Origin of the sequence: Brevundimonas sp. SORGH_AS_0993 (assembly GCF_030818545.1) — a bacterium.
Classification (GTDB): Bacteria; Pseudomonadota; Alphaproteobacteria; order Caulobacterales; family Caulobacteraceae; genus Brevundimonas.
In genome coordinates this window covers 909104-1130244 of sequence record NZ_JAUTAH010000001.1, presented here as the reverse complement: position 1 = coordinate 1130244, position 221141 = coordinate 909104, and the positions used below count along the sequence as shown (strand labels likewise).

Below are 221141 nucleotides of genomic sequence, written 5' to 3'. Positions count from 1 at the left end.
TGCTGGAACCGATCATGGCCGTCGAGGTCGTGACCCCGGAAGAGTATCTGGGTTCGGTGATCGGCGACCTGAACGGTCGTCGCGGCATGATCCAGGGTCAGGACATGCGCGGCAACGCCACCGTCGTGAACGCCTTCGTGCCGCTGGCCAACATGTTCGGCTATGTGAACACGCTGCGCGGCATGTCGCAGGGCCGCGCCCAGTTCACCATGCAATACGACCACTACGAGCCGGTGCCGCAACACGTCGCCGACGAAGTGATCAAGAAGTACGCCTAAACCTTCCCTTTCGGGAAAATCCACCCAAATACGCCCGGACCGCAAGGACCGGGCGTCCTTAACCCCAAACCACAGGAACCCCGGTTCGGGGACCTAGGAGCTAGAAAATGGCCAAGGAAAAGTTCGAACGCACGAAGCCGCACTGCAACATCGGCACGATTGGTCACGTTGACCACGGCAAGACGACGCTGACGGCTGCGATCACGATGACGCTGGCGAAGGCGGGTGGCGCGAAGGCGATGAACTACGCCGACATCGACGCGGCGCCGGAAGAGAAGGCGCGGGGCATCACGATCAACACGGCGCACGTCGAGTATGAGACGGCGAACCGTCACTATGCGCACGTCGACTGCCCCGGCCACGCCGACTATGTGAAGAACATGATCACGGGCGCGGCGCAGATGGACGGCGCGATCCTGGTTGTTTCGGCCGCCGACGGCCCGATGCCGCAGACGCGCGAGCACATTCTTCTGGCTCGTCAGGTCGGCGTTCCGGCCCTGGTGGTCTTCATGAACAAGGTCGACCTGGTCGACGACGAAGAGCTGCTGGAACTGGTCGAGATGGAAGTGCGCGAGCTGCTCTCGTCGTACCAGTTCCCGGGCGACGACATTCCGATCACCAAGGGCTCGGCCAAGGCCGCGACCGACGGCGTGAACCCGGAGATCGGCGAACAGCGCGTTCTGGCCCTGATGGAAACGGTCGACGCCTACATCCCGCAACCGGCGCGTCCGGTGGACCAGCCGTTCCTGATGCCGGTCGAAGACGTGTTCTCGATCTCGGGCCGCGGCACCGTGGTGACGGGTCGGGTCGAGAAGGGCGTGGTCAAGGTCGGCGAGGAAGTGGAGATCGTGGGCATCCGTCCGGTGCAGAAGACGACCTGCACGGGCGTGGAAATGTTCCGCAAGCTGCTGGACCAGGGCGAGGCGGGCGACAACGTGGGCGTTCTGCTGCGCGGCACCAAGCGTGAAGACGTCGAGCGCGGTCAGGTTCTGTGCAAGCCGGGTTCGATCACGCCGCACACCAAGTTCCTGGCCGAAGCCTACATCCTGACGAAGGAAGAAGGCGGCCGCCACACGCCGTTCTTCACGAACTACCGTCCTCAGTTCTACTTCCGCACGACCGACGTGACGGGGATCGTGCATCTGAAGGAAGGCGTCGAGATGATCATGCCGGGCGACAACGCCGAGCTGAACGTCGAGCTGATCACGCCGATCGCCATGGACCAGGGCCTGCGCTTCGCCATCCGTGAAGGCGGCCGCACCGTCGGCGCCGGCGTCGTCGCCAAGATCGTCGAGTAAGGCTTCTCTCCGGGCTAACGCGCTTCGCGCTGCTTGAGGCCGGACGAGACAGACGAAACAGTCGCGTAACAGAGCGGCCCCCGGAGATATCCGGGGGCCGTTTTGCGTCGGCCGAGGCGTCTGCAACGACTTGCCTTTCCGGACGTTCGGAGGAGCCGCCGAACAGTCAAGGTTCTCCATGCGTCCGATCGCGTTGCTTTCATGCCTCATGGCCCTGGCGGCCTGCGCCACCCACCCGGGCACGGTCGATCCTGTGCGTTTCGCGACGGATGCGCGGCCGGTGTCGGCGGCGGTCGAGGCGGGGACCTTGGGCGGGGTCGAGGGCGACGGGGTCAGGGCGTTCCTGGGCGTGCCCTATGCGGCGCCGCCCGTGGGCCCGTTGCGTTGGCGGGCGCCCCAGCCCGTTCAGCCCTGGTCGGGCGTACGCGACGCGACGCGGATCGGGGCCGACTGCACCCAGGCCATCGGGCGGCGCGCCATCCTGGGCGGAGGCGGCGGGATCGTTGTGGGGTCCGAGGACTGCCTGTTCCTGAACATCTATGCGCCCGCGGGCGAGGCGACGGGTCTGCCGGTCATGGTCTATGCGCCCGGCGGGGCCTTCACCATCGGCGCGGGCGCCAACTACGATCCTTCCAGACTGGCGCGCCAACAGAAGCGAGTGGTGGTCACGCTGAACTATCGCCTGGGGGCGCTGGGGTGGCTGGCCCATCCGGGTTTTCAGGCCGAGGGCGAGGGATTTGGCGGCAATTTCGGCCTGATGGATCAGCAGGCGGCGCTGCGTTGGGTGCATCGCAATATCGCGGCCTTCGGGGGCGATCCGTCCAATGTGACCTTGTTCGCCGAAAGCGCGGGGGCGTGGACCGCCTGCTATCTGATGACGTCGCCGGGATCGGAAGGACTGTTCCAGCGCGCGATCCTGCAGAGCGGGGGCTGTCTGGAGCCCTCGTCTCTGGTCAGCGCCGAGACGGCCGCCGCATCCGGCCCTCTGTTCGCCGAACGTCTGGGCTGCACGGGGGAGGGGCAGACCGACTGTCTGAAGGCGCTGCCGGCCTGGCGGCTGTCGCGGGCGCCGTCGGTGCGGGCGGGGATCAACGGTCCCGGCTCTTGGGGGCCGGTGCACACGGACGCCACCGTGCCGGAAAACCCCGCCGTCGCCTTCGCCCACGGCCGGTTCACGCGCGTGCCCGTCATTGTCGGCTCCAACCTGGACGAGGGGCGGCTGTTCGCCAACGAGGTCAAGACCCTGGACCGTTACAACAAGGAGACGGTCTGGATGTACGGCGACGAGGGCGCGCGGGTGCTGGCGCGTTATCCCGTCGGGCCGGAGGGGCCCGCTTACGCCATCGCCGCCCAGTTCACGGACCAGAGGTTCGCCTGTCCGTCCCAGGCCCTGCGGCGTCAGCTGTCGCGGTTCGTACCCGTGCGCGGCTATGAGTTCGCGGATCGCAATGCGCCCTTCGTCCTGCCGGACTGGATCGTCGGGCTGGACCTGGGCGCGTACCACGCCAGCGAATTGGCCTATGTGTTCGGGACCCGTTGGATATTCGCGGATGTGAAGCGATTCACGCCCGAGCAGAGAGCCTTGTCCGAACGGATGCAGGCGCTGTGGGCGGGGTTCGGCCAGACGGACTTCGGCGCCGACTGGCCGACCGTGGAAGGCGCCGGGCCGGTGCGGGTGTTCGCGCCCGAAGGCGATCGGCTGGACGAGACCTTCTTCGCCCGCCACCAGTGCGACTTCTGGGACGGCACGCCGTTCGGCGCCGTCCATTGAGACCCCAGATTCAAGCGAGAACCTGGATTCACCCTTCAGCCGGAACCGCGACGCGGTACCGTCCAAAACGATCCGGTCCTAGAGGAACCGCACGATCACGCCGGGCTTGACCTTGTCGGCCAGGGTCCAGGCGTCCCAGTTGGTCAGGCGGACGCAGCCGTGGGAGGCGGTCTTGCCGACCAGATGCGGGTCGGGCGTACCGTGGATGCCGTAGCTGGGCTTGTTCAGGTCGATCCAGACGACGCCGACCGGATTGTTGGGACCCGGCTTGACCAGGACCTTCTTCTTGCCGTCGCCGTAGCTGAGCTTGGCCGGGTCGTAGAGGTAGTCGGGATTGCGGGCGACACCGTTGACCTTGACCGTGCCGCTGGGCGTCGGATTGTCGCCGCTGCCGATGGTGGCGGGGAAATAGGCCAACAGCCGGCCATCGGCGGCGAAGGCGCGGACCGAGCCCTCGCCCTTGTCCACATCGATGTGGTCGACCTCGGAGGCCAGAGGCGCGGTGTTGATGGCGGGTACGAGCAGGGCCTGCCCCACGCGAGCGAAGTCGGCGTCGGGGTTCATGGCTCGCAACAGCGCCTCGGTGACATGGAACCGCTCGGCCAGGGCCTCTACGATATTGGCGTACCCCATGTGCGGGCCTGGCCCTGAGCTTCGAGGTCGGTCGGGACCACGCCGAGATAGGGGCCGTCGAGATCGGCCTGGGTGATGCGATAGGCGGCGGTGACGGGGCCGGGACCCTGCCGGCGCAGACGGTCGAGCACGCCGGCGTCCAACCGGCCGGTCGTCGGCAGGTCATTAGCCTTCTGATAGGCGGCGACGGCTTGTCTCATGCTCGAACCCTCCAGGCCGTCGATGGCGCCGGGCGAAAAGCGCGCGCGTTCCAGCAGGATCTGGGCGCGGATCAGGGCGGGCTGGGGCTGGGCCAGTTGGGCCGGGTTCGCCGGGCCCTCCGTTGGAGCCGGGGCATAGGCCGCGGTCTCTATGGCCTCGCGCGACAACGGGCCGGTGGCGCCGACCTGGGCGTCGGCCGAGGGGCGGTCGGACGTCTCGTTGCGCGAACAGGCGGTAAGAGACAGGGTGGACGCAAGCAGGAGGCGACGGTTCATCGGGGACTTTCGAACGGCGACAGGGACGACAGGGGGCGGACAGGTGCGATCAGTTCTCTTCGCCCGTGGCGGGATCGGTCGCCGTTTCGCCCGAGTTGCTGGAGCCTTCGGCGCCCTTGGGCTCGGTCGCCGGACGCGGGGGGTGGCCCTCGCCGTCGGGGCGTTGGTTTTCATTCTCGACGGCGCGGTCGTCGGGGCGGGGATCGGACATGAGGCGGTTCCGGCGAAGGTTGGGATCGGATAGGGCAACGCGCGCGGGCGGCTCCGGCTCCCGCCATCGGCCGTCAACGTTCGTTCACCATGCCGGTGAACCTTAACGAAACGGCCGGCGGGCCAGGGTGTTTGCTGGACTTGACCTGGCCGCGCCAGGTCCGCTTAGGACGCCCATGCCCGACACCCTTGAGGTCGAGATCATAAAGACGGAGGCGATCGACGCCGCCGGCATCGCCCTGTGGCGCGAATGGACGGCGACGAATCCCGCTCTGACCAGTCCCTATTTCCGCTGGGACTATGCCGAGATCGCCGGGCGCATCTGTCCGGGAGCGGCGCTCGCGGTGTTCCGGCGAGACGGTCGGATCGTCGGTTTCTTCCCGTTCCAGCGGCGCGGGCGGGCGGTGCAGCCGCTGGGCGCGCCGATGAACGACTATCACGGGGTGATCGCCCCGGTCGAAGAGGCGATCAGCCTGGAAGTGGTCGCACGTCTGCTGAAGGCCAGCCGCTTCAGCGTGCCGGGTTGGATCGGCGCGGGCGAGGCCGGGCACGCCCGGCAGACGGTGCAGGTCGCCATGCCGGACAGCGGCTATGACGCCTGGTACGCCGAGCGTCGCGCGACCTACGGCAAGTATTTCAAGGACAAGGAGCGGGCGCGCCGCAGCCTGGCGACCGAATTGGGGCCGATCCGAGTGGAGCGGGGGCTGCGCGATCCGGCCCTGCTGGATCGTCTGATCGCCTTGAAGGCGGCGCAGTATCGGCGCTCGGGCCTGCATGACATCTTCGCCTGCGGCTGGACCAGGGATCTGCTGCAGGCGCTGATGGCCGACCTGCGCGCGGACTTCGGCGCCTCGATGGCGGCGATGCACGCGGGCGACAAACTGGTGGCGGTGGAGTTCTCACTGCACGCCGGGCGGCACTACCATTTCTGGTTCCCGGTCTATGAGCCGGCCCTGGCGCGCTGTTCGCCGGGCATCCTGCTGAGCATGGACACCATGCGGCTGGCGGCAGCGGAGGGCTTCCGCGTGTTCGACTTCGGCTTCGAGGGCGAGACCTACAAGAAGTATTTCGTCAATGCGCGCCAGACGGTGCGCGAAGCCATCCTGGTGCGGCCGGGCCTGGGCCAGGCGCTGGGCGACCTGACGGCGGCGGCGCTGAGCCGGGTCGGCGGACGGGGCGAGGCGCTGCGGACCTCTCTGCGCCGGCGCTGGTCCACCATCGAGGCGTGCGAGCCGACGCCGCTGGGGCAGCTGCGCGGCGCGGCCGTGGCGGCGCGGGCCCTGGTTCGCAAGGCGAGTGCCGGCAAGACGACGACCGCGCGCGTGGCGCACGTCTGAAGGGACCGATCATGACCGACCGCCGCACCCGCTATCCCGGCCCGATCGCCGAGGCCAAGGATCATCCGCACACCCTGGTGGCGCAGGGCTTCGCCGAGGACGCGGCCCTTGCCGCCGTGCTGGATCGCTACCCGGCCGAACTGTTCGACATCAATCTGTATGACTTCGACGACGAGGGGCAGGTGTCCCTGCGCACCGGCGCGCGCGGGCGGCTGTCGGGCCAGGATCTGCTGGAGGCGATCAAACAGGGGCGGCTGTGGGTCAATCTGCGCGAGGTCGAACGCGGCTGGCCCCAGCTTTGGGCGGCGGCGATGAAGGATTTCGCGGCCATCCAGGCGACCTATCCGGGGATGCGGGCCGTGCGGAACGCCGGGCAGCTTATCCTGTCTTCGCCCAAGGCGCGGGTGCCCTATCATTTCGACGCGGCGGGGGTGGTGCTGTTCCACCTGCGCGGGCGCAAGCGGCTGTTCATCTATCCGGGCGACGAGCAGCATCTGCCCGAGCGGAACATGGAGCAGGTGGTCGCGCGCCAGACGACCGAGGAACTGCCCTATACGCTGGCCTTCGAGCAGGACGCCCAGGTCATGGACCTGGAGCCCGGCCGGGCGCTGACCTGGCCGCTGTACGCGCCGCATCGGGTCGAGAACCTGGATCGGTTCTGCGTCAGCCTGTCGATGGATTTCCAGACCTGGCCCTCGCGGTTCCGGAACGGGGCCCTGTTCACCAATGCGGTGATCCGCAGCCGCGGCGGCAGGCCGCGCTTCACCGACGGCATGACGACGCCGGAGCTGGCCGCGCGCTGGGCCGCGTCGCTGGCGCTGAAGAAGGCGGGCGCGATGAAGAGCCGGATCGCCCATTTCGAGCGCGACTTCGAGCCCCAGGTCGGGGCGGCGGACGGGGCGGGGGCGCTGACGGGGTCCTGAAAGGCGGTCCGGGTTAAATTGCGTTCATGACCTGAAGTTAAAATGACTTCGCCTTGGCAGGCGGGCACCTTTTCCTCAGACACATGGGAAGGGAGCCCCTGATGAACCGCACGCTTATCGCAACCGCCGCCCTGGCCGGAATCGCCGTCGCCGGCATCGCCTGGGCCGCGCCCGCCTCGGCCGCCGAGGTCAAGATCCGCGACGCCGTGGCCCAGGTGGTCGTGATCGTGGAGGATCGGCAGGATGTTGCGGTGGAGGTCCGGCAGGGCCGCTCGCGCCTGCCGGCCGTTCAGGTTCGCCGCAACGGCCGCGACGTTGAGATCAACGGGGGCCTGCCGCGTAACCGGATGTGGGGCGGCGGCAGCGCCATCCGCAACTGCAACACAGGCCGCGGCGATCCGGGTCAGCCGGCGAATGGAGCGACCGTCGAGGTGCGGAACCTGGGCGTGATCCGGATAGAGGATGCGCCGACCATCATCCTGCGGACGCCGCGCGCCGTGGACCTTAGCGCCGGCGGGGCCGTGTTCGGCTCCATCGGGCGCAACGCCCGCTCGGTGACGCTCAGCAACGGCGGCTGCGGCGGGTGGAACGTGGCCAATGTGGACGGGCCGATGGAGTTGGCGCTGGGCGGCTCGGGCTCGATCCGGGCGGGAACCTCGCGCTCGCTGGAAGCCAATGTGGGCGGCTCGGGCTCGATCTGGGCCGGCGCGACCGGGGACCTGGAGGCCAATATCGGCGGTTCCGGCGCCATAACCGTGGCCAGCGCGCGTGGCGAAGGCGACATCGCTATCGGCGGCTCGGGCGACGTGATCGTCCGCGACGGCCAGATGAGCGACCTGTCGGTCGCCATCGGCGGCTCGGGCAGTGTGCGCTACGGCGGGGCGACCCGCGATCTGAGCGTCAGCATCGCCGGTTCTGGCGATGTGCGTGTGGGCGCCGCGACCGGCGATGTCTCGCGCACCGTCATCGGCTCGGGGACGCTGGTTATAGGCCGCTGAGGCCGTGGACCCGTCCCGACGAGGAAAGGCCCCCGGTCGTGGAACCCCGGGGGCCTTTTCCTGTCAGCCCCATCAAAAAGCCCCGGCGGATCGCTCCGCCGGGGCTCTTCGTATCGGATCGCTCGGGCTGCCTGGGGCGTGATCCGTTGAGGCGGAACCACTAGGCCATGTCGGCCGAAGCGATCAGGCCCTAGCGGACGCCCAGGACGCTGGTGATGGCCGAAACGCCCAGGTTGGCGCCGGCGCGGTCACGGGCCTGCAGGCCGCCGCCGAACGAGTAGCGCAGACCGACCGACCAGGTGTCGATGTCGGCCGCGTCCAGATCGGCGCGGGTGTAGGAGGCGCCCAGCGAGAACGGGGTGTTCTCGAACTCGTACTCGGCGCCCACGCCATACGTCCAGGCGTCGACGCTGCCGGTGTTCCCGTCGATATCGTTATAGGCGACGCCCGCGTTCAGGCGCAGGTTCGGCATGACGTAGAAGGCGGCGTCGCCGCCGACGGTCCAGATGTCGCCAGCGTCGGCGTCCGTCCAGGCGACCAGGCCGGTCAGCGTCGCGTTGGCCAAGTACTTCTGGGCTTCGGCGCCGACGGTCCAGACCGTGTCGCCCGTGCCGATGCCGTTAGCGGCCACGAAACCGCCGGCGCGGACGTCCGGCGCCCACATCTTGGTGCCGTGCGCGGCGACGACGCCCGAGGTGTCGTCTTCACCGAAAGCCTTCATATGGTCGACGGCTCCGTTCAAGGTCACGGTCCAGTCCTGGACCGGCAGGGCGACCGAACCGTCGACGGTCCAGACGTCGGCGTCGGCTTTGGAGCCGACGACATCGACCGAGGGGTTGGCGTAAGTCACGCCGACCGAACCTATGGCGTCCTGAGCGAAGGCCGGGGCGGCGATCAGGGTGACGGCGGCGGCCGTGGAGAGAAGGATCGTCTTCATTTTGTTTTTTCCTTAGCAGTCTGTTCCCCGATGGGGGTCCGGGGAGGTGGGCTGCTAGCCCATTGCGGCGAGCCTGAGCATTAAACCGTCGTTACCTAAGTGTCTTGCAAACGTCATGTGGCGCATCGGCCACGCCTTGTGGCGGGAATGTGTCGCCGGTACCGGGGGCGTACGGCGAGGGGGTAAGGCGGAGACAGAAATTGGCGCGGCGGAAGGGGCGTGACGGTCGGAGAGGGAAATTCCCACGGCCCGGTTTCGCCGCTTGACGAAATCGGAATCGGCAGGCATAAGCCGCCACTCTTGTTGGACCGGCTGTGCACTTCGGTGCAGACGCGGTTCGCAAGAACGACCTAAGTCACTGTTCTTTGCAGCTTCTTGGGACTTCAACGGCCTTCGCGGGCGACTGCGTGGGCCGATCGTTTTTGCGGATTTGCGTTTCCTGAGGGCCTCGTGCCCGAAGGCCTTCGGTCTTTGAAATGGTTCACAGGGACGCGGTCCTCCGACCGCATTGGAAGTAAGCACCGATATGGATCAAAGCATCCGCATCAGGCTCAAGGCCTTTGATCACCGCGTCCTCGATTTCTCGACGCGCGAGATCGTTAATACCGCCAAGCGCACCGGCGCGACCGTTCGCGGTCCGATTCCGCTGCCGACCCTGATCGAGAAGTTCACCGTGAACCGCTCGCCGCACGTCGATAAGAAGTCGCGTGAGCAGTTTGAAATCCGCACGCACAAACGCGTGCTCGACATCGTCGACCCCACCCCGCAGACCGTGGACGCGCTCATGAAGCTCGACCTGTCCGCCGGCGTGGACGTCGAGATCAAGATTTAAAGTAGAAAGAGGCGGGATCCGATGCGCACGGGCGTGATCGCCAAGAAGCTGGGCATGACCCGCGTGTTCGCCGATGACGGCGCGCACGTTCCGGTCACTGTGCTGCAGCTCGACGGCTGCCAAGTCGTCGGCCAACGTACCCAGGAGCGCGACGGCTACGTCGCTCTTCAGCTGGGCGCTGGCGCGAAGAAGGCTAAGAACACCAACAAGGCTCAACGCGAGACCTTCGCCAAGGCGGAAGTCGAGCCGAAAGCCTATGTCACCGAGTTCCGCGTCGATGCGGACGGTCTGCTGGACGTGGGCGCCGAGCTGTCGGCCGAACACTTCGTCGTGGGTCAGAAGGTCGACATCCAGGGCGAGACCATCGGTAAGGGTTTCGCCGGCGCCATGAAGCGCTGGAACTTCGGCGGTCTGCGCGCCACGCACGGCGTGTCGATCTCGCACCGTTCGCACGGTTCGACGGGCAACCGTCAGGATCCGGGCCGCACCTTCCCCGGCAAGAAGATGGCCGGCCACTACGGCGCCGAGACCGTCACCACCCAGAACCTGACCGTCGTGCGCGTGGACGCCGAGCGCGGCCTGATCCTGATCAAGGGCGCTGTCCCGGGTCACGACGGCGGCTACGTCAAGGTTCGTGACGCCATCAAGAAGGCCCGTCCGGCCGAGGCCCCGTTCCCGGGCGCCGTCAAGTCGGCCGCCACATCCTCTGGGGCTGCCGCTCAACCCGCCTCGACCCCGGCTGAAGAAGCCCCGGCCGAAGCGACCGAAGGCGGTGAAGCGTAATGAAACTCTCTGTCATCCAACTCGACGGCAAGGCCGCTGGCGACCTGGACCTGTCGGACGCCGTCTTCGGCATCTCCGACATCCGCGGCGACATCCTGGCCCGCACCGTCAACTGGCAACTGGCCAAGCGCCGCGCCGGCACGCACAAGGTTCAAACCCGTAACGAGAACTCTCGCACGGGCAAGAAGATGTACAAGCAGAAGGGCACCGGCGGCGCTCGTCACGGTTCGCGCCGTGCGCCGCAGTTCGTCGGCGGCTCGCGCGCGTTCGGTCCGGTCGTCCGCGACCACGGCTTCTCGCTGCCGAAGAAGATCCGCGCCCTGGCTCTGAAGCACGCCCTGTCCTCCAAGGCCAAGTCCGGCGACCTGATCCTGGTCGACAGCGTCTCGGTCAAGGAAGCCAAGACGGCCGCCCTGCGCGAGACCTTCGGCAAGCTGGGCTGGACCAAGGCCCTGATCATCGCGGGTCCGGAAGTCGACGCCAACTTCGGCCTGGCCGCCCGCAACATCCCGCACATCGACGTGCTGCCGAACGCCGGCCTGAACGTCTATGACATCCTGCGGGCCGAAAAGCTGGTGCTGACCAAGGCCGCCGTCGAGGCGATCGAAGCCCGCTTCAGCGACAAGGAAGCCGCGTAATGGCCGCTCAACCTACCGCCAAGCACTACGACACCATCCTGGCCCCGGTGATCACCGAAAAGGCCACGATCCTGTCCGAGCAGAACAAGGTCGTCTTCCGCGTCGCCGACACGGCGTCCAAGGACGAGATCGCAGCAGCGGTCGAAAGCTTGTTCAAAGTCAACGTCGTCAAGGTCAATACCCTGGTCCAAAAGGGCAAGACCAAGCGCTTCCGGGGCATCCTCGGTCGTCGCGTCGATATCAAAAAAGCGATCGTGACCCTGGCTGACGGCCAGTCGATCGACGTCACCACGGGGCTCTGATCAGATGGCCTTGAAAACCTACAATCCGACTTCGCCGGGCCGTCGCGCCCTCGTGCTGGTCGACCGTTCGGAACTTCACAAGGGCCGTCCGGAAAAGTCGCTGACCGAGGGCCTGACCAAGTCGGGCGGACGCGGGCAGGGCGGTCGCATCGCGGTCCGCTTCCGTGGCGGCGGCGCCAAGACCCTGTACCGCAAGATCGACTTCAAGCGTCGCAAGTGGGACGTGGTCGGCACGGTCGAGCGTCTGGAATACGATCCGAACCGCACGGCCTTCATCGCCCTGGTGACATATGCCGACGGCGAGAAGACCTACATCATCGCGCCGCAACGCCTTAAGGCGGGCGACACGATCATCGCGGGCGAAAAGACCGACGTGAAGCCGGGCAACGCCATGCCGCTGCGTTCGATGCCGGTGGGTACGATCATCCACAACATCGAGATGAAGCCCGGCAAGGGCGCCCAGCTGGCCCGTTCGGCCGGCGCCTACGCCCAGCTGGTCGGCCGCGATCAGGGCTACGCCCAGATCCGTCTCGGCTCGGGCGAGCTGCGCATGGTCCTGGACGGCTGCATCGCCACGGTGGGCGCGGTTTCGAACCCCGACCACATGAACCAGAACCTGGGCAAGGCCGGTCGCAAGCGTCACATGGGCTGGCGTCCGCACGTCCGCGGCGTCGCCATGAACCCGATCGACCACCCGCACGGTGGTGGTGAAGGCCGGACCTCTGGTGGTCGCACCCCCGTCACGCCGTGGGGCAAGGACACCAAGGGCACCCGTACCCGCAAGAACAAGGCTACGGACAAGTTCATCATCCGTACCCGCCACGTTAAGAAGGCTCGCTAAGAATGGCCCGCTCCTCCTGGAAAGGCCCGTTTGTCGACGGGTATCTGCTCAAGAAGGCCGACGCCGTTCAATCGTCGGGCCGCAAGGACGTGATCAAGACCTGGTCGCGCCGCTCCACCATCCTGCCGCAGTTCGTCGGTCTGACGTTCGGCGTGCATAACGGCCAGAAGCATGTGCCCGTGTCGGTCTCGGAAGAGATGGTCGGCATGAAGCTCGGCGAGTTCGCCCCGACCCGGAACTTCCCCGGCCACGCGGCGGACAAGAAGGCCAAGAGGAAGTAACCGATGGCCCAGACCAAGAACACGCGCCGCGTCGGTCAGACCGAAGCTCGCGCCAAGCTGGTGAACGTGCGGATCAGCCCGCAGAAGCTGAACCTGGTGGCCGCCTCGATCCGCGGCATGCCGGTTCAGAAGGCGCTGAACGAGCTGGAATTCAGCCGTAAGCGCATCGCCGGCGACGTCCGCAAGGTCCTGTATTCGGCGATCTCCAACGCCGAGAACAACCACAACCTCGACATCGACAATCTGGTCGTCGCCGAGGCCTTCGTGGGCAAGAACCTGGTGATGAAGCGTTTCGCGAGCCGCGCTCGTGGTCGCTCGTCGCGCATCCTGAAACCGTTCAGCGAGATCACCATCGTGGTCCGCGAAGCCGGCGAGGCCGCCTGATGGGACAGAAAATCAATCCGGTCGGTCTGCGCCTCGGCGTGAACCGCACGTGGGACAGCCGCTGGTTCGCCGCCGGCGCCGACTATTCCCGCCTGCTGCACCAGGACCTGAAGCTGCGCGAGTGGCTGCGGGAACGCCTGTCGGCCGCCGGCGTGTCGCGCATCATCATCGAGCGCCCGCACAAGAAGTGCCGCATCACCATCTACGCCGCCCGTCCGGGCGTCGTGATCGGCAAGAAGGGCGCGGACATCGAGAAGCTGCGCAAGGACATCTCGGCCCGGACCGAGGGTGAGGTTCACCTGAACATCATCGAAGTCCGCAAGCCGGAAACCGACGCGCAACTGATCGCCGAGAACATCGCCCAGCAGCTGGAACGCCGCGTGGCCTTCCGTCGCGCCATGAAGCGCGCCATGCAGTCGGCCATGCGTCTGGGCGCCAAGGGCATCCGGATGAACGTCTCGGGTCGTCTGGGCGGCGCGGAAATCGCGCGTATGGAATGGTACCGCGAAGGTCGCGTGCCGCTTCACACGCTGCGCGCCGACATCGACTACGGCTTCTACGAAGCCAAGACGACCTACGGCATCATCGGCGTGAAGGTCTGGGTGTTCAAGGGCGAGGTGCTGGAGCACGACCCGATGGCCCAGGACAAGCGTTGGGCCCAGGAAGCGTCGGGTCCGTCCTCGAACGAAGGCCGCGAACGCGGCGGCCCCCGTGGCGACCGCGGTCCGCGTCGCGACCGGGGACGTGAGAACTAAGTCATGTTGCAACCGAAGAAGACCAAGTACCGCAAGGCCTTCAAGGGCCGCATCCACGGCTCGGCCAAGGGCGGCTTTTCGCTGAACTTCGGGTCGTATGGCCTGAAGACGCTGGAACCCGAGCGCATCACGGCGCGTCAGATCGAAGCGGCCCGCCGCGCGATCACCCGCCAGATGAAGCGCCAGGGCCGCGTCTGGATCCGCGTCTTCCCCGACCTGCCCGTCACGGGCAAGCCGGCCGAAGTCCGGATGGGTAAAGGCAAGGGCGCGGTGGACCATTGGGCCGCCCGCTGCCACCCCGGCCGCATCCTGTTTGAAATCGACGGCGTTCCGGACGACATCGCCCGCGAAGCGCTCCGTCTCGGCGCCGCCAAGCTGCCGGTCCGCACCAAGGTCGTGACCCGCATCGACGCCGGCATCGCTCACGTTGAGGAAGCCGCGTAATGACCAAGATCGCCGATCTGCGGTCTCAGACGACCGACCAACTGGCCGACGAGCTGCTGAAGCTCAAGAAGGAACAGTTCAACCTGCGCTTCCAGGCGGCCACCGGCCAGATGGAAAAGACCCACCGCGTGGGTGAAGTGCGCAAAGACATCGCCCGCATCTCGACGCTTCTGCGCGAGAAGCGTGCGGCCTCGTAAGGAAACGAATATGCCCAAGCGAATTCTCGAAGGCGTGGTCGTGTCCGACAAGGGCGACAAGACCGTCGTCGTGAAGGTGGAGCGCACCCTGCTGCACCCCGTTCTGAAGAAGACCGTGCGTCTTTCGAAGAAGTATCACGCGCACGACGAAGCCAACGCGCTCAAGGTCGGCGACATCGCTCGCATCGTCGAGTGCGCCCCGAAGTCCAAGCTGAAGCGCTGGGAAGTCCTCTCCCCGGCCTCGGCCTCGTAATCAGAAGGATCTGATCTTATGATCCAGATGCAAACTAACCTGGATGTGGCCGATAATTCGGGCGCCCGCCGGGTCATGTGCATCAAGGTGTTGGGCGGCTCCAAGCGCCGCTACGCCTCGATCGGCGACACCATCGTTGCCTCCGTGAAGGAAGCCATCCCGCGTGGCCGCGTGAAGAAGGGCGACGTCGTGCGCGCCATCGTCGTGCGCACCGCCAAGGACATCCAACGCAAGGATGGCTCGGTCATCCGCTTCGACAAGTCGGCCGCCGTCATCGTCAACAAGGCGAACGAGCCGGTCGGCACCCGCATCTTCGGCCCGGTTCCGCGCGAGCTGCGCGCCAAGAACCACATGAAGATCATCTCGCTGGCTCCGGAGGTCCTGTAACATGGCCGCCAAGATCAAGAAGGGCGACCGCGTCGTCGTCCTCACCGGCAAGGACAAGGGCCGCACGGGCGCCGTGCTGAAGGTCCTGCCTTCCGAAAACCGCGTCGTCGTCGAAGGCGTCAACATGGTTCAGCGCCACACGCGCCCGAGCCAGGCTGATCCGCAAGGCGGCATCAAGAACAAGGAAGCCTCGCTTCACCTGTCGAACGTCGCCATCGCCGACGCCAACGGCAAGGCGAGCCGCGTCGGCTTCAAGATCGAAGGGGACAAGAAGGTCCGCTTCGCCAAGACGACGGGAGACGTCATCTGATGGCGACCGAGAAATACACCCCCCGCCTGAAGACGGACTATCAGAACCGCATCCGTGCGGAGATGAAGTCTAAGTTCGGCTATACGAACGAGATGCAGGTGCCCAAGCTGGACAAGATCGTCCTGAACATGGGCGTCGGCGAAGCTGTCGCGGATTCCAAGAAGGTCAATGCGGCCCTCAAGGATCTGACGGCCATCGCCGGCCAAAAGGCCGTGCCGACCAAGGCCCGTAACTCCATCGCCGGCTTCAAGCTGCGCGAAGGCATGGTCATCGGCGGCAAAGTCACGCTGCGCGGCGACCAGATGTACGAGTTCCTGGATCGGTTCATCACGATCGCGCTGCCGCGCGTGAAGGATTTCCGCGGTCTGAAGGGCACGTCCTTCGACGGTCGCGGCAACTACGCCACCGGTCTGAAGGAACACATCGTGTTCCCGGAAATCAACTACGACCAGATCGACCAGATGTGGGGCATGGACATTGTCGTCTGCACCACGGCCAAGACCGATGAGGAAGCCAAGGCTCTCCTCACCGAGTTCAAGTTCCCGTTCGTGAAGAACTGAGCGGGAAGGGAAGAGAACAATGGCTAAGAAGAGCGCCGTAAACCGCAACGAAGCCGTCAAGGCCCTGGTTGCGAAGTATGCCGCGAAGCGGGCCGCCCTGAAGGCGACCGCCAACGATGAAAACCTGCCGCTGGAGGAGCGCTTCGAGGCGCGCCTGAAGCTGGCCGAGTTGCCGCGCAACTCCGCGCCGACCCGCGTTCGCAACCGCTGCGAAGTCACGGGCCGTCCGCGGGCGTTCTATCGCAAGCTCAAGATGAGCCGGATCGCGCTGCGCGAACTGGGCAACCTGGGGCAGATCCCCGGCCTGACCAAGTCGAGCTGGTAAGGGGAGCATACAGTCATGATGATCAACGATCCCCTGAGCGACATGATCGCTCGCATCAAGAACGCGGCGACCCGCAAGCGTTCCAAGGTGCTGACCCCGGCCTCCCGTCTGCGCCAGCGCGTCCTCGACGTGCTGCAGGACGAAGGTTACATCCGCGGCTACAGCCTGGTTCAGAACCCGGGTGAGTTTCCGCAGTTCGAGATCGAGCTGAAGTATTTCGACGGTCAGCCCGTCATCGCCGAGATCGCGCGCGTGTCCAAGCCGGGCCGCCGCGTCTATTCGGCGATCGGCGATCTGAAGCCCGTCAAGAACGGCCTCGGCATCTCGATCCTTTCGACTTCGAAGGGCGTCATGTCCGACGCCGCCGCGCGCGACGCCAACGTCGGCGGCGAAGTCCTCTGCAGGGTCTACTGATATGTCCCGTATTGGCAAGAAAACCATCGCCGTGCCGAAGGGCGTGACTGTCACGCTCGACGGCCAGAACGTCACGGTCAAGGGTCCCAAGGGCGAACGCGCCTGGACCGTCGCCGAAGAGATCGAAGTCAAGCAGGAAGGCGACGAACTGTCGCTGGCCCTGCGTCAGGACACGCCGCGCGGCCGCGCGATGTGGGGCCTGTCGCGGACCCTGGTTGACAACATGGTCACGGGCGTCACCTCGGGCTTCGAAAAGTCGCTGGAACTGGTCGGCGTGGGCTACCGCGCCGCGATGAAGGGCGACGCCCTGTCGCTGCAGTTGGGCTTCTCGCACGAAGTCGACATCAACCCGCCGGCCGGCGTCAGCTTCGCTGTTCCCAAGCAGACCGAGATCAAGATCTCGGGCGCGGACAAGCAGGCCGTCGGTCAGATCGCCGCCGTCATCCGCAAGCTGCGTCCGCCGGAGCCCTACAAGGGCAAGGGCGTCCGTTACGCCGGCGAGACCGTGCGTCGCAAGGAAGGCAAGAAGAAGTAAGTCATGGCTCTCTCTCTTCGACAACAAGCCAAGCGCCGCGCCGAGCGCACCCGTCGCCGCCTGAAGGCCGTCGCCAACGGTCGTCTGCGTCTGTCGGTCTATCGCTCGGACAAGAACATCTCGGCGCAGATCATCGACGACGCCAAGGGCGTCACGGTCGCTGCCGCCTCGTCGCTGGAAGGCGGCAAGGGCGCCAAGGGTTCGGACATCGCCGCAGCCTCGGCCATCGGCAAGCTGATCGCCGAACGCGCCATCGAGAAGGGCGTCAAGGACGTCGTCTTCGACCGGGGCGAATACATCTATCACGGACGGGTGAAGGCGCTGGCGGAAGCCGCGCGTGAAGCCGGCCTGAACTTCTAAGGGACGGCAAGCATGGCTCGTGAACCCCAACGCGGCGGCGGCGATCGCAATCGTCGTGACCGCAACGCTCCGGCGGCCGACGCCCCCGAAAGCGACATCATCGAGAAGCTGGTGCACATCAACCGCGTCGCCGCCACCGTCAAGGGCGGCCGTCGTTTCTCGTTCGCGGCCCTGATGGTCGTCGGCGACGGCAAGGGCCGCGTCGGCTTCGGTCACGGCAAGGCGCGCGAAGTGCCGGAAGCCATCCGTAAGGCGACCGAAGAAGCCAAGAAGACGATGATCCGCGTTCCGCTGCGCGAGAACCGCACCCTGCACCATGACGGCAATGGCCGTTGGGGCGCCGGCAAGATCATGATGCGCGCGGCCCCTCCCGGCACCGGCGTCATCGCCGGCGGTCCGATGCGTGCGGTCCTCGAAACCCTGGGCGTCCAGGACGTCGTGGGCAAGTCGACCGGCTCGTCGAACCCCTACAACATGATCCGCGCCACCTTCGAAGCTCTGAAGGTCCAGTCGTCGCCCCGTCAGGTGGCTTCGAAGCGCGGCAAGAAGGTCGCCGACCTGATGGGCCGCCGCAACGACGGCGCCTCGGCGCCCGAAGCCGTGGAGTCCTAAGACATGGCCGAGAAGAAGACCGTCACCATCAAGCAGATCGGTTCGCCGATCCGCCGCAAGAACGACCAGCGCGCCACCCTGGTGGGCCTGGGGCTGAACCGTCTGGGTCGTGAATCGACCCTGGAGGACACCCCCTCGGTTCGCGGCATGATCGCCAAGGTCCACCACCTGGTGGAAGTGGTCGAGAAGTAAGCCGTTATCGCTACGCGAAGTGGCGAGTGGCGAGTGGCGAGTGGCGCGCGGGTCAGGACCGGCTAGGCCGATTTTCCTTGACTCGTCGCTCAACACTCGCCACTCGCCGTTTTCTTTTTTCCGAGCCGAGTCCGGACGATGTCCGGGCGCTAGCACCCGAAAGGATCAGGCACATGAAACTGAATGAAATCCGCGACAACGAAGGCGCCCACAAGAAGCGCATGCGGGTCGGCCGCGGCCCCGGTTCGGGCAAGGGCAAGACCGCCGGTCGCGGCGTCAAGGGCCAGAAGTCGCGCACCGGCGTCAGCCTGCTGGGCTTCGAAGGCGGCCAGATGCCGCTGTACATGCGCATGCCCAAGCGCGGCTTCAACAATCCGAACGCCCTGAAGCTGGCCGAGGTGAACCTGTGGCGCCTGCAGGACGCCATCGACGCCGGCAAGCTGGACGCCGCCTCGGAAATCAAGGGCGACGCCCTGGTCGCCGCCGGCGTGATCCGTCGCGTCAAGGACGGCGTGCGCCTGCTGGGCACCGGCGAGATCAAGGCCAAGCTGAACTTGGTCGTCTGGTCGGCCACGGCCGGCGCCAAGAAGGCCATCGAAGCCGCCGGCGGTTCGGTCGTCGAACAACGGATCGAAGCCGAGGCCAAGGCCGCCGCGCGCGTCGAGAAGCGCAACGCCGCCAAGGGCAAGGCTCCGGCCGCCAAGGCGCCCAAGGGCGACGCCAACAAGGTCTCGGCCCGCGCCAAGCGCGCCGCCGCCCAGGCCTGATCACACCGTCGTCGCGGCGTCGGGCCGTGACCTGATTACACCGACGACGACGAAAGAACGGAAGCGGCCCTCGCATGGGGGCCGCTTTCCGCCTATCTGACGACTCTCTCAGTCGTGGGGACGCATAGATGGCTTCGGCCGCAGAACAACTCGCCGCCAATATGAACATGGGCTCGTTCGCGAAAGCGACCGAGCTGCACAAGCGCCTGCTGTTCACGCTGGGCGCCCTGCTAGTTTATCGCATCGGCACCTATGTGCCGATCCCGGGCATCAATTCGCAGGCCTTCCTGCAGTTCTTCCAGGACCCGTCGGGTCAGCGCGGCATCCTGGACATGTTCAACATGTTCTCGGGCGGCGCCGTCGAACGGATGGCTATCTTCGCGCTGAACGTGATGCCCTACATCTCGGCGTCGATCATCGTGCAGTTGATGGGCACGGTGTATCCGCCTTGGGAGAAGCTGAAGAAGGAAGGCGGCGAAAGCGGCCGCAAGCAGTTGAACCAGTACACCCGCTATCTGACGGTGTTCCTGGCGCTGGCGCAGTCGTTCGGCATCGCGGCGGGGCTGAACGCCCAGGCCGGTCTGGTCGACAATCCCGGAATCTTCTTCATCGTCTCCACGGTCGTGACCCTGACGGGCGGCACCATGTTCCTGATGTGGCTGGGCGAGCAGGTGACGGCGCGCGGCGTCGGCAACGGCATCTCCCTGATCATCTTCGCGGGCATCGTGGCGGTTCTGCCGTCCACCATCGTGCGGCTGCTGAGCCTGGCCCAACAGGGCCAGATGTCACCCTTCGCCCTGTTCTTTATCGCCATCCTGGCGGTGGCGACCGTGGTCTTCATCGTCTTCATGGAACGCGCCCAGCGCCGCCTGCTGATCCAGTATCCGAAGCGCCAGGAAGGCAATCGCATGGCCGGCGGAGAGCGTTCGTTCCTGCCGCTGAAGGTCAACACCGCCGGGGTCATTCCGCCGATCTTCGCTTCGTCGCTGCTGATGCTGCCGACGACCGTGGCGACCATGACGGCGGGCGCCGATCTGCCCAGCTGGCTGAGCTGGCTGCCGCTGCTGACGGCGCAGCTGACGCATGGCCAGCCCCTGTTCATGGCGCTGTACGCCGCCCTGATCATCTTCTTCTGCTTCTTCTACACCTCGATCACCTTCAATCCGGAGGAGACGGCCGAGAACCTGCGCAAATACGGCGGCTTCCTGCCGGGCATCCGCCCGGGCAAGCGCACGGCGGACTATCTGGACTATGTCCTGACCCGCCTGACGGTGATCGGCGCGGCCTATATCACCGCGGTCTGCCTGCTGCCCGAGTTCATCGTCAGCCAGTTCGGCAACAGCCTGTATTTCGGCGGTACGTCGATCCTGATCGTAGTGTCCGTCACGATGGACACGGTGGCGCAGATCCAGTCGCAGCTGCTGGCGCACCAGTACGAGGGGCTGATCAAGAAGGCCAAGCTGCGCGGGCGCGGCGGGCGTGGCGCGCCCACGCCGGTGCGTCGCTGATCGCAGCGGGTTGAAGACGTCTAGGGGAGCTGAAGCGTGAACTTGATCCTGTTCGGACCGCCGGCGGCGGGCAAGGGCACCCAGGCCAAGCGGCTGGTGGAAGAGAAGGGCATGGTCCAGCTCTCCACCGGCGACATGCTGCGCGCGGCCATCGCCTCGGGCTCGGAACTGGGGGTCAAGGTCAAGGACGTGCTGGCGCGCGGCGATCTGGTGACGGACGAGATCGTCATCGCCCTGATCGAGGATCGCCTGCCGGAAGCCGAGGCCGCCGGCGGCGCGATCTTCGACGGCTTTCCCCGCACCGTGGCCCAGGCCGAGGCGCTGGACGCCATGCTGGCCCAGCGCGGCGCCCGGATCGACGCCGTCGTTCGGCTGAAGGTCGACGACGCGGCCTTGACCGACCGGATCGCCAAACGGTTCGCCGAACAGGGGCGGCCCGACGACAATCCCGAATCCTTCAAGGTTCGTCTGGACGCCTACAACCGCAACACCGCGCCGCTGCTGCCCTATTACCAGGGGCAGGGGAAGCTGACGGAAGTGGATGGCATGGGCTCCATCGAGTCGGTCGCCAGGGCCATCGACGAAGCCTTGGCGTGACCAAATCCGGCGTCGGGCGTTGAAGGCTCCGATGTCCGAAACCGCACCGGCCGACACCGCCCGAAACCTGCGCCGCTGGCGCGCCCCGGCGATCTTCGTCGGTGTGGCCGCCGTCGAGATCGGCCTGTTCGTCCTGCTGGGTCAGGTGAAGGGGCGCGCGCCCGAGGTCGCCGTGGTCGAGGATCGGCCTTTCGAGGTGGTCCTGTACGATCCGCCGCCGCCGATTCAGCAGCCGCCGGCTCTCGTCAGCGGCGGCGGCGCTCCGGCCGCGGCCTCCAAGATCAACATTCCGCCGCCGCCCCAGGTTCAGCAGCCGCGCGAAGTTCCCGCGCCGCCCAAGCCCGCGCCGACGCCCGCCCCCATCGTGGGTGTCGCGCCGGCCCCGTCGCCCCAGCCCGGTTTCGGCCAGGGCGGCCAGGGGGCGGGCCAGGGCGCGGGCGTCGGCGCGGGCGACGGTCCCGGCAGCGGCTCCAGCGGACCACGCCTGATCACCGGCCCGACGATGGGCCAGGTCCGCGCCAGCCATCCACCCGGCGCCCGCAGCCGCTATGGCCGGGTCGAACTGTCGTGCCGGATCCGGCTGGACACCCGCCTGGATGGCTGCCGCGTGATACGAGAGACGCCGGCGGGTCTGGGCTTCGGCGAGGCGGGGCTGGCGGTGTCCGGCCTGTTCCGGTTCCAGCCGCCCATCGAGAACGGTCGTCCTGTGGAGGGCCAGCAGGTGACGGTTGGGGTCGATTTCGGTCGTCCGCCGCGCTGAGCGTCTGAGACGTTGACGCCCGGTGAATCATCTGTATAAGGGCGCCTTCCCGCGAAGGGCGCCACGCTCCTGGTCTGTTGACCGGAGCGTTTGTTGCGTCTGACTAACGCGAATCTGGAGAATTTCGTGGCCCGTATTGCTGGCGTCAACATCCCGACCAACAAGCGCGTGGAAATCGCGCTTCAGTACATCCATGGCATCGGCCCCGCCGCCGCCAAGGACATCACCGAAAAGGTCGGCATCGAAGCCGCCCGTCGCGTGAACCAGCTGACGGACGCCGAAGTCCTGTCGATCCGCGAGACGATCGACCGCGACTATACGGTGGAAGGCGACCTGCGCCGCGAAACCTCGATGAACATCAAGCGCCTGATGGACCTGGCCTGCTACCGCGGCCTGCGTCACCGCAAGGGCCTGCCGGTCCGCGGTCAGCGCACCCACACCAACGCTCGCACCCGCAAGGGTCCGGCCAAGCCGATCGCCGGCAAGAAGAAGTAAGAGAGAGCTGACCGATGGCCAAGGAACCGGGTCGCGTAAAGCGCCGCGAACGCAAGAACATCACCTCGGGCGTCGCCCATGTGAACGCCAGCTTCAACAACACGATGGTGACGATCACCGACGCGCAAGGAAACGCGATTTCCTGGTCGTCGGCCGGCCACATGGGCTTCAAGGGTTCGCGTAAGTCGACCCCGTATGCGGCCCAGATGGCGGCGGAAGACGCCGGCAAGAAGGCCCAGGAACACGGCGTGAAGACGCTGGAAGTCAATGTTTCGGGACCGGGTTCCGGCCGTGAATCGGCTCTGCGCGCCCTGCAGTCCGTCGGTCTGACGATCACGACCATCCGCGACGTTACGCCGATGCCGCACAACGGTTGCCGTCCGCCCAAGCGTCGTCGCGTCTAATCGCGACCGCGTTCCAGGCACCCCCAATCTCCGTCGGCTCCACCATGGCCTCGTCGACAAGGCCGGAGCCGACGAAACCCGTTCGAGGGACAAAATGATCGAAAGAAACTGGCAAGAGCTGATCCGTCCCGAGAAGCCGCAGGTGGAAACCGGTTCGGACGCGCAACGCAAGGCGCGTCTGGTGGCCGAACCCCTGGAGCGCGGCTTCGGCGTGACGCTCGGCAACGCGCTGCGTCGCGTTCTGCTGTCCTCGCTGCAAGGCGCGGCGGTCACGGCCATCCAGATCGACGGCGTCGTGCACGAATTCTCGTCGCTGGAAGGCGTGCGGGAAGACGTCGTGGACATCGTCCTGAACATCAAGCAACTGGCGCTGCGCATGCACGCCGAGGGCCCCAAGCGCATGACCCTGCGCGCTACCGGCCCCGGCGCGGTGACGGCCGGCCAGATCGACGTGCCGGCGGACATCGAGGTTCTGAACCCCGATCACGTCATCTGCACCCTGGATGACGGCGCCTCGATCCGCATGGAACTGACCGTCCAGAACGGCAAGGGCTATGTCGCGGCCGAGTTCAACCGTCCGGAAGACGCGCCGATCGGCCTGATCGCCGTCGACGCCCTGTATTCGCCGGTCAAGCGCGTCGCCTATCGCGTCGAGCCGACCCGTCAGGGCCAGTCGCTGGACTACGACAAGCTGCTGCTGGAAGTCGAAACCAACGGTGCGGTCACGCCGGTCGACGCCGTGGCCTACGCCGCGCGCATCCTGCAAGACCAACTGCAGATTTTCATCACCTTCGAAGAGCCCAAGAAGGCGGTCGAGGCCGCCGACGGCAAGCCCGACCTGCCGTTCAACCCGGCCCTGCTGAAGAAGGTGGACGAGCTGGAGCTGTCGGTCCGTTCGGCCAACTGCCTGAAGAACGACAACATCGTCTATATCGGCGACCTGATCCAGAAGACGGAGGGCGAAATGCTTCGCACCCCGAACTTCGGCCGCAAGTCGCTGAACGAGATCAAGGAAGTTCTCGCGACGATGGGCCTGAGCCTCGGCATGGACGTGCCGAACTGGCCGCCCGAAAACATCGAAGATCTGGCCAAGAAGTTCGACGACCAGATCTAAGTTCAACCCTCCGCCCGTTTCCTCTCGGGGAGAATGTCGGGGCGGTTAGAAGATTACGGGTCTAGGTCTCCGATCAGGAGATACCGGGCCCGGAGTAGGAGAGACCCTGATGCGCCACGGCGCCGCCCATCGTAAACTCGGTCGCACGACCAGCCACCGCACCGCCATGTTCGCCAACATGGCCGCCTCGCTGATCAAGCACGAGCAGATCACCACGACCCTGCCCAAGGCCAAGGAACTGCGTCCCTTCGTCGAGAAGCTGGTCACGCTGGCCAAGAAGGGCGACCTTCACGCGCGTCGTCAGGCCATCAGCCAGGTCCGCGACGTGCCGCAGGTCGGCAAGCTGTTCGAAACGCTCGGCCCGCGCTACGCCGACCGTAACGGCGGTTATATCCGCATCATGAAGGCCGGCTTCCGCCACGGCGACAACGCCCCGATGGCCGTGATCGAGTTCGTCGACCGCGACGTCGAAGCCAAGGGCAAGGACTCGGGTCCTGTCCTGGCCTATGAAGGCGACGACGAGGCCTGAGCCTTTCGTCTCTTTCGAGACTGCACGCCGAAAGGGCGGCCGGAATGATCCGGCCGCCCTTTTGCTTGGCCGCTGAGGACATCAACGCAGCAGGTTGGTTTTAGCCAGTTCGATCAGTTCATCGCCGCGGCCGCTCATTACGGCGCGCAGGGCGAACAGGCTGAAGCCCTTGGCCTCTTCGGCCTTGATCTTGGGCGGCAGGGCCAGTTCCTGCCGGGCCGTGACGACATCCACCAGCGCCGGACCGTCGTGGATCAGGGCTTGGCGCAGGGCGTCCTCCAGAGTGTCAGAACGGGTGACGCGCACGCCAAAGAAACCGATGTCGCGGGCGACGGCGGCGAAGTCGGGGTTCTGCAGATCGACATTGGCGTCCAGATAGCCCGCTGCCTTCTGCTCCAGTTCCACGAAGCCCAAAGTTCCGTTGTTGAAGACGACGATCTTTATCGGCAACTTCATCTGCACTGCGGTCAACAGGTCGCCCATCAACATGGTCAGGCCGCCGTCGCCGGACAGGGAGACGACCTGGCGCTGGGGCATGGCGGCCTTGGCGCCCAGGGCCTGAGGCAGGGCGTTGGCCATGGAACCGTGGTTGAACGAGCCGATCAGGCGTCGGCGACCGTTCATCTTCAGATAGCGGGCCGCCCAGACGGCCGGGGTGCCCACATCGACGGTGAAGACCGCATCGTCCGCCGCCACGGCGTCCAGCGTCTTGGCGACGAACTGGGGATGGAGGGGTTGGTCGCCGTCGCGCGGCGTCGCCAGTTCGTCCAGACCTTTGCGCGCCTCGGCATAGTGTTTGCGCGCGCCGTTCAGGAAGCCGTCGTCGCGGTCGCGGTCGAGCCGGGGCGTCAGGGCCGCGATGGTCTCTCGCACGTCGCCGACGACACCCAGGGCCAGGGGGGCGCGACGGCCCAGGGCGCCGGGGTCGTAGTCGACCTGAACGATCCGCGCCTTGGGCGGATAGAAGTTGCGGTAGGGGAAGTCTGTGCCCAGCATCAAAAGGGTGTCGCACTCCATCATCGCATGGTAGCCGGACGAAAAGCCGATCAGCCCGGTCATGCCGACATCGTTGGGATTGTCCCACTCGATCCATTCCTTGCCGCGAAAGGCGTGGACGACAGGCGCCTTCAAGACTTGGGACAGGGCCACGACCTCGTCGTGGGCCCCTGCGACGCCCGAGCCGCACAGCAGGGTCACGGCTTTGGAGTCGTTCAGGATGTCGGCCATCTGCTCGACGGCGCCGGGGTCTGGCGTCAGGCGCGGTTGCGCCAACGGCGGCCAGTCCGTCGAGGCGTTTTCCGGCGCGGATTGCAGGGATACGTCGCCGGGAATGACCAGGACAGCGACGCCCTTTCGTCCGATGGCGGTGCGCATGGCCCGGTGCAGAATCTCGGGCATCTGGCGGGCGTCCTGAACCATTTCGCAGAAGTGGCTGCACTCCCGGAACAGTTCGGTGGGACGGGTCTCCTGGAAGTAGCTCAGGCCGATCTCGCTGGACGGGATGTGGGCGGCGATGGCCAGAACCGGCACATGGTTGCGCTGGCAGTCGTAGAGGCCGTTGATCAGATGCAGATGGCCCGGCCCGCAACTGCCCGCGCAGACGGCCAGTTCGCCGGTCAGGGCCGATTCGGCGCCGGCGGCGAAGGCGGCGACCTCTTCGTGGCGGACGTGCATCCAGTCGATTTCGCCCGAGCGCAGGAGGCTGTCGTTCAATCCGTTCAGACTGTCGCCCGTAACGCCCCAGATGCGCTGGACGCCGGCGCTGTGAAGGGTGGCTACGATCAGATCGGCCACGGTGCGCGGCGCGGATTTGCGAGACAGCAGGCCCATGCGGACATCCTTTCGGCGTGAAGCGCGACGGTTGGGGAGGGATGGGTCGCTTTAACGCCACGCTTGACCAGGAAACCCTGGGCGGCGGGTCGGGGTTCCGTTTGCCGGTCGGAAAACGACGCCGTCGGGGCCGTCAGGATAGGACCCTCTTCTCACCCCCTTCGGTCTGGGGCATTGAGCGGCATGACCTTCGCCATCGTCGATTATCGTTCCGAGCATGCGGCCGACTGGGCGCGGCTGAACCGGGCGTGGCTGGCCGAGGGCGGGTTCGCGGTGGAGGCCAAGGATCGGCGGGCCATCGACGACCCCGAGGGCGTCTTTCTGGCGGACGGCGGCCGCATCTTCATCGTTGAGCAAGATGGGCAGACGGTCGGCTGTTGCGCCCTGATCCGCATCGAGGACGGATTAGAGGTGGCCAAGATGACGGTCGCGCCCGCCGCGCGCGGTCAGGGATTGGCGCGGCGGCTGCTTGAAGCCTGCGAGGCGGCGGCGAAACGGCTGTATCTGGAGACCAACAGCGGCCTGGCGCCGGCCATCGCCCTGTACGAAAGTTTCGGCTTCGTCCCCCTGCCGGCGCGGCCCACGCCCTATGCGCGGGCCGACGTCTTCATGGAAAAGCGGCTCTAGCCCTATTCCTTGGACAGGTCCTGACGCTGGAACCAGAGAATGGCGCCGATCAGGGGAACCCCGGTCCACAGGCCAAGGCCCAGCAGGCCCTTGGCGAGGGCCTGGGGCGGCAGGGCCGCGGCTGGAGCGCCCTGAATCACGGCCTGCAACAGATCGGCGGCCATGCCAGGCGTCAGAAGCGGCATCAGCCAGCCTTTGGGCGAGGCGCCCATGGAGGCCAGGAGATTGGGCAGGAAGAACTGCCCCACGCCGACGACCAGCGGCACGAACAGGGCCGCCAGCAGCGAACGGGTCGTCACCGCCGCCAGGAGACCCAGCATGACGAACTGGACGATGCGGCCCCAGCCCAACAGGGTCAGCCAGGCCATGTCGGCCAGCTGGTCGCCGGTCAGGCTGAAGGTAAGGGCGCGTTTGAACACCATCGCCTTGACCAGGTTGGAGGCGATGTCGCCGATCAACACCGCGATCGTGGCGGCGATGGTCAGGCCGACCACCACCACGACCTTGCCCAGCAACAGGTTGGGCCGGCTGTTTCGGGCCGTGGTCAGGCGCCACGTCTCCCAGCGATAGTCCCCGGCGAAGATCGTGGCCGCGCCGATCAGCACGAACATCAGCACCGCCGGATTGGCGAACTGGGCCGCACTGGCGACCAGGCCCGCGCCCAGGTCCAGCGGAGAGGTGTTCAGGCCCAGTTCGGGCGGCAGCCTGCCGGCCAGCTTGGCCTCGTTGGCCTTGGCGACGATGAAGGTGGCGGTCGAGATCAGCAGGCCGATGACCGGCACGAACAGCAGGCTCCAAAACAGGGCCGTGCGGTTCTTCGACAGGCGATAGGATTCGGCGCGGATGGCGTCAACCAGCATGGGCGGTCCCCTTCGCGGCGTCGGCCTGCACGCCGGTCCAGCCGGTCTCGGTCATGAAGACGTCCTCCAGGTCGGCGCCGATCCAGCGGGCTTCCTCGATCTCGACCCCGGCCTCGACCAGGGCGCAGATGACGGCCGGGGTTTCCGACCGGGCGATGGCGGCCACCAGGGCGTCGCCGTCCAGACTGGCGCGATCGCCCAGAACGCTCAGGGCCTTGGCCAGGGGCGTGACCGACAGGCGCAGACGTTCGCCCGAGGCCGTCAGTTCCGAGACCCGGCCCTCGGTGATGACCCGGCCCTTGTTGAAGATGGCGACGCGGTCGCAGACGCGCTGGACCTCCTGCAACTGATGACTGGCCAGAATGATGGTCACGCCGTCGTCGTCGGCCAGGCTGCGGATCAGGGCGCGCATCTCCTGGATGCCGGGCGGGTCCATGCCGCTGGTCGGTTCATCCAGGATGACCAGGTCCGGCTTGGTCATCAAGGCGGCGGCGACGCCCAGGCGCTGCAGCATCCCGACCGAAAAGCCGCGCACCTTGCGGTTCGCCGCCTCGGTCAGACCCACGCGGGCCAGCCAGCCGTCGATCTCCTGGCCCGGGACGCCGCCGTGGGCGCGGCCCAGCCATTGCAACACCTGTCGTGCGGTCAGGAAGGGGGGAAAGCGCGGCGTCTCGATCATGGAGCCCATGCGCCGGGTGGCGGCCGGGTCGCCGATGCGTCCGCCCATGACCGTCGCTTCGCCGCCGGTCGGGCGGATCAGGCCCAGCAGGGTGCGGAACAGGGTGGACTTACCCGCGCCGTTCGGCCCGAGAATCCCATAGACCCCGCCGCGCGGGATCGACAGGGTCAGGCCGTCCAGGGCCTTCACCGAACCATAGGGCTTGGTCAGGTCGCGGATGTCGATGACGGTTTGCATCGGTCGAGCTTGGCCTGACGACGGCGTCTCCACAAGCCGCCGCGATGCGGCGTCGCATTAACGATCGGCAATGTTGGAGACCGGCGATCTTTGAGCCGCCGGCAACGCTTGGATCGTCGGACGTTCGGGCGCACAATGGCCGAAAGGGGCGGGGATTTGGGATGCGCAGGACTGTTCTGATCGCGACGGCGGCCGCCGCCTGTCTGGTGGCGCCGGTCGCGGTGGCCGATGCGACCGCGACGGCGGCGACCCTGGCCCTGATCGCCAATCCGCAAATCTGCGGCCGGGTCGGGGCGGTGGGCGACGCCCAGCCCACGGCCGACATGGTCATGGTTCCCGGCTTCGGCGACGAGGGCTTCAAGGTCGATACCGCCAATGCCGAAGCCCAAGCCTGGTTCGACTATGGCGTTCGTCTGCGCTGGGCTTTCGAGCATACGGAATCGGTGCGCGCCTTCCGCAAGGCGCGGCTGCTGGACCCCAGCTGCGGCATGTGCGCCTGGGGCGAGGCCTGGGCCATCGGGCCGAACCTGAACGGCGGCGGCCATGATCCGGAGTCGGTGGCGACCGGCCTGCGCGTGGCCCGCGAGGCGCGACGGCTGGCAGGCGACGCAACGCCGATGCAGCGCCAGATGATCGACGCCTTGATCCAACGCTATTCGGGCGGGGAGAAGAGCCGGGCGACCCGCTTCGCCCGCGCTATAGACCGGATCGCCAAACGTCATCCGGACGACGTCTCGGTGGCGACCATCACGGCCGACGCCTGGATGCTGAAGCCCGAAGGCGAGTGGTGGGACGACGAGGGCAAGGCCGCCGACCCGGCCGTGACGCGGGCGATGGCCATTCTGGAGCATGCGCTGGAGGTCAAGCCGAACGATCCCGGCGCCATCCACCTGTATATCCACCTGACCGAATGGTCGGACGACCCGCACCGGGCCCTGGCCTATGGCGAGCGGCTGGCGCAACTGGCGCCGGGGGCCAGCCATCTGGTGCATATGCCCTCGCACACCTTCTATCGCGTCGGGCGCTACAAGGACGCGATGATGTCCAACGTCCGGGCCGTGGCGCTGGACAAGAATTACGATCGGCTGGTCGGGCCGCCCGGCGGGATCAAGGGCATGCGGCTGCACGCCCACAACATCCACTTCGGCATGGGCGGCGCCCTGATGGCGGGCGGCGCCGCGCGGGGGCTGGAACTGGCCGACTGGTATATGCAGACCTATCCGGAATTGCTGGCCGAGCCCAAGCCGGGCGAAGACGATTATCAGACCTTCCGCCAGATCATGGCGGCGGACGCCTATGCGCTTTACGGCCGGTTCGGCGACGCGCGGCAGGTGGCGGCCCTGGCCGAGCCCGACGCCGGGCGGCCCCTGATGCGGGTCGGCTGGCGCTATGCGCGGGGCGAGGCGGCGGCGCGGCGCAGGGATGCGTCGGCCGTGCGGACCGAGGCGGCGGCCATCGCCGCCCTGCTGGCCGAGGGGGTCTTCAAGGGGCCGATGGCGGACCAGCAGAAGGGCTTCGCCGAGCTGTTCCAGAAAGTGCTGGAAGGCCGCGCGGCCATGATCGACCGCGACTATCCGGCCGCCGTCGCCGCCTATGGCCGCGCCGCCGCCATTCAGGCGATGACGCCCGAAGGCGGCGATCCGCCCCTGATCTGGTATCCGACGCGGCGCAGCCTGGCGGCGGCGATGCTGGCCTCGGGCGACGCGGCCGGCGCGCGCGACAAGATCGGCGAACTGCTGAAGGACTGGCCCAGCGACCCTTACAGCTATTACGTCCTGTATCGGGCGCAGATGGCCCTGGGCGACGAGACGGCGGCCAACGACGCCCTGCGCCACGCCGGGGTCGAATGGATCGGCGGGGCGATGAGCCTGGCCGAGGCTTAGAGTTTCAGGTCCAATCCGCAGGCGTTCGGCGACGCCGGAGTTCGTCATTCCGGGGCTGCCGACGCAGCAGAATGACGGGCGCAGCCTGACGGTCGATCAGAGCTAACGCTTGGCCGCCTCGATCATCTGGCCGATCTCGGCGGGGTCGATGCCGGCGCTTGCCTTGCCGTTGACGAAGAAGCTGGGCGTGCCTTGAAGGCGCAGCGCGGCGGCGGTCGTGTGGATGTCGGCGATGTGGCGGGTGGTGTCGGGGGCGGCGATGGCGGCCTTGGCGCGCGTCATATCCACGCCGTGCTGGGCCAGGATCTGGTCGATGGAGGCGATGCTGAGGGCGCGGGCCTCCATCAGGGCGTCATAGACCTCCAGATACTTGCCCTGTTGATGCGCGGCCAGGGCGGCGCGAGCGGCGTATTGCGAGGTGACGTCCTGGCCCCGGTCCAGGATCGGCCAGTCCTTGAAGACGAAGCGCACCTCGGGATGAGCGGCCATCAGGGCGCGATAGTCGTGGGCCACCGCCTTGCAACCGGGGCAGCGGAAGTCGAAGAATTCGATCACCGTGACCTTGGCGTCGGCGGGACCGAAGCTGGGATCGCGGCTGTCGGGAGCCAACAGGCCGGCGTTGGCGGCGGCGGCCTGGTTGATCTCGTCGACGCGGGCCTGAGCCTCCTTCTGCTGCAGGGCGGCGCTGGCTTCCTGCAGGACCTCGGGATGCTTCAGCAGATAGCCGCGCACGTCGCCGGCGCCGGTGAAATAGGGTGCGGCCGCCAGACCCAGGGCGATGACCGACAGGCCCAGGGCCAGATAGCCGGCGCGCGCGCCCAGGCCACCGGACTTAGGGGCGGCGGCAGGCGGGGGCGAGGGGGTTTGATCGGTCATGAAGGTTCTTTGTCGTCTCGGATCACTGCGGGGGTCAGTTGAGGGCCGGGCGGCGCGCCGCCTCGCGCCGGTCCAGGTCCTGAAGGTCTTCAGGCGTGGCGCCCGAGGCCAGGACGATGTCCACCGCGCGGCGCCATTCGATGGAGCGGGGGTCCAGCATGGAGCGGGCGCGTAGGGCGAACTGGGTCGCCTGCTTGTCGTCGCCGGCGGCGAAATAGTATTCGGCCGAGGCCAGGCGGGCCTCGCCCTCCTTGTTCTGGGAGGCGTAGGCCTGGGCCAGCAGCCGCCAGGCCAGGGTGTTGTCCTTCTCGGCCACCACGGCGTGCTTTAGCTGGGCGATGGCCTCGTCCAGATTGGCCTTGTCGTTGGTTTCGATCAGGGCGTGGGCCAGGTTGATCCGCAGCAGCGGGGCGTCGGGCTTCAGCCGCACCGCCTCGCGGTGGGCGGCGATGGCCTCGGCCGGGCGGCCCTCCTCGAACAGGATCTGGCCCTTCAACTCGTGGAAATAGGGATTGGTCGGATCGCCCGCGATCAGGGCGTCCACCGCCGCCAGGCCCTTTTCCGTCTGTCCGTCGCGATACAGGGCGATGGCGCGGGCGTAGCGGGCGGGCAGGGAGGTGTCGGTGGAGGGATAGTCGCGCAGGGTCGCCGCCGGCTGGTCCATGAAGGCGTGGATCTTTGCCAGGATCAGGGCGTGCTGGGCTAGGCGTTCGGGACTGTCGCGGTGCTCGTAGTGCGGTTGCTCCTGCACGAAGCGACGCAGGCTTTCGATCCGCTGGGCCGACAGGGGGTGGCTGCGGAAATAGGGATAGCGGCGCGCGTCGGAGAAGACCTCCTGGGAGCGGAAGTTGTCGAAGAAGGACACCAGGCCCGCGCCCGACTCGCCGGCCGCCTCGAGGCCCCGGGCGCCGGTCAGGTCGGCCTCGCCCTCCTGTCCCTGCAGATAGCGAAGGGCGCCCAGGGTCCCGAAATACTGGCTGGAGCCCAAAAGGGCCACGCCGGCGTCCGGCGCGCCTGCCGCGATGGCCAGGGCGCCCAGGGCCATGGTCATGAACATAGGCTGTTTGCCGGCGTTCTGGGCGCCGTCGCTGAGGGTGTGGCGGTTCTTGATGTGGCCCGCCTCGTGCGCCATCACGCCCAGCAGCTCGCTGGGGTTCCGGGTCCGCAGGATCAGGCCGGTGTTGACGCCCATGATCCGCCCGCGCGTGGCGAAGGCGTTCAGGTCGTTGTCATTGACCAGAAGGACCTCGATGTCCGCCGGGTTCAGGCCCATGGCCGAAAAGACCGGGTCCGCCCATTCGCGGATAATCCCCTCGACCTCCGTGTCGCGGATCAGGCTCTGGGCCGAGGCCTGGCCTGCGACGAGGAGGGCCGCAATACCCGCCGTCGTCGCCGCCAGAAGGCGGGATGCAGATCGGGGAAGCCACGTCATGGCATGCTCCAAGTACGACCGGCCCCCGCCTGCATCCTGACAGTCTAATCGTGACCGATCAGCGGCGCCACCATCCGCGCTTGGGCTTTTCGGGCGGCGCGACGATCTGGTTCGGGTCTTCGGCGATCAGGGCCTCGACGTCGATCTCGGGCTTGGGCGCGACCACGGGCTCGGCCAGGATGACCGGCTCGGGCGCGGGGGCCTCGATGACGCCCTGTTCGACGGCGGCTTCCGCGGGCGTCACATCCAGGACGACGGGTTCGCCCGCCGTCGGCGCCTCGTTGGGCTCGATGGCGGTTTCCAGCGCCTCGACGTGCGGATCGTCGACCGTCTGAGCGGCCAGGTCCGCGGCTTCCGGAGCGACGACGGCGGCCTTGCGGCGGACCCGGCGGCGCTGGGGCTCCGCCGCCACGGGGGCGACGGCGGGCGCCTCGACGTCGTCGGCGACGGGCAAGGTCACGGCCATGGGAGTGTCGGGCGAACCGTCGGCCGGCATGCCCTCGTTGGTGGCGCGGTTCTCGACCTTGACCTCATGGACAAGGCCGTCGCCGTTGCGACCCCGACCGCGACGACGACGACGGCGCGAACGGCCGCCTTCCTCGCCGGCGTTGTCGTCGGCGACCGCGTCCAGACCCTCGACGGGCTCCTGCGTCACGGCCGGGCGCTCGGCGCGTTCAGGACGCTCGCCACGCTCGGGACGGCTATCGGCGCGACCGGGGTTCAGCGGGTCGAACCAGACATAGGGGTCGTCCAGAGACGGGGTGCGGCCCCGCACCCAGGTGTAGACGTCGCGTTCGCCGTCCTCGCGGGCGCGGCGACCGCCGCGACGACCGCGACGGCGACGACGGCCGTTCTCGTCCTCTTCGTCGTCCGACAGATCGGCCAGGGCGGGCGTTTCCTCGGCGACTTCCTCGTCCCGACGACCACCGCGACGGCGACGGCGGTTGCGGCCCCGGCCGTCTTGACGATCCAGGCGCTCGCGCGGCTCGTCGTCGTCGGTGTCCTCGCGCTCCAGCGCCTCGACGTCGTCGTCCTCGTCGTCGCCGACGATCTCCTCGTCATCGTCCTCGTCTTCGTCCTCATAGAGGTCGGCGTCGAAGTCATCGTTCAGGTCGGGCAGTTCGATCTCGGGGGCGACGAAGTCCTCGTTGGTCTCGGTGCGCTCGATGCCGTGTTCGCCCTGACCCAGGCTGTCGTCGATCTGGACGATCACGTTCAGGCCGCGACGTTCCAGCAGCGACTGCAGATAGGCGCGCTTGTGGTTCAGGATGTACAGGCCGACGGCGGTGCAGACCTTCAGGATCACCACGCCGGCGCCGTTCTTGCCGGCCTCGATGTCGACGGCGCGCAGGGTCATAAGGGCGGCGGATTCGGCCGAGCGGATGCGGCCGGTGCCCTGGCAGTGCGGGCAAGCCTCGGTCGCGCCCTCGATCACGCCCAGGCGGCGGCGCTGGCGGCTGATCTCCATCAGGCCGAAGGGCGAGATGCGGCCCATCTGGATGCGCGCGCGGTCGGAGGACAGGGCCTCCTTCAGCACGCGCTCGACGGCGCGGTTGTTCTTGCCCTCATCCATGTCGATGAAGTCGATGACGACCAGGCCGGCGAGGTCGCGCAGGCGCAGCTGGCGGGCGGCTTCTTCCGCCGCTTCCATATTCGTCTTGAACGCCGTCTGCTCGACGTTGCGTTCCTTGGTGGCGCGACCCGAGTTGACGTCGATGGCCACCAGGGCCTCGGTCTGGTTGATGACCAGATAGCCGCCGGACTTCAGCGGCACGACCGGCTGGTGAATCTGGGTCAGCAGTTCCTCGATGCCGTTGGCCGCGAACAGGGGACGCGAGCCGCGATAAAGGTGAACCTTCTTGGCCTGGGCCGGCATCAGCACGCGCATGAAGTCGCGCGCCTCCTTGAAGCCCTCGACGCCCTCGACCTGGATGCCGTCGAAGTCCTTGTCGAACATGTCGCGCACGGCGCGGCGGACCAGGTTCTCTTCTTCGTAGATCAGGGACGGGGCGTGAGAGGCCAGGGTGGTCTCGCGGATCGTCTCCCACAGGCGCAGCAGATACTGATAGTCGCGCTTGATCTCGGCCTTGGTGCGCTTGGCGCCGGCCGTGCGGATGATCAGGCCCATGCCCTTGGGCACGTCCAGGGCGGCGACGGCGCTCTTCAGGCGGCGACGGTCGGAGGTGTTGGTGATCTTGCGGCTGATGCCGCCGCCCTTGCCCGTGTTGGGCATCAGGACGCAGTAGCGGCCGGCCAGCGACAGCCAGGTGGTCAGGGCCGCGCCCTTGGCGCCGCGCTCGTCCTTGACGACCTGGACCAGCAGGATCTGGCGGCGCTTGATGACGTCCTGGATCTTGTAGCGGCGCATCAAGCGACGCTTCAGACGCTCCTCGTCCGCCAGGGCGGCTTCCGGGTCGACGTCGTCGCCGGTGGACTCGCGATCCAGATCGTCCTCGTCCTCGTCGTCGTGCGCCTCGGCCATGATGGCTTCGCGGTCGGCGACGGGTATCTGATAGTAGTCCGGGTGGATTTCGTTGAAGGCCAGGAAGCCGTGGCGGTTGCCGCCGTATTCGACGAAGGCGGCCTGAAGGCTGGGCTCTACGCGGGTGACTTTGGCCAGATAGATGTTGCCGCGAAGCTGGCGCTTCGCACGGGATTCGAAATCGAATTCCTCAATCTGGCGTCCGTCCACGATGGCGACCCGGGTTTCTTCCGGGTGGGCCGCATCGATCAGCATGGTCTTTGACATGGAAAGTCTCTCTCTGGCGCGCGCAGGCCGACCGTCCCGGAACACCGGGCAGGGTCATGGCGGCTCGCCGAACGGGTGAGGGGGCCGAGGCGCGCGACATCCCCCCGCCGAGAACGGCGAAGAAGGCTTGGTCAAGCCGTTGGGGAGCGCAGGCGGAAAGGCCCATGAAGTCGTCGGTCCTGAACCGGGCGCGCCAATCCTTGGGAAGGCCGCGTCCCTGGTCCGCTCTTCGAACCATCGGCAGGGCCGGGGCGGTTCTCGGATAGGTGAAAGTCAACGCCGCGAGGAGGGCGCGCCAGTCTTCGCCAAGGGCGAAATCGGCGCGATCGGTTCGCGAGCGGATCAAATCATAGCCACGCCAGACGCGAATTAAAAGCGCCTCGCCTTAACCCCCTGCATACGAGCGCCGTGCCAAGGTGCCGATCTAGTAGTTTTACGCAGGTTCGACGTCGCAATGGACGGTCGCGTTATGACAGATTTGCGGCGTTGGGGCGCGAAGGAATGGGCGATGACCGCCCTGGCCTTCGTCGTCATCTGCGCGGTCGGCCTGTTCGCCACGCGCGGCCTGGCGTGGGGCGGCAATGGCGACGTGCTGGGCATCCGCTTCGGCGCCGACGGTGATCGGACCCGCGTGGTCATCGATCTGGAAAAGGCCGCGCAGGGGCGGGTGATCGACACGGGCGCGGACGGGCGCGTCACCCTGGCGTTGAACGGCGTTTCGCCGGGGCGCGGGCTGGACGGCGGCGGATCGGGCCTGGTGCGGTCCTATCAGGTGTCGTCGTCCGGCGGGGCCTCGCGGGTCGAGCTGGAGCTGGCGCGGGGCGGCGAGATCGAACGCCGCTTCCTGCTGCCGCCCGGCGACGGGGTGGCGCACTATCGCTATGTGGTGGACATCAAGGCGACCGGGGCGGCGGCGACGCGGTCCGCTTCGCGCCCGCCGCAGCGTCCGACCCCGCGTCGGGCCGAGCGGCCGCTGGTGGTGATCGACGCCGGCCACGGCGGCCGCGATCCCGGCGCGCGGGGCGCCACGGTCAACGAAAGCCAGGTGACGCTGGCCGCCGCCCTGGCGCTCAAGGCCGAGTTGGAGAAGACCGGGCGGTATCGTGTGCGGTTGACGCGCGAAACCAACACTTATGTCGATCTGTACCGGCGCGTCGCCATCGCCCGCCAGGCGGATGCGGACCTGTTCATCTCTCTGCACGCCGATGCGGGGTCCGACCCTGCGGTCCGGGGCGCCAGCGTCTATACCCTGTCCGAGCAGGGCGCCGGCCGGGCGGTGCGCGAGTTCACGCGCACCGACAACTGGCGCCGCGAACTGCATCTGCCCGGCCGCGACCCGTCGGTGGACCGCATCCTGCTGGACATGACGCAGCGGGCCACCCAGAACCGCTCGGCCCAGTTCGCGCGCGTTCTCCTGACCCATCTGGAGGCGTCCGAGCATCCGCTGCTGCGCCGCAGCCACCGCGACGCCGGTTTGGCGGTCCTTCTGGCGCCCGACGTGCCGGCGGTCCTGCTGGAAATGGGCTTCATCACCAATCCGGACGATGAACGCCTGTTGACCGACGAACGCGCGCGGCGGCGGCTGATGAAGGCGGTCGCGGACGGCATCGACCGCTATTTCCGCGAACCTTCCGCGCCGGTCATGACGGCCTCGACCCCCAGCGCCAACAGCTGAGGCGACCGCGCAACCAAGTGCGCTCGGGCCGGTTTGGTGGGGCATGAAGACAGCGATCGTGACGGGTGGCGCGGGCCTGATCGGCTCTGCGATCTGCAGCAGCCTGATCGAACGGGGGTGGGACGTCGCCGCCTTCGACCTGAAGGCCGCAGAGGGGCCGGCGCGCGCGGTTCGATGCGACATCGGCGACGAGGCGGCGGTCGCCCGCGCCTTCGAGGGCTTGCCCTGGGATGGGTTGGACCTTCTGGTCAACAACGGCGGGGTGGCGAATCCGGTCAACGGTCCCCTGGCGGACCTGTCGCTGGAGGACTGGCGACGCACGGTGGACAGCCATCTGACCGGCGCTTTCCTGATGACGCGCGCCGCCATTCCCCGTTTCCGGTCGCCGGCCGCCATCGTCAACATGGCCTCGACCCGCGCCTTCATGTCCGAGCCGGAGACGGAAGCCTATGCGGCGTCCAAGGGGGCGCTGGTCGCCCTGACCCACGCCTTGGCGATCAGCCTGGGGCCACAGGTGCGCGTCAACGCCATCGCCCCCGGCTGGATTTCGGACGACGTCGACCTGCGACCCGTCGATCGCGCCCAGCATCCGGTCGGCCGCGTGGGCCGCGCCGACGACATCGCCCAGGCCGTGCTTTATCTGGCCGAAGCGGGCTTCGTCACCGGCCAGGTTCTGACGGTGGACGGCGGGATGACGCGCAAGATGATCTACGCCGACTAGCGACGGTTCAGGCCAGGCCGGCCTTTTTCAACGTCTTCCACGCCTTGATGACGCGCTGGAGCTTGGCCTCGGCGCCCCGGTCGCCGCCGTTGGTGTCGGGGTGGAAGCGTTTGAGCAGGTCGTGATAGCGCGCCTTGACGGCCGCCCGGTCGGCGCCCGGCTCCAGGTCCAGATCGGCGAGGGCCGCGCGTTCCAGCTTGCCGACGCGGCGATCCTCGGTGGGGGATTGCGGCGTCTGATCGCCCTTGCGCCCGAACAGGCCGAAGCTGTCGCGCCAGGATCCGGCGCCGGTGGTGTTGGCCGTGCCCATCTTGGCGGCGAAGGCGGCGGCCTCGCGCGTGAACTTGCCCGCCTTCATCTCCCAGGTCGGACGGCCGCCGGTCATGGCCTCGTTCTCCTGGGCGGCGCGAATCTCGCCCTCGGTCATGCCGGCGTAGAAGTTCCAGCCCTTGTTGTATTCTCCGGCGTGGGCCTGACAGAACTCGTAGAAGTCGTTCAGCCTTTCGCGCGACTTGGGCGCCTTGGCCGTCGCGGCGCGGCGGCAGTCGGGCCACTGACACGGTCTTTCGCCGGGTTTCAGGTGCAGGACGTCGGCCTGGGCGGCTTCCTCCTCGGCCTTGGGCGGCTTCACGCGGATGTCGGTGAAGCGCGGCTTGTATTGAAAGGAAGCGGTCATCACCCGAAGTGTAGTCCGTAATTGGACCTCTTCAAGGAAACGATCATGTCCGACGGCCCCGTGGCGGCGATTATCCGTGAAAAACTGACCGCCGCCCTGGCGCCCGAACGGCTGGAACTGGAGGACGACAGCGGGCGCCATGCCGGCCATCATCACGAGGGCGGGATGGACGCCCGGCCCGGCGGCGAGAGCCACTTCAACCTCACGGTGGTCTCCCGCGCGTTCGACGGGCAGTCGCGCGTGGCGCGGCAGAGGATGGTCAACGCCCTGCTGAAGGCCGAACTGGCCGGCCCGGTCCATGCCCTGTCGATCAAGGCCCTGACGCCGGGAGAGGCAGGCTGAAGAAGGAAAAGGCAGCGTTCACCTCGTCTTAGAATCTTCGCCATAGTGTTTTGCACTGAACTGGGTGTGGGGACACAGGTCGATGGTGGAATCGGACGGCGTCATGAAGGCCGCACCTGGCGATCAACTGGTCGGCGAGGCGGCGCAATCTCTGACCGCCATCCTGCAGACCCAATATCTGCGCTACCTGATCATCTCGTCCTGGGCGTTGGGTCTTCTGGGCACGGTGGGGCCGGCCCAGGCCTCTCTGTGGTTCCTGCTGACGGTGATCGCCGGTTCGGTGCGGGGGGTCGTCGAGCATCGTCTGAGCCACAATGTCGAGACCGGCTGGGGCGTGCTGTTTCCCATCGTCGCCACGGTGACGACCGCCGCCTGGGCCGTCGCGCCGCTTCTCGCCTGGTTTTCTCACGCCTCCTTCGGCCAGCCGCTGGCTATCGCCCTGATCATCTCGGGCTATGTGCTGGTCTTCACCCAGCTGCGCAGTTCGCCGCGTCAGGCCCTGATCATCTCGTCGCCATATGGCGCGTCGGCGGCCATCATCCTGGCTAGCCTGTGGGGGACCCCCGAGTTCTGGTCCATGCTGGGGGTGGTGCCATTCACCGCCGCCGGCCTGTTCGTCCTGGTGATCATGACCATGCTGCGCGAGGATCGGATCAGGGCGTTCCAGGCGCATCAGGCGCATCTGATCGAAGAGCTGGAAGCTGCGCGGGACAAGGCGGATGCGGCCAATCAGGCCAAGTCGAATTTCCTCGGGATCATCTCTCACGAGCTGCGCACCCCTATGAACGGCGTTCTGGGCGCCGCCCAACTGCTCAGCGCCACCCAACTCGAGGCGACGCAGCGGGAGTATCTGTCGATCATCCGCAACTCGGGCGACAATCTGCTGAGCCTGCTGAACGACATCCTCGACATGACCAAGATCGAGGCCGGCAAGATGAATTTCGAGATCATCGACGTCGATATGGACGATCTGCACAAACGGGTGACGGGACCGTTCGAGGCCCAGGCCGAGGCGCGGGGGCTGCAGTTCGTCTCCGCCTTCGAAGGTGAAATCCCGACCGTTGTGCGCGGCGACCCCTTGCGGGTCTGCCAGGTGCTGCAGAACCTGTTGTCCAACGCGGTCAAGTTCACCGACCGGGGGCAGGTCCATTTCCTGGTGCGCGGGCGTCGCATCTCCAGCAAGCGGGTCGGCTTCGATTTCGTGGTGACGGACAGCGGGTCGGGCATTTCCCAGGAGGATCTGTCGCGCCTGTTCCAGCCCTTCACCCAGGTCGACGCCTCGTCCACGCGCCGGTTCGGCGGCACGGGCCTGGGCCTGACGATCGCGCGACGGATGGCCAACATCATGGGGGGCGACATCACCGTCACCTCCGAGATGGGCGTGGGGTCGTGCTTCACCCTGTCGCTAGAGGCGGAGGTGGTCGAATGGGCCAGGCCGGTCGTCGCCCAGGAGGAGAATGTCGAGGTACAGACGGCCGCATCCCTGCGTGTGCTGGTCGTGGAGGACCACCCGGTCAATCGCATGATCCTGGAAGCCTGGATGCGTTCGGCCTCGCACGTCACGGCCGCGGCCGAGAACGGGCAACTGGCGGTCGAGGCCGCGGCGGAACAGCCGTTCGACCTGATCATCATGGACGTGAACATGCCGGTCATGGACGGCCTGACGGCGACCCGGCTGATCCGCGCCGGAGACGGGCCGAACGACCAGACGCCCATCGTGGTCCTGTCGGCTTCGGCGCGCAGCGAGGACCATGAGGCCGGTCTGCTGGCGGGCGCTGACGCCTATCTGAACAAGCCCATCGACTTCGGGGCCCTGGCCGAGCTGATGGTGCGAGTGGCCGGCGGGCGAGAGGCGCTGCGAACGGTCGAGTGCCTCTGTTCGGCCGCCGCCTGATCGAAGGTGTCGCAGACGCGAACGCTCCGGCGGGAAACCTCCGGGGCGTTCTTCGTTGTGGGAAGGCGCGTCACGGCCGCGCCGGATGGACCCTGAATGCGCGCCTTCGCCGAACTTCTGGACCGGCTGTCCCTGACGGCCTCGCGCAACGCCAAACTGGTGCTGGTGCGCGACTATCTGCGCGTCACGCCCGATCCGGATCGGGGCTGGGCCCTGGCGGCCCTGACCGGCGACCTGACCTTCGACGCCGCCAAGCCGGCGATGATCCGAAAGGCGGTGGAGGGACGGGTGGACAGCGTGCTGTTCGGCTGGTCCTACGACTATGTGGGCGATCTGGCCGAGACGGTGGCCCTGATTTGGCCGGTGACGCCGGACCATCGACCGAACCGCGAGCCCGAACTGGCCGAGGTCGTGGAGGCGCTAAGGACAGCGACCCGGACCGAGGTGCGCGGTCTTCTGGAAGGGTGGCTGGATGCGTTGGAGCCGAAAGGACGATGGGCGCTGCTGAAGCTGATGACCGGGGCCTTGCGTGTCGGTCTGTCGGCGCGGCTGGCCAAGACGGCGGCGGCGATGATGCGGCCGGACGCCGTGATGGCGCCGCCGTCGCCGGAGGGCGATGAAGCGCAGATGACGCTGGAGGCCCTGGACGCCTCGGCCATCGAGGAGGTCTGGCACGCCGTCGAGCCGCCCTACGCCGACCTGTTCGCCTGGCTGGAGGGCAGGGCGGAGCGGCCCAGCCCGGATGCGCCCGGCCGATTCCGGCCGGTCATGCTGGCCGTCGCCATCGACGAGGCGGTCGATCTGCCCAAGCTGTCGCCGGACGACTATGCGGCCGAATGGAAGTGGGACGGCATCCGCGTGCAGGCGGTGCTGGAGGGCGAGGTCCGCAAACTCTATTCCCGCACCGGCGACGAGATTTCGGCCGCCTTTCCCGATGTGATGGAGGCGCTGGCGTTTCAGGGCGCCATCGACGGCGAACTCATCGTCTGGCGCGACGGGGCTGTCGCGCCGTTCGGGGACTTACAGCAGCGATTGAACCGCAAGACGGTGGACGACAAGGCGATGCAGGCCTTTCCGGCGGCGGTCGTCGCCTATGATCTGCTGGCCCAGGACGGCGAGGATCTGCGCGGCCTGCCGCTGCGCGAGCGTCGGGCGCGCCTGGAAGCCTTGGTCGAGGGTCATATCGGCGAGCGGCTGCAACTGTCGCCGGTGGTCGACTACGCCGATTGGGATCAGCTGGCGCGACTGCGGGCCGATCCGCCGGTGGGGGCGGCGGCCGAGGGGCTGATGCTGAAACGCTGGGACAGCCCCTATCTGGCGGGACGGCCCAAGGGACCGTGGTTCAAGTGGAAGCGCGATCCGCACGTCATCGACGCCGTCCTGATGTACGCCCAGCGCGGACACGGAAAACGCTCCAGCTTCTACTCCGACTACACTTTCGGCGTCTGGACCGAGGAGGGGGCGCTGACGCCCGTTGGAAAGGCCTATTTCGGCTTCACCGACGACGAGCTGAAGCAGTTGGACAAGTTCGTGCGCGACCACACGGTGGAGCGTTTCGGACCCGTGCGGTCGGTGCGGGCCGAGCGGGATTTCGGCTTGGTGCTGGAGATCGCCTTCGAGGGCTTGAATCGCTCGACGCGGCACAAGTCAGGCGTGGCCATGCGGTTTCCGCGCGTCAGCCGCATCCGCTGGGACAAGCCGGCGCGAGAGGCCGATACGCTGGATTCCGTCATGGATCTGCTGGACGCCATCGAAAGCGGCGGCGGACGCCTGGCCAAGGCTTAAAATCGGCCGGGGCGGGGCTTACAATCGGCGCGTCAGGCGTTAGACCCGCCCCATGTCCTCGCCCACGCCCCTCGACGTTGCTTCCCTGGACCAGGCGGTCGCCGCCGGCCGCAAGGCCATCGCCGTCGATGCGGTGATGCTGACCAAGTTGACCGAGCTGGCGGGCGAGTTCGCGGTCAATCTGACCATCGCCATCCTGATCTTCGTCGCCACCCTGTTCGCGGCGAAATGGGCGGCGGGCGCGGCGCGACGGGCCCTGTCGCGGGTGCGGGGCTTCCGGCACGACCCGACGGTCCTGAGCTTCGCCGTCCAGGTGGTGCGGGTGGTGGTCGTCATCGTCGGCATGATCGCCGTGCTGCAGCGCCTGGGCGTACAGACGACCTCGATCATCGCGGTGCTGGGCGCGGCGTCGCTGGCCGTGGGCCTGGCGCTGCAGGGGACGCTGTCGAACGTGGCGTCGGGGATCATGCTGCTGGTGCTGCGGCCCTATCGTGTGGGCGACGTGGTCGATGTGGGGGGCATGTCGGGCACGGTGCAGCGGCTGGACCTGTTCACGACCCAGCTGTCCAACGCCAACAACCACAAGATCGTCATCCCGAATTCCAAGGTCCTGAGCGACCCCCTGACCAATCTGACGGGCCAGCAGACACGGCGGATCGAGATCCATTTCACCGTCGGCTATGGCGACGATCTGAACCGGGCGCGTCAGGTGCTGGCCGGGGTCGCCGCCGCCCATGACAAGGTGCTGGACGATCCCAAGCCCTGGACGGGGGTGACGGCGCTGCTGGACAGCGCGGTGCAGGTGACGCTGCACGCCTGGGTCAAGGTCGGCGACTGGTGGCAGACCCAGGCCGATCTGATGCAGGGCGGCAAGGAGGCGCTGGACGCCGCCGGGATCGAGATTCCTTTCCCGCACCAGGTGGCCGTGCCCTATGGCGACGCCAGGGACGACCCGCGCGGCGTCTCTTCCAGGCCAGAGGACAAGACGGTCTGATGCGCTACGACTTCGCTTCCGACAACACCGCCGGCATGGCCATGAGCGCCCTGGAAGGTCTGGCGCGCGCCAACAAGGGGTTTGTGCGGTCCTATGGGGCGGACGAGACGACGGCGCGCGCCGCCGACGCCATCCGCGCCCGCCTGGACGCCGACGCCGAAATCCGGTTCGTCTTCAGCGGCACGGCGGCCAACGCCATCGCCCTGTCCATGCTGGCCCAGCCGTTCGAGGCGGTGCTGGCGCACCATTCGGCCCATATTTGCACGGACGAGACGGGCGCGCCGGGCTTCTTCGGCCATGGCGCCGGTCTGATCGGCCTGCCCGGCTTTTCCGGCAAGATCGATCCCCTGGCCCTGCAGGCTCAGCTGGCCGAGGAAGAGGTCGGCCATCGCCAGCCGCCGGCAGCCCTGTCCCTGACCCAGGCGACGGAATACGGCGCCGTCTATGCGGAGGAGGAGCTGCGCCACCTGATCGAGCCGGTGAAGGCGGCGGGCCATGGCGTTCATATGGACGGCGCGCGCCTGACCAACGCCGTGGCGGCCGGGTTCGATCTGAAGGATATTGCGCGCCTGGGCGTCGACATCCTGGTGTTCGGCGGGGCCAAGGCCGGCGCCAGCTGCGTCGAGGCCCTGGTCCTGTTCAACAAGGGTCTGTCGCGGCGGCTGGACAATCGGCTGAAACAGGCCGGGCAGACGGCCTCCAAGGCGCGGATGCTGTCGGGGCCCCTGCTGGGTCTGCTGGAAAGCGGCGACTGGGAGGCGGGCGGCGCCCACGCCAATCTGATGGCCCAGCGACTGGCCGCCGGCATCGCCCAGCGGTCGGCCTTCGTGTTGGCCCATCCGGTGGAGGCCAACACCGTCTTCGTGCGGATGCCGTCCGAGGCGCACGCCCGTCTGAACGCCCTGGGCTGGGCCTGCTATCCGTTCGACGACGGATCGGTTCGGTTCGTCTGTTCCTGGGCCACGCAACAGGCGGCGGTGGACGAACTGATCGAAACGATCGTCGGCCTGGATTGAACCGCTGATCCCCCGCCCGGCGTCAGCGTGGTCTTTCCCCGGTCGCATCGGGTTTCCATATGCGGATCATGGCGATGCGTGGTGAGCGCTCAGGCGGCCGGCGCGACCCGATGGTCAAGGCGCAGCAGGCCGGGAGCATGGACGACAGAACAGACGGACCGGCGACGCTGACGGCGCTCGCGGACCTGGCGCGGCTGGTGGGACGGTCCGGGGCGTCGCACCTGCGGTTGCGGCTGTTCTCGGCCATCGCCCTGACGCTGGCGGGCAAGGGGCTGGGGGTGATGGCGCCGCTGGTGCTGGGCGCGGCGGTCAATCGCCTGGCGGCGGGGCAGGGCGCGGCGGCGGCCGTGGGCTGGAGCTTCGCCGCCTTCGCGGTCGGATGGGCCTTGGTGCGACTGCTTTCGACGGTGTCGCCCCTGGCGTCGGACGTGGTGTTCGCTCCCGTCCGCGCCGCCGCCCAGCGCGCCACGGCGGCCGAAGCCTTCGCCCATGCGCTGAGCCTGTCGCTGGACTTCCACCAGACCAAACGCTCGGGCGCCCTGTCGCGCACCATGGATCGCGGATCGCGGGCGGTGGACTTCCTGCTGCGCATCCTGGCCTTCAACCTGGCGCCGACGGGGGTGGAACTGGTGCTGGCCGCCGCCGTTCTGGGCGGAAAATACGACTGGCGCTTCGCCGTCGTCGCCGTGGTGGTCGTCGTCATCTACACCGTTGCCACCTTCGCCATGTCCAACTGGCGGCTGGAGCACCGGCGGATCATGAACGCCGCCGATTCCGAGGCGGCGGGCGTTTCGGTGGACGCCCTGCTGAACTATGAGACGGTCAAGTCCTTCGGCGCCGAGGCGCGGGCCGCGCGCACCTATGACCGGGCGCTGGGCGACTATGCCGCCGCCTCCCTGAAAGCCAACAGTTCCCTGGCCCTGCTGAACGGGGCGCAGGCCCTGATCATGAACCTGGGTCTGGGCGTCATGGCAGTGATGGCCGGGTTCGAGGCGGCGGCCGGGCGGATGGGACCCGGCGACGTGACGGCGGCCGTGCTGATCATGATCTCCCTCTATGCGCCGCTGAACATCCTGGGCTTCGCCTATCGGGAAATCCGCCAGTCCTTCATCGACATGGAGGAGATGCTGAAGGTGACGCGCCAGACGCCGCAGGTGGCCGACGCGCCGGACGCCGCGCCCCTGCCGCGCCCGACCGATGCGCGCGGGGCGGAGCTGAGGTTCGACCATGTCGGCTTCCGCCACGACGCGCGGGCCAACGGGCTGGAGGATGTCAGCTTTCAGGTCGCGCTGGGCGCGACGACGGCGCTGGTCGGGCCGTCGGGCGCCGGAAAGTCCACCATCGTCAAGCTGGCCCTGCGTCTGTTGGACCCGCAGGAAGGGCAGGTGCGGATCGACGGCCACGACGCGCGCGACGTGACCCAGGCGTCGCTGCGGGCGGCGGTGGCCCTGGTGCCGCAGGACGTGGCCCTGTTCAACGACACCCTGGCGGCCAATATCGCCTTCGCCCGGCCCGAGGCGGACGAGGCCCGGATCTGGGCGGCGGCCGAGGCGGCGGAACTGGCGGACTTCATCCGCGCCTTGCCCGACGGCCTGCAAACCACGGTGGGTGAGCGGGGGCTGAAGCTGTCGGGCGGGGAGCGTCAGCGGGTCGGCATCGCCCGCGCCCTGCTGGCCGATCCCTGCATCCTGATTCTGGACGAGGCGACCAGCGCCTTGGACAGCCGCACCGAGGCCGCGATCCAGAAGACGCTGCAGAAGGCCCGCAACGGCCGCACGACCCTGGTGGTCGCGCACCGGCTGTCGACCGTGGCCGACGCCGATCAGATACTGGTTCTGAAAGCCGGGCGGATCGTGGAGCGCGGCGCTCATCACGAACTGGTGGCGCGCCAGGGCGGGGAGTACGCCGCCCTATGGAGAAAGCAGACGCGAGCCGGAAAGGTCGTTCAGCCCTGAGGCTGACCGGGCAGCTTGCGCTTCAGCACCTCGTGCAGATTGGCGATAATGGCGGTGCGGGCCTCGGCCTCCGTCGAAGGCAGCGACAGAAGAACCTTCATGGCCTGGGCGTGGACGGTGGCGATCCGCCAATCGAACCCGCCCTGACGGGGCGCGGCGTCCAGAAGGTCGCACAGCCCCTTGGCCGCCTTGCAAAGATCGTCCATCTCGAACGGACTGGCCGCGTCGATGATCTGGCTTGAGGCGCTGTAGGCCATGTCCAGCCGCATCGGCTCGATCATGTCGGCGGGCGTCGGCGCCAGCAGGGCGGCGATATTATCCGCGATGATCGTTCGAGCCTGATCCTCAAGCGGGGCCAGATTGGCCTTGGCCTGCGCCAGGGCGACCCCGACGCTGACGCCTCCGGGCTTGTTCATCATCTGGCCGAGACGCGACCTGGCTTGTTTATGCGTGATCACGCTCATAGGGCGTTCTCCGAATTCTGACGCCGGCGCAGCATGTCGGCGCGACGTTCCTCTCCATCGTATTCTTCGTTGCGGATGCGTCGATCCGGTCCGAAATAGTCGCCGACCTCAAGGAAGGGCCGGTTGTCGCGCGCCACCCACAGGATCCTTTCCAGCAGCAGGCTGGGGCTGAACGGTTTGGTGACGACGAAGTTCGCGCCGCAGTCGCGCGCCTCGGTGACGCGACCCCGACGAATGTGGCTGGCGGTCATGATGACCGGGACAAAGGCGTTGGGGTTGGGCGCCGACCGTCGCAGCCAGCGCACCAGTTCATAACCGTCGATGTCCGGCATGTCCGTATCGACGACCAGAAGGTCGATCGTCTTGTCCTTCAACAGCTTCTGCGCCTGGGTTCCGGTTCCGACGGCGTAGGTGGGACGAATGCCGAAACCGGCCAGGGCGTTGGCCGTCAAGGTCAGGGAAAAGGGCGAGTCGTCGACGATCATCGTCACGGCTTCGCTGAAGTTGAACACGGCGCTGTCGCGCAGAGAGGAGGGCGTGCTCATGTTCGACTCGGTCTGATCATACGGCCGTGTCGATCATGGCTGACCGCCCATTGCTGCTTGCATATCCCACGAACGCCATCTTGGCATTCGAGAGTGGACGGCGCGTTAATGCAGCGGGTGTCTGGGTTCAGCCGCCCAGGGCGCCGATGGCGTAGAAGCGGTCGGCGCGCTGCTTCCTGATCTGCTGGGGAGACAGACCGTCGAACCGCTTCAACTCGTCCGCCAGCACGTCGCCGACATTGGCGATGGCGGCCTGGCGGTCGGCGTGGGCGCCGCCGACGGGTTCCTCGATCAGGCGATCGACGATCTTGAGCTGGATAAGATCGGGGCCGGTGATCTTCATGGCCATGGCGGCGTCCCGACCGCGCGAGCCGTCGCGCCACAGGATGCCGGCCGCGCCCTCCGGAGAGATCACCGAATAGATCGAATGCTCCAGCATGATCACCCGGCTTGCGGCGGCGATGGCGATGGCGCCGCCCGAACCGCCTTCGCCCGTGATGGTGGCGATGGAGGGCACGCCCAGGGTCAGGCAGCGCTCGGTGGAGCGGGCGATGGCCTCGGCCTGACCGCGTTCCTCGGCGCCCAGGCCCGGGTAGGCGCCGGCGGTGTCCACGAAGCTGAGCACCGGCAGGCCGAACCGCTCGGCCATGTCCATCAGGCGCACGGCCTTGCGATAGCCCTCTGGCCGCGCCATGCCGAAGTTGTGGGTCAGGCGGGTGGTGGTGTCGTGGCCCTTCTCATGGCCCATGACGACCACGGGCCGGCCCCGAAAACGGGCCAGGCCGCCCAGGATGGCCTGGTCGTCGCCGAACTGGCGGTCGCCGTGAAGTTCGTTCCAGTCGGTGAACAGGCCCGCGACATAGTCGACGAAGTGGGGCCGCTGCGGATGGCGCGCGACCTGGGTTTTCATCCAGGGGTCGAGGCCCGCATAGGTCTTCTTGCGAAGCTGGGCGGCCTTCTTGCGCAGGCCGGCGATTTCCGTCTCGAAGCCGCCCGTCGTCTGGGACAGGGCGGACAGTTCGTCGATCTTGGCTTCCAGATCGGCGATCGGCTTTTCGAAGTCGAGATAGTGCGTGGCCATAAAGGCGTCCGGGACTGGGGGCGGGCGAAGCGCCCTTAGGGAAGGCGGGCGAAACTAGAGACGTCGACGCCGTCGGGCAAGCGGGTGTCAGAAAGCCTTCGGCAAGCCAGCTTGTTTGAGAACGCTATTGGCAGTGTGGCGGCTCTTGGAGCGCGGCACGATGACGGCCTGCGGTTGGTCGGAATGTCTCCGTTTCTCGTGGCTGCCCTTGGCGTTCACGACGCGACGCCAGCCAGCGGCGAAGAGGAAGGCGGTGAGTCCAGGGTAGAAGTCCTTGGGCATCTGCTCGGTCTTTCGTCTTCAATCCGCGCAGTTTGCTTGCGCCAAACGCAGGGCGGACGAACGATGAAAACAATCGATGATTTCAATCGGCCAGTCTTTCCGACCGGGCAGTCAGTCGTCGCGCGCCAAGGGGTGGTTTTGGTGGACGACCTGGGCCAGGCGGTCGGTGGCGACGTGGGTGTAGATCTGGGTCGTGGCGATGTCGGCGTGGCCGAGCAGGGTCTGGACGACCCGCAGGTCGGCGCCCCCTTCCAGCAGGTGGGTGGCGAAGGCGTGGCGCAGGACGTGGGGGCTGACGCGGGCCGGGTCGATGCCCGCCGTCAGGGCCGCCTGGTCCAGCAGTTGGGCGAAGCGGCGGGGCGTCAGATGGCCGGTGCGGCCCGAGGAGGGGAACATCCACGGACTTTCCGGCGCCTGGGGCTTTCGCCCCGCCTTGCCCTTGAATTTGGCGTCCCGGGCGGTCAGCCACGCCTTGATCGCCTCGCGGGCGGCGGGGTTCAGGGGGGCCAGTCGTTCCTTGCCGCCCTTGCCGCGCACGATCAGATAGGCCGGGTCGCGCCGCACCGCATCGACCTTCAGGCCCAGCAGTTCGGACACCCGCAGGCCCGAGGCGTAGGCCATCTCCACCAGAGCGACCAGACGCAGGCCGGCGGCGGCGTCGCGGGCGGCTGAGGCGGCCAGCAGGGCGTCGATCTCGGCGCGGCTCAAGACCTTGGGCAAGGCGCGGCCCTGTTTGGGTGCATCCAGACGGCGCGACGGGTCGTCTGCGCGCCAGCCCTCGGCCAGGGCGAAGCGATAGAACTGGCGGGCGGACGAGCGCCTGCGCGCGGCCGTCGCGGCGGACAGGCCGCGCCGCGACAGCTCGGCGAACCAGCCCTCCACCGCTGCCGCGTCCGCGCCCAGCAGGCCGCCCGCGCCGGACAGGGACGCCTCGGCGTCCGCCAGGTCGCGGCCATAGGCGGCCAGGGTGTGGGGGGAGGCGTCGCGCTCGACCGCCATCATCTCCAGAAAGGCCTCGATCTGGGGCGTCATGCGACGATCGGCGCCGCGAACGGATGGCGCACGGCCAGGCTTGGTGTAGAGGTTTCAGGGATCATGCCTGCCCGCGCCTTCGCCGTTTCCATCCGCCAAGCCTGCCGTTCCGCCGGAGCCGCCGGATGAGGCGGCGCGCGAATCCCGGTCCGACCCGCACCATAGCCCTGGTCGGCCTGATGGGCGTGGGCAAATCGTCGGTGGGGCGGCGACTGGCCAATCGGCTGCGGCTGCCGTTCGCCGACGGGGACGTGGAGATCGAATCGGCGGCGGGCATGACGGTGTCCGAAATCTTCGCCGCCCTGGGCGAGGACGAGTTCCGGGCCGGAGAGGCCCGGGTGATCCGGCGCCTGCTGGAGGGGCCGCCCATCGTTCTGGCGACCGGCGGCGGGGCGATGATGAACCCCGAGACCCGCGCCCTGTTGAAGCAACGGGCCGACACGGTCTGGCTGAAAGCCGACCTGGCGGTGATCGCCGAACGGGTGGCGCGGCGCGACACCCGGCCCCTGTTGCGGGACAAGGATCCGCTGGAGGTTCTGACAGCCCTGGCCGAGGTTCGCTATCCCATCTATGGCGAGGCCGACGTGGTCGTTGACGTGGGGCTGGGGTCTCACGGTCAGGCGGTGGACGCCATTCACAAGAGCCTGCGCCGACACTGGCGCCAGAGGCGGCGCACGGAGACCCAGTCATGATCGCCATTCCTGTCAGCGGCGGCGGCTTCGCCGACTATGAGGTCGTGGTCGGGCGCGGCCTGCTGGCCCAGGCCGGCGCGCGCGTCGCGCCCCTGGCCAAGGGGCGGACGGTGATCGTCAGCGACGAGACGGTGGCCGCCCTGCACGGCCCGGCCCTGACCGCATCGCTGCGCGCGGCGGGCGTGACCAGCCAGACGGTCACGGTCCCGGCGGGAGAGGGGTCCAAGTCCTTTGCCCAGTTGGAGCGGGTGCTGGACCGGTTGCTGGAGATCGGCCTGGACCGCAAGGACGTGGTCATCGCCCTGGGCGGCGGCGTGGTGGGGGATCTGGCCGGTCTGGCGGCGGCGCTCTACATGCGGGGCATCGACTTCGTGCAGGTTCCGACGACCCTCCTGGCCCAGGTGGACTCTTCCGTCGGCGGCAAGACGGCCATCGACACGCCGCGCGGCAAGAACCTGGTCGGCGCCTTTCATCAGCCGCGTCTGGTGCTGGCCGACATCGACGTTCTGGCGACCTTGCCGGAGCGGCAGGTGCGGTCCGGCTGGGCCGAGGTTGTGAAGCACGGGCTGATCTGCGACGCGGCCTTCTTCGACTGGTTGGCGGGCGAGGGCGCCGTGGGAGCGACGGGCGATCCGGCGGCGCTGGAACGGGCGGTGATCCGCTCGGTCGAGATCAAGAGCGCGGTGGTCGGCGAGGACGAGAAGGAGGCGGGGCGGCGCGCCCTGCTGAACCTGGGCCACACCTTCGGCCATGCGGTGGAGACCGAGGTCGGGTTCGACGAGGGGGCGTTGGCGCATGGCGAGGCGGTGGCGCTGGGGTGCTGCATGGCGTTCCGGTATTCGGCAGCCCAGGGTCTGTGTTCGGCCGCTGATGTGGCGCGGGTCGAGGCGGTCGTCGCGGCGGCGGGCCTGCCGACACGGCTGGAGCAGGCGGGAGCATTCGCCGCCGGCCGGCTGCTGGCCCTGATGGCGGGGGACAAGAAGGCCGAGGGCGGGGCGCTGACCCTGATCCTGGCGCACGGAATCGGCCGGGCCTTCGTCGCCAAGGGCGTGGATGCGGCCAAGGTCCGGGCCTTCCTGATCGCCGAAGGGGCGACGGGGTGATGCGGATCGCCTGCGCGCCGCTGGAGGATCGGTTCGTCCGGCTGGAGCCGTTCGACGAGGGGCTGAAAGCCGAGGTGCGGGCGGCGCTGGATTGCGACCCCGACGCCTGGGACATCATGGTCGCGCCGGCCTATGGCGCGCATTTCGACGGCTGGTGGGACGCGGCGCTGGCGGCGATGCGGGCGGGGACGCGGATCGCCTATGCGGTGCGCCGACGATCTGACGGGGCGGTGGTCGGCACGACCAGCCTGTATGAAATCCACCCCGCCTATCGCCGCTGCGAGATCGGCTCCACCTTCTATCGGCCTGAGGCGCGGGGCGGGCCGATCAATCCGGCCTGTAAGCGGCTGTTGCTCGGTCACGCCTTTGAGGCCGGCGCTGTGCGGGTCGAGATCATCACCGACGCCGTCAACGCCCAGAGCCAGGCCGCGATCCTGAAGCTGGGCGCCAAGGCCGAAGGCGTGCTGAGAAAGCACAAGACCACCTGGACCGGCCGAGCGCGCGACACGGCGATGTTCGCCATCATAGACGACGACTGGCCCGAGGTGCGCGAGGGGCTGGATCGGCGGCTGGCGGCGTTCGCCTAATCCACAGCCCGGCATTGGGTCGGCTGGCGGCCCTCGACGGACCAGGTGGCCAGGACGCCCTTGCCGCGCAGTTCGACGTTGGAGGCCCGGTACCAGATGCCGTCGGCGGCGCGTTCCTGATACAGATCAACGGCCTCGCCCGAGGAGTTGCGAACCGTCGCCATCTGGCGCGGGTCGTCGAAATCGACCGACAGCCGCTCGCCGTTGTCGCACAGATAGACGGTGTGGACGACGCGGTTCAGGGTGCGGTCCTGGATCTCGGCGCCGGTGCGCTGGCGGGCGGTCTGGGCCTCGATGGCGCGTTCCTTGACCTCGTCGCCGGTGCGGGGGGCCTTGTCGGGATCGGGACCGCAGGCGGCCAGGACCAGGACAGCGGCGGCGCCGCTGAGGACGAGTGACGGCGGCAGACCCGGCTTGAACAAGGCGTATTTCCTCCCACGGCGCCGCTTGGCGCGGCCGTCTAACGTGCGCCGCCCGCCGCCGTTCCCCTCCGTTGCCGGAAGAAGGTCCTGAGCAGGGCGGACGCCTCTTCGGCCAGAAGGCCAGAATCGGTCGCCGGGCGCCAGTGGCAGGTGGGCTGTTCGAACAGGCGGGGGCCGTGGAGAACGGCGCCGCCCTTGGGATCGTCGGCGGCCCAGACGACGCGACCGATGCGGGCGTGGCTGACGGCGCCGGCGCACATGGCGCAGGGCTCCAGCGTCACATAGAGGGTCAGGCCGGTCAGCCGATAGTTGTCCAGCGCCTGGGCGGCGCGCCGCATGGCCACGATTTCGGCATGGGCCGTGGGGTCGTGGGCGCCGATCGGCCCGTTCGCCCCGGTCGAAATCACCGCATTCGTCGCGGGATCGACCAGAATTGCGCCCACCGGCACCTCTCCTGCGTCCGCCGCCGCTTGCGCTTGGTCCAGCGCCATGCGCATGAACCGCTCATCATGGTCCGCCATACGAACGACAACGACAAGAAGCCCCGCGCCCGTCAAGACGAACGGACGCCCCGGCCCTTCAAATCCTCCGGTCCCCGCAAGAGCGGCGACGGGAAGGCCCCATTCAACGCCAAGGCCCCCCGCGCGGGCGGCCGGGACGCCAAGCCGGCCAAGGCCGACGCCGCCCCGGTCCGTAGCGAGCGAATCGCCAAGGCCATGGCTCGCGCCGGCATCGCCTCGCGCCGCGAGGTCGAGCGGCTGATCGGCCTGGGCAAGGTGGCGGTCAACGGCCGGATCCTGGACACGCCCGCGACCCTGGTGACGCGCGACGACGTGATCACCGTGGACGGCAAGCCCATCGGCGCGGCCCAGGCCACACGGGTCTGGCGCTATCACAAGCCCGCCGGCCTGTTGACCAGCCACAGCGATCCGACCGGGCGGCCGACGGTGTTCGACGCCCTGCCGGCCGGTCTGCCGCGCGTGATCTCGGTCGGACGGCTGGACCTTGCGACCGAAGGGTTGCTGCTGCTGACCAACGACGGCGAACTGAGCCGGGCGCTGGAACTGCCCTCGACTTCGCTGGTGCGTCAGTACCGGGCGCGGGCGCGGGGCAAGATCACCCAGGAGCAGCTGGACGCGCTGAAGGACGGCGTGGTCGTGGACGGCGTCTCCTATGGCCCCATCGAGGCCAAGCTGGACAAGGCCAAGGAGTCCAAGTCCGAGGACGGCAAGGCGCCGGCGAACCTGTGGATCTCGGTCTCGATCACCGAGGGCAAGAACCGCGAGGTCAGGAAGGTGCTGGAATCGGTCGGCCTGACGGTCAATCGCCTGATCCGCCTGGCCTATGGGCCGTTCCGCCTGGACGTGCTGCCGGTGGGAGCGGTGGAGGAGGTGGGGCCGCGCGTGATCCGCGAACTGCTGGCCGACCACATCCGGCCCGAGAACCTGCCGACCGGCAATACGGTCGAGACGCCCGCGCCCATTCCCGGCCGTCGGGTCTCGACGCCCATCGTCAAGGGGCGTTCGGGCTCGGCCCTGTCGGACCCGTCGAGGAAGCCCAGCCGCGTCCGCGCCGCCGAGACGGCCCAGGCGGAGGCGGTCGAACGACGCGAGCGGGCGCCCAAGAAGGACGGCTGGGCCAAGGCCAAGCCCAAGTTCGAACACTCGAAGAGCTTCAAGCCGCGCGAACGCACCGCGCCCGAGGGCGAGCGGCCTGCACGGGCGGACGACGACCGGCCCCGGCGCCCCTTCAAGCCCCGCGACGACCAGTTCATCGACGACCGCAGGAAGCCCGCCGGCGGGCGGCAGGGGGCCAAGCCGGGCTTCAAGGCGGGCTTCAAGACGGGCGACAAGCCAGGCCCCAGGACCGGCGGCCGCGACTTCAAGCCTCGCAGCGACGGTTCTCGCAGCGATGGGCCCCGCAGCGGCAAGCCCGCCGGCCCATCGGGAACCAGCGGACGCGGCCCAGGCGGCAAGCCCCGTTCGCCGCGCTGAAGACCGCCGCAAGGGACTGAGCGATGACGACTTCGACCGGCCGATGCCTTTGCGGAGGCGTGACCTTCACCGCCGCGCCCAAGGGCGGGATGCACGCCTGCCATTGCGCCACCTGCCGGCGTCTGTCGGGCGGGGTGCTGTTCAGCGTAGACTGCGGCGACAGCGTGCGGGTCACGGGCGAGGTGGCGACCTTCGCCTCTTCGGAATGGGCCGTGCGGCAGTTCTGTCCGGCTTGCGGAACGGGGCTGTTCTGGCGCTCCAACGACGGGGCCGTCACGATGGTTTCGGCCCAGGCGTTCGACGATCCGACGGCCTTCGCCCTGGAAGACGAGTTCTGTATCGAAAGCAAGCCCGCGACCTATGCCCTGGCCGGGGATCGGCCACGCCTGACCACGGACGAACTGTACGCCCGGTTCGCGCCGTCCGGGGCCTGAGCGACGGCGCGGTTTGATGGGGGATGAGGACATGACGAACCAGACGACGGACGCGGTTGCGCACAAGGATCACGGCCTGGACCGTCTGCTGCTGTTCTCGGACGGGGTGTTCGCCATCGCCATCACCCTGCTGGCCATCGAACTGCACGTTCCGGAGGGCTGGGACGGGCGCTGGGCGACGCTGTGGGCCGAGCGGTGGCCGATGTTCACGGCCTTTGCGCTGAGCTTCGCCATCATAGGCGTGTTCTGGAACACGCACCGGCGGGTGTTCGCCCGCATGACCGGCTTCAGCAACGGGGTCATGATCTTCAACATGCTGGCCCTGGCCGGGGTGGTGCTGATGCCGTTCGCCACGACCCTGTTGTACGAGCAGCCGCGCAATGGCGAGGGGGCGTGGATCTATCTGAGCCTGGTCGCGGCGGTCGGCGTGATGCACGCCGGCGCCTATGGCTGGGCCGCCTTTGCAGCCGATGCGATCCGGCCGCGACCGCACCGGGCCGTCAGCGCCACGGTGGTCGTGACCCATGCCCTGATGCCGGGGCTGGCCTGCGCGCTGAGCTTCTTTCTGATGGCGCGGGGCGTGGGGCTGCTGGCGGCCGCGACGGCGCTGGCGCTGGCGCTGCTGATCGCCGGCCGGGTCTGGGTCGGACGCCGCTTTGGCGGAACGGCCTGATGCGGATCGTCGCCGGAAGCCTGAAGGGCCGGGCCATCGTCGCGCCGGAGGGGCAGGGCACGCGCCCGACCTCCGACCGGGCGCGCCAGGCTGTGTTCAATGTGCTGGAACACGCCGCCTGGGGCGAGAGCCTGCAAGGCTTGCGGGTCATCGACCTGTACGCCGGATCGGGCGCCCTGGGGTTCGAGGCGGTCAGCCGGGGGGCCGGCTTCTGCCTGTTCGTCGAGACGGACGACGGGGCGCGCGGCGCCATCCGCGAGAACGCCGACGCCTATGGGTTGATGGGACGCACGCGGGTGCATCGCAGGAGCGCGACGGACCTGGGCGTGCGGCCCGGCCCCATCGCCGAGGCGTTCGACCTGGCCTTCCTGGACCCGCCCTATGGCAAGGGGCTGGGGGAGCAGACGCTGGGGCGGTTGATCGAGGGAAGCTGGCTCAAGCCCGGCGCCCTGGTGGTGTTCGAGCGCGGGTCGGACGAGCCGGAGATCGACACCCCCGGCTATCAGCGGCTGGACGCGCGCGACTATGGGGCAGCCAGGGTGCTGTTCCTGAAGGCGACGGCTTCCGCCGCCTGAGCGGATAAAGTGCACTCCGATTTTTTTAGTGCACTTTCGTGCAGATTTTTGCGAGCGGGTCGCAACCGCTCAGTCCTCGGGCGGCGGTCCCAAGAGGGCTTCGTCTTCTTCGGCGATTTCGCGCCGCATCGTCTCCAGGGAGGCGAGGATTTCCTCGCGGCTCATGCCCTGGAAGAATTCCTCGTCGAAGGTGCGGGCCTGACGGGTCAGGTCGGCGGCCAGGCGGCGCCAACGCTGGGCCTCGGTGGCGCGCCCGTTCTCCACCGCCTCGGCGAGGCGTAGGCGCGCCGTGGCGGCCAGGTCGTCCATTTCGATGTCGGAATAGAGGTTCAGGTCGAGCTCGCCGGGCGGCGGTTCGACCTGATCGCTGCGCCGCCAGCCGTATTTCCGGGCGCGGCGGCGAAAGGCGGACAGGCCCAGGTCGTGGCGACGACACACGGCCTCGGCGCTGAGGCCCGACAGATAGTCGGCGCGGGCCTGGGCCCAGATGGCGGCTTCACGGATGCGATAGGGCTCGGTCATGACCGCAGCCATAGACCGGCGCTACGTCAGATGCGGACGTGGGTCGGAGTTTGGCGACCAGGCCGCGCGCCGCCGCCGTCACCTCGGCCCAGGTGATTTCGAAACCGTCGTCGTCGCCGAAATAGGGGTCGGCGACGGCCTGGCCCTCACGGCCGGGGACGTGGTCGAGCAGCAGGCTGAGCTCGGCGGTCGCATCGGCGGGCCGCAGACGGCGCAGGTTTTTCAGGTTCTCGTGGTCCAGGGCGATGACATGGGTGAAGCGGCGAAAGTCCGCCTGCGTCACCTGCCGCGCCTTCAACCCGGAAATCTCGACCCCATGCCGCCGCGCCGTCGCCTGCGCCCTGGGGTCCGGCGCCTCGCCCGCATGCCAGTCCCCGGTCCCGGCGGAATCGACGATCAGGTCGAGCCGGAGCCGCTCCGCCTCGGCGCGCAGGGCGGCCTCGGCGAGGGGCGAGCGACAGATGTTGCCGAGGCAGACGAAGAGGATGGAGGGCATGGCGCGGGATGCTTTATCATCGCGTAGTCGGGACACAAAAATGCTTGTCGAATAAGATGCTTTTGATGCAAGTCAGTCGAGAACGATCTGAAATGAATAAGAAGTAGTAAGGCGGGGTGGGCGATTGTGACTTTTAGCAAGCGGCAAAAGCGCCGTGCAAGGGGGCGCGCTAAAGAGCAGTCGGCGCTAAGGCTCCGTTATCCGCATCATTTATTCTTTAGAGGTCCTAATCGACTTTCTGCTGGAAATCCTCGAGAACTTCGAAGCGCACTAGAATTTCTGAAACATTTCGCCGATTCAACGGCTGACTGCGTAGATGCTGTTCTGCTCGATCTCCATGACACCAAGTATATCGATCTAACTGCTTGTGTTATGCTAGCGGCAGCCATCCAAAGGTGCCAGCTGGGGAGAAAGTTGCAAATTGACGTGAGGATGCCTCGCAACGGCTCCGCTCGGTTTGCGCTCAAGGTGTTTGGAGTTGCTGATGACGCCCGTGCTGGAGACGATGTCCCAGACGAAATCGTCGAACAGGTAATGAAGGTCACTTCGGGCATGAAAGGCGACCCGTCGCCCGGTGAAAGAACTTTTGAGGTGGCGCGTCTCGCTGAGCGACTGGATGCGGGCGAAACCCTTGCAGACCGAGTTCACGCAGCGCTCAATGAGGCAGCTGACAACGTTCTTTCCTGGGCTTACGGCATGAATGCGCCACCAAATGCGTCTGAACGATGGTGGGTTGCTGGTTTGCTTACGACCAGAAGCGCCACATTTGTTGCGTTGGACCATGGGGCGGGAATCCCTACGACGGCACCCCAGAATCTTGGCGACTCTCTGACGGGCCTTATCAAGGCGATGATGCAGGATCGCGGTTGGCGGCAAATCAATTTGAAGCCAACTGACTCGCAAATTCTTTTGGCTACGATACATCAACGCCGTAGCGTGAGCGGGTTGGACGAGCGTGGCAAAGGCCTCAACAATATGATCGCGCTAATTGATCGCTTTTCGGCGGGCTTCATAAACATTTTTTCAGGCGATGCGGTCTATGGCTATCGCACTCCCGCCGCAAATGAGGGCGACAAAGAACACTGTAGTTCTCTTGGGTTCAATTTTCCGGGGACGCTGATTGTGTGGCGTCTACAGGCGCAGGCATTCGAGGCTTGAGTTGAGATGTTGGCAGCAATGACCAAGACAATTCGCTTGGCGACCGATTTCAATCCTTTCCCTTTTGGACGCTATCCGTCTCATGGGGAGTGGAACGGGCAACGCTTCCGCGACGAATGGCTCGCCCCCGCCTTAAAAGATGGGGAAATGGTAGAAGTTGATTTGGACGGAGCCCGGGGGCTTTCGCCCTCTTTCTTGGAAGAAGCTTTTGGCGGCCTTGTGCGCATAGGATTTGCTGCAAAAGATTTGTCCAGTCGCCTTCAAATTAAGTCGGATCGAGATCCATCGTTTGTAGATACGATCTTCGGATACATTCGAGATGCGAAGGCAGCATAGGTAGTGGCAACGCCCGCAGAAGCACTTTTAAGCGCGTCCTTGGGCCTTGTTGGCGGCGTACTAGGTGCAGTAGCTATTGAGCGCTTAAAAGCGGGCGTTGCTTCTTTAGAAGCGGAATTTGTCCGTCTAGATACCGTCGAAGACGAGCTTTTTGAAATCTTTGAGATGCCCGCTGATATCGCTGATCGTAGCTCTGCATTGCGGCGGTTGGTCAGTAAGCGTCGTCGCCTCGGCCAAAATATCCGCCGAAAAGTGATCGATGGTGAAGCCTATAAATCGTGTAAGGCTCAACTGGTCTTGCTGGATGGTTTGTTGGCGAAAGCTGAGGATGCAGTTCCACTGACTGACGATATTGAGCGAGATATCGAGGCGGCAATAGCACGACTACGTAGCCAACTGCGTCGTTCCTCGAAAACGGCAAAGGCTTTCGCATTTCTTAGAGGCGACGCTTAGTGGCTCAACCTGCGGTGCTGCTGACGAGATGCCACTTCTCACCGCCGCCCGAACAGCTTCTCCAGATCGTGCAGCTTCAGCTCCACATAGGTGGGGCGGCCGTGGTTGCATTGGCCGCTGTGGGGGGTGGCTTCCATCTGGCGGAGCAGGGCGTTCATCTCCGGCGCCGAGAGGACGCGGCCTGAGCGGACGCTGCCGTGGCAGGCCATGGTCCCGCAGATGGCGGCGAGACGTTCCTTGAGCGACAGGGCCTGGCCGTGTTCCGACAGATCGTCGGCGATGTCGCGGATCAGGCCCTGAACGTCCGTATCGCCCAGCATGGCCGGGGTCTCGCGCACCAGGACGGCGCCGGCGCCGAAGGCCTCGACGATCAGGCCCATCTCGGCCAGTTCCTCGGCCCGCCCGGCGACGCGCTCGGCCTCGGCAGGGTCCAGATCGACAACCTCGGGCGTCAGCAGGGTCTGGCGGGTCACGGCCCCTTGCGCCATCTGGGCCTTCATCCGCTCATAGACCAGCCGCTCGTGCGCCGCGTGCTGATCGACGATGACCAGGCCGTCGCGGGTCTGGGCGACGATGTAGTTGGCGTGGAGTTGACCCCGCGCCGCGCCCAAGGGGTAGTCGAGGGGGTCTTGCGGTTGAGTGGCGAGTGGCGAGTGGCGAGTGGCGAGGTCGCTGGCTTGAGCGGGTTGCGACGGCCACGAGGGGCTGTCCCATGACGGCTCGACGCGGGCGCTGCGTTCGTTGAGGCCGGGAAGGACCTGGGCGGTCTGGGAAGCCGGAGCGTCCCAGCCGGTCCAGCCGGACCAGCCCTCGCCACTCGCCCCTCGCCACTCGCCACTCTGCGTCACGCCCGTGTGCGGCCTGAATCCGCTCAAGGCGTCGGCGGCGACGGTGGTGGAGGCGCGGTGGCCGGCGGCGTGGAGGGCGTGCCTCAGGGCGCCGACGATCAGGCCGCGCACCAGGGCCGGATCGCGGAACCGGACCTCGGCCTTGGCGGGGTGGACGTTGACGTCGACATAGAGGGGATCGATGTCGAGGAAGAGGGCGGCGGCCGGGTGCCGGTCGCGCGCCAGGAAGTCGGCGTAGGCGCCCCGCAGGGCCCCTTGCAGCAGCCGATCCTTCACCGGGCGGCCGTTGACGAACAGATACTGATGCGCCGCATTGCCGCGCGAATAGGTGGGCAGGCCCGCATAGCCCGACAGGCGCACGCCGTCCCGCTCCTGATCGATCAACAGGGCGTTGGCCTCGAAGTCGCGGCCCAAAAGGGCGGCCAGGCGGCGCAGGCGGCCCTCGTCGCCGGGGTGTTCGGCGGGCAGGCGCAGCGCCACCTTGCCGTCCAGCGACAGGGTGAAGGCGACGGCCTCGTGCGCCATGGCCTGGCGCTTGATCTCTTCGGAGATGGCCATGGCCTCGGCCCGTTCGGACTTCATGAACTTGAGCCGGGCGGGGGTGGCGTAGAAGAGGTCGCGCACCTCGACCCGCGCGCCGTGCGGGCCGGGGAAGGGGGCGGGGGCCAGGGGGCGGGTCTCGCCGCCCTCGACCTGAATGGACCAGGCGTCGGTCTCGTCGCGGGATCGGGTCGTGATCGACAGGCGGGCGACCGAACCGATGGAGGGCAGGGCCTCGCCCCGGAAGCCCAGGGTGTGGATGCGCAGCAGGTCCACGTCCCCGGCGTCGTCCGGCTCCAGCTTGGACGTGGCGTGGCGTTCGACGGCCAGGGGCAGTTCGTCCTTCGGAATGCCCTTGCCGTCGTCGGCGATCAGGATGCGCGACAGGCCCCCGCCGTCGGCCTGGATCTCGATGTTGCGGCCGCCCGCGTCCAGGGCGTTCTCGACCAGCTCCTTGATGGCGCTGGCCGGGCGTTCGACCACCTCGCCGGCGGCGATGCGGTTGACGGTCTCGGGCGGGAGGCGGCGGATGGGCATGAGCAGGCGAAGATAGGGCGCGAGGGGGATTCGCGCCACGGTGCATCCGGGCCGGGCATTCGCCGACGCTTGCCCTTGCGGAAGTCAGGGATTAGGGCTCCGCGCCTTGATCAATGATTCAGGGAGCGGTCGATGACCCTCGCACTTCTGTTTCCGGGACAGGGCAGCCAGGCCGTCGGCATGGGCGCGCCGCTGGCCGACGCCTTCCGGTCCGCCCGCGACGTCTTCGCCGAGGTGGACGAGGCCCTGGGGCAGAAGCTGTCGCTGCTGATGCGCGAAGGGCCCGAGGACCAGCTGACCCTGACCGAGAACGCCCAGCCGGCCCTGATGGCGGTGTCGATGGCGGTGGTGCGGGCGCTGAAGGTCGAGTTCGGCTTCGACGTGGCCAAGGCGGCCTATGTCGCCGGGCATTCGCTGGGTGAGTATTCGGCCCTGGCGGCGGCGGACGCGATCAGCCTGTCGGATACCGCACGCCTGTTGAAGCTGCGCGGTCAGGCCATGCAGCGGGCCGTGCCGGTGGGGCAGGGCGCTATGGCCTCGTTGATCGGCCCCAAGACCGACCTGACCCTGGCCGAGGCGGCTGCGGCGGCGGGCGCTGAACTGGGCGTCTGCGTGGTGGCCAATGACAATAATGCGGGCAACATCGTCATCTCGGGTGAGAAGGCGGCGGTGGAGCGCGCCATCGAGAAAGCCAAGGAACTGGGCGCGCGGGCGATCCCGCTGAACGTCTCGGCGCCGTTCCACTGTCCGCTGATGCAGCCTGCCGCCGATGAGATGGCGGCGGCTCTCGGTGAAGCGAAGATCGCCGCCCCGATCGTGCCGGTGGTGGCCAATGTGCTGGCGCGCCCCGAGAGCGATCCGGAGGTCATCCGCCGCCTGCTGGTCGAACAGGTCACGGGCCGCGTGCGCTGGCGCGAAAGCATGGAATGGATGGCGGGTGAAGGCGGCGTGACCCGTTTCATCGAGGTCGGCTCCGGCAAGGTGCTGACCGGCATGGCCAAGCGGATCGCGCCTGACGCCGAAGGCGTAGCGCTGAACACGCCGGAAGATCTTGAAGCCTTCGCCAAGTCGATGGTCTGAGCCCGTGACGCGCGTCTCCGCGATCGTCTGGGCGTGGGCGGCAAGCATCGTCCTGGTCTGGATCGCTGTCGCCGTCGATCTGGGTCAACCGCTGTGGATGCGTCAGCATTCCATCGCCCTTACCGCCTATGGCGCGTTTGAGGGGCGGACACTGACGCTGGCCGACAGCTGGAAACTGCTGGCATCGCAGTGGCTGCATGTGAAGTTTGCGCACATGCTGTTCAACGTCGCGGTCATTAGTCTGGTCGGAGCGGCCCTGACACGGCGGCTGGCATGGTGGCTGGTTATGACCCTGGGGTTGCTAGGGGGCGCTTGTGGGCAACTGCTCGCGGCGCTGGCTCAGCCAGACTCCTATATTTCCGGTGCGTCACAGGCCTACCTGGCTCTGTGCGGAACTGGGTTGCTGGTTTTGGACCGCAAGAGCGTCGGCTGGTGCTCGGCTGTGGTCGGAGTAGCGGTCAGTATCGGGCTGGACGTGTTCGTCAGCGCCCACGCGGGCGTAAAGCCCGGACATTTCGTGCCGTTCGTCATCGGTTTGATCGCTGGCGGCATTTTTTTATTGTTGGAAAGGCGTCGCCCGGGATGGGCGGTGCTTAGGAGGACATGATGTTCAATCTCGCAGGCAAGACCGCGCTGGTGACGGGCGCGACGGGCGGCATCGGCGGGGCGATCGCGCGGGCGCTGCATGCGCAGGGGGCGACCGTGGTGCTGTCGGGCACGCGCGAGGCGGTGCTTTCTGATCTGGCCAAGGAACTGGGAGCGCGCGCGCATTTCGCCACGGCGAACCTGTCGGACCCGGAATCGGTCGACAATCTGGTCGCGGCGGCCGAGGCGGCGGCGGGCGCCCCGCTGGATGTCCTCATCGCCAACGCGGGCGTCACCAAGGACGGCCTGCTGATGCGGATGAAGGACGAGGACTTCCAGTCCGTCCTGCAGATCAATCTGGAAAGCTATTTCCGCCTGACCCGCGCGGCGGTGAAGGGGATGATGAAGCGCCGGTCGGGGCGAATCATCGGCGTGACCTCGGTGGTCGGCGTGACCGGCAATCCGGGCCAGACCAACTATTCGGCGTCCAAGGCCGGGATGATCGGCTTTTCCAAGTCGCTGGCCCAGGAGGTCGGGTCGCGGGGGATCACGGTCAACTGCATCGCGCCGGGCTTCATCGCCTCGCCGATGACGGATGTGCTGAACGACCAGCAGCGCGAGACCATCCTGACCAGGATTCCCGCCGGACGGCTGGGCACGGGCGACGAGATCGCCGCCGCCGCCGTCTATCTGTCCTCGGACGAAGCCGCCTATGTGACGGGCCAGACCCTGCATGTGAACGGCGGCATGGCGATGATCTGATCGCGATCACGTCGCGCAACAGGCTATTTCCTGCCCTAAAGGCTGTGCTAAAGGGCGGGAACGCATGGACGGCGAGGGCTTTTCGGGCTTGCGTCGTCCGCGCTGCCGTGAGACGGCGATTTCAGAAGCTACCCCGCCTCTACGGCGATTTTAAACAGGCAGAGAGACACTCATGTCCGACACCCTCGAGCGCGTTCGCAAGATCGTCATCGACCACCTGGACGCCGATCCGGACAAGGTCACGGAAAAGGCCAGCTTCATCGACGACCTGGGCGCCGACTCGCTCGACAACGTCGAGCTGGTGATGGCCTTCGAAGAAGAATTCGACATCGAAATCCCGGATGACGCCGCCGAGCACATCCAGACGGTCGGCGACGCCGTCAAGTTCATCGACGAGAAGTCGGCCGGCTGATTTCAGTCGCCGATATCGGCCGAACAGGCTGACGGTTCAAAGGGCCGCCTGGCGCTCCTAGCGGAGACGTTCGGCGGCCTTTACTGTTTCCGACCCGGACGAATCCGCATGTGATTCCGTCAGGGAAGGTTTGGATCTGAAGGAGCAGGCGCCATGCGTCGCGTCGTCGTAACGGGCCTCGGTCTGCTGACACCCTTGGGCTGGGGGGTGGACAAGAGCTGGAAGGGCATCGTCGAGGGGCGGTCGGGCATCGGCCCCATCACCGCCTTCGACACCGAAGGCTATGGCTGCACCATCGCTGGCGAGGTGCCCAGCGTCGATGGGCGCGGCGGCGGCGGGCCGGGCGACTTCGATCCCGACCAGATCATGTCGGCCAAGGACAGGAAGCGCGTCGACGACTTCATCCTGTACGCCATCGCGGCGGCGGACGAGGCCCTGGCCGATGCGAACTGGAAACCCGAGACCGAAGAGGACCGCGAGGCGACCGGGGTGATGGTCGGTTCGGGCATCGGCGGCCTGGGCCCCATCGCCGACACCGCCATCGTCCTGAAGGAACAGGGCGTGCGGCGGGTCAGCCCCTTCTTCATCCCCTCGGCCCTGATCAACCTGGCGTCGGGGCAGATTTCGATCCGCCACGGCCTGAAGGGGCCGAACCATTCGGTCGTGACCGCCTGCGCCACGGGCGCCCACGCCATCGGCGACGCGGCCCGGATGATCGCCCTGGGCGACGCCGAGGTGATGGTGGCGGGCGGGGCCGAAAGCTCCGTGGTGCCGATCGGCATCGCCGGCTTCCTGGCCTGCAAGGCGCTGTGCACCGCCTATAACGACACGCCCGAGACGGCGTCGCGCCCCTATGACCGGGGCCATGCCGGCTTCGTCATGGGCGAGGGCGCAGGCATCATGGTGCTGGAGGAATACGAACACGCCAAGGCGCGCGGGGCCAAGATCTACGCCGAGGTCGTGGGTTACGGCATGAGCGGCGACGCCTATCACATCACCGCCCCGTCCGAGGACGGCGACGGCGGCCTGCGGGCCATGAAGGCGGCGCTGAAGCGGGCCGGGCTGCAGCCGTCGGACCTGGACTATGTCAACGCCCACGGCACCTCGACCATGGCCGACTGGATCGAGCTGAAGGCGGTGGAGCGGCTGGTCGGCGATCACGCCGCGAACGTGGCGGTGTCCTCGACCAAGTCGATGACGGGCCATCTGCTGGGGGCCGCCGGCGCCATTGAAAGCATTTTCTCGGTCCTGGCCATCCGCGACCAGATCGCGCCGCCGACCATCAATCTGAACGACCCCGAGATGGAGACGCCGATAGACTTGGTCCCCAACAAGGCCAAGCCGATGAAGATCGATGTGGCCATGTCCAACAGCTTCGGCTTTGGGGGCACCAACGCCTCGGTGATCTTCAAGAAGGTCGGCTGAGGTGTTCGGACGGGAACGGGTCGAGAAACGCAGTGGCAAGTCGGGATTCACGGTCTCGCTGGTGACGGCTTCGGCCACCTTCGGCCTGTTCCTGCTGGTCGCCCTGGTGTCGGTCTGGGTGGTCTATTTCGGACCGGGACCGTCGGCGCGTCAGGGTGACAGGACGGTCGTGACCCTGGCCAGCGGATCGGGCGTCTCGGCCATCGGCGCCCAGTTGAAGGCGGCCGGAGTGATTCGGTCGGTCGATCTGTTCCGCGCGGCCGCCAGCCTGACGGGGGCGGATCGCAAGCTGCGGGCCGGAGAGTACGAGGTGCCGTCCGGCGCCTCTCTGGCCGGGGTGCTGAACCTGCTGGTCGAGGGGCGGGTGGTGCGCCATTTCGTGACCCTGCCCGAGGGGTGGTCGTCGCTTCAGGCGGTGGACATTCTGAACAAGCAGACGGTCCTGACCGGCGCCGTCGATCAGACGCCCGACGAGGGCAGCCTGTGGCCCGACACCTATGAGGTGGTGCGGGGCGAGACCCGGCAGTCGGTGATCGAGCGGATGCAGCGGGCGGCCAGCGAGAACCTGCGCCGGCTGTGGGTCCAGCGCGGGCCGGGCACGGTGGCGCGCAGCCCGGAGGAGGCGGTGATCCTGGCCTCCATCGTCGAAAAGGAGACGGGGCTCGCGGCGGAACGGCCGCGGGTGGCGGCGGTCTTCTCCAATCGGCTGCGGGCGGGGATGCGGCTGGAGAGCGACCCCACCATCGTCTATGGCTTGACCAAGGGGCGGCCGCTGGGCCGGGGCATCCGGCGCTCTGAGCTGCTAGAGCAAACGCTCTGGAACACCTATCAGATCAACGGCTTGCCGCCGACGCCCATCGCCAATCCCGGCGAGGCGGCATTGAAGGCGGTGCTGAACCCGCCGGCCGATCCGGCCCTGTTCTTCGTCGCCGACGGAACCGGCGGCCACGCCTTCGCCGCCACCTACGAGCAGCATCAGCAGAATGTCGGGCGCTGGCGCGCCATCGAGCGCCAGAAGGCCGGCCTACCGCCCGAGGCTCCGGTTCCGGCGACGCCGGGCGCCAGCGCCGCGCCCATGACCGCCCCCGCCGACCAGCCCCTGGCGCCGGGCGGCCAGGCGGTGCTGACCCTGCCGCCCGGCGCCAGACAGGGTGTGCGATGAGGGGCGCGCGATGAGCCGGCTGTCGGGCATGACGGGGTTCGGCCGGGCCGAGGGCGCGGGCCAGGGGTGGACCTGGGCGGTCGAGGCGCGCTCGGTCAACGGACGCAATCTGGAGGTCCGATTCCGCGGGCCGAACGGGTTCGACGCCCTGGAGCGGGCGGTCAAGGCGGCGGGTCAGGCGCGGTTCGCGCGGGGCCAGGTCAGCGTCGGCCTTCACGCGCGGCGGATCGAGGGCGGCCAGGCGGCCGTGGTCGTCAATCAGGACGTCCTGAAGCGGTATCTGGCCTTGGCCAATCAACTGGCCGAGGACGGGGCGACGCCCCCCAGCGCCGACGGCCTACTGGCCCTGCGCGGCGTGATCGAGGCACCGGAAGAGGAAAACGATCCCGAGGCGCGCGCCGCGCTGGAAGCCGCCATGCTGACGACGCTGGAGGCGGCGCTGGACGCCCTGAAGACCTCGCGCGAGGCCGAGGGCGCGCAGCTTTTGCCCGTGCTGGAAGAGTTCATCGGCCGGATCGAAGCCTTGGTCGCCGAGGCCGAGAGCGAGGCCGAGGGGCAGGTCGAAACGATCCGCGAGCGGTTCACGCGCCGCATTACGGAACTGGCCCCCAACCTGGGGACGACCGGCGCGCCGGGCCTCGACGAGCGGATAGTGCTGGAGGCGGCGGCGCTGGCGACCAAGGCGGACGTGCGCGAGGAACTGGACCGACTGACCGCCCATGTCGAAGCGGCGCGCCGACTTGTGGCCTCGGCGCCAGCCGGGCGGAAACTCGACTTCCTGATGCAGGAATTCATGAGAGAGGCGAACACCCTCTGCTCGAAATCGGCTACGACCGCGCTCACCGGAATCGGCCTGGAGCTCAAGGCCGTCATCGAACAGTTGCGTGAGCAGGTTCAGAATGTCGAATGAACGCACGCCGCGCCGCGGCGTCCTCCTGATCGTCGCCAGCCCCTCTGGGGCCGGCAAGACCTCGCTGTGCCGACGACTGATGGCGGATCACAAGGGGCTGGAGCTGTCGGTCTCCATGACCACGCGCGGCATCCGGCCGGGCGAGGTGGACGGGCGCGACTACAATTTCGTCAGCCAGGAGGCGTTCCAGCGGCTGATCGACGCCGACGCCTTCCTGGAATGGGCCGATGTGCACGGCAACCGCTACGGCAGCCCGCGTTCGCCCGTGGACCGGGCCCTGGCCGAGGGGCGCGACGTCCTGTTCGACATCGACTGGCAGGGCGCGCGCGACGTGGCCGAAAAATGCCCCCACGACGCGGTGCGGGTCTTCATCCTGCCGCCCAGTCTTGAAGAGCTGCGTCGCCGCCTGGTGACGCGGTCGCAGGACGCCGAGGACGTGATCGAACGTCGCGTGGCCAACGCCAAGGGCGAGATCGAACACTGCGACGCTTTCGACTACGTTCTGGTCAATGAGGATTTCGACCGATCCTACGCCGAACTGGCGCACATCTATCACGCCGAACGCTCACGCCGGTTCCGCAATCTGTGGGTCGAAAACTACAAGACCGCCTTGCTGCGCGAAGCGGTCTGAGGCTCCGGGGGCGTCGCGGCGGGGGGTTTACGTCCTGTTCGCGCTCTTTCCGCTAGGGTGACGCCGAAAGGGAGGCCCCATGCGGTTCTGGGACGAGATCGCGCCGATGCTGGCCATCAGCGCGAACGAGCGGATCAAGCAGACACCGGTGCGCATGCTGCTGGCCGGGTTGATCGGCTGGGTTCTCTATTCGTCCGGCATGGACGGGCTTCTGCTGGCCTGGATCGCCTGGGCGCTGCTGGTTCAGGCGGTCGAGCTTCTGGCGATGGGACCGTTTCGGCGCGCGGACGGCGCGCCGGGCCGCCGCCGCGCGATCGCGGCCTTGATATCCACCGCCCTCATGGGGGCGACCTATGCGGGGGCGGCGCTGGTGATCTGGTCCACCAACCATCCCGCGCTCGTGACCCTCTCCGCCCTGATCGTGGCCGGGGGCCTGTTGACCAATGTGGCCTCGGGCATCGAATCCCGCGCGCTGTTCTTCATCGGCGGCGGTCCCTATCTGGCGGCTCTGGCGCTGATGCCCCTGATCAAGACGGTGCAGGGCGACGCCAGCGGCCTGGTGGTCATGAGCCTGTCCAGCCTGCTGTTCGTCGGCACGATGCTGAACGTCTATTTCCGCGTCCACAAGATGCGCCAGGCCGAGATCCTCGCCCGCGCCGAGGCCGAGCGGCGGCTGGAGCAGGCCCAGACCGCCATGGCCGACCGCGCCGCCATGGCCGCCATCGTCAGCCATGAACTGCGCACCCCCGTCAGCGCCATCCTGGCCGGAGCGCATCTGATCCGCGCCGAGAGCGAACCCCGCAAGCGCGAGGAAACCGCCGACCTGATCGTGGACGCCGGGCGTCTGATGACCGGTATGCTGAACGACCTGCTGGATCACTCCAAGATGGAGGCGGGGGCCATGGCGCTGGAGGCCCGCGATTTCGAACTGGACGAACTGATGCGCGACACGGCGCGGTTCTGGACCGCGCCGGCGACGGAGAAGGGACTGACGCTGGATCTGGTCGGCGGCGACCGGCCCGTCTGGCTGAAAGGCGATCCTTATCGCCTGCGCCAGATCGTCAACAATCTGATCTCCAACGCCATCAAGTTCACGCCCGAAGGGACGATCCGGATCGTCGCCGGGGCGGATCCGCACGGTGAACTGCGCCGCCTGACACTGACGGTGATCGACCAGGGACCGGGCATCGCGCCCGAGGCCATGCGTCGCCTGTTCACCCCCTTCGCCCAGGGCTCGGCCGAGGTGGCGCGCACCTATGGCGGGACGGGCCTGGGCCTGACTGTCAGCCGGGAGTTGGCGCGGTTGATGGGCGGCGATCTGACTGTGGACAGCAAGCCGGGTCGGGGGGCGGCCTTCACCCTGTGCGTCGACCTGCCCGAGGGACAGCCGACTGAAGCCGAGGATCAGGCGGCGATCAACGCCCCGATCCTGACCCGTCGGATCAGAGTGCTGGCCGTCGACGACCACGAGATCAACCGTCGGACCATCGCCCTGGTGCTGCAGCCGCTGGACGTGGACCTGACCACGGCCTCGGACGGACATGTGGCCCTGCTGTTGCTGGAAGACCGGCCGTTCGACGTGGTGCTGATGGACGTCAACATGCCCGGCATCGACGGCAACGAGACGACGCGCCGCCTGCGGGCTTCGGGCGGTTTGAACGCGGATGCGCCGGTCATCGGCTTCAGCGCCGGCACGGAGGCGGAACAGGTCGCCGCCTGCTATGCGGCCGGCATGACCGACTGGCTGGCCAAGCCGTTGGAGCCCAAGAAGCTGTACGAGGCGCTGAACCGCGCGACCTACGCCGGGGCTCGGGTCGATGCGGCCTGAGTTCTGAGCGCGAACCAGGGCGCCAGACGCGCCAGGGCCTCCTCGATCTCGGCCGTGGAGACGGCGAAGCTGAAACGGATGAAACGACGGCCCTCGACCGGGTCGAAGTCGACGCCGGGCGCGGTGGCGACGCCCGTGTCGCGCAGAAGCTGTTCGCAGAAGGCCAGGCTGTCGTCGGTCAGGTGGCCGATGTCGGCCCAGATGTAGAAGGCGCCGTCGGGCGGGGCGATCTTCCTGAGGCCCAGGGCGGGCAGGGCCTGAAGCATCAGGTCGCGATTGCGGGCGTAGGTCCGGACGTGGCCTTCCAACTCCTGCGTCGCGTCCATGGCCACCAGGCCCGCGTGCTGGCTGAGACTGGGCGGGGTCAGAAACAGATTGCCGATGTGGGCGCGGGCGGCGGCGATGCGGTCCTGGGGCGCGACCAGCCAGCCCAGACGCCAGCCCGCCATGCTCCAGTATTTGGAGAAGCTGTTGATCACGGCCGCGTCGGGCGCGAACTGCAGCATGGACGGGGTGGGGCCGACGTAGCTGAGGCCGTGGTAGATTTCGTCCGAGACGATGGCGACGCCCCGGTCGCGGCACACGTCGGCGATGGCGGCCAGTTCCGGGGCCGGGATGATGGTCCCGGTCGGATTGGCGGGGCTGGCGATGATGACGCCGGCAGGGGCCGGGTCCAGGGCGGCCAGTTGCGCCGCCGTCAGCTGGAACCGGGTTTCCGGCCCGCAGGCGATCTCCACCGGCTCCAGATGCAGGGCGCGCAGGGTGTTGCGATAGGCGACATAGCCGGGACGGGCCAGGGCGATGCGATCGCCGGGCCGGAACCGCGTCGTCAGGGCCAGGACCAGCGCCGGGGAGGCGCCGTTGGTCAGGACGATCCGCTCGGGGTCCACCGCGACGCCATAGCGGTCGTCATACAGGCGCGCGATGCGGGCGCGCAGATCTGGGCTTTCCCAATAGCCCATGGCGTCCTGATCCAGCACCCGATGGGCGCGGGCGATGGCGGCGGCGGGCGCGCCGGTCGAGGGCTGGCCGAACTCCATATGGATGATCGACCGGCCTTCCGCCTTCAGCTGGTGGGCAAGGCGGCTGACGGAGATGGCGCGGAAGGGTTCGACGGTCATTAGATCACTTGCGTTCAAGGCGTTGAGCCAGCGAGGAAAGGAACCAAGTCATGCTCATGAACAGAATGCCGAAGATCATTGTCATCCAGCCTGTCGGCGTAGGATGGACGTCAATCCAGCTAGGATTCTCGCCGAGAATGCATCCCCACGAGCCATGAACCACAATGTTGATCAAGCCGGCGTTGATGATGTGCAAACCGCAGGCATAGCTTATGGCCCTAAGCGCAACGCTTGTTCCCCAATAGATTGTGGAAAACAGAAGGATGATGCTCGACGCGCAGACGAACCACGGTGTGTCGTTCATGACGGCCAAAACATTGCAGGATAACCCCATAGCCCTGCTGAATGCTTCCAGAACAAACTGAGCGAGCAGACTGACAGACATCACGATGCAGAAGATGATTCTGGGCCAGCGATGACGGCGAGTTCGCAGCGTTGCGCCTTGGCCCTTCTTGCCGACTTTATCCATGGTCTATGCTAGCGCGTCCGCCAGGCGCAGGAAGCCCGTCACGTCGATGGTTTCGGCGCGGGCGTCGGGTTCGATGCCGGCGGCCTCGCACAGGGCGGCGCCGCCCAGTTGCTTCAGGCTGGAGCGCAGCATCTTGCGGCGCTGGCCGAAGGCGGCGGCGGTGACGCGCTCCAGCTTCTTCAGACGATCGGGCGCGGGGCGTTCGGGCAGCGGGTCCAGGCGGACGACGGCGGAGGCCACCTTGGGCGGCGGGGTGAAGGCGGCGGCGGGCAGGTGCATGACGATGCGGGCGGTGCAGACGGCCTGGGAAATGACGGCCAGACGGCCGTAGGCGTCCTCGCCCGGCGCGGCGGCGACCCGTTCGGCCACCTCCTTCTGGAACATCAGGGTCAGGCTGTGGGGCGACCAGGGACCGGTCAGCCATTTGATCAGCAGGGGCGTGCCGACATTGTAGGGCAGGTTGGAGACCAGATGGGCGGGGCCGGAGACCAGATCGGCCTCCTTCACCTTCAGCGCATCGGCCTGGATGATCGCCAGGCGACCCGAGCCGTCGTCCAGTTCGGACAACAGAGGGACGAAGCGCGGATCCTTTTCGACCAGGACCACGGGGCCGGCGTCGGATTCCAGCAGGGCGCGGGTCAGGCCGCCGGGGCCGGGGCCGACCTCGATCACCGCGCGGCCGTCGAACGGACCGGCCAGGCGCACGATCTTGCGGGTCACGTTCAGGTCCAGCAGGAAATGCTGGCCGAAGCTCTTTTTCGCCGACAGGCCGTGGGCGTCGAGGGTTTCGCGGAGGGAGGGAAGGTCGGTCACGACCGTCTGTTAGCGCGCGGCGCGGGCCGCCGCCATCTCCGATGCCAGACGGATGGCGGCGATCAGACTGTCGGGACGCGCAACGCCCTTGCCGGCGATGTCAAAGCCGGTGCCGTGGTCGGGCGAAGTGCGGATGACGGGCAAGCCCAGGGAGACGTTGACCCCGGCCCAGAAGTCCAGCGTCTTGACCGGGATCAGGGCCTGATCGTGATACATGCAGATCGCCGCGTCATAGGTCGCGCGGGCTTCGTCGTGGAACAGGGTGTCGGCGGGGCGGGGGTCGGTGATGTCGATCCCTTCGCCGCGAAGCTGCTGCGCGACCGGGATCAGGGTCTCGATCTCCTGCAGGCCCAGGGCGCCGCCTTCGCCCGCGTGGGGGTTCAGGGCGGCCATGGCCAGGCGCGGGCGGGCGATGGCGAAGTCGCGCCTGAGGCTTTCGTGGACGACGCGCGCGGTGCGGGCCACGCGCTCGGCCGTGACAAGCTCGGGCACCTGGTCCAGGGCGACGTGGATGGTGACGAGGCAGGCGCGCAGGTCCCGCGCGGTCAGCATCATCACCGGACCGCGCGTCCCGGCATAGGGCGCGTCGGCGGTCAGCTCGGCGATGAACTCCGTATGGCCGGGGAAGCGGAAGCCCGAGGCGTACATGGGCGCCTTGGCGATGGGGGCCGTGACGACGCCCGACGCCTGGCCCGACAGGGCGAAGCCGATCGCTTCCTCTATCCCGTCGGCGACGGCGGGGGCGTTGGCCGGATCGGGACGGCCCGCCCCGACCGGGGCGGGCAAGGGGCGATGGATCACCGGCAGGACGCGGGCGAAACGGTCGGCGGCGTCCAGCGGGCTGTCGACCTCCACCACAGGAACGCCCTGGGCGCGCAGCAGGGCCGCGTCGCCGATGACGGCGAAGGGCGGAGAATGGTCCTTGAGGGCGGTCCAGGCGGCGGCCGTGATCTCGGGCCCGACGCCGGCGGGTTCGCCCAGCGTCAGGACCAGAGGCGCGGCCGCAACGGTCACTTGACCTCGATCAGGGCGTCGCTGCGCAGGTCGCGCAGATAGCGACGGTCCAGGACCTGAAGGTTCTGGGAGCGCAGACGGTTCTCGACCTGCTGATGGGTGGGGACGTCCGGCCCGCCGACGCGACGGCCGCAAACCGCGACCAGATGCAGGCCCAGCGGCGTGCGGATCGGGCTGCTGACGGCGCCGACTTCTCCGGTGCGGGCGAACTGCTGGAACTGGGGCGCCAGGTTCTGGACGTCGGATTCGCCCAGGTCCGCATAGGTGACGCCGGCGGTGGCGCGCGACTGGGACATGATGTTGTCGCAGGTCAGGCCCTGACGCAGGGTCTCCAGCTTGGCGGTCGCGGCGGCGACCTCGGCCTCGCTGGCGGTTTCGGGCAGTTCGACCATGGCCTGTTTCATCGAAACCAGGCTGGTGGCGGCGCCGTCGCGCTTGTCGCGCATATAGATGATGTAAACCCCGCCATCGACGGCGATGGGGTTGGACAGCTGGCCGGGCTGGAGCTGGTCGAAGACGGCCTGAAGGGCGGGCTGGACCGAGCCCTTGACCACCCAGCCGGCGTCGCCGGGTACGCGGGCCGAGGCGGAGGGGGCGGCCGAGAACTGCTGGGCCACGGCCTGGAAGGGCGCGCCCTGGATGATCTGCTGCACCAGTTGGCGGGCGCCGTTCAGGGCCGCCTGCTGGCCGCCCACGCGGGCGGCGTCGATGTAGATTTCGCCGATCAGATATTGCGGCTGGGCGGCGGCGGCGTTCAGGCGACGCAGTTCCTGCTCGACCTGAAGCGGGCTGGGCCGCGCGCGCGAGCCGAAACGGCCGCCGGTCAACCGGCTCCAGCCGATCTCGGTGCGCAGGTTCTCGCGGAAGGTCTCGGGCCGGATGCCGCCCTGCTCGAGGAACTGAATGTAAGCCTGGGGCGTGGCGCCGGCCTGGCGGGCCATCTGGGCGATTTCCTCGTCCACTTCCTGGTCCGTCACCTTCAGCTGGTCGGCGAACTTGGACAGTTCCTGATTCTTGAGGCGATCCTCGATCAGGGCGTTCAGGGCTGCCTGCTGGATGGCGGGCAGGTTTTCCTCGGTCGGCTGGATCTGCGACGAGGCGATCAGCATCAGCATGCGCTGGCGCAGGTCGAAGCCGGTGATGATCTTGTCATTGACGGTGGCGACGATGCCGTCTGCCAGCTGGAACTGGGGCTGTGCGGCGGCCGGACGGGCCGGTGTGTCGCCGGCCGCTGGATTCGGCGCGCCGGCGGCGGGGCCTTGCAGCGAAGGCTGAGCGGCCGGGCGAGCGGACGTCTGGGCCACAGACGTCTGGGCTGCAGACGCCTTAGCTTGGGCCGTCTGCCCATAGGCCGAACCGGCGAGGAGGAGCGCCGCGAGCGCAGCCCCCGTCGAATAACGCATCAAACCCATCGGTCGTCCTGATTCCTCACAGCGGTCCGCCGGCCAGGTCGGCGGGCGGTCGCGCCCCGTCAAGCGGCATGCTCAACGCATTTCGCCCTGTCCATAACCTGAACCTCCGAAAGTGGCGAGGTTTAGGCGCACATAAACCCCCTCGGAGGGGCCGCTGGGCCGAACGCGGGTGTTGTCGCGCCGAAAGCCCAGTTCGAACCGCAGGCAGTCGTCGTCGAACAGCAGGCCGACCTCGGAACGGGTAATTTCGTTTTCCTTCAGGTCGGCAATGCCCGCGACGGTGAAGCCCCAGTTTCCATAGACGAATTGCTGGCCCGTCAACTGGACGAATTCGTAGTTGCGGTTCAGCGGGCCGGGCTGAGGATTGGCGCGGTCCAGGATGTAGCTGACGCTGGCCAGGTTGCGGCGGCCCCAGCGGCCGTCCAGAGCGGCCTCGGCCCGGCGCACGTCGCCCGAGCCGTCGATGGTGGCGTGCGCCCAGCTACGGATGCGGTCCGACGGCGAGAAACTGCCCTGGACCACCCAGTCCGAGGTCTCCGACGCCAGGCCGCTGGGGTCGTAGAGACGGGCCGGGTCGTCCGGGATGCTGGTGCGGAAGGCGTCTTCGCGGTTGAAGCGGTGGCTGCGGCCCACGAACAGGCTGGCGCTGCGGCCTTCGGACCACCGGATGGTGGCGCGGCCGCCCGCCGTCAGGCGCGCCCCGCCCTCAATCAGGTCGTAGCCGGAGAAGCGGTCCATGCGGAACAGGGATGATTCGTCCAGTTCGATGATCTGGGCGTCCTCGTTGGGGATGCGCGGGTCCAGATCGGCGCTGCTGGACACCGACATCTGGGCCAGGGGCTCCAGGACGATGTCGGCCCCGGCCGTGCGCTTGATCAGCGGATAGCTGACGTCCACCCCCGCGCTGAGGCGCGAGCGGGACACGGTCTCGTTCCCTCCGAACCCCATCATCGGCGGCAGGTCCGACAGGGAATAGAGATCGACCCGGGTGTCCAGGAAGGGCTCGACCCGCAGGCCGACCGGCAGGATCACGGTGCGCCGCCATTCCATCTGGCCGGTGATGCGGCGGCTGTCGACGCCGCCCAGGCCCGTGGTGACGGCCGGGACCAGGTCGGGGTTCAGGATGGGCGCGCCGACGAAGTTTTCGCGGTAGAGGGCGACGGCCGAGCCCTTCAGCCGCAGGCGGCCGCCGAAGACCAGCGCGTGCGGCTCCCACCGCGCCTCGACCAGGGGGGCGACCAGCGGCAGGTCGCCGTCGCTCTCGAACACCTTGTAGCCGTTGGGGTCGCGGAAGTCGGTGGCGGCGAAGCGCGGATCGACCCGCAGACTCTGGATCGAGAAGGCGGCGACCGAGACATAGGAACGATCGGTCTGATGCTCGGCGTAGATCTGGCTGATCAGACGGCGGCGGTCGCCGTAGTAGAGGCCGTTGTCCTGATAGGGGGTGCGAACGTCGTAGCGGTCGAACAGGGTCTTGTCCGAGGTCCGTTCGGCCGTGAAACCATAGCGCCAGGGGCCGTCGGGGTCGAAGGCGCCGTGCGACAGCAGATAGCTGCGGTGCTCGCGGTCGCCGAAGCGCACATTGCTTTCGAACTGGCCGTCGCCGTTCAGGTCGAAGTCGCCGAAGTTGCGCTCATGGGTATAGCCGCCGCGCGCCACGATCATGCCGTCAGCGAACCGGCGTCGCCATTGCAGGTTCAGCAGCGGGGCGATCCGGGTGTTGATCTGTGGACTGATCAGCCAGTCCTCGGACCTGGAGACGACGTGGAGATAGGGAACCTCCACCGACACGCCGCGCCCCTGGTCGTAGTTGATGATGGGGACCAGGAGGCCCGAGGCCCGCTCCACCGACGGATCGGGGTGGGCGAAATAGGGGGTGTAGAAGACCGGCACCGGGCCGACGTAGAACACGGCGTTGCGATACAGCACCGCCCGCAGTTGTTCGTCCTGCACCACCTTTTCGGCCTGGATCGAAATGGTCGGGCGGCGCGGCCCCTTCTCGTCGCAGATGGGGCAGGGGGTGAAGAGGGCGTAGTTCAGCTCGCTGACCGTCTCGGTGCGGCGCACGGCGGTGGCGGCCATCAGGCTGGCGCCGTTGCTGAGACGGGTGGCGAAATCGACGGCGACGCCGGCCTCCAGATCCTTGTCCAGCTCCAGGTGGCTGGCATAGACGACCGTGCCGCCGGGGGCGACGGCCTCCACGCGACCGTCGGCGGTCGCCGTGCCGGCCAACAGGTCGTAGGACAGGCTCTCGCCCCGCAGGACATGGCCCCGAGTGCGCAGATAGACGCGCTGATCGGGCGCGCCGACCGCGGTGACGACATCGCCCTGGCGCGTGACGCCGGCGGCGTCGACATAGACCGCGCCCTCGGTCAGGCCGTCGGCGGCGGGGGGCGGCGTCTGGGGCGCCTGGGTCTGGGCCTGGGCCTGGGTCTGGGCGATCGCCGAGGCGGCCAGCGGCGCCCAGGCGGCAAGCGCGACCCCGGCCAGAAGCCCCTGTCGGAAATCGATGAAGCGCCGGGGGCGGCGGTCACTCTGCATAGGCCATCCGTGGTCTGGGGACGGGGTCGCGGCTTCGTCCAAGGCGATCAGGCTCTAGCCGTCTTCGGTATAGAACAGCAAGGTGAAGGCGGCGAGCGCCGTCAGAACCGGCGGCAGCCAGGCCGCCAGGAACGGCGGCACCACCTCGGCTGCGCCCATGGCCGACGAGAACTGGTTCAGGAAGAAGAAGGCGAAGCCCAGCACCACGGCCGCCACGCTCATCCGCGCCATGTCGCCCAGGCGCATCAGCCGAAGCGAGAAGGCCGCCGCCAGAATGGACATGGCCGCGAACACCAGGGGGGTGGCCAGAAGCTGCTGGAAGCGCAGGCGATAGGTGGTGGAGGTGAAGCCGGCGTTCTCGATTCGCCGAATCTGGTTCGGCAGGGACCAGAAGGGCGTGGACTGGGGCCGGGCGAATTGTTCGAACGCTTCCTGGTCGGCCAGGCTGGAGCTCAGGTCCAGGGTCGAATAGGACACCGCGCGCTGACCGATGCTGGCCCCGACCGCATCGGTCAGGCGCCAGCGCCCGGCGCTGAGGGTCGCCGACTGGGCGTCGATCCGTTCCGAGAAGGTGCGGCGGCCGTTCGGCCCCGTGGTGTAGATGAAGAAGCTGACGTTCAGCAGGCGGGCGTTGGCGCGATCCCGACGGCCGGCGCGAATGATCATCTGGCGCTGGTCGTCGCCCTCGCGCAGCCAGATGGCCTGTTGTTCGCCGGCGCCGGGGACCGCGCCGGAGATGCGCGCCCGCTCGCGCTGCCACAGGGCGTCGCCCGAGGAGGCCAGAGGGCCGAGCACCGTCACCGTCACCACGCCCAGGACGAAGGCCATGCCCGCCGCCGGCAGGACGAAGCGCCAGGCCGAGACGCCGGCCGCCCGCATGGCGATCAGCTCGCTGCGCCGGTTCAGGCCGATGAAGGCGCCCAGTGTGCCGAACAGGAAGACGAAGGGCAGCAGTTGAACGATCACCGACGGCGACTTCAGCATCACCAGATAGAGGATATGCAGGGCCGACAGGTCCATGCTGGAGCCCAGGCCGCGCGACACCTCCACGAAGTCGATCAGCATGACCAGGGCCGCGATCACCGCCAGGGCCACGCCCAGGGCGCGCGCCTGCTGGACCAGGACATAGCGTTCGATGCGGCCGAGGCGCGGCAGACGCGGCGAACGGCGACGCGATCGGAGGCCGAGGGCGGTCATGCGGGCCTCGCTTTCAGAACGCCGGCGAACCGCCGTCTGGCCCGGTGGGGCTTGAGGGCGCGGAACAGCACCCGCATGGCCACGGCGATGGCCAGAATGGGCACGGCATACTGAAGGATGTTCATCCAGCCGTTCCAGGCGCTGGCGGCGACCAGGCCGTAACCGACGACGCGCACCAGAAGGAACAGGCCCGCCGCCTTGGCGATCCGCAGGGAATAGCCGGTCCGGCTGAAGGCGCCGCCCAGGATGGCGGCCAGGGCCAGGGCCATGGCGACCAGGGCGTACAGGGGCGATGACAGGCGCGAATGGGCCTCGGCCAGCAGTTCGCCGCGCGATCCCGCCGTCTCCAGCAGCTTGGGCGAGGGGTTCAGCAACTGCCGCAGATAGAGGTCGGACGGCTTGTAGCGGATGACTTCGGTGGTGCCGGCGAACGGCGTCAGGTCCAGGGTGTAGTTGTCGAACGACAGATAGTTCAGCACTCCGTTCGACGAGTACTGCTGCCAGGAGCCGTCGGTCAGGGTCAGGACGGGCACGCCGCCGGCCCGGCCGAAGCGCGCCTGGGCCGCGTTCCAGGTCGTGACCTTCTTGCCGTCGTCCAGATAGACGAACAGGTTCTTCAGCAGGCCGTTCTGCTCGATCTGCTGGACATAGACGGTCAGGCCGTCCGGCCCCTGGACGAACTGGCCTTCCTCGACCAGGAGGGCGGCCAGGTCGGTGCGGATGGCGAAGGCCTGACGGCGCGCCTCATGCTGGGCCCAGGGCAGCAGGAACAGGTTGACCAGGAGCGTGACCAGCGCAACCAACACCGCCAGGCGCGCGGGCGGAGAAATGACTTGCCAGCGGGTCATGCCCCCGGCGAAGGCGGCCGTCAGCTCCTGCTCGCGCTGAAGACGGGTCAAGGCGATCAGGGCGCCGACGAACAGGCCGATGGGCAGGATGACCGCCAGAAGCTGAGGCAGGGCCAAAAGCGTCAGCTTGACCATCACCCACACGCTCTGGCCGCGTTCGACGATGACTTCCAGTTGGTCCAGGCTCTGGCTCAGAATCCCGATTCCCGCCAGGGCGGCGCACGCTGCGACTACCGGCAGCGAGATTTGTCGAAAAAGATAGCGTTGAATCAGGGTCATGGGCGGATGATCTTCGCCCGGTTGCAGGCGGCGACGTTGAGGCGCATCTAGTAGCACATGAGGGCGCGTCCGCGACAAGCAGACGCGCCGTTGTCTTTTCGTCCTTGCAGACGCCAGGTGGGGCCTGGCTGGAGTTCCTTGAATGAAGATCGAGTTCGTCGCCGCCGTCGACGCCGCTGAAATCCTCGCGGTCGCCGTGTTCCAGGACCGTGTCCTGAGCCCCGCGGCCCAGGCGCTGGACGCCAAGACCGGCGGCGCCCTGACCAAGGCCATGGGCAAGAGCCGCTTCACCGGCAAGGCGGGCCAGACCCTGAACGTCGCCGCGCCCCAGGCGGTGGAAGCCGATGGGGTGCTGCTGGTCGGCGCGGGCGCGCAGGACAAGCAGGACGACCTGGCGGTGGAAGCCTTCGGCGCCGGCGCCTATGCGGCGGTGAAGCTGTCGGGCGCCGAGGTCCTGACCATCGACGCCTCGCACCTGTCCGGCGAACAGGCGGCGCGCGTCGGCTTCGCGGCGCGCCTGGCGGCCTATCGCTTCGACAAGTACCGGACCACGCAGAAGCCGGACAAGGTTCCTTCGGTGACGACGGTTCGCGTGGTCGCCGCCGACTTGCGCGCCGCCGAGACGGCGCTGGAGCCCCTGTCGGCCGTGGCCGACGGCGTGATCTTCGCCCGCGACCTGGTGTCCGAGCCCGCCAACGTCCTGTACCCGGCCGAGTTCGCGCGCCGCGTGAAGGCGCTGGAAAGCCTGGGTCTGGAAGTCGAGATCCTGGGCGAGGCCGAGATGGAGACGCTGGGCATGCGCACCCTGCTGGGCGTGGGCCAGGGCAGCCGTCGCGAAAGCCAGCTGGCCGTGATTCAGTGGAAGGGCGGCGAGGCCGGCGCCCAGCCCCTAGCCTTCGTCGGCAAGGGCGTCTGCTTCGACACCGGCGGCATCTCGATCAAGCCTGCCGACGGCATGGAAGACATGAAGTGGGACATGGGCGGCGCGGCCGCCGTGACCGGAACCATGATCGCCCTGGCTGGCCGCAAGGCCAAGGTCAACGCCGTCGGCGTGCTGGGTCTGGTCGAGAACATGCCCGACGGCAACGCCCAGCGTCCGGGCGACGTGGTGGTGTCCATGTCGGGCCAAACGGTCGAGGTCATCAACACCGACGCCGAAGGCCGCCTCGTGCTGGCCGACGCCCTCTGGTACACGCAGGAGCGTTTCAAGCCGAAGTTCATGATCGACCTGGCCACCCTGACGGGCGCCATGATCGTGGCCCTGGGCCTGGACTACGCCGGCGTCTTCTCGAACTCCGACGCCGTGGCCGATCCGATCCTGGCGGCGGCCAAGAAGGTGGGCGAGAACTTCTGGCGCATGCCGATCCCCGAAATCTATGAACAGCATATCGATTCGAAGATCGCCGACGTGAAGAACGTCGGCAACGGCCGCGCGGGCGGTTCGATTACCGCCGCCCTGTTCCTGCAACGCTTCACCAACGGCGTACCGTGGGCGCACCTGGACATCGCCCCCACCGCCTGGGCGAACAAGAGCCCCAGCCCCACCGTGCCCGAGGGCGGCGTCGGCTTCGCCGTGCGCACCCTGGACCGCATGGTGGCGGATTCCTACGAAGGTTGATCGCCGGAGGTAGGGCTAGTTGAGCGGCGAACCCGAAATCTGGTTCTACCATCTGGAGCGGTCGACGCTGGATCAGGTGTTGCCGACCCTGCTCGAGAAGACGCTCGAGCGGGGCTGGCGCGCCCTGATCAAATCGGCGCATTCGCATCGGCTGGATGCGATCGACGAGACGCTGTGGACGTTTCGGGACGAAAGCTTCCTGCCGCACGGCCGGGCGGACCAGCCCCATGCCGAACGCCAACCTGTGCTGTTGAGCGAGACGGGCGAGAACCTGAACGGCGCTCAGGCGCTGTTCATAGTCGACGACGCAGAACTGGGCGCGACGGAAGGGTTCGAACGATGTTTCATCATTTTCGATGGTCGGGACGAGACGGCGCTGCAGCACGCTCGGGGCCGCTGGAAGGGGCTGAAGGATCGGGGCGCGGCCCTGTCCTACTGGCGGCAGACGGACGAGGGGCGCTGGGAAAAGGCGGCCTGATCGCCCTTGCCCTGCTGGCCGGCTGTTCGACCCCGGCGTCCGATGCGTCGGCCCCACGCACCATCGAACAGGCCCAGGTCAATCCGCCCGTGGGCACCCGGATGCCGACCGGACAGACCCAGGACTTCTGCAAGGCCGGCGAGATGCAATATCTGGTCGGCCGCTCCAAGAGCGAGATTCCGGTGCCGGTTGAGGTGGTCAACCGGCGCGTGACCTGCACCACCTGTCCGGTGACGGAGGACTTTTCCGCCTATCGGCTGAACATCTTCTACAACGCGCAAACAGGCGTCATCGAGCAGGTTCGATGCGGCTGATCCGCCACGCAAGGGAGACGACCATGAAAACGACCCTGAGCATGCTGGCCTGCGCCGGCGCCCTGACGCTGTCGGCCTGCGCCCCGACGCAGTCGATCGAGACGCCGCCCGGCCGGGAGACCGCTTACAAGATCTGCGAGGTCGAGGATTACCAAAGCTATGTCGGGCGCAACCGTTCGGCGGCGCCCGCCGCGCCCGCCGGCCAGATTTTCCGGTTCCTCTGCACCACCTGTGCGGCGACCATGGACTATCGCGAGAACCGGGTGAACTTCGTCTATGACGAGGGGACGGGCGTGATCCGCGAGGTCAAGTGCGGCTGAGTCTCAACGGCCGACCGTATCGCCGGGCCACAGCGGGCTGCTGAAGGTCTTCGCCAGATGGTCCGTCAGGGCCGTGACCCGCGCAGGGCGGGGTCCGCTGCTGGGTGCGACCAGATGCAGGGCGATGGGCGGCAGGCGCCAGTCGGTCATCACCGTCTCCAACCGGCCCTCGGCCACGTCCTTCCAGGCGATGAAATCCGGCTGGGGAAAGAGGCCCAGGCCCGCGCAGAGCGAGGCGGTCAGGGCGTCGGAGTTGTTGGCGCGCAAAGGGCCGCGCGGGCGAACCACGACCTCTTCCCCCGCTGCATTGGAAAAACGCCATACATCGGGCGTCGGCATATAGGCGTAGCAGAGGCAGGCGTGGCGGTTCAGATCGTCCGGATGGGTCGGTCGCCCCCGCTGGGCCAGATAGGCGGGCGAGGCGACCAGCAGCCGGTTCACCGGACGCAGCTTTCGCGCCGTCAGCGACGAATCCGCCAGGGCCGCGATCCGCAGGGCGCAGTCGAAGCCGCCCCCGACCAGGTCGATCATCTCGTCCGACAGATGCAGGTCGATGGAGACGTCAGGGTGGGTGGCCAGAAACGGGGGCAGAGCCGGGGCGACATAGGCCATGCCGAACGACATGGGCGCGGCCAGCCGGACCAGGCCGCGCGGGGTGACGGACATATCCAGGGCCTCGGACACCGCGCCCTCGGCCTCGGCCAGCATCTGGGCGGCGCGGGCGGACAGGCTGCGGCCCGCATCGGTGAGGGCGAAACGGCGCGAGGTACGATGCAGAAGGGTGGTCTGAAGCTGTTGTTCCAGCCGCGTCACCGCCTTGGAGACGGTGGCTTTGGACAGGGCCAACTGGTCGGCGGCGCCCGAGAAGGACTGGGTTTCGGCCACCTTGGCGAAGATGGCCAGGGCTTCGAGATCGGGCAGGCGGGACATGGTCGGCTCCGCAGGAGGAAACGATGAGTTTCGTCTGTTTCTATTTCTGTTCGCTGGTCGATCTCTATCTTGTCGTCAAGCCAATGACGCCGGGACGGCCCGGCGAGAGGACAAGACAATGATCGAGCGCAGACCTTTCGACACCCTGGGCAGCGCCAACCACGGTTGGCTGAACGCCAAGCACCACTTCTCCTTCGCCAACTATTACGACCCGGCGCGGATGAGCTGGGGCAATCTGCGGGTCTGGAACGACGACGAGATCGCGCCGGGCACGGGCTTTCCGCCCCATCCCCACGCCGACATGGAGATCATCACCTATGTCCGCGACGGTGCGATCAGCCACGAGGACAGCCTTGGCAACAAGGGCCGCACGGTCGCCGGCGACGTCCAGGTGATGAGCGCGGGCACCGGCATTCGCCACGCCGAATACAACGCCGAGCCGGAACTGACCCGGATCTTCCAGATCTGGATCGAACCGACCCGTCGCGGCGAGGCGCCAAGCTGGGGCGCCAAGCCCTTCCCCAAGGGCGAGCGCTCCGGCCAGTTCGTGGTCCTGGCCTCGGGCTTTCAGGGGGATGACGACGCCCTGCCGATCCGCACCGATGCGCGGATCGTGGCGGCGACCCTGAACGCCGGCGACAGCGCCGACTATCCGCTGGGCGCCGCACGCCGTGCCTATCTGGTGCCGGCCAAGGGCGAGGTGGAGGTCAACGGCGTTCGGCTGAACGCCCGCGACGGCGCCGCCATCGCCCAGGAGGACGTCTTGACGGTCAAGGCGCTGTCGGACGCCGAGATCGTGTTGGTGGACGCCGCCTGAGTTTGCGGATCATCCTGCCCGGTCGGACATTGATCCGGCTGGGCGAACGGCATGGTGCGGGGCTCAGTCCACGAAGGAAAATCCATATTCAATCAGGCGGGACGGTGATCGCCAGCAGTGGCTGGCGGCGCTGAGACCGATCGGGGCCGCGGCGCGAAGGCGCGGCGGCCCTTTGATTTTCAGACCCCGACGGCCCAGTCCGTGGCGCGGATCAGGCTGTCCACGATGCCGGGTTCGGACGAGGCGTGGCCGGCGTCGCCGACGATGTCCAGTTTCGCCTCGGGCCAGGCGCGATGCAGGGCCCAGGCGCCGGAGATGGGCGTGACCACGTCGAATCGCCCTTGCGCGATCCAGCAGGGGATGTGGCGCATCCGGTCCACGTTCTTGAGAATCCAGTCGTCGGAGTCGAAGAAGCCGCCGTTGGTGAAATACCAGTTCTCGATCCGGGCGAAGGCGACGGCGAACTCGGGCTCGGCGAACTTGTCCGGGCGGGCGTTGGGGCCTTCGACGCTGACGGTTTCGCCTTCCCAACTGGACCAAGCGACGGCGCAACGTTCACGCTCGCCCACGTCATCGCCGATCAGACGTTTGTAATAGGCGGCCATCAGGTCGCCGCGCTCGGCCTCCGGGATGGGGGCGACGAACCGTTCCCAAGCGTCGGGGAAGATCATCGAGGCGCCGTCCTGATAGAACCAGTGCAGTTCCTTGCGGGTCAGCAGGAAGATGCCGCGCAGCACCAGGGCCAGACACCGCTCGGGGTGGGTGATGGCGTAGGCCATCGACAGGGTCGAGCCCCAGGAGCCGCCGAACACCACCCATTTGTCGACGCCGCACAGCGCGCGCAGCCGTTCGATGTCGCGGATCAGGTCCCAGGTGGTGTTGTCCTCCAGCGAAGCATTGGGGCGGGATTTGCCGCAGCCGCGCTGGTCGAACATGATGATGCGATAGCGGGCGGGGTCGAAATAGCGGCGCATGCCGGGATTGACCGCGCCGCCGGGACCGCCGTGCAGGACCACGACCGGACGCCCGTCGGGATTGCCGCTTTCCTCGTAATAGATCTCATGCACCCCCTCCGTCTTCATCCAGCCCGACGCATAGGGTTCGATCTCCGGATAGAGTTCGCGGCGCGGTTCAGCAGATGTCGAGAAGGCCATGGATTGCTGGATCTTTCTTAACGAAAAAAGGGCGGTCGCAAGCGCGTCAGGAACGCAATGCCGCAAAGGCCAGGCAAAGCCAACCGGCGATCATCAGCAATCCGCCTATGGGGGCGACCGCGCCCATGACCGGAAGGCCGAGCAGGCCGATGGCGCCCAGGGCCAGGCTGAAGACCAGGCCGCCCGCCGCACCCAGCCAGCCGGCCAGTCTTGCCAGCAGTCGGGCCAGGCCGCCGCCGCCGGTCCACAGGGCGCAGGCCAGGGCGAAGACCGCATGGCCCAGCTGATAGTGGGAGCCGGTCTGCAGCAGGGTCTTGATCTGGGGACCGGCGCCGTGCGCGGCGAAGGCGCCCAGGACGACGGCGAGGGCGCCGTTCAGGGCGGCGAATACGATCAGATTGCGGTCTGCGGTCATGGACCCGACCCTAGGACCAGAAGCCTGTGCAGGGAAGCGGCGACCGACGTTGGCTAGAGGCGCGGCTGAGGCGCCAGGTGGCCGGCGATGGCCGAGGCGGCGGCCTTGACGCCCTTGCGCATCGCCGCCTCGTCCGCGGGCACGGGCGCGCGCAGCAGGCCGATGGCCGGCACATGGGGACCGTCGGGCAGATCGGCCAGGACGCGATACAGGATGTAGGAGCCCGCATCCTCCTCCACCTCGGACGAGGCGTCGGCGGCAAGACCCGCTGCGTTCAGGGCCCGGATGATGTCGGCCACCGGCGCCGTGGTTCGGGCCAGGCCCGGGCCCGTCCGGGACAGGCGTTCGGTGCGGTCCAGGGTCCGGTTCTCGGCGCGCATCTGAACCCGGAATCCCCCGGCCTTGCGCGTGCGTCCGACCAGCAGCACGGCCCGGCAATCGCCGCTGCGCAGATGGTCCCCCAGCCGCGCGGCCAGGGTGTCGGGATCGGCGCCGGAGACGGGGACGGTGCGAGCGCCGGCGGGGCTCCACGGCGTGCCGGACAGGTCCTCGATCAGGTCCCAGCCGTCGTCGTCGGCCTCATAGGTGCAGATAGCGATGCCCGGGAGACGGGCGGTCGCAGAGTCGCGGTCGCTGGTGATCGCATCCATCATGATCCCGGCCCCAACCCATGACGATTTCGTGACGCTGCGAAGAGGCGTGAAGTTGCGGGCCGCGTCAAGCCTCTCATTGTCTCAGCCCAGGTCGCCGACGGCTGCATCGAGCAGCATGAAGGCGCGACCGCCATCGGACGCCAGACGAACCTGCACGCCCGCCGCATCGCCCGCGCGGGCGGCGGCGGACAGGTCCTGCGCGATCATGCGGACATAGCGTTCGGCGTCCTGGCGCAGGTCGGCGTCGCCCAGCACCCGGCGCGAGACGCTGCGGACAGCGGCGGGGGCGACGCGGCGCACGATGGCGCGGGCGGCGTCCGGATCGCCGCCGCTGATCGCGCGCGCGGCCTCCTCGACCCGCGAGCGCGGCAGGAGGGCGTTGGGATCGACGCCCATGCGACGGATGGCGGCCATCACCCGCTCGGCCAGGGCGTCGGCGTCGGCCGGGGCCAGGACCGGCGCGGAGCCGGGCGTGTCGAGGTTGATCGGGGCCTCTACGGCGTCGTCGCCCGAGACCAGATCGCTCCAGTCCAGCGCCTTGTCTGAGGCGGGCGCCGCAGCGGACGACGGGGTCTCGGTGGGTTCCAGGCGCAGGCGACCGCGCAGGCCGAACCGCTTTTCCGGCGCCGGGGCGGGCGAGGGGGCCAGATCGGGCGCAAGGCGGGCGGGGCGTAACTCGGCTTCGGGCGCGGGATCGCGGCGACGGACGGCCGGGGTCTCGCCCGAAACGACGCCCATCAGGCGAACGGCCTCGGTCAACATGTCGTAGTTGCGACGCACCCGATCCTGGAAGCCGACGTCCAGGGCCTCGGTGTCCTCGGCGGCCTTGCGCGAGGCGGCGGCCAGGGAGGCCAGACCTTCCTCGACCGTGGCGCGCACCGCGTCGGCGCGGGCTTGAGCCTCCTGAGGCAGACGGGAGGCGCGTTCGTCCACCTCGGCGACGGCGGCGTCGATCTCCGACAGGGCGTCGTTCAGGCGCGTGATCATGGCTTGCAGCCGGTCGATCATCCGTTCGCCGGTCTGATCGACCAGGCCGGCTGTTTCGGCCACGATGCGGCGGGCGTCCTCGATCCGGGCGTCGGCGGCCTGGTCGGCCTTCTGGGCCGCCTCGAACAGGGTTTCGCCCAGCCGGTCGGCGCGCAGCCGCGCCTGCTCGGCGGCTTCGGCGGCGGCGGCGCGGGAATCCTCGGCCGTGGCGCGCATATGCTCCAGGGCGCGGCGGGTCTCCTCCATCAGCACGTCGCGGGATTCGGCGGCCATGGCCTCGAAGCGGTCCAAGGCCAGCTTGGTGGCCGTGTCGAAGCCGTCGGCCTCGCGCTGGGACATGTCGACGAGAGCGCGGAACTGGTCCGAGGCCGCCTCGACCAGGTCGCGCATCGACTCCGTCGAAGTCAGGGAAGCCTGGCCCAGTTCGGCGGCGGCGGCGCGGCTGGCCGACAGTTGCTCGATCAACTGGGCGCGCTGGCTTTCGACCTGGGCGGAGAAGTCCTCCTGATCCGTGCGCAGGGCGTAGGCGGCGGTGACGAGGGCGGCGCGCTGCTGGCCCAAACCCTCCTCGACCGACTGAATCTGTTCGGCCACGCCCGAGCCCGCGTTTTCGAGGCGAATCGTCTGACGCGCCAGGTCCTCGGCGGCGACGCGGGCGGCGTCCTGGGCTTCGCCGGCGGCGGCGGCCAGATCGGCCGCGCGGGCCGCCAGCGTCGCCTCGGCCTCGCGCAGTTGCGCCTGGGCCAGGTCGGAGGCGTCGGCCACCATGCGGGACTGGCGTTCGACCGCATCGACCACGCCGGTCGCCTGTGAATCCAGGTGGACGCCAAGGATCTGCATCTGGTCGCGTTCGCGGCCCAGGCTTTCGGTCAGGCGGCGGGCGGTGCGGCTGGCGGTCTCGGCCGCCTCGTTCAGGCGCGCGGTCTCCTGGGCCAGGGCTTCGCGCAATAGGGCCATGTCGTTGCGCGCGCGCTCGGCCGCCAGGGCGGCGTGGTCGATGTCGGCGCGCAGGGATTGAAGCACCTCGCCCGTCTGCTGGGCCGCCAGAGCGGTGGGGGCGACCAGGGCCTCGGCCAACTGGCGGGCGCGCCGGGTCTCGGCGGCCAGACCGGCGCCTTGGCGCACGGCATGGGCCAGGAGAATGGCCAGCCCCGCCGGCGCCAGGGCGATCAGGGCGTAGAGGGCCAGCCGCAGCGGGTCCAGATCGGCGCCGCCGGCCCCGATCTCATACGCGGCCCAGGAGGCGACGCCGCCGATCCACAGGGCCGAGGCGGCGCCGGCCATCAGATAGGTGTGACGACCGGACGAGGGTGTGCGGGGGGCGGCGGTCGCCTTGGCCACGGGCGACGACCGTTCGAACGGGGCGGGGGGCTTGCCGGCTGCGACGCCCAGTTCGACGGCGGCGGTGGATTCCGGCGCGGGTTCGCCGGGCAGGTCGAAAGCCTCGGCCAGGGCGCGCTGCTGCCGCGCCGTCTCGGCCGTCCGCTCTTCGGCCAGGCGCTGTTCTTCCAGCAGGCGACGGCGACGACGTTCGGACATGGGGCGTTCGGCCAGGGGACGTTCTGGAGCCACGTCGAAGGTCGGTTTCACGATAGGGGCGTCCTCGGGCGCGGCGGCGTCATTGTCAGCCGCGTCCCGGCCGTCGACGACGGGCGAAGCCTCGACGGCGCCCGTCTCCTCGTTGGTCAACTTCAGCGGCGGCCGCTTGGGAGATTTCATCGCCGACAACTCGATCCCTACTCTCGACGTGCCGCGTGACACGCCCGCCGAACCCTAGAGGCTGAACTGCGTGAGTTGAAGCGCACGACGACAGGAATCCGCCCGCCAGTTCATTTGCGTAACGATTCGTCGCGTCCGCCGGTCAAAATCGACCGAGATCAGCAGGTCGGCGCGGCGGGACGGTCTGGGGCATGCGTTGCGGCGGAACATTCGGCGACGCGGTGCACTTCACGATCAGACTGGCGCGGAGCGTGGGTGTCGACGCCGAACTGCGGCAGGACGGCGGCGGCCAGAAGCGCGATGAAGCCGGCGATGAATTCGACCAGCGCCTGCATCCAGCCTCTCCCTGTCGCGCCGTCCACAAGCGGCGGCGCACCCTCGGACTATGCCCCAGATGAGCGAACGTCACAATCCCGCCCTATGACGATTGACCGGAGGGGGCGCGCATGGAACGGGTGTTCGTCCTCCAGCCACTTGAACGAGACGCAGCCAGAAGGACGGAATGACGGACGGCGCTCCTTACGAAGGCAGCCTGCTGACTCCGGGCCCTGGCCTGTGGCGCACCGCCGTGGCGGATCGATTCGCCATACTGATGGAGAACGAGGCCTATTTCGACGCCCTGGCCTCGGCGATCCAAAAGGCGGAACGGTCGATCGTCGTCCTGGGCTGGCAGTTCGATCCGCGCACCCATCTGGACCCCGAGGCGCGGCCGGGCGACCGGCAGGCCGAGATCGGACGGCAACTGCGGATGCTGGTCAAACGCAAGCCGGATCTGGACGTGCGGCTGCTGATCTGGAAATCGCCCTTGCTGATCGCGGCCTCTCAGGGCTTCTATCCGCACAAGGCGCAACGGTGGTTCCGCAAGCGGATGGTGGAGTTCCGGCTGGATTCGCCCGGTCCCATCGGCGCCTGCCATCATCAGAAAGTCGTCGTCGTCGACGACCGGATCGCCTTTTGCGGCGGCGGGGACATCGCGACCGACCGCTGGGACTCGGTCGAGCATCTAGACCACGACCCGCGCCGCGCCCAGCCCAACGGCCTGATCTGCAAGGCGCGGCATGAGGTGATGTGCGTGATGGACGGGGCGGCGGCGCGCGCCTTGGGCGATCTGGCGCGCGAACGCTGGTTTCGCGCGACCTGGGAGCGGACCGTACCCGACGTCGTGGACAATGATCCTTGGCCCGACGGCGTGGCGGTGCAGATGACGGACGTGCCGGTCGGCGTCGCCCGGACCGAGCCGAAATGGGGCGGGCGCCACGAGGTGCGCGAAAACGAGACTTTGCACCTAGAATCAATAAAGCGCGCCAGAAAGCTGATTTATCTAGAAAACCAGTATTTCACCTCGCCCATCATCGCCGCCGCCCTGGCCGAGCGGCTGGCCGAGGCGGACGGGCCGGAGGTCATCCTGGTCTCCACCGGCCAAGAGCCCCAGCTGGTTCGACAGCATGACCATGGACACGGCGCGCGCCGAGGTCCTGTATCGCCTGGAGCAGGCGGACAAGTACAATCGCTTCTTCGCCTTCGCCCCGCGCACGGCCGAGGGCGACCGGATCATCGTGCACGCCAAGGTGTCGATCATCGACGACCGTTTTCTGCGGATCGGATCGACCAATCTGAACAACCGCTCCATGGGGCTGGATACCGAGTGCGACGTGGCCATGGAGCCGACCGACGCCGCCGGGCGCCAGGTCATCGTCGATCACCGCCATCACACCATCGCCCACTGGATCGGGGTGAAGGCGGAGGCGTTCGCCGCCGTCGAGGCCGTCATGGGCGCGACGGGCAAGGCGATCTGCAGCTTTCAGACCGACCGGCTGGTCCCCCTGGGGTCCGAGCCGCCGACCCGTATCCAGAGGATGTTCGCCGAATGGCAGTTGGGCGATCCCATGTCGTCGTCCGACGCCTGGCGGCCGTGGAAGCGTCTGAACCGATCCCAGCGCACTCGACCGCGTTCTGAGGGCGGCCAGGCGCCGGGCTGACGGACGGGGACGGGGGCGTCAGGCCGCGATCACCTCGAAGTCGACGATCAGGGGCAGGTGATCCGAGGCGACGCGGGCCAGGGGCGAATAGTCGGATCGCACCGCGCGGATTCGGATGTCCGGGCTGACGAAACAGTGGTCGATGCGGATCGCCGGGAAGGCCGAGGGGAAGGTCTTCACGCTGGGCTTCAGCCCCAACTGACGCTGGCAGTCTTCCAGACGCCGGCACAAGGTCTGATAGGGGCGGGTGATCGACGTGGCGTTGAAATCGCCCGCCAGCAGAGTCGGGCCCGTGCAGCCGCCCAGCCAGCCCGCCCCGGCCAGGGCGGCCGCCTGAAGCCGTTGCTCGCGCGGGACAAGGCCCAGATGGGTGTTCAGGACATTGATCCGGACGCCGTCGATCAGAATCTCGGACCAGATGGCGCCGCGCGGCTCCAGCCCCGGCACGCCACGCACGGTCGGCAGGGCGTCGGCGCGGACAAGCCGCTCCGGATGGGGGGTCAGGATGGCGTCGCCGTACAGTTCGGCCTCGACCTGCATCGCCGGATGGAAGCGGGAGGTCATAGCCAGACCCGCAGCGATGGCCTGGGCCTGATCGACGCCGCCGGTGCGGGCGCGGCCGACGTCCAGCTCCTGCAGACAGACGATGTCCGGCTCATGCTCGCCGATGACGGCGACGATGCGGTCCACGTCCAGGCGACGATCGGTCCCGACGCAGCGGTGGACGTTGTAGGTGAGAAGGCGGGGCATGATCGGGGCGCGAGGTGAGGCGAAGCGGCCTTATGGACGGCCAATAAGACCCTGGTGCGACGCTTACAGGAGGATCAGGTGATCGGGCAGTTCGTTGGGATTGTCAGCGCGGGGCGGGAAATGCCGGGCCAGGACCTGGCCGCACAGGCCAATGGCCTTTTCGAAACCCTCTGCGGCGCGGCCGGCGCGCAGCCCGGTGCTCAGGGCGCCCACGGCCTCGGCCCAGACGCTATCCTGAACCAGGGCGTGGATGCCCTCGTCGGCGATCAATTCGACCTGATGTTCGTCCAGGGCCGCGAACAGGAGAACGCCCGTTCGTTCGCGCGTGACATGGACGCCGTGGGCGAAGAATTGCTGGAGGGCGGCCTTGCGCACCCGGGCGCGACGCAGGCCCCGCGGCGTGGCCCAGCGCAAGACAGGCGGGATGCGGGTCAGAAGAAACACGCCCACGAAGACCGCCGCCTGGATCAGGGCGTAGACTCCCAGAGCCTGGGCCACGGTGGCGGATCGGGCCGCCTGATGCGCCGCCTGCCAGCCGCCCCGGCCCGGCCAGTCGACATCCAGGCCAAGGGGCAGAAGCAGCAGGGGCAGGATCAGGGCCGCGCCCGCCGCCCAGGCCAGGCTGACATCGGCATAGGTCGAGGCGTTGCGCGCCACGACGCAGAAGACTTCGCCCGAGGTCCGTTGTTCGGCGCTGGCGATGGCCGAGGCGATGCGCCCGCGTTCGTCGTCGGTCAGCCGCATCACCATCCTCCCGAGGCGCCGCCGCCGCCGAAGCCGCCGCCGCCGCCGCTGAATCCACCGCCGCCGAAGCCTCCGCCCCCGAAACCGCCGCCGCCCCAGCCGCCACGGTCGTCGTCGTCGTGGTTCCTCATCATCTCGGTGGCGGCCCAGACCAGGATGGGCCCCAGGCCGCTGCTGCGGTGACGACGGCCGCGTCCGGCCGCTCCGACCGCCCGAACGAATAGAAACAGGAAGATGACGGCGATGAAGACGATGACGCCGACCGGGATTTTGGCGCCCGACGCCTGATGCTCGCTTTCGGCCGCCGCCGCGCGGGCCTGGGCTTCGGCCGGGTCCAACTCAAGCTGGGCGATCAGGGCGTCGACGCCCTTGACCACCCCGGCCTGATAGTCGCCGTCGCGGAAGGACGGCAGGATGTCGTTCTGGATGACCAGGGAGGAAAAGGCGTCCGTCAGAATGGGCTCCAGCCCATAGCCGACCTCGATCCGGACCTTCTTCTCATGGGGCGCGACGATCAGCAGGGCGCCGTTGTCCCCCTCTTTTTGGCCGATGCCCCAGGCGCGGCCCAGCTGATAGCCGTAATCCTCGATCGGTTGATCCTGCAGGCTGTCGACGGTGACGACCACCAGCTGATCGCTGGACTTGGCCTCCAGGGCGGCCAGCTTCTCGGTCAGCGCCTGCTCGGTCGCCGGGTCCAGCAGGTTGGCCTGGTCCACGACCCGGCCGGTCAAGGCCGGGAAGATCGGCTTGGACTGGGCGGCGACCGGCAGAACCACCAGAAGCGCCGCCAGCAGGCCCAGCAGCAGCGCCGTCGAAAGGCCGCCGCCGGGCCGGCGGACCTTGGCGAGGGGGGCGTTCAAGATCAGGACTTACCGGGCCGGCGGGGTCGCGCCGGGCGTCACAGGCGCGGCGGTTCCGCCCGGCGCGGCGGCGTTGGAGGGCGGGTTGCCGAGGTTGAAGTTCACCTGGGGCGCGGACTGGGCCTCGGCCGTGGCCGTGAACAACTGCATCGGCTTGGAGCCGGACTGCAGGGTCTTGGCCCAGATCACGCTGGGGAAGGTGCGCAGGGTGGTGTTGTAGTCGCGGACCGCCTCGTTGTAGTCGCGCCGCGCGATCTGAATGCGGTTTTCGGTGCCTTCCAGCTGCGACTGCAGGGTCAGGAAGTTCTGATTGGCCTGAAGCTGGGGATAGGCTTCGACCGACACCAGCAGGCGCGACAGGGCGCCGGACAACTGGCCCTGGGCCTGCTGATACTGTTGGAACGCCTGAGGATCGCTGAGGCTGTCGGCCGAGACATTGACCGAGGTGGCGCGGGCGCGGGCGTTGATCACGTCCGTCAGGGTCGTTCGCTCCTGGATGGCGGCGCCCTGGACCGTGGCGACCAGGTTCGGCACCAGGTCGGCGCGGCGCTGATACTGGCTCTGGACATCGGCCCAGGCGGCTTCGGCCCGTTCCTGCTTGGTCGGAATGGTGTTGTAGCCGCAGCCGGCGACGGCGGGCGTGATCAGAAGCGCCATGGTGAGCGCGATCGAGCGAGCGTTGAGGCGGACCATGACATCTCCCTGTCGGCGTTGTCGCCGTGGAGGCCGACTATCGACCCGCCGCCTCAATGCATCAAGCGTCCAATGGCTCCGGTTGGAGATTGTTGGCGCGGCAGGCGGCCGAATAGGTGTTGGCCAGAAGACAGGCGATGGTCATGGGGCCGACGCCGCCCGGCACGGGGGTGATGCGGCCGGCGACCTGCACGGCCTCGGCGAAGGCGACGTCGCCGACGACGCGGGTCTTGCCCTCGGCGGCCTTGACCGGATCGGCCGACGGCACGCGGTTGATGCCCACGTCGATCACCGTCGCGCCCGGCTTGATCCAGTCGCCCCGGATCATCTCGGGCCGGCCGACGGCGGCGACCAGAATGTCGGCCGTGCGGCACAGGGCGGGCAAGTCGCGCGTTCTGGAATGCGCCACGGTGACGGTGCAGCTTTCGCCCAGCAGCAGTTGCGCCATCGGCTTGCCCACGATGTTGGAGCGGCCGACGATGACGGCGTTCAGGCCGGTCAGATCGCCCAACTGATCCTTCAACAGCATCAGCGACCCCAGCGGCGTGCAGGGGATCAGGCCGGGCAGGCCGACGGCCAGGCGCCCGGCGTTGACGACGTGAAAGCCGTCCACGTCCTTGTCCGGGTCGATGGCGTCCAGCACGGCCGAGGCGTCGATGGCCTTGGGCAGGGGCAACTGGACCAGAATGCCGTGGATGCCCGGGTCGGCGTTCAGATCGGCGATCAGGGCCAGCAGTTCGGCCTGGGTGGCGGTGTCCGGCAAACGGTGGGTGTCGGATCGCATTCCGGCCTTCAGGGTCGTCTCGCCCTTGTTGCGGACATAGAGCCGGCTGGCCGGATCTTCGCCGACGATGACCACGGCCAGGCCCGGCTTGACCCCCTGTCGGGCCTCCAGGCGGGCCGAGGCGGCGGCGACGCGCTCCACCAGACCGGCGGCGAAAGCCTTGCCGTCGATCAGGACGGCGGACGAAGAGGGGCTGGGGTCTTGGGCCGACATGGAACGGGTTCCGGGAGGGAGAAATCGGGATGGCGGCGATTTACAGCCGGGCGGGTTCGGCGTCTATGATCGCGGCGAATCTGCGGAGGATTTCATGAAGCGTCCCACCCTCGTCGCCGCCGCCGGCGTGGCGGCCCTGCTGGGGGCCGCAGGGCCTGCGATCGCGCAGGACGCGGGCTCCATCCGCATCGGCGGGTCGGTGCAGGGGGCCTTGACGGCGGAGGACGCCAAGGCGGCGGCCGACGACGGGGACTACGTCTATGACGACTATCGTTTCCAGGCCCGCACGGGACAGCGGCTGGAGGCGACCCTGCGGTCGGACGCCTTCGACGCCTATCTGGCGCTGTACGCCGAGGGGAGCGACACGCCCCTGGCCGAGGACGACGACGGCCTGGACGACGGCACGAACGCACGCCTGCGCTACAGGGTGGGCAAGGACGGCGTCTATGTGCTGCGCGCCCGCACCCTGGGCGGGACGGACGGCGGCGCCTATGACCTGTCGCTGATCGAACGGCCGCCGTCGCCGCGCGGGCCGCGCCCGACGGCCATCCGCCTGGATCAGACGTTGCAGGGCGAGATCAGCGCACGCGACCCGGAGGACGACGACGGCCACCGTTATGACACCTATGTCTTCCGCGCCACGGAAGGGCAGCGGTTCATCGTCAGCCAGGAATCGGACGACTTCGATTCCGTCGTTCAGGTCGGGCGGATGACGGATGGCGACTTCGTCAAACTGGCCGAGAACGACGACGGCGCCGACACGGGCCTGAATTCTCGCCTGGTGTTCGCCGCACCGGCGGCCGGAGACTATGTGATCCGCGCCACCGCCTTTTCGGACGGGCAGGGGCGCTATTCCCTGGGGCTGGCCGAGGCGCCGCCCGCGCCGGCGGCCAAGCCGATCACCCTGGGCGAAAAGGTCGAGGGCGCGCTGAGCGAGACCAGCCCCACGGATGATGACGGACACCGGGCCGAATTCTATCGCTTCCACGGCGCGGACGGTCAGCGGGTTTCCATCGAGCTGAAGGCCAGCGCGTTCGACACCTATCTGACCCTGCGGCGCGCCTCGGACAATTCGGTGGTGGCGGAGAACGACGACGGGGGCGACGGCACCAACTCGCGCGTCACCCACACCCTGCCGGCCGACGACGACTATGTGATCGAGGCGCGGGCCTTCAGCGGAGACGGCGAGGGCCGTTTCACCCTGGAAGTCACCGAAACCGCGCCGCCGCCGCCGCCCGCGCCGGTCGCCCTGGGGCAGACGATCGAGGGCGAGATCACCGAGGACGCGCCGCGCGAAGAGGACGGCAGGCGGTATGTCGATTATGTCGTCTCGGGCAAGGAAGGGCAGCGCATCCAGGCCATCCTGCGGTCGGGCGACTTCGATTCCTTCCTGCAGATCGGGTCGGCGTCGGGCGAGTTCAGCGCCGACGCCAGCGACGACGACGGCCTGGGCGAGGGCACGGACGCGCGCATCACCTACACCCTGCCGGCGGACGGCGACTATATCGTGCGGGTCACGCCCTACGCCGCCGACGGCAAGGGGCTGTACTCGCTGGAGCTGAGCGACCGGGGACCGGAGCCCAGGCCCGGCAGCCTGCTGGTCGGCGCAACCGTGCGGGGCGAACTGTCCGACAAGGACGCGATGACGGACGAAGGCGCCTATTTCGACGCCTATCGGTTCCAGGCCAAGAAGGACGAGAAGCTGCGGATCACCCTGGTCTCGAACGCCTTCGACGCCTTCATCGACCTGGGGTCCGACGGCGAGCCGTTCGAGAGTCTGGCGACCGACGACGACGGCCTGTCGGACAAGCACGCCCGGCTGGACTGGACTGCGCCGGACGACGGCTGGTACGTCATTCGCGCCCGCGCCTATGCGCCGAACCAGACCGGCCCCTACGCCCTGACGGTGGAACGCCAGCCGGCCGGCGCCGGCCGTGAGGCCGCAGTGACGTCCGCACGGCAGCCCTGAGCCCTCAGGCCGCGTTTCTGGACAGGTGACGCTCGGGTGAACGGCCGTGAGCCGCCCGCCCGAGGTCTTTGGGATCAGTGGGCGGGGCGCGCCTTGTCCGAGGAACTGCGCGCCAGTTCGCGGTTCAGCCACAGGGCCACTAAGGTGCAGATCGCGCCCGACAGCAGATAGGCGCCGGCGGCGATCAGGCCGAACTGGCTGGAGATCCACAGGGCCGCGAGGGGCGCGAAACCGGCGCCGAACAGCCAGGCCAGGTCGGACGTTAGGGCCGAGGAGGTGTAGCGGTTCGTCAGGCTGAAGCTGGAGGCCACCGGACCCGAGGCTTGGCCGAACGACAGGCCCAGCAGGATGAAGCCCGAGATCATGAAGACCAGCTCCCCGATCGGGCCGCCGTTCAGAAGCTGGGGCGCGAAGCCCGAGAAGGCGGCGATGCCGGCGGCGGTGACGGCCAACAGGGTGCGGCGGCCGTAGCGGTCGGCCAGCAGGCCCGAGGCCAGAATGGAGGCCAGACCGAAGGCGGCCCCGACCATCTCGATCAACAGGAAGCGGACGGGCGTTTCCTTGGTGAACAGAAAGACCCACGACAGGGGGAAGACAGTGACCATGTGGAACATGGCGAAGCTGGCCAGGGGGGCGAAGGCGCCGATGGCGATCTTGGGGCCTTCCTCGCGCACGGCCTGGGACACCGGCGTCGGCTGCAGGTCCCGGGTCTCGAACAGCTTCTGGAAGGCGGGCGTCACCACGATGCGCAGACGGGCGAACAGAGCCACGACGTTGATGGCGAAGGCCACGAAGAAGGGATAGCGCCAGCCCCAGTCCAGGAAGTCGGGCGCCGACAGGGTGTTCAGGAAGAAGGCGAACAGGGCCGAGGCGACCATAAGGCCGATGGGCGCGCCCAGTTGCGGGATCATGGCGTACCAGCCGCGCTTCTTCTCCGGCGCATTCAGAGCCAGCAGGGAGGCCAGGCCGTCCCAGGCGCCGCCCAGGGCCACGCCCTGGCCGATGCGGGTCAGGGCCAGCAGCACAGGCGCCCACAGGCCGACCGTCTCATAGCCGGGGATGAAGGCCACCGACACGGTCGAGGTGCCCAGCAGCAGCAGGGCCGTGGTCAGCTTGGCCCCACGCCCGAACTTGCGGTCGATGGCGATGAACAGGACCGTGCCCAGCGGGCGGAACAGGAAGGCCAGGGCGAAGACGGCGAAAGACAGCAGTGTGCCCTCCACAGCGCCGACATAGGGGAAGATCAACTGCGGAAACACGACCACCGAGGCGATGGCGTAAACAAAGAAGTCGAAAAACTCGGACGTTCGGCCGATAATGACGCCGATGGCGATCTCGCCGGCGTCGACCTTGCCATGATGCGCGTGGAGGGCGGCGGCGTCGCGTTCCAGCGACTCTGACGAAGGGGTCGTCGAGGCGGACATGGGCTAGGGCGCTCCGTAGGACTTGAATTTGGGCGGCACGGCGGATCGCCGCATTATGACCGGGCGCCCTTTGCGATGAAAGCGGCTGCAAGAGGATAGGACAGATTGTCCAATGTCGTTCCAGATCGAAGCTGACTATCGGCGCACGTTCAAACGCCAACCGTCGCGGCGCCTCCCCCTTGCCCGACGCTTTCCGATTGGAGCCGCCTTGCGCCGTCTGCGCCTACTTTTGCTCGCGCCTGTCGTGGCTCTGCTGTCGGCCTGTGATCTGGTCGTCCTGAGGCCGGCGGGCGACGTCGCCGCCCAGCAGGGCGACCTGTTGATGATCTCCACCCTGCTGATGCTGCTGATCATCGTGCCGGTGATGGGGTTGACGGTCTTCTTCGCCTGGAAGTACCGGGCGTCGAACAAGGAGGCCGAATATCAGCCCGACTGGGACCACTCCACCTCGCTGGAGCTGGTGATCTGGGCCGCGCCGCTCTTGATCATCATCTGCCTGGGCGCCCTGACCTGGGCCGGCACCCACCTGCTGGACCCCTATCGGCCCATTGATCGGATCAAGCCGGGCCACGCCGTCGCCGAGAACGTCGAGCCGCTGCAGGTCAATGTCGTGGCCTTGGACTGGAAGTGGATGTTCATCTATCCGCAGTACGGCGTGGCGACGGTCAACGAACTGGCCGCGCCTGTCGATCGTCCGATCCGTTTCCACATCACCTCGTCCTCGGTGATGAACAGCTTCTACATTCCCGCCCTGGCCGGTCAGATCTACGCCATGCCGGGCATGGAGACGAAGCTGCACGCCGTCATCAACAAGCCCGGCGAGTATCAGGGCTTCTCGGCCAACTATTCGGGCGACGGCTTTTCGAACATGCGCTTCGCCTTCCATGGCCTGGACCAGGCCGGGTTCGACCGCTGGATCGCCGGCGTGCGTCAGGGCGGACAGCCGCTGGATCGCGACCGCTATCTGGAACTGGAAAAGCCCAGCGAGAAGGTCCCGGTGCTGTATTTCGGCCAGGTGGACGGCGCCCTGTGGGACGCGATCCTCAATATGTGCGTCGAGCCGGGCAAGATGTGTATGGGCGAGATGATGCAGATCGACCGCAAGGGCGGCCTCAGCCTGGCCTCGGTGCGCAACACCATGCCCCTGATCTACGACAAATACGCCGGGCGCGGGAAATCGCCGGCCTATTTCGGGTCGAACGAAAGCTACGTCATGACCATCTGCACGCCGCTGCAGGCCGAGGCGGCCGCCGCCGATCGCATGCGCCAGTCCGAGCAACAGGCCGTCGCAACGCCCGTCAGCCTGGATCGTCTGACGGGGCAGGGGGTGTCGCACAAGGTCACGCCGATGGCGGCGCTGACGTCCAATTCCTTCGCCGCGGGGCCGGTCTCGACCGACATCCGTTCCGCCCCCAACGCCTGAGCGAATGCCTAGCCGATGAACGCCGACACCCTCATTCCAATGCTGTTCGGGCGCCTCACGCTTGAGGCCCTGCCGCACGAGCCGATCGTGCTGGCCACCATGGTGGTGGTCGTACTGGGCGGGGCCGCCCTGCTGGGCGCCCTGACCTACTTCAAACTGTGGGGCTATCTCTGGAAGGAGTGGTTCACCACTGTGGACCACAAGAAGATCGGGATCATGTACATGATCCTGGGTCTGATCATGTTCGTGCGCGGCTTCGCCGACGCCATCATGATGCGTCTGCAACAGGCCATGGCCTTCGGGGGCTCCGAGGGCTATCTGAACGCCCACCACTATGACCAGATTTTCACCGCCCACGGCGTGATCATGATCTTCTTCGTGGCCATGCCGTTGGTGACGGGCATCATGAACTATGTCGTGCCGCTGCAGATCGGCGCGCGCGACGTGTCCTTCCCCTTCCTGAACAACTTCAGCTTCTGGATGACGACGGCCGGGGCGATCATCGTCATGGCGTCGCTGTTCGTGGGCGAGTTCGCGCGCACCGGCTGGCTGGCCTATCCGCCGCTGTCGGGCATCGGATACAGTCCCGGGGTCGGGGTCGACTACTATATCTGGGCGCTTCAGATCGCGGGGGTGGGGACCACCCTGTCCGGCATCAACCTGATCGCCACCATCGTGAAGATGCGCGCGCCGGGCATGGGCATGATGAAGATGCCCGTCTTCACCTGGACCTCGCTTTGCACCAACGTGCTGATCGTGGCGTCCTTCCCGGTCCTGACCGCGGTTCTGGCCCTGCTGACGCTGGACCGTTACGTCGGCACCAACTTCTTCACGAACGACTTCGGTGGCAATCCGATGATGTACGTGAACCTGATCTGGATCTGGGGCCACCCAGAGGTCTACATCCTGATCCTGCCGCTGTTCGGCGTCTTTTCTGAAATCGCCTCGACCTTCTCGGGCAAGAAGCTGTTCGGCTATACGTCGATGGTTTACGCCACCGTCGTCATCACGGTGCTGTCGTACCTGGTGTGGCTGCACCACTTCTTCACCATGGGTTCGGGCGCGTCGGTGAACAGCTTCTTCGGCATCACCACCATGATCATCTCGATCCCGACGGGGGCGAAGATCTTCAACTGGCTGTTCACCATGTACCGGGGACGCATCCGGTTCGAACTGCCGATGATGTGGCTGGTCGCCTTCATGCTGACCTTCGTGATCGGCGGCATGACTGGGGTTCTGCTGGCCGTGCCGCCGGCCGACTTCGTGCTGCACAACTCGCTGTTCCTGATCGCCCACTTCCATAACGTGATCATCGGCGGCGTTCTGTTCGGCCTGTTCGCGGCCATCAACTTCTGGTGGCCCAAGGCTTTTGGCTTCAAGTTGGACAAGAAGTGGGGGCTGATCAGCTTCTGGTGCTGGATTCCCGGCTTCTGGCTGGCCTTTGCGCCGCTGTACGTCCTGGGCCTGATGGGCGTGACGCGCCGGATGCGGGTGTTCGACGATCCGTCGCTGCAGATCTGGTTCATCATCGCCGCTATCGGCGCGGGCGTGATCGCCCTGGGCATTGCGGCCATGTTCATCCAGTTCGCCGTGTCGATCATCAACCGCGACAAGCTGCGCGACACCACGGGCGACCCCTGGGGCGGCCGCACCCTGGAGTGGGCGACGTCTTCGCCGCCCCCGGCCTACAACTTCGCCTCCACGCCGGTCGTGCATGACGCCGACGCCTGGTGGGACATGAAGAAGAAGAAGTATCAGCGCCCGCTGAGCGGCTACAAGGCCATCCACATGCCGTCCAACACCGGGTCGGGCGTCATCATCTCGGGCCTGTGCCTGGTGATGGGCCTGGCGCTGGTCTGGTACATCTGGTGGCTGGCGGCTCTGTGCTTCGTCGGCGTGCTGGCCGTGTCCATCGGCCATACCTTCAACTACAAGCGCGACTATTACATCCCGGCGGATGAGGTGCGCGAAACCGAGGAGGCGCGGACCCGCCTCCTGGCCGGAACGGAGGGCTGATCCATGAGCGCAACCGCGATCAAACTGGACGACCCGACCGTCTTCCACCTGGAAGAGGAGCCGCACCACGAGGAAGGCTCCAGCACCATGCTGGGCTTCTGGCTCTATCTGATGAGCGACTGCCTCATCTTTGCGATGCTGTTCGCCGTGTTCGGCGTGCTGGGCGGCAACTATGCCGCCGGGCCGGGCCCGAAGGAGCTGTTCGACCTGGAGCTGGTGGCGATCAACACCGCCATGCTGCTGTTCTCGTCCATCACCTACGGCTTCGCCATGCTGGCGATGGATCGCAACAACCAGCGTCAGACCCTGATCTGGCTGGCGATCACGGGCCTGTTCGGCCTGGCCTTCCTGGGGATCGAACTCTACGAGTTCGCGCATCTGATCCATGAAGGCGCCACGCCGCAGCGCAGCGCCTTCCTGTCGGCCTTCTTCACCCTGGTCGGCACCCACGGCCTGCACGTCACCTTCGGCATCATCTGGCTGGTGACGCTGATGGTTCAGGTCAGCTGGAAGGGTCTGATCCCCGCCAACAAGCGCCGCCTGATGTGCCTGTCGATGTTCTGGCACTTCCTGGACGTCATCTGGATCGGCGTCTTCACCTTCGTCTATCTGCTGGGCATGCTGCGATGAGCGCCGAAAACCACTCGCCCGAGTCCCACGAGACCGATCACCTCGGCCACGAGGCCCACAATCACGGCTCGTTCAGGAGCTATATGATCGGCTTCGTGCTGTCGGTGATCCTGACGGCCATCCCCTTCGCCCTGGTCATGACGGGCGTTCTGCCCAAACAGGCGACGGCGCTTCTGGTGATGGGCTTCGCCGTCGTGCAGATCGTGGTCCACATGATCTACTTCCTGCACATGAACTCCAAGTCGGAGGGCGGCTGGACCATGCTGGCGCTGATCTTCACCGTCATCGTGGTGGTCATCGCCCTGTCGGGTTCGCTGTGGGTTATGTACCACCTGAACACCAATATGATGCCGGCGACGCACGACATGTCGCAGATGATGGGCTGACGAGGGCGCGATCACCGACCATTCACCCGTCCCTGCGCCGCGATCGCGATCGACGCGCATCTTCGCCTCGATCGCGGCGCTGGTGCTGTTCGTCGGCTTTTTGGCGCTGGGCGGATGGCAGGTGCAGCGTCTGGCCTGGAAAACGGCCCTGATCGCCCAGGTGGACGCCCGCGTCCACGCTGCGCCCATTGCGGCGCCTGGCCCGGACCGCTGGTCAGCGATTACGCGAGAGAGCGATCAGTATCGGCGTGTGGTCCTGCACGGCGTCTTTCGTCACGATCAGGAGACCCTGGTTCAGGCGGTGACGGACCTGGGCGCGGGCTTCTGGATCATGACGCCCCTGGCGGAGGATCGCGGCTTCACCGTCCTGGTCAATCGGGGCTTCGTCACGGCCGAACGGCGCGATCCGGCGATGCGTGCAGACGGCCAGGTCGTGGGACGGCGCACCGTGGTCGGCCTGTTGCGGATCAGTGAGCCCAAGGGCGGCTTCCTGCGGGCCAACGATCTGGCCGGAGACCGCTGGCGATCACGCGACGTCGCCGCCATCGCCGCGCGGCGGGGGCTGACGCACGCGGCGCCCTATTTCGTCGACGCGGACGGGCAGGCCAATCCGGGCGGCTGGCCGCGCGGGGGGCTGACGGTCATCCGCTTTCCCAACAGCCATCTGATCTACGCCCTGACCTGGTTCGGCATGGCCCTGCTGACCCTGGCGGGATATGGCCTGTTTCTGCGCGAGGAACGGCGGCGCCGCTCATGAACCCGTCCCTCCGTCATCTGCTGGGACTGGGAGGCTGGACCGAGGGCGTCCTGTCGCACGACGGCGCCAACCGGCGGAACATGCTGCTGCTGATCCAGCTGCGGTGGCTGGCGGTGGCGGGGCAGGTGGCGACCATTCTGCTGGTTCATTACGCCATGGGCATTCCGCTGCCGGTCGGGCTGCTGCTGATGGCGCCGGCGGGGCTGGTGGCGGTCAATCTGCTGTCGGCCGCCATTTCGGCGCGGGCGGGCGGCGTAACGGACCAGGGGCTGATGTTCGCCTTGCTGGCCGATGTGACGGCCCTGACCTGGCTGCTGTATCTGACGGGCGGGGCGGCCAATCCGTTCGTGGCGCTTTATCTGCTGCAGGTGGTGCTGGGGGCGGTGCTGCTGGCGCCGGTCCATGCCTGGGCGCTGATCGCCCTGACCAGCTTGTGTTTCGCGGGCCTGGGGCTGCGCAACCGCCCCCTGGCCCTGCCGCCAACGCGCGAGGACGCGCTGCTGAGCCTGTATCTGCAGGGCAGCCTGATCTGTTTCGTGCTGATGGCGGTTTTGCTGGTGCTGTTCGTCACGCGCATCAGCCAGAACCTGAGGGCGCGCGACGCCTCCATGGCCGATATGCGCCAGCACGCGGTCGAGCATGATCATATCGTGCGGATGGGGCTTCTGGCCTCGGGCGCCGCGCACGAACTGGGCACGCCCTTGGCGTCTCTGTCGGTGATCCTGAGCGACTGGAAGCGGATGCCGCGCCTGGCCGAGGATTCCGATCTTGCTCAGGACATGACGACCATGCGGGCCGAGGTCGAGCGGTGCAAGGCCATCGTCACCGGCATCCTGATGTCGGCGGGCGAGGCGAGGGGGCAGGCGCCCGAGCGCACGACGGTGCGCGCCTTCATCCGGGCCGTAGTCGACGCCAGCGGCGCCGAGGGCGTGGCGGTGGAGATCCGCGACCAACTGAGCCAGGACCCGGCCATCATCGCCGATCCGGCCCTGCGCCAGGTGCTGGGCGTGCTGTTCGACAATGCCGCCGAGGCGGGCGCGCGACGGATCGTCGTGACCCTGGGCCAGGCGGGCGAACTGCTGGAGATCGCGGTTCGCGACGACGGCCCCGGCTTTGCGCCCAAAATCCTGAACCGTCTGGGCAAGCCCTATACCTCCACCAAGGCGCGGCCGGGGGCGGGGCTGGGCCTGTTCCTGCTGATGAACGTGATACGCTCTCTGGGCGGCGCGGTGGAGGCGGCCAATCCGCCGGCGGGCGGCGGCGAGGTGCGGCTGAGCCTGCCCTTGTCGGCCCTGGCGCCGCAGGAAGGAGAACTGCGATGACCGATGACGCACGACGTCTGCTGATCGTGGAGGACGACGCCTCCTTTTCGGCCACGCTGAAACGCTCGTTCGAACGGCGCGGCTATGTTGTCGTGAGCGCCAACGGGCCCGAGGCCATGGCCGAGGTGCTGAAGACACACCGGCCCGGCTATGCCGTGGTCGATCTGAAACTGGGCGGCGCCTCGGGCCTGAGCTGCGTGGAGACGCTGCACGCCTTCGATCCCCAGATGGACATCGTCGTTCTGACCGGCTTCGCCAGCATCGCCACGGCGGTGGAGGCGATCAAGCTGGGCGCGCGCCACTATCTGGCCAAGCCCGCCGGCACCGACGACATCGAGGCCGCCTTCGGCCGAGCCGGCGGCGATGCGGAAACGCCGCTGGGCGCCCGGCCCACCTCGATCAAGACCCTGGAGTGGGAGCGGATTCACGAGACCCTGGTGGAAACCGACTTCAACATCTCAGAGGCGGCGCGGCGGCTGGGCATGCACCGCCGCACCCTGGCCCGGAAGCTGGAAAAGCGCCGCGTGACCTGAAGGTTCAGTCCAGTTCGGCGGCGATCCGGTCGGCCAAAGCTTGCAGGGTCGCGGCGTCGGCCATCGGGGCGTGGCCGTGGCCCTTCAGGTCGCGGTCGCGCCAGCGCGGAACGATGTGGAAATGCAGGTGGAACACGGTCTGGCCGCCTGCATCGCCGTTGAACTGCATGATCGCCAGACCTTCGGGCTTCAGCGCCTTTTCGACCGCCTTGGCCGTGCGCTGAAGGGCGGCGGTCAGGCGTTGCAACGCCTCGGGCTCCACCTCCAGCAGATTGCGGGCCTGGGACTGTTTGGCGATGATCAGCACATGGCCTTCGGATTGAGGAAAGACGTCCATGAAGGCCAGGACGTGGTCGTCTTCCCACACCTTCACCGAAGGAATTTCGCCGCGCAGGATCTTGGCGAAGATGTTGTCGGGGTCGTAGGCGCCGTGCAGGCTCATGGGCGGTCTCCGTATCGCTCGCCCCTGGATAGCAGTCGGGAGCGGACGAGGGGAGCCTTCGGCGTCGTCGCGCATTAAGGCGAAGCTTCAATCCTCAAGAGGACGCCATGATCCGTTTCATCATTCAGGCGCTCGTCACCATGGCGGGCCTTTGGCTGTCGGCCCAGGTGGTGCCCGGCGTCGATTTCACCAACACCGGTTCGCTGATCGCGGCGGCCGTCCTCCTGGGCATAGTCAACGCCGTCGTGCGACCGATCATGGTGGTGCTGACCTTTCCGATTACGATCGTAACCTTGGGGCTGTTCCTGCTGGTGGTGAATGCGGCCATGATCGGCCTGACCGCCATGTTCCTGGGCGGGTTCGTCGTCGACGGTCTTTGGGCGGGCGTCGGCGCGGCTATCGTCACCGGCGTGGTGAGCTGGCTGGCCGGCGCCTTCATCGGCGGAGAGGACCGCCGTTCGGCCTGAGGCGGCTCAGCCGGGGCGAATGACCATGCAGGTCACGCGGCGCTCGGCCAGCGCGTCGCAGGCCGCCTTGGCGCCGTCTTCCGTGAGGCCGGTGAAGCGCGAACGGTACCAGTCGCCCGCCGTCTGCACGTCGCGCTGGGCGCTGGCGAACTGGACGCGGAAGCGACGGCTGACCTCGGACAGCCAGTCGCTGGCGACCTTCTCGTCGCGGAAGGCGCCGACCTGAACGGCCCATCGGCCGGACGGCGAGCGCGCCGTTTCGCGGGCGGTCGCGGGCGTCGCCTGGGGCGTGGTTCGGCGCGGCGTGGTCGAGGGCGCGGCGGCCGAGCCGCGCGGCGCGCCGTTCAGCGAGGCGGTGACATTGTGTGGCGCGCGGGACGACGGGGCGGTCGCGGGAGCGCCGGCCCGCTGGCCGGCGGCCTGTTGGACCGCAGCCCGTTGACCCGCCGCCTGGGCGGTGGCGGCCGCGCGTTGGCTGGCGGCGCGTTCGGACGGCGCGGGCGCCACGCGGGTCGGCAGGGCCGCGGGCGCCGGGGCGGCGGTGTAGGCCACGGCGGTCGAGGATTGCGCGCCCGTGTCTTCGTCGTCGCTGGCGTTCAGCGAGGCGTAGGCGATGGGCGGGCCGGCGGACGAGCTTTCGCCGCCGACGCCGAAACCGCGCTGTTCGAAGAAGGTCTGGGCGATCTGGATGCTCTCGCCCTGGGCCCGGCGGCGTTCGACCTCGAAGCCGGTGTCCATCAGTTCGGCGACATGGGCGTTGCGGCTGGCGCTGGAGCGGCCGCCCATGACCACGGTGATCAGGCGTCGCCCGTCACGCACGGCCGAAGCCGCCAGATTGTAGCCCGAGGCGTTGGTGTAGCCGGTCTTCATCCCGTCATAGCCGCGCCCCGTCGGCAACAGGCCGTTGGTATTGCGGTAATTACGGCCGTTGTAGGCCCAGTCATGCAGGCCGAAATAGCTGTAGTACTGGGGAAAATCCCGCATGATGGCGCGGGCAAGCGTGGCCTGGTCGCGGGCCGTCGTGACCTGACGCGCATCGGGCAGGCCGTTGACCGTGTAGTAGCGGGTGTGGGTCATGCCCAGTTGATGCGCCTTGCGCGTCATCATGGCCGTGAAATTGGCTTCGGACCCGCCGATATGTTCGCCGATGGCCAAGGCCATGTCATTGGCCGATCGCACGGCGGTGGCGCGCATGGCGTCGTCCAGAGTGATGGTCTGACCGGCCGGAATCCCCAGTTTCGACGGCGGCTGTGACGCGGCGCGGGGCGAGACGGTCAGGACGTCGTCCAGATGCGCCTTGCCCTGGGACAGGGCCTCGAACGTCAGATACAGGGTCATCATCTTGGTCAGGGACGCCGGGAACCGGCTGCTGTCGGCATGGCGCGAGAACAGGACCTCTCCGGTGGCGGCGTCTACGACGATGGCGGCGTAGCGGGTGTTTTCCTGCGCCTTGGCCTCGATCGGCCTGATGTTCGTCCCCAAGATCAGAGAGCAGGCGAGGAGGGCGAAGAGGCCGCGGCGGAGCAGGGAGATCATGGGCGGTTACGAACCCTCGGTGAGCAGGGTGCGACAGGCCCCCCGGCCGCCGCGACTTGAGATCTACCATAGGAAGCGCGGGTTTCGTGGTGGTTAACCGCCCGTCAACGCGAATTTGAAGCGCCGAGCGCCGTTATGCGCGATCACCGCGCAAAGGTCATGGTGCGCTGCACAAAAATGTCTTGAAGTCTTTTCGCAGGTGCAATATATTCAGGCTACAGAAAGCGTGCTTTCCCCCAGCCCTGCGCCCCGTCACGCGGGGCCTCTTCGGAGATGAGATCATGGCCGACGCCACCGAAACCGTGAAGAAGACCGTCGAACAAACCGCCGCCAAGGCCAAGGAGCAGGTCGAAACCGCTCAAGCCGCCGGCGCCAAGGCCTTTCGCGAAGGCGTGGACAAGTCCGTCGCCTCCCTGGCCGAGCTGAACGCGCAGGGCAAAAAGAACCTGGAAGCCCTGGTCGAGTCGGCCAGCGTCGCGCAGAAGGGCGCCGAAGCCCTGTCGCAACAGGCTCTCGGCTTCGCCAAGTCGTCGTGGGAAGAGGGCGTCGCCGCCTCCAAGGAACTGACGACCGCCCGTTCGGTGCAGGAGTTCTTCGAACTGCAGACCGCCTGGGCCAAGAAGTCGATGGAGCGCTATGTCGCCGAAATGACCAAGGCCAACGAGATCGTCACCGCGACGGTCAAGGACAGCCTGAAGCCGATCAACGAGCGCGTCACCGCTTCGGTCGAAACCTTCCAGGCCGCCCGCTGAGTTTTAGCGCGCTGAACAATCGAAAGGGCCCCGGGGTTCGCTCCGGGGCCTTTTTTCGTTTCACATCCGTGATTTGGCATTCACGTAATCCGTGACTGGACGCGGCTTCAAATCAGGCCATCATTCCCTATCTGATAGCCAAGACGACTCCCCGACTACGGAACACGAATGCCCATTCAAAGGCCCGGTGAAAAAGGCGGCGGACAAGGAACCGCCGTCGTCACCGAAACCAAGCCGAAGCTTCAGAAGCCCTCGCTCTATCGGGTGCTGATCCTGAACGACGACTACACGCCGATGGAATTCGTCGTCTATGTGCTGGAGCGGTTCTTCCAGAAGAGCCGCGAAGAGGCCACCCGCGTCATGCTGCATGTGCATCAGCATGGCGTCGGCGTCTGCGGCGTCTTCACCTACGAGGTCGCCGAGACCAAGGTCGCCCAGGTCATCGAGACCGCGCGCCGCCACCAGCACCCGCTGCAATGCACGATGGAAAAGGACTGAGAGGAACCTCCCGATGCCTTCGTTTTCCCGTCCTCTCGAAGAAACCCTGCACCGCGCCGTGGCCTACGCCAATGCGCGTAGGCATGAGTACGCCACGCTGGAGCATCTGCTCCTGGCCCTGATCGACGATCCGGATGCGTCCGGCGTCATGCAAGCCTGCAATGTGGATTTGAACGCGCTGAAAGCGGCGCTGACCCTTTATGTCGATAACGACCTGGCCGCCCTGGCGACCGCCGACGGCGAGGACGCCAAGCCGACCGCCGGCTTCCAGCGCGTGATCCAACGCGCGGTGATCCACGTCCAGTCGTCGGGCCGCGAAGAAGTGTCCGGCGCAAACGTGCTGGTCGCCATCTTCTCGGAGCGTGAGAGCCACGCCGCCTATTTCCTGCAAGAGCAGGACATGACGCGCTACGACGCCGTCAACTTCATCGCCCACGGCATCGCCAAGAAGGCCGGCGCCAGCGAGACTCGTCCGGCCAAAGGCGCCAGCCCCGAGGAGGCCGAGGATCAGTCGGCCGTCAAACAGGGCGGCGAGGCGCTGGAAGCCTATTGCGTCGACCTCAACGAGAAGTCGCGCCAGGGCAAGGTCGATCCGCTGATCGGTCGTCAAGCCGAGGTCGAACGCTCGATCCAGATTCTGTGCCGTCGGACCAAGAACAACCCGCTTCTGGTCGGCGATCCCGGTGTCGGCAAGACCGCCATCGCCGAGGGCCTGGCCCGCAAGATCGTCAACGGCGAGGTGCCGGACGTCCTGAAGGACGCCACCATCTACAGCCTGGACATGGGCGCGCTCTTGGCCGGCACCCGCTATCGCGGCGACTTCGAGGAACGGCTGAAACAGGTGGTCAAGGAGTTGGAGAACCACGACAACGCGGTCCTCTTCATCGACGAAATCCACACGGTGATCGGCGCCGGCGCGACTTCGGGGGGGGCGATGGACGCTTCCAACCTGCTTAAGCCCGCCCTGGCGTCCGGCACGCTGCGCTGCATGGGCTCGACGACCTACAAGGAATATCGCCAGCATTTCGAGAAGGACCGCGCCTTGGTGCGTCGCTTCCAGAAGATCGACGTCAATGAGCCGACGATCGAGGATACGGTCAAGATCCTGAAGGGGCTGAAGACCTATTACGAGCAGCACCACAAGGTCCGCTACACCGACAGCGCCATCCGCACCGCAGTCGAGCTTTCGGCCCGCTACATGACCGACCGGAAGCTGCCGGACAAGGCGATCGACGTGATCGACGAGGCCGGGGCGTCGCAGATGCTGCTGACCGAGTCCAAGCGCAAGAAGGTCATCGGCCAGAAGGAGGTCGAGGCCGTCATCGCCAAGATGGCCCGCATCCCGGCCAAGTCGGTCTCCAAGTCCGATACCGAGAGCCTGCGCGAACTGGAAACCGATCTGAAACGCGCGGTCTTTGGTCAGGAACAGGCCATCGAACAGGTGTCGGCGGCGATGAAACTGGCGCGGGCGGGTCTGCGGGATCCGAACAAGCCCATCGGCAGCTTCCTGTTCAGCGGCCCGACCGGCGTGGGCAAGACCGAGGTGGCCAAGCAACTCGCCGCGACCCTGGGCATCGAGATGCAGCGCTTTGACATGTCCGAATATATGGAGCGGCATACGGTCAGCCGTCTGATCGGCGCGCCTCCCGGCTATGTCGGCCATGACCAGGGCGGTCTGCTGACCGACGCCGTCGATCAGCATCCGCACGCGGTGGTGCTGCTGGACGAGATCGAGAAGGCGCACCCGGACGTCTACAACATCCTGTTGCAGGTGATGGATAACGGCATGCTGACCGACGCGGTCGGCAAGAAGGTGGACTTCAGGAATGTCATCCTGATCATGACCACCAACGCCGGCGCCGCCGACAACGCCCGCGCCTCCATCGGCTTCGGCCGAGGCAAGGTCGAGGGCGAGGACGACAAGGCCATCCAGCGACTGTTTGCGCCCGAGTTCAGAAACCGCCTGGACGCCATCGTGGCCTTCAAGCCCTTGCAGGCCGACACGATCCGCTCGGTCGTGACCAAGTTCGTGCTGCAGTTGGAGGCCCAGCTGGCGGACCGCAACATCACCATCGAACTGACCGACGAAGCCGCCGACTGGCTGGCCAAGAACGGTTTCGACGAACTGTACGGCGCGCGCCCGCTGGCGCGGGTCATCCAGGACTCGATCAAGAAGCCGCTGGCCGACGACATCCTGTTTGGCCGCCTGACGCGCGGCGGACACGTCAAGGTCCAGCTGAAGGACGGCAAGATCGACTTCGACATCGCCGGCCCCTCGGGCGCCCCGGCCAAGTCGGAAGAGGAAGAAGAGACGGCCTGATCGTCGGCGAGGCAAGACGCCAGAAGGCCCGGCTGGAAACAGCCGGGCCTTTTTCTTAGCCCTGTCTGAACGGCGACAGCTCGGCCGTCATCGCGGCCCGCTGTTCCTCCACCGCCGGGCCTTCGCCTTCCAGATAGCGGGCGACGGGCTCGCGCAGGGCGGGGTCGGCGATGAAGTGGGCGGAATAGACGGGGGAGGGCAGGTAGCCGCGCGCGATCTTGTGTTCGCCCTGCGCCCCGGCCTCCACGCGGGACAGGCCGCGCGCGATGGCGAAGTCGATGGCCTGATAGTAGCAAAGCTCGAAATGCAGGAAGGGCACATCGTCCAGCGTGCCCCACTGGCGGCCATACAGGGCGTCGCGGCCGACGAAGTTCAGGGCGCCGGCGATGGGCGTCTGATCCCGAAACGCCATGACCAGGGCGATGCGGTCGGCCATGGTCGCACCGATGCGGCTGAAGAAGTCGCGCGTCAGATAGGGCCGGCCCCATTTGCGCGAGCCGGTGTCCATGTAGAAGGCGAAAAAGGCGTCCCAGTGCGCCTCGGTGATGTCGGCGCCGGTCAGGATGCGGATGTTCAGATCCGCCTGGGCGTCGCGCCGCTCGCGCCGGATCGACTTGCGACGGTTCGACGACAGGGCGGCGAGGAAGTCGTCGAAAGTCCGATAGCCGTCGTTGCGCCAGATGAACTGGATGTCCTGGCGCGGCAGCAGGCCCGCCTCGGTCATCGCCGTCCATTCCGCCCGGGTCGGGAAGTTGACGTGCAGGGACGAGACGCCCAGCCGCTCCACCAAGGTCAGGGCGCCCTGCAACAGGGCCTGGCGCACGGTGGCGGCGTCCTCGTCCGGATGGTTCAGGAAGCGCGGCCCGGTCGCGGGGGTGAAGGGCACGGCGCCCAGCAGCTTGGGATAATAGCGTCCCCCGGCCCGCTCATAGGCGTCGGCCCAGCTGTGGTCGAAGACGTATTCGCCCTGGCTGTTGCCCTTCAAATACAGCGGCATGACGCCCAGGACCGCGTTGTCTTCGCCCCTTAAGGCCAGATGGCGCGGGGCCCAGCCCTGACGTGGCGCGGCGCTGCCCGAGGTCTCGCAGGCGTACAGGAAATCGTAGGAGACGAAGGGATCGCCGGTCGGATGCGCGCAGGCGTCCCAAGCCTCGCGGCCTATGTCGGCGATCCCTTCGTGAACCGAGATCTGAAAGATCAGCGGATCTCCACGACGGCGTCCACCTCGACGGCGAAGCCCAGAGGCAGCTTGTAGACCCCAACGGCCGAACGGGCGTGTTTGCCCGCGTCGCCGAAGACCTGGACCATCAGGTCCGAACAGCCGTTGATGACGGCCGGAATGGCCTCGAAATCCGGACCGGCCTGGACGAAGCCGCCCAGTTTGACGATGCGGACCACCCGGTCCAGGTCGCCGTCGCAGGCCGCCTTGATCTGGGCGATCAGGTTCAGGCCGCACAGGCGCGCCGCGTCCACGGCCTGTTCCGGCGTCACGTCCACGCCGACCGTGCCCTTGATCCCGCCGTTGGCGTCGTTCGACAACTGGCCCGAGATGGTGATCTGGTCGCCCGAGCGGACGAAGGAGACATAGCTGGCCACCGGCTTGGCGGGTTCCGGCAGGGTCAGGCCGAGTTCGGCGATGCGGGCTTCGATGCTCATGGGATCTCCTGTGGATTTGGGCGCGGTTTAGCGCGCGGCAAGGGCGGCGTCACCCATCGCAGGGCTTTAAAGGTTCGCCAACCGGCCCGTGCCATCCTGTCGATCATGGATATGCAACAGACCCCCGAGGCCGCCGTCTTCCAAGCCGTGCTGGCGCGGTTGTCGGCCGAGGACAGGGCGCGGGTGGACGCCGCCGTGGTTCCCGCCGCGCAGAAGGCCGCCGAGGCCGCGCCGCACTGGGATTTCGAAATGCCCGCCAAGGCGGTGGACGCCATCCTCCCGCCGGACGCCAGCGACGACGTGCGGCGCGGCCTGATCGCCGCCTGGGCGTTGCAACTACCTGACCGAGCGGCGGTGATGAACCTGCCGCCCCAGGTCATGGCTCTCTATCCCTACTGGATCGATCAGTTGGCGGCGTTTCTGGACAAGGCCGAGGGCGCCTATGTCTTTGATCACTGGTCCAAGGACGTGCGCTTCACCCTGGCGCTGAGCGTGCCGGGGGCCAAGAGCCAGGTCATCGACCTGTCGTCGCCGGTCGGGCCGGGCCAGATCGTCAAACACGTCCGCGACGGCTGGGGCTTCAAGCCCCTGTTCCGCTATCTGGCCGCCGGCGCCAGGCGCGAGCCGTGGCTGGAGGTCCATACCGAAAGCCGCTGGCTGCGCGGTTTCAACGAGGACGGCTGGAACGAAGCCTGGGCCACGGCGGCGGAACTGTGCCGCGCGCGGCCCGAACTGGCGGGCATGATCGGCTCCAGCTGGTTCTACGATCCCCCCCTGACCGAGATCAGCCCGCGCCTGGCCCACCTGCGCCTGAACCCCCTAAACGGCGGCGCCTTCATGGTGCATCAGGGACCGGGCGAAATTCACACGGAGCGGGCGGCGACGGCCTCGGCGTCGAGGAAGGCGTTGATCGACGCGGGCGAATACACCGCCCGGTCCTGGCTGATGATCTGGCCCAGGAAGGAGCTGATCGCTTGGGCGGATCGGCGAAGGGCCGAACACGTCGCCTGACCGATGAAGCCGCGACGTCCGAAAGCCTGGCTGGGCTATCTTTGGTTCATCGTTGCGCTGTTCGTCGCCGTCATGCTGAACGGCGTCGTCAGGCCGCTGATGGCGCACTGGCTGGGCGGCGAGCGGGTCGAGCGCGGGGCAAGCTCCCGAGGCGGAGACGTTTACTGGGTGTTCGATGCGGCCACCCAAAGGGAGCATCCGGTCGCCACGACCTTTCTGGGGTGGTCCCACGGGCAGATCGGCCTTGTCACCCTGGCCGTGATCCTGGTCTGCGGCGTGGGGGGCTGGATCGTCGGGGCGGTGACGAAGGCCGCAAAGCCTTGACTGCCCTGTATCGCGACGCCGCTTAAGGGCTAGGCCGTCGCCAACCGCCACGCCGCCGCGACCGGCTGGATGTCCAGATCGGCGGCCTTGGCCAGGCGGATCAGCCGGTCGATGTTCTCGGGACGGCAGCCATACGGCGTCGGCGCGTCGCTGACATCGTGGCCATAGGCGATCAGCCAGCCTTTCGCCGCCGCCGTGTCCTCGACCAGCGCCTCCAGATCGTACCCGGGCAGGCGTCGGCTTTCCAGGCCGATGGCCTGCAGCAGGTTGCGGTCGGCCCTGGCTTGGTTCACGCCGTCGCGCACGCCGCGCCCGCACAGGAACCGTCTGTCGATGACCGGCTTGGCCCCCAGGGCGCAGTCGCCAAACGGATAGGCGAAGGTCTGCATCTGATAGCCGTCCAGCCGCTCGGCCACCCAGGCGGCGTTGCGGGCCAGGCTGGCGTCCAGTTCGGCCGGCGACAGGGTCAGGGTAGAGACATGCTCATAGGTGTGGCACCCGACCTCGTGCCCGGCGTCGTGCAGGGCCTGAAGATGCTCGACCTCGAACTGGGGCAGGTCCAGGTTGCGACCGCCCGACAGGCCGCCGCAGACATAATAGGTCGCCGTGACCCCGTGCTGCGCCAGCACCGGCCCGGCCTCGGTCCAGGCGGAGGCGGGGATGTCGTCGAACGACAGGCTCAGTATCCCACGCGCCGGTCGGATCGAGACCGGGCGGACATCCAGGTAACGGCCGGCCCGGCGGCGCATCTTGTCGACAAAGGCGTTCATGACTCCGCTTATGCCCTATGGGACTTAAGGCCGAGTTTCACACCGTGACCGGCTGGGCCGACAAGCCCCGCACGCCGAACACGCGGCGATAGCGTTCGATCTCGGCCGGATCGCCGACGGCCTTTTCCGGGTTGTCCGACAGTTTGACGGCAGGTCGTCCGCCCGCCTCCACCACCTTGCAGATCAGCGAGATCGGCGCCAGCTCAGGCGCAAAAGCGGGCGAGCAGTCGCGGAAGTCGTTGGTCAGATTGGTGCCCCAGCCGAAGCTGAGCCGGGCGCGGCCGTGGAAATGGGCGTGGGTCGCCTCGATCCCGTCGATGTCCATCCCGTCCGAGAAGATCAGCAGCTTGTCCTTCGGATCGCGGCCGTGGGCGCGCCACCAGTCGATCAGCCGTTCGCCCGCCGGTATGGGCGGGGCCGAGTCGGGGCGGAAGCCTGTCCAGTCGGCGACCCAATCCGGCGCCTGATCCAGAAACGCTTCGGTGCCGAAGGCGTCGGGCAGGACGATCAGCAGATTGCCCGCATAATGCCTGCGCCACTCGTCCAGCACGGCGTAGGGGACTTGGGCCAGGGCGGCGTCGTCGGGCGCCAGGGCCGCCAGCACCATCGGCAGTTCGTGGCCATTGGTGCCGATGGCCTCCAGATCGTTCTCCATCGCGTGCAGGACGTTGGAGGTGCCGATGAAGGCCGAATCCAGACCCTCCTTCAGGGCCTGGATGCACCAACGCTGCCACAGGAAGCCGTGCCGCCTGCGCGTGCCGAAGTCGGACAGGGCCAGATCGGGCAGGCGCCGCAGCCGCTCGACCTTGGACCAAAGCCGCGTCTTGGCGCGCGAATACAGGATGTCCAGTTCGAACCGGCCCAGCCGCGCCAGGCCCGCCCGGCAGCGCAGTTCGTTCAATATGGCCAGGGCCGGGATTTCCCACAGCGTCACCTCGGCCCAGCCGCCCGAGAAGGTCAGCACATACTGACCGTCCCGAACCGACAGGTCGTAATCCGGCAGGCGATAGTCGGCCAGCCAGGCCATGAAGTCGGGCGCGAAGATCTGCTTCACCCCATAGAAGCTGTTGCCCGCCAGCCAGACCCGTTCCTTGTTGGTGAAGCGCAGGGTGCGGGCGTGATCCAGTTGCTCGCGCAGGGCGTCGATGTCGATTTCCTCGCGCCAGGCGCACGGACCTGGTGCGGTTGATGACCTGGAAGACGACCGGCACGTCGCGATGCTCGCGCCAGATCATCTGCAACATCAGCAGCTTGTAGAAGTCCGTGTCCAGCAGGCTGCGGACGATCGGGTCCAGGCGAAAGCCGTGGTCATAGGCGCGTTTGGCGAGGTCCATACCCTGTCCTACGGCTTCAAGGCGCGGCCCGCCACCACGGCGTCCTTGCCAAACTTCTCGCGCAGCACGTCGATGGCGCGCTCGGTCTTCAGGGCGCGGGTCTCGGTCGTCTGGAACAGGCCGGCGGGGGCGTCCTCGGCGTCCTGGACGTCGGCCATGCCGATGCCGATCAGCCGATAGGGGCGGCCCAGTTCGGGTTTCAGCAGGTCGCGTCCGGCCGCGAAAAGGGCGCGCGCCGTCTGGATCGGCTCGGGCAGGGTGATGCGGCGGGTGACGATCTTGAAGTCAGTGCGCCGCAGTTTCAGCACCAGGACGCGGCTGGCGACGCCGTCGCGCCGGGCCTTGGACGCCAGCTTCTCGCACAGGGGCCACAGCTCGGCCTCCAGCGCCTCGGCGGAGGTCAGGTCCTCGTTGAAGGTGGTTTCTGCGCTCATCCCCTTGCGATCGCGCTCGGGGTTTACGGCGCGGGCGTCGCGGGCGTGGGCAAGGTCGTGCAGGCGCAGGCCCGATTCGCCATAGCGTTTGACCAGATCGCGCACGTCCGCGCGGGCCAGGTCGCCGATGGTCGCATAGCCGTCGCTGCGCAACGCCTTGCCGAACACCGGGCCGACGCCGGGCAGGGCGGTGACGGGGCGCGGGGCCAGAAGCGTCTGGGCGTTGACGGCGCCGATGACGGAAAAGCCCCTCGGCTTGTCCAATTCAGATGCAAGCTTGGCCAGGAAACGGTTGGGGGCCAGGCCGATGGAGACGGTCAGGCCGGTCTCGTCCTCGATCCGCTTCTGGAAACGGATCAACTGCAGCGCGGGCGGGCCGCCGTTCAGCCGTTCGGTGCCGGACAGATCGACCCAAGCCTCGTCCAGCGACAGCGGCTGGATCAAAGGCGTCAACTTTCCCAAGGCGCCCAGGATGCGCTTCGACTCGAAGACGTATTTCGTGAAGTCGGGCTTGATGACCACGGCCTCGGGACAAGCTTTCAGCGCCTTGAACATCGGCATGGCCGATCCCACCCCGTACTGGCGCGCCACATAGCAGGCGGTAGAGACCACGCCGCGCTTGCCCCCGCCGACGATCACCGGCCGGTCGCGTAGTTTGGGCCGGTCGCGCTTCTCCACCGAGGCGTAGAAGGCGTCGCAATCCATATGGGCGATGGACAGCTGGTCCAGTTCCGGGTCCGCGACGATGCGGCGCGAACCGCACGTCGGACAGCGTCGGTCGGGCGGGCCGGCGGGGTCTTGGCCGGTCCACAGGCAGTCGCGGCAGATGGCCTTGATGGCCACGTTTAAGGTCTCCGTAAGATTGGCTTCATCCCAACTTAAGACTGCGTCGCCACTATCGCACCCCTACGAGGCGTCCCGCGTTCCTGGGCCGCACAGGTCAGGTGACGATGTCCAAGAAAGTCCTCATCGTCGAGGATAACGAGCTGAACATGAAGCTTTTTCATGATCTGCTCGACTCCCAGGGCTACCAGACGCTGCAAACCCGCGAGGGGTTGCAGGCGTTGGCCCTAGCGCGCGCCCACCATCCCGACCTGATCCTGATGGACATTCAGCTGCCTGAAATCTCGGGTCTGGAAGTCACCAAATGGCTGAAGGACGACGAGGAACTGAACCACATCCCCGTCATCGCCGTGACCGCCTTCGCCATGAAGGGCGACGAGGAGCGCATTCGCCAGGGCGGGTGCGAGGCCTATATCTCCAAGCCCATCTCGGTCATGCAGTTCCTCGACACAATTCGGCAGCACCTGGGATGAGCGCGCGTATCCTGGTGGTCGACGACGTGGACGTGAACGTCCGCCTGCTCGAGGCCAAGCTGACGATCGAATATTACGACGTGCTGACCGCCGGCGACGGGGCGACGGCCCTGACCGTGGCGGCCGAGCAGCAGCCGGACCTGATCCTGCTGGATGTCATGATGCCCGGCATGGACGGGTTCGAAACCTGCCGCCGGCTGAAGGCGCATCCGCTCACCCGCCATATTCCCGTGGTGCTGGTCACGGCGCTGGATGGGCGCGAGGACCGTATTCGCGGCCTGGGCGCCGGGGCCGACGATTTCCTGACCAAGCCCATCGACGACGTGGTCCTGTTCGCCCGCGTGCGGTCTCTGACGCGCCTCAAGCAGATCATGGACGAACTGCGCGAACGGGAGGAAAGCAGCCGCCGCCTGGGCGTGGAGGCGGACGGGGTGGCCCGGATGCGCAGCGAAGGCGGCCGCATTCTGATCGTCGACGACGACGTCGTGCAGGCCGAAAAGATCGCTTCGGAACTGAGCGGCGAACATCGCATCACCATAGAATCCAACCCTGAGGCGGCCCTGGCGGTGGCCAAGGGGCCTTTGGATCTGATCATCGTCAACGTCGCGGCCCAATCGTTCGACGGCCTGCGGATCGTGGCCCTGGCCAAGTCGGGCGATGCGCGTCGGGCGCCGGTGCTGGCCGTTGTCGATCCGACCGAGCGGTCGCGGATGATCAAGGCGCTGGAACTGGGCGCCGCGGACGTTCTGTCGCGCCCGGTGGATTCGGAAGAACTGGCCGCCCGCGCCCGCACCCAGATCCGCCGCAAACGCTATACCGACTTCCTGCGGCACAAGCTGGACAGCAGCCTTGAGATGGCCGTCACCGACGCCCTGACCGGCTTGCACAATCGTCGCTATATGACCACCCAGCTTCAGGCCCTGGTCGGCCGCGCCAGCCATGGCGGCGCCCCGGTGGCCGTGCTGGTCATGGACATCGACCACTTCAAGGCCGTCAACGACGGCTTCGGCCATGACGCGGGCGACGAGGTCCTGGTGGAGTTCGCCGTGCGCCTGGCCACCAATGTCCGCGCCGTGGACCTGCCCTGCCGCATGGGAGGGGAGGAGTTCGTGGTGGTGATGCCGGGCGCCAGTCTGGAGGCGGCCGGGAGCGTGGCGGAGCGTATTCGCCGCGACGTCGCCGCCGCCCCCTTCCGCGTCCTGGGCGGCAAGGAGCAACTGACCGTCACCATCTCCATCGGGGTGGCCGTCACGACCGGCCAGAGCGACACGCCCGAAAGCCTGCTGAAGCGCGCCGACGAGGGCGTTTACGAGGCCAAGGCCAAGGGGCGCAACCTGGTCATCGCCAAGGCGGCCTGACCGGACCCGTCGCCGTCACGACAAAAGAAAACGCCCGGCGGGGAGGTCCAGCCGGGCGTTCGTCGTTTCAGCGGATCAAGAGATTACTTGATCTTGCCTTCCTTGAACTCGACGTGCTTGCGAACGACGGGGTCGTACTTCTTGACGACCATCTTTTCGGTCATGGTGCGAGCGTTCTTCTTGGTGACGTAGAAGAAGCCGGTGTCGGCCGTGGAGTTCAGGCGGATCTTGATGGAAGCCGGTTTGGCCATCGGAATTACCTCTGCGACGGCGAAAGCCGCTTAAAATAAGAGGCGCGGAACATACTCGGGCTCGCCCTAAAGTCAACGGGCCTGATGTCGCGTTGATGCGGTCGGCCGCCTCTATAGGGTGCGGACATGAAAATCGCCTCCCTTCCGACCCTTGCGGCGCTGGCCCTGATCTCGCTCGGCGGGGCCGCCGCCGCCGAAATTGCTCCCGCGCAAGACGCCTTCATGGAGCGATTGAACGCCCTGTGCGGCCAGCGGTTCGAGGGGCGGGTGGTCACGACGGACGCCGCAGACGCCAAGTTCGCCAGCGAACGTCTGGTCATGCACGTCCGCGACTGTTCGCCGGAGGAGGTGCGGATTCCCTTCGCCGTGGGCCAGGACCGCTCGCGCACCTGGGTGGTGACGAAGACGCCGACGGGCTTGCGGCTGAAGCACGATCATCGGCACGAAGACGGCACGACCGATGTGCTTCACTGGTACGGTGGCGATACAGCGAGCGCGGGCGCGGCCGAGCGGCAGGCGTTTCCGGTCGACGCCGAATCGATCGCCCTGTTCAACGCCAATGACGCGGCGGTCTCCACCACCAATGTCTGGGCGATGGAGGTGCATCCCGACCGGATGTTCGCCTATGAACTGCGTCGCCCCAACCGGCATTTCCGGGTCGAGTTCGACCTGAGCAAGCCGATCACGGATTGAGGTTCAGACGACGCACCAGGGTTTGATCGTCGATCTGGTCCTGTCAGTCCCTGTATTCGACCGTGTGGAGGCCGCGCACCATCCGCACGAAGGGAAGAGGGCGGCTCGGTCGGCCCAGACGTTCGGCCAGTTCCTCCAGCACGAAACGGGTGATGGCGGGCAGGTCCAGGCTGCGCGCCTGATCCAGCGGGAGCCAGGCGATCTCGTCCAGTTCGCCGGATCCTGACGAAGGCTCGGGCGATAGCAGGGCCTCGCTCGGCGCCATGAAGAACCGGGCATCGAAGCGCCGCGTGCGACCCGGCGGGGTGATGGCGCGCGCGATATAGGACAGGACCGACAGATCGGGCAGGGCGCCCGCCTGGCGATACTCGCGCCACGGCCCGGCGACCGAGGCGCGGGGCGCCGGCCGGCCCAGAATGAGGCCCGTCTCCTCGAATGTCTCGCGCACCGCCGTCAGGACCAGGGCGCGCGCGCGCCGCGCCGGCAGTTCGCTCTCCAGCCGCCGCGCCACGTCCGACGACAGATCGCCGGTCGAGGCGGCGGTGAAGTCGCTGCGGTCGATCCGCCCTCCTGGAAACACCCATTTCGACGCCATGAACACATGGCCCGGCGCGCGCCGTCCCATCAGCACCTCCGGGCGTGATCCGCCCCGCGTCAGGATCAGGGTCGCCGCGTCCTTGGGCCGCTGGGCGCCGCCGATACACGGCGCGTCGGCCAGATCCTGCGCCGCGTCGAAGGGCGTCACTTACGCTTGCCCTTTCTGACCCCCTTCAGGCCGCCTGACGGTTTGGAGCCGTTGCGGGGCTTGGGGCCGCCGGGACGGTTGCCATTCTTGCTTTTCTGGCCGCGCATCGGCGGGCCGTCGCCGCCCCGTCCGCGAATGCCGTAGCGCGGGGCCGGGGCGTTGGGATCGCGGGGCTCGGGCTCGCTGAGCATTTCGAACACCAGTCCGCCGGTGACGGGCGTGGCCTCTCGCAGTTTGACCTCGACCATCCGGCCCAGAGTGAACCGCTTGCCCGTGCGTTCGCCGACCAGGGCGTGGGCGCGGTCGTCGTGGGTGAAATATTCGCTGCCCAAGGTCGAGACGGGGACCAGACCGTCCGCGCCCGTGTCCTCCAGACGGATGAACAGGCCAAACCGGGTGACGCCGGTGATCCTTCCGGCGAAGGTCGCCCCGATGTGCTCCTCCAGATAGGCGGCGATGTAGCGGTCCATGGCGTCGCGTTCGGCGGCCATGGAGCGGCGCTCTGTCATGGTCACGCCCTCGGCGATGGCAGGGCAGTTCGGCGATCTCGCGGTCCGTCAGCCCGTCCTTGCCCAAGCCCAGCGCCCGGATCAGGCCGCGATGGACGATCAGGTCCGAATAGCGTCGGATCGGCGAGGTGAAGTGGGCGTAGCGGTCCAGGTTCAGGCCGAAGTGGCCGACGTTCTCGGGCGAATAGATGGCCTGCATCTGGGTGCGCAGGACGACCTCGTTGACCACATCGGCGTATTCGCCGTCGCGCGTCTCGTCCAACAGCTTGTTGAACCGCTTGGTCGTGCCGGGTTCGCCCTTGTTCCAAGGCTTGCCGATGGTCGACAGGAAGTCGGCCAGGTTGAAGATCTTCTCCTGACTGGGCGCATCGTGGATGCGGTAGATGAGCGGCGTCTTCTTCTGCTCCAGGGTCTCGGCGGCGCAGACGTTGGCCTGGATCATCATCTCCTCGATCAGCCGGTGCGCCTCAAGCGAGGTGCGTTTCTCGATGGAGGCGATCCCGCCATCCGGCGCCATGCGGATGCGGCGTTCGGCCGATTCAATCTGCAGCGGGCTGCGCTTCAGCCGCCCCTTCAGCATGGCGTGATAGGCGTTCCACAGCGGATAGAGGATGGCCTCCATGATCGGGCCGGTGGCGTCGTCCTGTTCACCGTCGATGGCGGCCTGGGCCTGTTCGTAGCTGAGCTTGGCGTGCGACCGCATCAGGCCGCGCACGAACCTGTGGCCGGTCTTTCGGCCGTCCTTGTCGAAGACCATCCGAACGGCGAGACAGGCGCGGTTCTCGCCCTGCTTCAGGCTGCACAGACCGTTCGACAGCACCTCCGGCAGCATCGGCTCGACGCGGTCGGGGAAGTAGGTGGAGTTGCCCTTGTCGCGCGCCTCGCGGTCCAACTGGCTGCCGGGGCGGACATAGGCGGCGACGTCGGCGATGGCGACCCAGACGATCCAGCCGCCGGGGTTCTTGGGGTCTTCGTCGCGCGCGGCATAGACGGCGTCGTCGTGGTCGCGCGCGTCGGCGGGGTCGATGGTGATGAAGGGGACGTCGCGCAGGTCCTCGCGGCCCTTCAGGGTCGGCAGCGCCTGATCCTCGGCCTCGCGCTCGACCGCCTCGGAGAAGCCGGTCGGTATGCTGTGGGCGTAGATTGCGATCAGAGAGGCGGCGCGGGGATCGTCCTCCTTGCCGATATGTTCCAGGATCTTGCCGCGTTTGGGGCCATAGCGCTGATCGCCCTTCTCGACGGCGGCCAGGACCAGATCGCCGTCACGCAGGTCGCCGGACTGGGCCTGGGGCACCAGCAGCACGTCCTTGGAGCGGCGGTCGACCGGCTCGACGCGGGTTTCGCGCGCCGACTTGCGGATGACGCCCAGGACGCGGTTGGAGCCCACGTCCAGCTTTTTGATTAGTCGGGCTTCCCAACCCTCCGCGCCGCGCTGGAACTTTACCAGCACGCGATCGCCCAGGCCAGGCGCGGCCTTGGACTTGTCGGGCATCAGAATGGCGCGCGGGGCGTCGGGACTGGCCTCGACCAGGCGCACATACAGTTCGCCGTCCCCGTCGCGTTCGATCACATCGGCGACGCCGACGGGGGGCAGGGCGCCGGCTTCGGAAAAGCCATTGCGACCGCGTTTGCCCAGTCGCCCTTCGGCTTCCAGTTCGCGGATCATTTCGCGCAAGGCCCGGCGGTCGCCGCCCTTCAGGCCGAAATGGCGCGCGATGTCGGTCTTCTCGGCCGATCCTGTCTCTCGCAGAAAGGCGAGGAGCGTGTCTTTGTCGGGGAGGCCGGCGGGCGGCCTCTTGGATGATTTGGTCATTCTGTCTTTCGTAGCGCGGAACCGCGCTCTTGCGTAAATCTTGAGGGGTCAAATCTTGCGTGAGTTGACCGCGTGAAGGCGGGGCTTCAGCTTCCGCCCGCCCCGAATGGAGTTTTCGATGTCCCTGAACGCCCCCGCCCTGAGCGCGACCGTCTCGTCGCCGCTGGATCTGATCGGCAAGACGCCGATGGTGGAGGTGACGAAGATCGACACCGGCCCGTGCCGCCTGCTGCTGAAGCTGGAGTCCCAGAACCCCGGCGGTTCGATCAAGGATCGGATCGCCATCTCGATGCTGGACGCCGCCGAGCGCGAAGGCTTCCTCAAGGAAGGCGGCACCATCGTGGAGGCGACGGCGGGCAACACCGGCCTGGCGTTGACGCTGGTCGGTCGGGCCAGGGGATATAAGGTGCTTCTGGTCATCCCGGACAAGATGTCCAAGGAAAAGATCCAGCATCTCAGGGCCATGGGCGCCGATGTTCGCCTGACACGGTCGGACGTGCCGCACGGCCACCCGGAGTATTACACCGATATGGCCGAGCGTCTGGCCCAGGGCATTCCGGGCGGCTTCTATGTCAATCAGTTCGCCAACGCCGCCAACGCCGAGGCCCATGTGAAGACGACGGGGCCGGAAATCTGGGAGCAGACGGGCGGCGACATCGACGCCTTCGTCGCCGGCATCGGCTCGGGCGGCACCATCACCGGCGTGGCGCAGTTTCTGAAGAGCGTCGGCTCGAAGGCCCAGATCATCCTGGCCGATCCGGTCGGCTCTACCCTGGCGGGCATCGTCAACGATGGCGTCCCAGGGCCGGAGGGCAGCTATACCGTCGAGGGAATCGGCCAGAACTTCGTGCCCGACACGGCGGACATGAGCCTGATCGACCGCGCCTATTCCATTTCCGACGCGGAAGCCGTGGCGACGGTGCGCGAACTGCTGCTGAAGGAAGGCATTCTGGCGGGTTCGTCTTCGGGCACGCTGATCGCCACGGCCCTGCGGTGGTGCCGCGAACAGACGGAGGCCAAGACCTGCGTCACCTTCGTGTGCGACACCGGGGCAAAGTATCTGTCGAAGGTCTATAACGACGCCTGGCTGGCCGATCAGGGCTTGGGCGAGCGCGATATCCACGGCGACCTGTCGGACCTGATCAACCGCAAATACGAGAACGGCGACGTGGTGGTCGCCGGGCCGGGCGACACCCTGGACACGGCCTTCAAGCGGATGAAGGGCGCCGACGTGTCCCAGCTGCCGATCATCGAGGACGGCCGTCTGGTCGGCATTCTGGACGAAAGCGACCTGATCCAGGTGATGAACACCGACGAGATCACGCGCAAGGAACGGTTCGCCAAGCCGGTGTCCTCGGCCATGACGCGCGACCTGGACACGCTTCAGGTCAACGAGCCGCTGGACGCCCTGATTCCCGTGTTCGACCGTGATCGCGTGGCCATTGTGCTGGACGGCGAGCGGTTCGTGGGGCTGATCACTCGCACCGACCTGATCAATCACCTCAGCCTGAACCGGTAAGCCGATGAGCAACAAGAAGAACAGCCAGGGCTTCTCGACCCGCGCCATCCACGCCGGCCAGCGTCCCGACCCGACGACGGGGGCGGTGATGACGCCGATCTACGCCACCTCGACCTACGCTCAGGAAAGCCCGGGCGTGAACAAGGGCTATGAGTATGCGCGGGGCAAGAACCCGACGCGCGAGGCGTTCGAGGCCTGTGTCGCCGATCTGGAAGGCGGCACGCACGGGTTCGGCTTCGGCTCGGGCATGGCGGCGACCTCGACGGCGCTGGAGCTGCTGGACGCGGGCGACCATGTCGTCACGGGCGACGACCTGTATGGCGGGTCGTGGCGGCTGTTCGAGCGGGTGCGGCGGCGCTCCATGGGGCTGGACTTCGCCTATGTAGACCTGAGCGACATCGCGGCGGTCGAGGCGGCGATCACGCCCAAGACGAAGATGCTGTGGGTCGAGACCCCGACCAATCCGTTGATGAAGCTGGCCGACATCGCCGCCCTGTCGAAGGTGGCCAAGGCGCACGGCCTGCTGCTGATCGTGGACAACACCTTCGCCACCCCCTTCTGCCAGCAGCCGCTGAGCTTGGGGGCGGACGTGGTCATGCACTCGGCGACCAAATATCTGAACGGCCATTCGGACATCATCGGCGGGGTGCTGGTGACGGGCGACCCTGAGTTGGCGACGCGGATCAAGTTCCTGCAGAACTCGGTCGGCGGGGTCATGGGGCCGTTCGACGCTTTCCTGGCCAACCGGGGCCTGAAGACGCTGGCGCTGCGGATGAAGGCGCACTGCGAGAATGCGCTGACGGTGGCGCGCTGGCTGGAGACGCGGGCCGGCATCGCCAAGGTGATCTATCCGGGCCTGATCGCCCATCCGCAGCACGAACTGGCCGCGCGCCAGATGAGCGGCGGCTTCGGCGGCATGGTGACGGTGATCCTGGACGGCGATCTGGAGCGGACGCGGCGGGTGCTGGAGCGGGTTCAGGTCTTCACCCTGGCGGAATCGCTGGGCGGGGTCGAAAGCCTTGTGAACCACCCGGCGATCATGACCCACGCCAGCGTGCCCAAGGAGGTGCGCGAGGCGGGCGGCGTGACCGACAACCTGATCCGTCTGTCGGTCGGGGTCGAGAACGTCGAGGACCTGATTGCCGATCTGGATCAAGCCCTGGACTGAACCTCGGCGTCATCCATCGCCAAGGCGACGAAGCTGCCTTCGAAACGGCCAGCCGCCTGACCGTTTTCCGTCAGGATCGCCGCGACTGTGATCCGCGCCTTGCCGCGACGCCGGAACATGGCGAGGAAGCGGGGCCAGTCGGCAGGCGTTGCCAGAATAGCGGTGGACTGGAACGTGCCTGCGATCGGCTGATCGTAGTGGACGGTGTTCGACTGGATCACCAGCCGCGCCTTCAGCCCTTCCGTCGCCAGCTTGGTATGCACCAGCGACCACGCCGACAGGATCGCCAACGCCGAGGCGCTGCCGCCGAACACCGTGTCGCGATGGTTGATGTTGGGCGCCAACGGCGCTTCCAGCGTCAGGGCGTCCGCCGTGACGGCCCGGACGCTCACCTGCATCGCGTGCGACAGCGGTATGTGGTCGTGGAGGTAGGTCTGAAGGGCATCAGCGGTCATGATGTCTTCTAGCAATCGCGACACCCGTAGGCGAGGTAGGAAGGCTGAGCTTCAGAAGGCGTAGGCGACCTTGGCGACCAAGGCGTCCTCATACTGCTCGCCGAAGGTGTGAGCGTCGGTGTCATAGTAGCGTAGATCGACTTCGATGGCGTCGGTGAGGGCGTAGGTCACGCCGGCGTTCCAGCCGGTGTAGTCGGGCGCGCCGTTCTGCTCGCGCCGACCGACGGCGACCGTGCCGTTCAGCTTGTTGGTGAAGTCCCACCCTACGCGGCCCTCGACCCAGGTGAAGGACCGAGTGGAGCCGGCGGCGTCGGGCGAATACTGGACCTGAAGGCGGGCGCTGGCTGGGCCGATGGAGCGGCTGGCGTTGCCGGTGAACTCCCAGCCCGTCTCGTCATAGCCCGCCTCGGCGTCGAGGCGGTGCTTGTAGACGGCGTTGAAGTCGAAGCTGTAGCCGAAGGCCTCGGGCTGGTAGCCGAAGACGAGTTCGGCCTCGACGTTGGAGCCGCCCGACTGGACCGTTTCAAAGCCGGGACCGGCGTAGAAGAGGCCGTCGGCGCTTTCCCAGGTCGCCGAGCCGAAGGCGTAGCCGTCGTTGCCGGATTTGGACGCATTCTTGGAACGGTTGTCCGTCCCCGCGCCCAGTTCGAACGACCAGGCGTCCCGCGACGCGGACGCGCCGGGGGCGGACTGGGCCGCCGCGGGGGTGACGAGGGCGGCGGCGGAAAGGGCGGCGAGGATGGTCGTGCGGATCATGGCGGCTCCAACGCGCGAGATGCGGATTGGCGCCGCCTTTAGCGTGCTGCGGACTTGATAGCGAACTCCTCCGTGGCCTGAGCGAACTCTTGTCGCAGGCGCGCGACCAGTTCGGCGGCCGGCAGGACGTCGTGGATGGCGCCCGCGCCTTGCCCTGCGGACCAGACGGTTTTCCACGCCTTGGCCTCGTCGCCCATGTCCAGTTTGTGGTCCGGCAGGTGTTTGGGATCGATCCCGTTCTCGATCAGAGACTTGCTCATGAAGTTGGCCGGGATGCCCGATACGGCGGGCGTGTGGACGATGTCGGTCGAGCCGCTGTCGACGATCATCTGCTTGTAGGCCGGGGCGGCCATCGCCTCGGTCGTGTTGATGAAGCGGGTGCCCATATAGGCGAAGTCGGCGCCCAGCATCAGGGCGGCGGCCACGTCCCGACCCGTCGAGATGGCGCCCGACAGGATGATGGTCCCGTCGAAGAAGCCGCGGACCTCGTTGACCAGGGCGAAGGGGTTGATGATCCCCGCATGGCCGCCCGCGCCGTTGGCGACCAGGATCAGCCCGTCCACGCCCGCCTCGGCGGCCTTTCGCGCGTGGCGGATGTTGGCGATGTCATGGAAGACCACGCCGCCATAGCCATGCACCGCCTCCACGACGTCCCGCACCGCGCCCAGGGAGGTGATGATCAGGGGGACCTTCTCCTCGACCGACACGGTCAGGTCGGCCGTCAGCCGGGGGTTGGTCGGATGGACGATGTGGTTGACGCCGAAGGCCGCGGCGTCGGGCGTCAGCCGGCCGCGAATCTCATGAATCCATTCCCGATAGCCCTCGGTCGTGCGCTGGTTCAGGGAGGGAAAGGTCCCGATCACGCCCGCGTTGCACGCCGCGACCACCAGGTCCGGGCCGGACACCAGGAACATCGGCGCCGAAATGATCGGCAGGGTCAGACCTTTTTGCAGCGAAGCGGGAATGGCCACGGGCGTCTCCTTGTTTTTCTTTCGCTACGCCTAGCGGGCTGTCGCCGGGGAAGGCAAATGGTCCGTCGTCGTGGGCCGACCTGTGAAAGGGAAGTCCAAACAGTCCAAACAGTCCAAACAGTCCAAACAGTCCAAACAGTCCAAACAGTCCAAACAGTCCAAACAGTCCAAACAGTCCGAACAGTCCGAACAGTCCGAACAGTCCGATCAGTCCGAACGGTCCGACCAGTCCAACAGGCCGGTCGCGGGGTCGGCATGTTAAGGGCTTCCGCGACCAAGGCGCGCAGATCGGCGGTGGCGCCGGACAAGTGTTGGAACAGGCAGAACAGTTTCGGCGACTTTAGGGGCGCACAAGGCTTTATTCCTCCCCTGATGGGGGAAGGATTTTCATACGCATCGCAAGGGCCTAAATGGCGCGCATGACCCATTATACCGAAGGCCTCAGCCAACTCGGCGCCCAGACCGTCGCCCCGACCAGCCCGGAAGAGGCGGTGCTGGAGCGGGTGCCCAACCCCCATGCCGACACCTTGTATCTGGCGCGGTTCACGGCGCCCGAGTTCACCAGCCTGTGCCCCGTGACGGGCCAGCCCGACTTCGCCCATCTGGTGATCGACTATGCGCCGGGTGACTGGCTGGTCGAATCCAAGAGCCTGAAGCTGTATTTGACAGCTTTTCGCAACCACGGCGCCTTCCACGAGGACTGCACCGTCGCCATCGGCCGCAAACTGGCGGACCTGCTGGCCCCGAAATGGCTGCGGATCGGCGGCTACTGGTATCCGCGCGGCGGCATTCCGATCGACGTCTTCTGGCAGACGGGCGCCCCGCCCGAGGGACTGTGGCTGCCGGACCAGGGCGTGCCGACGTATCGCGGGCGGGGGTGAATCAGGCTCCGGATTCAAGCGGGAGCCTGATTCACGCCTAAGACGGAACCGCGGCGCGGTTCCGGCTGAAACGATCAGTCTCTAGCCGCCGAAGCGGATGCGGACGCCGGCGTTGGCGACGAAGCCTTCCAGCGGCGCCCAGGCGTCGGTGGTCCAGCGGCCGTCGGCGGTGCGCGAGGGGCGCAGCAGCGGATCGGTGCGGGTCTGGCGTTCGTCCAGCAGGTTTTCCAGGTTCAGGAAGATGCGGTAGCGACCCAGCACCACCTCGCCCAGCAGCCCCAGCTCCCAATAGGCGTCGCCGCGCGCACGATAGGGGTTGTCGTCCAGGGACTGGGCGTCTGTGTAATAGGCTTCGAAGCCCAGCCGCCCGCGATCCTGATCTTCCCACAGGGCGACGAGGCCGGCGGTGTGGCGCGGCGTCAGCGGCGTGACGCGACGGCCGGCGCCGACGGGGTCGGGCTGATCCGCGTCAAGATACATGTAGCTGGCTGTGACCACGAAGGGCGCGCGACGCCAGCGGCCCAGCATTTCGACCCCGCGCGTGCGCGTCGCCCCGTCCACATTGACCAGACCAACGCGGTCGGCGGCGACGGGAACGAGTTGCAGCGCATCGTCGATGTTCGAGCCGAACAGAGTCAGATTGGTCTCCCACGGCCCCCGCGCATAGCCCAGGTCCAGCGAGGCGGTCGAGGCGGTTTCCGCCCTCAGGTCGGCCAGGGGCTCCAGACGCGACAGACCCGCGGCCTCGGTCTCTTCGACGAAGGGCGTCGGGGCGTAGAAGCCCTGGCCCCAGGAGCCGCGCACCGTCCAGGCGCCGGGCCGCCACAGCAGCGACAGGCGCGGGCTGAACTGTCCGCCGTATCGGCTGTGGTCGTCGTAGCGGGCGCTGGCGGCCAGGGTCAGCGCCTCGGTCCAGTCCCATTCGACCTGGGCGAAGACGGCGGGCGCGGTGTAGCGATAGTCGAAGACGGGAAACGCCTGCGACGCATAGTCGTCGGCCTGCCAGACGACGCCGCCCAGCCAGGCTGCGCCGCCCGCCTCGCCTGAAACCGAGGTCTCCAACAGGAAGGTGCGGTGGCGATCCGATTCCATCAGATCGCCATAGCGGTGGTCGTGCTTCTGCTCGGCCGCGGAGGCGCGGGTCTGGAACAGGACGTCAGGGCCGAACGGGCGTTCGTAGACGACGCCCGCGTCCCGCCGCTCGGTCTGCTGGTCCAGGCGGAAGGGGCGTCCATCCGGCGCCGTCGCGCCGTCCAACGTGCCGCCGCGCCGTTGCTCGCCCATCACGCCGGCGGTCAGGAACAGGGTCGCTCCGTCGTCGCCCGTCCAGAACAGGCGCGGACGCGCGGACCAGCGGTCATAGCCCGCCATGTCGATCCAGCCGTCGCCGTCCAGGTCCTGGGTCGCCTGATGATTGTAGGTCGCCAGCAGCGAGCCTCGCCAGTGATCGGACAGGGGCGCGGAGCCGTAGGCCGAGACATCCTGGCCGTCGCGGCTCGTGGCGTTCAGGATCAGTTCGCCCGAGGGCGCGTCACCCGGCCGTCGCGAGATCAGGTTGATGACCCCGCCCAGGGCCTGGCCGCCATACAGGGCCGAGGCCGCGCCCTTGATGACCTCGACCTGGCCCAGGTCGCTGGGCGGAATTTGCAGCAGCCCCAGCGCCTGGCCGCCGTATAGCGGCAGGCCGTCGGCCAGCAACTGGGTGTAACGCCCGCCCATGCCCTGGACGCGCACGTTGGCGGCCCCTAGGCCCGGCGACGTGACCTGGACGCGGACCCCGCCCGTCTCGGCCAGGATCATCGAAATATTGCCGGGCCGCATCATCAGCTTCTCGGCGATCTCTTCCTGATTGAGGACCTCGACGCGGAGGGGTTCGTCCTGGATACGGCGGCGTGAGCGGGTGGAGACGACGACGATCTCCTCGACCTCTGCGATGTCTTCGGTCTGAGACGGCGTCTGAACGGACGGCGGGCTTTGAGCCACGCCTGTCGCGGGGAAAAGGAGGGCCAGGGCGGCGCCGGCCAGCAGGCGGCTTGAAAGGGTGTTCATCGTGGTGATCCTCGACCGGCGCATGGGCCGGTCCTGACAGCGTTGGCCATGTCCCGGTCAGGCGGGACGCGGCGGTGCGGAAAGACCGGGGAGGGCCCCGGCGGGGATCAGGCGCGCGGGGGGCGGCTTAGATCGGCCGGATCGAGCGGCGACCGTTCGGGGGAATGGCTCCAGGACAGTCGAAGCGCAAGGGGCGTCGGCTGATCCATGAACGCAGCGCCGGGCAAGGCGGCGGGATGCGGCGCGTGGCAGCAGCCGTTGGCGCAGGCCGGGCCGCAGTCGGGACAGCCGCCTCGCGCGTCGTCCGGCATGGCCTGCACGCCGGTAGCGACATAGGCGCAGTTTTCGTCGACGCAGGCATGGGCCGACACCGCCGGCGAGAAGACCGAGAGCAGAAGCAGAAGCTGGAAGACCAGCCTCAGGCCGCCGAACGCTGTGGTCACGGGCTGTCGCATCGCGGAACAGGTCTTAGAATGAAGCGGGCGGGCTGGCAACGGCGGGCGTTCCGTCCGGCGCGATCAGCCTCTAGTCTGCGACCCGATGTCTCGTTCGCACACCCTCCCGCTCGAAGCCTGGGGCCGTCGTCTGATGACGCGGGCGGAGGCGTGGGCGCATCGGTCTCGGGGGCGGCGCTACGCCTATGAGTTCCTGTGGTTCGGGCTTAAGCAGGGGTGGGCGTGTCTGTTCGGGGGGCTGATGCTGGCCCTGATCGTGGGGACGTGGCTGGTCTGGCCGCAGGATACGCCGGTGTCGCGTTACGACTTTCTGGTCGTGGGGGCGGTGGCGATCCAGGCGGCGATGCTGATTTTCCGGCTGGAGAGCGGGGAGGAGGCGCGGGTGATCTTCCTGTTCCATGTGGCGGGGACGATCATGGAGCTGTTCAAGACCGCGCACGGGTCGTGGCTCTATCCCGAGGAGTCCTTGCTCCGGATCGGGGCTGTGCCGCTGTTCTCGGGTTTCATGTATGCGGCGGTGGGCAGCTATATCGCGCGGGTCCAGCGCATCTTTCACATCCGGGTGCGGCGGTATCCGCCGCTGTGGGCGACCTGGGCGCTGGCGGCGGCGATCTACGTCAACTTCTTCGCCCATCACTGGCTGCCGGATGTGCGGATCGCGCTGTTCGCCGCGACGGCGCTGCTGTTCGGGCGGGGCTGGTTCTATTTCACGGCGGATCGGACGCGGCGGTCGATGCCGCTGCTGCTCGGCTATTTCCTGGTGGCCCTGTTCATCTGGTTCGCCGAGAACCTGGGCACCCTGGGGCGGGCCTGGGTCTATCCGGGACAGGCGACGGGGTGGGAGATGGTGTCCCTGGCCAAGCTGGGCAGCTGGTTCCTGCTGATGATCATCTCGGTGGTGCTGGTGTCCCTGGTCCACCGGCCCCAGGACGAGGTCAGCGCCCCTGAAGCACGCCGCGCATGACGGCCGAGCGGCGCGCCAGCCGCGCCTTCACCAGACGATAGGCCACCGCCACGATCAGGATGGCCAGGGCCACCGCGCCCAGAAGCAGGGTCGTGCCGTGCGCCTCGGTCAACAGCTCCATCCGCGCCAGACCCTGCGCGGCCAGATAGCCGGGCGCCAGCATGGCCAGGACCCAGACGATCCCGGACGTGACATTGCCGAACTGGAAGGCGCGCTGGCGCATCCTGAGCATGCCCAGCGTCAGGGGAACGAAGGCGCGCAAGGGGCCGAAGAAGCGGCCGACGAAGATCGACAGCACCCCATAGCGGCGACAATACAGCCGGGTCCAGGCGATGCGGCGGCGGTGGGGCTTGAACATCGGGCGCTGCAGGAATCGCACGCCCAGCCGACGGCCGGCCCAGAAGCTGATGGCGTCGCCCAGGACCGCGCCGACGATGCAGCCGACGATGACATTGACCGGGTCCAGCACCCCCGCCGCCATCAGGCCGCCGGCCGCGATCAGCAGGCCGGTCGCCGGCACGAAGGCGCCGATCACCGCCAGGGATTCGACGAAGACGACCAGGCCCAGCAGCACGCCGGCCCACATATGATGTCGGGCGATGAAGTCGCCCGCAGCTTGCAACGCGGAGTCCATACGGATGGCCTTGGGGAGAAAGGCGGCGTCGGTCGAGGGTGAACCGACGGGAAGCGACCTTATGCCGCCGTCTTACGGCAGGCGTGTGACCTTGGCCGACATTTCGGGACGGGGACGCTCCAGCGGCGGTTCGGCCAGGGTTCCGATGTGGATGAAGCCGGCGATCCGCTCGCCCTCCTGGACGCCGAACAGGGCGGCGGCGTGCGGGTCGTAGCTGTACCAGTCGGTGATCCAGCTGGCCGAATAGCCGAAACCGCCGGCGGCGTGCTCCAGGTTCATGCAGACGGCGCCGGCCGACAGCTCCTGCTCCCAGACGGGTTTCGAGGCTGGGACGGGCGCGGAGACGACAAGAAGGGTGACGGGGGCGGCGGTCAGCTTGGCCAGGACGGCCTGGTTCTTGGCCGGCTTGTCGCGCAGCTCGGCCAGGACGGCCAGTTTTTCGGCGATCTGGGCGCGGGTCTGAGGCCCCAGGACGACGAACCGCCAGGGAAACAGCTTGCCGTGGTCGGGGGTGCGGGCGCCCAGTTGCAGGATTTGGTCCAGTTCGGCCTCGGACGGACCGGGCGCGGTCAGGGCCTGGGCCGGCGCCGAACGGCGCGTGGCCAGCCGCTCCAGAAATTCAGGCGAGGGGACAGGCAGGGGCAAGGCGTCAGTCAGATCGGTCATGGGCCGTAGCTAGGCTTTCGTCCCCGTATCCGCCATACCCGGACCATGAGCAAATCCGACCGAGAGCCGCGCTGGGCCCAGGGCCTGGCCAAACCGCCCGCCTGGCGCAGCGACGGGACCGAGACGGTGTTCGAAAACCCGTGGATGGCGGTGACGCGCCATCCCTCCACCGCGCCGACGGGGATGAAGGCCGACTACGCCGTGGTGCGGTTCAAGAACGTGGGGACCGGCGTTCTGCCGATCCACGACGACGGGACCGTGACCCTGGTGGGCCAGCAGCGGTTCGCCCATGCCAACTATTCCTGGGAAATGCCCGAGGGCGGGGCGCCGCTGGACGAAGACCCGTTCGACGGGGTGCGCCGCGAACTGGCCGAAGAGGCCGGGCTGGTCGCCCAACACTGGCTTGCGGCCCTGAACGTGGAGATGTCCAACTCCATCACCGACGAGATCGGCATGACCTGGATCGCCTGGGGGCTGAACGATACGGCGACGGCCCCGGACCCCAGCGAGGACATCGCCGTCGTGCGCGTGCCGTTCCAGCAACTGCTGGACGAGATCGGGCGGGGGACGGTGCGCGACATGTTGACGGTGGCGACGGCCTATCGCGCCTACCATATGGCGATGACCGGCGCCCTCCCTGAGGCGCTGGCGCGGGCCTTGCTGGGCCGGCTATGATGGGGGCGAAGGAGCCCGGGCATGGCCAAGCTGGAAGTCGTCGCACAGGCCGAACCCGACGCGGTCTGGAGCCGGCTGCGCGCCTCGGCCGAGGCGGCGGCGCGCGAGGAGCCGCAGTTGGGCTCCCAGATGAACGCGGTCATCCTGTCCCACGACGATCTGGCCGGGGCTCTCAGCTTCCAGATCGCGCGCAAGCTGGCGGACGGGGAAATGAGCGCCATGTCGGTGCGCGAGGTCTGCCTGTCGGCCTTCGCCGCCGATCCGGCCATGGTCGAGGCGGCCGAGGCGGATCTGGAGGCCGTGGCCGAACGCGATCCGGCGATCCGCAATCTGTTGCAGCCGTTTCTCTATTTCAAAGGGTTCCAGGCGCTGCAGGGCTGGCGCGTGGCGCACTGGCTGTGGGGACAGGGGCGCGAGACCCTGGCGTTCCATTTCCAGAGCCGGATTTCCGAACTGTTTCAACTGGACATCCATCCGGCGGCGCGCATGGGCAAGGGGCTGTTTCTGGACCACGGCACGGGCATCGTAATCGGCGAGACGGCGGTGGTGGGGGACGACGTCTCCATGCTGCACAACGTCACCCTGGGCGGCACGGGCGCCGAGCGCGGCGACCGCCACCCCAAGATCGGCAAGGGCGTGCTGCTGGGCGCCGGCGCCAAGGTGCTGGGCAACATCCGCATCGGCGACTACGCCAAGGTGGCCTCGGGCTCGGTGGTGCTGAAGGACGTGCCGTCCGGCTGCACCGTGGCGGGCGTGCCCGCGCGCCTGGTCAACTGTCCCACGGGCGCCGAGCCGGCCCGGACGATGGACCACACATTGGCCGACGTGGTGTACGACTTCGTCATCTGACGGGTCAGCCAGGCGCAGACAATGCGTCGCATCGGGCGGCAAAATTCTTCGCCATTTCTGATGGTGGCGGCGGATATCTGACGGTTCCACTCCCGTCGGCATAGACAGCCGCAACCTCGAACCACTTGCCCTGGAGCAGGCGGTCACGCTGCCTTCGAGTCGGATGCAGGACATAACTCGCGTGTTTGCTAAATCCTCCATGCTCCCAAATCGGTTCGGCCATCATCGAGACGCCGGGGCTTCGTAACCCAAATACCGGCATTAGCGCCGCTGGGCCGCCCACGTCCGTGGCGAAACCGTAAGCGTCTCCCCACACATCCAAAGCCCCGTCCTTTCGGCAGACAATGGCGATCTGGACGTCTGGAACTCTCGGATAGAAGCTGTCTTTTTCGGCGATTACGAGAGTGGGGGATGAGGCCCATTCAGCCGAAGCCAAATCCCAAAAGTAGGTCTTCTCGAATGCGGCAAGGTCGAAAGTGGTCGTTTCAGGCTGGGCGGCCGGGTGTCGAGCCTGGCAAGCTGCAAGTAGTAGGCTGATCGCGATCAGGCTGGCGAAGTGTCTCATTACTTGAGGAAGAGCGGACTTTGCGCCGAACGGCAATGGCGAAGAGCCGCCTCCTGAGATTGAACGGAAAATGCGCGGCGGCGGTTTCCCTGAAGCCCCGATGTCTCTAGGGTCCGCGGCCAACACAAGACCATGAGGCCACCCGTGAAAGACACCGACCTGAAGCGCATCGAGGCGCACCTGAAGCGCACCTTCAACACCGGCGGCATCATCGTGAAGGCCCGCCCCAAGCAGACCGACTCGGCCGAGGTCTATGTCGGGGACGAGTTCATCGGCGTCGTCTTCGAGGACGAGGACGAAGAAGGCTCCTTCATGTTCGAAATGGCCATCCTGGCCGAAGACCTGCCGGCCTGACGGCCTGGACGCCGGGCCGCAGCGATGCGGCCCGATTTCTTACCCCGCGTGGGCCGCGAAGGTCAGGGTGTGGGTGTAGCTGCGATAGGGCGTGGGCGCGCCGGGCGGCGAGGGGATGCGGTGACGCACCTGGGTCATATAGGCGCCGGGGTCCGAGACCCGCAGCCTGATCTCGCCCGAGGCGTCGGTGCGAAGCTCTGCCTCGATCGTGCGGCCGTCGTACTGGCCCGCTTCACGAAACACGGTGACGACGGCGTCGGCGACGGGCCGGCCGTCGAACAGCAGGCGGAAGGCCGCGTCCTCGCCCGCCACGATGTCGCCGGGCTGAATCAGGGGAAGAAGCTCCAGTCCCCGGCCCAGGGGCCGCAAGGCCGCCGCGTCCGGCGCGCCCCGCGTCACATAGACCTCGGCGACGGTGATGCTCTGCACATCGACCAGTTCGGCGCCGGGCGGCGGCGGGCCGTCCTCCTCGCCCACCATCCTCCAGCCGTCGGCCGCGCGATACATCTTGGACGCCCGGCCCTCGCGCGGGCCGGACGACAGGCGGTAGAGGCCGTCCACCGGCGTCGGCGCCTCGAACACCGCCAGGTCGCGCAGATAGGTGACGGCCGTGATCGGCGCATCGCCCGTCGGGCCGAGGACGTGGAAGTGGTCGGAACGCATCGCCACCTCGGCGTTGAAGACCTCCTCGGTGAAGGCCGCCTCGACCGTCACATGGTCGCGGCGCGTGGCGTCGAAGACGTTCGGCCGCAGATAAGGGGAGTGGGCCTGGGCGGAACCGGCGCTCCATATAGCGAGCAGGCTGGCCAGAACACTGGCGTGGAGAGTGGATCTGCTCATGCGGGGACCTCTTGCGTCGGGTGACAATATAAGATTGCGAGGCGTTTGCAATGTCGTCGACGTGCCTGGTCCTGTTCCATCAGGTCGCGCAGAGTTCCAGAACTCCGCTAAGGCTTAGGTGTCTTCAGTCGTCGGCGAAGACCGGCATGATGGTCATTTTCAGAACGTCCCCGGCCTCCTCGCCCATGGCGATTTCGGACATCTGGCCGCGCAGGAAAGTCAGGCGTGGGGCCGCGATCTCTTTTTCGCCGCGCGCAAGATGGGCCTCGACCATCATCTGGTCGTCGCCGTCGCCCTGGACCGTGAACAGATTGGCCTCGAACTCGTAGGTGACGTCGCCGAGAGTCACAGAAGCGGTGGCCGGATGGTTTTCGATAATCTGTGTGTGGGCCGAGATCCGTGCCCTTGCGGACGACCGAGATGTCCAGACGATAATACTGGGGCGCCCTCTCCTGCGCAAAGGCGGGCGTGGCGGCCAATAGGGCGAAGGCGGTCAGGGCGGCGCGGATCATGGACGGGCTCCTCCAGGTTGCGCGGAGCCTCCATGGATTCGCGTTATGTGAACATCCCCGATCCGGCCCGACAGCCGGGGGCGTTACGCGCCGCGTTCCAACCCGGCGATCGCCTCGGCCAGGTCGTCGGCCTTCGCCTTCAGCACGGCCTGAGCGTCGTAGAGGGCGCGATTGTAGAAAAAGACGCCGATCTCGCGGGCCAGGAAATCGACCAGCATCTCGGCCTGTAGATCCCGCAGATCGACCTCCAGTTCGTCGCGGAAATAGGGACGCAGCCTGGCCGCGATGGCGGCGGTCTCTTCACGGCTGAATCGGATCGCCTTCATGCGACCTCCGCCAGGGCTTCTTCCGCCGCGATCCAGGCCTGTTCGGCGGCGTCGAGATCGGTCTGGGCCTTGGCGCGGGCGCGGGTCAGGCCCTCCAGCGCCTTGGGATCGCTGACGGCGGCCTTGGCCAACTCGTCGTCCAGCCGGGCCAGGTCGGCGGTCAGGCGGGCCATGGTCTCCTCGGCCTTCTTGACCGCATGACGCAGAGTCGAGGGGGAGGGGCCTTTTTTGTTGGTCCTGTCGCTCGCGCCGCGGGCGCTCGCCGCTGGAGGACCGTCCGTGGGTTCGGTGGAGGCGGGCTCGGGATCGTTCTTCACCTGCGACGGCTTCATGCCCGCCTGTTTGGCGCGGTCCAGGACGAATTTGGCGTAGTCGTCCATGTCGCCTTCGAACGGTTTCACCGTGCCGTCGGCGGCCAGCCACAGGCGGTCGGCGACCAGTTCCATCAGCGAGCGGTCGTGGGTGATCAGGATGACGGCGCCCGTATATTCGTTCAGCGCGTCCAGCAGGGCGCGCCGGCTGTCGATGTCCAGGTGGTTGGTCGGTTCGTCCAGGATCAGGATGTGGGGCGCGTCCATCGCCACCAGGTTCAGCAGCAGGCGGGCGCGTTCGCCCCCCGACAGGGCCGCGACCTTGGTGTCCTGTTTCTGGAAGGGCAGGCCGAACTGGGCCAGGCGGCTGCGGCGGCTGCTTTCCGAAGCCTCGGGCATGGCGCGCAGGATGATCTGCAGCGGCGTGTCCTCGGGGTCCATGGCCTCGATCTGGTGCTGGTGGAACCAGCCCACGCGCATCTTGCCGTCGCGGTGGAACTCCCCCGACTGGACCGACAGGGCCTTGGCGATCAGCTTGGCGAAGGTGGACTTGCCCGCGCCGTTGACGCCCAGCAGGCCGATCCGGTCGTCCAGGTCCATGCGCAGGTTCAGGTTCTTCAAGATCGGCTTGCCGTCCTCATAGCCCACGGCGGCTTTCTCCAGCCGGATCAGGGGCGGCGGCAAGGGGCGGTCGGGCGAGGGCAGGACGAAGGGGGCGACCCGTTCTTCGGGCGGAAGCTCGATGCGCTCCATCTTCTCAAGCTTCTTGACGCGCGACTGGGCCTGGGCGGCCTTGGACGCCTTGGCCTTGAAGCGGTCGACGAACTTCTGAAGGTGGGCGCGCTCGGCGTCCTGCTTGGCCTTGGTGGCCTCCAGCAGGCGCAGCTTTTCGGCGCGGGTGCGCTCGAAGGTGTCGTAGTTGCCGGTGTAGAGTTCCAGCTTGCGGTTCGAGAGCTGAAGGATGTGGGTGCAGACCGCGTTCAACAAGTCGCGGTCGTGGGAGATGATCAGGGCCGTGTGCGGGTACTTCTTCAGCCGCGCCTCCAGCCACAGGGCGCCTTCCAGGTCCAGATAGTTGGTCGGTTCGTCCAGCAGCAGCATGTCCGGCTCGGCGAACAGGGCGGCGGCCAGGGCGACCCGCATCCGCCACCCGCCCGAGAAGTGCGACATCGGCCGCTGAAGATCCTCCTGGCTGAAGCCCAGGCCGACCAGGATTTCGGACGCGCGGGCCGGGGCGCTCTCGGCGTCGATCTCGATCAGTCGACCCCAGATCTCGCCCATCTCCTCGGGATCGGCGGTCTCCAGCCGCGTCATCAGGTCGTGACGTTCCAGGTCGGCCTCCAGGATGGTGTCCAGGACGCTGACGGGCGTGGCCGGATGTTCCTGATCGACCGAGGCGATGCGGGCGGTCTTGGGCAGGGTGATCTCGTCGCCATTGGCGGCCAGCTCACCCAGGATGACCTTGAACAGGGTGGACTTGCCGATGCCGTTGCGGCCGACCAGGCCGACCTTGGCGCCCGGCGGCAGGCTGACCGAGGCGTCGTCCAGAAACTGGCGGCCCCAGGCGTTGAGGGTCAGGTTGTTGATCTGGAGCATGAACGGATCGAAATCTGAGATCGTCCGATGGCCGCCTATCGCCGGGCGAAGGGCCGTCAGACATGAAAAAAGGGACAGTTGGAAACTCGGGAGGTCGTCGCTATAAGCCCGCGACCCTCAAACTCCCAAACAAGAAGTCACCCTCCATGACCGAACGCACCTTCTCGATCATCAAGCCCGACGCCACGCGCCGCAACCTGACCGGCGCAATCAACGCCGTGATCGAAGGCGTCGGCCTGCGCATCGTGGCTCAGCGCCGCGTGAAGCTGACGACGGAACAGGCCAAGAAATTCTATGAAGTCCACGCCGAGCGCCCGTTCTACGGCGAACTGGTCGAGCAGATGACCGCCGAGCCGGTCGTGGTGCAGGTGCTGGAAGGCGATAACGCCGTGACCAAGTACCGCGAAGTCATGGGCGCCACCAACCCGGAACAGGCCGCCGAAGGCACCATCCGCAAGCAGTTCGCCCTGTCGATCGGCGAAAACTCGGTCCACGGCTCGGACAGCCTGGACAACGCCAAGATCGAGATCGCCCAGTTCTTCACCGAAGACCAGATCGTCGGCTAAGCGCGCCGAGCGCAGCGCCCTCGCTCAAGCCGCGAGGGACCGTGTCCCGAGCAGAGCGATACGATAAGGAAAGCCCCGCGTTCGGAACCGGACGCGGGGCTTTCTTGTTAGGGCGTCGAGACCTTCCCTCAACGGATCGTGAGAGACACAATGAAGACCCTTGTGAAATCGACCCCGCTCGTCGGCCTGCTGGCTCTGCTGGCCGCCTGCGGAACGACGATGGAGCAACGCGCCGCGACGGGCGCCATCGGCGGCGCCGTCGTCGGTCAGGCGGTCGGCGGCAACACCGGCTCGACGGTGGCGGGCGCCGCCATCGGCGCGGTGGCCGGTGCGGCGACCAAGCCTCGCTGAGGCGCCCGGTTCCTCACCGATGAAAAAAGGCCCGGAGCGAACGCTCCGGGCCTTTTCTGCATGTGGCGTTCGTCGCCTTACCAGATGCGGGCGCGGGCCTCGGGGGCGATGAACTCCTTATCGCCGGGATTGACGCCGAAGGCGGCGTACCAGGCGTCGATGTTGCGCGGCGAGGTCGAGGCGCGCACCGGGCCGGGCGAGTGCGGATCGGTGGTCAACTGCTCGCGCAGGGCCTCGGGCCGCATCTTGTCGCGCCACACCTGGGCCCAACCCAGGAAGACGCGCTGGTCGCCGGTGAGGCCGTCGATCACCGGCGCGGGCTGGCCGTTCAGACTGCGGTGATAGGCGTCCAGCGCCAGCAGCAGGCCGCCCAGATCGGCGATGTTCTCGCCCATGGTCAGGTCGCCGTTCACATGGACGCCGGGGATCGGCTCCAGCTTGTCGTAGATGGCGCCCAGCACCTTGGCGCGCGCCTCGAAGCGGGCGGCGTCCTCGGGCGTCCACCAGTCGCGCAACGCGCCGTCGCCATCCGACTTACGGCCCTGGTCGTCGAAGCCGTGGGTGATTTCGTGACCGATGACCGCGCCGATGCCGCCGTAGTTGACGGCCGGATCGGCGTTCGGATCGAAGAAGGGCGCCTGCAGGATGGCGGCCGGGAAGACGATCTCGTTGCGCGGCGGGTTGTAGTAGGCGTTCACCGTCTGGGGCGTCATGCCCCATTCCAGAGGATCGACCGGCTTGCCGATCTTGCCGCGCTGCCAAGCCCATTCGAAGGCCGAGGCGCGCTCGACATTGCCGTACAGGTCGTCCGGCTTCACCTCCAGCGCGTCATAGCTGCGCCACTTGTCGGGATAGCCGATCTTCACCCCGAACTTGGACATTTTGTCGAGCGCCTGCCGGCGCGTCGGCTCGCTCATCCAGTCGACATGCTTCAGACGCTCGGTCATGGCGGCGCGGATGTTGTCGACCAGGGTTTCCATCTGGGCCTTGGACGAGGCGGGGAAGTGCAGCCGGACGTATTCCTGACCCAGCACCTCGCCCAGCTGGCCGTCGACCAGGGCGACGCCGCGGTTCCAGCGCGGACGGTTCTCGGGCTGGCCACGCAGGGTCTTGCCACGGAAGTTGAAGCGGGCGTCCACGAACGCCTTGGACAGATAGGGGCTGGCCTGATCGACCACATTGAACGCCTGCCAGGCCTTCAGGGTCTCGACCGGGGTGTCGGCGAACACCTGGGCGATGGCGGGAATGGCGGTGTTCTCGGCCAGGACCAGGGTTTCGACGTCGGACACCTGGGCGCCCGCCAGGAAGGCCGACCAGTCGAAGCCGGGGGCCAGGGTCGGCAGGTCGGCGGCCTTGGCGGGGTTGTAGAGTTTGTCGATCTGGCGGCGTTCGACCTGGCTCCATTGCTTTTCGGCCACCATGGTCTCGAAGGCCAGGACGTCGGCGGCCGTCCTGGCCGGATCGGCCCAGCCGATGGCCGTCAGGGTCTGGGTCAGATAGGCCAGGTATGCCTCGCGTTGAGGCGCGAAGTCGGCCTTCAGATAGTAATCGCGGTCCGGCAGACCCAGCGAACCCTGGCTCAGATAGGCGGTGTTGATCTTCGGATCGCGCAGGTCTTCAGAAACGCTGACGCCGAACAGAGAGCCGCCGAAGCCCGCATGGCTTTCGCCCATCAGCCGGGCCATGCCCGCGTGGTCGGTCACGGCCTTGACCTGGGCCAGATCGGCGACGAGCGGCGCGGCACCCAGCTGTTCGACCTTCGCCTCGTTCATGAAGCTGGCGTAGAGGGCGCCGACCTTCTGGGCGTTGGCGTTGGTCGGATTGGCGGCGCTGGCCTCGATGATCTGGCGCAGCTGGGCCTGGGAGTTTTCGTACAGGAGGTCGAACGGGCCGAAGCTGGTCTTGTCGGCGGGAATCTCGGTGGTCTTCAGATAGGTCCCGTTGGCGTAGGCGTTGAAGTCGTCGCCGGGGCGAACGCTGGTGTCGCGGCCGGCCAGGTCGAAGCCCCAGGGGGCGACGTGGGGCATGGCGTGCGGGGCCTGCGCCGCTTCCTGCGCCAGGGCGGCGCCGCCGCTGAAGGCGACCACGATGCAGGCCGAGCAGGCGGCCATCAGACGGATACGGTTCATGGGGGATAGGTCCGAGTGAAAAATCGGCCGCACCATCGCGCCAGTGCGACGTTCTGTCGCATGACGATTTCGTAATCTTTCGGGCGCGTCAGCGCGGCGCCAGACCTTTGCAGAAATCGTCCAGCACGCGCGGATACAGCCCGTGTTCCGCCGTCTTGACCCGTTCGGCCAGGCTGGCGGGCGTGTCGCCCGGCACGATCGGCACACGGGCCTGGCCCAGGATGGGGCCTTCGTCGACGCCCTCGGTCACGAGGTGGACGGTGCAGCCTGCCTGGGCGTCGCCCGCAGCGATGGCGCGGGCGTGGGTGTGCAGGCCGGGATAGAGGGGCAAAAGGCTGGGGTGGATGTTCAGCATCCGGTCCCGCCAGCCGCCGACCAGCCAGGGCGTGAGGACGCGCATATAGCCGGCCAGGGCCACGACATGGACCCCCGCCCGGCGCAGGGCGGCGTCGACGGCCTTTTCATGCGCCTCCCGGTCGTTGCCGAACGGCCTGTGGGGCACGACCGCCGTTTCGACGCCTTTGGCCGCCGCGATGGCCAGACCGCCGGCGTCTTCCATGTTCGACAGGACCAGGGCGACCTCGTAGCTGTTTTCGGAGCCGCTTTCGGGGCCGCCGCCGGGCGTCTGGGCCGCATCGATCAGGGCGGCCATGTTGGAGCCGGCGCCGGAAATCAGGACGGCGACGCGGATGGGCGGGGCGGGTTCGGACGACATGGGCCCCGCATGGCGGGCCATCGGGCGCTTGGCAAGATTCAAACGTGATCCGTGCTTGTTGTCCGTCGGATTCGGGCGTTAGCTTGTAACGCCGACGGCCCGAGGGGCGTCGTAGCCAGTGCGTATCGGGGACCTATCGAGTGAAGAGACTGATCTGCCTTGCGGCCGTGGCCGCGATGCTGGGCGCGCCCGTCATGGCGACGGCGCAGGAGAGCGGCTCCAACAGCGCGAGCGCCAACGGCGGGGGCGCCGCCATGCGCGCGGCGAGCGACCGTTTCCGCAACGCCAACGCCGAGGCGATCGAGAAGGACTGGGCCCGCGCCCCGGTGCAGGAAACCGAGGTCACGACCGCGCATTCGGTCAACGCCCACGGCAAGACCCTGCGCTATCATGCGACGGCGGGGACCTTGACCATCCGCGACGATGCGGGAATGCCGACCGCCAGCCTGTTCTACACCGCCTATACGCTGGACGGTCAGCCGGTCGGGACACGGCCTGTGACCTATCTCTACAACGGCGGGCCGGGCTCTACGACCGTGTGGCTGCACATGGGATCGTTCGGGCCGATGCGGGTCCAGACCGACGAGCCGACGGTGGTGCGGCCCGCGCCCTTCGCCTTCGGTCCGAACGACCAAACCCTGCTGGATCAGACGGATCTGGTCTTCATCGACATGGTGGGGGCGGGTTTCTCTCGTCCGCTGGGCGAGACGCCGGGATCGGCCTTCTGGGGCGTGGACCAGGACGCCGACGCCTTCGCTCGCGCCATCATGCGCTACACGACCAAGTTCAATCGCTGGTCCAGCCCCAAATACATCATCGGCGAATCCTACGGCACGCTGCGCACCGGTGCGGTGGCGTTCCAGCTTGAAGATCGCGGGATGTCGCTGAACGGCGTCGTGCTGCTGTCGTCGATCATGAACTATGGCGTGCGTCAGCCGGGGTATCCTCAGAATTTCGTCACCCTGTTGCCGACCTATGCGGCGACGGCCTGGTATCACCACAAACTGGCCAATCCGGCCCCGACGGTCGAGGAACAGGTCCAGCGGGCGCGTGACTTCGCGCTGGGGCCCTACGCCTCGGCCCTGGCCAAGGGGCATATGATCTCGGACGTCGAGCGCGCCCAGATCGTGCGCCAGATGAGCGAACTGACCGGCCTGTCGACCACCTTCATCGACAGCGCCAACATGCGGGTGGATTTGAGCGCCTTCCGCAAGGAGCTGCTCCGTGACCGTCGCCAGACCATCGGCCGGCTGGACACCCGCTATCTGGGCCTGGACGAGGATGCTTCAGGCGGCGAGCCGGAGGACGACCCTTCCAGCTCGGCCGTGACAGGGGCCTATTTCGGCATCTTCCGCGACTATGTGGCCAATGCGCTGAACTACAAGACCGACGTGGAATACCGGATGTCGGCGCGTGGCCTGCCGGGCTTCAACTGGAACTGGAGCCACCGTCCGCCGGTGGGCGGGGCGCAGACGACGCCGAACACCGCCGTCGATCTGGCCACGGCGATGCGACGCAATCCGTATCTGAAGGTGCTGTCGCTGAACGGCTATTACGACGCCGCGACGCCCTTCTTCTCCACCGAGTTCGACCTGGCGCAGATGATGCTGGAGCCTAGGCTGAGGCCGAACCTGGAGTTCACCTACTATGAGGGCGGCCACATGATGTACCTGAGCCATTCGGCCCTGGTGAAACTGCACGCCGACCTGTCGCGCTTCTACGCCGAGACGGCGAACGGCGGCGCCCGATAGGCCCGAACGGGCTGGAGGCGGCTCAGGCCGCTTCCAGTTGGCCGCAGACGAAGGCCACTTCGCCCGCGTTGAGCAGGGCGGCCAGCACCGGCTCGGCGTTTTCGGGGGCGACGATCAGGATGAAGCCGACGCCGCAGTTGAACGTGCGGCGCATCTCGTGGTCGCTGATCCCGCCCGTCTCGGCCAGCCACTGGAAGACGGCGGGCATGGGCCAGGCGTCCCAGTCGAACCTGGCCTGAAGCCCCTCGGCGATGCAGCGCGGCGGGTTCTCGATCAGGCCGCCACCGGTGATGTGGGCCGCGCCCTTGACCAGGCCCGCCTTCATGATCGGCAGGACCGGCTTCACATAGATGCGGGTCGGCTCCATCAGGGCCTGGGCCAGGGAGCGGTCCTTGGCGAAGGGGGCGTCGTCGCCCCAGGCCAGGCCCGACTTCTCGACCACCTTGCGGACCAGCGAATAGCCGTTCGAGTGCGGGCCGGTGGAGGCCAGGCCGATGATGACGTCGCCGGCCGCCTGACGATCCAGATAGGGCAGGGCGTGACCGCGCTCGACGGCGCCCAGGCTGAAGCCCGCCAGGTCGTAGTCGCCCTCGGTGTACATGCCCGGCATTTCGGCCGTCTCGCCGCCGACCAGGGCGGCCCCGGCCTGCCGGCAGCCTTCGGCGATGCCGGCGACGACGCGGCGGGCGGCGTCGATCTCTAGCCGTCCGGTGGCGTAATAGTCGAGGAACAGCAGCGGCTCGGCGCCCTGGGCCAGCAGATCGTTGACGCACATGGCCACCAGGTCGACGCCGACGCCGTCGTGACGGCCGGTCTCGATGGCGATCTTCAGCTTGGTGCCGACGCCGTCGGTGGTCGAGACGATCAGCGGGTCCTCGAACCCGGCGGCCTTCAGGTCGAACAGGGCGCCGAAACCGCCCAGCGAAGGCTCCGATCCCGGTCGCGCCGTGGACTTGGCCAGGGGCTTGATATGTTCGACCAGCATCTCGCCTGCGTCGATGTCCACGCCTGCATCGGCGTAGGTCAGGCCGTTTTCGAGAGGCTTTTGGGTGTCGCTCATGAGTATTGGGCCTGGAATCGGGGCGGAAATGCAGCGCGGCTCTTGCCACAGATGGGTTGCGAGGGGCTATAGCACCGGAATGACGCCGATCACCACCAATGAGGCGCTGGCCGAGTTCTGCGCCCGCGTATCCTCCGCCCCCTTCATCACGGTCGACACCGAGTTCATGCGGGAAACGACCTACTGGCCCCGGCTGTGCCTGATCCAGGCCGCCACGGCCGAACACGCCGCCATCATCGACCCGATGGCCGAGGGGCTGGACCTGGAGCCGTTCCTGGACCTGCTGCGCGACGAAAAGATCGTCAAGGTCTTCCACGCCTGCCGGCAGGACGTCGAGATTTTCGTGCGGCTGGGCGCCATGCCCAAGCCCCTGTTCGACACCCAGGTCGCGGCTATGGCGGCCGGTTTCGGCGAACAGGTGGCCTATGATTCGCTGGTCCGGCAGACGCTGCGGATCGAGGTGGACAAGGGCAGCCGGTTCACTGACTGGGCGCGGCGTCCGCTGTCAGAGAACCAGTTGGTCTACGCCCTGGGCGACGTGACCCACCTGGCGGCGCTGTATCCCAAGCTGCGCGACCGGCTGCAGAAGGAAGGGCGGCTGGACTGGGTGATGTCGGAAATGGAGAGCCTGACCGATCCGGCCTTGTACGACACCAATCCCGAAAACGCCTGGAGGCGGCTGAAGCCCAAGAAGTTCTCGGCCAAGTACCTGGCCGCCTTCAAGGCCGTCGCCGTCTGGCGCGAGCGGGCGGCCCAGGAGCGGGACCAGCCCCGCGGCCGTATCCTGAAGGACGAGGGCGTGGACGAGATCGCCCAGCAGACCCCGACCGACCCGGACGCCTTCAACCGCCTTCGCTCGGTGCCCAAGGGTTTCGGCGGTTCGCGCCTGGGGCTGGAGCTGGCGGACGAGCTGAAGCGGGTTCTGGCCGACCCCGAGGCCCATGCCCCCGAGATGGAACGCCCCGCCCACCGCCAGCCGGCCCCGCCCTCGGTGGTCGAACTGCTGAAGGTGCTGCTGAAGGCCAAGAGCGACAATGCGGGCGTGGCCTCCAAACTGATCGCCACCTCGGCCGATCTGGAGAAGATCGCCGTCAATGACGCGGCGGACGTGGAGGCCATGAAGGGCTGGCGTCGACAGTTGTTCGGAGAGGATGCGCTGAAGCTGAAGCGCGGGGAGATCGCCCTGGTTCTGAACGGCCCCCGCGTCGAGGTGGTCGAGATCGAGGGGTAAGCCTCCAAGCGCGCGGCGAGGGAGCGATCCTTTGGTCGAACTTAGATGTTCAGGCCCAACTCCATCGCCTCGGCCAGGGCCTTGGCGCGTTTGCGGGTCTGTTCGCCCAGAAGCACGTCGGCGTAGCCTTTGGCGGCGGTCAGGCGCAGGTCGCCGCCCTTCACCTTGGCCGTCGCATTGGCCAGCAGTTGCGGCGAGCGGCCCGACAGGTCGCAGGCCAGGCGGATGGCCAGGCCCAGGGCGCGGGCGCGCCTTGCGGCGTCGTCGTGCAGCAGCCGGTCGATGACCTCGGGCTGGGGCGTGGCGGGGCCGCCGCCATAGCGGGCGTTCAGGGCGCTGGCCAGGAAGGCGCGTTCGGCGTGGCTGATTCCCGCCACCGGCGCTCGGAGAACCTGGTCGAAGACCAGTTCCAGACGATGGTCAGGGTGCAGTCGCGCCCCCAGGTCCGCCAGGCGACAGGCGGCGTCCGTCAGCACGTCGTCCCGCTTGGCGCCGAAGACGGAGGGCAGGGCCGCGACGATATCGCCAATCCAGCCTTTCAGGGCGCCCGGCAGGGCCGGCGCCACGCCCTGACGCCCGCCCAGGGCCGCGCACCCCGCCAACAGAGGGTCCGCCGTGCGGGTCGCCGGATCCAGGGTTTCGAATAGCAGACCTTCGCGGACTCCCCAGGCGGACATTTCGATCTGTTTGAGACCCAGATGTCTGATCAGCCCCTCCAGCACCAGGCCGGCGTAGGGCAGGGTCTCGGCGCGGGTCTTGGAGACGCCGGGCAGTTTCGCCAGGCTGCCGGCGGATTGCCGGGACACCAGCCGCGCGGTCTCCAGCGCCTCGTCCGCGGAAATCTGATACTGATGCACCACCTTCAGCGGATAGGATTTCAACGCCATGTGAACCTGGGCCAGGGTGCGCCAGGCGCCGCCGACGGCGTAAAGCCGATCAGTCCGGAACCGCGAGGCGATCGGCTTCAGCTTCTGGTCGATGCAGCTTCTGACTCTGTCGGCGTCGAAACCGCCGCCGTCGGCCAGGGCGAAAGGCCCGAGCGGCAGGGTCAGGCCCTGTCCTGGGCCGCCTTTCAGCGTCTTCAGGCCCTTTAACTGGGTCAGCTCCAGGCTGGAGCCCCCCATGTCGGCCGAGACGCCGTGCGCCAGGGGCGCGCCGGCCAGGACGCCCATGGCGGCGAATTTGGCCTCTTCCTCGCCCGACAGGACGCGAATGTTCAGCCCGGTCTCGGCGGCGACGCGCTGGCAGAACTCGGGGCCGTCCTGGGCCTCGCGCACGGCGGCGGTGGCGGCGATCAGGGTCGCGTCGGGTCGCACGCCTTCCAGCACGGCGGCGAAACGGCGCAGGGCCGTCATCGCCATGCTCACCCCCTCGACCGACAGGCGGCCGGTGGTCGGCAGATCGCGGCCCAGGCCCGCCAGCACCTTCTCGTTGAACACGGTCCAGACGGCGCGGCCTTCCAGCCGATAGAGGACCAGGCGGACCGAGTTGGAGCCGATGTCGATGGCCGCGACGTCGCGGCCGGTAAGCGTCGGATCGGGCATCAGCGACCGGGGCGCTCGTAGCGCAACACGGCGGGCAGGGTTTTCACCTTGCGGCCACGTCCCGAGAGGCTGGGGTTGGTCATGAAGTATTTGTGCGCCGAGAAAGGCCGTTCGGGGTCGGCCGGGGTGACGCGGGTGTAGCGCCCTTCGGAATCCAGCACCCAGCTTTGGGCGTCGTCCTTCAGATTGGCGACCATGATCTGGTCCAGCACCTGGTCGTGTACGGTGGCGTTGCGGATGGGCGTCATGACCTCCACCCGCCGGTCCAGGTTGCGGGTCATCCAGTCGGCCGAGGAAATGAAGACCTTGGCCTTGTCGTGGGGCAGGTCCTTGCCGTTGGCGAAACAGACAATCCGACTGTGTTCCAGGAAGCGGCCGACGATCGACTTGACGCGGATATTCTCCGACAGGCCGACGACGCCGGGGCGCAGACAGCAGATGCCGCGCACGACCAGGTCGATCCGCACCCCCCACTGGCTGGCGCGATAGAGGGCGTCGATGATCTCGGGATCGACCAGGGCGTTCAGCTTGACCCAGATGGCGGCCGGCTTGCCCATGGCGGCGGCCGACATCTCCTTGCCGATCAGTTCGATCAGGGTCGACTTCATGTTCAGGGGCGAGACGACCAGGGCCTCCAGCGTATCGGGCGTCGCATAGCCGGTGATGTAGTTGAACACCCGGCTGGCGTCGCGGCCCAGCATGGGGTCGCAGCTGAACAGCGACAGGTCGGTGTAAATCTTGGCCGTGACCGGGTGATAGTTGCCGGTGCCGAAGTGGCAGTAGGTCCGCAGGCCCTCGCCCTCGCGCCGGACGACGACGCTGAGCTTGGCGTGGGTCTTGTACTCCACGAAGCCGAAGACGACATGGACGCCCGCCCGCTCCATGGCGCGGGCCCAGCGCAGGTTGGCCTCCTCGTCGAAGCGGGCCTTCAGCTCGACCAGGGCGGTGACGTTCTTGCCGTTCTCGGCCGCCTCGATCAGGGCGGCGACGATGGGGCTGTCCTTGGAGGTGCGATACAGCGTCTGTTTGATGGCGATGACGTTCGGATCGCGCGCCGCCTGCCGCAGGAACTGCACCACCACGTCGAAACTCTCGAACGGGTGGTGGATCAGCATGTCCTTTTCGCGCACGGCCGCGAAGATGTCGCCGCCGAAGTCGCGCACCCGCTCGGGGTAGCGGGGCTCGTAGGCGCGGAACTTCAGGTCCGGATGACCGCCGGGGATCAGTTCCGACAGCTGGGCGAGGCCCAACATCCCGTCGACGAGCACCACGTCCTGAGGCGCGGCCTCAAGCTCGCCCACGATGAAGTCGCGCAGATCGGCGGGCATGGAGGCTTCGATCTTGACCCGCACGACCGAGCCCAGGCGACGCTGCTTCAGCGCCTCCTCGAACTCCAGCACCAGGTCCTCGGCCTCTTCCTCGATCTCGATGTCGGAATCGCGGATCAGGCGCAGCACGCCCTTTTCCAGCACCTCGCAGCCGGGGAAGAGGTGGTCGATGAACAGCAGCAGCACGTTTTCCAGCGTGATGAACCGCTTGCGGCCCGGCGTGGAGCGACCGTCGGTCGGCAGTTCCCAGAAGCGGCGCACCTGGGTCGGGACGGGCACAAGGGCGTAGAAGGTCTTGGCCTCGCCCTTCCGCTTCAGCTTCAGCGCCAAGGAGAAGCCCAGGTTCGGCAGGAAGGGGAAGGGGTGGGCCGGGTCGATGGCCAGGGGCGTCAGGACGGCGAACAGCTGGTTCAGGAACTCGGGCTCCAGCCGATCGCGTTCGGTCTTGGTGATCTTGGGCCGATCCACGACCTCTATGCCGGCGGTGGACAGTTCCTTCTGAAGCTGCCGCCAGCGCAGCTGCTGTTCGGCCATCAATTCGCCGGCGGCGACGTTGATCCGCTCCAGCTGCTCGGCGGGCGTCAGGCCGTCGGCCGAGAGGACGCGCACCCGTTCGCGCTGCTGCCCCTTCAGGCCCGCAACGCGGGTCATGAAGAACTCGTCCAGATTATTGGCCGAGATCGACAGGAAGCGCAGCCGCTCCAGCAGCGGATGGTTGGAATTGGCCGCCTCCTCCAGCACGCGCTCGTTGAAGGCCAGCCACGATGTCTCGCGGTTGAAGAAGCGCGCGGGAGAGGCGATCAACTCCTCGTTCAGCGCCAGTTGGGGGGCGCGCGAGGCGGGAACTTCTTCACCTCGGGTGGCGTCGTGGATCGCGGCGTCGGTCATGCGACGGTTCTCGCGCGCGTCTGTGACGGCCGCAAGCGCGGAGCGACAAAATGTGGCGTCGTCGATCTCTATTCGGCCTCGTCCAGCTTCTCCAGGACTTCGCGGGCCAGGGCGCGGGTGACGGGGCGGTGCAGGGCGTCCAGTCGTGCGACGAGGCGGGCGGCGGCCTCGGCCGAACGGTCCAGACGGCGCACCAGATAGTCTATCAGGTCGTCCGAAGGGGTGATGCTGCGCTCGGCGAAACGCGCGCGCAGGATGGCCGAAAGAACCGCATCGTCCGGCGCCGCCAGAGTCACGGCGCGCACCGCGTTCAGGCGAGACCGGAGGTCGGGCAGGCCCACGATCCAGTCGCGCGGCGCCGCACGGGCGACCAGCAACAAGGCGCCGCCCGCCGCATGGGCCAGATTGATCAGGTGAAACAGGGTCTCGTCGTCCGCCTCGTCGGCGCAGTCCAGGAGGACAAGCCGACCCTCCAGCTCCAGCGGATCGATCAGGGCGGCCTCGCCGCCGTGAAGGGGCAGGGCGCCGACCCGTTCGGCCCAGAGGGCGGCCAGACGGCTCTTGCCCGTGCCGGCCGGGCCGTGGAGGGCCATGACGGCCCCCGCCCCGTCGGGCCAGGCGGCCAGGGTCCGCACGGCCTCGGCGTTGCTGTCGGACACAACGAAGGCGGCGTCCGCGACGGGACGTTCCAACGGCAGACGGAGCTGCTCCCTGATCCTGACGTCGGGCGCGGACATGGGGCGTGTCTAGCAGACGGGGGCGTTAACCGCGTCCGTCCCGCGCTGTTGGTTCCGGGGAGCGTCGGCGCGGCCTGTGGATGAAATTCAGACGAAGGGTTCCAAGGCGGCGTTGCGCTTGCCCGCGTTGAACTCGGTCACGGCATAGTCGGCCAGGCCGTGAACCTGGAACGGATCAGCCTTCAGCAGCGTCTCCAGTTCGTCCTTGGTCACGCCGCTGCGCACGATCAGGATGCCGCCGGTGCGCGGCACCATCGGCCCTGCCGCGATGATCAGGCCGTCGGCGACCTGCTGATCCACCCAGGCCCGATGCTCGACCGTTCGGGCCTCGATGGCTTCGATCGGCTGGGTGTAGGTGATGGTGACGACGAACATGGGGACGGCCTTTTCAGCGAAGCAGCCCTTGGCTATCGCGCGCTTAAGCAGGCTTTGCAACGGCGTAAACCTTGACTTTCGGGGGGGATGATGCGCCCTACGCCGCTTCCGATTTTCGCCGCGCGCGCGGCTCAGTCCAGACGATTCTCATGCACGCCTATCGCACCCATACCTGCGGCGCCCTCCGTTCGACGGACGCGGGCGCGAACGTCCGGCTGTCGGGCTGGGTCCACCGCAAGCGCGACCACGGCGGCCTGCTGTTCATCGACCTGCGCGACCACTACGGCCTGACGCAGTTGGTGCTGCACCCCGAGACGCCCGGCTTCGCCGCCGTCGAACGCCTGCGCGCCGAAAGCGTTATCAAGGTGGACGGCGAGGTCGTGTCGCGCGACGCCTCGGTGGTGAACCCCAACCTGCCGACCGGCGAGATCGAGGTGCGGGTCCAGGGCGTCGAAGTCCTGTCGGAAGCCGCCGAACTGCCGCTGCCGGTCTTCGGCGAACCCGAATACCCCGAGGAAATCCGCCTGAAGAACCGTTTCCTGGATCTGCGCCGCGAGACCCTGCACAAGAACATCGTGCTGCGGTCGCGGGTGATCCAGTCGATCCGCAATCGCATGGTTCAGCAGGGCTTTCTGGAATATCAGACGCCGATCCTGACGGCGTCCTCGCCCGAGGGCGCGCGCGACTTCCTGGTGCCCAGCCGCCTGCATCCCGAGAAATTCTATGCGCTGCCGCAGGCCCCGCAGCAGTTCAAGCAGCTGCTGATGGTCTCGGGCTTCGACCGCTACTTCCAGATCGCGCCCTGCTTCCGGGACGAAGACCTGCGCGCCGACCGTTCGCTGGAATTCTACCAGCTGGACGTCGAGATGAGCTTCGTCACCCAGGAGGACGTCTTCGCCGCTATCGAGCCCGTCATGCACGGGGTGTTCGAGGAGTTCGGCGAGGGCAAGCCCGTCTCGGCCATCGACGGCGTCCACACCTTCACCAACGACTTCGGCGAGACGTTCGAACACAAGGGCTTCGAGCGCCTGACCTACGCCCAGTCGATGGCCTGGTACGGATCGGACAAGCCGGACCTGCGCAACCCGATCAAGATGCAGGTGGTGTCGGACCACTTCCGCGACGGCGGGTTCGGCCTGTTCGCCAAGATTCTGGGCGCCGACGACAAGAACGCCGTCTGGGCCATCCCGGCCCCGACCGGGGGCAGCCGCGCCTTCTGCGACCGCATGAACAGCTGGGCGCAGGGCGAGGGCCAGCCGGGCCTGGGCTATATCTTCTGGTCCGAGGATCAGGGCGCCTGGGGCGGCCCCATCGCCAAGAACCTGGGTCAGGAGCCGACCGAGGCCCTGATGTCGTCGCTGGGCCTGGGCCAGGGCGACGCCGCCTTCTTCGTCGCCGGCGACCCCGCCGGTTTCGCCAAGTTCGCCGGCCTGGCCCGCACCCGCGTCGGCACGGAACTGAAGCTGGTGGACGAGGACCAGTTCAAGTTCTGCTGGATCGTCGACTTCCCCATGTTCGAATGGTCGGAGGAGGAGAAGAAGATCGACTTCAGCCACAACCCCTTCTCGATGCCGCAGGGCGGGCTGGAGGCGCTGGAGACCCAGGACCCGCTGACCATCCGCGCCTATCAGTACGACATCGTCTGCAACGGCTATGAGCTGTGCTCGGGCGCGATCCGGAACCACAAGGCAGAGATCATGCTGAAGGCCTTCGATATCGCCGGCTACGACGCCTCGGTGGTCGAGGAGCAGTTCGGCGGCATGCTGAACGCCTTCCGCTTCGGCGCCCCGCCGCACGGCGGTTTGGCGCCCGGCATCGACCGGATCGTCATGCTGCTGGCCGGCCAGACCGCCATCCGCGAGGTGATCGCCTTCCCGCTGAACCAGCAGGGCGAAGACCTGCTGATGAGCGCGCCGTCGCCGGTGCAGGACAGGCAGCTGAAGGAGCTGCACATCCGAACCGCCCCGCCGATCAAGGTCTGATCGGGGGCCGCCGCACCTGGAAACGTCGAAGGGGACGCCTGGGCGTCCCCTTTTTCGTGTCAGTAGTGCGAGGTGCCGACGAAGTTCCGCACGTTCGGCGGCACGGGCGGAACCGGCGGCGTGGGCGACACCCGTATAATGCGGGTGCTGCGGCAGGCCTGGGCCGTCAGGCGACCCGGCAGGCGAGTCGAGCCGTCGCCGCAGGCCTCCTGGATCTGGTCCTGGGTCAGGTTGCGGGCGCCCGATAGGTCCGCGCCGCGAATGTCTGCGCGGCGCAAAGAGGCGTCGCTGAAGTCCGCGCGGGCGAAGGTGCCGCCGCTGAGCCGCGCGCCGTCCAAGCTGGCGCCGACGAAGATGGCGCCGGTGAAGTCGCCGTTCGACAGGTTGGCGGCGTTCAGCTCAGAACCGGAGAAGTTGGCCCCCGCCGCGCGGACATTGGCCAGGGTCGCCCCGAAAAGCTCGCCGCCCGAAAGGTTGGTGCGGGTCAGAACCGCGCCGTTGAAGTTGGCGCCGTGCAGTTCGCCGCCCGACAGGTCCGCGCCGTTCAGATTGCTGCGGATGAAGGCGGCGCCCTGGGCTTCCACGCCGCTCATCGACGCGCCGGTGAAATTGGTCGAGGAGAAGTTGGCGCCGACGATTTGAACGCCCGTCAGGTTCGCGCGGGAAAAGTCGCTGCCGGTGAAGTTGGAGCCGACCATCTCGGCGCCGCGCAGATTGGCGCCGACCAGGGTGGCGTTGGCGAAGCTGGCGCCGGTGAAGGTTGCGCCGGACAGATTGCGTCCGGACAGCTCGCAACGGTTGCAAGAGCCGCCCAGCGAGACCGAACGGGCGACATCACGATCCTGGAGACTCAGCTCCACGCCCGCGAAGGCGGGTGCGGCGCCGAGCGTCAGGCCCAACCCCAGGCCCAGCCCCACACCCAGCGCCATCAGGGTGGAGGAGCGACGGCGGATATGTGCAGCGATCTGTTTCACGCGATCTGAATGCCTCGAAAGCCCCGTCAGACCTACTTAAATCGAGGTAACTTCGTTAAATCGCGGCAATCGGCGTGTTCCTCAGCAGGCGCGAATGCGCAGGGAACCCGGCAGAATCGTGGAGGCGTCGCCGCAGGCCCGGTTCAGCTGGCTCTGGGTCAGGCCCGTGGCGCGGGCCAGTTGTGCGCCGGACAGATTGGTTCCAGACAGGGTCGCGCCCGAGAAGTTGGCCCCTTCCAGATAGGCGCCCACGAAACTGGCGTTGGTCAGGTTGGTGCCGGCGAAGCTGGAGCCCGAGAAGACGCCGCCATAGGCCTCGACATCGCGCAGATCGGCCCCGTTGAAGCGGGTGCGGTTCATGATGCTGAGGCTGAGGTCCGCCTGGCGCAGGCGTGAGCGTGAAAGGTTCAGCCCGCGCGCGTCAAGACCGGAGAAGTCAGCCTGGAACAGGTTGCAGCCGCTGCAGGAGGCGCCGCGACGGACGCTGGCGATCTGGCCCGCGTTCTGAGCCCAGGCGGGCGCGGCGAAGGCCAGGACGGCGGCTGCGGCCAGGCCGAGGCGGATTGTGCGTTTCATGGACCGGGCTCCGACGTTCGATCGTCTCAAGCAAGCCCTAGGCCACATCCCTTAATTTAAACCTGATCGCCGCCCTGCAGGGCCGGCGCGGCGCCGCAGGTGTCGCAGACCCAGGTTCCGCCGCGTCGCTGCAGGCTGAAATCGCCGCAGGCCGGGCAGGCGACGGCCTCGGTCGCGGCGACGGGCCGGGCCTCGGGCTCGGCCTTCTTGCCGAAGGGCAGGACGACCAGATTGTCGGGCGCCGAGCCGCGAGCGAAACCTTTGGAGATGAAGCGGGCGGCGGGAACGGCCTCGCCTTCCGGCTTTTCGTCCAGGCCGTCGGCGCCCGTCTCGGGCGCGGCGTTGGCCAGTTCGTGCCGGTCCAGATAGGAAACACCCAGCTCGCGGAAGATATAGTCCAGGATCGAGGTGGCCGAGCGAATGGAGTCATTGCCGGTGACGCGGCCCGCCGGCTCGAACCGGGTGAAGACGAAGGCGTCCACGAACTCGTCCAGCGGCACGCCGTATTGCAGGCCGATGGAGATGGCGATGGCGAAGTTGTTCATCAGGCTGCGGAAGGCGGCGCCTTCCTTGTGCATGTCGATGAATATCTCGCCCAGTTCGCCGTCTTCGTACTCGCCGGTGTGAATATAGACCTTGTGACCCCCGACGGCGGCCTTCTGGATATAGCCCTTGCGGCGGTCGGGCAGCTTGCGGCGGGCGGGGGCGCGTTCGACGACCCGTTCGACCACGCGCTCCTGCGGCGGGGCGGGCGAGGGGCGGGCGGACTCGACGCGGGCAGGGGCTTCGGCGGACGGCAGGTCCAGGAGCGGCGTCGCCGGCGGGGCGGCGCGCGCCAGTCGGATGGCGCGGCGCCCGTCCAGAGCCGCCTGGCCGAGCAGGCGCGCGGCCTGGGTCGGCCCGGCGCGCCAGTCCATCGCCTGGACGGTCGGATCGGGGACGTCGCTGAACGGCTCGACAGCGGCGCGCAGGGTCGCCGTTGTCCGGGACGGATCGGCCAGGAGGTCGGCGAGAAAGTCCGACGGGGCGGCGGGCGCGCCCGCCCAGCTTGAGAGGTCGCCATGGCCGAAGACCCAGCGCGCGGCCAGAGCCTCGGCCTCTTCCGATACGCCCAACAGCGTCAGAAGCGGGCCGTCTCCGTCCTCGATGCCCAAGACGTCGCGGATGAAGCCGGAGTCCAGCACCGGGGCGGTGAAGACGGCGTCGAAACTGTCGGCGGCGGACAAGGCGGTTTCGACGGCGGCCAGTTCGATGTCTGTGAAGCCCAGGACGCGCAGCCCCGCATGGTCCAGACCCGGCGCTTCGACCAGAGTGCGACGGCCGAACAGGTGACGCTCGGCCGCTGCCACATCGCCGCCGGCGGATTTCAGGGCGGCGGCCAGGGGGGGATTCAGGCGGCGGCCGATCTCGCCGTCCGCCGTCTGGAACAGGTCTATGAGAGAGGGCTGCCCCAGCCCCAGGCGCAGTCGCGCCTCGACGTCGTCCACGAACAGGCCGATCGTCGCGTGTCGACGTTGGGCGGAGGGCTTGGGAAACAGCTTGGCGGCGACGGCGGCCAGCGGGTCTGGATTGGCCTTGAGGCCGGCGAGCCGCGACCGGGCGGCGTCCGCCGTCGCGGCCTTGTGATCGTCCCAATCGGGGCAGGGGCCGCGCAGGGCGGCCAGTTCCACGGAGGCTTGGGCGGTAGAGGCCGCAACCACGCCTGCCAGGGCTTGCGCCCGCGCGGCAAGGTCGCCGCCGGCCGGGACGACGGCCTCCAGCAGACCCTCCAGCCCCAGGGCGATGGGCGCGGCCTTGTCCGAGACCAGGTCCAGGGCGAAGGTCCAAAGGCGGGCCAAGGCGGCCAGGGGGAGCAGAGGGGGAAGGGTGTCGGCGTCCAGCGCAAGGGCGGCGGCGAGGTTCAGGACGACACCGGCCGGCGCAGGGACGGCGGCCGTCTCGGCGTCGCGCCGGCTGAAGGTCAGGATCAGGCCGCCGTCCAGCGCCGCCTCGGCCGCCGTCAGGGTTTCGGGCGCGCCGGCCGCGATCTGGGTGCGGTCGGCCAGGGCGACCAGGGGCGGCAAGTCGACCACGGGCTGGGGCGACAGGGTCGGCCGCTCGCCGTCGATGGCGCGCAGAATGTCGGCGTCCGAAGCGCCGCAGCGCCGAGCCGTCGCCGCAACGCGCCCCAGGGCCGGGTTGCGCGCCGGGTCGCCGCAGTCGCCGCGCGGCCCCTCGCACCGATCCACCGCATCGGCGACGGCCGACAGGGCCTCGGCCAGGGCCTGGGCCGCCTGGGCGCCCAGACGCGCGGCGAACTCGTCTCCGCGCCGGGCCTGCAGACGGGCGGCGGCGGTCGGATCGGTCAGATCGACGATGTCGAGGGTCGGCGCGGGTGCGCCGACCGGCGCCGCCAGACCCAGTTTGAAGGTGGCCGCCAGTTCGGCGCAAAAGCGATCCGCCTCGGCGCGGTCGGCCAAGACGCCCAAGACCAGCCCGCGCGCCGCCAGAGCCGCGCACCAGGCGTCGGGGCCGCCGTCCAGCCAGTCGCCGGTCGGATCGGCGTCGGCGCCCTCGGCTTCCAGCCAGTCCAGCCAGGCCTCGATCTGGGCGTCGGACCAGCCGGCGGGCGCCAGGACCGTCTGCACCGTCGCCGCGCGTTCGACGGCGCGCAGCTCCATCGCGACTCGATCCGCAAGGGCGGCGAAGCCGGATTGAAAGCGCATGGCGGCGTCTCCCCGAGGTTTGGGACGAGCCTAGGGCCAGGCGGAGCGTGATCCAATAGATATGGTGGGGCGGAGCCGGGTTTCCCACAAGATATCGATTTTGACCTCATCGCCTCGGTGCTGGACGAAGGCGCTGCGGGTTTCTATGATCGCGCGCAGCCGGCGAGCCTCCCCTCGCGGCGGATTTCGTGTGGGTGAAGACGTGCTGAACAAGATTTTCGCTTGGTGGAACGGGGCCACGATCGGCACCCTCTTCACGATCGCCAAGCGTGGCCGCTATGTCGGGACCGATCAGTTCGGCAACAAATATTACGAATCCCGCGACAACACGAGCTATGACGGCCGCCGTCGCCGCTGGGTGATCTACGAAGGTTACGCCGACGCCTCCAAGGTGCCGCCGGATTGGCACGGCTGGCTGCGCTACACCTTCGACCAGCCGCCGACGGAGGCGCCCCTGCCGCGCCGGGCGTGGGAGAAGGACCACCTGCCCAACTTCACCGGAACGCCGATGGCGTGGAGGCCGCAAGGCTCCCTGGCCGCAGAGGCGAAGCGCCCCGCCGCCACCGGCGATTATCAGGCCTGGACGCCCGAGTGAGACGCGCGCGCCTGCTGATGGGCGTGGCGGCGGTGCTGGGCGTGCTTAGCGCCGGGGCCGTGACCGCCAGCGTGCTTCAGGACGCGCCAAGAGACGCCCGCCCGGTACAGGATCCGATCGGCGACATTCTGCGGACCAAGAAGACCACCGCCTCCGAGGCGCCGACGGAAAGCCCGCCGGCCGGCGGGCCAGCGCCCAGAAGCCCCGTCGCCGTCACCCCGCCGCCGACCGTGGTGATCGCCGAGGACGAGGCGGTCGAGGAAAAGGCCGACGCGGAGCTCAAGGCCGAAACCCCAGTGGTCGAAAAGGCCATCGACCAGCCGGCGACGCCCGCCCGCCGCCAACGCCGCAAGTTCGCGATCATCCAGGCCATCGACAAGACGACGGCCGAGACGATGAAGTTCGAGGTCGAGGTGGGCGGACGCCCGGTGCGCTTCAACCGCAATCTGATCTTCGCCGTTCGGGCCTGCGAGGTGTCGACGCCCGACGAATTGACGGAAGACGCCATCGCCTATGTCGATGTCACCCTGCAGTCGTCGCGGGTGAACGGCCCGGCCGATCCGCGCCAGATTTTCCGCGGCTGGATGTTCGCCTCTTCCCCGGCCGTCAGCGGCCTTCAGAACCCCAACTACGACGCTTGGGTGGTCGGTTGTAAGAACTGACCGGCGCGCGCCGAAGGATGCCGCGATGAGACGTCCACGAGCCCCGAAAAAGAGCGAGACGGTCGAGATTCGGCTGTCGCATCCGATCAAGACCGCCTTCATGGCGCGATGCCGGGCCGAAGGTCGGACGGCCAGCGACGCCATCCGTCAATTCATCGAGGCCGAACTGGACGGCGCCGCGCGCAGGCCGACGAAGACCCTCAGCGGCTGGCGCGCCCTGATCGCCGCCGCCGGGGCGGGGCTGGCACTGGGGGCGGTGGCCGCGCCGTCTCTGGCCCAGTCGTCTTTGGCCCAGTCGTCTCTGGTCCACTCGTCGTACCAGTCCAAGGGGGCGGACGCCGAACGGTTCGCGCGTCTGGACCGCAACCACGACGGCGTTCTGAGCCGCGACGAATATCTGGCCCGCTAACGGATACGGACCAGGAATCTGTCCGGGCGCAGGTCCAGCCAGGTCCAGGGCTTGAACAGGCTGGCGCCGGGATTCCACGACAGCAGAATCCATTCGGCGCGACCGATGATGTTCCCGGCCGGCAGGAAGCCGACGCCCAGGTCCGCAGGCCAGCGGCTGTCCAACGAGTTGTCGCGGTTGTCGCCCATCATGAAATACTGGCCCTGCGGTACTCGATAGACCGGGGTGTCGTCGCCGGGCAGCCCTTCGCCCCCGTCATAGGTCAGATAGGCGGGGCCGTCGGCCAGGGTTTCTCTTGTTTCCAGCACCGGCCGTTGCGGCGCGTCCTTGTCATGGGTGAGGCGCAGGGGCGTGTGGAGGATGGGTTGTCCATTGACATAGACCACGCCCCGGCGAACCTGAACCGTATCGCCCGGCAGGCCGATGACGCGCTTGATCCAGACCTGGGCGGGGTCGTGGGGCCGGCGGAAGACTACGACGTCGCCCCGCGCCGGCCCATGGCCGAACAGCCGACGCTTCGACATACGGGTGTTCAGCGGCAGGGAGGCGGGGCTCCAGCCATAGGCGAATTGCGACACCACGATGTAGTCGCCGGTGATCAGCCCCGGCTCCATGGAAGAGGAGGGGATGGTGAAGGGCTGGACCAGGACGATCCGCAGCAGGACGGCGACGATCAGGGCGACGGCCAGGGTGACGGCGTTCTCCACGATGTCACGCCACAGGGACGGGCGCGTCGAAGATTGGACTTGCGGTCGGGCGGGGGCTTGGGCTGGAGCTTGGGTCATGCGCCGCAATGCCGGCCCGAGGCGGCGAAACGCCAGCGGAACCCTGTCCGGACGGGCCGCCAATCGTGTCCGGACAGACGCTCAGGCGGGCGCCAAGGCCAGTTCGACCGCCTCTGCGCCGGTCAGGGGTGCGGTCAGGGCCGCAAGGTTCGGCTGGACGCCGAGCGCCGGTTTCAGTCGGCGCAGATAGACCGCCTGAGGCGTTTCGACCGCCCCGAACTGGCTGAGGTGTTCGGTCAGGAACTGGGCGTCCAGCAGGGTCCAGCCGCCCCGTCTCAATCGCGCGACCAGATGGACAAGGGCGACCTTGGAGGCGTCGCGCACACGGCTGAACATGCTCTCGCCGAAGAAGGCGCCACCCAGCGACACGCCGTACAGGCCGCCGACCAGCCGCTCGTCCCGCCAGCATTCGATGGAATGGACATGGCCCATGGCGAACAGGGCTGCGTACAGACGGCGGATCGGAGCGTTGATCCAGGTATCCTGGCGGTCCTTCCCTTGCGCCGCCGCGCAGCCGTCCAGCACCGCCTCGAAGGCGGTGTCGACGCGGATGTCGAAGGGCTCGCTCCGCACGGTGCGACGCAGGCGGCTGGGGATGTGGAAGGCGTCCAGCGGAATGACGCCGCGCTGGTCCGGTTCGATGATGAAGACGCGCGGATCGTCGCGCGCCTCGGCCATCGGAAACACGCCCCGGGCGTAACAGGCCAGCAGGTCCTCGGGGCCGAAACCGCCGAACGGCCCGCTGGCGCTGAAATCGGGGTCGGTCAGCTCTCGCCCTTCTGACGGGCCGCCCATTTCTCCAGCCAGTGGATGTCGTAGTCGCCCGACAGGATGTCCGGCTCGGCCAGCAGTTTCTGGAACAGCGGGATGGTGGTGTCGACGCCGCCGATGACGACCTCGTTCAACGACCGCTTCAGGCGCGCGATGGCCTCTTCGCGGTCGCGGCCGTGGACGATCAGCTTGCCGATCAGGCTGTCGTAATAGGGCGGGATCGAATAGCCGGCGTAGATGGCGCTATCCAGACGCACGCCCAGGCCGCCCGGCGCGTGGAAGTCGGTGATCTTGCCCGGCGAGGGGGTGAAGGTCTCCGGGTTCTCGGCGTTGATACGCACCTCGATGGCGTGGCCCTTGAACTCGATGTCGTCCTGGGTGAACGACAGCGGCAGGCCGGCGGCGATTCGCACCTGCTCGCGCACCAGATCGACGCCCGTGATCATTTCCGTGACCGGGTGTTCGACCTGCAGGCGGGTGTTCATCTCGATGAAGAAGAACTCGCCGTCCTCCCACAGGAACTCGATGGTGCCGACGCCCAGATAGCCGATGGCGGCGATGGCCTTGTTGACCGTCTCGCCGATCTTCTTGCGACCCTCGGCCGACAGGGCGGGCGAGGGGGCCTCTTCCAGCACCTTCTGGTGACGGCGTTGCAGCGAGCAGTCGCGTTCGCCCAGGTGGACGACATTGCCGTGGCTGTCGGCGATGACCTGAATTTCGATGTGGCGCGGCTTCTGGAGATAGCGCTCCATATAGACGGCGCCGTTGCCGAAGGCGGCCTTGGCCTCCGACTGGGCGGTCTGGACCGCCTCGACCAGATCGTCAGGCGTCAGGGCGACCTTCATGCCGCGCCCGCCGCCGCCCGCCGCCGCCTTGACGATCAGGGGAAAGCCGATGGACCTGGACGCCTCGATGGCGGCCTCGACGGTCTCGACCTCGCCGTCCGAACCGGGAACGACGGGAATCCCTGCGTCCTTCACCGTCTGTTTGGCGCTGATCTTGTCACCCATGACCCGGATATGCTCGGGCTTGGGACCGATGAAGGTCATGCCGTGGGCCTCGACGATCTCGGCGAAGCGGGCGTTCTCGGACAGGAAGCCATAGCCGGGGTGGATCGCCTGGGCGCCGGTGATCTCGGCGGCCGCGATGATCGACGGGATGTTCAGATACGACTTGGCGGCCGAGGCGGGGCCGATGCAGACGCTCTCGTCCGCCAGCCGCACCCACATGGCGCCGCGGTCGGCTTCGGAGTGCACGGCGACGGTGGAGATGCCCATCTCCTTGCAGGCCCGGTGGACCCGCAGCGCGATCTCGCCCCGGTTGGCGATCAGGACCTTGGTGAACATCAGGGCGCCTTAGGCTTCCAGCAGGACGAGCGGTTCGCCGAATTCGACCGGCTGGGCGTCGCCGACCAGGATGTCGGCCACCACGCCGTCGCGCGGCGCCTGGATCGGGTTCATGGTCTTCATGGCTTCGACGATCAGCAGGGTCTGGCCCTTCTTGACCTTGTCTCCCGGCTGGACGAACGGCGCGGCCTCGGGCGAAGGCTGCAGATAGGCGGTGCCGACCATCGGCGACTTCACCTCTTCGCCGGCGCGGGCGACGATGGTGGCCGGATCGCTTGGCATGGCGGCCGCAGTCGCGGGCGCCGCGGCGGCCACAGGCGCCGGCGCGGCGGCGTACTGGACCGGGGCGGCGTTGACGGTGATTTCGCGGGCGACGCGGATGCGAAGTTCGCCGCGTTCGACCTCGACCTCGGTCAGGTCGGTCTCGTTCAGGATTTCGGCCAGCTGGCGAACCAGGGCGGCGTCGATCTCGGCGTGTTTCTTGTCATCGGCCATTGGAATGCGCCTTGTCTTTCGTCTGTGAAGAAACGGGGGCGGCGATCAGCCGCGTTCCCGAATGCGGTGGAGGGCGGCCTGGACGGCCAATTCATAGCCGTGCGCGCCGAAACCGGCGATGACGCCGGTCGCCGCGGACGACACATAGGAGTGATGGCGAAACGCCTCGCGCGCCGCCGGATTGGACAGATGCAGCTCGATCACCGGAATCGTCAGCGTCTTCAGCGCGTCGTGCAGGGCCACCGAGGTGTGGCCGTAGGCGGCGGGGTTCAGGATCAGGGCGTCGGCGTTTTCACGCGCCTCCTGAATCCAGTCGATCAGCACACCCTCGTGGTTGGTCTGGCGAAACGTCACCTTGGCGCCGTCGGCCACGGCCACGCAGCGCGCCTCAATGTCCGCCAGGGTCTCACGGCCATAGATGTGCGGCTCCCGAACCCCGAGCAGGTTCAGGTTGGGACCGTTCAGCACATGGATCGCGGGCGTTTCGGCCATGATCTCCGGAATCGGCGGCGGCTGCAGCACAAGAGGGGCCTTTTAGCGGACGCGAGGCGCGGGTCAAACGGTCCAAATGGGGAAGTTTCCCCGGCGGCATGGTCAGGCCGGTGCGGCTGGCCCGGATTTCGCAACGTGCGCCGCATCCGTCCCTCGTAGGGACGGGGCCAGGGAGGGCGCGATGGTCCAGAACGGCAAACTGCTTCTTCGCGCGGCGATCGCCGCCTGCGCCGCCCTGGCGGTCGCGATCGGCGCCTTCGTGCTGGAGATCGGCTGACGGCTGGCGCGCAGGCGTCGCAGCCTCTATGTCCCGGCGGCGCAAGCGTCGGGAGCCCCTCATGCCTCAGATCCTGTTGAACGGCGAACCGCGCCAGGTTCAGGCGCAGACCATCCTGGCCCTGGTCGAAGAGGTGTCGCTGGACCCGCGCAAGGTGGCAGTGGAGCGCAATCTGGAAATCGTGCCCAAGTCCCTTCACGGCGCCACGCCGGTCCTGGAGGGAGACCGCATCGAACTGGTCCAGTTCGTCGGGGGCGGGTGATCAACCTTGAGGATGGGCCGGGGTAGCGGCCGAGAAGATCCGGGGTCAGAAGCGTCGCTTCTTCGACCATAGCCTGAGCCAGCAGGAGCCGGTCGAACGGATCCCTGTGGATCGCTTCGAGCCGCCCGAGGGCGAGAGCGTGATCGCCTGAAACCTCGACGTCTTCGTATCGGGCGGCCAGCAACATCGCACGCAATCGTCTCGCATCGACCTGAAAAGCCTGAGCCCGAGAAGCTGGTGGACATTGACCGTTTCCAGGCGTGGCCTCCGAATAAACTTGGTCTACTTAATTTGGCCCATCTGCGGCGGGGCGCAACGCGGCGTGATCGATGCGACCTTTGACATCGGCGGCGGGAGGCTTAGGTCAGGGCCATGACCGATAACGCCGCCGCTGAAACTTGGTCCGTTGCGGGCCGCACCTTCACCTCGCGCCTGATCGTGGGCACCGGCAAATACGCCGACTACGCCCAGAACGCCGCCGCCGCCGAGGCCGCCGGCGCGGAGATCGTGACCGTGGCGGTGCGCCGCGTGAACCTGACCGACCCGAACCAGCCGATGCTGGTCGATTATGTGAAGCCGGATCGGTTCACCTTCCTGCCCAACACAGCCGGCTGTTTCACCGGCGAGGATGCTGTGCGGACCTTGCGCCTGGCGCGCGAGGCCGGCGGCTGGAGCCTGGTCAAGCTGGAGGTGCTGTCCAACACCGCCCACCTCTATCCCGACATGATCGAGACGCTGCGAGCGCTGGACCTGCTGATCAAGGACGGGTTCGACGTCATGGTGTATTGCACCGACGACGTGGTGATGGCCAAGCGTCTGGAGGACGCTGGCGCCGCGGCCATCATGCCGGCCGCCGCCCCGATCGGCTCGGGCCTGGGCATCCAGAACGAGGTCAATGTCCGCCTGATCGTCGAGCAGTCCAAGGTGCCGGTTCTGGTGGACGCGGGCGTCGGCACGGCCTCGGACGCGACGCGCGCGATGGAACTGGGCTGCGACGCCGTGCTGATGAACACCGCCATCGCCGGGGCGAAGGACCCGATCCGCATGGCCCGCGCCATGAAGCATGCCGTCGTCGCCGGACGCGACGCCTATCTGGCCGGACGCATGCCCAGGCGGATGTACGCCGATCCGTCCTCGCCCCTGGCCGGCCTGATTTGACGACACACCTGTCCGACAGCCCGATCCGAGGTTAGAAGGCGCGGTTTCCTTCGCGTCGGGCGGCCATGTCGATCATTCCGAAAAAACGGCTCAAGGCGGCCATCGGCTTCATCTTCGTGACGGCGGTGCTCGACATCGTGGCGATGGGGATCATCATTCCCGTCCTGCCGCGGTTGATCGAGGACTTTGTCGGCTCCAACGCCCAGGCAGGCGTCATCAACGGCGTGTTCGTCGCCCTGTGGGCGGGGATGCAGTTCGTCGCCTCGCCGATCATCGGATCGCTGTCGGACCAGTATGGGCGGCGTCCGGTCATCTTGTTGAGCTGTGCGGGATTGGCCATCGACTATGTGCTGATGGCCCTGGCGCCGAACCTGTGGTGGCTGGCGCTGGGGCGGATCGTGGCCGGCGTCACCTCGTCCAGCTTCACGACCATCTACGCCTATATGGCCGACGTGACGCCGCCGGAGGGGCGAGCCAAAGCCTATGGGCTGATCGGGGCGGCCTTCTCGGGCGGGTTCGTTCTGGGGCCGGTGCTCGGCGGGTTTCTGGGCGAGGTCGGCCCGCGCGCGCCCTTCTGGGCCTCCGCCGTCATGTCGGGCCTCGCCTTCCTGTACGGCCTGATCATCCTGCCCGAAAGCCTGGCGGTCGAGAAACGGATGCGGTTCAGCTGGCGGCGGGCCAATCCGGTCGGGGCCATGGTGCTGTTGGGGCGTCATCCGGAACTGACCGGCCTGGCGGGCGTGACCTTCCTGCTGCACTTCGCCCATCACGTCTTTTCGGCGGTGTTCGTGCTGTATGCCCAGTATCGCTATGGCTGGGGGCCGCGCGAGGTGGGGCTGCTGCTGGCCATGGTCGGCGTGCTGGACATGACGATGCAGGGCCTGGTTGTCGGTCCGGTCACGAAGGCGCTGGGCGACCGCAAGACCATGCTGCTGGGGCTGGTCGGCGGCACGATCGGCATCGCCCTGATGGGCTGGGCTCCGACGGGCTGGGCGTTCGTGGCGGCCATGCTGCCTAATGCGCTGTGGGGCCTGGCCATGCCGACGCTGCAATCCCTAATGACGCGCCAGGTGTCCGAAAGCGAGCAGGGCCAGCTTCAGGGCGCGACCATGAGCGTCGCCTCCATCGCCGGGGTCGCTTCGCCCCTGTTCTTCGGCTGGGTCTACTCCCTGTCGGTCGGCGGCGGGTTCGAGCCGCTGACGGGCTGGTTGGATCGACAGGGTCTGGGGTTGATCGACGCTGTGGTCCATTCGTCGGGGCTCAGCTTCTATATCTCGGCCCTGGTGCTGCTGCTGGCGGCGGTGATCGGCTGGATCACCGCACGGCGGGCGGAACGGGCGGAAAGCTTGTCCGTTCAACAGCCGCCTGCGCCTTGATCCGGCCCGAAAACGGGTGCGGAATGGCGTGGCTTGTAGCCATCTGTCTCGGACGCCCATGAAGACCCGATCGATCGTGCTCGCCGCCGTCCTGGCCCTGTCGGCCTGCGGCAATCCCCAAAGCTCAAAGGCGCAGGAAGGCGAATTCGCCCAGCCGACGCGCCGTCCGCCCTCCGACGCAGCGGGGATGAAGTCCAGCTTCGCCCCCGTGGTGCGCGCGGCCGCCCCGGCCGTGGTCAACATCTCGGCGCGCAGCGTGCAGCGGGTTCAGGCCGACCCGTTCTTCCAGTTCTTCGGCGGCGGCATTCCCCAGGCGCGGGTGGCCGAATCGGTGGGGTCGGGCGTCATCGTCCGCTCTGACGGGATCGTGGTGACGAACAATCACGTCATCGACGGCGCCCAGCAGATCAAGGTGGTGCTGAACGACCGGCGCGAGTTTCCGGCCACCGTCATCCTGGCCGACGAACGCAGCGACATCGCCGTGCTGCGGCTGGAGAACGTGACCGACCGCCTGCCGGTTCTGGCGATCGACGATCAGGAAGAGCAGCAGGTCGGCGATCTGGTTTTGGCCATCGGCAATCCGTTCGGCGTGGGCCAAACGGTGACGAACGGCATCATCTCGGCCCTGAACCGGACAGAGACGGGGATTTCCGACAGCGGCTCCTTCATCCAGACCGACGCGGCCATCAACCCCGGCAACTCGGGCGGGGCGTTGGTGGACATGGACGGCGACCTGATCGGCATCAACACGGCCATCTTCTCGCGTTCCGGCTCCTCGGCCGGGGTCGGCTTCGCGGTGCCGGCGGCCATGGTGAAGCGGGTGGTGGATTCGGCCCTGGGCGGCGCCCGCGCCGTTGTGCGCCCCTGGCTGGGGGTGAAGGGCGACACTGTGACTGGCGACATCGCCGGCAGCCTGGGCCTGAGCCGGCCGCAGGGGCTGGTCGTCACTGATGTCTACGCCAATGGTCCGGCCGCGCGCGCCGGCCTCCGTCAAGGCGATGTCATCACCGCCGTCGACGGCCAGGAAATCAACGACCAGGGCGGGCTGAACTATCGCGTCGGCTCGCGCAATCCGAACGATCAGGTGCAGATCGCCATATTGCGCGATGGCCGGCCCCAGACCCTGACGGCGCGCGTCCAGACCCTGCCGGGCGAGGCCGATCCGAAACAGGGGACGGTGATCCAGCAGGGGCCGTTCCAGGGCGCGGCGGTCGCGGCGCTGAGCCCGGCCTTGGCCGACCGGCTGGGCGGCGATCCCTTCGCTACGGGCGTGGTGGTTCTGGGTGTCTCGGGCCGGGGCTATGCGGCCAGCGTCTTCCGACAGAACGACTTGGTCGTGGCGGTCAATGGCCAACGCATCAACAGCGTGCGCGATCTTGAGGTCGCCAGCGCCAGCCGCGGCCCCTGGCAGGTGACGATCAACCGCGGCGGCCGCCAGATCACCGGCGTTCTGCGCTAAGGCGAAGGATTCAGGCAGGCTTGGGCCCGCCGATGGACCAGGTGTGGCCAAAGGGGTCGCGCAGGACGCCGTAGCGGTCGCCCCAGAACTGGTCGGCCATGTCCATGACCGGCTCGGCGCCGCCGACGGTCATGGCGCGGGTCCACCAGGCGTCGGGGTCGGCGACCTGAAGATGCAGGCTCACGCCGGCGGGGCGCACGCCCTGAACGCCGCTGTATTCGGGAAACTCGTCGTTCAGCATGACGCTGGCGCCGTTGATCTTCAGATGGGCGTGGATCAGCCGCTCGCCGTCGTCGGCCGGACGCCGATCCAGAACCTCGGCCCCGAAGGCGATGATGTAGAAGTCCACCGCCGCCGAGGCGCCGCGCGACGGGATGGTCAGATGGGGAGTCAGACCTGCTATCAGACCTTGGTTCGGATTGGCGGTGGTCATGAAGGCGGTCTCCGTGGTGGGTCCTTATACTAGCGCGTGAAAAGCGCCGGGCGAATGACTACATAGGTCGCACGCATGACCGACCTCTTCGAAGCTTCCGGCATTCTGCCCCCCGACGCCCCTTTGGCCGACCGCCTGCGCCCGCGCACGCTGGACGAGGTCGTGGGCCAGGATCATCTGCTGGGGCCAGGCGGGCCGATCCGGCGCATGATCGAGGCCGGGCGCCTGGGGTCGATGATCCTGTGGGGGCCGCCGGGCACCGGCAAGACCACGATTGCGCGGCTGCTGGCCCAGGCCGCGGGCTACGAATATCAGGCGATCAGCGCGGTCTTCTCGGGCGTCGCGGACCTGAAAAAGGCGTTCGAGGCGGCGCGGATGCGGCGGGCGGCGGGGCAGTCGACCCTGTTGTTCGTAGACGAAATCCACCGCTTCAACCGCGCCCAGCAGGACGGATTTCTGCCCTTCGTGGAAGCGGGGGTCGTCACCCTGGTCGGGGCCACGACCGAGAATCCCAGCTTCGAGCTGAACGGCGCCCTGCTGTCGCGCAGCCAGGTCTATGTGCTGAAGCGGCTGGACGACGTGGCGCTGGATCAACTGCTGAGCCGGGCCGAGGCTCATATGGACAGGGCCCTGCCGCTGACGCCCGAGGCGCGCCAGGCGATGCTGGCCCTGGCCGACGGGGATGGGCGGTATCTGCTGACCATGTCGGAGGTGCTGTTCGACCTGTCAGGGGACGAGCGGCTGGACGTGCAGGGGCTGGCGGGCGTGCTGCAGCGCCGGGCGCCCGCTTACGACAAGAGTAGAGAAGAACACTACAATCTCATATCCGCCCTGCATAAATCGGTGCGGGGGTCGGACCCTGACGCGGCGCTGTACTGGCTGGCGCGCATGCTGAACGGGGGCGAAGATCCGCTGTATCTGGCCCGGCGGATCGTGCGGATGGCGGTGGAGGACATCGGCGAGGCGGACCCCCTGTCGATCCTGGTCGCCAATGCGGCCAAGGACACTTACGACTTCCTGGGCAGCCCCGAGGGCGAACTGGCGCTGGCGCAGGCGGTGGTGCATCTGGCGACGGCGCCCAAGTCGGTCGGGGTCTATGAGGCGTTCAAGGCGGCCAAGAAGGCGGCCTATGAGACCGGCTCGCTGATGCCGCCCGCCCATATCCGCAACGCTCCGACCAAGCTGATGAAACAGCTGGGCTACGGCAAGGGCTATCAGTACGACCCGGAAACGCCCGAAGGGTTTTCAGGCGCGAACTTCTTCCCCGACGAGATGGAACGCCGCACCTTCTACCAGCCAAAGGGCGAGGGGCATGAGGAGAAGGTCAAGGCGCGGCTGGAACGCTGGGCCGCGATGCGGGCGCGGATGGCGGCGGACGGCCCTGTGGACGCGGCGGGCGACTGACCTCTAGAAGCGCCCGATGTCCGAACGCCAGCCCGTCGCCCTGTCCGAGGATGAGATCGCCGCCGTCCGGTCGTGGGTGATCCAGGAGGACGCCCATATCCTCGCCTTCTCCAAGCCCAGCGGCCTGTCCAGCCAGGGCGGGCGGATCAAGGCGCATACGCTGGACGACCTGCTGTGGGCCTTCGCGCGGTCGAACGGCAAGCGGCCGGAACTGGTGCATCGGCTGGACCGCGATACCTCGGGCGTGATCCTGGCGGCCAAGACCAAGCCGGCGGCGGGCTTTCTGGGCAAGGCGATGCAGATGCGGCGGTTCAGGAAATCCTATCTGGCCCTGCTGTCGGCGGCGCCCGAGCCGCGATCCGGCACGGTCGACGCGCCCCTGCGTCGCGAGGAGATCGGGCGCGAATCCTATATGCGGGTCGTGGCCTTCGACGCGCCGGGCGCGCAAGGCTCGCAGAGCCGATACCGCACCCTAGCCTCCAGCGATCACGGGGCGGTGGTGGAGTTGGAGCCGCTGACCGGGCGGATGCATCAACTGCGGGTGCATATGGCGCATCTGGGTCGGCCGCTGATCGGCGATGTGCGCTATGGCGGGGCCCTGACCACGCCGGTCGGGGCCGCGCCGCGCCTGATGCTGCACGCGGTGAAACTGAGCTTTCCGCATCCCGAGGGCGGGACTGTGACAGTCGAAGCCCCGCCGCCCGAGGATTTCGCCACGCTGCGGGCGGCGCTTGGGTTGTAGTCTTGCGGGCTTTGGCGGGCCGTGATCGAGTGCGCGCCTGAAATGTGGAGAGGTCTTGATGGGCGCGACCGTCAACAGCAAGCTGTTGGTGATCCAGGCGGTTCCGGCGGTGCTGGCCCTGGACGGCCCGCTGCTGGGCCTGTGAGGGAACGGCGCGCGGAATTCGGCGCTATGTCGTTGAAAGGAAATCTAGCATGAAGCGTTTCGCCTTGGTTCTGACCGGCCTGTCCGCCCTGGCCTTGACGGCCTGCGCCAGCCTGGCTCCCTACGGCGCCCAGCGAGGGCCGGGCGGGCAGGGCTATGCCGAGCAGCGGATCGAATCCAACCGCTATCGCGTGACCTATAATGGCGTCGGACCGGCGGGGCGCGTCGCCGACTGGGCCCTGGTCCGCGCCGCCGACCTGACGACCGACCAGGGCTATGACTGGTTCGAGGTGACGCAAAGCTGGACCGACGGGCGTCTGGACGGCGGCGGCGGGGTGCGGCCCAGCGTCTCCATCGGCGGCGGCAGCAGCCGTTACGGCGGCTATTCGGCCTCAGGCGTCGGTGTCGGACTGGGCCTGAACTTCAGCGGGCCGGAGCCGACCTCCACCACCCTGGAGATCGTAATGGGCCGTGGCGCCAAGCCGGATCGCCCCAACGCCTATGACGCGCGTTCGGTCCAGGCCTCCATTCCGCGCTGACCGTCGCTTTCGGCGCGAACGGCGTATAGAAGGCCGCGAATGACACGGTTTCTTCTTGTCGCCGCCGGCGGGGCCCTGGGGTCGATGGCGCGTTATGGCCTGGGGCTGGCGGCCGGCCGGCTTCAGCCCAACGCCGTGTGGCCGGTGGGCACCTTTGCGGCCAATGTGATCGGCGGCCTGTTGATGGGCCTGCTGGTGGGCTGGCTGGCGTTTCGGGGCGGGGCCCAGCAGGAGATGGTGCGCCTGTTCGCGGCGGTGGGCGTACTGGGGGGCTTTACGACCTTTTCGTCCTATTCGCTGGAAGCCGTGCAGATGATCGAGCGGCGTCAGCTGGGCCTCGCGGCCGCCTATGTGATCGGCTCGGTGGTCCTGGCCATCGGCGCCCTGTTCGTCGGCCTGATGATCGCCCGCCGCGCACTGGGAGTTTCCGTTTGACCGACCAGCCGCCCGCAGCCGACGCCCCCAAGCGCGAAGTCCTGACGCTTTATGTCGCCGAGGACGAGGACGGCATCCGCCTGGATCGCTGGTTCCGCAGGCGCTGGCCGCACCTGTCCAACATCCAGGTGCAGAAGATGGCCCGCAGCGGCCAGATCCGCGTCGACGGCGCCCGCATCAAGCCAGAAGGCCGCCTGACCGCCGGGGCCGCCGTGCGCGTGCCCCCGATCCCCGACGACACCTCGCGCCAGGCAGGTGACGCCCATGTGCTGTCGGAACGGGACATCGCCTTCGCCAAGTCGCTGGTCCTCTATGAGGACGACATGGTCATCGCCCTGAACAAGCCGCACGGTCTGGCGGTGCAGGGCGGCACCAAGACCAGTCGGCACGTGGACCGTCTGCTGTCGGCCTGGGGCGAGGGAATGGATCGCCCGCGTCTGGTTCACCGGCTGGACCGCGACACCTCCGGCGTCCTGCTGCTGGGCAAGGGGCCGGAGGCGGCCAAGCGGCTGGCGGGCGCCTTCGCGCGGCGTCAGGCCAAGAAGACCTATTGGGCCATCGTGATCGGCAACCCGAAACCCTATTCGGGCCAGATCGACATGCCGCTGAAGAAGACGGGCATCAACGACTTCGAGATGATGCGTCCGGCCGAGCGCAAGGACCCGCGCGCCGAACCGGCCGAGACGGCGTTTTCGACCATCAGCCGCGCCTCGCACCGGGCGGCGTGGATGGCGCTGCGCCCCTTCACCGGGCGGACGCACCAGCTTCGCGCCCATATGGCGGGGATCGGCCATCCGATCCTGGGCGATCCCAAATACGGCGATGAGAAATCCAGGGAGCTGTCCGGCCCGCTGAAGCTGCAGCTCCATGCCCGCAGCATCGAACTGGATCACCCGCGCGGCGGCGTTCTGAAGGTCACGGCGCCCCTGAGCCCCGAAATGAAGGCCGGCTTCGCCCACTTCGGCTTCACCGAAGACGAGGCCGAGGACGATCCTTTCCTGGGCGTGAAGAGGGTGCGGTGAATCCGGCCGCTTTGGTCGAACAAGCCAAGGGCCTTGCCAACGCCGGGCGACTGGACGACGCCTTGACCCTGCTGACCCCGCTCGCGGGGCGCCAGGACGCGCCGTGGCAAGCGCTGTCGGTCCAGGCCGACCTGTTGAAGCGGGCGGGGCGATTGGAAGACAGTGCGGCGACATCGCGCCGTTTGGTGGCCGTGCGGCCCCAGAGCGTGCCGGCGCGGCACAATCTGGCCTCCACCTTGGGCGATTTGGGCCGAGCGGTGGACGCCGAGACCGTTTGCCGCGAGACCATAGCCATCGGCGGTGACGCGCCGGAAACCTGGCTGGTGCTGGCCAGGGCCTTGCAGTCCCAAAGCCGGTTCGCGGCGGCCGAGGAGGCCTACCGCCAGGCCCTGTCCCGTCGCCCCGGTTATGTCGAGGTTCTGCGAGATCTGACCCAGCTGATCTGGATGCGCGATGCCGACATCGCGGCCGCCAGCGCGCCGTTGGACGCCGCCATCGCAGCGGCGCCGGGCGATTCGGGGCTGCGGCGGATCAAGGCGCGGCTCTTGGAATATGCGGGCGACGCCGACGACGCGTATCGCACCTTGACCACCGGGTCGCTGGATGGGCCGGGCGAGTTGGCGGCGGCGCAGGTCTGTCTGACGCTGGACCCGCGACGGGCGTTGGATCATGCGAACCGGGCGGCGACTCTGGCGGGGCAGGGCGTGCCGGCTGTAATGGTGACGCAGGCGGAATGTCTGCTGGCGCTCGGGCGGGCCGAGGAGGCGCTCGGCCCCATTACGGTGCTGAGAGCCCGTGAGCCCTTGAATCAGCACGTCCTGGCGCATCAGGCGACGGCGTGGCGGATGTTGGGCGACTCGCGTTATGAGCGGCTTTACGACTACGACGCCTTCGTGCGGCCTTATCGGCTGGAGACGCCGCCGGGGTGGGCGACGCTGGATGCCTATCTGGTCGATCTGGCGGCGGCGCTGAACGGGTTGCACACGCTGAACACCCATCCGGTGGGTCAGTCGTTGCGTGGCGGATCGCAGACGACGGCGTCCCTGGCGCAGAGTGACGATCCGGCGATACGCGCCTTCTTCATCGCCATCGACGCTCCGATCCGCGCCTATATGACGGCGCTGGGCCAGGGAGACGATCCGCTGCGGGCGCGCAATACAGGGCGATACCGCATCAAGGGCAGTTGGTCCGTGCGGCTGCGGCCCCACGGATTTCACGCCGACCATATCCATTCTGATGGCTGGCTGTCGTCGGCCTGCCATATCGAATTGCCGGCCGCGGTTAGGGGGCAAGGGCGCGAGGGCTGGTTGCGGTTCGGGGCGTCGCCAGGCCTGCTTCAGCTTGAAGCCCAGCATCATGTGCAGCCGCAGCCGGGGACGCTGGTGCTGTTCCCCTCCTATATGTGGCACGGCACACAGCCGTTCGGCGGCGAGGCGTCGCGCCTGACGCTGGCGTTCGATGTCGTGCCGGATTGATCTTCGACGGAGTTTTCATGACCGACCAGCCCGCCTCGCACCGTCCGCGTTTCGTGGAGCTTTCGCCGGATCGTATCGCCCGTTTCTGGAAAGAGGCGGCGGTCGGTCCGCACCCTGACGGCGGCTGGGCCGTGCTGCTGGATGGGCGGACGCCGAAGACGCCGGACAAGGCGCCGCTGGTGCTGCCGACCGAGGCGGCGGCGCGGATGGCGGCGGAGGAGTGGGCGGCGCAAGAGCAGTTTCTCGATCCGTCGACCATGCCGGCGACGCGGCTGGCCTCGACCGCCATCGACCGGATCGGCGGGGCGCGCGAGGCGGTGGCCGACGAGATCGCCGCCTATGCCGGGTCGGACGTGGTCTGTTATCTGGCCGAGCATCCGACCGCCCTGGTCGAGCGGCAGGCCCGCGAATGGGGGCCGTGGCGCGACTGGGCCGCGCGCGAGATGGGGGTGGCGCTGGCGCCGACCCGTGGCATCGTTCACCAGCCCCAGTCGCCCGAAGCCATCGCCCGGGTGAAGGCCCATGCCCTGACGCTGGATGACTTTCGCCTGACCGGCCTGGCGACGGCCGTACCGCTGCTGGGGTCGGCGGTGCTGGCGCTGGCGGTCGAACGCGGCGCGCTGGGCGGCGGCGAGGCGTTCGACCTGTCGCGGATCGACGAGGCGTTCCAGGAGGATCAGTGGGGCGTGGACGCCGAGGCCGAGGAGCGCACCCAGGCGCGTCGGGCCGAGGCAGAACTGCTGGATCGGTGGTTCAGGGCGCTTGATTAGGGCCAAACGACATTCAGCCGGATAACGTCATTCCGGAGCGTCCAAAGGACGAACCCGCAACCCAGGGCCGCAGGTGCGCGGCTATGTGCAGGTGGAGATTGAAGCGCGCCTCCTGGGTTTCGGGTTCTTCGCTCCGCTCAGCCTCGGAATGAGGAAACGCGACGACTATCCAAGAAAGTCGATTGAACTAGGCGTCAGGCAGAGGCCGTAGAAGCGGCGATAAGCGCGTCGCGTTCCCGGTCGGTCAGGTGACGCCAGCGGCCCTCGGGCAGGTCGCTCAACAGCAGGGGGCCGATACGGATGCGGTGAAGATCCACGACCTCCAGAGCGACCAGTTCGCACATCCGCCGGATCTGGCGGTATTTGCCCTCGGTAAGGATGAAGCGAAGCTGCTGGGGCGCGATCTGGGTGACGCGCGCGGGTTTCAGCGGCTTGTCGTTCAGCGACAGCCCGTGACGCAGGCGGCTCAGCTTGGCCTCCGTCACCGCGCCTTCGACGACGACGACATACTCCTTGTCCAGTTCGGACTGGGGGCCGATCACGGCCTTGGCGACCACGCCGTCCGAGGACAGCAGCAAGAGGCCGCGCGAATCCTCGTCCAGGCGGCCGATGGGGGGCAGGGAGGCGTCTCGGGCGGGCGTTTCACCGTCTCCGACCTGGTTGGCGGATTTCAGGAGGCGGACGGCGGGAACCTTACCCGGCTCTGGCTGGCCTGAAACATAGCCGACCGGCTTGTGAAGAACGATGGTCACGCCCGACGCAAGCGCCGCCTGGGCCGTGTCGTTCAGGGTCAGGGTCTGGCCCGGCTCGATCTTTCGGCCCGCGTCGCGCACGACCGCGCCGTCGATGGAGACCAGGCCGTCGGCGATCAGCTCTTCGGCCTCGCGGCGCGAACAAACGCCCGTCTGGCCCAGCCATTTGTTGATGCGAACGGGCGCGTCGCCGTCATAGGTGCGGGTGAAGGGCATGGCGGCTGTCTAGGGCGGGCGTGGACCCGGAGCAAGGCGGGCTCAGGCTTCGCGGCGGAACAGCAGCATAAGATTGTTGGCCGGCATGGCGACGCGCCGCGTCAGGATCAGGCCGTGGGTGCGGGCCAGGGTCGTGACGGCGTCGCGGTCGCGCAGTCCCCAGGCGGGGTCGCGGTCCTTCAGGCTGGCGCCGAAGGCGGCGTTTGACGGGGCCAGAGGCTGGTCCGCTTCAAGGAACGGGCCGTAGAGCGCCAGAAGACCGCCAGGGTGGCGCAGGGTTCGGCCCGCCAGACGCATCAGACCCTCGGTCGCGGCCCAGGGACTGATGTGGATCATGTTGGCGCAGAAGACGGCGTCGAAGCGAGGGTCGGGCCAGGTCGCCTCATCCGTTGCGTCCAGCACCAGCGGCGGCCGAAGATTGGGCGATCCGGCGTGTCGGGTCCAGGCGGCGATGCTGGCGCGGGCCTCGGCGCTGGGGTCGCTGGGCGTCCAGTCGACGTCAGGCAGGGCCGCGGCGAAGGCGACGGCGTGCTGGCCCGATCCGGCGGCGATCTCCAGCACCGCGCCGCGCGCCGGCAGATGGGCGCGCAGAACCTCCAGTATGGCTGCGCTGTTGCGCGCCGCAGCCGGCGAAGACAGGGCGCCGTCGGGCAGGGCGTCGAGGGAATCAAGGGTCTGCATAGGCTGTGTTTCTAGCGGGCGATGCGAACACAGGCACTCGCAATCTTTTGCCGCATCGTCCCGTGGGCGCGGCGCCGTCATGCGCGGTTTGACGCGCCGCAAGGACAGGCGCATGACCGGCTGTAACATTGCGTGATCGTTTTGTCGGGCCACGGCGGCGTCAGATCGGCGGGTCCTGTTTCGCTCAGGAGACGCCCTTGTCCATTTCCACCACGCCCGGATTGCGTCCGGCGCCCACCGCCCATGCCGGATTGATCGAATGGGTCGAGCAGATCGCCGCCCTGACCCGTCCGGCCCGCGTCCACTGGTGCGACGGATCGGAGGCCGAGAAACAGGCCATCGTCGCCGATCTCTTGGCCAAGGGCACGCTGAAGGAATTGGACCAGACCAAGCGGCCCGGCTGCTATTATGCGGCGTCGGACCCGCGCGACGTGGCGCGGGTCGAAAGCCGGACCTTCATCTGTTCCGAGGACGAGGCGGACGCCGGACCGACCAACAACTGGGCCGATCCGATCGAGATGCGCGAGCGTCTGGCGGGGCTGTTCGACGGCTGCATGGCCGGCCGGACCATGTATGTCGCGCCCTTCTGCATGGGACCGCTGGGGTCCGAGATCAGCGCTCTGGGCGTCGAGATCACCGATAGCGGCTATGTCGCCCTGTCGATGGGGGTGATGACCCGGATGGGCAAGCCGGCGCTGGATCAGTTGGGCGACAGGGGCGTGTTCGTGCCGGCTGTCCACACCCTGGGCGCGCCGTTGGCTGACGGTCAGGCGGACGTGGCCTGGCCCTGCAACGACGACAAATGGATCGTGCATTTCCCCGAGACGCGCGAAATCTGGTCCTACGGCTCGGGCTATGGCGGCAACGCCCTGTTGGGCAAGAAATGCTACGCGCTGCGGATCGCCTCGGTCATGGCCAGGGACGAGGGCTGGCTGGCCGAGCATATGCTGATCCTGAAACTGACGGATCCGAAAGGCCGGGCCAAATATGTCGCCGCCGCCTTCCCGAGCGCCTGCGGCAAGACCAATCTGGCCATGTTGCAACCCAGCCTGCCGGGCTGGAAGGCGGAAACCATCGGCGACGACATCGCCTGGATGCGCTTTGGCGAGGACGGGCGGCTGTACGCCGTGAATCCGGAGGCGGGCTTCTTCGGCGTGGCGCCCGGCACCAGCCGCGACACAAATCACAATGCGCTGGAGACCCTGGCGACCAACACCATCTTCACCAACACCGCCCTGACCGCCGACGGGGACGTGTGGTGGGAGGGGATGACCAAGACCGCGCCCGAGGGTCTGACCAATTGGAAGGGCCAGCCGCACGATCCGGCGTCGGGCGAACCGGCGGCCCATGCGAACGCGCGTTTCGCCTCGCCCGCCCGCCAGTGCCCGGCCATCGCGCCGGAGTGGGAAGACCCGAAAGGCGTGCCCATCGACGCCATCCTGTTCGGCGGACGCCGGGCCAGCGCGGTGCCGCTGGTGACGGAAGCGTTCGACTGGGAGCATGGGGTCTTCATGGGCTCGACCGTGGCGTCGGAAGGCACGGCGGCGGCCGAGAACAAGGTCGGCGAACTGCGCCGCGACCCGTTCGCCATGCTGCCCTTCTGCGGCTACAACATGGGCGATTATTTCGCCCACTGGCTGAAGATGGGGCAGGGGCGCGACGCCGCGAAACTGCCGCGTATCTTCTTCGTCAACTGGTTCAGGAAAGATCGGGACGGGACGTTCGTCTGGCCCGGATTCGGCGACAACGTCCGCGTTCTGAAATGGATCGCCGAGCGGATCGACGGCGAGTCCGAAGCGGTGGACACGCCGGTCGGCCGTGTGCCGACGGCGTCGGCGCTGAATCTCGACGGGCTGGACCTGTCGGAGACGCAGTTGTCGATCCTGCTGGATGTGGACGACGCGGTCTGGCGCGAAGAGGCCGCGCTGATCCCGGAATTCTACGCTCGGTTCGGGGATCGTCTGCCCCGGGCGCTATGGGATCAGCACACGGCCCTGACCGAACGTCTGGACCGCCGCCGGGCCGCGGTCATCGCCGCCGAATAGGCGGACCCAGGCGTTTTCGACGTCTTGCAATCCGGGCGTCGCGGGTCGATCAGACGGTCCGTGACGTCTTCTCCTCCCATTATGATCGTCGGCGCCGGTGTGCTGGGGCTTTGCACCGCCTTCGCGCTGAAGCAGCGAGGCCATGCGGTGCGCCTGGTCGATCCGGGCAGGCCGAACGCCTCGGTCGTCGCGGCCGGCATGATCGCCCCGGCGATGGAATCGGCCATCGACGACCTGTCGCCGGATCAGGCGCGGCTGCTGAAGGACGGGCGTGATCTGTGGCCGGCCTTCGCCCGGGAATCCGGCATCGTTCTGATGCGACGACCGGCGGAATGGCGGGGCGGGGAGGCGGATCGGATCGGCGCGCGGCTGGCGGCCCTGGGGTTCGACCTGACGCGGGACGGCGACCGCGTGATCACGACGGACGACTGGCAGGTCGAACCGGGTCAGGCGATGGCGGCTCTAAAGGCGGCTCTGGGCGAGGCGTTGATCGCGGGTGAAGCCGCAGAGGTCGAGGCGGGGGCAGCAGGGGCCTGGCGGCTGAGGGTCGGCGAGCGATGGATCGCGGCGTCGGGCCTGGTCGTGGCGACGGGCGCGGCGCCGGCGTTCGAAGGACTGCCGCCGGCCACGCGCGCGCAGATCGACGCCATTCAGCCGATTCGGGGACAGATCGGGGTGGCGCGCGCGGCTCTGACCGACCAGGTGAAGCGCGGTCCCGGCGCCTATGTCGCGCCGATGGGCTCGGGGGCCGTGGTCGGGGCCACGATGGAGCCGGGACGGCGCGATACGGCGCCGGATACGCAAACCGGCCGGCGTCTGCTGGAGGCGGCCTGGCGGGTGCTGGGGCGGTCGCCGCAGCCGCTGGAGGTCGATTGGCGTGCGGGGGTGCGGGGCGCGACGGCCGACGGCCTGCCGCTGGCGGGTCCGGCGCCCGACGGCGAGCGGCTGTTCCTGGCCCTGGCGCCGCGTCGCAACGGTTGGCTGCTGGGACCGTTGGTCGGATCGGCGGTGGCGGACTGGATCGAGGGGCGGACGCCGTCGCCGGACGCCCGCGCCCTCGATCCCCGACGTTTCTAGCCCTCCATGGCGAAGCGGACGGTGAAGTTGACCGTCGCCCCGTCCACCGGGCGGCCGTCCACGGTGCGAGGGTTCATGCGGAAGTCGCGCGACAGGCTCTGCGCGGCTCGGCCGAAGCCTTGTCCGCTCGGCGTCTCGCCAGTGACGCGGCAGCCGGCCAGGCCGCCATCGACCCGCACGGTGCACGACAGGCTGGCCGAACCCGACACGCCGTTCTCGGCCGCCCGGATCGGATAGGCGCGCGCCATCTGCGCGGCCGAGGGGCGACTGGCCCAGGTCGGATTGTTGATGACCGAGACGGGCCGAGGCGGGGCCTCGATCGTCGCCTTGCCGCCCTCGACGCCGGCTGGCGCTGTGCTGACCACGACCTGGCCGGGCAGGGCGGTGACGACGCCGTCTTCCGGCGGCGCGACCGGCACGGTCGGCAGGGTGGTCGGCACGGTCAGGAGCGGTTTGTGAATGGGCGTCGGCGGCGCCGGGGTCACGGTGGACGGAAGCGGCTTCGGCTCGGGCCGCCGGAACATGGTCACATCGACGGGCGGGCCGTCCACGTGCGGCGCGTCCGGCGCGTTCAACTCGAACCTTTGATTATAGAGCGCCACGCCCGCGGCCACATGGGCCAGGGCGGAGACGCCGATGGCGGCCCACAGCCAGCGCGGGATGGGTTTGCGGCGTTCCCCGTAGTCGATGGGATTGACGGCGCCAGGGCCGCCGGCGGCACGGATCATCATGTCTGCACTTCCCTCGTTCACCGCCCCCCGGCAGCGCCCTGAACGGTAGTGAGCGCCCAGGTTGTGGCGGCTTTGCGGCGGCGTCTGCGAGCGTTCTTCCACAGCAAGTCGTTAATTTCTGCGTTAAGAATTAGGGATTGATTAACCACGTTCAGCGACCCTCGACCTGTCATGAGCGTGGGTCCGATTCCATCGTCAGGCGGGGTAGAGGCGGCCATCCGGCGCGCCTCGCACGCCGTGGGCGTCGATTTCGACTTCCTGATGAAGACGGCGCGCCGCGAAAGCGCGCTGAATCCGTCGGCCAAGGCGCCCACCTCGTCGGCGGCGGGCCTGTTCCAGTTCGTCGAACAGACTTGGCTGGGCACGGTCAAGAAGCATGGCGCCCAGCACGGCTATGGTCAGTACGCCGATCTGATCCGGCGCGGGTCCGACGGGCGCTGGCGCGTCGACGGTTCGGCGCGCAACGTGGTCCTGGATTTGCGCTTTGACCCCCAAGCGGCTTCGACCATGGCGGCGGAGTTGACGGCGTCGAACGCGGCCTATCTGCGGGGCCGGACGGGCAAGGAGCCGGGCGCCGGCGACCTGTACGCCGCCCACTTCCTGGGGCCGGCCGGCGCGGCCAATCTGATGGAGGCGATGGACCGCTATCCGGGCGCGAGCGCGGCGTCGCTTTTTCCCGAGGCGGCGCGGGCGAACCGGACCATCTTCTACCGCGAAGGACGGGCGGCCACGGTCGCGGAATTGCACGCCAATTTGCAACGCACGGCCGGGGAGGGCGCGCCGGCGTCCGGCGCCATCGACAGCCGGCTGTCGCCGCCGTCTCTCAGCGAACGGGATCAGATGCTGGCGGCCCGGCTAGATCGGTTGAAGCAGGATCAGGGCCTGCTGGCGCTGTTGCTGGGTCAGGACGGGTCCGGCGGCGGCTTCGGCGGCGTCTTTTCGCCCGATGGAAAAGAAACGACCTGACCCTTCGGGCGTCGATGGTAAACCGGGTGTTAAGCATGGCAGGCTCATCGTCAGGGTCACGTTCGATTCCCTGTTGAGCCGCTAATGACCGCCTATCGCGCCCGACTGACCGAAATGGATATCCGACGCCTGATCAAGGCGACGGACGAGGATGAGCGGGCCGAGGCGGCCTACAAGCTGTGCCGCAACATGGACCGGGCCGAACTGGACGAGGCCGAACGCGCCGCCGCTCAGAAGATCGTTCGCCTGCTGGCCCAGGACGCGGCCGAGATGGTGCGCCGGGCCATGGCTGTGACGCTCAAGGCGTCGCCCCTCATTCCCCACGACGTAGCGCGCAAGCTGGCGGGCGATCTGGACAGCATCGCCCTGCCGGTCATCCTTTCGTCGCCGGCGTTCAGCGACGACGACCTGATCGAGATCGTGCGCGCCGGATCGGCCGTGCGGCAGACGGCCGTGGCCAGCCGCGCCCGCGTGCCGCGCGACGTCGCAACTGTCCTGGCCAAGGAGGGCTGCGCGCCCGCGGTTCGCGCCCTGGCCGCCAACGACAACGCCGATCTGTCGGAAGAGGCGCTGGGCGTGGTGGTGGAGCGTTTCGCCGAGACGCCCGAGGTGTTAACCGCCGTCGCCTATCGCCAGGTTCTGCCGCTGCACGTCACCGAGCAATTGATCGCACTGGCCAGCGAGGCGGTGCGCGAGCATCTGATCAGCCGTCATGCCGTCGCGCCGGAAACGGCGATCCGTCTGGCCCAGCATGCGCGGGAACGGGCGACGGTGGACCTGGTCGACCAGGCGGCCGCCAGCGCCGATCTGTCGATGTTCATGGCGCAGTTGAACCAGCGCAAGGCGCTGACCGCCTCTCTGTTGCTGCGAGCCCTGGCCCGTGGGCATATGGCGCTGTTCGAGCACGGGCTGGCCGAACTGGCCCAGACGCCGCATCAGCGCGCCTGGCTGATGGTGCACGATGCGGGGCCCCTGGGGTTGAAGGCCATTTATGATCGTGCGGGCCTGCCGCCGCGTCTGTTCGCGGCTTTCCGCGCGGGCGTGGACACCTGGCGCGCCCTGACGGTCGAGGGCGGGGCGGCGTCGCCCGAGACGTTCCGCCAGCAGATGCTGGAACGGTTCCTGACCCAGCGCCCCAATGTTCAGCGCGACGATCTGGCCTATCTGATGGAACGGCTGGACCAGCCCAGTCACAGTTCGTTGGCGGCCGCCAACGCCGCCTGACGATGAAAAGACCCGCCGGATCGGCGGGTCTTGGTGCGTTGAGGCTGAATCCGTCAGCCGCGTCGATGTTCGGCGACACGAGCTTCCAGGGTTTCGGCCAGGGCGCGGCCTGTCGGATGTTCGTCCGTCTTGATCTGGTCGCGCACCACGGCGCGGATGGCGTCGATGTGGGCGTCCAGGATCACCACCGGCGCCGCCATGCGCGCCTCGACATCGTCCAGCAGGCGGCACAGCGAGCCGGCGATCCGGGTCACGAGGGGGTATTCGTAGGTTGTGCCCAGGCCCTTCAGGTCGTGAGCGCGAAAATACAGGGCCTCGGCGGTGGCGGGGGTGTAGCCCTGTTCGCGTATGTCGGCCTGTGCCTTGTCCAGCTTGACGATCTCGTCGGCCAGCCACTGGCTGAACTGGGCGGACATGGCCTTCAAAGCCTCTTCAGCCTTGGCGATGGCGTCGGCATTGATGCCGAGGCCGCCGCCGACCTTGGCGCGAAGCGTGTTCGGGGGACGGATGAATTGCGCCGGGTCGCTCATCGCGGGCTCCACTGAGTTTGCATCGACGATAAGGGTGCCGCTGTTAAGAAGCGGTGACTCGCTCAGTTGGCGAATTGCTCGGCCATCACGCGCTCGCCGAATGTTCGGCCGGCGTCGAACAGCATGGTCAGGGCGATGTCGCGGCGTTCGCGCACCTCGACGGCGGCGACGCGACGAACCTCGAAATTGTCGGCGGTCGCGGAAACGGGCCGTTTGTCGGGCTCCAGAACGTCGAAACGCACCCGCGCCTGATGGGACAGAAGCGCGCCGCGCCAGCGTCGTGGGCGGAAGGCGCTGATCGGCGTCAGGGCCAGGATATGGGCGTCGAGCGGAATGATCGGGCCATGGGCCGACAGATTGTAGGCCGTCGATCCGGCCGGCGTCGCCACCAAACAGCCGTCGCAGGACAGTTCGTCCAGCCGCATGCGGCCATCCACCGTGATCTTCAGCTTGGCGCTCTGGCGCGTCTGGCGCAGCAGGGAGACCTCGTTGATGGCCAGGCCGGTTTGCACCTCGCCGGTTTCGGTCCAGGCGTCCATCTGAAGCGGGTGGATGACGGTGCGTTCGGCCGTGGCGATGCGTTCCAGAAGGTCTTCCTCGTCGTAGTCGTTCATCAGGAAGCCGACCGAGCCGCGGTTCATTCCATAGACGGGCGTGCGGCGGCGCAGATTGGCGTGCAGGGTCTCCAGCATCTGGCCGTCCCCGCCCAAGGCCACGATGACGTCGGCGTCGGCCTCGGGCACGGCGCCGTACCGTGCGGCCAGGGCCGCGCGGGCGAACTGCGCTTCAGGACGGTCGCTGGCGACGAAGGCCAGGGCGGGGGCAGGGGCGGGGGACTGCTGGGACACGGGTGGACGTGAGCCGAGCTTGGCCTCGGAGTCAAACCTCTGCGGACTTTTCCATTATGTGAAGGAAGGCGCGCGCCGCCGCCGGCGGGTTCAGGGTGCTGGCGGTCCAGCCGCCGTCTCCCGGATAGCCGCCGGTCAGCTTGCGCAACTCCACCAGCAAGGACGGGAAAACCGCCCGATCCACGCCCACGGCGATACAGGCCAGATAGAGGGGTTCGGCCGTCGGCGCGCGCACAGCGGCATGGGTGTGGGCTTCGGTGAACCCGCCCAGGCCGGCCAGGGTCTGTTCGAACAGGGCCAGACGATGCTCGCGCAGGGCCCGGATCAGGAGACCGGGCCGCAGTTGGCCGGCGGTCTTCAGCTTCTCGACCAGGCGAGCCTCCATGTCGCGGCGGTCGCCGTCTTCGCGGGGCGATATGGGCACGGCGCGCCAACCGCCGCTGCGGACCGCCTGATCGCCGGCGTCCTTCACGGCGGTGTCCAGCAGGGCGTCGTCGATCTTGAACCGCTCGCCGATCGACTGGCGGAGAGCCTGGCCGACCCATTGATACAGTTCCCGCGCCAGGGCCTCGTTCAGACGGGGGTGGCGGGTCAGCGGCGCGCGCAACCCCGCCAGACGTCGAGACTGTTCGATCAAACGGGTCAAGGCCGCTTCGCTGATGTCGGCGGTGCGGTTGGAGGCCAGGGCCGTCATGGTGACGGACTCGCCCCGTTCGACGATGGCGTCGGCGACGCGCCGCGAGAGGCCAGGACGCCGCGCCACGGCGATCTGATGTTCCAGCGTGGCCTCGATCAGAAGCCGCATTAGATCGGCGTCCTGCAAGACCGGACTGGAGGTGATGACGGGGCGCGCGATCTCGATTTCGTCCAGCGCGAGCATATTGATCAGCGCGGGCGGCGCCCAGGCCGCTTCGGCCAGGCGCTCGGACAGGGTCAGGCGGATCTCGCGTTCGGCCTGGGCCGCCAAGGCCACGAAGATCTGGCCCAGCGCCGGAGCCGCCCGATTGCCTGCGGTCGATTCGCAAAGAGCCGCCACGCCCATCAGCAGGCGCTGGCGATCATCGGGGGATCGCTTGCGGGTGAGCTCGACGAGAACGGCAGTCGCGGAGTCAGCCTCGGGTTGGGCCTGTGGCCTCATCTGAACGACAGCGGACACGACGTCTCCTAAGGCGAGATCGAACATCTTCACCATGGGGACTGGGTGTAAATACGCAGTTAACCAAACCTGAATGGGCGTGGGAATGCCGCGGCTGCGGCGACGTCATGCCTTGACGGTGAAACGCCGAGGAGGGACGTTCGGGGCTAGAGCCCGTTAGAGGCAGGAGGAAATCTATGGCCGACGGAACAAGTCCCTCTTTGAAGTCCCGAGTGTCCGACGCCGAGTGGGCGGTGCGCGTCGAACTGGCGGCGCTCTATCGCTTGGTCGCGCTGCAGGGGTGGGACGACATGATCTTCACCCATATTTCGGCGCGTGTGCCGGGCCCGGACCATCATTTCCTGATCAACCCTTACGGCTTCTATTTCGACGAGATCACGGCCTCGTCCCTGGTGAAGGTCGATCTGGACGGAAACATCGTCCAGGAGACGACGAACTTCATCAATCCGGCGGGGTTCACCATCCATTCGGCGGTCCATGCGGCGCGTGACGACGCCAAGTTCGTCATTCACCTGCACACGGTGAACGGGGTGGGCGTGGCGGCTCAGAGGGATGGGTTGCTGCCCATCAGCCAGAACGCCTGTTTACTGCAGCACCAGGTTGCGTATCATGGGTATGAAGGGTTGGCCCTGAACCATGACGAACGCGAACGTCTGGTCGCCGACCTGGGGGACAAGCCGCTCATGCTGTTGAGAAATCACGGTACGCTGGCGGTCGGGGAGACGGCGGCGCAGGCATGGATCGGCATCTTTTTCCTGGAGCGGGCCTGCGCCCAACAGGTGGCGGCCCTGTCGGCCGGCGCGCCGAACGTGCTGATCGCGCCGGACGAGGCACAGGCGGAAACCAAGGAGCAGGGGCGGGGCATCGGCTTCATCTCGGCCCTGGCCTGGCCGGGCGCCCTGCGTCAGCTGGATCGGAAGTCGCCCGGCTACGACGCCTGACGGCGGCCGGCGCGGCGTTCGCCGTCGCCGCCTCCGCCGGCCCGGCCTGGGCGGGCGCCTGGACCCAGCCGAAGGGGCAGGGCCAGGTCATCGTCAAATATGAGACTCTGCGCGCCACGGAGGGGTTCGCCCCCCAGGGGGAACGCCGGCCCCTGCCGGCGGAACGGCGGGACTCGGCCCTGGGCCTGTTCGCCGAATACGGCGTCACGGATCGACTGAGCCTGCAGTTGAAGGCCGACTGGCAGGACGGCGAAGACGCCTTCGTCGATTATCAGGGGCGAGGGCCGATAGAAGTCGGCGCCGTCTGGCGGGTCTGGCGCGACGATCGCGTCGCCGTCAGCCTGTACGGCGGCTACGCCAACGGCGGTCAGGGGCGGAACGCCGGCTATGCGGCGCCTGGTGTCGGCGAGCATGACTGGGAGGTGCGCGCCTCCGCCGGTCGAGATTTCAGCGAGGCGGGGCGACAACTGGGTCTGGGGCGGCCGTTCATGGAGGTTCAGGCGGCGCGGCGCTTTCGCGACGGCCTGCCGGACGAGACGCGGTTGGATGCGACGGTCGGCGCGCGTTTCAACGGAGACTGGATGGTGTTGGGCCAGGCCTTTGGCGGGGCGGCGGACGGCGGCGCGCGCTGGCTGTCGGTGGAGACCTCGCTTGTTCGCGACTTCGGGGCCTGGAGCGCTCAGGCCGGGTGGCGACAAACCATCGCAGGCCGTGAAACGCCCGTCGCGGGGGGCGCGGTTTTGGCCGTGTGGCGACGTTTTTGAACGACGATTTTGAATCGGGCGGCGACGGACTATCCGTTTTCGCGCGTTGGAGGACGATAAGGTTGCGCGCGCGGCGTTAGGCGCTATGCGTGCGGCGTCCCCCTGATCGAGAGACTCCGCGTGATCAAACGCCACTTTTTCATCATCGCCGCCGGTGTTCTGTTGGCGCTGATGGTGTTAGCCGCCGTTCTGAAGATCGCGTTCAAGGACGAAAAGACAGCCGGCCCGCCCGGAGGCGGCCGTCGGGGCGGCCAGGAAGTGTCGCAGGTCGTAGTGGGCCAGCGCCAGTTCTCGGACCAGATTCGGGTGCTGGGTGTGGCACGCGGGCTCAAGTCAGTGAATATCACGTCCTCCACGACGGAACTGGTCACGCGGGTGCTGTTCTCGGACGGGCAGACCGTGACGGCCGGCGCGCCCCTGGTGGAGCTTCAGGCGCGCGAGGAAGACGCCGACATCATTCAGGCCCGCGCCAATGTCGCCCAGGCCCAGCGTGAATATGACCGCTACAAGACCCTGGCGGATCGCGGCGTGGCGCCGCGCGTGCTGTTGGAACAGGCCGAGACGACCCTGGAGACGGCGCGGGCGGGCCTGGAGGCGGCGCAGGCGCGACGCGGCGATCGCGTGATCCGCGCGCCCTTCAACGGCACCCTGGGTCTGACCACCATAACACCGGGCACCCTGATCAACCCCGGCGCGGTCATTGCGACCCTGGACGACGTCTCGTCGGTGCGCGTCGATTTTCCCCTGCCCGAGCGATACTTGAATGTGCTGAGGCCCGGCGCGCTGATCACGGCCACGGCCGACGCCTATGGGCAGGAGCCCTTTCAAGGCCGCATCGCCCGGATAGACACCCGGGTGAACGAGACGACCCGCGCGGCCACCGCCCGCGCCGAATTCCCCAACCCCGGGGGCCGCATCCGTCCCGGAATGCTGTTGCGCGTTGCGGTTCAGCAGGGGCAGCGCCAGGCGCCGGCCGTGCCCGAGGCCGCCGTCCAGTATGAAGGCGCGGGCGCCTTCGTCTATCGCATCGCGCCCGGCCAGAACGGCACGACCGCCCAGAGGGTCGAGGTCGAGACCGGCGCGGTGGAGAACGGCTTTGTCGAAATCCTGTCCGGGATCGAGGTGGGCGAACATATCGTGGGCTCGGGCCTGAACCGTATTCAGCCTGGCGCGCCGGTGACGGTGGCGGGCGCCAAGGGCGGTCGTCAGGGCCGTGCAGGTCCCGCCCAATGATGTTGTCCGATGTTTCGGTCCGGCGGCCGGTCTTTGCGGCCGTCGCGGCCATCGTGCTGTGCGTGATCGGCGCGGCCGCCTTCTTCTTCCTGCCGGTGCGCGAGTTGCCGGACGTCGATCCGCCCATCGTTTCGGTCAACACCACCTACGCCGGCGCCTCCGCCGAGGTGATCGAGAGCCGCATCACCGAGCCTATCGAGCAGCAGATCGCAGGCATCCAAGGCGTCGAGCGGATCAACTCGACCAGCCGGGACGGCCGGTCGAACGTGAACATTGAGTTCTCGCTGGACCGCAACATCGACGACGCCGCCAACGACGTGCGCGACCGGGTCAGCCGCGTAGTCGGCCGCCTGCCGGATCAGGCCGATCCGCCCGAGGTGGCCAAGGCCGATTCCGACAGCCAACCCATCATCATCGTCTTCCTGCGTTCGACCACGATGAACCGGCTGCAACTGACCGACTACGCCGATCGGTATCTGGTGGACCGGCTGGCGACCGTGCCGGGCGTGGCCCAGGTCAATATCTACGGCGAGCAGCGCTATTCCATGCGCATCTGGCTGGATCCGGCGGCCATGGCGGCGCGCGGCCTGACGGTCACGGACGTCGAGACGGCCTTGACCAACCAGAACGTCGAACTGCCCGCCGGCTCGCTGGAATCGACCGACAAGGATTATACGGTTCGGGTGGCGCGCACCTATGCGCGGCCGGAGGACTTCCGACAGCTGCCCATCGGCACGCGCGGCGCGGCTTCCACCGTCCAGACCGCAAGCACGGCGGCGTCGGCCGGAGGAACCGTCGGCGGCGCCTCGGCCATCATCCAGGGTCAGCCCAACTATGTGACGCGACTGGGCGACATCGCGCGCGTCGAGGAGGCGCCGGAGGAGGCGCGTCGCCTGTTCCGGGGCAACGGCCTGGATCAGATCGGCCTGGCGGTGACGCGCCAGGCCCAGTCGAACGACCTGGCCATCTCCGACGGCGTTCGCAAGATGATCGAAGAGATAAGGCCCAGCCTGCCGCCCGGCGTGACGCTGGAGATCGGATCGGACAATTCGGTCTTCACCTCCCACGCCATCGACGAGGTGTGGATCACCATCGGCATTTCCATGGCCCTGGTGGCCTTGGTGAACTTCATCTTCCTGGGCAGCCTGCGGGCGGCGCTGATCCCGTCCATCGTCGCGCCGATCTGCATCCTGGCGACCTTCATCGTCCTGGCGCCGCTGGGTTTTTCGCTGAATCTTCTGACGCTGCTGGCCCTGGTGCTGGCCATCGGCCTGGTGGTGGACGACGCCATCGTGGTGGTCGAGAACATCCAGCGCCGCCTGGACCATGGAGAGCCGCCCCTGGTCGCGGCCGAGCGTGGCGCACGCCAGGTCTTCTTCGCCGTCGTGGCGACGACCATCGTGCTGTTGTCGGTTTTCGCGCCCCTGTTGTTCCTGCCGGGCTATGTCGGGCGGCTGTTCGTGGAGTTGGCGGCCGCCATCGCCGCCGCCGTGGCCTTTTCGGCCTTCCTGGCGCTGAGCCTGTCGCCGATGCTGGCGTCCAAAATTTTGCGTCCGGCCGAGGGCGGCGGCTGGGTCGCGCGCCGGGTCGATTGGGCCATGGATCGGTTGAAGACCTCCTACGCCCGATCGCTGGACGTGCTGCTGGGGCGGCGCATCGCGGTGATCGGCGTCGGCGCCCTGATCGCCCTGGTCGCGGCGGGGGCGGGCGGCATCTTCATGCTGCTGCCCAACGAACTGGTGCCCGACGAGGATCGCGGCCGGGTCCAGATCCGCGTCGCCGGTCCGGAGGGCGCGGGCTACGACTACACCCGCAACATCATGATGGGGCTGGAGCCCCTGCTGGCCGAGTACAAGGCCAATGGGGAGGCGGACAGCTATCTGGTTTCCGCGCCCGGCTTCGGCGGGGGCAGCTACAACTCCGGCAATGCGGTCCTGACCCTGGCGGACTGGTCGAAGCGCGAGCGGTCGGCCGCCGAGATCGCCCAGGAGGTGAACGGCAAGCTGCGCAGCCAGACCGGCGCCCAGGTCAACGCCTCGACGCCCGGCGCCTTCCAGCGCGGCGGCGGCAATTCCAACTCGATCGAACTGATCGCCACGGGTACGGACTATCAGCAGATCTACAACTGGCTTCAGCCGCTGCTGGCGGCGGCCCAGGCCAATCCCGGCTTCTCGCGGCCGCGCCTGAACTATGAGCCGAACGCGCCCCGCCTGCTGGTCGATGTCGATCCGCAGAAGGCGGCGGCCCTGGGCGTCTCGTCCCAGTCCATCGGCCGCACGCTGGAGACCATGTTCGGTTCCCGCCGCGCCACCACCTACATCAAGGGCGGGCAGGAGTACGATGTCATCCTGCAGACGGATCGCCAGAACCGGCGCGAGGTGGCGGACCTGGAAGCCCTGTATGTCGCCACCGGCGCGGGCCAGCTGGTGCCGCTGTCTGCGGTCGTCACGACCAAGACCAGCGGCGATACGCCGGACCGGCGGCGTCTGGACCGCCAGCGGTCCATCTCGCTGCAGGCCGACCTGAACCCCGGCACGACCATCGACGACGCAGTGCAGTTTCTGCGGGCCGAGGCGGCGAAACAGCCCCAGGGCGGCGTGATCGTCCAGTGGGGCGGCGCCGCGCGCGACCAGCAGGAGGCGGGCGGGGCGGTGTTCGCCGCCTTCGGCCTGGCGTTGCTCCTGGTCTTCCTGGTGCTGGCGGCCCAGTTCGAAAGCTGGATCACCCCCGCCGTCATCATGCTGACCGTGCCGCTGGCGGCGGCCGGGGGGCTGTTCGGCCTGCTGATGGCCGGGTCCAGCCTGAACATCTACAGCCAGATCGGCCTGATCATCCTGATCGGGGTGGCGGCCAAGAACGGCATTCTGATCGTGGAGTTCGCCAACCAGCTGCGCGACCAGGGCCGGTCGATCCGGGAGGCGATCATCGAGTCGTCGTCGCTGCGTCTGCGGCCCATCATCATGACCTCCATCGCCACGGCCTTCGGCGCCTTGCCCCTGGTGCTATGGCATGGGGCGGGGGCGGGCAGCCGTCAGACGATCGGGGTGGTCATCTTCACCGGCGCCATCTTCGCCACCGTCCTGACCCTGTTCGTGGTGCCGGTGATCTATGGCGTTCTGGCGCGCTTCACCAAGTCGCCGGAATGGACCGCCCGCAAGATCGAGGAATGGGAAGCCCAGGAAATCCGCGAGGGCGGCGAAAAGCCGATCTCGGAAGCCTGACGGATCAGGAGGCGGGCTGGGCCAGGTCCTTGGCCGGCGTCGGGACCGGGGGCTGATAGCCGGTCTCCACCTTCAGGAAGGCGATGACGTCGCGGCGATCCTTGGCGTCCGGCAGGCCGGGGAAGGTCATCTTGTTGCCCGGCAGGAAGGTGCGCGGGCTTTGCAGCCAGTGATCCAGCCGCTCGGCGTCCCACACGAAGTCGGCGGTCCTGAGGGCGTTGGAATAGTTGTAGCGCGGCCGATCGCCCGCCTTTCGCCCGAACACGCCATGCAGGTTCGGCCCGGCCATGTCCGCGCCACCCTCGCCGACGGTGTGGCACGACCGGCAGCGCGCGAAGGCGCGGCGTCCGTTGTTCAGATCGCCGGCGTTGTAGGGGGCCGGCAGGGCGGCCAGCAGGCTGGCCTTTTCTGTGTCGGTCAGCACGCGCGCGGGCTTGGCCGGCGCCGTGGGAGACGGCGCGTCCTGACCACAGGCCGAAAGGGCCACGATCGGGGCCAGAAGAAGCGGGGCGGCGAGGGCGAAGCGGGACATGAAGGGCTCCTGTTCGGCGTCTGATAGCGCAATGCGACCGCGCGGCAATTGGTCAAGCTGTCCCGCTGGACGCGGGGGGCGCGCACCTGATAATCACTGTCAATGAAACGCGGAGCCGCCGGGGAGCGGCCTCGCCCGTGCGAGCGTAGACTTTGACCGACACCATAAAGCTGAGCCAGGCCCGACGCGGCGATCGCGGCGTCATCGTCCAGGTGGGCGCCCACTGTCATCACCAAGGCGAGGCCGTGGAGCTGGAGCGTCGTCTGCTGGAGCTGGGTTTCGTCGAAGGCGCCCAGGTCGAACTGCTGCACGAAGGATTGTTCGGGCGCGATCCCATCGCCCTGAAGGTGGACGATATGCGCGTGGCCCTGCGTCGCCACGAAGCCGCCAGCCTGACGATCAGGCTGGACGCCGACGAGCGGGGCGTCGCCTGATGGATGTTGTTCTGAAAGCCGCCCGCGTCGCCCTGGTCGGCAATCCGAACAGCGGCAAGACCGCCCTGTTCAACGCCCTGACCGGCGCGCACCAGAAGGTCGCCAACTACGCCGGCGTGACGGTGGAGCGGAAGGAAGGGCTGATCCGCAGCGCCCCGGGCCGCACGATGTCGGTGCTGGACCTGCCCGGCACCTATTCCCTGCGCGCGCGCAGCCCGGACGAGGAGGTGACGCGCGACGCCGTGCTGGGTCGGCTGGCCGGAGAGACGCCGCCGGACGTGGTGGTCTGCGTCGCCGACGCCACCAATCTGCGGCTGGTGCTGCGGTTGATCCTGGAGCTGAAGGCTGTGGGGCGGCCGATGGTTCTGGCGCTGAATATGTACGACATCGCCCAGCGTCAGGGTCTGCGGATCGATCTGGAGCGGCTGCGCGCCGAACTGGGCGTGCCGATCATCACCACGGTCGCCACGCGCAAGCGCGGGATCGACGAGCTGATCGCCGCTGTCGAGACCCAGGCCGACGCCGCCGCGCTGGGTGAAAACCGCTGGCATACGCCCGACGCCGCCGAACTGCGAAGCGCCGCGCGCGAGGCCGAGCGGATCATGAGGGCCTGCGTCCGGCCGCCAGAACGGCCCGACACCCTGACCGGCAAGATCGATTCCGTCCTGCTGCACCCGGTCGGCGGTCTGCTGATCCTGCTGGCGCTGCTGTTCGTCATGTTCCAGGCCGTCTTCACCTGGGCCAAGCCGCTGATGGACGGTATCGAGGGGGGCATCGCCTGGCTGGGCGCATTCGTCGCCACGGTCTTGCCTGACGGCTTGCTGCGAAGCCTGATCGTGGACGGGGTCATATCCGGGGTCGGCAGCGTGCTGGTCTTCCTGCCGCAGATTTTGATCCTGTTCCTGTTCATCATCGCCCTGGAAGACTTCGGCTACATGGCCCGCGCGGCCTTCCTGATGGACAGGATCATGGGCGGGGCGGGGCTGCACGGCCGCGCCTTCATTCCCCTGTTGTCCAGCTTCGCCTGCGCCATCCCCGGCGTGATGGCGGCCCGGGTGATCGATTCCAAGCGCGACCGCATGACCACCATTCTGGTCGCGCCGTTGATGACCTGCTCGGCGCGTATCCCGGTCTATACGCTGATCATTGCGGCCTTCATTCCGAACGAGCGAGTGTGGGGCTTCGCCAATCTGCAGGGGCTGGTGATGTTCGGCCTCTACGCCGCCGGCATTCTGTCCGCCCTGGCCGTGTCGCTGGTGATCCGCAAGGTGTTCTGGCGCGGCGCGGTGGAGCCTTTCATGATGGAGCTTCCGACCTACAAGGTTCCCGATCCCAAGAGCGTCGGCTTCAACCTGTGGCTCCGGGCCAAGATCTTCCTGAACCGGGCGGGGCGAATCATCCTGCCCGCCGTGGTCATCCTGTGGGTGTTGGCGACCTTCCCCTATCCGCCCCAGAACGCGACCCTGCCGGCCATCGACTATTCGTTCGCGGGCATGATCGGGCGGGCGCTTGAGCCGATCTTCGCCCCCATCGGCTTCAACTGGCAGATGGTGATCGCCCTGATCCCCGGCATGGCGGCGCGCGAGGTCGCCGTGGCGGCCCTGGGCACCACTTACGCCATTGCGGATGCGGAAAATGCGACGGGCCTTCTGGCCTCGACATTGGCCCAGCACTGGTCGTTGGCGACGGCCCTGTCCTTCCTGGCCTGGTACATCTTCGCGCCCCAGTGCGTGGCGACCCTGGGCGTGGTGCGGCGCGAGACCAACTCGTTGCGTTGGACCTGGACCATGATCGGCTACATGTTCGGCTTGGCCTATCTGGCGTCCTTCGTGACCTATCATATAGCCGTGGCGCTGGGCGGAGGCTAAGCCAGACGTCCTCGCGGCTGGCCTGGACGTCCTTGATGAACTCCCTGATCAATTCGGTCGCCCTGGGCGGACTGGGCCTGATCGTCGGGAGCTTCCTGGCGGCCCTCAGCGTGCGACTGCCTCTGGACGAAGACATCGTGTCGGCGCCGTCGCGTTGTCGGGGATGCGAACGCCGCCTGCGCCCGTGGGAACGGGTTCCGGTTTTCAGTTGGCTGGTCTTGCGGGGGCGATGCGCCCGCTGCGGAACGCGGGTCTCGCCCCGTTATCCGTTGATCGAGTTCGGCGCCGCTGCGATCGGGGTCTGGGCGGCGGTTTGGGGGGCTTGGGCGGGCGTCTCCATCTTCCTCATGGCCGCGACCGCTCTGTTGGGCTGGCAACTGTTGCTCATCGCCCTTTTGGACGGCGAGCATTTCTGGCTGCCGGACCGTCTGACCCTGCCGCTGATCGGAACGGGCTTGGCGGTCGCTCTCGCTCAGGGATGGACCGTCGCCTTGTCGAATCTGGTCGGAGCGGTTGCGGGGTTCGCGGGGCTTTGGCTGGTAGGCTGGCTGTACCGGGCGGCGCGCAAGCGTCAGGGGCTGGGTGGCGGCGATCCGATCCTGTTCGCCGGAGCAGGGGCCTGGGTCGGCTGGATCGGCCTGCCCAGCGTGCTGCTGTGGGCCTGCGCGGCGGCGCTCGGCCTGGTGTTCGGCCTGCTGGCGGTGCGCCGGTCGATCCAGGCGACGACGAAACTGCCGTTCGGGGTTTTCCTGGCCGTCGGCGTCTGGCTGACCTGGCTGTATGGCCCGCTGGCGCTTTAGCGTCCGGTCGTCAGCTTCACGATGATGATGGCGGCGGTGTCCAGGATGGCTTCGGGCGTGTCGGCGCGTCGCAGAAGGTCAAAGCTGGCGGCCGTCGATTCGGCGATGGAGGCGATCTGGTAGGACGCCAATCGCGGATTGTAATCCTTGGGATGCAGGCCGGTGGCGTGGGCCTGGGCGACGCGCCGTTCGATGGCCAGGTGCAGACGGCGCAGGCGGCGCACGCGGCTTTCGACAAAGGCGGCCTCGCCGTTGTCGGCCAGCATATGCTCGACCCGCAGGACCTGGCCGTGGTCACGCCAGATGGACATGACGTCCAGGATGAAGGCGCGCGCGACTCCAAAGGCCCGGTCGCCGGGCCAGTCGGCCTGAAAATGAGCGGCCAGGGGTTGGAAGTCCTCGGCGGCGCCTTCGCACAACGCCAGGACCGGCTCCTCCACCGTCTTGAAGTAGGTATAGAAGTTCGAAGGCGAGACGCCGGCTGCGGAGGCCAGGTCCGACACGCGGATGTCGCCGTAGTTGCGGGTGTTCAGCAGGCCGCGCGTGGCGTCCAGTATGGCCTGGCGGGTGCGGCCGCCTCGCGCGCCGATCCGGTGTCCCAGCTTGTTGGTGCTTTTGACCATGACCCTCGTTCGCCGTCTGGCGGGACGGCGAGAACGGATGCGTTCGGCGCCATTCAGACCGATCGGTCGCCCGGATCGCTCGGCCGAAACCCTAGCGAAAGGGGGGCGGATTGGGAAGCTGGGGCGTTTCCCGTCCTTCGTTTCCGCTTTGTGACAATATGTGGAGACCGTGTGTAGATTAACTGGATAATGACTGTAGATTTTTTACAGGCCATCGACATCAATATTGCATATGTCCGTCGTCGGACTGTGAATTGCCGGACGCATAACTGCCCTATCCCCCGGAGCCTCAAACCAGGGGATAATAATGCGCTCTCGCACCAAACTTCGTCTTCAGCTTCTGCTCGGCACCGCGCTGGTCGCTGCGCCGCTGTCGGCCATGGCCCAGCCCGTCGCCGACGCGCCGGCGGCCCAGCCCGCGGCAGAGGCGGCCGATCAACAGCCCACCGGCCTGGCCGACATCGTGGTGACGGCCACCAAGCGTGAAACCAACCTTCAGGACACGCCGATCTCGATCTCGGTCGTCAACGCCGAGGCTCTGCAAGACCGTCACGTCCAGTCGCTGATGGACCTGGCCGACGGCGCGGTGCCCTCCCTGCGCGTCGCCACCTTCGAAGCCCGTCAGTCGGCCCTGACCATCGGCATCCGCGGCATCGTGCCGAACGACGCCAACCAGCCCGCCCGCGAGCAGGGCGTCGGCGTCTATGTCGACGGCGTCTATCTGGCCCGCCAGCATGGCCTAGCAGCCGCCCTGCTGGACATCGAACGGGTCGAGGTCCTGAAGGGCCCGCAAGGCACCCTGTTCGGCCGCAACACCGAAGGCGGCGCCCTGTCGCTGGTCACCAAGAAGCCGACGGGCGAGTTCGGCATGCGCGCCGTCGCCGGCGTCGGCAACCTGGATTCCTACAACTCCGAACTGCACGTCAACTTCCCGGCCCTGGGCGACTTCGCCTTCAAGGTCGACGGCGTGATCGCCGTTCAAGGGCCTGTGACGCAGAACAGCCTGCCTGGCGAAGAAGGCTTCGGCGCCTATGACCGTCGCGGCCTGCGCTTCCAGACGCGCTGGACCCCGGCCGACAACTTCACCGCCGACCTGGCCGCCGACGTCGGCAAGGACAAGAACACCCCCTTCTACAGCCAACTGCTGAACTTCAACCCGAACGGCCTGCCGGTCGTGCCGTGGACCTCGGCGACCGTGCCGAGCGGTTCGATCCGTGACCTGTCGCCGCTGGTTCAGGTCGAGGGCTCCAAGCGGATGACCCAGGCGGACATCGGTGTGCCGCAGCAATGGAGCGTCGACGACACGCGCGGCGTCGATCTGCACCTGTCGTACCGTCCGACCGATAGCCTGGAACTGCGGTCGATCACCGCCTATCGCGATCTCGACGTTCAACAGTACGACAACATCGCCGGCGCCCACCGCCCGCCGGTTACGGGTCCGAACGGCAAGTTCTCGCGCTATTCGCTGGCCGGATTCTGGCAGCACCAGTTCAGCCAGGAAGTCCAGGCGGTCGGTTCGCTGGGCGACAGCATCGACTACGTCGGGGGCCTGTTCTACTTCAAGGAGACCGTGTCGGACGACGCCGCCACGCCCTCGACCAACCAGTGGAACAGCGACGGCACGGGCTACACCATTCTGGACCCGACGCCGACCATCCGGGGCTTCCGCTCGATCGACCGCGCCTCGACCGCCCATGCGGAATCGAAGGCCGTCTATGGTCAGGGCACCTGGACGCCGGCGACGATGGACGCTCTGCACCTGACGGTCGGCGGCCGCTACACCTGGGACGCCAAGGACGGTCTTCTCTACACCGTCAACAATCAGCCGACGAACTTCACCTTCAAGAGCTCGGTCAAGCGTTTCGATCCGTTGGTCACGCTGGCCTACGACCTGACCGACAAGGTCAACGTCTATGCCAAATACTCGACCGGCTATCGCGCCGGCGGCGCCTCTTCGCGCTCGCTGACGTATCGTTCGTTCGCGCCGGAAGAGGTCAAGGCCTATGAACTGGGCCTGAAGAGCGACTGGTTCGACAACCGCGTCCGTGTAAACGCGGCGATCTACGCCATGGATCGCACCGACAGCCAGATCGACTTCAGCCTGGTCACTGTCACCGGCGCCTCGACCCGGAACACGCTGGAGACGATCAACGCCCCCGGCACGACCAAGATCCGCGGTCTGGAGCTGGAAGGTCAGTTCCAGGTCAACGAGAACCTGCGCCTGTCCGCCTCTTACGCCTATACCGACGCCAAGATCCCGGACACGGTGAACCCGTTCAACAACCAGGTGCAGAAGGTGTTCATCGCCTTCACCCCGCCGAACGCCGCCAGCGTGGCCGCCGACTGGACCTCGCCTTTCATGGGCGCGACCTTCAAGGCCCACGTCGACGCCAACTACGCCGACGCCACCCAAGCCTTCGACCAGTTCGAGTTGAAGAACGACTCCTCGTTCATCGTCAACGGCCGCCTGTCGGTCGCCGACATCCAGACCGCCCCTGGCGGCCCGGAGCTGGAACTGGCCCTGTGGTCGCGCAACCTGCTCGACGAAGCCTATGTCTATCGTCGTGACCCGTCGAACCGGAACACGCTGGGCGACTACGGCAACTTCAACGCCCCGCGCACCTTCGGCATCGAACTGCGCGCCACCTACTGATCGACCGTCCCGGTCGAAGAAGAACACCCCTCTCGCCGCCGGCGGGAGGGGTGTTTGACGTTTCGGCGCAGGTTTTGTGTCGGGCCTGTGCCGCTTGCGTGAATTTTCTTCGGCGGCGACGGATTTCGCTGGATCAGGGCGCGCAACGCAGGAATTGGCGCGGACATGAGCCATTTGATCCTGATCGCGGACAGCGACGCCGAGGCGGGCGAAAGGCTGGACCTTCATCTGCGTCGGGAGGGCTTCCGCACGGTCGGCGCGGCGGACGGGCAGTGCGCCCTGGACCTGCACGGCCGGCTGCGGCCCGACCTGATCCTGCTCGACGCCGGTTTGTCGGGACGTGACGGCTGGGACGTGCTGGGCGAGGTGCGTCGTCGCGGTCCGACGCCGGTGGTCATGAGCGCCCCGATCGACCATGGCGTCAGCCGGGTCCAGGCGCTGCGGATCGGAGCGGACGACTTTCTGGTCCGGCCGTTCGACGCCCTGGAGGCCGCGACGCGGACCCGGGCCATCCTGAGACGCCTGGCGGGCGCGTCGGGCGCAGGGCTGCTGAAGGTCGGCGGGCTGGAGGTCGATCCGGCCGGCTATCAGGCCGCCGTCGTCACGCCGGAGGGGCGCCGAAAACTGGGTCTGACCCTGACGGAGTTCCGTATTCTGGCGCATCTGGCTCATGCGCCTTCACGGGTCTTTTCGCGGGCCGAACTGGCGCAGGCGTGCCGGCCGAACGGCGCCTCGGAGGCCCGCACCCTGGACAGTCACGTCAGCCACCTGCGCCGCAAGCTGACAGAATCAGGCGCGGAGGAGGCGGTGGTGAACGTTCGCGGCGTCGGCTACCGCCTGGACCCCGCGTTCTGAAGGTCGCCGCGCCAAATCGTCCCGCCTCTCGTTTCCTCCTTCCTGCCTTCGTCGTCTCCCGGCCGAAAGAAAGATGTCTATAAACAGAGACGTATTGGCCACTCGAAAGCCGATTCCTTAGATCGGCGGGGCGTCGCAATCCGAACACAGTTATGACATTCCGGCCATGTGGGGCTTGCGGCCCGTTCCGCGGTTGTGCCATGTAACCGATTACATGAGCCGTCGACGGACCCTCGCCAAGAGGGCTGGCACGACGATCTGCAGGAGAGGAAGCCGTTGGACATCGCGTCGCCGTCCGCCGCCCACGACCGTTCGCGCGCCGCCAAGGCCGCGACGATCCGCGATGTGGCCGAGCATGCCCAGGTCTCCGTCGCCTCCGTCTCCCGCGTTCTGAACGGCTCTGGCGCGATCACCGAATCGACGCGCCAGAGGGTGCTGGACGCCGTGGCCCAGCTTCGTTACGTCCCCCATGTCGGCGCCCGTAGCCTGTCGACCAGCCGCACCGACACCATCGGCGTCATTCTGCCGGACCTGTTCGGTGAGTTCTTCTCGGAGCTGATCCGGGGCATGGACCTGGCCGCGCGCGCCCATGGCAAACACCTGATCGTTTCCAGTTCTCACGACGACGCCGAGGACACGCTGACGGCGGTGCGGTCGATGCGCGGCCGGGTGGACGGCATGATCGTGCTGTCGCCGCATGTCCGCGCGGCCAGTCTGGCGGCCGACGTCGCCGGCCGGATGCCGGTCCTCTTGATGAACGGCGTGGCGGAGGAGGCGGGTCGCGCCTCCATCGTCATCGACAACCACGGCGGGGCGGTGGCGGCGATCCGGCATGTGATCGCCTCGGGCCGTCAGCGCATCGCCCACATTCGCGGACCGCAAGGCAACGTCGAGGCCGATCAACGCGCCGCCGGCTACGCCTCGGCCCTGGAGGGGCAGACGCCGATCGTGGTGGAGGGCGACTTCTCCCAGGTCTCGGGCCATCGGGCGGCCACGGCCCTTCTGACGCTGCAGCAGCGGCCGGACGCCGTCTTCGCCGCCAACGACATGATGGCGGTCGGCGCCCTTCTGGCCTTTCAGGAGGCGGGCGTCCGCTGCCCCGAGGATATCGCCGTCGTCGGTTTCGACGACGTGCCCATCGCCAGTCTGATGCGCCCGGCGCTGACGACCATGCGCGTCAATATTGCGGAGATCGGCCGCCGGGGCGTCGAACGCCTGATCGGCCTGGTCAGAGCCGATGCGGCCGGAGCGCCCTCGGACGTCGCCTGCGAAATCGTTCGGCCGATCCTGGTCGAGCGTCAGTCAACCGCGGCCTCGACCGCCGCCAGGTTCAACAACGGGTGAGGCGCCGCATATCGCGGGAGACCGATCCCATCAGGAGGGAGACACCAAGATGAAACCGTTCAATACGCGCAAGGCCGCGACACGCCAAGTCGCCCTGGCCGCCGCCTCGGCCCTGGCCATCGGCATGAGTTTCGCCGGCGCCGCCTCGGCGCAGGTGGCGACCTCGACCATTCGCGGCAATGTGACCGACGGCGCGGCCGTCGAGCCCGGCGCCACCGTCGTCGCCCGCAACGTCGCCTCGGGCTTCACCAGCCGAACCACGGCGAACGCCCAGGGCGGCTATACGCTGTCGGGTCTTCGTCCCGGCACTTATGAGATCACTGCGACGACGTCCGAGAACGAGACGGCGTCGGACACGGTGTCGATCGGCGTCGGCCAGGTCGGCAATCTGGATCTGGCGGTTGCGGCGACCGCCGCTGCAACGCCGGGCGCGACCAATCTCGGCGAGATCGTCGTGACGGGCCGCCGTCTGGTCGAGGTGCGCACGCCCGAGAACGCGACCAACGTGACGACGCAGCAGATCCAGACGCTGCCGCAGATCAATCGCAACTTCCTCAACTTCGCCGCCTTGGCGCCGGGCGTGCGGATTGGCACGAACGATCAGGAGGTTCAGATCACCGCCGGCGGCCAGCGCGCGGAATCCGTCAACGCCTTCATCGACGGGGCCAGCCTGAAGTCGAACATCATCGCGGGCGGGATCGTCGGCCAGGATGACAGCCGCGGCAATCCGTTCCCGCAAGCCGCTGTTCAGGAATTCCGCATCGTCAGCCAGAACTTCAAGGCGGAGTACGAGCAGGCCTCCTCGGCGATCATCACCGCCGTGACGCGGTCGGGCACCAATGAATTCCACGGCGAAGTCTTTGGCACCTACCGCGATCAAAGCTTCGTGGCGCAGGATGAATTCGCAAAACGAAACGGCCAAGAAAAGCCAGACTTGGAAGTCCAGCAGTATGGTGCGGCTCTGGGCGGTCCGATCATTCAGGATAAGCTGCATTTCTTCGGCAGCTACGAGCACAAGCAGGAAAACCGCGCGGCTGCGGTCACGCTGGGCCGTCAGAATCCTGCCTATGTGAGCCAGTTCGGGCAGTATATCGGCACCTTCGCCACGCCTTTTGAAGAGGATCTCTACTTCGGCAAGCTGAGCTTCCAGCCCGCCGAAGGTCATTTGATCGACCTGAGCGTCACCTATAGAAACGAAGGCGACGTTCGGGATGTCGGAGAGGCCAATTCCATCGAGCGCGCCAATGGCCTGGAGCAGACGACCAAGAGCGCCAACCTGCGCTATCAGTGGCAGGGCGATGGATTCCTGAACGAGTTTGCGGTGGACTACCGCAACTACAACTACAATCCGACCGCCGCCAACTTCGATCAGGTCGGGCGCAGCTATCGTATCTTCGAGAACGGTTACGATCCCTACGGCGGGGTGACGATTCTGAACATCGGCGGATCGGGCAGCCGTCAGGACATCAGCGACAACGCCTTGACGTTCCGCAACGACCTGACCTTCAACAACATCGCGTTCAAGGGCTTCCACACGATCAAGGTCGGTGCGAAGTACAGCCACCAGAACTATAACGTGGTCAAGGAGTTCGGCCGTAATCCCGAGTTCTTCTACGACCTGGACGGCACGGCAGTGGCAGCGCCTCCGTGCCGTACCGCGTCCAGTTGGGCAACGAGTTCCCGACCGTCGATCTGACCAACAACGTCATCGGCCTGTATGTTCAGGATGACTGGGAAGTTACGGACAAGCTGGAGCTTAATCTGGGCATCCGTTGGGACTACGAGACCAACGCCGACAACAAGAAGTATGTCACCCCCGCTTCGGTCGTCGCCGGCCTGAACCAGTGGGTCGCCTCGACGGACGGCGGCAAGCCGGCCGGCTATGCGCCCAGCTGGTTCAACATCAACGACTACATCTCGACGGGCGACAATCGCGATCCGTTCAAGAACGCCTTCCAGCCGCGGATCGGCTTCTCCTACGACATCTTCGGGGACCGAAGCACGGTCATCTTCGGCGGCGCCGGTCGGTATTACGACCGGGTTCAGTTCAACTTCGCCTTCGACGAACTGGCCAAGCCGTTCGACTTTACGCAGAACGTCTTCTTCTCCACGACGGGTCGTCCGGCGGGCGTCGCCAGCGGCGCGCCTGAGGACCCCGTCCAGTGGAACGCCAACTATAATACGACGGCGGGTCTGGACGCTCTGCTGGCCAATATTCCGGCCAAGGGCGAAGCCTTCCTGCTGAAGAACGACTTCGAGCCGCCGCGCACGGATCAGTTCAACCTGGGTGTTCGTCAGCGGATCGGCGATTGGCAGACCGAGTTCACCTTGGCCTACGGCAAGACCGAGAACGAATTCACCTGGCAGTATCTGAACCGCTGCCGCGAACCTACGCGCGGCAACGACGGCGGCGGCTTCGGCGACAACGGCGGCTTCTGCGGCCCCGGCGGCAGCAACCCGTACCGCTCCTACCTGGTGTCGGATCACAGCAAGGAACGCGAGTTCACCGCTCTCTACGTCAAGCTGGACAAGCCTTACACCCGTGACGCCGGCTGGGGCCTGAACGTCGCCTACACCCTGTCCAAGGCCGAGCAGAACGGGGGCAACGACAACTTCTGCTTCGACTGCTTCTCGGTGGCGTCGTCTCCGGTTCGTCCGTCGGGCAACGACGAGCGTCATCGCATCGTCGCCAACGGGATCGTCGATTTGCCGTTCGATTTCCAGCTGTCGGGCATTCTGACCCTGGGGTCTGGCACACCCTTCGATGTGTATGATGATCGCGGCGCGAACTTCGTCTACCGTCCCTACGGCGGTCGTCCGGAGCGGGAGCAGTTCTTCCTGCCCAACGCCTTCGCCTACCGGAACCTGGATCTTCGTCTGACGAAGAACTTCGACGTTCCGGGCGCGGGTGAGCTGTCGGTCTATCTGGATGCGATCAACGTGTTCAACTTCAGCAACTACACGAACTTCGACGGCGGCACAGGTTCGGCGGCAAATCCGAACCCGAACTTTGGTCGTCCTAGCGCGGTGTTGTTCCCCACGCGGACGTTCCAGATCGGCGCGCGTTACGCCTTCTAACACCTGAGCCTGGGCCGCCTTGCGCTTGTCGTGGGGCGGCCCTTCTTTTTGTCGTGATTGCAGTAGAGTGCGCCCATGAATCGTCGAAGCTTTCTGATGCGGACAACCACCGGCGCGGCGGCTCTGGCCGCTGGATTTCCGGTGATGGCGGCGGCGCAGCAGAGGGCGACGGGGGCGGTCAATGGAACGCAGCGGCGGCCGCTGAGGCTGGACCGCGAGATCGAGGAGTTGCAGGAGCGGACCTTCCGCTGGTTCGAGAAGGTCACGGATCGGCGCACGGGTCTGACGCCGGATCGGTGGCCGACGCCGTCCTTCTGCTCGGTGGCGGCGGTGGGTTTCGCCCTGACCTGCTGGCCCGTGGGGGTCGAGCGCGGCTGGATGAGCCGGGACGAGGCGCGCGAGCGGACCCTGACCACCATCCGCTTCTTCTCCGACCTGCCGCAGGGGCCGGAGCCCACGGGCACGGCGGGCTACAAGGGCTTCTTCTATCATTTCCTGGATATGGAGACGGGGCTTCGTTACCGGACCAACGAACTGTCGACCGTGGACACGGCGCTGCTGATGGGCGGCATCCTGTTCGCCGCGCGCTATTTCAGCGGCGAACACCCGGACGAGGTCGAAATCCGGCAGAAGGCCCAGGCCCTGTACGAACGGATCGAATGGCCCTGGGCGGTCATCCGCGACAATCGCATCACCATGGGCTGGCATCCCGAGAGCGGCTTCATCCCCTCGGACTGGCACGTCTATAACGAGGGGATGCTGGTGCTGCTGCTGGCCATCGGCAGCCCGACCCATCCGGTCTCGGTCAATGTCTGGCACGAATGGGCCGCCAGCTACGACGCCAGCTGGACCGACCGCTGGGGCAGCTGGCATCTGAATTTCGCGCCCATCTTCGGGCACCAGTACAGCCATATGTTCATCGACTTCCGCGGCGTTCAGGACGCCTGGATGCGCGGGCAGACGGCGCAACTGGGCGAGTATCTGGACTATTTCGAGAACAGCCGCCGCGCGGTGTACGCCCAGCAGAAATACGCCCACGACAATCCGGGCGGCTGGGCGGGCTATTCGTCCGAAGTCTGGGGGCTGACGGCCTGCGACGGGCCGGGCGATTTCAGACAGGTCGTCGACGGCCGGGAACGCGAGTTCTTCAGCTATTCGGCGCGCGGGCCCGGCGACCGCGACGACGGCACCATCGCCCCCACGGCGGCCGCCAGCTCCATCGCCTTCGCGCCCGAGATCGTCGTGCCCTGCGTCAAGGCGATGAAGCGGAAGTACGGCGCGAGCGTCTATACCGAGTGGGGATTCCTCGACAGTTTCAATCCGACGCTGACGGTGCGCGACGGACCGTTGCAGCACGGCCGGATCGTGGAGGGCCTGGGCTGGGTCGACGGCGACTATCTGGGCATCGACCAGGGGCCGATCGTCATCATGACCGAGAACCACAGGTCCGAGTTCGTCTGGCGCCATATGCGGGGCGAGCCGAACCTGCGCCGGGCGCTGGAGATCGCGGGCTTCACCGGCGGCTGGTTGAACGGATGAATTCAGGCCCGCACAGAAGGGGGGCGCTGGCCCTGCTGGCGGGCGGGGCGACGGCGGCCTGCACCCCGCGCCGGTCCGGCGAGATCGTGCTGCGCTTCTGGGCCATGGGCAACGAGGGCGGGACCGTCGGCCAGCTGACGCCCGAGTTCGAGCGGCGCAATCCCGGCGTTCGGGTCCAGGTCCAGCCCCTGCCGTGGACGGCGGCGCATGAGAAGCTGCTGACCGCCTATGCCGGGGCCTCCCTGCCGGACGTCAGCCAGATCGGCAACACCTGGGTGGCCGAACTGACGGCCATCGGCGCCCTGTCGCCCACGCCGCCCCAGGCCGCCGACCTGCTGACCGACCAGTTTCCGGCCGTGCTGGAAACCAACGAGATCGGCGGCCGGGCCATGACGACGCCCTGGTATGTGGACACGCGGCTGCTGTTCTATCGCAGGGACCTGCTGGCGCGGGCCGGGTTCGAGGCGCCGCCCGAGACCTGGGCCGAGTGGAAGCGCGCCATGCACGGGGCGAAGCGGGCGGTGGGCGCCGGCAATTTCGCCATTCTGCTGCCGCTGAACGAGTTCGAGCAGCTTCTGACCTTCGGGCTTCAGATCGACGCGCCCCTGCTGAGGGACCAGGACACGAGGGGAAACTTCTCCAGTCCGGGCTTCGTCGCGGCCCTGGCCTTCTACAAGAGTCTGTTCGACGAGCAGTTGGCGCCCGTCGCCTCGTCCACGCAGATTTCGAACGTCTGGACCGAGTTCGCCAACGGCTATTTCAGCTTCTACTTTTCCGGTCCGTGGAGCGTGGGGGACTTCCGCAGCAAGCTGCCGGCCTCCTTCCAGCCGAACTGGGCCACGGCGGGCGTGCCGGGGCCGAACGGTCTGGGGGCCTCTGCGCCCGGCGGGTCCAGTCTGGCGGTGTTCCGGTCATCGCCCCATCAGGAGGCGGCCTGGGCCCTGGTGCGCTATCTGTCCGAGCCGCAGGTCCAGGCGCGGTTCAACCAGATCGTGGGCGATCTGCCGGCGCGCCAGAGCGCCTGGGACATCGCGGGCGTCGAACGCGACCCGATGCTGGCGCCGTTCCGGGGGCAACTGGCGCGCGCCAAGGCCGTGCCCAAGGCGCCCGAATGGGAGCGGATCGTGACCGAGATGCAGATCGTCGCCGAACGGATGGTGCGTGGGGAATACACGCCCGAGACCGCCGCCGCCGAGATCGACCGCCGTGTCGATCGGCTGCTGGAGAAACGCCGCTGGATGCTGGAACAAGGCAGGGCCGTATGACCGTCGCCGATCCCACTCTGGCCAAGGCGAGGGCGAAGGTCAGGCCGTCGCGCGGAAGCGGCGCCCGCGAGCGGGCCGCCTGGGCCTTCGTCGCCCCGGCCCTGATCGCCATCGGCCTGTTCTTCGCCATCCCGGTGATCGCCGCCCTGCTGCTCAGCCTGACCGACTTCGACATCTACGCGCTGGCGAACCTGGACAATCTGCGTTTCGTCGGCCTGCAGAACTATGAGCGGCTGCTGACCAATCCCCTGTTCTGGGGGGCGATGAAGAACACCCTGACCTTTGCGGTTCTGGGCGTGCAGGTGTCCATCGCGGCGTCCTTGCTGGCCGCTGTGATCCTGAACGCGCGGGTGGTGAGGTGGCGGCCGATCTGGCGGGTCATGTTCTTCGCCCCCTATGTCACCACCCTGGTCGCGACGGCGGTGGTGTGGCGCTATCTGCTGCACACCCGGTACGGCGTCATCAACTGGGGTCTAACGAGCATTGGCCTGCCCGCCGTGGACTGGCTGGGCGATCCGTCGACCTCCATTCCCGCCATCCTGATGTTCGTGGTCTGGAAGATATTCGGTTACAATATGCTGATCTTCCTGGCGGTGCTTCAGACCGTGCCGGACGACCTGTACGAGGCCGCGCGCATCGACGGGGCCGGGCCGTGGAAGCAGTTCCGCCATGTCACCCTGCCGGCCATAGCGCCGACCCTGCTGCTGGTCTCGATCATCTCGGTCGCCAGCTTCTTCCAGCTGTTCGCCGAACCCTATGTGATGACGCAGGGCGGGCCGGCCCAGAGCACGGTGACGGTGCTGTATTTCATGTACGAGGAAGGCTTCAAATGGTGGAACCTGGGGTCCGCCAGCGCGGTCGCCTTCATCCTGTTTCTGTGCATTCTGGCCATCACCCTGGTGCAGTTGGCGGTGGCGAAGAGGGTGGGGGCGTATCAGTGAAAATTCGCGCGATCCTGCTGAACCTCGCCGTGGCCCTGATCGCCCTGATCGTCCTGTTCCCGCTGGTCTGGATGGCGGCGGTCAGCTTCATGGCGACGGGCGAGGCGGCGACCTTTCCGCCGCCGCTGTGGCCCAGGACATGGACGCTGGAGCATTATCGCGACCTGTTCGTGAACCAGGGAATGGGCCGCTATATGTGGAACAGTTTCGCCCTGGCGACCCTGGCGACCCTTCTGGCGCTGGGGTTCACCGTGCCGGCGGGCTACGCCTTCGCCAAGCTGAGGTTCCGGGGGCGAGAGCGGCTGTTCCAACTGCTGGTCGGCGCCCTGGTGGTGCCGGCGCAGATCGGCACCCTGCCGCTGTTTCTGATGCTGAAGGGAATGGGGCTGGTGAACACCTACGCCGGGGCGCTTGTGCCCTGGCTGGCGTCGATCTTCGGCCTGTTTCTGGTGCGCCAGTATGCGCTGAGCATTCCCGACGAAATGCTGGAGGCCGCCCGCATCGACGGCGCCGGCGAGGGACAGATTTTCCGCCGTGTGGTCCTGCCCACGCTGCAGCCGATCATCGTGACCCTGGGCCTGTTCGTCTTCCTGGGCAGTTGGAACGACTTCCTGTGGCCGCTGATCATCCTGACGGACCAGTCGAACTACACCCTGCCGGTCGCGCTGGCGTCCCTGTCGCGCGAGCATGTGCAGGACGTCGAACTGATGATGGCCGGGGCGGTCGTTACGGTCGCGCCCGTACTGATCCTCTTCCTGGCCCTGCAACGCTACTACATCCGCGGCATGCTCGCGGGCAGCGTGAAGGGCTGAGTTTTCCCCTGTCCCTTTGGGACGACGACAAGGAACAGGCCCTCATGCGCCTTGCCGCCTCTGTATTCGCCATCGCTGTGGCGATCTCGACGCCCGCCTTCGCCCAGGCGACGCGGGTTCTGGACCCGATGGAGGACGCCGCCGCGTGGAAGGCGGACGCCTCCACCGACGTCTCCTCGACCGTGTCCTCGGTCGTCGGGCATGACGGGCGGGCGGTGCGGCTGACCTATGACTTCAACGGCAAGGCGGGCTACGCCTTCGCGGCGCGCGCCCTGCCGTTCGACCTGCCCGACAACTACGAGATCAGCTTCTGGGTGCGCGGCGAGGGGCCGACGAACACCTTGGAGGTCAAGTTCACCGACGCCTCGGCCGAGAACGTCTGGTGGAAGCAGACGGCCCGCTATGACTTCCCTGACGGCTGGACCCGGTTCGTCATCAAGCGGCGTCAGGTGTCCAAGGCCTGGGGCCCCAGCCCCGAGACCGAACTGCGCCGCGCCGAGCGGGTCGAGTTCGTCGTGGTGGCGGCCGAAGGCGGGCGCGGCTTCATCGACATCGACCAGCTGTCGATCCGCGAACTGCCCGTCGATCCCGCCGTGCCGCCCCAGCCCATCGCCAGCGACGGGCGGTCGCCCTCGACCGCCCCCCGCGCCGTGGATCGGGACGTCAAGACCGCCTGGACCCCGCCGGTCACGGGCGCGCCGGTCCTGACGCTGGACCTGGGGTACGAGCGGGAGTTCGGCGGCCTGACCCTGCGCTGGGGCGAACGCGGCGCGGCGAGCGACTATCGCGTCTCGGCCTCGCTGGACGGACGCGACTGGCGGCCGCTGGCGACCGTGACGGGCGGAAACGGCGGCGTCGACTGGCTGAGGACGCCAGAGGCGACGGCGCGCTGGCTGCGGCTCGAACCGTTGAAGCCGCTGGCGGCGTCGGACGTGGTCGGCTCGTCCGGCGCGGGGCAGAGGTTGGGCGCGGGCCAGGCCACGACCTTTGCGCTGGACGAGATCGAGGTCGAGCCTCTGGCGTTCGGCGCGGACGCCACGGCCTTTGTCGAGGCGGTGGCCAGGGAGAACCGGCGCGGTCTCTATCCGCGCGGCTTCACGGGCGAGCAATCCTACTGGACCTTGGTGGGGGTCGACGGGGGCGGGGAGAGCGGCCTGATCGGCGAGGACGGCGCCATCGAATTGCGTCGCGCGGGACCGAGCATCGAACCCTTCGTGGTCGACAACGGGCGGCTGATCACCTGGGCCGACGTCAATATCGAACAAGGGCTGAAGGACGGCGACCTGCCGATCCCGTCGGTGACGTGGCGCGCCGACGACTGGACGTTGAAGATCACCGCTTTTGCGGACGGCCCGCCCGATCAGGCGCAGCTTTGGGGGCGGTACGATCTGACCAATACGAGCAGCCGGCCCCGCACCCTGACCCTGGCCCTGGCCGCGCGGCCGATGCAGGTGAATGCGCCGCGTCAGTTCCTGGCCATTCCCGGCGGGGTCAGTCCGGTCGAGACGATCGCCTGGGACGGCGCCGAACTGAGGTTGAACGACGCGGTTCGCGTCCAGCCGCTGGCGACGCCCGATCATGTGGCGCTGGCGACCTTCGATGCGGGCGCCGACCCGCAATCCCTGATCCTGCCGTCGGCGCAGCGACAGGCGGCCGAGGCGGCGACGACCACCGACGCCACGGGTCTGGCCGCCGGCGCCCTGACCTATCAGGTGACGCTGCAGCCCGGCGAGACGCGCACGGTCGGCTGGGTTTCGCAACTGTCCGGCGAGGACCTGGCGCCCGAGCCGGTGGGGCAGGCGGCGGCTGTGCTGGACACCGTCGAGACGCGGCTGGCGGCCGAATGGCGGGCCAAGCTGGACCGGGTGGACCTGATCGTGCCGCCCGCCGCCCAGCGGATCGAGGACGCGCTGAAGTCCTCCCTGGCCCATATGCTGATGTCGCGTCAGGGGCCGATCCTGCAGCCCGGCACCCGCAGCTACAACCGTTCCTGGATACGCGACGGGGCCATGATGGCCGAGGGGCTGAACCGGCTGGGCATGGCCGAACATTCCGCTGATTATCTGCGCTGGTACGCCCCCTATGTGTTCGAGAACGGCAAGGTCCCGTGCTGCGTCGATGCGCGCGGCGCCGACCCGGTGCCCGAGAACGACAGCCATGGGGAGTTCGTCTTCCTGGCCGCCGAGACCTATCGCTACACCAAGGACGAGGCCCTGCTGCGTCAGGTCTGGCCCCAGGTGCAGAAGGCCGTAGCCTATATGGACGAGCTGCGCGCCTCCACCCGGACGACGGCGTTCCAGGCGACGGATCAGCGGCATCTGTACGGCCTGTTGCCGCCGACGATCAGTCATGAAGGCTATTCGGACAAGGCGGCCTATTCCTACTGGGACGATTTCTGGGGCCTGTTGGGTTACAAGGACGCGGTCTTCATCGCCGAGACGCTGGGCGACCCCGAGGCCGCCGCGCGTTACGCCGCCGCGCGCGATCAGTTCGCCGCCGACATCCGCGCCTCCATCACGGCCAGCGCGCGACATCACGGCATCGACTGGATCGCCGGGGCGGCGGATCGGGGGGATTTCGACGCCACCTCGACCACCATCGCCTTGTCGCCCGCCGGCGAAAAGGATGATCTTCCGCCCGAACTGCTGGCGCGAACCTTCGACCGGTATTGGGAAAACTTCCAGAACCGTCTGACCAACCGCACGGCGTGGAAGGACTACACCCCCTACGAATGGCGGCTGGTCGGGGCCTTCGTGCGGTTGGGCCAGAAGGATCGGGCGCTGGCGGTGCTGGACTTCCTGATGGCCGACCGGCGACCCGAGGCGTGGAACGGCTGGGCCGAAGTGGTGGGGCGCGAGAAGCGCGAGCCACGCTTCATCGGCGACATGCCCCACGCCTGGATCAGCTCGGACTACATCCGCTCTGCGCTTGACCTGTTCGCCTACGAGCGAGACCGGGATCATGCCCTGGTCCTGGCCGCAGGCGTGCCCGAAGCGTGGCTGGACACGCCGCAGGGCGTGGGCGTGCGGAACCTGCGAACGGCCTATGGGCCCTTGACCTACGCCTATCGCAGACAGGGGCGGGACCATGTGCTGACGATCCAGCCGGGCGCCGCGCCGCCGGGCGGCTTCGTCCTGCAATGGCCGGCGGGCGAGGGACGGCCCCGCACGGCGGCCATCGACGGGCGCGCGGCCGCCTGGGCGGGCGACGAGTTGAAGATTCCCGGCGATGCGCGCCGAGTCGTGCTGCGCTGAGACCTATTTGGTCGGTGTGTCGATCAGGACCGCGGGGGTGACGGGGGCGCCCGTCGCCTCGGCGATCAATTCGGCCGTGCGGGCCTCGATCACCGCTTCCAACCGCGTCATGAAGGTGGTCTTGTCCAGACCCACGGGAATAGGGTCCAGGAACTCCAGCGTCGCCGTGCCGGGGTGCTTCTCGTACTTCTCCTCGGGCCAGAACAGGCCGAGGTTGGTGGCCAGGGGCACGACCGGCATCTGAAAGTCCCGATACATGTGCCAGACGCCTGTGCGGTAACGGTATTTGCTTCCGATCGGGGCTAGATGGCCCTCCGGATAGATCAGGATCTTGCGGTTCTCGGCGCGAGCTTCGGCGGCGCGCAGGGCCAGGGCCTTTCGCGCCTCATGTCCGCCGCAGGAGTTTACGACGATGGCGCCCAGCTTTTTCAGCACCCCGCCCAGCAGGGGGAACTTCTCCAGGTGGTCGCCGGTGACGAAGGCCAGGTCGTCGAACTGGTCGTAGGCGGCGAAGCCGTCGCCCCAGCTCTGGTGCTTGGAGGCGACGATGAAGGCGCCGTCGGGCAGGCGGTCCTTTCCGACCACCCGCAGTCGAATGCCGGCGAAGATCGCCATGGCCTGCACCATTCGCTTCACATAGCGACGTATGACCCAGCCGGCCGGGCCGCGACCGGGCGCCAGGGCGGCGAAGGCGGCGGTCAGGCCGTAGCCGACCGACAGAATCCAATAGGCGATGTTGAAGGCGAGGCTGCGCATGGGCCGACTATGAGACGAAAGCGTCGCCGTGTCAGGTGGGGCCGAAGACCCGGATCAGGCGGCCCTGGTCAGGGCGCCGGCGCCGGTTACGCAGTTGCGGCCCGCGCGTTTGGAATCGTACAGCGCCACATCTGCGCGGCCCAGCAGGGAGGCCGCCGTCTCGCCCGGTTCGCGCAGGGCGAAGCCGGCCGAAATGGTCACTGTGCCCAGGTCGTCGTTGGTGGAGCGCCGACGCAGCGAACGGGCGGCGACTTCCTTGCGGATGGTTTCCAGCACGGCCGTGACCGAGCCGGTCTTTTCGCCCGGGAAGATGACGGCGAATTCCTCCCCGCCGAAGCGGGCGGCGAATCGGTCGCCGACGCAAAGACGCGACAGGACGGTGGCCACATAGCGCAGGACCTGGTCGCCGGTTTGATGGCCCCAGGTGTCGTTGAACCGTTTGAAATGGTCGATATCGAGCAGGGCCAGCGCCAGGGGGGCGGTCTCCGTCTCACTGCACAGCTCGGCCAGGCGCTCGTCGAACGCCTTGCGGTTCGACAGATTGGTCAGGGCGTCGGTCATCGCCTCGCGCCGTACCTGCTCCAGGTGGCGCTGCAGACGGGCGATCTCCTTGTTCGAGCTTTCCAGACGCTCTTCGAGAATGGCGGTTTCGCGCCGGACGCGGCGGGTGGCGTGCGACAGTCCGCCGACCAGATCCTTTATGGCGGCGGCGCCGCGCGTGGAGTCCATGGACTCGGACGCGCCGGCCAGGGTGACGCCATAGTCGGCCTGGGTCTTGTGCGCCTTGGCGATGGCGGTCTGGATGCTGGCCAGTTCGCGGTCCAGCACGGCGCCGGCGTCGCGGATTTCTTCTGAAAGTCGGCCGCGCGGCAGGTATTCGGCGGCCAGCATCTCGGATGTTTCGTCCGAGATGACGGTGCGTTCCTTCAACAGCCGTCGAATTTCGTCGCCCAGCGCCCCTTCGGGATCGCCGAGGTAATACATCCAGAGTTCAAAGTTCAGAGGCGTCGGCCAGACGCCGACCTTCTCCATCTCGGCGATGACATTGCGGGCGAGAGAATAGGCTTCGGGACCCCGAACCGCCAACTCAACCTTTACCGCCATGCGTCTCTCCCCCTGGCCTCATGTCGAAACCGTCGGGAGGAAGACTAGGGCGTGATCCGTAATGTCCGGTAAACGACCAAGGGAATCAGGCCGAAATTACCACCGGGCGACGCATGAAGGCGGGTATGTCTTCGCCAAAGCCTCTGACGCCCGAACGCTCGCGCTCCTCGGGGCGGCGCTCGCCGCGACGGTCGGACTGACGCAGGCGCGGTTCCTGATCCGCGCGGACCGGGATGGGCTTTTCGACCGTTTCGGCTGAGGAAACGACGACTTCGGGCGCGGTTTCGACGATCGCTTCGGGCTTGGCCTTGCGGCGGCTGCGCGAACGCGCGGGGACCTCAACCTCGGCGGGGTCGGCCTTGGCGGTTTCGGCAGGGGCCGCGAGCGCCGGAGCCTTGATCGGGTCGGCCGAACGGTCCCGTTCGCGCCCCGACGCGCGGTCGCGGCCGCCGCGCCTGTCGTCCCGACGCGGGCCGTCCTTGATGGCGGCGAAGTCGATGTCCAGGACCAGCTCTTCCGGGTCCTTCTTGATCAGTTTCAGCACCTTATCCAGCGACTTGTCGTCGGCGGGGGTGACGATCATGAAAGCCTGCCCCAGCTTGCCCGCGCGGCCCGTGCGACCGATGCGGTGCACATAGTCGTCGGCGTGGTGCGAGACGTCGTAGTTGAAGACGTGGCTGACGTCGGGGATGTCCAGGCCGCGTGCGGCGACGTCGGAGGCGACCAGAATCTTCAGATTGCCGGCGCGGAAGTCGGCCAGGGTCTTCATCCGGTGCGACTGGTCCAGATCGCCGTGAATGGCGGCGGCGTCGATGCCGTGCTTCTGAAGCGACTTGGCTACGATATCGACTTCGGACTTGCGGTTGCAGAAGACGATGCCGTTCTTGACGTCGGCCCGTTCGATCAGGGCGCGCAGCGCCGTGCGCTTGGCCTTGGGATCGCTGGTGGGGATGCGCACCAGATACTGGGTGATGGTGTCGGCGGTCTGTGCCGGGCGCGAGACCTCGATCCGGGTCGGATCCTTCAGGAACTGGGTCGTCAGGCGCGTGATCTCGGGTGGCATGGTGGCCGAGAAGAACAGGGTCTGGCGGCGCGGCGGCGTCAGTTTAAAGATGCGCTCGATGTCGGGAATGAAGCCCATGTCCAGCATGCGGTCGGCTTCGTCGACGACCATGATCTCTACGCCCGTCAGCAGCATCTTGCCGCGTTCGAACAGGTCCAGCAGACGGCCGGGGGTGGCGATCAGAACGTCCACGCCCTTGTTCAGGGCCGCGACCTGGTCGCCCATGGAGACGCCGCCGATCAGCAGGACCCAGCTCAGCTTGGCGCCCTTGGCGTATTTGGCGAAGCTCTCGGCGACCTGATCGGCCAGTTCGCGCGTCGGAGCCAGAACGATGGCGCGCGGCATGCGAGCGCGGGCGCGCCCGGTGGAAAGGCGCTCGATCAGGGGCAGGGTGAAGGCGGCGGTCTTGCCGGTGCCGGTCTGGGCGATGCCAAGGACGTCGCGGCCGACCAGGGCGACGGGAATGGCTTGGGCCTGGATCGGCGTGGCGGTGGTGTAGCCTGTCTCGGCGACGGCCTGAAGAAGCGTGGGCGAGAGGCCCAGTTGGGAAAATTCGGTCATGAATCCTAGGGAAAGAAAGCGTCTGCGTGCGTCTAAGCGACGGAACCGCCCCTCTTGGGCGAGCGGGCGGCGCGGATCGCAGACCTGTCCCGAGGCTGGGGCGCATATAGAAGCCCCTGCGCCAAAGTCAAGTATTTATGGTTTTCGAGGCCGCGTGGCGTGAGCGCAAACGCAAATCGCCGGGCGAACGAGCCCCGCCCGGCGATCCGATAGGCGATGGATCGGCGCTTAACGCTTGCCGAAGATCAGGTCGCCCAGCTTAGCGAAGAAGCCTTTGCTTTCTTCGGCCTTTGGCGCGGCGGCCGGGGTTTCGACCGGCTTGGGCGTTTCTGCGGGCGCGGGGGCCGGAGCCGCCGCGGGAGCAGCAGCCGCGGCGGCCACCGTCGGCTTGGGCGCTTCGACCGGAGCGGCGGCGGCCTTGGGCGCAGCCTTGGGCTTGGGTGCGGCCTTGGGGACGGCAGGCTTCGCCGCAGCGGTCTTTGCAGCGGGTTTGGCGGCAGGAGCCTTGGCGGCCGTCGCTTTGGCGGCGACCTTTGGCGCCGCAGGCTTCGCGGTTGCGGTCTTCGCCGGCGCAGCCTTGGCCGGGGCGGGTGTCTTCGCCGCCTTGGGGGCGGCAGCCTTGGCGGTCTTCGGTTCGACGGTTTTCGCCGTCGCGGGCTTCACGGCGCTCGACTTCGGCGCGGCTTTCGGCTTGGAAGCGGCGGTCGCCGGCTTTGGCGACGCAGGTTTAGACGTAGTTGGTGACTTGGCCATGTATTCCCCGACCCCTCGGTTTGATAAAAACGCGGCGGCGACGGGCGTTCAGCACCGGATCGCTACGATTCGCCATATTACCGGTGTTTGAGAAATGTCCGAGTCCGCTCTTCAGATAATCGCGCGGGGTCCGCGCGTCCCGGCCGAGACCGCCGCCGCCGCCATAGATGCAGACCCCCTGCTGGAAGGCGCGACCTATTCGATCCTTGAGGAGGACGAGGACAAGGGCGTCTGGCGCATCGACGCCTTTCCGACCACGGAAGAAGAGGCCGAAGGGATCGCCGCGACCCTGCGGGCGCACGACGGGCTGGAGGTCATGGTCGAAAAGCTGGCCGACGCCGACTGGCTGGCCATGTCGCTGTCGGGCCTGCCGCCGGTCGAGGCCGGGCGGTTCTTCGTCTATGGCGCGCACGATCAGGGAAAGGTGCCGCAGGGGCGGGTGACGCTGAAGATCGACGCCGGCGCCGCCTTTGGAACCGGCCACCACGGCACGACGGTCGGCTGCCTGGAGGCGTTCGATAATCTGTTGAAGACCGAGACGTTCGAGAAGGTGCTGGACGTCGGCTGCGGCACGGGCGTTCTGGCCATTGCGGCGGCCAAGACCGGCACGCCCATCGCGGTCGGCACCGACATCGACGAGCCGTCGGCCCGGATCGCCAACGAGAACGCCGAGATCAACGACGCCGAATGCGACTTCTATTTCGCAGACGGCCTGAGCGATCCGCGCATCGCCCAGCACCTGCCGTATGATCTGGTGTTCGCCAACATCCTGGCCGCGCCGCTGGTGGAGCTGGCGCCCGAGATCGGGGCGGCGTTGAAGCCGGGCGGTGTCGCCATCCTGTCCGGCCTGTTGCGGACGCAGGAGGAACGGGTGCTGGAAGCCTATCTGTCGCTGGGCTTTGTCGTCGAGCAGACCATTCATCATGACGCCTGGAGCGCGCTGCAACTGCGCAAGGCCGGGTAAGGAAAAGCCATGCGCCAGACGTTCGACGAGACGACCGATCCGTCCTTTGGGGCCAAGCACCTGCCGCTGCTGCGCGCAGAGATGGCCAGGCAGGGGCTGGACGGTTTCCTGATCCCGCACGAGGACGAGCATCAGAACGAATATCTGCCGGACGCGAACGAGCGTCTGGCCTGGGCGACGGGCTTTACCGGCTCGGCCGGGGCGGCGGTCGTGTTCCAGGACCGGGCCAGCATGTTCACCGACGGCCGCTACACCGTTCAGGTGAAGGCCCAGACCGATCCGGCCCTGTTCGAACGGCGCGACCTGAACGACGTCGCCGCCTATCTGGAGACGGCGGCCAAGGGGGCGGTGATCGGTTACGATCCGCGTCTGCACAGCCCCGACGCCCTGGTCGGCTTCAAGGCGGCGGCCGAGAAGGCGGGGGCGACGCTGAAGCCCGTGGACGCCAATCCGCTGGACCTGGCCTGGGGCGCGGATCGCCCGGCCCAGCCGACGGCGCCGGTCGTGCCGCACGAGGACGCCTATTCCGGCGAAAGCCATGCGGCGAAGCGGGCGCGGATCGGCAGGGCGGTGGCGGATGCGGGCGCCGACGCGGTCGTGCTGACGGCGCCGATGTCCATCGCCTGGCTGTTCAATGTGCGCGGCGGAGACGTGATCCGGTCGCCTCTGCCGATCGGGCAAGCCATCCTGGCGGCGGACGGCAAGGCGCGGCTGTTCCTGGACCCGGCCAAGGCGACGAATGCGTTGCCGGGCTGGCTGGGCGACGATGTTCGCATCGAGGCGACCGAGCAGCTTTCGGCCGCGCTGGACGGGCTGTCGGGCCAGAAGGTGATGATCGATCCGGCGCTGTCCTCGGCCTGGTATTTCGACCGGCTGGAGCAGGCGGGGGCGACGGTGGTGCGGGCGACGGACCCCTGCGCCGTGCCGCGCGCCGTCAAGAATGCGGTCGAAATCGAAGGCAGCCGTCAGGCCCATATCCGCGACGGGGCGGCGCTGAGCCGGTTCCTGCACTGGGTCGATACGGTGGCGCAGGAGACGCTGCCGGACGAGCGCGAGGTGGTCGAGACGCTGGAGCGGTTCCGCGAGGCGACCGGCGCGCTGAAGGACCTGAGCTTCGACACCATCGCCGGGGCCGGGCCGAACGGCGCCCTGCCGCATTACAAGCCGGTCGGCGCCACGATCCGCAAGGTCGAGAAGGGTTCGCTGCTGCTGGTGGACGGCGGCGGTCAGTATCTGGACGGCACGACCGACGTGACCCGCACCATGGCCATCGGCGAGCCGAGCGAGGACCAGCGCCACAAGTTCACCCTGGTTCTGAAGGCGCACGTCGCCATGGCGACGATCCGCTTCCCCGCCGGGACCAGCGGCATGGCGCTGGACGCCATCGCGCGGGCCCCGATGTGGGCGGCGGGGCTGGATTACGATCACGGCACGGGTCACGGCGTCGGCAGCTATCTGGGCGTCCACGAGGGGCCGCAGCGGATCGCGAAATGGGGTACGTCCCAGCCGCTGCTGGAAGGCATGATCCTGTCCAACGAGCCGGGCTATTATCGCGAAGGCCATTGGGGCATTCGCATCGAGACGCTGCAGGTGGTGACGCCGGCCGTGGTTCCGGAGGGCGGCGAGCGGCCGATGCACGGGTTCGAGCAGCTGACCTTCGCGCCGATCGACCGCAGGCTGATCGCGGTGGAGATGCTGACGCCGGACGAGCGGGCCTATGTCGACGCCTATCACGCCGAGACGCTGGCCAAGGTCGGGCCGTTGATGGACGGCGAGGCGCTGGACTGGCTTAAGCGGGCCTGCGCGCCGCTTTAGATTTTAGAGGGCCGGAACCCGTCGCCTCAGGTGGGTGACGGGTTCTGTCAGTTCGGCCAGCGCGGCGTTCATCGCCTCGTAGCCGGTGGCGACGGGACCGTCGTAGGTCTTCCAGTCGCGGATGTCGGTGCTGGTGATCTGAGGCAGGACCAGCACGTCGGCTCCGGCGCGCGAATGTTCCATCTCCGTGTCTGTGGTGATGGTGGCCGCGCGCATCAGGATCGAGACGATGGGCGGACCGGCCTTCCAGGCGCCCGACAGCACCCATTTCCACCAGGACGGCGGGTTCTCCAGCGCCTGGGGATCGACGCCGCGCGTCTGGGACATGTCCACGCCGATGATGGGACCGCTGTTCAGCTGGCGCATCACGCTGGTGGGGAAGTTCTTCAGCACGGCGCCGTCGACCAGCACCTGGCCGTCGATGACGACGGGCGGCAGGACGCCGGGAATGGCGATGGAGGCGCGCATGGCGCGGCGCATCAGGCCGCTGCGATGCACCTCGATCCGGCCGGAGGTCAGGTTGGACGAGACGGCGAAGAAGGGCAGAGCCAGGTCCGCCAGGTCGATGTCGCCATAGGCCCGCTGCAACAGGCCGGCGACCTTGCGCGCCCGGGTCATGGCGATGATCGGCACGGCGAGGTCCGACAGGGGATTGGACTCCACGAAGGCGCGGCGGATCTCGAAATCCAGCCGCTCATGGCTCCAGCCCAGGGCGGGGCCGGCGGCGACGACCGCGCCCATGGACGACCCGCCGGCGAAGTCGATGGGCACCTTGGCCTCTTGCAGCGCCTTGACCGCGCCGATGTGGCAGTAGGCGCGCGCCCCGCCGCCCGACAGGACCAGGCCGATGGCGGTCCCGGTCACGACGCGGGCGATGCGCTCGGCGTCGGCGGCCAGTCCTTCGACGCAGTGGAACCAGCGGTCGGGCTGTAGCGCATCCAGCCAGACGCGCGTGTTGGCCGGATGATGCATGCGCGGATCGCGCAGCAGGATCAGGTCGGTCAGACGGCGGCCCTCGCCGAAGCCCTGGCGACGCGGCACGGCGGACGGGGGCGCCAGAAGCCCGCTGCCGACGATGAACATCCGGTCCACCTGCCGCGCGCACAGGCTGGCCCAGGCGGGCTGATCCTGTTCGGCGACATAGAGGACGTAGTCGTGGTCGCCCTCCACCCGGCTGAACCA

The 221141-nt window shown here is 67.7% G+C and carries 227 protein-coding genes and 2 pseudogenes (2 of these 229 running past the window's edge); 137 read left to right on the top strand and 92 right to left on the bottom strand.

Annotation, left to right across the window (positions count from 1 at the left end; all coding sequences use genetic code 11):
• The 3 genes from fusA to QE389_RS05665 form a co-directional block, all read left to right on the top strand.
• Positions 1-278, top strand: the 3' portion of a protein-coding gene (fusA, locus tag QE389_RS05675; RefSeq protein WP_307365291.1) for an elongation factor G. 1801 nt of this gene lie to the left of the window's left edge; the window shows 278 of its 2079 coding nt (coding positions 1802-2079); its start codon lies off the left edge, out of view; its stop codon occupies positions 276-278.
• Positions 279-385: 107 nt separating this feature from the next.
• Positions 386-1576, top strand: coding sequence for an elongation factor Tu (gene tuf / locus QE389_RS05670; RefSeq protein WP_307365289.1), 1191 nt, complete (start codon positions 386-388; stop codon positions 1574-1576).
• A gap of 178 nt (positions 1577-1754) precedes the next feature.
• On the top strand, positions 1755-3347 hold the full coding sequence (locus QE389_RS05665; protein WP_307365287.1) for a carboxylesterase/lipase family protein: 1593 nt from the start codon (positions 1755-1757) through the stop codon (positions 3345-3347).
• Positions 3348-3425: 78 nt separating this feature from the next.
• On the opposite strand, the gene QE389_RS05660 is transcribed toward QE389_RS05665, so the two are convergent.
• From QE389_RS05660 to QE389_RS05650, 3 genes are read right to left on the bottom strand one after another with little or no spacing between them, the layout of a single operon-like run.
• Positions 3426-3980: a L,D-transpeptidase gene (locus QE389_RS05660; RefSeq protein ID WP_307365285.1), complete on the bottom strand. Its 555-nt coding sequence runs from the start codon at positions 3978-3980 to the stop codon at positions 3426-3428.
• Positions 3959-4456 (bottom strand): peptidoglycan-binding domain-containing protein, encoded by a 498-nt coding sequence (locus tag QE389_RS05655; RefSeq protein WP_307365284.1) that lies wholly within the window; start codon positions 4454-4456, stop codon positions 3959-3961. Before QE389_RS05655 ends, QE389_RS05660 begins: the two co-directional genes overlap by 22 nt.
• Before the next feature lie 49 nt (positions 4457-4505).
• On the bottom strand, positions 4506-4667 hold the full coding sequence (locus QE389_RS05650) for a hypothetical protein (protein ID WP_307365282.1): 162 nt from the start codon (positions 4665-4667) through the stop codon (positions 4506-4508).
• Positions 4668-4842: 175 nt separating this feature from the next.
• Between QE389_RS05650 and QE389_RS05645 the strand changes: the two genes are divergently transcribed.
• The 3 genes from QE389_RS05645 (at position 4843) to QE389_RS05635 (ending at position 7924) form a co-directional block, all read left to right on the top strand.
• A complete protein-coding gene (locus QE389_RS05645) occupies positions 4843-6003 on the top strand; it encodes a GNAT family N-acetyltransferase (protein WP_307365280.1) in 1161 nt (386 codons plus the stop codon).
• A gap of 11 nt (positions 6004-6014) precedes the next feature.
• A complete protein-coding gene (locus QE389_RS05640) occupies positions 6015-6926 on the top strand; it encodes a transcriptional regulator (protein ID WP_307365278.1) in 912 nt (303 codons plus the stop codon).
• 101 nt (positions 6927-7027) lie between these two features.
• Complete coding sequence (locus tag QE389_RS05635; RefSeq protein ID WP_307365276.1) at positions 7028-7924, top strand: DUF2807 domain-containing protein; 897 nt, start codon at positions 7028-7030, stop codon at positions 7922-7924.
• Between the two features lie 190 nt (positions 7925-8114).
• Here QE389_RS05635 and QE389_RS05630 read toward each other — a convergent pair whose 3' ends face one another.
• Positions 8115-8861, bottom strand: coding sequence for a porin (locus tag QE389_RS05630; protein ID WP_307365274.1), 747 nt, complete (start codon positions 8859-8861; stop codon positions 8115-8117).
• A gap of 526 nt (positions 8862-9387) precedes the next feature.
• On the opposite strand from QE389_RS05630, the gene rpsJ reads away from it, so the two are divergent.
• From rpsJ to rplQ, 28 genes and pseudogenes are all read left to right on the top strand, one after another.
• Positions 9388-9693, top strand: a complete 306-nt coding sequence (gene rpsJ / locus QE389_RS05625) for a 30S ribosomal protein S10 (RefSeq protein WP_003164367.1) — start codon at positions 9388-9390, stop codon at positions 9691-9693.
• Positions 9694-9714: 21 nt separating this feature from the next.
• Positions 9715-10476 carry a 50S ribosomal protein L3 gene (gene rplC, locus QE389_RS05620; RefSeq protein WP_307365272.1) on the top strand — a complete coding sequence of 254 codons (762 nt, stop codon included), beginning with the start codon at positions 9715-9717 and terminating at the stop codon, positions 10474-10476.
• Positions 10476-11114, top strand: a complete 639-nt coding sequence (gene rplD / locus QE389_RS05615) for a 50S ribosomal protein L4 (RefSeq protein ID WP_307365270.1) — start codon at positions 10476-10478, stop codon at positions 11112-11114. Before rplC ends, rplD begins: the two co-directional genes overlap by 1 nt.
• Entirely contained in the window at positions 11114-11416 is a 303-nt protein-coding gene (locus QE389_RS05610; RefSeq protein WP_017506057.1) for a 50S ribosomal protein L23, read from the top strand. Before rplD ends, QE389_RS05610 begins: the two co-directional genes overlap by 1 nt.
• Positions 11417-11420: 4 nt before the next feature.
• Entirely contained in the window at positions 11421-12257 is an 837-nt protein-coding gene (gene rplB / locus QE389_RS05605; protein WP_307365268.1) for a 50S ribosomal protein L2, read from the top strand.
• 2 nt (positions 12258-12259) lie between these two features.
• A complete protein-coding gene (gene rpsS, locus QE389_RS05600; protein ID WP_017506055.1) occupies positions 12260-12538 on the top strand; it encodes a 30S ribosomal protein S19 in 279 nt (92 codons plus the stop codon).
• Positions 12539-12541: 3 nt separating this feature from the next.
• The gene (gene rplV / locus QE389_RS05595; RefSeq protein WP_307365265.1) at positions 12542-12922 is read left to right on the top strand and encodes a 50S ribosomal protein L22; all 381 of its coding nucleotides are present in this window, start codon (positions 12542-12544) and stop codon (positions 12920-12922) included.
• Entirely contained in the window at positions 12922-13677 is a 756-nt protein-coding gene (gene rpsC / locus QE389_RS05590; RefSeq protein WP_054765461.1) for a 30S ribosomal protein S3, read from the top strand. Before rplV ends, rpsC begins: the two co-directional genes overlap by 1 nt.
• 3 nt (positions 13678-13680) lie before the next feature.
• Positions 13681-14121 carry a 50S ribosomal protein L16 gene (gene rplP, locus QE389_RS05585; RefSeq protein WP_307365262.1) on the top strand — a complete coding sequence of 147 codons (441 nt, stop codon included), beginning with the start codon at positions 13681-13683 and terminating at the stop codon, positions 14119-14121.
• Entirely contained in the window at positions 14121-14318 is a 198-nt protein-coding gene (gene rpmC / locus QE389_RS05580) for a 50S ribosomal protein L29 (protein WP_054765463.1), read from the top strand. The genes rplP and rpmC overlap by 1 nt, the downstream gene beginning before the upstream one ends.
• A 10-nt stretch (positions 14319-14328) precedes the next feature.
• Entirely contained in the window at positions 14329-14571 is a 243-nt protein-coding gene (gene rpsQ, locus QE389_RS05575) for a 30S ribosomal protein S17 (RefSeq protein ID WP_307365260.1), read from the top strand.
• An 18-nt stretch (positions 14572-14589) separates the two neighbouring features.
• Complete coding sequence (gene rplN, locus QE389_RS05570) at positions 14590-14958, top strand: 50S ribosomal protein L14 (protein WP_292088341.1); 369 nt, start codon at positions 14590-14592, stop codon at positions 14956-14958.
• A gap of 1 nt (position 14959) precedes the next feature.
• On the top strand, positions 14960-15268 hold the full coding sequence (gene rplX / locus QE389_RS05565) for a 50S ribosomal protein L24 (protein WP_307365257.1): 309 nt from the start codon (positions 14960-14962) through the stop codon (positions 15266-15268).
• A complete protein-coding gene (gene rplE / locus QE389_RS05560) occupies positions 15268-15828 on the top strand; it encodes a 50S ribosomal protein L5 (protein WP_307365256.1) in 561 nt (186 codons plus the stop codon). Before rplX ends, rplE begins: the two co-directional genes overlap by 1 nt.
• Before the next feature lie 19 nt (positions 15829-15847).
• Positions 15848-16153 carry a 30S ribosomal protein S14 gene (rpsN, locus tag QE389_RS05555; protein ID WP_307365254.1) on the top strand — a complete coding sequence of 102 codons (306 nt, stop codon included), beginning with the start codon at positions 15848-15850 and terminating at the stop codon, positions 16151-16153.
• A 15-nt stretch (positions 16154-16168) separates the two neighbouring features.
• Positions 16169-16567 carry a 30S ribosomal protein S8 gene (gene rpsH / locus QE389_RS05550; protein ID WP_292088333.1) on the top strand — a complete coding sequence of 133 codons (399 nt, stop codon included), beginning with the start codon at positions 16169-16171 and terminating at the stop codon, positions 16565-16567.
• Position 16568: 1 nt separating this feature from the next.
• Entirely contained in the window at positions 16569-17102 is a 534-nt protein-coding gene (gene rplF, locus QE389_RS05545; protein WP_307365252.1) for a 50S ribosomal protein L6, read from the top strand.
• A gap of 3 nt (positions 17103-17105) precedes the next feature.
• Complete coding sequence (rplR, locus tag QE389_RS05540; protein WP_307365250.1) at positions 17106-17462, top strand: 50S ribosomal protein L18; 357 nt, start codon at positions 17106-17108, stop codon at positions 17460-17462.
• Between the two features lie 12 nt (positions 17463-17474).
• Positions 17475-18074: a 30S ribosomal protein S5 gene (rpsE, locus tag QE389_RS05535; RefSeq protein WP_307365247.1), complete on the top strand. Its 600-nt coding sequence runs from the start codon at positions 17475-17477 to the stop codon at positions 18072-18074.
• A 3-nt stretch (positions 18075-18077) separates the two neighbouring features.
• Entirely contained in the window at positions 18078-18266 is a 189-nt protein-coding gene (gene rpmD / locus QE389_RS05530; RefSeq protein WP_307365245.1) for a 50S ribosomal protein L30, read from the top strand.
• Positions 18267-18439: 173 nt separating this feature from the next.
• Positions 18440-18895: pseudogene (gene rplO, locus QE389_RS05525) on the top strand (50S ribosomal protein L15); the annotation flags it as partial.
• A 266-nt stretch (positions 18896-19161) separates the two neighbouring features.
• Positions 19162-20541 (top strand): preprotein translocase subunit SecY, encoded by a 1380-nt coding sequence (gene secY, locus QE389_RS05520; protein WP_307365240.1) that lies wholly within the window; start codon positions 19162-19164, stop codon positions 20539-20541.
• 36 nt (positions 20542-20577) lie between these two features.
• Positions 20578-21138, top strand: a complete 561-nt coding sequence (locus QE389_RS05515; protein WP_307365238.1) for an adenylate kinase — start codon at positions 20578-20580, stop codon at positions 21136-21138.
• A 31-nt stretch (positions 21139-21169) separates the two neighbouring features.
• A complete protein-coding gene (locus QE389_RS05510) occupies positions 21170-21898 on the top strand; it encodes an energy transducer TonB (protein ID WP_307365236.1) in 729 nt (242 codons plus the stop codon).
• Positions 21899-22024: 126 nt separating this feature from the next.
• Complete coding sequence (gene rpsM, locus QE389_RS05505) at positions 22025-22393, top strand: 30S ribosomal protein S13 (RefSeq protein WP_054766909.1); 369 nt, start codon at positions 22025-22027, stop codon at positions 22391-22393.
• A gap of 14 nt (positions 22394-22407) precedes the next feature.
• Positions 22408-22797 (top strand): 30S ribosomal protein S11, encoded by a 390-nt coding sequence (gene rpsK / locus QE389_RS05500; protein WP_201100505.1) that lies wholly within the window; start codon positions 22408-22410, stop codon positions 22795-22797.
• A 94-nt stretch (positions 22798-22891) separates the two neighbouring features.
• Positions 22892-23911: a DNA-directed RNA polymerase subunit alpha gene (locus QE389_RS05495; RefSeq protein WP_307365231.1), complete on the top strand. Its 1020-nt coding sequence runs from the start codon at positions 22892-22894 to the stop codon at positions 23909-23911.
• Positions 23912-24020: 109 nt separating this feature from the next.
• On the top strand, positions 24021-24440 hold the full coding sequence (rplQ, locus tag QE389_RS05490) for a 50S ribosomal protein L17 (RefSeq protein ID WP_307365229.1): 420 nt from the start codon (positions 24021-24023) through the stop codon (positions 24438-24440).
• Between the two features lie 81 nt (positions 24441-24521).
• Here the strand turns inward: rplQ and poxB are convergent, their stop codons facing one another.
• Complete coding sequence (gene poxB, locus QE389_RS05485) at positions 24522-26270, bottom strand: ubiquinone-dependent pyruvate dehydrogenase (RefSeq protein ID WP_307365227.1); 1749 nt, start codon at positions 26268-26270, stop codon at positions 24522-24524.
• 183 nt (positions 26271-26453) lie between these two features.
• Here poxB and QE389_RS05480 point away from each other — a divergent pair, with 183 nt between their 5' ends.
• On the top strand, positions 26454-26897 hold the full coding sequence (locus QE389_RS05480) for a GNAT family N-acetyltransferase (RefSeq protein WP_307365225.1): 444 nt from the start codon (positions 26454-26456) through the stop codon (positions 26895-26897).
• A 2-nt stretch (positions 26898-26899) separates the two neighbouring features.
• Here QE389_RS05480 and QE389_RS05475 read toward each other — a convergent pair whose 3' ends face one another.
• Positions 26900-27757 carry a hypothetical protein gene (locus tag QE389_RS05475; protein WP_307365224.1) on the bottom strand — a complete coding sequence of 286 codons (858 nt, stop codon included), beginning with the start codon at positions 27755-27757 and terminating at the stop codon, positions 26900-26902.
• Positions 27747-28673 carry an ABC transporter ATP-binding protein gene (locus tag QE389_RS05470; RefSeq protein ID WP_307365222.1) on the bottom strand — a complete coding sequence of 309 codons (927 nt, stop codon included), beginning with the start codon at positions 28671-28673 and terminating at the stop codon, positions 27747-27749. The genes QE389_RS05475 and QE389_RS05470 overlap by 11 nt, the downstream gene beginning before the upstream one ends.
• A gap of 161 nt (positions 28674-28834) precedes the next feature.
• Between QE389_RS05470 and QE389_RS05465 the strand changes: the two genes are divergently transcribed.
• On the top strand, positions 28835-30556 hold the full coding sequence (locus QE389_RS05465) for a lipopolysaccharide assembly protein LapB (RefSeq protein WP_307365221.1): 1722 nt from the start codon (positions 28835-28837) through the stop codon (positions 30554-30556).
• A 102-nt stretch (positions 30557-30658) separates the two neighbouring features.
• Here the strand turns inward: QE389_RS05465 and QE389_RS05460 are convergent, their stop codons facing one another.
• The 3 genes from QE389_RS05460 to QE389_RS05450 are packed head-to-tail and all read right to left on the bottom strand — an operon-like array spanning position 30659 to position 35613.
• The gene (locus QE389_RS05460; protein WP_307365219.1) at positions 30659-31432 is read right to left on the bottom strand and encodes a thioredoxin domain-containing protein; all 774 of its coding nucleotides are present in this window, start codon (positions 31430-31432) and stop codon (positions 30659-30661) included.
• Between the two features lie 34 nt (positions 31433-31466).
• The gene (locus QE389_RS05455) at positions 31467-32864 is read right to left on the bottom strand and encodes a M48 family metalloprotease (RefSeq protein ID WP_307365217.1); all 1398 of its coding nucleotides are present in this window, start codon (positions 32862-32864) and stop codon (positions 31467-31469) included.
• Between the two features lie 58 nt (positions 32865-32922).
• Positions 32923-35613, bottom strand: coding sequence for an Rne/Rng family ribonuclease (locus QE389_RS05450; RefSeq protein WP_307365215.1), 2691 nt, complete (start codon positions 35611-35613; stop codon positions 32923-32925).
• A gap of 508 nt (positions 35614-36121) precedes the next feature.
• Here QE389_RS05450 and QE389_RS05445 point away from each other — a divergent pair.
• Positions 36122-37288 carry an N-acetylmuramoyl-L-alanine amidase gene (locus QE389_RS05445; RefSeq protein ID WP_307365213.1) on the top strand — a complete coding sequence of 389 codons (1167 nt, stop codon included), beginning with the start codon at positions 36122-36124 and terminating at the stop codon, positions 37286-37288.
• Between the two features lie 43 nt (positions 37289-37331).
• Positions 37332-38009 carry an SDR family oxidoreductase gene (locus QE389_RS05440; protein ID WP_307365211.1) on the top strand — a complete coding sequence of 226 codons (678 nt, stop codon included), beginning with the start codon at positions 37332-37334 and terminating at the stop codon, positions 38007-38009.
• Between the two features lie 7 nt (positions 38010-38016).
• Here the strand turns inward: QE389_RS05440 and QE389_RS05435 are convergent, their stop codons facing one another.
• Positions 38017-38685, bottom strand: coding sequence for a J domain-containing protein (locus QE389_RS05435; protein ID WP_307365208.1), 669 nt, complete (start codon positions 38683-38685; stop codon positions 38017-38019).
• Positions 38686-38730: 45 nt separating this feature from the next.
• Here QE389_RS05435 and QE389_RS05430 point away from each other — a divergent pair, with 45 nt between their 5' ends.
• The 6 genes from QE389_RS05430 to QE389_RS05405 all read left to right on the top strand — a co-directional run bounded on the left by QE389_RS05430 (position 38731) and on the right by QE389_RS05405 (position 46671).
• On the top strand, positions 38731-39027 hold the full coding sequence (locus QE389_RS05430; RefSeq protein ID WP_307365207.1) for a BolA family transcriptional regulator: 297 nt from the start codon (positions 38731-38733) through the stop codon (positions 39025-39027).
• Between the two features lie 103 nt (positions 39028-39130).
• Positions 39131-40921, top strand: a complete 1791-nt coding sequence (locus tag QE389_RS05425) for an ATP-binding protein (RefSeq protein ID WP_307365205.1) — start codon at positions 39131-39133, stop codon at positions 40919-40921.
• 96 nt (positions 40922-41017) lie between these two features.
• The gene (locus tag QE389_RS05420) at positions 41018-42706 is read left to right on the top strand and encodes a cisplatin damage response ATP-dependent DNA ligase (RefSeq protein WP_307365202.1); all 1689 of its coding nucleotides are present in this window, start codon (positions 41018-41020) and stop codon (positions 42704-42706) included.
• A 52-nt stretch (positions 42707-42758) separates the two neighbouring features.
• On the top strand, positions 42759-43700 hold the full coding sequence (locus tag QE389_RS05415) for a mechanosensitive ion channel family protein (RefSeq protein ID WP_307365200.1): 942 nt from the start codon (positions 42759-42761) through the stop codon (positions 43698-43700).
• Positions 43700-44716, top strand: a complete 1017-nt coding sequence (locus tag QE389_RS05410) for a low specificity L-threonine aldolase (protein ID WP_307365198.1) — start codon at positions 43700-43702, stop codon at positions 44714-44716. Before QE389_RS05415 ends, QE389_RS05410 begins: the two co-directional genes overlap by 1 nt.
• 110 nt (positions 44717-44826) lie before the next feature.
• Positions 44827-46671: an ABC transporter ATP-binding protein/permease gene (locus tag QE389_RS05405; RefSeq protein ID WP_373458289.1), complete on the top strand. Its 1845-nt coding sequence runs from the start codon at positions 44827-44829 to the stop codon at positions 46669-46671.
• Here QE389_RS05405 and QE389_RS05400 read toward each other — a convergent pair.
• From QE389_RS05400 to QE389_RS05380, 5 genes are all read right to left on the bottom strand, one after another.
• Complete coding sequence (locus QE389_RS05400) at positions 46662-47087, bottom strand: chemotaxis protein CheE (RefSeq protein WP_307365194.1); 426 nt, start codon at positions 47085-47087, stop codon at positions 46662-46664. The genes QE389_RS05405 and QE389_RS05400 overlap by 10 nt on opposite strands.
• Before the next feature lie 44 nt (positions 47088-47131).
• The gene (locus tag QE389_RS05395; RefSeq protein WP_307365192.1) at positions 47132-47680 is read right to left on the bottom strand and encodes a response regulator; all 549 of its coding nucleotides are present in this window, start codon (positions 47678-47680) and stop codon (positions 47132-47134) included.
• 127 nt (positions 47681-47807) lie between these two features.
• Positions 47808-48761, bottom strand: coding sequence for an acetyl-CoA carboxylase carboxyltransferase subunit alpha (locus QE389_RS05390; protein WP_307365190.1), 954 nt, complete (start codon positions 48759-48761; stop codon positions 47808-47810).
• Positions 48762-48848: 87 nt separating this feature from the next.
• Positions 48849-49043 (bottom strand): type II toxin-antitoxin system HicA family toxin, encoded by a 195-nt coding sequence (locus tag QE389_RS05385; RefSeq protein WP_307365188.1) that lies wholly within the window; start codon positions 49041-49043, stop codon positions 48849-48851.
• A gap of 111 nt (positions 49044-49154) precedes the next feature.
• Positions 49155-50075 carry a site-specific tyrosine recombinase XerD gene (locus QE389_RS05380; RefSeq protein WP_307365185.1) on the bottom strand — a complete coding sequence of 307 codons (921 nt, stop codon included), beginning with the start codon at positions 50073-50075 and terminating at the stop codon, positions 49155-49157.
• A 125-nt stretch (positions 50076-50200) separates the two neighbouring features.
• Between QE389_RS05380 and QE389_RS05375 the strand changes: the two genes are divergently transcribed.
• From QE389_RS05375 to QE389_RS05365, 3 genes are read left to right on the top strand one after another with little or no spacing between them, the layout of a single operon-like run.
• Positions 50201-50767, top strand: coding sequence for a shikimate kinase (locus QE389_RS05375; protein WP_307365183.1), 567 nt, complete (start codon positions 50201-50203; stop codon positions 50765-50767).
• Positions 50764-51870 carry a 3-dehydroquinate synthase gene (gene aroB / locus QE389_RS05370; protein WP_307365181.1) on the top strand — a complete coding sequence of 369 codons (1107 nt, stop codon included), beginning with the start codon at positions 50764-50766 and terminating at the stop codon, positions 51868-51870. Before QE389_RS05375 ends, aroB begins: the two co-directional genes overlap by 4 nt.
• Positions 51870-52457 (top strand): GNAT family N-acetyltransferase, encoded by a 588-nt coding sequence (locus QE389_RS05365; protein WP_307365179.1) that lies wholly within the window; start codon positions 51870-51872, stop codon positions 52455-52457. The genes aroB and QE389_RS05365 overlap by 1 nt, the downstream gene beginning before the upstream one ends.
• On the opposite strand, the gene QE389_RS05360 is transcribed toward QE389_RS05365, so the two are convergent.
• Positions 52454-52879, bottom strand: a complete 426-nt coding sequence (locus tag QE389_RS05360; protein WP_307365177.1) for an MliC family protein — start codon at positions 52877-52879, stop codon at positions 52454-52456. The genes QE389_RS05365 and QE389_RS05360 overlap by 4 nt on opposite strands.
• 38 nt (positions 52880-52917) lie before the next feature.
• Positions 52918-53376 carry a tRNA adenosine(34) deaminase TadA gene (gene tadA, locus QE389_RS05355; RefSeq protein ID WP_307365175.1) on the bottom strand — a complete coding sequence of 153 codons (459 nt, stop codon included), beginning with the start codon at positions 53374-53376 and terminating at the stop codon, positions 52918-52920.
• Between the two features lie 12 nt (positions 53377-53388).
• Between tadA and QE389_RS05350 the strand changes: the two genes are divergently transcribed.
• The 4 genes from QE389_RS05350 to rsmD are packed head-to-tail and all read left to right on the top strand — an operon-like array spanning position 53389 to position 56555.
• A complete protein-coding gene (locus QE389_RS05350) occupies positions 53389-54873 on the top strand; it encodes a pseudouridine synthase (RefSeq protein WP_307365174.1) in 1485 nt (494 codons plus the stop codon).
• Positions 54874-54896: 23 nt separating this feature from the next.
• Entirely contained in the window at positions 54897-55307 is a 411-nt protein-coding gene (locus tag QE389_RS05345) for a GFA family protein (RefSeq protein ID WP_307365172.1), read from the top strand.
• Positions 55308-55338: 31 nt separating this feature from the next.
• Positions 55339-55980, top strand: a complete 642-nt coding sequence (locus tag QE389_RS05340; protein ID WP_307365171.1) for a TMEM175 family protein — start codon at positions 55339-55341, stop codon at positions 55978-55980.
• Complete coding sequence (gene rsmD, locus QE389_RS05335) at positions 55980-56555, top strand: 16S rRNA (guanine(966)-N(2))-methyltransferase RsmD (protein WP_307365169.1); 576 nt, start codon at positions 55980-55982, stop codon at positions 56553-56555. Before QE389_RS05340 ends, rsmD begins: the two co-directional genes overlap by 1 nt.
• A 69-nt stretch (positions 56556-56624) precedes the next feature.
• Here the strand turns inward: rsmD and QE389_RS05330 are convergent, their stop codons facing one another.
• Together QE389_RS05330 and QE389_RS05325 are read right to left on the bottom strand one after the other, a co-directional pair.
• A complete protein-coding gene (locus tag QE389_RS05330; RefSeq protein ID WP_307365167.1) occupies positions 56625-57077 on the bottom strand; it encodes a hypothetical protein in 453 nt (150 codons plus the stop codon).
• On the bottom strand, positions 57052-57573 hold the full coding sequence (locus QE389_RS05325; RefSeq protein ID WP_307365165.1) for a low molecular weight protein-tyrosine-phosphatase: 522 nt from the start codon (positions 57571-57573) through the stop codon (positions 57052-57054). Before QE389_RS05325 ends, QE389_RS05330 begins: the two co-directional genes overlap by 26 nt.
• A gap of 432 nt (positions 57574-58005) precedes the next feature.
• On the opposite strand from QE389_RS05325, the gene QE389_RS05320 reads away from it, so the two are divergent.
• From QE389_RS05320 to QE389_RS05310, 3 genes are read left to right on the top strand one after another with little or no spacing between them, the layout of a single operon-like run.
• Entirely contained in the window at positions 58006-58731 is a 726-nt protein-coding gene (locus tag QE389_RS05320; protein ID WP_307365163.1) for a hypothetical protein, read from the top strand.
• 18 nt (positions 58732-58749) lie between these two features.
• Complete coding sequence (locus tag QE389_RS05315) at positions 58750-59067, top strand: STAS-like domain-containing protein (protein ID WP_307365162.1); 318 nt, start codon at positions 58750-58752, stop codon at positions 59065-59067.
• A gap of 3 nt (positions 59068-59070) precedes the next feature.
• Positions 59071-59520, top strand: a complete 450-nt coding sequence (locus QE389_RS05310) for a hypothetical protein (RefSeq protein WP_307365160.1) — start codon at positions 59071-59073, stop codon at positions 59518-59520.
• A gap of 38 nt (positions 59521-59558) precedes the next feature.
• Here QE389_RS05310 and mutL read toward each other — a convergent pair whose 3' ends face one another.
• Complete coding sequence (mutL, locus tag QE389_RS05305; protein WP_307368930.1) at positions 59559-61445, bottom strand: DNA mismatch repair endonuclease MutL; 1887 nt, start codon at positions 61443-61445, stop codon at positions 59559-59561.
• Between the two features lie 132 nt (positions 61446-61577).
• Between mutL and fabD the strand changes: the two genes are divergently transcribed.
• The 9 genes from fabD (at position 61578) to QE389_RS05260 (ending at position 70240) form a co-directional block, all read left to right on the top strand.
• On the top strand, positions 61578-62525 hold the full coding sequence (gene fabD / locus QE389_RS05300) for an ACP S-malonyltransferase (protein WP_307365159.1): 948 nt from the start codon (positions 61578-61580) through the stop codon (positions 62523-62525).
• Between the two features lie 4 nt (positions 62526-62529).
• Complete coding sequence (locus tag QE389_RS05295; protein ID WP_307365156.1) at positions 62530-63132, top strand: rhomboid family intramembrane serine protease; 603 nt, start codon at positions 62530-62532, stop codon at positions 63130-63132.
• Positions 63132-63872 carry a 3-oxoacyl-[acyl-carrier-protein] reductase gene (gene fabG / locus QE389_RS05290; protein WP_307365155.1) on the top strand — a complete coding sequence of 247 codons (741 nt, stop codon included), beginning with the start codon at positions 63132-63134 and terminating at the stop codon, positions 63870-63872. The genes QE389_RS05295 and fabG overlap by 1 nt, the downstream gene beginning before the upstream one ends.
• Positions 63873-64044: 172 nt before the next feature.
• On the top strand, positions 64045-64284 hold the full coding sequence (locus QE389_RS05285; RefSeq protein ID WP_008264317.1) for an acyl carrier protein: 240 nt from the start codon (positions 64045-64047) through the stop codon (positions 64282-64284).
• Positions 64285-64437: 153 nt separating this feature from the next.
• On the top strand, positions 64438-65709 hold the full coding sequence (gene fabF / locus QE389_RS05280; protein ID WP_307365154.1) for a beta-ketoacyl-ACP synthase II: 1272 nt from the start codon (positions 64438-64440) through the stop codon (positions 65707-65709).
• A 1-nt stretch (position 65710) separates the two neighbouring features.
• Positions 65711-66871, top strand: coding sequence for an endolytic transglycosylase MltG (gene mltG / locus QE389_RS05275; protein WP_307365152.1), 1161 nt, complete (start codon positions 65711-65713; stop codon positions 66869-66871).
• 10 nt (positions 66872-66881) lie between these two features.
• Positions 66882-67781 (top strand): YicC/YloC family endoribonuclease, encoded by a 900-nt coding sequence (locus tag QE389_RS05270; RefSeq protein ID WP_307365150.1) that lies wholly within the window; start codon positions 66882-66884, stop codon positions 67779-67781.
• Positions 67771-68412 (top strand): guanylate kinase, encoded by a 642-nt coding sequence (gene gmk / locus QE389_RS05265; protein ID WP_307365148.1) that lies wholly within the window; start codon positions 67771-67773, stop codon positions 68410-68412. Before QE389_RS05270 ends, gmk begins: the two co-directional genes overlap by 11 nt.
• A 79-nt stretch (positions 68413-68491) precedes the next feature.
• A complete protein-coding gene (locus QE389_RS05260) occupies positions 68492-70240 on the top strand; it encodes an ATP-binding protein (RefSeq protein ID WP_307365146.1) in 1749 nt (582 codons plus the stop codon).
• Here QE389_RS05260 and QE389_RS05255 read toward each other — a convergent pair.
• The 8 genes from QE389_RS05255 to QE389_RS05220 all read right to left on the bottom strand — a co-directional run bounded on the left by QE389_RS05255 (position 70210) and on the right by QE389_RS05220 (position 79934).
• A complete protein-coding gene (locus QE389_RS05255; protein WP_307365144.1) occupies positions 70210-71361 on the bottom strand; it encodes a pyridoxal phosphate-dependent aminotransferase in 1152 nt (383 codons plus the stop codon). The two genes, QE389_RS05260 and QE389_RS05255, sit on opposite strands and share 31 nt — an antisense overlap.
• Positions 71362-71365: 4 nt before the next feature.
• Positions 71366-71830, bottom strand: coding sequence for a hypothetical protein (locus QE389_RS05250; RefSeq protein ID WP_307365142.1), 465 nt, complete (start codon positions 71828-71830; stop codon positions 71366-71368).
• A gap of 3 nt (positions 71831-71833) precedes the next feature.
• Positions 71834-72643, bottom strand: coding sequence for a 16S rRNA (adenine(1518)-N(6)/adenine(1519)-N(6))-dimethyltransferase RsmA (rsmA, locus tag QE389_RS05245; RefSeq protein ID WP_307365140.1), 810 nt, complete (start codon positions 72641-72643; stop codon positions 71834-71836).
• A gap of 9 nt (positions 72644-72652) precedes the next feature.
• The gene (pdxA, locus tag QE389_RS05240; RefSeq protein ID WP_307365138.1) at positions 72653-73657 is read right to left on the bottom strand and encodes a 4-hydroxythreonine-4-phosphate dehydrogenase PdxA; all 1005 of its coding nucleotides are present in this window, start codon (positions 73655-73657) and stop codon (positions 72653-72655) included.
• On the bottom strand, positions 73654-75069 hold the full coding sequence (locus QE389_RS05235) for a peptidylprolyl isomerase (RefSeq protein ID WP_307365137.1): 1416 nt from the start codon (positions 75067-75069) through the stop codon (positions 73654-73656). The genes pdxA and QE389_RS05235 overlap by 4 nt, the downstream gene beginning before the upstream one ends.
• A gap of 72 nt (positions 75070-75141) precedes the next feature.
• The gene (locus QE389_RS05230) at positions 75142-77610 is read right to left on the bottom strand and encodes an LPS-assembly protein LptD (RefSeq protein ID WP_307365135.1); all 2469 of its coding nucleotides are present in this window, start codon (positions 77608-77610) and stop codon (positions 75142-75144) included.
• Between the two features lie 54 nt (positions 77611-77664).
• The gene (gene lptG, locus QE389_RS05225; protein WP_307365133.1) at positions 77665-78807 is read right to left on the bottom strand and encodes an LPS export ABC transporter permease LptG; all 1143 of its coding nucleotides are present in this window, start codon (positions 78805-78807) and stop codon (positions 77665-77667) included.
• Entirely contained in the window at positions 78804-79934 is a 1131-nt protein-coding gene (locus tag QE389_RS05220) for an LptF/LptG family permease (protein WP_307365131.1), read from the bottom strand. Before QE389_RS05220 ends, lptG begins: the two co-directional genes overlap by 4 nt.
• Before the next feature lie 142 nt (positions 79935-80076).
• Here QE389_RS05220 and QE389_RS05215 point away from each other — a divergent pair, with 142 nt between their 5' ends.
• The 4 genes from QE389_RS05215 (at position 80077) to QE389_RS05200 (ending at position 82664) form a co-directional block, all read left to right on the top strand.
• Positions 80077-81552 carry a leucyl aminopeptidase gene (locus tag QE389_RS05215; RefSeq protein WP_307365129.1) on the top strand — a complete coding sequence of 492 codons (1476 nt, stop codon included), beginning with the start codon at positions 80077-80079 and terminating at the stop codon, positions 81550-81552.
• Positions 81553-81571: 19 nt separating this feature from the next.
• Positions 81572-82030, top strand: coding sequence for a DNA polymerase III subunit chi (locus QE389_RS05210; RefSeq protein WP_307365127.1), 459 nt, complete (start codon positions 81572-81574; stop codon positions 82028-82030).
• A gap of 101 nt (positions 82031-82131) precedes the next feature.
• The gene (locus QE389_RS05205; protein WP_307365125.1) at positions 82132-82344 is read left to right on the top strand and encodes a hypothetical protein; all 213 of its coding nucleotides are present in this window, start codon (positions 82132-82134) and stop codon (positions 82342-82344) included.
• Positions 82345-82367: 23 nt separating this feature from the next.
• Complete coding sequence (locus QE389_RS05200; protein WP_307365123.1) at positions 82368-82664, top strand: hemolysin; 297 nt, start codon at positions 82368-82370, stop codon at positions 82662-82664.
• A 3-nt stretch (positions 82665-82667) separates the two neighbouring features.
• Here the strand turns inward: QE389_RS05200 and QE389_RS05195 are convergent, their stop codons facing one another.
• Complete coding sequence (locus QE389_RS05195; RefSeq protein ID WP_307365120.1) at positions 82668-83594, bottom strand: LysR family transcriptional regulator; 927 nt, start codon at positions 83592-83594, stop codon at positions 82668-82670.
• A 118-nt stretch (positions 83595-83712) separates the two neighbouring features.
• On the opposite strand from QE389_RS05195, the gene QE389_RS05190 reads away from it, so the two are divergent.
• Complete coding sequence (locus QE389_RS05190) at positions 83713-84411, top strand: pirin family protein (RefSeq protein WP_307365118.1); 699 nt, start codon at positions 83713-83715, stop codon at positions 84409-84411.
• Between the two features lie 179 nt (positions 84412-84590).
• On the opposite strand, the gene pip is transcribed toward QE389_RS05190, so the two are convergent.
• The 6 genes from pip to QE389_RS05160 all read right to left on the bottom strand — a co-directional run bounded on the left by pip (position 84591) and on the right by QE389_RS05160 (position 90342).
• Positions 84591-85565 (bottom strand): prolyl aminopeptidase, encoded by a 975-nt coding sequence (gene pip, locus QE389_RS05185; RefSeq protein ID WP_307365116.1) that lies wholly within the window; start codon positions 85563-85565, stop codon positions 84591-84593.
• Between the two features lie 46 nt (positions 85566-85611).
• The gene (locus QE389_RS05180; RefSeq protein ID WP_307365114.1) at positions 85612-85980 is read right to left on the bottom strand and encodes a DUF423 domain-containing protein; all 369 of its coding nucleotides are present in this window, start codon (positions 85978-85980) and stop codon (positions 85612-85614) included.
• A 53-nt stretch (positions 85981-86033) separates the two neighbouring features.
• Positions 86034-86633 carry a hypothetical protein gene (locus QE389_RS05175; protein ID WP_307365112.1) on the bottom strand — a complete coding sequence of 200 codons (600 nt, stop codon included), beginning with the start codon at positions 86631-86633 and terminating at the stop codon, positions 86034-86036.
• An 81-nt stretch (positions 86634-86714) separates the two neighbouring features.
• A complete protein-coding gene (locus QE389_RS05170) occupies positions 86715-89339 on the bottom strand; it encodes a tipN (protein ID WP_307365110.1) in 2625 nt (874 codons plus the stop codon).
• A gap of 158 nt (positions 89340-89497) precedes the next feature.
• A complete protein-coding gene (locus tag QE389_RS05165) occupies positions 89498-89674 on the bottom strand; it encodes a hypothetical protein (protein ID WP_307365107.1) in 177 nt (58 codons plus the stop codon).
• Positions 89675-89757: 83 nt separating this feature from the next.
• Positions 89758-90342, bottom strand: coding sequence for a hypothetical protein (locus tag QE389_RS05160; protein WP_307365106.1), 585 nt, complete (start codon positions 90340-90342; stop codon positions 89758-89760).
• A gap of 442 nt (positions 90343-90784) precedes the next feature.
• Between QE389_RS05160 and QE389_RS05155 the strand changes: the two genes are divergently transcribed.
• A complete protein-coding gene (locus QE389_RS05155; RefSeq protein WP_307365104.1) occupies positions 90785-91318 on the top strand; it encodes a phospholipase D-like domain-containing protein in 534 nt (177 codons plus the stop codon).
• Between the two features lie 18 nt (positions 91319-91336).
• Here the strand turns inward: QE389_RS05155 and QE389_RS05150 are convergent, their stop codons facing one another.
• From QE389_RS05150 to QE389_RS05130, 5 genes are all read right to left on the bottom strand, one after another.
• Positions 91337-92068: an endonuclease/exonuclease/phosphatase family protein gene (locus QE389_RS05150; protein WP_307365102.1), complete on the bottom strand. Its 732-nt coding sequence runs from the start codon at positions 92066-92068 to the stop codon at positions 91337-91339.
• 63 nt (positions 92069-92131) lie between these two features.
• Positions 92132-92812, bottom strand: a complete 681-nt coding sequence (locus QE389_RS05145; protein WP_307365100.1) for a TPM domain-containing protein — start codon at positions 92810-92812, stop codon at positions 92132-92134.
• Entirely contained in the window at positions 92812-93672 is an 861-nt protein-coding gene (locus QE389_RS05140; RefSeq protein WP_307365098.1) for a YgcG family protein, read from the bottom strand. The genes QE389_RS05145 and QE389_RS05140 overlap by 1 nt, the downstream gene beginning before the upstream one ends.
• Positions 93673-93681: 9 nt before the next feature.
• Positions 93682-94365 carry a LemA family protein gene (locus tag QE389_RS05135; protein WP_307365096.1) on the bottom strand — a complete coding sequence of 228 codons (684 nt, stop codon included), beginning with the start codon at positions 94363-94365 and terminating at the stop codon, positions 93682-93684.
• A 61-nt stretch (positions 94366-94426) separates the two neighbouring features.
• Complete coding sequence (locus tag QE389_RS05130) at positions 94427-95362, bottom strand: bifunctional methylenetetrahydrofolate dehydrogenase/methenyltetrahydrofolate cyclohydrolase (RefSeq protein ID WP_307365093.1); 936 nt, start codon at positions 95360-95362, stop codon at positions 94427-94429.
• Between the two features lie 94 nt (positions 95363-95456).
• On the opposite strand from QE389_RS05130, the gene QE389_RS05125 reads away from it, so the two are divergent.
• Positions 95457-97331: a PPC domain-containing protein gene (locus QE389_RS05125; RefSeq protein WP_307365091.1), complete on the top strand. Its 1875-nt coding sequence runs from the start codon at positions 95457-95459 to the stop codon at positions 97329-97331.
• A gap of 74 nt (positions 97332-97405) precedes the next feature.
• Here the strand turns inward: QE389_RS05125 and QE389_RS05120 are convergent, their stop codons facing one another.
• Positions 97406-98755, bottom strand: coding sequence for an MFS transporter (locus QE389_RS05120; protein ID WP_307365090.1), 1350 nt, complete (start codon positions 98753-98755; stop codon positions 97406-97408).
• Between the two features lie 208 nt (positions 98756-98963).
• On the opposite strand from QE389_RS05120, the gene cyoA reads away from it, so the two are divergent.
• The 7 genes from cyoA (at position 98964) to QE389_RS05085 (ending at position 105822) form a co-directional block, all read left to right on the top strand.
• Positions 98964-100178 (top strand): ubiquinol oxidase subunit II, encoded by a 1215-nt coding sequence (gene cyoA, locus QE389_RS05115; protein ID WP_307365088.1) that lies wholly within the window; start codon positions 98964-98966, stop codon positions 100176-100178.
• A gap of 15 nt (positions 100179-100193) precedes the next feature.
• A complete protein-coding gene (cyoB, locus tag QE389_RS05110) occupies positions 100194-102194 on the top strand; it encodes a cytochrome o ubiquinol oxidase subunit I (RefSeq protein WP_307365085.1) in 2001 nt (666 codons plus the stop codon).
• A 3-nt stretch (positions 102195-102197) separates the two neighbouring features.
• Complete coding sequence (gene cyoC, locus QE389_RS05105) at positions 102198-102824, top strand: cytochrome o ubiquinol oxidase subunit III (protein ID WP_307365083.1); 627 nt, start codon at positions 102198-102200, stop codon at positions 102822-102824.
• Positions 102821-103210, top strand: a complete 390-nt coding sequence (cyoD, locus tag QE389_RS05100; protein ID WP_307365082.1) for a cytochrome o ubiquinol oxidase subunit IV — start codon at positions 102821-102823, stop codon at positions 103208-103210. Before cyoC ends, cyoD begins: the two co-directional genes overlap by 4 nt.
• Before the next feature lie 82 nt (positions 103211-103292).
• Complete coding sequence (locus tag QE389_RS05095) at positions 103293-103967, top strand: SURF1 family protein (RefSeq protein ID WP_307365079.1); 675 nt, start codon at positions 103293-103295, stop codon at positions 103965-103967.
• Positions 103964-105289 carry an ATP-binding protein gene (locus QE389_RS05090; RefSeq protein WP_307365077.1) on the top strand — a complete coding sequence of 442 codons (1326 nt, stop codon included), beginning with the start codon at positions 103964-103966 and terminating at the stop codon, positions 105287-105289. Before QE389_RS05095 ends, QE389_RS05090 begins: the two co-directional genes overlap by 4 nt.
• Positions 105286-105822: a response regulator transcription factor gene (locus tag QE389_RS05085; RefSeq protein WP_307365074.1), complete on the top strand. Its 537-nt coding sequence runs from the start codon at positions 105286-105288 to the stop codon at positions 105820-105822. The genes QE389_RS05090 and QE389_RS05085 overlap by 4 nt, the downstream gene beginning before the upstream one ends.
• A 4-nt stretch (positions 105823-105826) precedes the next feature.
• Here the strand turns inward: QE389_RS05085 and QE389_RS05080 are convergent, their stop codons facing one another.
• Positions 105827-106264 carry an HIT family protein gene (locus QE389_RS05080; RefSeq protein WP_307365072.1) on the bottom strand — a complete coding sequence of 146 codons (438 nt, stop codon included), beginning with the start codon at positions 106262-106264 and terminating at the stop codon, positions 105827-105829.
• Between the two features lie 107 nt (positions 106265-106371).
• Between QE389_RS05080 and QE389_RS05075 the strand changes: the two genes are divergently transcribed.
• Positions 106372-106731 (top strand): phage holin family protein, encoded by a 360-nt coding sequence (locus QE389_RS05075; RefSeq protein ID WP_307365070.1) that lies wholly within the window; start codon positions 106372-106374, stop codon positions 106729-106731.
• Positions 106732-106737: 6 nt separating this feature from the next.
• On the opposite strand, the gene QE389_RS05070 is transcribed toward QE389_RS05075, so the two are convergent.
• Entirely contained in the window at positions 106738-108213 is a 1476-nt protein-coding gene (locus tag QE389_RS05070; RefSeq protein WP_307365068.1) for a serine hydrolase, read from the bottom strand.
• Between the two features lie 335 nt (positions 108214-108548).
• Between QE389_RS05070 and QE389_RS05065 the strand changes: the two genes are divergently transcribed.
• The 3 genes from QE389_RS05065 (at position 108549) to clpA (ending at position 111837) form a co-directional block, all read left to right on the top strand.
• Positions 108549-109019: a phasin family protein gene (locus QE389_RS05065; RefSeq protein WP_307365066.1), complete on the top strand. Its 471-nt coding sequence runs from the start codon at positions 108549-108551 to the stop codon at positions 109017-109019.
• Between the two features lie 168 nt (positions 109020-109187).
• The gene (clpS, locus tag QE389_RS05060; RefSeq protein WP_307365064.1) at positions 109188-109517 is read left to right on the top strand and encodes an ATP-dependent Clp protease adapter ClpS; all 330 of its coding nucleotides are present in this window, start codon (positions 109188-109190) and stop codon (positions 109515-109517) included.
• Positions 109518-109530: 13 nt separating this feature from the next.
• Positions 109531-111837: an ATP-dependent Clp protease ATP-binding subunit ClpA gene (clpA, locus tag QE389_RS05055; protein WP_307365062.1), complete on the top strand. Its 2307-nt coding sequence runs from the start codon at positions 109531-109533 to the stop codon at positions 111835-111837.
• A 55-nt stretch (positions 111838-111892) separates the two neighbouring features.
• Here clpA and QE389_RS05050 read toward each other — a convergent pair whose 3' ends face one another.
• Both QE389_RS05050 and QE389_RS05045 read right to left on the bottom strand, forming a co-directional pair.
• Positions 111893-113038 (bottom strand): GNAT family N-acetyltransferase, encoded by a 1146-nt coding sequence (locus QE389_RS05050; RefSeq protein WP_307368927.1) that lies wholly within the window; start codon positions 113036-113038, stop codon positions 111893-111895.
• Positions 113035-113493, bottom strand: coding sequence for a RidA family protein (locus QE389_RS05045; RefSeq protein ID WP_307365061.1), 459 nt, complete (start codon positions 113491-113493; stop codon positions 113035-113037). Before QE389_RS05045 ends, QE389_RS05050 begins: the two co-directional genes overlap by 4 nt.
• A 111-nt stretch (positions 113494-113604) precedes the next feature.
• Between QE389_RS05045 and QE389_RS05040 the strand changes: the two genes are divergently transcribed.
• Both QE389_RS05040 and QE389_RS05035 read left to right on the top strand, forming a co-directional pair.
• Positions 113605-114504 carry a hypothetical protein gene (locus tag QE389_RS05040; protein WP_307365059.1) on the top strand — a complete coding sequence of 300 codons (900 nt, stop codon included), beginning with the start codon at positions 113605-113607 and terminating at the stop codon, positions 114502-114504.
• A gap of 3 nt (positions 114505-114507) precedes the next feature.
• Positions 114508-114828 (top strand): hypothetical protein, encoded by a 321-nt coding sequence (locus tag QE389_RS05035; protein ID WP_307365057.1) that lies wholly within the window; start codon positions 114508-114510, stop codon positions 114826-114828.
• A 29-nt stretch (positions 114829-114857) separates the two neighbouring features.
• Here QE389_RS05035 and QE389_RS05030 read toward each other — a convergent pair whose 3' ends face one another.
• From QE389_RS05030 to QE389_RS05020, 3 genes are all read right to left on the bottom strand, one after another.
• Entirely contained in the window at positions 114858-115598 is a 741-nt protein-coding gene (locus QE389_RS05030; protein WP_307365055.1) for a polysaccharide deacetylase family protein, read from the bottom strand.
• A 37-nt stretch (positions 115599-115635) separates the two neighbouring features.
• Positions 115636-116706, bottom strand: a complete 1071-nt coding sequence (locus QE389_RS05025) for a nicotinate phosphoribosyltransferase (protein WP_307368925.1) — start codon at positions 116704-116706, stop codon at positions 115636-115638.
• 234 nt (positions 116707-116940) lie between these two features.
• Positions 116941-118209, bottom strand: a complete 1269-nt coding sequence (locus QE389_RS05020) for a DNA polymerase IV (protein ID WP_307365053.1) — start codon at positions 118207-118209, stop codon at positions 116941-116943.
• 107 nt (positions 118210-118316) lie between these two features.
• On the opposite strand from QE389_RS05020, the gene QE389_RS05015 reads away from it, so the two are divergent.
• Both QE389_RS05015 and QE389_RS05010 read left to right on the top strand, forming a co-directional pair.
• Positions 118317-118682 (top strand): response regulator, encoded by a 366-nt coding sequence (locus tag QE389_RS05015; RefSeq protein WP_307365051.1) that lies wholly within the window; start codon positions 118317-118319, stop codon positions 118680-118682.
• Positions 118679-120040: a PleD family two-component system response regulator gene (locus QE389_RS05010; protein WP_307365049.1), complete on the top strand. Its 1362-nt coding sequence runs from the start codon at positions 118679-118681 to the stop codon at positions 120038-120040. Before QE389_RS05015 ends, QE389_RS05010 begins: the two co-directional genes overlap by 4 nt.
• A gap of 83 nt (positions 120041-120123) precedes the next feature.
• Here QE389_RS05010 and rpmG read toward each other — a convergent pair whose 3' ends face one another.
• Positions 120124-120291 (bottom strand): 50S ribosomal protein L33, encoded by a 168-nt coding sequence (rpmG, locus tag QE389_RS05005; protein WP_003164451.1) that lies wholly within the window; start codon positions 120289-120291, stop codon positions 120124-120126.
• Between the two features lie 126 nt (positions 120292-120417).
• Between rpmG and QE389_RS05000 the strand changes: the two genes are divergently transcribed.
• Positions 120418-120984, top strand: a complete 567-nt coding sequence (locus QE389_RS05000) for a hypothetical protein (RefSeq protein ID WP_307365047.1) — start codon at positions 120418-120420, stop codon at positions 120982-120984.
• 43 nt (positions 120985-121027) lie between these two features.
• On the opposite strand, the gene QE389_RS04995 is transcribed toward QE389_RS05000, so the two are convergent.
• The gene (locus QE389_RS04995; protein WP_307365046.1) at positions 121028-121729 is read right to left on the bottom strand and encodes an NUDIX hydrolase; all 702 of its coding nucleotides are present in this window, start codon (positions 121727-121729) and stop codon (positions 121028-121030) included.
• A pseudogene (rnr, locus tag QE389_RS04990) lies at positions 121726-124051 on the bottom strand (ribonuclease R). The gene QE389_RS04995 and the pseudogene rnr overlap by 4 nt, the downstream one beginning before the upstream one ends.
• Positions 124052-124169: 118 nt before the next feature.
• On the opposite strand from rnr, the gene QE389_RS04985 reads away from it, so the two are divergent.
• Both QE389_RS04985 and QE389_RS04980 read left to right on the top strand, forming a co-directional pair.
• Positions 124170-125570, top strand: a complete 1401-nt coding sequence (locus tag QE389_RS04985) for a cystathionine beta-synthase (protein WP_307365044.1) — start codon at positions 124170-124172, stop codon at positions 125568-125570.
• A 4-nt stretch (positions 125571-125574) separates the two neighbouring features.
• A complete protein-coding gene (locus tag QE389_RS04980; protein WP_307365041.1) occupies positions 125575-126738 on the top strand; it encodes a cystathionine gamma-synthase in 1164 nt (387 codons plus the stop codon).
• On the opposite strand, the gene QE389_RS04975 is transcribed toward QE389_RS04980, so the two are convergent.
• From QE389_RS04975 to QE389_RS04965, 3 genes are read right to left on the bottom strand one after another with little or no spacing between them, the layout of a single operon-like run.
• Entirely contained in the window at positions 126723-127193 is a 471-nt protein-coding gene (locus QE389_RS04975; RefSeq protein ID WP_307365039.1) for a thioesterase domain-containing protein, read from the bottom strand. The genes QE389_RS04980 and QE389_RS04975 overlap by 16 nt on opposite strands.
• Positions 127194-127244: 51 nt before the next feature.
• Entirely contained in the window at positions 127245-127949 is a 705-nt protein-coding gene (locus QE389_RS04970; RefSeq protein WP_307365037.1) for a TorF family putative porin, read from the bottom strand.
• Positions 127950-127987: 38 nt separating this feature from the next.
• A complete protein-coding gene (locus tag QE389_RS04965) occupies positions 127988-128920 on the bottom strand; it encodes a nitronate monooxygenase family protein (protein WP_307365035.1) in 933 nt (310 codons plus the stop codon).
• Positions 128921-129002: 82 nt separating this feature from the next.
• Between QE389_RS04965 and QE389_RS04960 the strand changes: the two genes are divergently transcribed.
• Together QE389_RS04960 and queF are read left to right on the top strand one after the other, a co-directional pair.
• Positions 129003-129182, top strand: coding sequence for a hypothetical protein (locus tag QE389_RS04960; RefSeq protein ID WP_307365034.1), 180 nt, complete (start codon positions 129003-129005; stop codon positions 129180-129182).
• A gap of 157 nt (positions 129183-129339) precedes the next feature.
• Entirely contained in the window at positions 129340-129801 is a 462-nt protein-coding gene (gene queF / locus QE389_RS04955) for a preQ(1) synthase (RefSeq protein ID WP_307365032.1), read from the top strand.
• A gap of 81 nt (positions 129802-129882) precedes the next feature.
• On the opposite strand, the gene QE389_RS04950 is transcribed toward queF, so the two are convergent.
• Entirely contained in the window at positions 129883-131874 is a 1992-nt protein-coding gene (locus tag QE389_RS04950; protein ID WP_307365030.1) for a TonB-dependent siderophore receptor, read from the bottom strand.
• Between the two features lie 83 nt (positions 131875-131957).
• The gene (locus QE389_RS04945; RefSeq protein WP_307365028.1) at positions 131958-132293 is read right to left on the bottom strand and encodes a hypothetical protein; all 336 of its coding nucleotides are present in this window, start codon (positions 132291-132293) and stop codon (positions 131958-131960) included.
• 97 nt (positions 132294-132390) lie between these two features.
• Between QE389_RS04945 and QE389_RS04940 the strand changes: the two genes are divergently transcribed.
• Complete coding sequence (locus QE389_RS04940) at positions 132391-133269, top strand: DUF817 domain-containing protein (protein WP_307365026.1); 879 nt, start codon at positions 132391-132393, stop codon at positions 133267-133269.
• Here the strand turns inward: QE389_RS04940 and QE389_RS04935 are convergent.
• Both QE389_RS04935 and QE389_RS04930 read right to left on the bottom strand, forming a co-directional pair.
• Positions 133241-133903, bottom strand: a complete 663-nt coding sequence (locus tag QE389_RS04935) for a DedA family protein (protein WP_307365024.1) — start codon at positions 133901-133903, stop codon at positions 133241-133243. The two genes, QE389_RS04940 and QE389_RS04935, sit on opposite strands and share 29 nt — an antisense overlap.
• Positions 133904-133975: 72 nt before the next feature.
• Entirely contained in the window at positions 133976-134569 is a 594-nt protein-coding gene (locus QE389_RS04930) for a nitroreductase (RefSeq protein ID WP_307365022.1), read from the bottom strand.
• Positions 134570-134614: 45 nt separating this feature from the next.
• Here QE389_RS04930 and QE389_RS04925 point away from each other — a divergent pair, with 45 nt between their 5' ends.
• Positions 134615-135244 carry an NUDIX hydrolase gene (locus QE389_RS04925; protein ID WP_307365020.1) on the top strand — a complete coding sequence of 210 codons (630 nt, stop codon included), beginning with the start codon at positions 134615-134617 and terminating at the stop codon, positions 135242-135244.
• A 21-nt stretch (positions 135245-135265) separates the two neighbouring features.
• The gene (gene cysE, locus QE389_RS04920; RefSeq protein WP_307365018.1) at positions 135266-136093 is read left to right on the top strand and encodes a serine O-acetyltransferase; all 828 of its coding nucleotides are present in this window, start codon (positions 135266-135268) and stop codon (positions 136091-136093) included.
• A gap of 4 nt (positions 136094-136097) precedes the next feature.
• Here the strand turns inward: cysE and QE389_RS04915 are convergent, their stop codons facing one another.
• Positions 136098-136694, bottom strand: a complete 597-nt coding sequence (locus QE389_RS04915; RefSeq protein ID WP_307365016.1) for a hypothetical protein — start codon at positions 136692-136694, stop codon at positions 136098-136100.
• Between the two features lie 108 nt (positions 136695-136802).
• On the opposite strand from QE389_RS04915, the gene QE389_RS04910 reads away from it, so the two are divergent.
• A complete protein-coding gene (locus QE389_RS04910; protein ID WP_152949877.1) occupies positions 136803-137012 on the top strand; it encodes a DUF3126 family protein in 210 nt (69 codons plus the stop codon).
• Between the two features lie 39 nt (positions 137013-137051).
• On the opposite strand, the gene QE389_RS04905 is transcribed toward QE389_RS04910, so the two are convergent.
• The 4 genes from QE389_RS04905 to QE389_RS04890 all read right to left on the bottom strand — a co-directional run bounded on the left by QE389_RS04905 (position 137052) and on the right by QE389_RS04890 (position 140597).
• Positions 137052-137852 (bottom strand): DUF4198 domain-containing protein, encoded by an 801-nt coding sequence (locus QE389_RS04905; RefSeq protein WP_307365012.1) that lies wholly within the window; start codon positions 137850-137852, stop codon positions 137052-137054.
• Between the two features lie 124 nt (positions 137853-137976).
• Positions 137977-138201: a hypothetical protein gene (locus QE389_RS04900; RefSeq protein ID WP_307365010.1), complete on the bottom strand. Its 225-nt coding sequence runs from the start codon at positions 138199-138201 to the stop codon at positions 137977-137979.
• A 246-nt stretch (positions 138202-138447) separates the two neighbouring features.
• Positions 138448-138690: a DUF2164 domain-containing protein gene (locus QE389_RS04895; RefSeq protein ID WP_307365008.1), complete on the bottom strand. Its 243-nt coding sequence runs from the start codon at positions 138688-138690 to the stop codon at positions 138448-138450.
• Positions 138687-140597, bottom strand: coding sequence for an ABC-F family ATP-binding cassette domain-containing protein (locus QE389_RS04890; protein ID WP_307365006.1), 1911 nt, complete (start codon positions 140595-140597; stop codon positions 138687-138689). The genes QE389_RS04895 and QE389_RS04890 overlap by 4 nt, the downstream gene beginning before the upstream one ends.
• Before the next feature lie 146 nt (positions 140598-140743).
• Between QE389_RS04890 and ndk the strand changes: the two genes are divergently transcribed.
• Positions 140744-141163 carry a nucleoside-diphosphate kinase gene (gene ndk, locus QE389_RS04885; RefSeq protein ID WP_307365005.1) on the top strand — a complete coding sequence of 140 codons (420 nt, stop codon included), beginning with the start codon at positions 140744-140746 and terminating at the stop codon, positions 141161-141163.
• A 150-nt stretch (positions 141164-141313) separates the two neighbouring features.
• Positions 141314-141514, top strand: a complete 201-nt coding sequence (locus tag QE389_RS04880; protein ID WP_307365003.1) for a glycine zipper 2TM domain-containing protein — start codon at positions 141314-141316, stop codon at positions 141512-141514.
• 77 nt (positions 141515-141591) lie between these two features.
• Here QE389_RS04880 and QE389_RS04875 read toward each other — a convergent pair whose 3' ends face one another.
• Both QE389_RS04875 and purN read right to left on the bottom strand, forming a co-directional pair.
• Entirely contained in the window at positions 141592-143643 is a 2052-nt protein-coding gene (locus QE389_RS04875; RefSeq protein ID WP_307365001.1) for a M13 family metallopeptidase, read from the bottom strand.
• An 88-nt stretch (positions 143644-143731) separates the two neighbouring features.
• Positions 143732-144358, bottom strand: coding sequence for a phosphoribosylglycinamide formyltransferase (purN, locus tag QE389_RS04870; protein ID WP_307364999.1), 627 nt, complete (start codon positions 144356-144358; stop codon positions 143732-143734).
• A gap of 140 nt (positions 144359-144498) precedes the next feature.
• Between purN and QE389_RS04865 the strand changes: the two genes are divergently transcribed.
• Positions 144499-146109, top strand: coding sequence for a S10 family peptidase (locus tag QE389_RS04865; protein WP_307364997.1), 1611 nt, complete (start codon positions 144499-144501; stop codon positions 146107-146109).
• A gap of 22 nt (positions 146110-146131) precedes the next feature.
• On the opposite strand, the gene purM is transcribed toward QE389_RS04865, so the two are convergent.
• Positions 146132-147169 carry a phosphoribosylformylglycinamidine cyclo-ligase gene (purM, locus tag QE389_RS04860; protein WP_307364994.1) on the bottom strand — a complete coding sequence of 346 codons (1038 nt, stop codon included), beginning with the start codon at positions 147167-147169 and terminating at the stop codon, positions 146132-146134.
• Positions 147170-147248: 79 nt separating this feature from the next.
• On the opposite strand from purM, the gene rnd reads away from it, so the two are divergent.
• Positions 147249-148400, top strand: a complete 1152-nt coding sequence (gene rnd / locus QE389_RS04855) for a ribonuclease D (protein ID WP_307364992.1) — start codon at positions 147249-147251, stop codon at positions 148398-148400.
• Between the two features lie 41 nt (positions 148401-148441).
• Here the strand turns inward: rnd and QE389_RS04850 are convergent, their stop codons facing one another.
• The 4 genes from QE389_RS04850 to QE389_RS04835 all read right to left on the bottom strand — a co-directional run bounded on the left by QE389_RS04850 (position 148442) and on the right by QE389_RS04835 (position 153272).
• Positions 148442-149944 (bottom strand): Ppx/GppA phosphatase family protein, encoded by a 1503-nt coding sequence (locus QE389_RS04850; protein WP_307364990.1) that lies wholly within the window; start codon positions 149942-149944, stop codon positions 148442-148444.
• Positions 149944-152160 carry an RNA degradosome polyphosphate kinase gene (locus QE389_RS04845; RefSeq protein ID WP_307364988.1) on the bottom strand — a complete coding sequence of 739 codons (2217 nt, stop codon included), beginning with the start codon at positions 152158-152160 and terminating at the stop codon, positions 149944-149946. The genes QE389_RS04850 and QE389_RS04845 overlap by 1 nt, the downstream gene beginning before the upstream one ends.
• Before the next feature lie 68 nt (positions 152161-152228).
• A complete protein-coding gene (locus QE389_RS04840; protein WP_307364986.1) occupies positions 152229-152897 on the bottom strand; it encodes a chromosomal replication initiator DnaA in 669 nt (222 codons plus the stop codon).
• A gap of 87 nt (positions 152898-152984) precedes the next feature.
• On the bottom strand, positions 152985-153272 hold the full coding sequence (locus QE389_RS04835; RefSeq protein WP_307364985.1) for a YciI family protein: 288 nt from the start codon (positions 153270-153272) through the stop codon (positions 152985-152987).
• A 149-nt stretch (positions 153273-153421) separates the two neighbouring features.
• Here QE389_RS04835 and aspS point away from each other — a divergent pair, with 149 nt between their 5' ends.
• Positions 153422-155254: an aspartate--tRNA ligase gene (gene aspS / locus QE389_RS04830; RefSeq protein WP_307364983.1), complete on the top strand. Its 1833-nt coding sequence runs from the start codon at positions 153422-153424 to the stop codon at positions 155252-155254.
• Positions 155255-155313: 59 nt separating this feature from the next.
• On the opposite strand, the gene QE389_RS04825 is transcribed toward aspS, so the two are convergent.
• The 3 genes from QE389_RS04825 to QE389_RS04815 all read right to left on the bottom strand — a co-directional run bounded on the left by QE389_RS04825 (position 155314) and on the right by QE389_RS04815 (position 159509).
• On the bottom strand, positions 155314-156228 hold the full coding sequence (locus tag QE389_RS04825; RefSeq protein WP_307364980.1) for a pentapeptide repeat-containing protein: 915 nt from the start codon (positions 156226-156228) through the stop codon (positions 155314-155316).
• Positions 156229-156309: 81 nt separating this feature from the next.
• Positions 156310-156804, bottom strand: a complete 495-nt coding sequence (locus QE389_RS04820) for a pentapeptide repeat-containing protein (protein ID WP_307364979.1) — start codon at positions 156802-156804, stop codon at positions 156310-156312.
• Between the two features lie 56 nt (positions 156805-156860).
• Entirely contained in the window at positions 156861-159509 is a 2649-nt protein-coding gene (locus QE389_RS04815; RefSeq protein WP_307364977.1) for a TSCPD domain-containing protein, read from the bottom strand.
• A 202-nt stretch (positions 159510-159711) separates the two neighbouring features.
• On the opposite strand from QE389_RS04815, the gene QE389_RS04810 reads away from it, so the two are divergent.
• Genes QE389_RS04810 through QE389_RS04800 form a run of 3 tightly spaced genes read left to right on the top strand, consistent with a single transcriptional unit; the run spans position 159712 to position 161175 of the window.
• The gene (locus QE389_RS04810; protein ID WP_307364975.1) at positions 159712-160104 is read left to right on the top strand and encodes an NADH:ubiquinone oxidoreductase subunit NDUFA12; all 393 of its coding nucleotides are present in this window, start codon (positions 159712-159714) and stop codon (positions 160102-160104) included.
• A complete protein-coding gene (locus QE389_RS04805; RefSeq protein ID WP_307364973.1) occupies positions 160101-160766 on the top strand; it encodes a DUF2155 domain-containing protein in 666 nt (221 codons plus the stop codon). Before QE389_RS04810 ends, QE389_RS04805 begins: the two co-directional genes overlap by 4 nt.
• Positions 160767-160791: 25 nt before the next feature.
• Positions 160792-161175, top strand: coding sequence for a hypothetical protein (locus tag QE389_RS04800; protein WP_307364971.1), 384 nt, complete (start codon positions 160792-160794; stop codon positions 161173-161175).
• Here QE389_RS04800 and lepB read toward each other — a convergent pair.
• The 5 genes from lepB to aroQ all read right to left on the bottom strand — a co-directional run bounded on the left by lepB (position 161172) and on the right by aroQ (position 165064).
• The gene (gene lepB, locus QE389_RS04795; RefSeq protein WP_307364968.1) at positions 161172-161960 is read right to left on the bottom strand and encodes a signal peptidase I; all 789 of its coding nucleotides are present in this window, start codon (positions 161958-161960) and stop codon (positions 161172-161174) included. The genes QE389_RS04800 and lepB overlap by 4 nt on opposite strands.
• An 81-nt stretch (positions 161961-162041) precedes the next feature.
• On the bottom strand, positions 162042-162755 hold the full coding sequence (aat, locus tag QE389_RS04790) for a leucyl/phenylalanyl-tRNA--protein transferase (RefSeq protein WP_307364966.1): 714 nt from the start codon (positions 162753-162755) through the stop codon (positions 162042-162044).
• On the bottom strand, positions 162725-164077 hold the full coding sequence (gene accC, locus QE389_RS04785; RefSeq protein WP_307364964.1) for an acetyl-CoA carboxylase biotin carboxylase subunit: 1353 nt from the start codon (positions 164075-164077) through the stop codon (positions 162725-162727). Before accC ends, aat begins: the two co-directional genes overlap by 31 nt.
• Positions 164078-164086: 9 nt before the next feature.
• Positions 164087-164572: an acetyl-CoA carboxylase biotin carboxyl carrier protein gene (gene accB, locus QE389_RS04780; protein WP_307364963.1), complete on the bottom strand. Its 486-nt coding sequence runs from the start codon at positions 164570-164572 to the stop codon at positions 164087-164089.
• A 45-nt stretch (positions 164573-164617) separates the two neighbouring features.
• Positions 164618-165064 carry a type II 3-dehydroquinate dehydratase gene (gene aroQ, locus QE389_RS04775; protein ID WP_307364961.1) on the bottom strand — a complete coding sequence of 149 codons (447 nt, stop codon included), beginning with the start codon at positions 165062-165064 and terminating at the stop codon, positions 164618-164620.
• 338 nt (positions 165065-165402) lie between these two features.
• On the opposite strand from aroQ, the gene thiS reads away from it, so the two are divergent.
• The 4 genes from thiS (at position 165403) to QE389_RS04755 (ending at position 169596) form a co-directional block, all read left to right on the top strand.
• Entirely contained in the window at positions 165403-165603 is a 201-nt protein-coding gene (thiS, locus tag QE389_RS04770; protein ID WP_307364959.1) for a sulfur carrier protein ThiS, read from the top strand.
• Positions 165604-165975: 372 nt separating this feature from the next.
• Positions 165976-166761, top strand: coding sequence for a HisA/HisF-related TIM barrel protein (locus QE389_RS04765; protein WP_307364957.1), 786 nt, complete (start codon positions 165976-165978; stop codon positions 166759-166761).
• A 65-nt stretch (positions 166762-166826) separates the two neighbouring features.
• Positions 166827-168137, top strand: coding sequence for a TCR/Tet family MFS transporter (locus tag QE389_RS04760; protein WP_307364955.1), 1311 nt, complete (start codon positions 166827-166829; stop codon positions 168135-168137).
• Between the two features lie 58 nt (positions 168138-168195).
• Positions 168196-169596: a Do family serine endopeptidase gene (locus tag QE389_RS04755; protein WP_307364953.1), complete on the top strand. Its 1401-nt coding sequence runs from the start codon at positions 168196-168198 to the stop codon at positions 169594-169596.
• A gap of 10 nt (positions 169597-169606) precedes the next feature.
• Here QE389_RS04755 and QE389_RS04750 read toward each other — a convergent pair whose 3' ends face one another.
• The gene (locus QE389_RS04750; protein ID WP_307364951.1) at positions 169607-170029 is read right to left on the bottom strand and encodes a VOC family protein; all 423 of its coding nucleotides are present in this window, start codon (positions 170027-170029) and stop codon (positions 169607-169609) included.
• A 75-nt stretch (positions 170030-170104) separates the two neighbouring features.
• On the opposite strand from QE389_RS04750, the gene QE389_RS04745 reads away from it, so the two are divergent.
• From QE389_RS04745 to QE389_RS04715, 7 genes are all read left to right on the top strand, one after another.
• Positions 170105-171433: a replication-associated recombination protein A gene (locus QE389_RS04745; RefSeq protein WP_307364949.1), complete on the top strand. Its 1329-nt coding sequence runs from the start codon at positions 170105-170107 to the stop codon at positions 171431-171433.
• Between the two features lie 16 nt (positions 171434-171449).
• Entirely contained in the window at positions 171450-172175 is a 726-nt protein-coding gene (locus QE389_RS04740; protein WP_307364948.1) for an RluA family pseudouridine synthase, read from the top strand.
• 194 nt (positions 172176-172369) lie between these two features.
• Complete coding sequence (locus QE389_RS04735; protein ID WP_307364947.1) at positions 172370-172858, top strand: hypothetical protein; 489 nt, start codon at positions 172370-172372, stop codon at positions 172856-172858.
• 39 nt (positions 172859-172897) lie between these two features.
• Positions 172898-173293: a fluoride efflux transporter CrcB gene (gene crcB, locus QE389_RS04730; RefSeq protein ID WP_307364945.1), complete on the top strand. Its 396-nt coding sequence runs from the start codon at positions 172898-172900 to the stop codon at positions 173291-173293.
• Positions 173290-174315: an RluA family pseudouridine synthase gene (locus QE389_RS04725; protein ID WP_307364943.1), complete on the top strand. Its 1026-nt coding sequence runs from the start codon at positions 173290-173292 to the stop codon at positions 174313-174315. Before crcB ends, QE389_RS04725 begins: the two co-directional genes overlap by 4 nt.
• Positions 174312-175790, top strand: a complete 1479-nt coding sequence (locus QE389_RS04720; RefSeq protein WP_307364941.1) for a putative 2OG-Fe(II) oxygenase — start codon at positions 174312-174314, stop codon at positions 175788-175790. The genes QE389_RS04725 and QE389_RS04720 overlap by 4 nt, the downstream gene beginning before the upstream one ends.
• 17 nt (positions 175791-175807) lie before the next feature.
• Complete coding sequence (locus QE389_RS04715) at positions 175808-176560, top strand: ATP12 family chaperone protein (RefSeq protein ID WP_307364939.1); 753 nt, start codon at positions 175808-175810, stop codon at positions 176558-176560.
• 194 nt (positions 176561-176754) lie between these two features.
• On the opposite strand, the gene QE389_RS04710 is transcribed toward QE389_RS04715, so the two are convergent.
• Positions 176755-177528 carry a pseudouridine synthase gene (locus QE389_RS04710; RefSeq protein WP_307364937.1) on the bottom strand — a complete coding sequence of 258 codons (774 nt, stop codon included), beginning with the start codon at positions 177526-177528 and terminating at the stop codon, positions 176755-176757.
• 42 nt (positions 177529-177570) lie between these two features.
• On the bottom strand, positions 177571-178209 hold the full coding sequence (locus QE389_RS04705; protein WP_307364935.1) for a DUF938 domain-containing protein: 639 nt from the start codon (positions 178207-178209) through the stop codon (positions 177571-177573).
• Positions 178210-178406: 197 nt separating this feature from the next.
• On the opposite strand from QE389_RS04705, the gene QE389_RS04700 reads away from it, so the two are divergent.
• Together QE389_RS04700 and QE389_RS04695 are read left to right on the top strand one after the other, a co-directional pair.
• Positions 178407-180254, top strand: coding sequence for a phosphoenolpyruvate carboxykinase (GTP) (locus QE389_RS04700; protein ID WP_307364932.1), 1848 nt, complete (start codon positions 178407-178409; stop codon positions 180252-180254).
• A gap of 60 nt (positions 180255-180314) precedes the next feature.
• Positions 180315-181331: an FAD-binding oxidoreductase gene (locus QE389_RS04695; protein ID WP_307364930.1), complete on the top strand. Its 1017-nt coding sequence runs from the start codon at positions 180315-180317 to the stop codon at positions 181329-181331.
• Here the strand turns inward: QE389_RS04695 and QE389_RS04690 are convergent.
• Positions 181328-182062, bottom strand: coding sequence for a TonB family protein (locus tag QE389_RS04690; protein ID WP_307364928.1), 735 nt, complete (start codon positions 182060-182062; stop codon positions 181328-181330). The genes QE389_RS04695 and QE389_RS04690 overlap by 4 nt on opposite strands.
• Positions 182063-182233: 171 nt before the next feature.
• On the opposite strand from QE389_RS04690, the gene QE389_RS04685 reads away from it, so the two are divergent.
• Both QE389_RS04685 and QE389_RS04680 read left to right on the top strand, forming a co-directional pair.
• Positions 182234-183028: a transglycosylase SLT domain-containing protein gene (locus QE389_RS04685; RefSeq protein WP_307364926.1), complete on the top strand. Its 795-nt coding sequence runs from the start codon at positions 182234-182236 to the stop codon at positions 183026-183028.
• An 84-nt stretch (positions 183029-183112) separates the two neighbouring features.
• Positions 183113-184252: a DUF2336 domain-containing protein gene (locus QE389_RS04680; RefSeq protein ID WP_307364925.1), complete on the top strand. Its 1140-nt coding sequence runs from the start codon at positions 183113-183115 to the stop codon at positions 184250-184252.
• A gap of 53 nt (positions 184253-184305) precedes the next feature.
• On the opposite strand, the gene QE389_RS04675 is transcribed toward QE389_RS04680, so the two are convergent.
• From QE389_RS04675 to QE389_RS04665, 3 genes are all read right to left on the bottom strand, one after another.
• On the bottom strand, positions 184306-184782 hold the full coding sequence (locus tag QE389_RS04675; RefSeq protein ID WP_307364924.1) for an Hpt domain-containing protein: 477 nt from the start codon (positions 184780-184782) through the stop codon (positions 184306-184308).
• A 62-nt stretch (positions 184783-184844) separates the two neighbouring features.
• Positions 184845-185630, bottom strand: a complete 786-nt coding sequence (locus QE389_RS04670; RefSeq protein ID WP_307364923.1) for an NAD kinase — start codon at positions 185628-185630, stop codon at positions 184845-184847.
• Between the two features lie 31 nt (positions 185631-185661).
• Positions 185662-186786, bottom strand: coding sequence for a DUF2336 domain-containing protein (locus QE389_RS04665; RefSeq protein ID WP_307364922.1), 1125 nt, complete (start codon positions 186784-186786; stop codon positions 185662-185664).
• 176 nt (positions 186787-186962) lie between these two features.
• On the opposite strand from QE389_RS04665, the gene QE389_RS04660 reads away from it, so the two are divergent.
• The 4 genes from QE389_RS04660 (at position 186963) to QE389_RS04645 (ending at position 192945) form a co-directional block, all read left to right on the top strand.
• Positions 186963-187727 (top strand): class II aldolase/adducin family protein, encoded by a 765-nt coding sequence (locus tag QE389_RS04660; RefSeq protein ID WP_307364921.1) that lies wholly within the window; start codon positions 186963-186965, stop codon positions 187725-187727.
• A complete protein-coding gene (locus QE389_RS04655; protein WP_307368921.1) occupies positions 187673-188491 on the top strand; it encodes an outer membrane beta-barrel protein in 819 nt (272 codons plus the stop codon). The genes QE389_RS04660 and QE389_RS04655 overlap by 55 nt, the downstream gene beginning before the upstream one ends.
• A gap of 120 nt (positions 188492-188611) precedes the next feature.
• Positions 188612-189724 carry an efflux RND transporter periplasmic adaptor subunit gene (locus tag QE389_RS04650; protein ID WP_307364919.1) on the top strand — a complete coding sequence of 371 codons (1113 nt, stop codon included), beginning with the start codon at positions 188612-188614 and terminating at the stop codon, positions 189722-189724.
• Complete coding sequence (locus tag QE389_RS04645) at positions 189724-192945, top strand: efflux RND transporter permease subunit (protein ID WP_307368918.1); 3222 nt, start codon at positions 189724-189726, stop codon at positions 192943-192945. The genes QE389_RS04650 and QE389_RS04645 overlap by 1 nt, the downstream gene beginning before the upstream one ends.
• Before the next feature lie 4 nt (positions 192946-192949).
• On the opposite strand, the gene QE389_RS04640 is transcribed toward QE389_RS04645, so the two are convergent.
• A complete protein-coding gene (locus tag QE389_RS04640; RefSeq protein WP_307364918.1) occupies positions 192950-193477 on the bottom strand; it encodes a cytochrome c family protein in 528 nt (175 codons plus the stop codon).
• 152 nt (positions 193478-193629) lie between these two features.
• Between QE389_RS04640 and QE389_RS04635 the strand changes: the two genes are divergently transcribed.
• Genes QE389_RS04635 through QE389_RS04625 form a run of 3 tightly spaced genes read left to right on the top strand, consistent with a single transcriptional unit; the run spans position 193630 to position 196579 of the window.
• A complete protein-coding gene (locus QE389_RS04635) occupies positions 193630-193911 on the top strand; it encodes a FeoA domain-containing protein (protein WP_307364917.1) in 282 nt (93 codons plus the stop codon).
• Positions 193911-195779: a ferrous iron transporter B gene (locus QE389_RS04630; protein WP_307364916.1), complete on the top strand. Its 1869-nt coding sequence runs from the start codon at positions 193911-193913 to the stop codon at positions 195777-195779. Before QE389_RS04635 ends, QE389_RS04630 begins: the two co-directional genes overlap by 1 nt.
• Before the next feature lie 35 nt (positions 195780-195814).
• Positions 195815-196579, top strand: a complete 765-nt coding sequence (locus QE389_RS04625; RefSeq protein WP_307364915.1) for an A24 family peptidase — start codon at positions 195815-195817, stop codon at positions 196577-196579.
• Here QE389_RS04625 and QE389_RS04620 read toward each other — a convergent pair.
• Positions 196576-197202, bottom strand: a complete 627-nt coding sequence (locus QE389_RS04620; RefSeq protein WP_307364914.1) for a TetR/AcrR family transcriptional regulator — start codon at positions 197200-197202, stop codon at positions 196576-196578. The two genes, QE389_RS04625 and QE389_RS04620, sit on opposite strands and share 4 nt — an antisense overlap.
• Before the next feature lie 307 nt (positions 197203-197509).
• Here QE389_RS04620 and QE389_RS04615 point away from each other — a divergent pair, with 307 nt between their 5' ends.
• From QE389_RS04615 to QE389_RS04570, 10 genes are all read left to right on the top strand, one after another.
• On the top strand, positions 197510-199855 hold the full coding sequence (locus tag QE389_RS04615; protein ID WP_307364913.1) for a TonB-dependent receptor: 2346 nt from the start codon (positions 197510-197512) through the stop codon (positions 199853-199855).
• Between the two features lie 165 nt (positions 199856-200020).
• Complete coding sequence (locus QE389_RS04610; RefSeq protein WP_307364912.1) at positions 200021-200710, top strand: winged helix-turn-helix domain-containing protein; 690 nt, start codon at positions 200021-200023, stop codon at positions 200708-200710.
• A 276-nt stretch (positions 200711-200986) separates the two neighbouring features.
• On the top strand, positions 200987-202054 hold the full coding sequence (locus tag QE389_RS04605) for a LacI family DNA-binding transcriptional regulator (RefSeq protein WP_307364911.1): 1068 nt from the start codon (positions 200987-200989) through the stop codon (positions 202052-202054).
• 49 nt (positions 202055-202103) lie between these two features.
• The gene (locus QE389_RS04600) at positions 202104-203750 is read left to right on the top strand and encodes a TonB-dependent receptor (protein ID WP_307364910.1); all 1647 of its coding nucleotides are present in this window, start codon (positions 202104-202106) and stop codon (positions 203748-203750) included.
• Positions 203702-205132 carry a TonB-dependent receptor domain-containing protein gene (locus tag QE389_RS04595; protein ID WP_307364909.1) on the top strand — a complete coding sequence of 477 codons (1431 nt, stop codon included), beginning with the start codon at positions 203702-203704 and terminating at the stop codon, positions 205130-205132. Before QE389_RS04600 ends, QE389_RS04595 begins: the two co-directional genes overlap by 49 nt.
• A 96-nt stretch (positions 205133-205228) precedes the next feature.
• Complete coding sequence (locus QE389_RS04590) at positions 205229-206671, top strand: glucoamylase family protein (RefSeq protein ID WP_307364908.1); 1443 nt, start codon at positions 205229-205231, stop codon at positions 206669-206671.
• The gene (locus tag QE389_RS04585) at positions 206668-207936 is read left to right on the top strand and encodes a sugar ABC transporter substrate-binding protein (RefSeq protein WP_307364907.1); all 1269 of its coding nucleotides are present in this window, start codon (positions 206668-206670) and stop codon (positions 207934-207936) included. The genes QE389_RS04590 and QE389_RS04585 overlap by 4 nt, the downstream gene beginning before the upstream one ends.
• Positions 207933-208877: a carbohydrate ABC transporter permease gene (locus tag QE389_RS04580; RefSeq protein WP_307364906.1), complete on the top strand. Its 945-nt coding sequence runs from the start codon at positions 207933-207935 to the stop codon at positions 208875-208877. Before QE389_RS04585 ends, QE389_RS04580 begins: the two co-directional genes overlap by 4 nt.
• Positions 208874-209689, top strand: coding sequence for a carbohydrate ABC transporter permease (locus tag QE389_RS04575; protein WP_307364905.1), 816 nt, complete (start codon positions 208874-208876; stop codon positions 209687-209689). The genes QE389_RS04580 and QE389_RS04575 overlap by 4 nt, the downstream gene beginning before the upstream one ends.
• A 44-nt stretch (positions 209690-209733) precedes the next feature.
• Positions 209734-212943 carry a discoidin domain-containing protein gene (locus QE389_RS04570; protein WP_307364904.1) on the top strand — a complete coding sequence of 1070 codons (3210 nt, stop codon included), beginning with the start codon at positions 209734-209736 and terminating at the stop codon, positions 212941-212943.
• A gap of 3 nt (positions 212944-212946) precedes the next feature.
• Here QE389_RS04570 and QE389_RS04565 read toward each other — a convergent pair whose 3' ends face one another.
• The 3 genes from QE389_RS04565 to QE389_RS04555 form a co-directional block, all read right to left on the bottom strand.
• Positions 212947-213699, bottom strand: a complete 753-nt coding sequence (locus QE389_RS04565) for a 1-acyl-sn-glycerol-3-phosphate acyltransferase (RefSeq protein WP_307364903.1) — start codon at positions 213697-213699, stop codon at positions 212947-212949.
• Positions 213700-213753: 54 nt separating this feature from the next.
• On the bottom strand, positions 213754-214803 hold the full coding sequence (locus tag QE389_RS04560; protein ID WP_307364902.1) for a GGDEF domain-containing protein: 1050 nt from the start codon (positions 214801-214803) through the stop codon (positions 213754-213756).
• Between the two features lie 85 nt (positions 214804-214888).
• Complete coding sequence (locus tag QE389_RS04555) at positions 214889-216427, bottom strand: DEAD/DEAH box helicase (protein WP_307364901.1); 1539 nt, start codon at positions 216425-216427, stop codon at positions 214889-214891.
• Positions 216428-216932: 505 nt separating this feature from the next.
• Here QE389_RS04555 and QE389_RS04550 point away from each other — a divergent pair.
• From QE389_RS04550 to QE389_RS04540, 3 genes are read left to right on the top strand one after another with little or no spacing between them, the layout of a single operon-like run.
• Positions 216933-217271: a hypothetical protein gene (locus QE389_RS04550; protein ID WP_307364900.1), complete on the top strand. Its 339-nt coding sequence runs from the start codon at positions 216933-216935 to the stop codon at positions 217269-217271.
• Between the two features lie 3 nt (positions 217272-217274).
• The gene (locus QE389_RS04545) at positions 217275-218144 is read left to right on the top strand and encodes a 50S ribosomal protein L11 methyltransferase (RefSeq protein ID WP_307364899.1); all 870 of its coding nucleotides are present in this window, start codon (positions 217275-217277) and stop codon (positions 218142-218144) included.
• A gap of 9 nt (positions 218145-218153) precedes the next feature.
• Positions 218154-219959 (top strand): aminopeptidase P family protein, encoded by a 1806-nt coding sequence (locus QE389_RS04540; protein WP_307364898.1) that lies wholly within the window; start codon positions 218154-218156, stop codon positions 219957-219959.
• Between the two features lie 3 nt (positions 219960-219962).
• On the opposite strand, the gene QE389_RS04535 is transcribed toward QE389_RS04540, so the two are convergent.
• On the bottom strand, positions 219963-221141 hold the 3' portion of the coding sequence (locus QE389_RS04535) for a patatin-like phospholipase family protein (protein ID WP_307364897.1). It continues 552 nt past the right edge of the window; 1179 of the gene's 1731 nt are visible here — the last part of the coding sequence; the start codon falls outside the window, past its right edge; the stop codon is at positions 219963-219965.

What these genes read in the sequence shown, in the direction of transcription:
- tuf (WP_307365289.1), top strand. Translation starts at nt 386, where the DNA reads ATGGCCAAGGAAAAGTTCGAACGCACGAAGCCGCACTGCAACATCGGC.
- QE389_RS05665 (WP_307365287.1), top strand. Translation starts at nt 1,755, where the DNA reads ATGCGTCCGATCGCGTTGCTTTCATGCCTCATGGCCCTGGCGGCCTGC.
- QE389_RS05660 (WP_307365285.1), bottom strand. Translation starts at nt 3,980, where the DNA reads ATGGGGTACGCCAATATCGTAGAGGCCCTGGCCGAGCGGTTCCATGTC.
- QE389_RS05655 (WP_307365284.1), bottom strand. Translation starts at nt 4,456, where the DNA reads ATGAACCGTCGCCTCCTGCTTGCGTCCACCCTGTCTCTTACCGCCTGT.
- QE389_RS05650 (WP_307365282.1), bottom strand. Translation starts at nt 4,667, where the DNA reads ATGTCCGATCCCCGCCCCGACGACCGCGCCGTCGAGAATGAAAACCAA.
- QE389_RS05645 (WP_307365280.1), top strand. Translation starts at nt 4,843, where the DNA reads ATGCCCGACACCCTTGAGGTCGAGATCATAAAGACGGAGGCGATCGAC.
- QE389_RS05640 (WP_307365278.1), top strand. Translation starts at nt 6,015, where the DNA reads ATGACCGACCGCCGCACCCGCTATCCCGGCCCGATCGCCGAGGCCAAG.
- QE389_RS05635 (WP_307365276.1), top strand. Translation starts at nt 7,028, where the DNA reads ATGAACCGCACGCTTATCGCAACCGCCGCCCTGGCCGGAATCGCCGTC.
- QE389_RS05630 (WP_307365274.1), bottom strand. Translation starts at nt 8,861, where the DNA reads ATGAAGACGATCCTTCTCTCCACGGCCGCCGCCGTCACCCTGATCGCC.
- rpsJ (WP_003164367.1), top strand. Translation starts at nt 9,388, where the DNA reads ATGGATCAAAGCATCCGCATCAGGCTCAAGGCCTTTGATCACCGCGTC.
- rplC (WP_307365272.1), top strand. Translation starts at nt 9,715, where the DNA reads ATGCGCACGGGCGTGATCGCCAAGAAGCTGGGCATGACCCGCGTGTTC.
- rplD (WP_307365270.1), top strand. Translation starts at nt 10,476, where the DNA reads ATGAAACTCTCTGTCATCCAACTCGACGGCAAGGCCGCTGGCGACCTG.
- QE389_RS05610 (WP_017506057.1), top strand. Translation starts at nt 11,114, where the DNA reads ATGGCCGCTCAACCTACCGCCAAGCACTACGACACCATCCTGGCCCCG.
- rplB (WP_307365268.1), top strand. Translation starts at nt 11,421, where the DNA reads ATGGCCTTGAAAACCTACAATCCGACTTCGCCGGGCCGTCGCGCCCTC.
- rpsS (WP_017506055.1), top strand. Translation starts at nt 12,260, where the DNA reads ATGGCCCGCTCCTCCTGGAAAGGCCCGTTTGTCGACGGGTATCTGCTC.
- rplV (WP_307365265.1), top strand. Translation starts at nt 12,542, where the DNA reads ATGGCCCAGACCAAGAACACGCGCCGCGTCGGTCAGACCGAAGCTCGC.
- rpsC (WP_054765461.1), top strand. Translation starts at nt 12,922, where the DNA reads ATGGGACAGAAAATCAATCCGGTCGGTCTGCGCCTCGGCGTGAACCGC.
- rplP (WP_307365262.1), top strand. Translation starts at nt 13,681, where the DNA reads ATGTTGCAACCGAAGAAGACCAAGTACCGCAAGGCCTTCAAGGGCCGC.
- rpmC (WP_054765463.1), top strand. Translation starts at nt 14,121, where the DNA reads ATGACCAAGATCGCCGATCTGCGGTCTCAGACGACCGACCAACTGGCC.
- rpsQ (WP_307365260.1), top strand. Translation starts at nt 14,329, where the DNA reads ATGCCCAAGCGAATTCTCGAAGGCGTGGTCGTGTCCGACAAGGGCGAC.
- rplN (WP_292088341.1), top strand. Translation starts at nt 14,590, where the DNA reads ATGATCCAGATGCAAACTAACCTGGATGTGGCCGATAATTCGGGCGCC.
- rplX (WP_307365257.1), top strand. Translation starts at nt 14,960, where the DNA reads ATGGCCGCCAAGATCAAGAAGGGCGACCGCGTCGTCGTCCTCACCGGC.
- rplE (WP_307365256.1), top strand. Translation starts at nt 15,268, where the DNA reads ATGGCGACCGAGAAATACACCCCCCGCCTGAAGACGGACTATCAGAAC.
- rpsN (WP_307365254.1), top strand. Translation starts at nt 15,848, where the DNA reads ATGGCTAAGAAGAGCGCCGTAAACCGCAACGAAGCCGTCAAGGCCCTG.
- rpsH (WP_292088333.1), top strand. Translation starts at nt 16,169, where the DNA reads ATGATGATCAACGATCCCCTGAGCGACATGATCGCTCGCATCAAGAAC.
- rplF (WP_307365252.1), top strand. Translation starts at nt 16,569, where the DNA reads ATGTCCCGTATTGGCAAGAAAACCATCGCCGTGCCGAAGGGCGTGACT.
- rplR (WP_307365250.1), top strand. Translation starts at nt 17,106, where the DNA reads ATGGCTCTCTCTCTTCGACAACAAGCCAAGCGCCGCGCCGAGCGCACC.
- rpsE (WP_307365247.1), top strand. Translation starts at nt 17,475, where the DNA reads ATGGCTCGTGAACCCCAACGCGGCGGCGGCGATCGCAATCGTCGTGAC.
- rpmD (WP_307365245.1), top strand. Translation starts at nt 18,078, where the DNA reads ATGGCCGAGAAGAAGACCGTCACCATCAAGCAGATCGGTTCGCCGATC.
- secY (WP_307365240.1), top strand. Translation starts at nt 19,162, where the DNA reads ATGGCTTCGGCCGCAGAACAACTCGCCGCCAATATGAACATGGGCTCG.
- QE389_RS05510 (WP_307365236.1), top strand. Translation starts at nt 21,170, where the DNA reads ATGTCCGAAACCGCACCGGCCGACACCGCCCGAAACCTGCGCCGCTGG.
- rpsK (WP_201100505.1), top strand. Translation starts at nt 22,408, where the DNA reads ATGGCCAAGGAACCGGGTCGCGTAAAGCGCCGCGAACGCAAGAACATC.
- QE389_RS05495 (WP_307365231.1), top strand. Translation starts at nt 22,892, where the DNA reads ATGATCGAAAGAAACTGGCAAGAGCTGATCCGTCCCGAGAAGCCGCAG.
- rplQ (WP_307365229.1), top strand. Translation starts at nt 24,021, where the DNA reads ATGCGCCACGGCGCCGCCCATCGTAAACTCGGTCGCACGACCAGCCAC.
- poxB (WP_307365227.1), bottom strand. Translation starts at nt 26,270, where the DNA reads ATGGGCCTGCTGTCTCGCAAATCCGCGCCGCGCACCGTGGCCGATCTG.
- QE389_RS05480 (WP_307365225.1), top strand. Translation starts at nt 26,454, where the DNA reads ATGACCTTCGCCATCGTCGATTATCGTTCCGAGCATGCGGCCGACTGG.
- QE389_RS05475 (WP_307365224.1), bottom strand. Translation starts at nt 27,757, where the DNA reads ATGCTGGTTGACGCCATCCGCGCCGAATCCTATCGCCTGTCGAAGAAC.
- QE389_RS05470 (WP_307365222.1), bottom strand. Translation starts at nt 28,673, where the DNA reads ATGCAAACCGTCATCGACATCCGCGACCTGACCAAGCCCTATGGTTCG.
- QE389_RS05465 (WP_307365221.1), top strand. Translation starts at nt 28,835, where the DNA reads ATGCGCAGGACTGTTCTGATCGCGACGGCGGCCGCCGCCTGTCTGGTG.
- QE389_RS05460 (WP_307365219.1), bottom strand. Translation starts at nt 31,432, where the DNA reads ATGACCGATCAAACCCCCTCGCCCCCGCCTGCCGCCGCCCCTAAGTCC.
- QE389_RS05455 (WP_307365217.1), bottom strand. Translation starts at nt 32,864, where the DNA reads ATGACGTGGCTTCCCCGATCTGCATCCCGCCTTCTGGCGGCGACGACG.
- QE389_RS05450 (WP_307365215.1), bottom strand. Translation starts at nt 35,613, where the DNA reads ATGTCAAAGACCATGCTGATCGATGCGGCCCACCCGGAAGAAACCCGG.
- QE389_RS05445 (WP_307365213.1), top strand. Translation starts at nt 36,122, where the DNA reads ATGACCGCCCTGGCCTTCGTCGTCATCTGCGCGGTCGGCCTGTTCGCC.
- QE389_RS05440 (WP_307365211.1), top strand. Translation starts at nt 37,332, where the DNA reads ATGAAGACAGCGATCGTGACGGGTGGCGCGGGCCTGATCGGCTCTGCG.
- QE389_RS05435 (WP_307365208.1), bottom strand. Translation starts at nt 38,685, where the DNA reads ATGACCGCTTCCTTTCAATACAAGCCGCGCTTCACCGACATCCGCGTG.
- QE389_RS05430 (WP_307365207.1), top strand. Translation starts at nt 38,731, where the DNA reads ATGTCCGACGGCCCCGTGGCGGCGATTATCCGTGAAAAACTGACCGCC.
- QE389_RS05425 (WP_307365205.1), top strand. Translation starts at nt 39,131, where the DNA reads ATGAAGGCCGCACCTGGCGATCAACTGGTCGGCGAGGCGGCGCAATCT.
- QE389_RS05420 (WP_307365202.1), top strand. Translation starts at nt 41,018, where the DNA reads ATGCGCGCCTTCGCCGAACTTCTGGACCGGCTGTCCCTGACGGCCTCG.
- QE389_RS05415 (WP_307365200.1), top strand. Translation starts at nt 42,759, where the DNA reads ATGTCCTCGCCCACGCCCCTCGACGTTGCTTCCCTGGACCAGGCGGTC.
- QE389_RS05410 (WP_307365198.1), top strand. Translation starts at nt 43,700, where the DNA reads ATGCGCTACGACTTCGCTTCCGACAACACCGCCGGCATGGCCATGAGC.
- QE389_RS05405 (WP_373458289.1), top strand. Translation starts at nt 44,827, where the DNA reads ATGGTCAAGGCGCAGCAGGCCGGGAGCATGGACGACAGAACAGACGGA.
- QE389_RS05400 (WP_307365194.1), bottom strand. Translation starts at nt 47,087, where the DNA reads ATGAACAAGCCCGGAGGCGTCAGCGTCGGGGTCGCCCTGGCGCAGGCC.
- QE389_RS05395 (WP_307365192.1), bottom strand. Translation starts at nt 47,680, where the DNA reads ATGAGCACGCCCTCCTCTCTGCGCGACAGCGCCGTGTTCAACTTCAGC.
- QE389_RS05390 (WP_307365190.1), bottom strand. Translation starts at nt 48,761, where the DNA reads ATGGCCACGCACTATCTCGACTTCGAAAAGCCGATCGCCGATCTGGAA.
- QE389_RS05385 (WP_307365188.1), bottom strand. Translation starts at nt 49,043, where the DNA reads ATGCCCAAGGACTTCTACCCTGGACTCACCGCCTTCCTCTTCGCCGCT.
- QE389_RS05380 (WP_307365185.1), bottom strand. Translation starts at nt 50,075, where the DNA reads ATGACGCCCCAGATCGAGGCCTTTCTGGAGATGATGGCGGTCGAGCGC.
- QE389_RS05375 (WP_307365183.1), top strand. Translation starts at nt 50,201, where the DNA reads ATGAGGCGGCGCGCGAATCCCGGTCCGACCCGCACCATAGCCCTGGTC.
- aroB (WP_307365181.1), top strand. Translation starts at nt 50,764, where the DNA reads ATGATCGCCATTCCTGTCAGCGGCGGCGGCTTCGCCGACTATGAGGTC.
- QE389_RS05365 (WP_307365179.1), top strand. Translation starts at nt 51,870, where the DNA reads ATGCGGATCGCCTGCGCGCCGCTGGAGGATCGGTTCGTCCGGCTGGAG.
- tadA (WP_307365175.1), bottom strand. Translation starts at nt 53,376, where the DNA reads ATGCGCATGGCGCTGGACCAAGCGCAAGCGGCGGCGGACGCAGGAGAG.
- QE389_RS05350 (WP_307365174.1), top strand. Translation starts at nt 53,389, where the DNA reads ATGGTCCGCCATACGAACGACAACGACAAGAAGCCCCGCGCCCGTCAA.
- QE389_RS05345 (WP_307365172.1), top strand. Translation starts at nt 54,897, where the DNA reads ATGACGACTTCGACCGGCCGATGCCTTTGCGGAGGCGTGACCTTCACC.
- QE389_RS05340 (WP_307365171.1), top strand. Translation starts at nt 55,339, where the DNA reads ATGACGAACCAGACGACGGACGCGGTTGCGCACAAGGATCACGGCCTG.
- rsmD (WP_307365169.1), top strand. Translation starts at nt 55,980, where the DNA reads ATGCGGATCGTCGCCGGAAGCCTGAAGGGCCGGGCCATCGTCGCGCCG.
- QE389_RS05330 (WP_307365167.1), bottom strand. Translation starts at nt 57,077, where the DNA reads ATGACCGAGCCCTATCGCATCCGTGAAGCCGCCATCTGGGCCCAGGCC.
- QE389_RS05325 (WP_307365165.1), bottom strand. Translation starts at nt 57,573, where the DNA reads ATGCCCTCCATCCTCTTCGTCTGCCTCGGCAACATCTGTCGCTCGCCC.
- QE389_RS05320 (WP_307365163.1), top strand. Translation starts at nt 58,006, where the DNA reads ATGCCTCGCAACGGCTCCGCTCGGTTTGCGCTCAAGGTGTTTGGAGTT.
- QE389_RS05315 (WP_307365162.1), top strand. Translation starts at nt 58,750, where the DNA reads ATGACCAAGACAATTCGCTTGGCGACCGATTTCAATCCTTTCCCTTTT.
- mutL (WP_307368930.1), bottom strand. Translation starts at nt 61,445, where the DNA reads ATGCCCATCCGCCGCCTCCCGCCCGAGACCGTCAACCGCATCGCCGCC.
- fabD (WP_307365159.1), top strand. Translation starts at nt 61,578, where the DNA reads ATGACCCTCGCACTTCTGTTTCCGGGACAGGGCAGCCAGGCCGTCGGC.
- fabG (WP_307365155.1), top strand. Translation starts at nt 63,132, where the DNA reads ATGTTCAATCTCGCAGGCAAGACCGCGCTGGTGACGGGCGCGACGGGC.
- QE389_RS05285 (WP_008264317.1), top strand. Translation starts at nt 64,045, where the DNA reads ATGTCCGACACCCTCGAGCGCGTTCGCAAGATCGTCATCGACCACCTG.
- fabF (WP_307365154.1), top strand. Translation starts at nt 64,438, where the DNA reads ATGCGTCGCGTCGTCGTAACGGGCCTCGGTCTGCTGACACCCTTGGGC.
- QE389_RS05270 (WP_307365150.1), top strand. Translation starts at nt 66,882, where the DNA reads ATGAGCCGGCTGTCGGGCATGACGGGGTTCGGCCGGGCCGAGGGCGCG.
- gmk (WP_307365148.1), top strand. Translation starts at nt 67,771, where the DNA reads ATGTCGAATGAACGCACGCCGCGCCGCGGCGTCCTCCTGATCGTCGCC.
- QE389_RS05260 (WP_307365146.1), top strand. Translation starts at nt 68,492, where the DNA reads ATGCGGTTCTGGGACGAGATCGCGCCGATGCTGGCCATCAGCGCGAAC.
- QE389_RS05255 (WP_307365144.1), bottom strand. Translation starts at nt 71,361, where the DNA reads ATGACCGTCGAACCCTTCCGCGCCATCTCCGTCAGCCGCCTTGCCCAC.
- QE389_RS05250 (WP_307365142.1), bottom strand. Translation starts at nt 71,830, where the DNA reads ATGGATAAAGTCGGCAAGAAGGGCCAAGGCGCAACGCTGCGAACTCGC.
- QE389_RS05235 (WP_307365137.1), bottom strand. Translation starts at nt 75,069, where the DNA reads ATGGGTTTGATGCGTTATTCGACGGGGGCTGCGCTCGCGGCGCTCCTC.
- QE389_RS05230 (WP_307365135.1), bottom strand. Translation starts at nt 77,610, where the DNA reads ATGCAGAGTGACCGCCGCCCCCGGCGCTTCATCGATTTCCGACAGGGG.
- lptG (WP_307365133.1), bottom strand. Translation starts at nt 78,807, where the DNA reads ATGACCGCCCTCGGCCTCCGATCGCGTCGCCGTTCGCCGCGTCTGCCG.
- QE389_RS05220 (WP_307365131.1), bottom strand. Translation starts at nt 79,934, where the DNA reads ATGACCCTGATTCAACGCTATCTTTTTCGACAAATCTCGCTGCCGGTA.
- QE389_RS05215 (WP_307365129.1), top strand. Translation starts at nt 80,077, where the DNA reads ATGAAGATCGAGTTCGTCGCCGCCGTCGACGCCGCTGAAATCCTCGCG.
- QE389_RS05205 (WP_307365125.1), top strand. Translation starts at nt 82,132, where the DNA reads ATGCCGACCGGACAGACCCAGGACTTCTGCAAGGCCGGCGAGATGCAA.
- QE389_RS05200 (WP_307365123.1), top strand. Translation starts at nt 82,368, where the DNA reads ATGAAAACGACCCTGAGCATGCTGGCCTGCGCCGGCGCCCTGACGCTG.
- QE389_RS05195 (WP_307365120.1), bottom strand. Translation starts at nt 83,594, where the DNA reads ATGTCCCGCCTGCCCGATCTCGAAGCCCTGGCCATCTTCGCCAAGGTG.
- QE389_RS05190 (WP_307365118.1), top strand. Translation starts at nt 83,713, where the DNA reads ATGATCGAGCGCAGACCTTTCGACACCCTGGGCAGCGCCAACCACGGT.
- pip (WP_307365116.1), bottom strand. Translation starts at nt 85,565, where the DNA reads ATGGCCTTCTCGACATCTGCTGAACCGCGCCGCGAACTCTATCCGGAG.
- QE389_RS05180 (WP_307365114.1), bottom strand. Translation starts at nt 85,980, where the DNA reads ATGACCGCAGACCGCAATCTGATCGTATTCGCCGCCCTGAACGGCGCC.
- QE389_RS05175 (WP_307365112.1), bottom strand. Translation starts at nt 86,633, where the DNA reads ATGATGGATGCGATCACCAGCGACCGCGACTCTGCGACCGCCCGTCTC.
- QE389_RS05170 (WP_307365110.1), bottom strand. Translation starts at nt 89,339, where the DNA reads ATGAAATCTCCCAAGCGGCCGCCGCTGAAGTTGACCAACGAGGAGACG.
- QE389_RS05165 (WP_307365107.1), bottom strand. Translation starts at nt 89,674, where the DNA reads ATGCAGGCGCTGGTCGAATTCATCGCCGGCTTCATCGCGCTTCTGGCC.
- QE389_RS05160 (WP_307365106.1), bottom strand. Translation starts at nt 90,342, where the DNA reads ATGCTCGACCGAGTCCCAGCGGTCGGTCGCGATGTCCCCGCCGCCGCA.
- QE389_RS05155 (WP_307365104.1), top strand. Translation starts at nt 90,785, where the DNA reads ATGACCATGGACACGGCGCGCGCCGAGGTCCTGTATCGCCTGGAGCAG.
- QE389_RS05150 (WP_307365102.1), bottom strand. Translation starts at nt 92,068, where the DNA reads ATGCCCCGCCTTCTCACCTACAACGTCCACCGCTGCGTCGGGACCGAT.
- QE389_RS05145 (WP_307365100.1), bottom strand. Translation starts at nt 92,812, where the DNA reads ATGCGGCTGACCGACGACGAACGCGGGCGCATCGCCTCGGCCATCGCC.
- QE389_RS05135 (WP_307365096.1), bottom strand. Translation starts at nt 94,365, where the DNA reads ATGGTCCGCCTCAACGCTCGCTCGATCGCGCTCACCATGGCGCTTCTG.
- QE389_RS05130 (WP_307365093.1), bottom strand. Translation starts at nt 95,362, where the DNA reads ATGTCGGCCCAAGACCCCAGCCCCTCTTCGTCCGCCGTCCTGATCGAC.
- QE389_RS05125 (WP_307365091.1), top strand. Translation starts at nt 95,457, where the DNA reads ATGAAGCGTCCCACCCTCGTCGCCGCCGCCGGCGTGGCGGCCCTGCTG.
- QE389_RS05120 (WP_307365090.1), bottom strand. Translation starts at nt 98,755, where the DNA reads ATGTCCGCCTCGACGACCCCTTCGTCAGAGTCGCTGGAACGCGACGCC.
- cyoB (WP_307365085.1), top strand. Translation starts at nt 100,194, where the DNA reads ATGAACGCCGACACCCTCATTCCAATGCTGTTCGGGCGCCTCACGCTT.
- cyoC (WP_307365083.1), top strand. Translation starts at nt 102,198, where the DNA reads ATGAGCGCAACCGCGATCAAACTGGACGACCCGACCGTCTTCCACCTG.
- cyoD (WP_307365082.1), top strand. Translation starts at nt 102,821, where the DNA reads ATGAGCGCCGAAAACCACTCGCCCGAGTCCCACGAGACCGATCACCTC.
- QE389_RS05090 (WP_307365077.1), top strand. Translation starts at nt 103,964, where the DNA reads ATGAACCCGTCCCTCCGTCATCTGCTGGGACTGGGAGGCTGGACCGAG.
- QE389_RS05085 (WP_307365074.1), top strand. Translation starts at nt 105,286, where the DNA reads ATGACCGATGACGCACGACGTCTGCTGATCGTGGAGGACGACGCCTCC.
- QE389_RS05080 (WP_307365072.1), bottom strand. Translation starts at nt 106,264, where the DNA reads ATGAGCCTGCACGGCGCCTACGACCCCGACAACATCTTCGCCAAGATC.
- QE389_RS05075 (WP_307365070.1), top strand. Translation starts at nt 106,372, where the DNA reads ATGATCCGTTTCATCATTCAGGCGCTCGTCACCATGGCGGGCCTTTGG.
- QE389_RS05065 (WP_307365066.1), top strand. Translation starts at nt 108,549, where the DNA reads ATGGCCGACGCCACCGAAACCGTGAAGAAGACCGTCGAACAAACCGCC.
- clpS (WP_307365064.1), top strand. Translation starts at nt 109,188, where the DNA reads ATGCCCATTCAAAGGCCCGGTGAAAAAGGCGGCGGACAAGGAACCGCC.
- clpA (WP_307365062.1), top strand. Translation starts at nt 109,531, where the DNA reads ATGCCTTCGTTTTCCCGTCCTCTCGAAGAAACCCTGCACCGCGCCGTG.
- QE389_RS05045 (WP_307365061.1), bottom strand. Translation starts at nt 113,493, where the DNA reads ATGAGCATCGAAGCCCGCATCGCCGAACTCGGCCTGACCCTGCCGGAA.
- QE389_RS05040 (WP_307365059.1), top strand. Translation starts at nt 113,605, where the DNA reads ATGCAACAGACCCCCGAGGCCGCCGTCTTCCAAGCCGTGCTGGCGCGG.
- QE389_RS05035 (WP_307365057.1), top strand. Translation starts at nt 114,508, where the DNA reads ATGAAGCCGCGACGTCCGAAAGCCTGGCTGGGCTATCTTTGGTTCATC.
- QE389_RS05030 (WP_307365055.1), bottom strand. Translation starts at nt 115,598, where the DNA reads ATGAACGCCTTTGTCGACAAGATGCGCCGCCGGGCCGGCCGTTACCTG.
- QE389_RS05015 (WP_307365051.1), top strand. Translation starts at nt 118,317, where the DNA reads ATGTCCAAGAAAGTCCTCATCGTCGAGGATAACGAGCTGAACATGAAG.
- QE389_RS05010 (WP_307365049.1), top strand. Translation starts at nt 118,679, where the DNA reads ATGAGCGCGCGTATCCTGGTGGTCGACGACGTGGACGTGAACGTCCGC.
- rpmG (WP_003164451.1), bottom strand. Translation starts at nt 120,291, where the DNA reads ATGGCCAAACCGGCTTCCATCAAGATCCGCCTGAACTCCACGGCCGAC.
- QE389_RS05000 (WP_307365047.1), top strand. Translation starts at nt 120,418, where the DNA reads ATGAAAATCGCCTCCCTTCCGACCCTTGCGGCGCTGGCCCTGATCTCG.
- QE389_RS04985 (WP_307365044.1), top strand. Translation starts at nt 124,170, where the DNA reads ATGTCCCTGAACGCCCCCGCCCTGAGCGCGACCGTCTCGTCGCCGCTG.
- QE389_RS04980 (WP_307365041.1), top strand. Translation starts at nt 125,575, where the DNA reads ATGAGCAACAAGAAGAACAGCCAGGGCTTCTCGACCCGCGCCATCCAC.
- QE389_RS04975 (WP_307365039.1), bottom strand. Translation starts at nt 127,193, where the DNA reads ATGACCGCTGATGCCCTTCAGACCTACCTCCACGACCACATACCGCTG.
- QE389_RS04970 (WP_307365037.1), bottom strand. Translation starts at nt 127,949, where the DNA reads ATGATCCGCACGACCATCCTCGCCGCCCTTTCCGCCGCCGCCCTCGTC.
- queF (WP_307365032.1), top strand. Translation starts at nt 129,340, where the DNA reads ATGACCCATTATACCGAAGGCCTCAGCCAACTCGGCGCCCAGACCGTC.
- QE389_RS04950 (WP_307365030.1), bottom strand. Translation starts at nt 131,874, where the DNA reads ATGCGCCGGTCGAGGATCACCACGATGAACACCCTTTCAAGCCGCCTG.
- QE389_RS04940 (WP_307365026.1), top strand. Translation starts at nt 132,391, where the DNA reads ATGTCTCGTTCGCACACCCTCCCGCTCGAAGCCTGGGGCCGTCGTCTG.
- QE389_RS04935 (WP_307365024.1), bottom strand. Translation starts at nt 133,903, where the DNA reads ATGGACTCCGCGTTGCAAGCTGCGGGCGACTTCATCGCCCGACATCAT.
- QE389_RS04930 (WP_307365022.1), bottom strand. Translation starts at nt 134,569, where the DNA reads ATGACCGATCTGACTGACGCCTTGCCCCTGCCTGTCCCCTCGCCTGAA.
- QE389_RS04925 (WP_307365020.1), top strand. Translation starts at nt 134,615, where the DNA reads ATGAGCAAATCCGACCGAGAGCCGCGCTGGGCCCAGGGCCTGGCCAAA.
- cysE (WP_307365018.1), top strand. Translation starts at nt 135,266, where the DNA reads ATGGCCAAGCTGGAAGTCGTCGCACAGGCCGAACCCGACGCGGTCTGG.
- QE389_RS04905 (WP_307365012.1), bottom strand. Translation starts at nt 137,852, where the DNA reads ATGAGCAGATCCACTCTCCACGCCAGTGTTCTGGCCAGCCTGCTCGCT.
- QE389_RS04895 (WP_307365008.1), bottom strand. Translation starts at nt 138,690, where the DNA reads ATGAAGGCGATCCGATTCAGCCGTGAAGAGACCGCCGCCATCGCGGCC.
- QE389_RS04890 (WP_307365006.1), bottom strand. Translation starts at nt 140,597, where the DNA reads ATGCTCCAGATCAACAACCTGACCCTCAACGCCTGGGGCCGCCAGTTT.
- ndk (WP_307365005.1), top strand. Translation starts at nt 140,744, where the DNA reads ATGACCGAACGCACCTTCTCGATCATCAAGCCCGACGCCACGCGCCGC.
- QE389_RS04880 (WP_307365003.1), top strand. Translation starts at nt 141,314, where the DNA reads ATGAAGACCCTTGTGAAATCGACCCCGCTCGTCGGCCTGCTGGCTCTG.
- QE389_RS04875 (WP_307365001.1), bottom strand. Translation starts at nt 143,643, where the DNA reads ATGAACCGTATCCGTCTGATGGCCGCCTGCTCGGCCTGCATCGTGGTC.
- purN (WP_307364999.1), bottom strand. Translation starts at nt 144,358, where the DNA reads ATGTCGTCCGAACCCGCCCCGCCCATCCGCGTCGCCGTCCTGATTTCC.
- purM (WP_307364994.1), bottom strand. Translation starts at nt 147,169, where the DNA reads ATGAGCGACACCCAAAAGCCTCTCGAAAACGGCCTGACCTACGCCGAT.
- rnd (WP_307364992.1), top strand. Translation starts at nt 147,249, where the DNA reads ATGACGCCGATCACCACCAATGAGGCGCTGGCCGAGTTCTGCGCCCGC.
- QE389_RS04850 (WP_307364990.1), bottom strand. Translation starts at nt 149,944, where the DNA reads ATGCCCGATCCGACGCTTACCGGCCGCGACGTCGCGGCCATCGACATC.
- QE389_RS04845 (WP_307364988.1), bottom strand. Translation starts at nt 152,160, where the DNA reads ATGACCGACGCCGCGATCCACGACGCCACCCGAGGTGAAGAAGTTCCC.
- QE389_RS04840 (WP_307364986.1), bottom strand. Translation starts at nt 152,897, where the DNA reads ATGTCCGCGCCCGACGTCAGGATCAGGGAGCAGCTCCGTCTGCCGTTG.
- QE389_RS04835 (WP_307364985.1), bottom strand. Translation starts at nt 153,272, where the DNA reads ATGTTCGTCGTCACCATCACCTACACCCAGCCGATCGAAGCCATCGAG.
- aspS (WP_307364983.1), top strand. Translation starts at nt 153,422, where the DNA reads ATGCACGCCTATCGCACCCATACCTGCGGCGCCCTCCGTTCGACGGAC.
- QE389_RS04820 (WP_307364979.1), bottom strand. Translation starts at nt 156,804, where the DNA reads ATGAAACGCACAATCCGCCTCGGCCTGGCCGCAGCCGCCGTCCTGGCC.
- QE389_RS04815 (WP_307364977.1), bottom strand. Translation starts at nt 159,509, where the DNA reads ATGCGCTTTCAATCCGGCTTCGCCGCCCTTGCGGATCGAGTCGCGATG.
- QE389_RS04800 (WP_307364971.1), top strand. Translation starts at nt 160,792, where the DNA reads ATGAGACGTCCACGAGCCCCGAAAAAGAGCGAGACGGTCGAGATTCGG.
- lepB (WP_307364968.1), bottom strand. Translation starts at nt 161,960, where the DNA reads ATGACCCAAGCTCCAGCCCAAGCCCCCGCCCGACCGCAAGTCCAATCT.
- aat (WP_307364966.1), bottom strand. Translation starts at nt 162,755, where the DNA reads ATGGGCGGCCCGTCAGAAGGGCGAGAGCTGACCGACCCCGATTTCAGC.
- accC (WP_307364964.1), bottom strand. Translation starts at nt 164,077, where the DNA reads ATGTTCACCAAGGTCCTGATCGCCAACCGGGGCGAGATCGCGCTGCGG.
- accB (WP_307364963.1), bottom strand. Translation starts at nt 164,572, where the DNA reads ATGGCCGATGACAAGAAACACGCCGAGATCGACGCCGCCCTGGTTCGC.
- aroQ (WP_307364961.1), bottom strand. Translation starts at nt 165,064, where the DNA reads ATGGCCGAAACGCCCGCGATCCATGTGCTGAACGGTCCCAACCTGAAC.
- thiS (WP_307364959.1), top strand. Translation starts at nt 165,403, where the DNA reads ATGCCTCAGATCCTGTTGAACGGCGAACCGCGCCAGGTTCAGGCGCAG.
- QE389_RS04765 (WP_307364957.1), top strand. Translation starts at nt 165,976, where the DNA reads ATGACCGATAACGCCGCCGCTGAAACTTGGTCCGTTGCGGGCCGCACC.
- QE389_RS04760 (WP_307364955.1), top strand. Translation starts at nt 166,827, where the DNA reads ATGTCGATCATTCCGAAAAAACGGCTCAAGGCGGCCATCGGCTTCATC.
- QE389_RS04755 (WP_307364953.1), top strand. Translation starts at nt 168,196, where the DNA reads ATGAAGACCCGATCGATCGTGCTCGCCGCCGTCCTGGCCCTGTCGGCC.
- QE389_RS04750 (WP_307364951.1), bottom strand. Translation starts at nt 170,029, where the DNA reads ATGACCACCGCCAATCCGAACCAAGGTCTGATAGCAGGTCTGACTCCC.
- QE389_RS04745 (WP_307364949.1), top strand. Translation starts at nt 170,105, where the DNA reads ATGACCGACCTCTTCGAAGCTTCCGGCATTCTGCCCCCCGACGCCCCT.
- QE389_RS04740 (WP_307364948.1), top strand. Translation starts at nt 171,450, where the DNA reads ATGTCCGAACGCCAGCCCGTCGCCCTGTCCGAGGATGAGATCGCCGCC.
- QE389_RS04735 (WP_307364947.1), top strand. Translation starts at nt 172,370, where the DNA reads ATGAAGCGTTTCGCCTTGGTTCTGACCGGCCTGTCCGCCCTGGCCTTG.
- crcB (WP_307364945.1), top strand. Translation starts at nt 172,898, where the DNA reads ATGACACGGTTTCTTCTTGTCGCCGCCGGCGGGGCCCTGGGGTCGATG.
- QE389_RS04715 (WP_307364939.1), top strand. Translation starts at nt 175,808, where the DNA reads ATGACCGACCAGCCCGCCTCGCACCGTCCGCGTTTCGTGGAGCTTTCG.
- QE389_RS04710 (WP_307364937.1), bottom strand. Translation starts at nt 177,528, where the DNA reads ATGCCCTTCACCCGCACCTATGACGGCGACGCGCCCGTTCGCATCAAC.
- QE389_RS04705 (WP_307364935.1), bottom strand. Translation starts at nt 178,209, where the DNA reads ATGCAGACCCTTGATTCCCTCGACGCCCTGCCCGACGGCGCCCTGTCT.
- QE389_RS04690 (WP_307364928.1), bottom strand. Translation starts at nt 182,062, where the DNA reads ATGATGATCCGTGCCGCCGGCGGCCCTGGCGCCGTCAATCCCATCGAC.
- QE389_RS04685 (WP_307364926.1), top strand. Translation starts at nt 182,234, where the DNA reads ATGAGCGTGGGTCCGATTCCATCGTCAGGCGGGGTAGAGGCGGCCATC.
- QE389_RS04680 (WP_307364925.1), top strand. Translation starts at nt 183,113, where the DNA reads ATGACCGCCTATCGCGCCCGACTGACCGAAATGGATATCCGACGCCTG.
- QE389_RS04675 (WP_307364924.1), bottom strand. Translation starts at nt 184,782, where the DNA reads ATGAGCGACCCGGCGCAATTCATCCGTCCCCCGAACACGCTTCGCGCC.
- QE389_RS04660 (WP_307364921.1), top strand. Translation starts at nt 186,963, where the DNA reads ATGGCCGACGGAACAAGTCCCTCTTTGAAGTCCCGAGTGTCCGACGCC.
- QE389_RS04645 (WP_307368918.1), top strand. Translation starts at nt 189,724, where the DNA reads ATGTTGTCCGATGTTTCGGTCCGGCGGCCGGTCTTTGCGGCCGTCGCG.
- QE389_RS04640 (WP_307364918.1), bottom strand. Translation starts at nt 193,477, where the DNA reads ATGTCCCGCTTCGCCCTCGCCGCCCCGCTTCTTCTGGCCCCGATCGTG.
- QE389_RS04630 (WP_307364916.1), top strand. Translation starts at nt 193,911, where the DNA reads ATGGATGTTGTTCTGAAAGCCGCCCGCGTCGCCCTGGTCGGCAATCCG.
- QE389_RS04625 (WP_307364915.1), top strand. Translation starts at nt 195,815, where the DNA reads ATGAACTCCCTGATCAATTCGGTCGCCCTGGGCGGACTGGGCCTGATC.
- QE389_RS04620 (WP_307364914.1), bottom strand. Translation starts at nt 197,202, where the DNA reads ATGGTCAAAAGCACCAACAAGCTGGGACACCGGATCGGCGCGCGAGGC.
- QE389_RS04615 (WP_307364913.1), top strand. Translation starts at nt 197,510, where the DNA reads ATGCGCTCTCGCACCAAACTTCGTCTTCAGCTTCTGCTCGGCACCGCG.
- QE389_RS04610 (WP_307364912.1), top strand. Translation starts at nt 200,021, where the DNA reads ATGAGCCATTTGATCCTGATCGCGGACAGCGACGCCGAGGCGGGCGAA.
- QE389_RS04600 (WP_307364910.1), top strand. Translation starts at nt 202,104, where the DNA reads ATGAAACCGTTCAATACGCGCAAGGCCGCGACACGCCAAGTCGCCCTG.
- QE389_RS04590 (WP_307364908.1), top strand. Translation starts at nt 205,229, where the DNA reads ATGCGGACAACCACCGGCGCGGCGGCTCTGGCCGCTGGATTTCCGGTG.
- QE389_RS04585 (WP_307364907.1), top strand. Translation starts at nt 206,668, where the DNA reads ATGAATTCAGGCCCGCACAGAAGGGGGGCGCTGGCCCTGCTGGCGGGC.
- QE389_RS04580 (WP_307364906.1), top strand. Translation starts at nt 207,933, where the DNA reads ATGACCGTCGCCGATCCCACTCTGGCCAAGGCGAGGGCGAAGGTCAGG.
- QE389_RS04570 (WP_307364904.1), top strand. Translation starts at nt 209,734, where the DNA reads ATGCGCCTTGCCGCCTCTGTATTCGCCATCGCTGTGGCGATCTCGACG.
- QE389_RS04565 (WP_307364903.1), bottom strand. Translation starts at nt 213,699, where the DNA reads ATGCGCAGCCTCGCCTTCAACATCGCCTATTGGATTCTGTCGGTCGGC.
- QE389_RS04560 (WP_307364902.1), bottom strand. Translation starts at nt 214,803, where the DNA reads ATGGCGGTAAAGGTTGAGTTGGCGGTTCGGGGTCCCGAAGCCTATTCT.
- QE389_RS04555 (WP_307364901.1), bottom strand. Translation starts at nt 216,427, where the DNA reads ATGACCGAATTTTCCCAACTGGGCCTCTCGCCCACGCTTCTTCAGGCC.
- QE389_RS04545 (WP_307364899.1), top strand. Translation starts at nt 217,275, where the DNA reads ATGTCCGAGTCCGCTCTTCAGATAATCGCGCGGGGTCCGCGCGTCCCG.
- QE389_RS04540 (WP_307364898.1), top strand. Translation starts at nt 218,154, where the DNA reads ATGCGCCAGACGTTCGACGAGACGACCGATCCGTCCTTTGGGGCCAAG.